This window comes from Lysobacter sp. GQ73 (genome assembly GCF_059758755.1).
Genome location: NZ_JCAXEE010000007.1, coordinates 113,078 through 298,001, shown reverse-complemented (window position 1 = coordinate 298,001; position 184,924 = coordinate 113,078). Strand labels below are relative to the sequence as shown.

Annotated in this window: 132 protein-coding genes, 3 tRNA genes and 3 pseudogenes (1 of these 138 only partly in view); 62 read left to right on the top strand and 76 right to left on the bottom strand. The window is 68.1% G+C overall.

The genetic code is table 11. The features are described from left to right. Positions 1 to 242: 242 nt before the first annotated feature. Positions 243 to 1,166, bottom strand: coding sequence for a M48 family metallopeptidase (locus tag AC6CH2_RS19165; protein WP_498270582.1), 924 nt, complete (start codon positions 1,164 to 1,166; stop codon positions 243 to 245). A 151-nt stretch (positions 1,167 to 1,317) separates the two neighbouring features. Further along, the gene (locus AC6CH2_RS19160; protein WP_498270581.1) at positions 1,318 to 3,150 is read right to left on the bottom strand and encodes an SUMF1/EgtB/PvdO family nonheme iron enzyme; all 1,833 of its coding nucleotides are present in this window, start codon (positions 3,148 to 3,150) and stop codon (positions 1,318 to 1,320) included. A gap of 270 nt (positions 3,151 to 3,420) precedes the next feature. Here AC6CH2_RS19160 and rnd point away from each other — a divergent pair, with 270 nt between their 5' ends. Next, the gene (gene rnd, locus AC6CH2_RS19155) at positions 3,421 to 4,524 is read left to right on the top strand and encodes a ribonuclease D (RefSeq protein ID WP_498270580.1); all 1,104 of its coding nucleotides are present in this window, start codon (positions 3,421 to 3,423) and stop codon (positions 4,522 to 4,524) included. An 80-nt stretch (positions 4,525 to 4,604) separates the two neighbouring features. After that, a tRNA-Ala gene (locus tag AC6CH2_RS19150) sits at positions 4,605 to 4,680 on the top strand. Positions 4,681 to 4,865: 185 nt separating this feature from the next. Here AC6CH2_RS19150 and AC6CH2_RS19145 read toward each other — a convergent pair. Genes AC6CH2_RS19145 through AC6CH2_RS19125 form a run of 5 tightly spaced genes read right to left on the bottom strand, consistent with a single transcriptional unit; the run spans position 4,866 to position 9,589 of the window. After that, positions 4,866 to 5,759 (bottom strand): sterol desaturase family protein, encoded by an 894-nt coding sequence (locus tag AC6CH2_RS19145; protein ID WP_498270579.1) that lies wholly within the window; start codon positions 5,757 to 5,759, stop codon positions 4,866 to 4,868. A gap of 23 nt (positions 5,760 to 5,782) precedes the next feature. Beyond that, the gene (locus AC6CH2_RS19140) at positions 5,783 to 6,925 is read right to left on the bottom strand and encodes an MFS transporter (RefSeq protein WP_498270578.1); all 1,143 of its coding nucleotides are present in this window, start codon (positions 6,923 to 6,925) and stop codon (positions 5,783 to 5,785) included. 17 nt (positions 6,926 to 6,942) lie between these two features. After that, positions 6,943 to 8,418 carry an FAD-dependent oxidoreductase gene (locus AC6CH2_RS19135; protein WP_498270577.1) on the bottom strand — a complete coding sequence of 492 codons (1,476 nt, stop codon included), beginning with the start codon at positions 8,416 to 8,418 and terminating at the stop codon, positions 6,943 to 6,945. Between the two features lie 11 nt (positions 8,419 to 8,429). After that, positions 8,430 to 8,969, bottom strand: a complete 540-nt coding sequence (locus AC6CH2_RS19130; RefSeq protein ID WP_498270576.1) for an arsinothricin resistance N-acetyltransferase ArsN1 family A — start codon at positions 8,967 to 8,969, stop codon at positions 8,430 to 8,432. Positions 8,970 to 9,010: 41 nt separating this feature from the next. Continuing rightward, positions 9,011 to 9,589 carry a MarR family winged helix-turn-helix transcriptional regulator gene (locus tag AC6CH2_RS19125; protein WP_498270575.1) on the bottom strand — a complete coding sequence of 193 codons (579 nt, stop codon included), beginning with the start codon at positions 9,587 to 9,589 and terminating at the stop codon, positions 9,011 to 9,013. A 110-nt stretch (positions 9,590 to 9,699) separates the two neighbouring features. Between AC6CH2_RS19125 and AC6CH2_RS19120 the strand changes: the two genes are divergently transcribed. Genes AC6CH2_RS19120 through AC6CH2_RS19110 form a run of 3 tightly spaced genes read left to right on the top strand, consistent with a single transcriptional unit; the run spans position 9,700 to position 11,673 of the window. Next, the gene (locus AC6CH2_RS19120; RefSeq protein ID WP_498270574.1) at positions 9,700 to 10,548 is read left to right on the top strand and encodes an arsenate reductase/protein-tyrosine-phosphatase family protein; all 849 of its coding nucleotides are present in this window, start codon (positions 9,700 to 9,702) and stop codon (positions 10,546 to 10,548) included. A gap of 10 nt (positions 10,549 to 10,558) precedes the next feature. Continuing rightward, the gene (locus AC6CH2_RS19115) at positions 10,559 to 10,954 is read left to right on the top strand and encodes an arsenate reductase ArsC (RefSeq protein ID WP_498270573.1); all 396 of its coding nucleotides are present in this window, start codon (positions 10,559 to 10,561) and stop codon (positions 10,952 to 10,954) included. Then, positions 10,951 to 11,673 (top strand): aquaporin, encoded by a 723-nt coding sequence (locus tag AC6CH2_RS19110; protein ID WP_498270572.1) that lies wholly within the window; start codon positions 10,951 to 10,953, stop codon positions 11,671 to 11,673. The genes AC6CH2_RS19115 and AC6CH2_RS19110 overlap by 4 nt, the downstream gene beginning before the upstream one ends. 134 nt (positions 11,674 to 11,807) lie before the next feature. Here AC6CH2_RS19110 and AC6CH2_RS19105 read toward each other — a convergent pair whose 3' ends face one another. From AC6CH2_RS19105 to AC6CH2_RS19065, 9 genes are all read right to left on the bottom strand, one after another. Then, complete coding sequence (locus AC6CH2_RS19105; protein WP_498270571.1) at positions 11,808 to 14,588, bottom strand: type 2 lanthipeptide synthetase LanM family protein; 2,781 nt, start codon at positions 14,586 to 14,588, stop codon at positions 11,808 to 11,810. A gap of 1 nt (position 14,589) precedes the next feature. Beyond that, a complete protein-coding gene (locus tag AC6CH2_RS19100; protein WP_498270570.1) occupies positions 14,590 to 15,234 on the bottom strand; it encodes a DsbA family protein in 645 nt (214 codons plus the stop codon). Positions 15,235 to 15,243: 9 nt separating this feature from the next. Continuing rightward, positions 15,244 to 16,551, bottom strand: coding sequence for an ABC transporter permease (locus AC6CH2_RS19095; protein ID WP_498270569.1), 1,308 nt, complete (start codon positions 16,549 to 16,551; stop codon positions 15,244 to 15,246). Further along, a complete protein-coding gene (locus tag AC6CH2_RS19090; protein ID WP_498270568.1) occupies positions 16,548 to 17,750 on the bottom strand; it encodes an ABC transporter permease in 1,203 nt (400 codons plus the stop codon). Before AC6CH2_RS19090 ends, AC6CH2_RS19095 begins: the two co-directional genes overlap by 4 nt. 11 nt (positions 17,751 to 17,761) lie before the next feature. Beyond that, complete coding sequence (locus AC6CH2_RS19085; protein ID WP_498270567.1) at positions 17,762 to 18,451, bottom strand: ABC transporter ATP-binding protein; 690 nt, start codon at positions 18,449 to 18,451, stop codon at positions 17,762 to 17,764. Further along, complete coding sequence (locus AC6CH2_RS19080) at positions 18,438 to 19,673, bottom strand: efflux RND transporter periplasmic adaptor subunit (protein ID WP_498270566.1); 1,236 nt, start codon at positions 19,671 to 19,673, stop codon at positions 18,438 to 18,440. The genes AC6CH2_RS19085 and AC6CH2_RS19080 overlap by 14 nt, the downstream gene beginning before the upstream one ends. Beyond that, complete coding sequence (locus AC6CH2_RS19075; protein ID WP_498270565.1) at positions 19,651 to 21,801, bottom strand: peptidase domain-containing ABC transporter; 2,151 nt, start codon at positions 21,799 to 21,801, stop codon at positions 19,651 to 19,653. The genes AC6CH2_RS19080 and AC6CH2_RS19075 overlap by 23 nt, the downstream gene beginning before the upstream one ends. Before the next feature lie 236 nt (positions 21,802 to 22,037). Further along, on the bottom strand, positions 22,038 to 22,229 hold the full coding sequence (locus tag AC6CH2_RS19070) for a hypothetical protein (protein WP_498270564.1): 192 nt from the start codon (positions 22,227 to 22,229) through the stop codon (positions 22,038 to 22,040). Positions 22,230 to 22,776: 547 nt separating this feature from the next. Continuing rightward, the gene (locus AC6CH2_RS19065; RefSeq protein WP_498270563.1) at positions 22,777 to 24,882 is read right to left on the bottom strand and encodes a S8 family serine peptidase; all 2,106 of its coding nucleotides are present in this window, start codon (positions 24,880 to 24,882) and stop codon (positions 22,777 to 22,779) included. 302 nt (positions 24,883 to 25,184) lie between these two features. Between AC6CH2_RS19065 and AC6CH2_RS19060 the strand changes: the two genes are divergently transcribed. Continuing rightward, the gene (locus AC6CH2_RS19060) at positions 25,185 to 28,121 is read left to right on the top strand and encodes a winged helix-turn-helix domain-containing protein (RefSeq protein WP_498270562.1); all 2,937 of its coding nucleotides are present in this window, start codon (positions 25,185 to 25,187) and stop codon (positions 28,119 to 28,121) included. Positions 28,122 to 28,585: 464 nt separating this feature from the next. On the opposite strand, the gene AC6CH2_RS19055 is transcribed toward AC6CH2_RS19060, so the two are convergent. From AC6CH2_RS19055 to AC6CH2_RS19025, 7 genes are all read right to left on the bottom strand, one after another. Continuing rightward, the gene (locus AC6CH2_RS19055) at positions 28,586 to 29,077 is read right to left on the bottom strand and encodes a PhzA/PhzB family protein (RefSeq protein WP_498270561.1); all 492 of its coding nucleotides are present in this window, start codon (positions 29,075 to 29,077) and stop codon (positions 28,586 to 28,588) included. 66 nt (positions 29,078 to 29,143) lie between these two features. Further along, the gene (locus AC6CH2_RS19050; RefSeq protein ID WP_498270560.1) at positions 29,144 to 29,998 is read right to left on the bottom strand and encodes a PhzF family phenazine biosynthesis protein; all 855 of its coding nucleotides are present in this window, start codon (positions 29,996 to 29,998) and stop codon (positions 29,144 to 29,146) included. 12 nt (positions 29,999 to 30,010) lie between these two features. Then, positions 30,011 to 30,640, bottom strand: coding sequence for a pyridoxal 5'-phosphate synthase (locus tag AC6CH2_RS19045; RefSeq protein WP_498270559.1), 630 nt, complete (start codon positions 30,638 to 30,640; stop codon positions 30,011 to 30,013). Positions 30,641 to 30,864: 224 nt separating this feature from the next. Next, entirely contained in the window at positions 30,865 to 31,203 is a 339-nt protein-coding gene (locus tag AC6CH2_RS19040; RefSeq protein WP_498270558.1) for a hypothetical protein, read from the bottom strand. Beyond that, entirely contained in the window at positions 31,200 to 33,071 is a 1,872-nt protein-coding gene (locus AC6CH2_RS19035; RefSeq protein ID WP_498270557.1) for an anthranilate synthase family protein, read from the bottom strand. Before AC6CH2_RS19035 ends, AC6CH2_RS19040 begins: the two co-directional genes overlap by 4 nt. After that, the gene (locus AC6CH2_RS19030; protein ID WP_498270556.1) at positions 33,068 to 33,718 is read right to left on the bottom strand and encodes an isochorismatase family protein; all 651 of its coding nucleotides are present in this window, start codon (positions 33,716 to 33,718) and stop codon (positions 33,068 to 33,070) included. The genes AC6CH2_RS19035 and AC6CH2_RS19030 overlap by 4 nt, the downstream gene beginning before the upstream one ends. Positions 33,719 to 33,801: 83 nt before the next feature. Continuing rightward, on the bottom strand, positions 33,802 to 35,208 hold the full coding sequence (locus AC6CH2_RS19025) for a class II 3-deoxy-7-phosphoheptulonate synthase (protein ID WP_498270555.1): 1,407 nt from the start codon (positions 35,206 to 35,208) through the stop codon (positions 33,802 to 33,804). Positions 35,209 to 35,837: 629 nt separating this feature from the next. Here AC6CH2_RS19025 and AC6CH2_RS19020 point away from each other — a divergent pair. From AC6CH2_RS19020 to AC6CH2_RS18990, 7 genes are all read left to right on the top strand, one after another. Further along, complete coding sequence (locus tag AC6CH2_RS19020; RefSeq protein WP_498270554.1) at positions 35,838 to 36,863, top strand: methyltransferase; 1,026 nt, start codon at positions 35,838 to 35,840, stop codon at positions 36,861 to 36,863. Between the two features lie 1,609 nt (positions 36,864 to 38,472). Next, on the top strand, positions 38,473 to 38,799 hold the full coding sequence (locus AC6CH2_RS19015) for an antibiotic biosynthesis monooxygenase family protein (protein WP_435395156.1): 327 nt from the start codon (positions 38,473 to 38,475) through the stop codon (positions 38,797 to 38,799). A gap of 247 nt (positions 38,800 to 39,046) precedes the next feature. Further along, positions 39,047 to 40,267, top strand: a complete 1,221-nt coding sequence (locus AC6CH2_RS19010; RefSeq protein WP_498270553.1) for a flavin-dependent oxidoreductase — start codon at positions 39,047 to 39,049, stop codon at positions 40,265 to 40,267. Between the two features lie 80 nt (positions 40,268 to 40,347). Then, on the top strand, positions 40,348 to 41,973 hold the full coding sequence (locus AC6CH2_RS19005) for a flavin-containing monooxygenase (RefSeq protein ID WP_498270552.1): 1,626 nt from the start codon (positions 40,348 to 40,350) through the stop codon (positions 41,971 to 41,973). Between the two features lie 163 nt (positions 41,974 to 42,136). Then, positions 42,137 to 42,415 carry a hypothetical protein gene (locus tag AC6CH2_RS19000; protein ID WP_498270551.1) on the top strand — a complete coding sequence of 93 codons (279 nt, stop codon included), beginning with the start codon at positions 42,137 to 42,139 and terminating at the stop codon, positions 42,413 to 42,415. Between the two features lie 423 nt (positions 42,416 to 42,838). After that, on the top strand, positions 42,839 to 42,985 hold the full coding sequence (locus AC6CH2_RS18995) for a hypothetical protein (protein WP_498270550.1): 147 nt from the start codon (positions 42,839 to 42,841) through the stop codon (positions 42,983 to 42,985). Positions 42,986 to 43,193: 208 nt separating this feature from the next. Beyond that, positions 43,194 to 43,976, top strand: coding sequence for a helix-turn-helix transcriptional regulator (locus tag AC6CH2_RS18990; RefSeq protein WP_498270549.1), 783 nt, complete (start codon positions 43,194 to 43,196; stop codon positions 43,974 to 43,976). A 240-nt stretch (positions 43,977 to 44,216) separates the two neighbouring features. Here the strand turns inward: AC6CH2_RS18990 and AC6CH2_RS18985 are convergent, their stop codons facing one another. Both AC6CH2_RS18985 and AC6CH2_RS18980 read right to left on the bottom strand, forming a co-directional pair. Beyond that, complete coding sequence (locus AC6CH2_RS18985) at positions 44,217 to 45,053, bottom strand: hypothetical protein (protein WP_498270548.1); 837 nt, start codon at positions 45,051 to 45,053, stop codon at positions 44,217 to 44,219. 861 nt (positions 45,054 to 45,914) lie between these two features. Further along, on the bottom strand, positions 45,915 to 46,109 hold the full coding sequence (locus tag AC6CH2_RS18980; RefSeq protein WP_498270547.1) for a hypothetical protein: 195 nt from the start codon (positions 46,107 to 46,109) through the stop codon (positions 45,915 to 45,917). 216 nt (positions 46,110 to 46,325) lie between these two features. Here AC6CH2_RS18980 and AC6CH2_RS18975 point away from each other — a divergent pair, with 216 nt between their 5' ends. The 3 genes from AC6CH2_RS18975 (at position 46,326) to AC6CH2_RS18965 (ending at position 49,747) form a co-directional block, all read left to right on the top strand. Beyond that, a complete protein-coding gene (locus tag AC6CH2_RS18975; RefSeq protein ID WP_498270546.1) occupies positions 46,326 to 47,618 on the top strand; it encodes a phospholipase D-like domain-containing protein in 1,293 nt (430 codons plus the stop codon). Between the two features lie 133 nt (positions 47,619 to 47,751). Beyond that, on the top strand, positions 47,752 to 49,050 hold the full coding sequence (locus AC6CH2_RS18970) for a hypothetical protein (protein WP_498270545.1): 1,299 nt from the start codon (positions 47,752 to 47,754) through the stop codon (positions 49,048 to 49,050). 526 nt (positions 49,051 to 49,576) lie between these two features. Continuing rightward, the gene (locus tag AC6CH2_RS18965; RefSeq protein WP_498270544.1) at positions 49,577 to 49,747 is read left to right on the top strand and encodes a DUF1328 domain-containing protein; all 171 of its coding nucleotides are present in this window, start codon (positions 49,577 to 49,579) and stop codon (positions 49,745 to 49,747) included. Positions 49,748 to 49,889: 142 nt separating this feature from the next. Here the strand turns inward: AC6CH2_RS18965 and AC6CH2_RS18960 are convergent. The 14 genes and pseudogenes from AC6CH2_RS18960 to AC6CH2_RS18895 form a co-directional block, all read right to left on the bottom strand. After that, a pseudogene (locus tag AC6CH2_RS18960) lies at positions 49,890 to 50,252 on the bottom strand (response regulator); the annotation flags it as partial. Positions 50,253 to 50,300: 48 nt separating this feature from the next. Then, positions 50,301 to 51,425 (bottom strand): annotated as a pseudogene (locus AC6CH2_RS18955) (sensor histidine kinase); the annotation flags it as partial. Positions 51,426 to 51,773: 348 nt separating this feature from the next. Continuing rightward, complete coding sequence (locus AC6CH2_RS18950) at positions 51,774 to 52,550, bottom strand: hypothetical protein (protein ID WP_498270543.1); 777 nt, start codon at positions 52,548 to 52,550, stop codon at positions 51,774 to 51,776. Between the two features lie 502 nt (positions 52,551 to 53,052). Then, positions 53,053 to 54,732: an ABC1 kinase family protein gene (locus AC6CH2_RS18945; protein WP_498270542.1), complete on the bottom strand. Its 1,680-nt coding sequence runs from the start codon at positions 54,730 to 54,732 to the stop codon at positions 53,053 to 53,055. 182 nt (positions 54,733 to 54,914) lie between these two features. Beyond that, the gene (locus AC6CH2_RS18940; RefSeq protein WP_498270541.1) at positions 54,915 to 55,964 is read right to left on the bottom strand and encodes an SDR family oxidoreductase; all 1,050 of its coding nucleotides are present in this window, start codon (positions 55,962 to 55,964) and stop codon (positions 54,915 to 54,917) included. 167 nt (positions 55,965 to 56,131) lie between these two features. Then, positions 56,132 to 56,413 (bottom strand): annotated as a pseudogene (locus AC6CH2_RS18935) (hypothetical protein); the annotation flags it as partial. Next, positions 56,410 to 57,303, bottom strand: coding sequence for an NAD(P)/FAD-dependent oxidoreductase (locus tag AC6CH2_RS18930; RefSeq protein WP_498270540.1), 894 nt, complete (start codon positions 57,301 to 57,303; stop codon positions 56,410 to 56,412). The gene AC6CH2_RS18930 and the pseudogene AC6CH2_RS18935, both read right to left, overlap by 4 nt. A gap of 201 nt (positions 57,304 to 57,504) precedes the next feature. Next, entirely contained in the window at positions 57,505 to 57,912 is a 408-nt protein-coding gene (locus AC6CH2_RS18925) for a CBS domain-containing protein (protein WP_498270539.1), read from the bottom strand. Between the two features lie 215 nt (positions 57,913 to 58,127). Continuing rightward, entirely contained in the window at positions 58,128 to 58,466 is a 339-nt protein-coding gene (locus AC6CH2_RS18920) for a hypothetical protein (protein WP_498270538.1), read from the bottom strand. Between the two features lie 61 nt (positions 58,467 to 58,527). Next, a complete protein-coding gene (locus AC6CH2_RS18915) occupies positions 58,528 to 60,528 on the bottom strand; it encodes a carboxypeptidase-like regulatory domain-containing protein (protein WP_498270537.1) in 2,001 nt (666 codons plus the stop codon). After that, complete coding sequence (locus AC6CH2_RS18910) at positions 60,525 to 61,337, bottom strand: hypothetical protein (RefSeq protein ID WP_498270536.1); 813 nt, start codon at positions 61,335 to 61,337, stop codon at positions 60,525 to 60,527. Before AC6CH2_RS18910 ends, AC6CH2_RS18915 begins: the two co-directional genes overlap by 4 nt. Continuing rightward, entirely contained in the window at positions 61,337 to 61,795 is a 459-nt protein-coding gene (locus tag AC6CH2_RS18905) for a hypothetical protein (protein ID WP_498270535.1), read from the bottom strand. Before AC6CH2_RS18905 ends, AC6CH2_RS18910 begins: the two co-directional genes overlap by 1 nt. Beyond that, entirely contained in the window at positions 61,792 to 62,424 is a 633-nt protein-coding gene (locus AC6CH2_RS18900) for a hypothetical protein (RefSeq protein ID WP_498270534.1), read from the bottom strand. Before AC6CH2_RS18900 ends, AC6CH2_RS18905 begins: the two co-directional genes overlap by 4 nt. A 184-nt stretch (positions 62,425 to 62,608) precedes the next feature. Then, on the bottom strand, positions 62,609 to 63,214 hold the full coding sequence (locus AC6CH2_RS18895; RefSeq protein WP_498270533.1) for a hypothetical protein: 606 nt from the start codon (positions 63,212 to 63,214) through the stop codon (positions 62,609 to 62,611). Between the two features lie 448 nt (positions 63,215 to 63,662). Here AC6CH2_RS18895 and AC6CH2_RS18890 point away from each other — a divergent pair, with 448 nt between their 5' ends. Continuing rightward, entirely contained in the window at positions 63,663 to 64,610 is a 948-nt protein-coding gene (locus tag AC6CH2_RS18890) for a Vps62-related protein (protein ID WP_498270532.1), read from the top strand. Between the two features lie 1,571 nt (positions 64,611 to 66,181). Here AC6CH2_RS18890 and AC6CH2_RS18885 read toward each other — a convergent pair. The 4 genes from AC6CH2_RS18885 to AC6CH2_RS18870 form a co-directional block, all read right to left on the bottom strand. Next, positions 66,182 to 66,427: a hypothetical protein gene (locus tag AC6CH2_RS18885; RefSeq protein ID WP_435396670.1), complete on the bottom strand. Its 246-nt coding sequence runs from the start codon at positions 66,425 to 66,427 to the stop codon at positions 66,182 to 66,184. Between the two features lie 283 nt (positions 66,428 to 66,710). Continuing rightward, on the bottom strand, positions 66,711 to 69,065 hold the full coding sequence (locus AC6CH2_RS18880) for a YjbH domain-containing protein (protein ID WP_498270531.1): 2,355 nt from the start codon (positions 69,063 to 69,065) through the stop codon (positions 66,711 to 66,713). A gap of 44 nt (positions 69,066 to 69,109) precedes the next feature. Then, the gene (locus tag AC6CH2_RS18875) at positions 69,110 to 70,033 is read right to left on the bottom strand and encodes a capsule biosynthesis GfcC family protein (protein ID WP_498270530.1); all 924 of its coding nucleotides are present in this window, start codon (positions 70,031 to 70,033) and stop codon (positions 69,110 to 69,112) included. Between the two features lie 33 nt (positions 70,034 to 70,066). Further along, positions 70,067 to 71,173: a polysaccharide biosynthesis/export family protein gene (locus AC6CH2_RS18870; RefSeq protein ID WP_498270529.1), complete on the bottom strand. Its 1,107-nt coding sequence runs from the start codon at positions 71,171 to 71,173 to the stop codon at positions 70,067 to 70,069. Positions 71,174 to 72,309: 1,136 nt separating this feature from the next. Here AC6CH2_RS18870 and AC6CH2_RS18865 point away from each other — a divergent pair. From AC6CH2_RS18865 to AC6CH2_RS18795, 15 genes are all read left to right on the top strand, one after another. Further along, on the top strand, positions 72,310 to 72,726 hold the full coding sequence (locus AC6CH2_RS18865) for a low molecular weight protein-tyrosine-phosphatase (RefSeq protein ID WP_498270528.1): 417 nt from the start codon (positions 72,310 to 72,312) through the stop codon (positions 72,724 to 72,726). A 36-nt stretch (positions 72,727 to 72,762) separates the two neighbouring features. Then, a complete protein-coding gene (locus AC6CH2_RS18860) occupies positions 72,763 to 74,988 on the top strand; it encodes a polysaccharide biosynthesis tyrosine autokinase (RefSeq protein WP_498270527.1) in 2,226 nt (741 codons plus the stop codon). Next, complete coding sequence (locus tag AC6CH2_RS18855) at positions 74,936 to 75,565, top strand: hypothetical protein (protein ID WP_498270590.1); 630 nt, start codon at positions 74,936 to 74,938, stop codon at positions 75,563 to 75,565. The genes AC6CH2_RS18860 and AC6CH2_RS18855 overlap by 53 nt, the downstream gene beginning before the upstream one ends. A gap of 385 nt (positions 75,566 to 75,950) precedes the next feature. Beyond that, positions 75,951 to 78,218, top strand: coding sequence for a non-hydrolyzing UDP-N-acetylglucosamine 2-epimerase (gene wecB, locus AC6CH2_RS18850; protein ID WP_498270526.1), 2,268 nt, complete (start codon positions 75,951 to 75,953; stop codon positions 78,216 to 78,218). A gap of 166 nt (positions 78,219 to 78,384) precedes the next feature. After that, positions 78,385 to 79,641, top strand: a complete 1,257-nt coding sequence (gene wecC / locus AC6CH2_RS18845) for a UDP-N-acetyl-D-mannosamine dehydrogenase (protein ID WP_435395873.1) — start codon at positions 78,385 to 78,387, stop codon at positions 79,639 to 79,641. A gap of 37 nt (positions 79,642 to 79,678) precedes the next feature. Continuing rightward, positions 79,679 to 80,965 carry an oligosaccharide flippase family protein gene (locus AC6CH2_RS18840; protein ID WP_498270525.1) on the top strand — a complete coding sequence of 429 codons (1,287 nt, stop codon included), beginning with the start codon at positions 79,679 to 79,681 and terminating at the stop codon, positions 80,963 to 80,965. Next, a complete protein-coding gene (locus AC6CH2_RS18835; RefSeq protein ID WP_498270524.1) occupies positions 80,962 to 81,552 on the top strand; it encodes an acyltransferase in 591 nt (196 codons plus the stop codon). Before AC6CH2_RS18840 ends, AC6CH2_RS18835 begins: the two co-directional genes overlap by 4 nt. A gap of 64 nt (positions 81,553 to 81,616) precedes the next feature. Further along, on the top strand, positions 81,617 to 82,948 hold the full coding sequence (locus AC6CH2_RS18830; RefSeq protein WP_435395876.1) for a hypothetical protein: 1,332 nt from the start codon (positions 81,617 to 81,619) through the stop codon (positions 82,946 to 82,948). Continuing rightward, complete coding sequence (locus tag AC6CH2_RS18825; RefSeq protein ID WP_498270523.1) at positions 82,945 to 84,042, top strand: glycosyltransferase family protein; 1,098 nt, start codon at positions 82,945 to 82,947, stop codon at positions 84,040 to 84,042. Before AC6CH2_RS18830 ends, AC6CH2_RS18825 begins: the two co-directional genes overlap by 4 nt. A gap of 115 nt (positions 84,043 to 84,157) precedes the next feature. Further along, complete coding sequence (locus AC6CH2_RS18820) at positions 84,158 to 86,311, top strand: bi-domain-containing oxidoreductase (protein WP_498270522.1); 2,154 nt, start codon at positions 84,158 to 84,160, stop codon at positions 86,309 to 86,311. Between the two features lie 43 nt (positions 86,312 to 86,354). Further along, entirely contained in the window at positions 86,355 to 88,007 is a 1,653-nt protein-coding gene (locus AC6CH2_RS18815; RefSeq protein ID WP_498270521.1) for a heparinase II/III family protein, read from the top strand. 6 nt (positions 88,008 to 88,013) lie between these two features. Continuing rightward, a complete protein-coding gene (locus AC6CH2_RS18810) occupies positions 88,014 to 89,267 on the top strand; it encodes a glycosyltransferase family 4 protein (protein WP_498270520.1) in 1,254 nt (417 codons plus the stop codon). A 15-nt stretch (positions 89,268 to 89,282) separates the two neighbouring features. After that, positions 89,283 to 90,065, top strand: coding sequence for a YdcF family protein (locus AC6CH2_RS18805; RefSeq protein WP_498270519.1), 783 nt, complete (start codon positions 89,283 to 89,285; stop codon positions 90,063 to 90,065). A gap of 943 nt (positions 90,066 to 91,008) precedes the next feature. Further along, positions 91,009 to 99,753: a glycoside hydrolase family 94 protein gene (locus AC6CH2_RS18800; protein WP_498270518.1), complete on the top strand. Its 8,745-nt coding sequence runs from the start codon at positions 91,009 to 91,011 to the stop codon at positions 99,751 to 99,753. Continuing rightward, the gene (locus AC6CH2_RS18795; protein WP_498270517.1) at positions 99,750 to 99,962 is read left to right on the top strand and encodes a hypothetical protein; all 213 of its coding nucleotides are present in this window, start codon (positions 99,750 to 99,752) and stop codon (positions 99,960 to 99,962) included. Before AC6CH2_RS18800 ends, AC6CH2_RS18795 begins: the two co-directional genes overlap by 4 nt. Before the next feature lie 933 nt (positions 99,963 to 100,895). Here AC6CH2_RS18795 and AC6CH2_RS18790 read toward each other — a convergent pair. Then, a complete protein-coding gene (locus AC6CH2_RS18790) occupies positions 100,896 to 101,915 on the bottom strand; it encodes a FecR family protein (protein ID WP_498270516.1) in 1,020 nt (339 codons plus the stop codon). Next, entirely contained in the window at positions 101,912 to 102,463 is a 552-nt protein-coding gene (locus AC6CH2_RS18785; protein ID WP_435395511.1) for an RNA polymerase sigma factor, read from the bottom strand. Before AC6CH2_RS18785 ends, AC6CH2_RS18790 begins: the two co-directional genes overlap by 4 nt. Before the next feature lie 278 nt (positions 102,464 to 102,741). On the opposite strand from AC6CH2_RS18785, the gene AC6CH2_RS18780 reads away from it, so the two are divergent. Continuing rightward, positions 102,742 to 105,825 (top strand): TonB-dependent receptor domain-containing protein, encoded by a 3,084-nt coding sequence (locus AC6CH2_RS18780; protein ID WP_498270515.1) that lies wholly within the window; start codon positions 102,742 to 102,744, stop codon positions 105,823 to 105,825. A gap of 739 nt (positions 105,826 to 106,564) precedes the next feature. Further along, on the top strand, positions 106,565 to 107,719 hold the full coding sequence (locus AC6CH2_RS18775) for a metallophosphoesterase (RefSeq protein WP_498270514.1): 1,155 nt from the start codon (positions 106,565 to 106,567) through the stop codon (positions 107,717 to 107,719). Between the two features lie 54 nt (positions 107,720 to 107,773). Here AC6CH2_RS18775 and AC6CH2_RS18770 read toward each other — a convergent pair whose 3' ends face one another. The 3 genes from AC6CH2_RS18770 to AC6CH2_RS18760 all read right to left on the bottom strand — a co-directional run bounded on the left by AC6CH2_RS18770 (position 107,774) and on the right by AC6CH2_RS18760 (position 110,713). Then, positions 107,774 to 108,505 carry an FKBP-type peptidyl-prolyl cis-trans isomerase N-terminal domain-containing protein gene (locus tag AC6CH2_RS18770; RefSeq protein ID WP_498270513.1) on the bottom strand — a complete coding sequence of 244 codons (732 nt, stop codon included), beginning with the start codon at positions 108,503 to 108,505 and terminating at the stop codon, positions 107,774 to 107,776. Between the two features lie 58 nt (positions 108,506 to 108,563). Then, entirely contained in the window at positions 108,564 to 109,985 is a 1,422-nt protein-coding gene (locus AC6CH2_RS18765; RefSeq protein WP_498270512.1) for a multicopper oxidase family protein, read from the bottom strand. A gap of 563 nt (positions 109,986 to 110,548) precedes the next feature. Further along, the gene (locus AC6CH2_RS18760) at positions 110,549 to 110,713 is read right to left on the bottom strand and encodes a hypothetical protein (protein ID WP_498270511.1); all 165 of its coding nucleotides are present in this window, start codon (positions 110,711 to 110,713) and stop codon (positions 110,549 to 110,551) included. A 273-nt stretch (positions 110,714 to 110,986) separates the two neighbouring features. On the opposite strand from AC6CH2_RS18760, the gene AC6CH2_RS18755 reads away from it, so the two are divergent. The 3 genes from AC6CH2_RS18755 (at position 110,987) to pip (ending at position 116,796) form a co-directional block, all read left to right on the top strand. Continuing rightward, on the top strand, positions 110,987 to 113,788 hold the full coding sequence (locus AC6CH2_RS18755; RefSeq protein WP_498270510.1) for a PKD domain-containing protein: 2,802 nt from the start codon (positions 110,987 to 110,989) through the stop codon (positions 113,786 to 113,788). Positions 113,789 to 113,914: 126 nt separating this feature from the next. Then, the gene (locus AC6CH2_RS18750) at positions 113,915 to 114,415 is read left to right on the top strand and encodes a hypothetical protein (protein WP_498270509.1); all 501 of its coding nucleotides are present in this window, start codon (positions 113,915 to 113,917) and stop codon (positions 114,413 to 114,415) included. Positions 114,416 to 115,842: 1,427 nt separating this feature from the next. Further along, positions 115,843 to 116,796 (top strand): prolyl aminopeptidase, encoded by a 954-nt coding sequence (pip, locus tag AC6CH2_RS18745; RefSeq protein WP_435395518.1) that lies wholly within the window; start codon positions 115,843 to 115,845, stop codon positions 116,794 to 116,796. Between the two features lie 39 nt (positions 116,797 to 116,835). Here the strand turns inward: pip and idi are convergent, their stop codons facing one another. From idi to AC6CH2_RS18730, 3 genes are all read right to left on the bottom strand, one after another. Then, positions 116,836 to 117,375, bottom strand: coding sequence for an isopentenyl-diphosphate Delta-isomerase (gene idi / locus AC6CH2_RS18740; protein WP_498270508.1), 540 nt, complete (start codon positions 117,373 to 117,375; stop codon positions 116,836 to 116,838). A 173-nt stretch (positions 117,376 to 117,548) separates the two neighbouring features. After that, positions 117,549 to 117,887, bottom strand: a complete 339-nt coding sequence (locus AC6CH2_RS18735) for a hypothetical protein (RefSeq protein WP_498270507.1) — start codon at positions 117,885 to 117,887, stop codon at positions 117,549 to 117,551. A 614-nt stretch (positions 117,888 to 118,501) separates the two neighbouring features. Next, a tRNA-Leu gene (locus AC6CH2_RS18730) sits at positions 118,502 to 118,586 on the bottom strand. 381 nt (positions 118,587 to 118,967) lie between these two features. Here AC6CH2_RS18730 and rnk point away from each other — a divergent pair. After that, positions 118,968 to 119,405 (top strand): nucleoside diphosphate kinase regulator, encoded by a 438-nt coding sequence (gene rnk / locus AC6CH2_RS18725; protein WP_498270506.1) that lies wholly within the window; start codon positions 118,968 to 118,970, stop codon positions 119,403 to 119,405. Between the two features lie 191 nt (positions 119,406 to 119,596). Here rnk and AC6CH2_RS18720 read toward each other — a convergent pair whose 3' ends face one another. The 5 genes from AC6CH2_RS18720 to AC6CH2_RS18700 all read right to left on the bottom strand — a co-directional run bounded on the left by AC6CH2_RS18720 (position 119,597) and on the right by AC6CH2_RS18700 (position 127,214). Beyond that, positions 119,597 to 120,991 carry a heavy metal sensor histidine kinase gene (locus AC6CH2_RS18720; RefSeq protein ID WP_498270505.1) on the bottom strand — a complete coding sequence of 465 codons (1,395 nt, stop codon included), beginning with the start codon at positions 120,989 to 120,991 and terminating at the stop codon, positions 119,597 to 119,599. Beyond that, positions 120,988 to 121,704: a heavy metal response regulator transcription factor gene (locus AC6CH2_RS18715; RefSeq protein ID WP_498270504.1), complete on the bottom strand. Its 717-nt coding sequence runs from the start codon at positions 121,702 to 121,704 to the stop codon at positions 120,988 to 120,990. Before AC6CH2_RS18715 ends, AC6CH2_RS18720 begins: the two co-directional genes overlap by 4 nt. A 49-nt stretch (positions 121,705 to 121,753) precedes the next feature. Beyond that, on the bottom strand, positions 121,754 to 124,882 hold the full coding sequence (locus tag AC6CH2_RS18710; RefSeq protein ID WP_498270503.1) for a multidrug efflux RND transporter permease subunit: 3,129 nt from the start codon (positions 124,880 to 124,882) through the stop codon (positions 121,754 to 121,756). Then, the gene (locus tag AC6CH2_RS18705; RefSeq protein ID WP_498270502.1) at positions 124,879 to 126,069 is read right to left on the bottom strand and encodes an efflux RND transporter periplasmic adaptor subunit; all 1,191 of its coding nucleotides are present in this window, start codon (positions 126,067 to 126,069) and stop codon (positions 124,879 to 124,881) included. Before AC6CH2_RS18705 ends, AC6CH2_RS18710 begins: the two co-directional genes overlap by 4 nt. Before the next feature lie 320 nt (positions 126,070 to 126,389). Beyond that, a complete protein-coding gene (locus AC6CH2_RS18700; protein WP_498270501.1) occupies positions 126,390 to 127,214 on the bottom strand; it encodes a glutaminyl-peptide cyclotransferase in 825 nt (274 codons plus the stop codon). A gap of 189 nt (positions 127,215 to 127,403) precedes the next feature. On the opposite strand from AC6CH2_RS18700, the gene parC reads away from it, so the two are divergent. Together parC and AC6CH2_RS18690 are read left to right on the top strand one after the other, a co-directional pair. Beyond that, entirely contained in the window at positions 127,404 to 129,647 is a 2,244-nt protein-coding gene (gene parC / locus AC6CH2_RS18695; RefSeq protein ID WP_498270500.1) for a DNA topoisomerase IV subunit A, read from the top strand. An 81-nt stretch (positions 129,648 to 129,728) separates the two neighbouring features. Then, positions 129,729 to 130,004, top strand: coding sequence for a hypothetical protein (locus AC6CH2_RS18690; protein WP_498270499.1), 276 nt, complete (start codon positions 129,729 to 129,731; stop codon positions 130,002 to 130,004). A 276-nt stretch (positions 130,005 to 130,280) separates the two neighbouring features. Here the strand turns inward: AC6CH2_RS18690 and AC6CH2_RS18685 are convergent, their stop codons facing one another. After that, positions 130,281 to 134,447: an autotransporter domain-containing protein gene (locus AC6CH2_RS18685; RefSeq protein ID WP_498270498.1), complete on the bottom strand. Its 4,167-nt coding sequence runs from the start codon at positions 134,445 to 134,447 to the stop codon at positions 130,281 to 130,283. 709 nt (positions 134,448 to 135,156) lie between these two features. On the opposite strand from AC6CH2_RS18685, the gene AC6CH2_RS18680 reads away from it, so the two are divergent. The 10 genes from AC6CH2_RS18680 (at position 135,157) to AC6CH2_RS18635 (ending at position 143,745) form a co-directional block, all read left to right on the top strand. Further along, positions 135,157 to 135,233 (top strand) — tRNA-Arg (locus AC6CH2_RS18680). A 98-nt stretch (positions 135,234 to 135,331) separates the two neighbouring features. Beyond that, a complete protein-coding gene (gene amaB, locus AC6CH2_RS18675) occupies positions 135,332 to 136,864 on the top strand; it encodes an L-piperidine-6-carboxylate dehydrogenase (protein WP_498270497.1) in 1,533 nt (510 codons plus the stop codon). Positions 136,865 to 136,876: 12 nt separating this feature from the next. Further along, on the top strand, positions 136,877 to 137,179 hold the full coding sequence (locus AC6CH2_RS18670; RefSeq protein ID WP_498270496.1) for a hypothetical protein: 303 nt from the start codon (positions 136,877 to 136,879) through the stop codon (positions 137,177 to 137,179). A gap of 157 nt (positions 137,180 to 137,336) precedes the next feature. Continuing rightward, complete coding sequence (locus AC6CH2_RS18665; RefSeq protein ID WP_498270495.1) at positions 137,337 to 137,558, top strand: hypothetical protein; 222 nt, start codon at positions 137,337 to 137,339, stop codon at positions 137,556 to 137,558. Between the two features lie 171 nt (positions 137,559 to 137,729). Further along, positions 137,730 to 138,020 carry a DUF4190 domain-containing protein gene (locus tag AC6CH2_RS18660; protein ID WP_498270494.1) on the top strand — a complete coding sequence of 97 codons (291 nt, stop codon included), beginning with the start codon at positions 137,730 to 137,732 and terminating at the stop codon, positions 138,018 to 138,020. A gap of 167 nt (positions 138,021 to 138,187) precedes the next feature. Next, a complete protein-coding gene (locus AC6CH2_RS18655; RefSeq protein ID WP_498270493.1) occupies positions 138,188 to 139,246 on the top strand; it encodes a quinone-dependent dihydroorotate dehydrogenase in 1,059 nt (352 codons plus the stop codon). A gap of 72 nt (positions 139,247 to 139,318) precedes the next feature. Beyond that, positions 139,319 to 140,359, top strand: coding sequence for a UDP-N-acetylmuramate dehydrogenase (gene murB / locus AC6CH2_RS18650; RefSeq protein WP_498270492.1), 1,041 nt, complete (start codon positions 139,319 to 139,321; stop codon positions 140,357 to 140,359). A 20-nt stretch (positions 140,360 to 140,379) separates the two neighbouring features. Further along, positions 140,380 to 141,267, top strand: coding sequence for a DMT family transporter (locus AC6CH2_RS18645; protein WP_498270589.1), 888 nt, complete (start codon positions 140,380 to 140,382; stop codon positions 141,265 to 141,267). Between the two features lie 426 nt (positions 141,268 to 141,693). Beyond that, the gene (locus AC6CH2_RS18640; protein ID WP_498270491.1) at positions 141,694 to 143,097 is read left to right on the top strand and encodes a pectin acetylesterase-family hydrolase; all 1,404 of its coding nucleotides are present in this window, start codon (positions 141,694 to 141,696) and stop codon (positions 143,095 to 143,097) included. A gap of 30 nt (positions 143,098 to 143,127) precedes the next feature. Next, the gene (locus AC6CH2_RS18635) at positions 143,128 to 143,745 is read left to right on the top strand and encodes a hypothetical protein (RefSeq protein WP_498270490.1); all 618 of its coding nucleotides are present in this window, start codon (positions 143,128 to 143,130) and stop codon (positions 143,743 to 143,745) included. Between the two features lie 45 nt (positions 143,746 to 143,790). Here AC6CH2_RS18635 and AC6CH2_RS18630 read toward each other — a convergent pair whose 3' ends face one another. Next, positions 143,791 to 144,915: a GGDEF domain-containing protein gene (locus AC6CH2_RS18630; protein ID WP_498270489.1), complete on the bottom strand. Its 1,125-nt coding sequence runs from the start codon at positions 144,913 to 144,915 to the stop codon at positions 143,791 to 143,793. A gap of 296 nt (positions 144,916 to 145,211) precedes the next feature. On the opposite strand from AC6CH2_RS18630, the gene AC6CH2_RS18625 reads away from it, so the two are divergent. Further along, positions 145,212 to 145,580, top strand: coding sequence for a hypothetical protein (locus AC6CH2_RS18625; protein ID WP_498270488.1), 369 nt, complete (start codon positions 145,212 to 145,214; stop codon positions 145,578 to 145,580). 627 nt (positions 145,581 to 146,207) lie between these two features. On the opposite strand, the gene AC6CH2_RS18620 is transcribed toward AC6CH2_RS18625, so the two are convergent. The 5 genes from AC6CH2_RS18620 to ispG all read right to left on the bottom strand — a co-directional run bounded on the left by AC6CH2_RS18620 (position 146,208) and on the right by ispG (position 157,670). Continuing rightward, on the bottom strand, positions 146,208 to 149,525 hold the full coding sequence (locus AC6CH2_RS18620; protein ID WP_498270487.1) for a S8 family serine peptidase: 3,318 nt from the start codon (positions 149,523 to 149,525) through the stop codon (positions 146,208 to 146,210). Positions 149,526 to 150,039: 514 nt separating this feature from the next. Continuing rightward, positions 150,040 to 151,353 carry a YadA-like family protein gene (locus tag AC6CH2_RS18615; RefSeq protein WP_498270486.1) on the bottom strand — a complete coding sequence of 438 codons (1,314 nt, stop codon included), beginning with the start codon at positions 151,351 to 151,353 and terminating at the stop codon, positions 150,040 to 150,042. 142 nt (positions 151,354 to 151,495) lie between these two features. Next, positions 151,496 to 154,786, bottom strand: a complete 3,291-nt coding sequence (locus AC6CH2_RS18610; RefSeq protein WP_498270485.1) for a S8 family serine peptidase — start codon at positions 154,784 to 154,786, stop codon at positions 151,496 to 151,498. A gap of 894 nt (positions 154,787 to 155,680) precedes the next feature. After that, positions 155,681 to 156,424: a phosphatase PAP2 family protein gene (locus tag AC6CH2_RS18605; RefSeq protein WP_498270484.1), complete on the bottom strand. Its 744-nt coding sequence runs from the start codon at positions 156,422 to 156,424 to the stop codon at positions 155,681 to 155,683. Continuing rightward, the gene (ispG, locus tag AC6CH2_RS18600) at positions 156,399 to 157,670 is read right to left on the bottom strand and encodes a flavodoxin-dependent (E)-4-hydroxy-3-methylbut-2-enyl-diphosphate synthase (RefSeq protein WP_498270483.1); all 1,272 of its coding nucleotides are present in this window, start codon (positions 157,668 to 157,670) and stop codon (positions 156,399 to 156,401) included. Before ispG ends, AC6CH2_RS18605 begins: the two co-directional genes overlap by 26 nt. Before the next feature lie 208 nt (positions 157,671 to 157,878). Here ispG and xseA point away from each other — a divergent pair, with 208 nt between their 5' ends. The 5 genes from xseA (at position 157,879) to AC6CH2_RS18575 (ending at position 165,483) form a co-directional block, all read left to right on the top strand. Further along, on the top strand, positions 157,879 to 159,240 hold the full coding sequence (gene xseA, locus AC6CH2_RS18595; RefSeq protein ID WP_498270482.1) for an exodeoxyribonuclease VII large subunit: 1,362 nt from the start codon (positions 157,879 to 157,881) through the stop codon (positions 159,238 to 159,240). 296 nt (positions 159,241 to 159,536) lie between these two features. Beyond that, positions 159,537 to 159,710, top strand: a complete 174-nt coding sequence (locus AC6CH2_RS18590; protein WP_498270481.1) for a hypothetical protein — start codon at positions 159,537 to 159,539, stop codon at positions 159,708 to 159,710. A 446-nt stretch (positions 159,711 to 160,156) separates the two neighbouring features. Then, positions 160,157 to 161,803 (top strand): acetolactate synthase large subunit, encoded by a 1,647-nt coding sequence (locus tag AC6CH2_RS18585; RefSeq protein WP_498270480.1) that lies wholly within the window; start codon positions 160,157 to 160,159, stop codon positions 161,801 to 161,803. 37 nt (positions 161,804 to 161,840) lie between these two features. Next, on the top strand, positions 161,841 to 163,346 hold the full coding sequence (locus tag AC6CH2_RS18580) for an aldehyde dehydrogenase family protein (protein ID WP_498270479.1): 1,506 nt from the start codon (positions 161,841 to 161,843) through the stop codon (positions 163,344 to 163,346). 202 nt (positions 163,347 to 163,548) lie between these two features. Further along, positions 163,549 to 165,483 carry a vWA domain-containing protein gene (locus tag AC6CH2_RS18575; RefSeq protein ID WP_498270478.1) on the top strand — a complete coding sequence of 645 codons (1,935 nt, stop codon included), beginning with the start codon at positions 163,549 to 163,551 and terminating at the stop codon, positions 165,481 to 165,483. On the opposite strand, the gene AC6CH2_RS18570 is transcribed toward AC6CH2_RS18575, so the two are convergent. Then, a complete protein-coding gene (locus tag AC6CH2_RS18570; RefSeq protein WP_498270477.1) occupies positions 165,473 to 168,598 on the bottom strand; it encodes an EAL domain-containing protein in 3,126 nt (1,041 codons plus the stop codon). The two genes, AC6CH2_RS18575 and AC6CH2_RS18570, sit on opposite strands and share 11 nt — an antisense overlap. Positions 168,599 to 168,812: 214 nt before the next feature. On the opposite strand from AC6CH2_RS18570, the gene AC6CH2_RS18565 reads away from it, so the two are divergent. Genes AC6CH2_RS18565 through AC6CH2_RS18550 form a run of 4 tightly spaced genes read left to right on the top strand, consistent with a single transcriptional unit; the run spans position 168,813 to position 173,019 of the window. Next, entirely contained in the window at positions 168,813 to 169,367 is a 555-nt protein-coding gene (locus AC6CH2_RS18565) for an RNA polymerase sigma factor (protein ID WP_498270476.1), read from the top strand. Further along, on the top strand, positions 169,364 to 170,560 hold the full coding sequence (locus tag AC6CH2_RS18560; RefSeq protein ID WP_498270475.1) for a hypothetical protein: 1,197 nt from the start codon (positions 169,364 to 169,366) through the stop codon (positions 170,558 to 170,560). Before AC6CH2_RS18565 ends, AC6CH2_RS18560 begins: the two co-directional genes overlap by 4 nt. Before the next feature lie 40 nt (positions 170,561 to 170,600). Beyond that, positions 170,601 to 171,206 carry an IMPACT family protein gene (locus AC6CH2_RS18555; RefSeq protein ID WP_498270474.1) on the top strand — a complete coding sequence of 202 codons (606 nt, stop codon included), beginning with the start codon at positions 170,601 to 170,603 and terminating at the stop codon, positions 171,204 to 171,206. Between the two features lie 10 nt (positions 171,207 to 171,216). Then, positions 171,217 to 173,019: an ABC transporter transmembrane domain-containing protein gene (locus AC6CH2_RS18550; RefSeq protein WP_498270473.1), complete on the top strand. Its 1,803-nt coding sequence runs from the start codon at positions 171,217 to 171,219 to the stop codon at positions 173,017 to 173,019. A 126-nt stretch (positions 173,020 to 173,145) separates the two neighbouring features. Here AC6CH2_RS18550 and AC6CH2_RS18545 read toward each other — a convergent pair whose 3' ends face one another. Both AC6CH2_RS18545 and AC6CH2_RS18540 read right to left on the bottom strand, forming a co-directional pair. After that, positions 173,146 to 174,345, bottom strand: a complete 1,200-nt coding sequence (locus tag AC6CH2_RS18545; RefSeq protein WP_498270472.1) for a S1 family peptidase — start codon at positions 174,343 to 174,345, stop codon at positions 173,146 to 173,148. A gap of 494 nt (positions 174,346 to 174,839) precedes the next feature. Then, positions 174,840 to 175,016: a hypothetical protein gene (locus AC6CH2_RS18540; protein WP_498270471.1), complete on the bottom strand. Its 177-nt coding sequence runs from the start codon at positions 175,014 to 175,016 to the stop codon at positions 174,840 to 174,842. A 173-nt stretch (positions 175,017 to 175,189) separates the two neighbouring features. Here AC6CH2_RS18540 and AC6CH2_RS18535 point away from each other — a divergent pair, with 173 nt between their 5' ends. Continuing rightward, positions 175,190 to 175,417 (top strand): hypothetical protein, encoded by a 228-nt coding sequence (locus AC6CH2_RS18535; RefSeq protein ID WP_498270588.1) that lies wholly within the window; start codon positions 175,190 to 175,192, stop codon positions 175,415 to 175,417. A 39-nt stretch (positions 175,418 to 175,456) separates the two neighbouring features. Here AC6CH2_RS18535 and AC6CH2_RS18530 read toward each other — a convergent pair whose 3' ends face one another. The 7 genes from AC6CH2_RS18530 to AC6CH2_RS18500 form a co-directional block, all read right to left on the bottom strand. Then, a complete protein-coding gene (locus tag AC6CH2_RS18530; protein WP_498270470.1) occupies positions 175,457 to 175,951 on the bottom strand; it encodes a L,D-transpeptidase family protein in 495 nt (164 codons plus the stop codon). Beyond that, the gene (locus AC6CH2_RS18525; RefSeq protein WP_498270469.1) at positions 175,948 to 177,585 is read right to left on the bottom strand and encodes an acyl-CoA dehydrogenase family protein; all 1,638 of its coding nucleotides are present in this window, start codon (positions 177,583 to 177,585) and stop codon (positions 175,948 to 175,950) included. Before AC6CH2_RS18525 ends, AC6CH2_RS18530 begins: the two co-directional genes overlap by 4 nt. Before the next feature lie 835 nt (positions 177,586 to 178,420). After that, positions 178,421 to 178,627 carry a cold-shock protein gene (locus tag AC6CH2_RS18520; protein ID WP_031373678.1) on the bottom strand — a complete coding sequence of 69 codons (207 nt, stop codon included), beginning with the start codon at positions 178,625 to 178,627 and terminating at the stop codon, positions 178,421 to 178,423. 184 nt (positions 178,628 to 178,811) lie between these two features. Then, positions 178,812 to 179,570 (bottom strand): S-methyl-5'-thioinosine phosphorylase, encoded by a 759-nt coding sequence (locus AC6CH2_RS18515; protein ID WP_498270468.1) that lies wholly within the window; start codon positions 179,568 to 179,570, stop codon positions 178,812 to 178,814. A 1-nt stretch (position 179,571) separates the two neighbouring features. Further along, a complete protein-coding gene (locus tag AC6CH2_RS18510) occupies positions 179,572 to 180,126 on the bottom strand; it encodes a hypoxanthine-guanine phosphoribosyltransferase (protein ID WP_498270467.1) in 555 nt (184 codons plus the stop codon). Beyond that, positions 180,126 to 181,121, bottom strand: a complete 996-nt coding sequence (gene nagZ / locus AC6CH2_RS18505; protein WP_498270466.1) for a beta-N-acetylhexosaminidase — start codon at positions 181,119 to 181,121, stop codon at positions 180,126 to 180,128. The genes AC6CH2_RS18510 and nagZ overlap by 1 nt, the downstream gene beginning before the upstream one ends. A gap of 111 nt (positions 181,122 to 181,232) precedes the next feature. Then, on the bottom strand, positions 181,233 to 181,763 hold the full coding sequence (locus AC6CH2_RS18500) for a CYTH domain-containing protein (protein WP_498270465.1): 531 nt from the start codon (positions 181,761 to 181,763) through the stop codon (positions 181,233 to 181,235). 91 nt (positions 181,764 to 181,854) lie between these two features. Here AC6CH2_RS18500 and AC6CH2_RS18495 point away from each other — a divergent pair, with 91 nt between their 5' ends. After that, positions 181,855 to 182,475 carry a hypothetical protein gene (locus tag AC6CH2_RS18495; protein ID WP_498270464.1) on the top strand — a complete coding sequence of 207 codons (621 nt, stop codon included), beginning with the start codon at positions 181,855 to 181,857 and terminating at the stop codon, positions 182,473 to 182,475. 135 nt (positions 182,476 to 182,610) lie between these two features. Here AC6CH2_RS18495 and rlmD read toward each other — a convergent pair whose 3' ends face one another. The 3 genes from rlmD to AC6CH2_RS18480 form a co-directional block, all read right to left on the bottom strand. Continuing rightward, positions 182,611 to 183,954, bottom strand: a complete 1,344-nt coding sequence (gene rlmD, locus AC6CH2_RS18490; protein ID WP_498270587.1) for a 23S rRNA (uracil(1939)-C(5))-methyltransferase RlmD — start codon at positions 183,952 to 183,954, stop codon at positions 182,611 to 182,613. A gap of 209 nt (positions 183,955 to 184,163) precedes the next feature. Then, on the bottom strand, positions 184,164 to 184,787 hold the full coding sequence (locus tag AC6CH2_RS18485; RefSeq protein ID WP_498270463.1) for a YdbL family probable chaperone protein: 624 nt from the start codon (positions 184,785 to 184,787) through the stop codon (positions 184,164 to 184,166). A gap of 115 nt (positions 184,788 to 184,902) precedes the next feature. After that, positions 184,903 to 184,924: the end of a translocation/assembly module TamB domain-containing protein gene (locus AC6CH2_RS18480; protein ID WP_498270462.1), read on the bottom strand. It continues 1,997 nt past the right edge of the window; 22 of the gene's 2,019 nt are visible here — the last part of the coding sequence; the start codon falls outside the window, past its right edge; its stop codon occupies positions 184,903 to 184,905.

Below are 184,924 nucleotides of genomic sequence, written 5' to 3'. Positions count from 1 at the left end.
ACTCGGGACTCGGGACTCGGGACTCGGGACTCGGGACTCGGGACTCGGGACTCGGGACTCGGGAAAAGGCTGAGGCCCCTCGACTGTCGCCGCAACAAAAAAACCGCCGAAAGGCGGTTTTTTTGTATCTCGCGAGGACCTCGACACCTTTCCCTACCGCTTGGCTGTTCCCCATTTGTTGAAGGGTCAGGGGATTTGCTGTCGCTGTTGTCCCTGCTTCTTGCTCCTGCCTCGCCCTTGCCTCAACGCAACGGCCGGCTCGCGCAGTTGGCCTGATAGAACTGCAGGGCCTTCGGCATCAAGCCCTGCAGGGTCTGGATGCGGTTGGCCGGGTCCGGATGGGTCGAAGCGAACTCCGCCGGGCGCTGGCCGCCGCCGAGCTGGGACATGCGCTCCCACAACGGGATCGCCTGGCGCGGGTCGTAGCAGGCGGCCGCGGCCAGCATCAAGCCGACCTGGTCGGCCTGGGTCTCGTGGTTGCGGCCGTACGGCAACACCAGTCCGTATTGCGCGCCTGCGCCGAGCGCGCCCATCACCATCTGCTGCTGTTGCGGGTCCATGCCGCCGACCGCCATGCCCGCGGCGATCTGGCCCATCTGCACCAGCTTCTGCTGGGCCATGCGCTGCGAGCCGTGGCGCAACAGCGCATGCGCGATCTCATGGCCCATCACCACCGCCAGCGCGTCGTCGTTCTGGGTGACCGGGAACAAGCCGGTGTAGACCGCCATCTTGCCGCCGGGCAGGCAGAACGCGTTGGCGTCCTGCGAGTTGATCACCGCCACGTCCCACTGGAAATTGCGGTAGTCGGTCGGCGCGGCCTGGCCGTTGGCCGTGGCCAAGGTCTCGGTCACCTGCGGCACCTTCTCGATCAGGCGCTGGGCGATCTCGCGCACGTCCTGGGTCTGCGGCGCGTTGGCCGGCAGCAGCGCGCGCTGCGCGTTCGCGTCGCCGAGCACCTGCTGGAACGCCTGCGCGCCGAGCTGCACTTCTTCGTCGGCGCTGGCGCCGTAATGAGCCTTCTCGCCGGTGTAAGGGTCGGTCTGGGCGCTGCCGAACCACGACCACGCGGCGTAGATCGCGAACAGCACCAGGATCCACCAACGGAACCCGCCGAAGCCGCGCCGGCCTTGCGCGCGACTCGCGCCACCCATGGGATCGATCCTCATTTCCACACTCCCGCTGCCACGGGCCCAGGCCCGATCCGTTGACTGCCGGCCGCGGCCGAAGCCTGCAGCCACCCTGCCCGCCTGCATCCTGCGCGCGGCGCGATTCCATCATGAACCCAGTCGCGGGTCCGCGCCGCTCGAGCCATCGAACTCAAATTTCCCGCACGACCCGGAACCCGAGCCGCCCGTTGGTGGTGTCCGCGCTGGTGCCCTGCCGCCACGCCGCGCGCGACTGCGCCGGCGAGCTCGACCAGGAACCGCCGCGCAACACCCGCGTGCGGCAGCCCGGGTTGAACCAGGCCGCGCCGTCGCGCGGGGCCCGCCGGTAGTTGTCGTGCCAGCAGTCGGCCACCCACTCGCTGACATTGCCGGCCATGTCGTGAAGACCGAATGCATTGGGCGCGTAGCTGCCGACCGGCATCGGCCCCCAGGCGCCGTCGCCGTAGCCCTGGAAGGCGTTGCGCCAGTGGCGCCGGCTCGGCGACGCATCGAGGCTGCCGGTGAGGTTGCCGGCCCGCGCCGGCGGCGAGCCGTCGCCCCAGGGATAGGCGCCCTGGGTGCCGGCGCGCAGCGCGTACTCGAACTCGGCCTCGCTCGGCAGCCGGTAGCGCTGGCCGGTGATCGCCGACAGCCACTCGACATAGGCCACCGCGTCCTTGGCGCTGACGTGCACCACCGGCAGGTTGTCGGCGGCCGGGTTGCCGGCGTAGTCCGAACGCCAGTCGACCCCGCCGCGCCGCACCAGGTTGCCGCTGCGTTCGTCGTAGGCGGTGGAATAGCCGCGCCGCACCGCGCGTGCGCGGTGCTTGGTCGAATTCATGAAACGGCGGAACTCGCCGACGGTGATCTCGTAGCGCGACATCGCAACGCCGCGCTCGAAGCGGATGTTGCGGGTCGGCCGCTCGGCATCGGTCGACCCGACCTCGCTGGGCTCGGCGCCCATCCGGAACGCGCCGTGCGGGATCACCACCATCGCCGGCCCGCGCCCGCCGAGGTTCATCGCATCGGTGAACACCTGGCCGGGCCGGAACAGGCCGTAATGGGTCGCCAATTCGATCTGCTCGCGCAGTTCGGCCGCGGCCGGGTCGCCGGCCGGGGCGATCCGCAGCAGGGTCGCCAGATGCCCGCGCGCGACGTCGATGCCGCCAAACTTCGGCAGCGCGGCGATGCCCTGGTCGCGCAGGCCGCCGATCCGGGCCCGCCGCTGCGCCGCGATCCGGCCCCGGGCGGTGGCCGCGGTATCGAACTTGGGCCGGACCTGCGCGGCGGCCGCGAGCCAGCGGTCGGCGCCGGCGTAATCGTCGCGTTCGGCGGCGAGCTCGGCGCGCCGGATCAGCGCGCTCTCGGCCGCCGCGATGCCCTGCGAGGCGCGTGCATCGTTCGGCCGCAGTTCCAGCGCTTCGCGGAACCGCGCCAGCGCCCCGCCCCGGCCGTTCTCGCCGATGCGGCCGGCGTTCAAGTCTTCCTCGCCGAGGCGGTTGGCTTCCTGGGCCTGGTCGGCGCGGTCGACCCGCTCCAGAAAGGCCTCCACCTTGCGATGCCCGGGCGCCGCCACGCGTGCGACCGCAGCCGCCTCATGGGCGCCGCGCAGGGCCAGGGGATCGTCGTCGATGCCTTTCAGCGCCGCATCTCCATCGGCCAGCAGCAGGGCCACCGCTTTGTCGAGCCCCTTGGCGAAGCGGCGGTCGTCCGGGGCGTAAGCGCGCAGCGCCAGATAGATCGGGATCGCCGAATCGGCGTCGGCATGCAGGCGGCCTTCGGCCAGCGCCGCCTCGCCGCGCTTGTTCAAGTCTTCCAGGTTCTCGGCGCTGACCGCGATGGCCGGCGCCCGCCACGGCGGTACCGGCGACACCGCCTGGTCGGCGCTGACCGTCACGATCGGCGCGCGTGCGCCGGCGTCCTGCGACGACGCCTTGCCGCCCCGGTCGGTGCACCCGACCAGCAGCCCTATCGCGGCGATGCCCGACCACATCAATGCGCGCAACCTGCAACCTCTCCGGAATCGTCTTGGCGATCGATGGGACAGCATATCGCTTCGACCGCGGCGCCATGTTCAGGCGGCGTGCGCGCAATGCGTCCGGGCCGGGCCGGCACGCGCGGTCGCGGCCTCTCGGCCCCGCGAGAGCGGCAATACCCGGCCCACCGCCTTGCGCGCCTTGCCCTGCCGGGGCCACCGCGACCCGCCGCCGCGAAAAGTAGGCTATTGTCGCCCGCCCCGGCAACCTTCACGCCGGCCACGCGAAAGAACCGAAACATGCCCGTCTGGATCAACACCCCCGCCGCGCTGCAGGCGCATTTCGAGGTCAAGCCCGCGCGCATCGGGTTGGACACCGAATTCATCCGCGAACGCACCTATTGGCCGCAGCTGGCGCTGGTGCAGATCGCGATCGAAAACGCCGACGCGCACGAACCGACGATCCTGCTGGTCGACCCCTTGCGCCCCGGCATCGCCGAAGCGCTGGCGCCGATCCTCGCCGACGAGGCCATCCTCAAGATCGTGCACAGCCCGAGCGAGGACCTGGTCGCCTTCAAGCACGCCTGCGGCGTGGTGCCCAAGCCGCTGTTCGACACCCAGCAGGCCGCGGCCCTGGCCGGCATCGGCAGCGGCCTGGGCTATCAGAAGCTGGTCGAACAACTGACCGGCGTGGCCCTGGCCAAGGGCGAGACCCGCTCGGACTGGATGCGCCGCCCGCTGTCGCCCTCGCAGCTCGAATACGCTGCCGACGACGTGCGCCACCTGTTCGCCATGCTCGACGCCCTCGACGGCTTGCTCGCCCCGCTCGGCCGCCGCGCCTGGCTCGACGAAGACGCCGCCCGCACCGTCCACAACGCCGAAAACGAAGCCCCGGAACGCTGGCCGCATTTGTCGATGCGCAGCGCCCAGTTCCTCGATGCCCCGGCCCAGCGCCGCCTGGTGCGCCTGCTGCGTTGGCGCGACGCCTACGCGCGCGACAGCGATCGCCCGCGCAGCTGGATCCTCGACAACGAACTCGCCGTCTCGATCGCGCGCCAGGTCCCGGCCGACCGCGACGCCCTGCAGCGCCAGCTCGACGCCCACCCCAAAGCCCCGCGCAAGCTCGGCGACGCCATCTGGGCCGCGCTCACCACCCCGCTGGCCGACGAAGACCAGACCCCCGACGCCGGCGTCGCCGAAACCCGCGACAAACAGCGCCTGCGCCAACTGCAAGAAGCCGTGGCCACTCGCAGCGCCGCCCTCGGCCTGCCCGACGGCGTGCTCGCCTCGCGCCGCTGGCTCGAAGCCCTGCTCGACCACGGCGATTGGCCCGACGCCCTGTCCGGCTGGCGCCGCGCCGCGCTCGAGCCCGACCTCGCTCCTTTGCTGGCCCAGCAGAGCTGAGTCCGCACAACCGAGGCTGCGGAACCGAGCGCCAGGACTAGCGCCTCCCAGCGAGGCCCGCTAAACTCGATCCCCGAAGTGGGGCGGTAGCTCAGCTGGGAGAGCGTCGCGTTCGCAATGCGAAGGTCGGGAGTTCGATCCTCCTCCGCTCCACCATGAATACCAGCGTACGACGAAGCCGGCCCAGTGCCGGCTTTTTCGTGGCCGTTGCAAACCGCAGGCATAGACGCCTCCACCGACCGACTCCGCCGAGTTCTCCGCGAATCCTGCCCGCGACGCGCCGCGCGCCTTGGGCTGCCGGAACCGCCGGCGCCGCCGCCAGCGATCGCACGAGACTCGAGTCATCCGTACAGGCGGCAGCAACCGGGCTTGAACGCTTCCATCAACTGGACCAGGTAACTACCGCGCACCGGGTAGCCGCCGCTTTCGGCGAACAGCCCGATCCGGCGCGGAGCGTTGCGGGACGGGAGATAACGGAAGGTCCCGAAGACGTGGTCCCACAGCACCAGCGCATAGCCGTAATTCCGGTTCGCCTCGGCCGGCACGGTGGAGTGGTGCCAGCGATGTACCTCGTTGGTACTGAACACGTAGTTCAACCAACCGCTGCGCAGGTCCAGATTGGCATGCTGGAGCATCAGCACCGGTTGGCTCAGGGCCAGGTAGCCGAGCATGACGTCCGCGGGGACGCCCAACAGCATCAGCGGAAACACGCCCAGCAGGAAGTTGTGGAGGTAATTGAGCGGGTGGAAGCGGAAATTGTTGAGCGCGTACAGGCGCTCGCTGCTGTGGTGAAGGGCGTGCAGCTTCCATAGCCAAGCGTGGGTGTGGTGCCAACGATGCGCCCAGTACCGCCCCAGCTCGCTCAGTGCGACGACCGCGAGCCATTGCGGGACGAAGGTTTGTGCGGCCAGCCAACTACTCAGCGGCGTGGACATGTCGAACGACCGCCAGATTGCGACCGCCACCACCGGGCCGGCGAATTTCAACAAAGGGTCGACGATCGCCACAACGACGACCGCGCTGGCCGCGTCGACCGACGTGTCGGCGCGGTGGCCGGACCAAGACCGGTCGTGCGGCAGCACGCGCTCCAGGGCCGATGCCACGATGAAGGCGGCCAACGCGCCCAGCAGCACCGTCAGCTCCAGGTTCCAGCCGTACCGGCGCGCCAGGAAGAACAGCGCCAGGTTGCCGAGAACCGTCGCGCCCAGCAGGTATCGCGAGATCAGGCGTTTCATCCGTGACTTCCTCGTGAGTGCGTTCATGCCGGCAGACGCCGTGCGACAGGCAAGGTCAGCAGCAGCAGACCGGCCGCGAGCGAGAGCGCGAGCGCGGCTCCTCCCATCCATGCGATCGCCGCCGCGCCGACCGGCCCCGCGGCGCGGATGAAGCCCTGCATGCGCGCGACCTCGCCGTTCCAGCGCCCGGCGTCCGCGGCGCCATACAGGGTCTGCACCAGCCACGGCCGCGCCAGCGTCTGCAATCCCGCGCCCAGCCCGAATACGGCGACTCCGGCGGCCACCCATACCGGCGCGCGCGCGGCCACCACGGCGGCCAACCCCAGTACCTGCAATGCGATCGGCGCGGTCTTCAACACGCCCGCGGGCACCGGGCCGCGTCCGCGCAGCAGCCAGACGCGTCCGGGCAATTGCGCGATCCCCAACGCCGCCAGCACCAGCGCTGCGACGGAGACCGAGGCGCCGCGTTCGATCGACAAGGGAATCAGCAGCGTAGTCAGCGCCATGCTCGCCAAGGTGCCCGAGGCGAAGATCGCCACCAGCTTGACCAGGTGCGGCGGCCAGGTCTTCGCACGCACGTCGTTCCTGCGCGGAATCGCATCGGCCGGCGGCAGTCCGGGAATGACGTGACGCTCCATCACCCATGCGACCAGCGCCACCGCCGCCGCGCAGGCCAGCACCGCCGTCCGCCAGTCCCGATGTTCGATCAGCATCGACAGCAACGGCAGGAAGACGGTGCTGGCCAACCCGCCGAATACGGTCACCGCGGCCAGCGCGCGCAAGCGGTGCCCTTCGTCGGACACCGCCCGGATCACCAGCACGAACGCGGGCTCGTACAGCAAGGCCGCCATCGCGATGCCGATACCGAGCCAGCCGAGATAGAGCGCCAGCGGCCCTTGCGCGTTCGCCACGATCAGCAAGCCCGACAACGCCAGGCCGATGCCGGTGCGGGTAAGCAGGGAAGCATGCCCTTCATCCAGCCAGCGACCGATCCACGGCGCCGACAGCGCCATCGCGGCCAGGCCGATCGAGAAGGCGCCGGCGACCGCCATGCGCGACAGGCCGAGCGCCGCCTCCATCGGTACCAGCAATACCGAGAAGCTGTAATACAGCACGCCCCACAGCACGCACTGGCAAAGCCCCAGCAGCCAGATGGCGCGACGCATCGGCGCCGGCATCGCCTTCATTTGCAGCACGCCGCCGCAGACGGCTGGACCGCGGCGGCGGTCCGGCTGCCACAGCCGCACCCGGACTTTCCCTCGGCCTTGGCCTGCGCATCGCGCACGCAGCAGGCATCGGCAGCGGCCGGCGCCGGGCCGCCGCAACAACCGCCGCCGGCTGCAGATTCGATCGCCGATGCGCTCGCGGCGGGCGTTGGACCGCAGCAGGCGTTGTTCGTTTCGGCGCTGTCTTCTTCCGCGAACTGGGTGATGCATACGCCGGTTTCCGGAAGCACCAGCTCGACGCGCCGCGCCGCCTCCCAATCGCCCGCGATCGCGGCGACCACCGAACGCACCTGCTCGTAGCCGGTCAGCAGCAGGAACGTGGGTGCGCGCCCGTAGCTTTTCATGCCTACGATATAAACGCCCGCATCCGGATGCTTGAGCTCTTCGGCGCCGTGCGGCCGCACGCTGCCGCAGCTGTGCAGGTTCGGATCGATCAGCGGCGCCAAGGCGAGCGGAGCCTGGGTACCGTGATCGAGCGCGATACGCAATTCCGAGAGCGGGCCGAGGTCCGGGCGAAAGCCGGTCGCGGCGACGATTTCGTCCACCGGGCGGAGCTGCTTGCCGTCGCCGTGAGCCACGATGCCGTCGGCGGCAAGTTCCAGGCGATCGAGATGGAAACCGGTCGTCGCCTGCAGCAGCCCCTCTTCGAGCAGCCTGCCGACGGCCAGGCCCAGGCGCCCGCGCTCCTTGAGCTGGTCGTGTTCGCCTCCGCCTAGCACGCGGCGCAGCGACGGACGGCGTAGCGCCCACTCGATCCGCGTGCCCGGGACCTGGCGAGCCAGCCGCGCCAGGTCGTTGAGTACGTTGAACGCCGAGTGGCCGCTGCCGACCACCAACACCCGCTTGCCGGCATAACGTTCGCGGTGTACGCCGAGCACATCGGGCAGGCCACGGAAGATCCGCTCGCTCAAGGCGCGTTCGCCGATGGCCGGTACGCCCGAGGCCCCGATCGGGTTGGGGTGCTCGATCGTGCCGGACGCATCGACGACCGCTTGCGCCAGCACTTCGTGCTCGCCGGCTCGATCGACATAGCGGACCACGAACGGCACGTCGTCGCGTTGCGTGTCCTTCATCCGGTCGCGCCGCTGCTTGCTCACGAAGGCCACGCGCGCGCCGGTGCGGACATGGGGATGGAGCTCCGGCGTGGATGCGAGCGGCTTGAGGTAGCGCTCGACTACATCGCCGCCGCTGGGAAACTGCGCCGGATCGGGAGCCGCCCAGCCATGCTTGCCGAGCAGCGCAGCGGCGGCCCGGTCGATCGCGAACTGCCATGGCGAAAACATCCGCACGTGCGCCCAGCGCATCATGCCGGCGCCGACCGAATCGCCGGCCTCCAGGACCAACGGCGTCAGCCCACGTTCGAGCAGATGCGCCGCGGCCGCCAATCCGACCGGGCCGGCGCCGATGACGACAACGGGAAGTGCGAGGTTCATGGATCTCTCCTTCAGTTAGCGGCGGCGGCTTCGGTAAGGGGATAAGTATCGGAAGCGGTTTCGGGGATCAGGTACTCGACGATGACGACATCGAGCCAGCGGCCTTCCAACCGACCATGCCGTTGGTAGATCCCGACTTCGCGAAAACCGACCGAGCGGCACAGCGCGCGGCTGGCGTCGTTGAAAAGAAAGATGCGCGAGAGCAGCTTCCAGTAGCCGTGCTCCCGGGCGGCTTCGATCAAGGCCTGCAACAGGCGACGCCCGACGCCCCGGCCGCGCGCCTGACTGTCGAGATAGACCGAGAACTCGCCGATGCCGGCATAGCAATCGCGGGGGCGATAACCGCTCAGACCGGCCCAGCCGATCACCGCGCCTGCGGTATCGGTGGCGACCAGCAGCGGATAGCGCGCGACGTCGGCCAGACGGCGTTCGATGTCGGCCACCGTGCGCGGGACGGTTTCGAAAGTGGACGAGCGTTCGGCGATGCCCTGGTTGTAGATGGCAGCAATCGGGGAGGCGTCGGCGGCAACGGCGGAGCGGATCTCGATCATTTTTCACCTGTTGTCAGTAGCAACTAAATGGACAAAAAAACTCAGCCGCACTTCCCCTCGGTGCCGCACGCGGGCGCGCATCCGCCCACGCTCACGCCGGACACGAAGCGCGCTTGCGCCGCACGCGTCAGGCGCTTGAGGATTTCGGTGGCGGCCGTGCAGACTTCGGGATCGAGGTCGCGGATCAACTCCATTTGCTGTGCGATCAACTCGCTGTTGATCCGCTCGTACAAGCGGCGGCCGTCGGGGGTCACGCGCAACGAAACCGCGCGCGCATCGTCTGGATCGGGCAGGCGTTCGACATAGCCTTTGCGCACCAGGGCATCGACCACGCGGGTCGTCGTGCTCTTGTCGAGCCGCAGCGCCTCGGCGAGCGCCTGACTACGGCTCGGCCCAAGGCCGACCAAGGCCTCCAGGGCGTAGCACTGAGTCACCGAGATGTCGTAGCAGCAGATCTTGTCGCGGTCCCGGAACTGATAGATCCGCACCAGGTCCGAGACGGCGGCGTGCAGCGCCTCGGCTTCGACGAGCAGGCGGGAGCCTTCCGGACTCTGCCTGGCGGCATTCGACCTGGCGGCATTCGGCTTGGTGGCAGTCGGCTTGGCGGCGGTCTTGGTCATGGCGGGAATTACGTTGCTAGTCGCAACTATATGGATCCCTGCCGAGCCGCGTCAAGCCGTTCGGCGGTCCGCGATTGAAATTAATTCCAATATTCTGGAATACTGGAATCATGGAGACGAAAACCGCCCTACATGCCCTTGGAGCGCTCAGCCACGAGTCCCGGCTGGCGGCATATCGCCAGCTCGTGCAGGCCGGCCCCGACGGCTTGTCGGTCGGCGAACTGCGCGAGCGCCTGGACCTGCCGCCGGCGACCTTGACCGCCCATCTCAACGTCTTGCGCGCCGCGGCGCTGGTCCAGGACCAGCGCGAGGGCCGGGTAATCCGCGTCCGCGCGAACTACCTGCAGATGAACGCCCTCATGGCGTATCTGTCCGAGAACTGCTGCGCCGGCGGCGCCGGTTGCGACCCCGCGCCGGTCTGCGTTCCGCGCGTCTGCGACCCCTCGCCTTTGTCCCTTCAATCCGCCCGCCACGCCATGACCGATCGAACCTATCACGCACTGTTCCTGTGCACCGGCAACTCGGCCCGCAGTCAGATGGCCGAGGCCTTGCTCAACTTCATGAGCAAAGGCCGCATTCGCGCCTACAGCGCAGGCAGCCACCCCGCCGACCGCGTGCAGCCGCTGGCCGCGCAGTTGATCGCGGACCTGGACCCCGGCCATGCGTTGCGGACCAAGAGCTGGGACGAATTCGCCCGCCCCGACGCTCCGGTCATGGATTTCGTCATCACCGTCTGCGACAACGCGGCCGGCGAAGCCTGCCCGGTGTGGCCCGGCCACCCGGCCGTCGCTCATTGGGGGGTGCCCGACCCGGCGCTGAGTCCCGGCGACCCGGCCGCGTTCAAATACGCCTGGCTGAGTCTGCGCCGCCGGATCGAATTGCTGCTCGCGCTGCCCCTCGAAAAGCTCGACCGCCTGGCCCAGGAACAGCACCTGCGCCAGATCGCTCACACCCTCTGATTCGATCCCGATGACTCCCACTAAACGCGTTCTGTTCGTTTGCGTCGAAAACTCCAACCGCAGCCAGATGGCGGAGGCCTTCGCCCGCATCCACGGCGGCGACCAGGTAGAAGCCCTCAGCGCCGGTTCCAGACCGTCGGGCGTCATCAACCCGAAGGCGATCCGCTTCATGTCCGAGTTGGGCTACGACTTGACGAGGCACGCTTCGAAGTCGCTCGACGACATCGACGGCGAGTTCGATGCGGTGATCACCATGGGCTGCGGCGACGACTGTCCGTGGATACCGGCCGGGCACCGCGAAGACTGGGCCCTGCCCGACCCCAAGCACATGGACGACGACGGCTACCGCGCCGTCCGCGACGAAATCTCGTCGCGGGTGAAATCGCTGCTCGCGGCGCTGCGATGAGCCTGGCGCGCAAACTGATCGCCGAGTTCGTCGGCACCGCCCTGCTCCTGGCCACGGTGGTCGGCTCGGGCATCATGGGCGTCGCGCTCGCGGACGGAAACGACGCCGTCGCGCTGTTGGCGAACGCCGCTGCGACCGCAGGCGCCTTGTACGTCCTGATCGTCCTGTTCGGACCGATCTCCGGCGCGCACTTCAACCCGGCGGTGAGCTTGGCGATGCGCTTGCGCGGCGAGCTGCGCAACGGCGAGACCGCGGCCTATATCGCCGTGCAGGCCGTCGCTGCGATCTGCGGCGTGCTGCTCGCCCACGCCATGTTCGAGCTTCCCGCGATCCAGCCCGGCACCCATGTCCGTACGGGTCTGCCGCAGTGGATCAGCGAGGCGGTCGCCACGTTCGGTTTGCTGCTGACCATCGTGCTGGGCGTCCGCCATCGTCCCGCGGCGGTTCCGGCCCTGGTGGCGAGCTATATCTTCGCCGCGTACTGGTTCACCGCCAGCACCTCGTTCGCCAATCCCGCGGTGACCCTGGCGCGTTCGCTGACCCAGACCTTCGCCGGGATCCGCCCTGACGATGTACCGGGGTTCGTACTGGCGCAGTTGCTCGGCATGCTCGCCGGCTGCACCGTGGCCGGCTGGCTCAGGCCGGACGCCGCCGGCCGATCGGTTCAAGAAAAGGCCGGCGAAGCAGCGACCGATATCCCACCGCTCCCGCCTCGATAACGGCGCGCCGCCGGCTCGCGCTGCACGGTTGGATCGTGCGACCCGGCCTCACGGCCAGGCCAGGCCAGGTCAGGTCAGGCAAGGCAAGGCAAGGCAAGGCAAGGCAAGGCAAGGCAAGGCAAGGCTAGAAGACGCTAGATCAGGGTCAGCGGACAGCACCCGGACGGCGGTCCAGCCTGTCCGTATGCCCCGCTCGCATGCGCCAGCCCCGCGCCGGACAGCCCCACCATCAATCCCAGGTTGCCTCGATCGTGATGCCAGCCGGCGCGGTAGCCCGGCGGCCCGGGCGGCGGCTCGGGCTCGGGCTCGGGCAAATCGAAAGCCAGCCCCAACTTGTCCGCGACCTTGGCCAAAGCCAGCCGAACTCCCGCCGTGCCGTGGCATAGCGAATCGTCCTGCAACCGCCCGAACCACTCGACACTGCGCGCGAACGCGGTGTGCACATGCTCGCGCTGCCAGGTTTCCAGGTCCTCCCAAGCCTCGGCACGCGCCAGCAAGAACCCCGCAGCGCCGTTGCACCAGCCCAGCGAGTACTGCGGTTCGTCCATGCGGGTGTCCGGCCACAGGCCGATTTCGGAGTTGAACGATCGGTCTTCGCGGCGCAGGGCGCGCAGCGCGAGTTCGTGCATGTTCGCGTGGCCTAGCGCACGTGCAAGGTGGATCAGGGCGAAGGCGATGCCGCTGCCGCCGTGGGCGAAGCCGGTGACGCAGCGGTCGACGCCGTGCAGCCACCATTCCGGGCCGTCGGCGGTGTCGCGGGCAGCTTCGATCAGGCGGTCGGCTAGGCGCCGGGCGACGTCGAGCAGGCGCGGGTCTCGATGTTGGCGATGCAATGCGAGTGCCACCAGGGCGATGCCGGCGGCGCCGTCGATGATGTCGTGGCGCGCGGGGTCCCATTGCGGTTCGCGGGCCAGGAAGGTTTCGAGCGCGAGCCAGGCGAGTTCGCGGTCGCCGCGGTCGCCGGCGGCTTCGCTCAGGCTCAGGATCAGCCCTTCCACGCCCGAGTAGGCGCCGCTGCCGAGCATCGGGCTGCGTTCTACCAGGATGCGGCGGCCGGTGGCGATCAGGCGTTCGGTCAAGACGTGGTCGTCGGCGCTGGCGCCGTGCGCGCAGCGGCGCGACAGGAACAGCAGCAGGCCGGCGAGGCCGGTGTAGAGATCCGGGCCCATCGGCATGATCGCGAACTCGCCGCCGGGCGTGCCGACCGGCGGGCTGTAGGTCCACAGCACGCTGCCGTCGCCCTCGCCCGGCACCGCCTGTTCGGCGAGCAGCGCGCCAGCGCCGTCGGCGATATCGCCCTGCCCCAGGGCGGGGCCGGTTTCGCAGCCCAATGCGGTGGCGACGTAGCTCAATTGGCGCGCGATCCAGCGTGGATCGGCGAATCGCGCCAGACGTTCGCGCACTTGCTCCAGCGCCGAGCGCTCGAAAAAGCCTTCGACCTTGCCGCAGGGGCTGAGCAGGTCGCGGCCGTCGAGCCGAGCCTCGAAGTATGGGATGTCGAACTGCAGCATCTGTTCGCGTTCGCTGGCATAGAGGTGGCGCAGGAACGGCTTGCTGGCTTCCTCGCGGCGCAGCTTGAGCAACAAAGCATCGGTCTTGGCCGGGTCGGCCAGCGCCGGGTGGGTGGTCTCGGCCAGGAACAGGCCGTACAGATAGGTGTGACGCAGGATCTGCCGCGAACGCAGCGCGGCGTTGTCGCCCAGCAAGACTTCGACTTCCTCCGCGTGCGCGGCCAATGCCGCGGCGGCCCGGCGATAGCCTGCGGCGAACCCGTCGAAATGCGCGGCGAATGCGGCCGGCTCGCCGTCTACGCGCGGCACCGGGCTGTCGATCTGGATCGTCTCCTGCACCCGCGACAGACGCATGTTCGCGGTCCTGGCGTCGACCGCGACTTCGCGCGACACCGGTGCGGCCACCAGGTCGCCTTGCGCGGCGCCGGAGAACACGCCCTCGCGTGTGCGCCGCAGCGACACCACCCCGACCGACAGCGCCGATTCGCCGAGACGCCGGTCGAGTTCGCGTTCGGCATCGAGCAACGGCACGCTCGAGGGCGGCTGGCGGTCGATGCGCGCGGTGTTGGTGAACAAGGCCTCGACGTCGACGAAGAACGGCCGGCCTTGCGCGTCGGTGACGATGTTCTCGAAGTGCAGGTCGGACCCGCACAGCGCATGCGCGACCGCGGTGCAGACGCCAAGCGAGCGGTAGAAGCGTTCGGCCGCCGCCTTGCCCTGGGCGCCGCCTCCGCGGATGCCGAGTTGCCAGCCGTAGTCGCCGCGGTCGATGGAGGCCAGTACCGCCATATCCTCGTCGACCAGACGCTGCAATCGCGCGAACAACAGGTCCAGCCCCAGTCCGCGCGGCTTGTAGTACAGGTCGACGCGCTCGAAGCGATAACGGACGGTGGCGCGCGCACCGCGGTGCGGGTCGCCCAGGCCGAATTCGACCCGCTGCGGTGCCTCGCCTGCACGCAGATCGAAGTCCGCGAGCGCCGGCAGGTCGTCGCCCAGATGCAGCAGATGCTCGCCCAGGAATTCGATGAAGCCCGCGCAGAACCATTGCGCGCGCTGGTACAAAAAGCCGTAGCGCTGGCGCAGTTCGCGGGCGGCTTCGCCACCGGCGATGGCCTGCACGAAGGCGACGAACACCGGGTCGCCGACCGCGGTCGGCGCGGCCGGCGCGTCGTCGCGCTTCGGTGCGCCCGCGGCATAGCGGTTGAGTTCGAACACGAACGCCTTCTGGAACATCCAGCACAGCCGCTGCATCAGGTACTCGCTGGCGCCGTCGGCGATCGGCGCGTGGAACCGCGCCGGCAAACGGCTCGCGGCGACGCAGGCGGCGACTTCGCCGCGCAGGGCTTCGGCTTCGGCGCGGCAGATCGCGGCGATGTAGTAACGATCGAAATCCAGGCTGCTCATGTCATCGGGCTTCCGTCGCGGCGGGCTGCAACGCCGCCTCGTAGTGGGCGAAAGTCCAGGGCTCGCTCAACGCGACGCGGTCGATGACCACGGTCGGCACCGAGGAAATGCCGTGGACGATGGCGCGATAGCGCTGTTGCTCGACGCGGCGGGCGATCTCGGGCCGCTGCATGCAGGCATTGAGTCCGGCGGCATCCAGCCCCACCGCAGAGGCCGCCGGCGCGAGGCGCTGCGCCAGTCCCAGGCCGGCGATACCGGTCAGGTCCTGACCGTAGACACGGTCGTACAGGGCCTTGGCGTCGCTGCCTGGGCGCTGTTGCAGACAGATCACCGCATGCGCGAGTTCGGTCGAGCCTTCGCGGATCGGAAACGCGAGCACGCGGATCCTGGCGCTGCCGTCGTCGACGTACCGTTTCATCAGCTGCGGCAGCATCTCGGTGTGGAAGCGCTTGCAGGCCGGGCAGCCGTAATCGGTGACCAGGACGATTTCGTGCGGCGCATCGCCGCGGCCGAGCATCGGCAGGTCGTCGACCTGCATCCCCTGCAGCGGTTCGGAACGGCCCGCGGCCATCAGCACGAAACCCAGCGACACCGCGAGCACCGCCACCAGCGCCGATGCGCCTATCCAGACCCAGGGTCCTTTCATGTCCTCACCTCAGTGATGATGCAAACCGGCGACGGGGTCCAGGCGCGCCGCGCGCGCCGCCGGCCACACGCCGGTCAGCAGCCCGACCAGCAGCGCGGTGACGACCCCGAACAGGCAACCCGCCCAAGACACGGTCGGCTCGCCGAAATAACTGGAACCCGAGGTGATCGCCAGCGCCGCCGCCGCGCCCAGGACCACGCCCAGCACGCCGCCGAAGCCGGTCAGGATCACCGCCTCCAACAGGAATTCGAGGAAGACGTTGGCGCGCGAGGCGCCGATCGCGCGTTTGATCGCGATCTCGCGGCGGCGTGCGTTGACGCCGGACACCATGACGTTGCCGATGCCCAGCGCGGCCACCGCGAACACCACCGCCATCAGCAGGAACAGGCCGGCGCGCACGCTGGCCAGGGTGTCGTCGAGGTAACCGCGCAGGCGTTGCGCGGTGACGACGATGAAGTCCTCCTCGCCGCCGCCGGCGTGGCGCTGCCGGCGCAACTGCGCCGACAAGCGCCGGCCGATCGCCTCGATGTCGTCCACCTCGGAAAAGCCCGCGTGGATCTCCAGATCGCTGAGGCTGCCGTCAGCGTCCATCGCCCGCACCAGGCCGATCGGCGCGATGACCAGGCGCTCGGCATCGAAACCCAACGCGCTGCCCGCGCCCTTGACCACGCCGACCACGCGACAGGAACGTCCGGCGAGGCTGAGGTCGCGGCCAAGCACCGCGGCCAGGCCGCCGAATTCCTCGGCCAGGCTGCGGCCGAGCAGGCATTGGCGGCCGCTGCCGCGCCAGTCCTGGCGCGACGGCCAGGCGCCGGCGATCAACTCGACTTCGCCGAGCCGGAAGTAGTCGAGCGTGGTGCCGTAGATCGCCGCGCCGCTGTTGCGCGCGCCAAGCGCGACGGCGTTGTTGAACGCGCCGTAGCGCAGCACCGGCGCCACCGGCCGCTGGGCGAAGGCGCTGGCGACCACGCGCAGGTCGCGTTCGGACAGACGGTTGGCGCGGCCGAGCACCAGCGACTCGTAGGACGGGTCGGAGCGCACGATCAACACCTGCCGCCCCATCGACTCGAACGAACGCACCAGGGTGCGCGACAGCCCCTCGGACAACGACGCCACCGAGACGATGCCGGCCACGCCCAGGGCCACGCTGAGCATCGCCACCGCGGTGCGCACCGGGAAGCTGCGCAGCTGGCGCAAGGCGGCCTGGAAGGCTTCGCCGAGCACGAACCAGACACCCGGCGCCGCGTCGACCGGCGATGCGGCAGCGCGCTCCGCTGTCCGCGCCGAATTCACTTCAACGGGCGTGGTCGCGTTCATTCGGCGCGCAACACCCGCTTCGGGTCCTTACGTGCCGCTTGCCAGGCCGGCGCCAGCGAGAACGCCAGCACCAGCGCCGTGGTCGCCAGGGCCACCCAGGCACAGGCCTGCCAGCTCAGCACCGGCGCCGCATCCAGGCGCAGCACGCCCTTGAGCTGGCCGGCGGCGATACGCCCCAGGACCAGCCCCATCGGGATCGCGGCCAGGCACAGCAACAAGGCCTCGCACACGAACAGCCAGGCGATGTCGGCACGGGTCGCGCCGATCGCGCGGCGCAGGCCGATCTCGCCGGAACGTTCGTCGGCGCTGAGAAACATCATGTTCATCACGCCCAGAGCGGCGACCAGCGAAGCCAGCAGCGAAATCCAGGCCAAGCTGCGGCCCTGGCTCTCGGTAGCCGCGCGCGCGCCCTGCAGCAAGGCCTGCTTGGCTTCGATGCGGAAGTCGTCGGCCCGGTAGCGGCCGCCGTACTTGCGCAGCAGCAATGCCTGCAGCTTCGTGCGCAAGGTATCTATGTCGATGCCGGGCGCGGCCTTGACCACCAGCCGGCCGCCGTCGTCACCGGGCTTCACCAGGGCGCCGGCGCCGGCCAAGGGCAGGAACACGGCATCGTCGTTGGAGACGAACTTGCCCGGCTCGTCGGTCGCGGCGAGCACGCCGCCGACCGCATACCAATGCCCCCCGATGCGCAGGAACTTGCCCAGCGGCGCTTGCCCGGGAAACAGCCGAGCGGCGATACGCGCACCCAGCACGCAGCGCTTGGCCGAGGCGCCGCGCCCGCTCAGGGCCTGGCCCTGCCCGATCGCGACCCGGTCGATGGCGAAGTAATCCTCGCTCACCGCCAGCACCTGCGCGACCTGGCGGGTGCCCGCGCCTTCGAGCAAGGTGGCCGCGCCGGACAACTCCTGCACCAGCGCGGCGCGTGCGATCCACTGCGGCATCCGCTGCAGATCCTCGAGATCGCCGCGGCCGGGCACGAAGCCGCTACCAGCGGTGGATTGGCCGCGGATCACCACGGTGTCGTCGCCGAGGCTCTCGAAGCGGCGGCCGAGCGCCTGGGACATGCCGTCGGCAATGCTGACCACGGTCGAGTACGCCATCACCGCCAGCACGATCGCGCTCGCGCACAGCAGACTCTGGCGCGGACTGCGCGCCAGCGAGCGTGCGGCGTCCCACAGGTTGGCCAGCCCGCGGCGCATGCCGGTCGTGCTCAGGCGTCCGCAGCCGCAGCGGCGTCGATCACCTGTCCATCGCAGACCCGGATCGTGCGCTGGCAACGTTCGGCGACTTGCGGCGCGTGGGTCACCACGATCAGGGTGCGGCCCCTGGCGTGGATGCGCGCGAACACGTCCAGTACCTCATCGGAGGTCTTCGAGTCGAGGTTACCGGTCGGCTCGTCGGCCAGGATGATGTCGGGCTCGCCGACGATGGCGCGGGCGATCGCCACGCGCTGGCGTTCGCCGCCGGACAATTCGTCGGGCCGGTGCGCACTGCGATGGGCCATGCCGACTTCCTCGAGCGCGGCCTGGGCGCGGCGCCCGGCCGCGGCGCGCGCTTCGCCGCGATAACGCAGCGGCAGCATCACGTTCTCCAGCGCCGAGCAGTTGCCGAGCAGGTGAAAACTCTGGAACACAAAGCCGATGGTGCGGTTGCGGAAACCCGACAGGGCGGCATCGTCCTGGCGCTGCACCGGCGCGCCGTGGATGCGGATCTCGCCGGCGTCGGGCGTGTCGAGGAAGCCGATGATGTTCAACAACGTGGACTTGCCCGAACCCGAGGCGCCCATCACCGCGACGTACTCGTGCTGGGCCACGTGCAGGTCGACCCCGCGCAGCACCGGCACTTCGGTGGCCCCGAGGCGGTAACTCTTGCGGATGCCGCTGAGCTCAACCGCGTTCATACGAGATCACCCGCACCCGCGTGCCCGGCTTCAAGAACGGCTGGCCGGTCGCCGGCACCACCACCAGGTCGTCGGCAGCGAGCCCGCCGCGGATTTCCTGATGGGTCTCGTTGACGTCGCCCAAGCGCACCCGGCGCAGGCTGGCGACGCCATCGCGCACCACCAACACCGCGCCGCTCGCGCCCTGCCCCGCTTCGGTCCCCAGCTCGGCCGGGTTGTCGCGCAGTGCCGCGATCGGCACCGTCAGCACCGGCGCGGTCTTGCGGCTGGGAAACTCGACCCGGCAGGTCATACCGGTGCGCAAGCTCGCGCGGCGAGTGTTGCGGATCTCGATCAGCACTTCGTAGTTCGCCGCACCGGCCGCGGGCGCGCCGGTGCCGGTGGTCGGGCGCGCCGGCGCCATCGATACCGAACGCACCGTGCCCGGCAGCGGCGTCTCGTCGAAGGCCGGCACCACCACGTTGGCGACGGCGCCGGGACGGATCTTCCAGACGTCGTACTCGCCGAGCTTGGCGGTGGCGACCAGCACGCGGGTGTCGGCGATGCGCGCCACGGTCGAACCGCTGAAGCTTAATGCGCTCGGCACCGCGGTCTCGCCGGGGGACACGTCGATCGACAGCACCGTGCCGTCGATCGGCGAACGCAGGATGGACTTGTGCAAGCTGTCCTGCACCTCATCGACCAGGGCGCGCTGGTTCTGGATGCGCGCATGGCCTTCGCGGTAGGCCGCGTCGGCCTGGCGATACGCCGCCTCGGCCTCGTCCAGGCCTTCCTCGCTGACCAGTTGCTGTTTGCGCAGTTCGGTGAAACGGCGCAGTTTGGCCGCGGCCAGTTCGCGGCTCGCGCGCTTGACTTCGAGCGAGGCCATTTCGCCATCGCGGCCGGCCTCGCGCTGCGCCAGCTGCGCTTCGTATTGCTGCGAACGCAGCTTCATCAACGGCTGCCCGCGCTTGACCTCGTCGCCCTGGCGCACGTAGATCTCCTCGACCGCGCCGAGCACTTCCGAGGTCAGCGCCAGTTCGTTGCGGTAGGACAACGTGCCGTCGGCGAAGATCGTGGTCGGCAAGGCGTCCAACGCCGGCTTGACCACCGCCACCGGCGCCACCGAGGCGACCGTGTTGCGCACCATCAGCAAGCCGAGCACCAGCACGCCGGCCGCGACCGCGCCGACCGCGAGCGCCAGCCGGCGCGGGCGCCCCTCACGCATAGACGGGACGTTCATGGCGTTGTCCTCCTTGCGCGGTCCGGCCCAGGTCGTGGACGCGATCGCCCGGCTGGATCCACTGAGTGCGATGAGTGACGATGATCTTCATGCCCGGCCACAGCCGCAGATGGCGCAGGATCGCGCCTTCGGTGGCGGCGTCGATGTCGCTGGTGAATTCGTCCAGCAGCATGATCGGAGCGTGGCTGTAGAGCAGGCGCGCCAGGGCGATGCGCTGGCATTGGCCGGACGACAGGCTCTGCCCTACCGCGACCACCGGCGTGCGATAGGCCAGCGGCCAGGCGACGATCTCGTCGTGGATGCAGGCCGCGCGCGCGCAGCGTTCGATGCGCTCCTGATCGGCCTGCGGGTCGAACATGGCGATGTTTTCGGCGACGGTGCCGGCGAACAAGGCCGGGTGTTGGTTGAGATAGGCCACCGAGGCCGCGCTGGCGCCAGAACTCGTGCCGGCCCCCGTGCCCACGCCGGCACGCTCGCCGTGCACGCGCACCTGGATGCTGCCGGCGTCGGGCAACAGCAGGCCGCCGATCAGCTTGAGCAAGGTGCTCTTGCCGCAGCCGGAAGGCCCCACGATGACGTTGAGCCCGCGGTCGTCGAAGTTCGCCGACACGTCCTCGAGCACCGGCGTGCCGGTGCCGAGATAGGAAAAGCCGACGCCGCTGACCGCGACCTGGCTCGGCCCCGCCCACGGCGGCGCGGCTTCGTCGGCGCCGGGCACGCCCTCGTCGAGGCTCATCAGCCCCTGGATCGACTCGATCCGGTCGGCGTTGATGCGCACCACGACCAACTGCATGAAGAACATCTGGATCGCGCGCACCGACGGGCCGGTCCAGCCCAGCAGGAAGTAGCAATAGAACGCGGTCTGGTCGGACAGGTCGATGCTCGGGAACGCGACGAACAGCAGCAGCAACGCGGCGATCGGCACGACCTTGTCCTGGTAGGCGTACAAGGCTTCGAACACCGCATTGAGCTTGCCGCGCGCCTCCAGCCACTTCTGGTGTTCGCCGAAGCGGTCCATCAGGCGGTCGGCGAACACCTGCTCCTTGCGATTGACCTTGACGTCGACCGCCATGGTCAGGGTTTCGGCCAGGGTGCTGTAATAGCCCGAATACGCCAGCACTTCGCCGCCGGTGAGCCGCAGCAAGCGCTTCCAGCACAGGATCAGCACCGCCGTCGACAGCAAGGTCAGGGCGAGGAACAGCAAGGCCACCGGCGCGCTCTGGAAGGCCAGCACCGCCAGGGTCGCCATCAGCACGCCCGAATCGAGGATCAGGCCGGTGATGCGCGCCGACAGGAAATCGCGCACGCCCGAGACCGAGTTGACCCGCGCGATCAGGTCGCCGGCCGGCAGCAGCGAGAAGATCCGCAGCGGCAGCTTCAGCAGGCGATCGACGAAGCGGGTGATCAGGGAGCGGTCCAGGCGCAACTGGATCAGCAAAGACACCCGCGCGCGCATCCAGTGCGCGACGACGAAGGCCAGCGACAACACCAGCAACCCCATGCCCAGGCCGGTCGCACTGCCGCTGCCTCCATAGGCCAGGAAGGTCACTGCGCGGCTCAACAGCCAGGGGAAGGAAATGGTGGTGGCCACGGTCAGCGCGATCACGCTGAGCAGGAACAGCCACAGCGACCAGTTCTCGCCGAGAAACTCCTTGAACAGCTGACCCAGCGGCGATATCGACACCCGCGAGCGCGCGGCTTCGTCGCGTTCGGCGCAGATGAACACGCCGCTCCACATCGCCTCGAATTCGCAGTGGGCCATGCGGCGCTCGCCGATGGCCGGGTCCAGCACCGTCACGGTCGTGTCGTCGACCGCGCCGACCACGACAAAATGCTCGTGGCGCAGATGCACGATCGCCGGCAGCGCCGCATGCCGCAGGGCTTGCACGGTGCCGTCGGTAGCCCGCAGCGCCTTGGGCTTGACTCCGCACATGCGCAGCACGTCCAGCATTTCCTTGGCCGACATGCCGCGCTGGCTGACCGGGTAACGCGCCGCCAGCGCGAGCATCGGCATTCGCAAGCCCAGCCCCGACAACAGCATCGAGATGCAGGCGTGGCCGCAATCGGCGGCCGAGGTCTGGCTGACGAACTTGGTTTTGTTGCTGACGCGCCGCAATGGCTTGTTCACGCTGTCCGTCCAGGCAAGACCGCGAGGGCTGGGAGCGGCGGACTTCCGGCGCAACCGCGCGCACTGCGCGAACGTCGGCGACGCGCCCAGCGGCGTAAGCGACGCGCGTGGCCGCGCCCCGTCCGACGATGCGTGCACGACCCGACGCACGATGCGCAGGCATCGCGGCTGGATTCGCTGTAAGCGCCGTACTCGAAGGAGCCGCCCGCTACCGCCAGGCGGCTCCGGTTAGCGGATCAGCAGTGTCCGACACATACCGAGTGGCCGTTGGAACAGCCGCACTCGCCGGTGAACGAACAAAGCCAGCCGCAACCGCATACCACCGGTTTGCCGCCGAACAAGGCTTCGAGATTGTCGTCCGAAAGTTCCTCGGCGAACGGTACTGCAGACGTACTTGGATCCTGGACCAGAGCGTGTTGCTGCAACATGGGGTAGTCCTCAGATTTGGCCACCAGCGATGCGCTGAGTGGGTCGATGCCCCCTGACTTTCGACGTTGCACTTGTTATCACGATGCATCGCGCGGTTCCGTGGTCCTCGTCAAGAATCGTTTCGCGACGAAGCGACGATGCCGATGCGGCTCGCACGATGCGTATCGCGAAGACTTTTCGACATGCGAAAAACTGCGTAAAGACGCGCCAAATCGTGAACTCGCGACGATTCCGCGCGGATGCTTGCCTCGAGCGCGTACGATCGTTGCGCATCATCCCAGACATGGTAGTTCGACGGTGTTCGGATGCGCGTTGTTCCATCTTTAGCTGAGCGAGTCGCTGCAAAGAGGAGCACGATCGAGCTTTAGGCATTCGGCTCCGCCAACGTGAAGGCGCAGCCGGCCTGCGCGGCAACGACGGCAGGTAGCCAGTGCGACATTGCGTCCCACCGGCATGCCGGCGGCCCATCCCTGCCGAGAGCGCAAACCAGACAGCCCCGGCGGGGCCGGGGCTGTCTGGGTACGGACTGACGATGATCGGCATCGATCAGAACTTGATGCTCCAGCTATCGATCTTGCCGATGTCGTTGACGTAGTTGTCGCGTGCGCGCAGCTTCCACGTACCGTTCAGGCTCTCGGTCGAGAGATTCAAGGTCGCGGTGCCGCGAATGTCGTCGGCGCTGTCGTAGGTGTTGTAGTTCTTCAACAGATAGGTCGAACCGTCCGGTGCGACCAGGTCGACGCGCACGTCGCCGCGGAAGCTGTGCACGATCGCCACCGTCACCGTCGCGTTGCTCGGTGCGTTTCCGCTGCGGCCGGAGACGGTGATCGGGCTTTCCACCGTGCTGTTGTCGTTGATGGTGTAGTCGGTACCGTTGGTGTAGGTCTGCACGCCGCCGGCCGGCGCGGCCACCGTGACCGAGGCGGTCTTGGTGTGGGTGCCGCCGGCATTGTCGGTGACGGTCAGGCTGACGTTGTAGGTGCCGGCCGCGGCGTAGGCGTGGCTGGGGTTGGTGGCGGTCGAGGCCGCGCTGCCGTCGCCGAAATTCCAGCTGCGCGAGACGATGCTGCCGTCGCTGTCGCTGGAACTGTCGGTGAAGGTCGCGGTCAGGCCGTTGACGCTCGAACTGAAGTTGGCCACCGGATCGACGTTGCCGCCCACTCCGCCCTGCGCCGCCAACACCGCCGCGGCCGCGTCGATCAGGCCGGGGCCGCAACCGCCCGGGCAGTTCGCCGCGGCGATCGGGCGGGCGGTGTCGGCCAGGATGGCCTGCACTTCCGCGGCGGTCTTCGGCACCGGCGCGGCGGCCTGCATCAGCGCGATCACACCGGCGACGTGCGGGGTCGCCATCGAGGTACCCTGGTAGAACGCGTAGCCGTTGCCGCCGACCGTCGACAGCACGCCGTTCTGGTCGTGCTGGCGCACGCACTTGCCCTGCGGCGATTCGCGCAGCGCCAAGAACTCGTTCTGGGGCGAGCAGGTTTCGCCGCCGGGTGCTGTGATGTCGATGCTGGCGCCGTAGGAGGAGTAGAACGCCCGGCGACCGTTGTTGTCGCTCGCGGCCACGCTGATGACGCCGGCGCAGCTCGCCGGGGTCGCCCCGGCGACGTCGATATTGCTGTTGCCGGCCGCCGCGACCACGATCGAACCGTTCTCGATCGCCTTGTCGATCGCGGCCTGGTAGGCAGGGGTATCCGTACAGGGACGGTTGCCGCCCAGCGAGAGATTGATGACCTCCGCCGGATTGGGGTTTGCAGGCAGACCATCGACCGCACCGCCGGAAGCCCAGACGATGGCATCGGCGATGTCCGAGGTGGCGCCGAGGCCGTCCTTGCCGAGTGCGCGCACCGGTACGACGCGAGCGCCGTAGGCCACGCCGGCGACGCCGGCGTTGTTGTTGGTCACCGCGGCGATGGTGCCGGCGACATGGGTGCCGTGCTGATTGTTCGAGGAGTCGGTGGCGTTCGCATCGCGACCGTCGCCGTCGTCGGAACGACCGCAGCCCGCGGTCGCGCCGACCGTCGCGCACTCGGCCGCGCTATAGCCCACCGCCGTGGTCACCATGTCGTAGCCAGGCAGGATGTTGGCGTTGAGATCGGTGTGGGCGAGGATGCCGCTATCGACCACTGCCACGACGACGCCCTGGCCGGTGCTGCTGTTCCACGCCGTCGAGACGTTGGCGCCGGCGGCGCTGGTGGCGTAATGCCACTGTTCGTTGTAACGCGTGTCGTTGGGCGTGGCCAGGGCGCGCACCAGCAGATCCGGCTCGACCGACAGCACGTTCGGGTCGGCGGCGAGCTGGCGCATCAGCGCCTCGGCATCGACGCGATCCAGCTTGCGGTCGGCGCGGACTACGTCGGAGCCCAGGGCCATGCGGCGGAAGTGCTTGAGGCGCAGCGCCTTGAGATCGGCACGGGCCGCCTGAATGCGACTCATGGCTTGGCTCAGCGAAGCATCGCGTGCGGTGGCACTGGTACGCGGCGCGCTGCCGTCGCGATAGCGGACGATGAACTGCCCGTACTCGCCACCATCCTTCAGGCCACCGAGATAGACCTGCCCGGCGAAGGCCGGAGCGGCCAGCGCGGACAAGGCCAATACCGTGGCGGTGGCCAGTACCTTCTTGCGACTGCCGTTATTCGATACAGTGGACATCTTATGAATCCCCTCTGAGCTGATCGGAATTGCGAGTCCGGGACGAACTCGCTCGCTGTCCGGTCGTCTTCGGTAGGCGTGCCGTGCGACCGGTGTCTCAGGTGTAGTGCGACGCAGAGGGCTGTTACCTCTAACGAGAGATCACTTTTTTCTCATTTGTCGTTGAAAACGATATTCTTGTCACATTAATAGGGCAGCCCCCCTGACCGCAGCGCCTGTCCCCAGCGATAGGCATGCGGCAGGATGTTGCGGCTTGGCGATCCACCGCCAGCACCGACTTCGTAAAGCGGCTGAGGCGACCGATGACCGACACGCGTACGCCGCCTTGGCCACCCGATTCGCGCTATCTGCGCACCGGCGACTTGCTCATCGATCTGCGCTATCGCCGGGTGAACTGCGGCGGGGTCGAAGTCGAGCTGCCGCAACGCCTGTTCGACCTGCTGGTGCTGCTGATGGCCGAGCCGCACACCTTGCATGGCCGCGCCGAGCTGTTCGCGCGCCTGTGGCCGGGGCTGGTCGTCGAGGACGCCAACCTGACCCAGAACATGTGGTTGCTGCGCAAGGCGCTTGGCGAGCCGCGCAAGGGCTGGATCCGCACCGTCGCCAAGGGCGGCTACGTGTTCGAACCGCCCGGCCCGGTCGAATGGTTCGCCGAACTGCCCGCGCCGGCCGGTCCCCGCACCGATTCTCCTGCCGATCCTTCCGCCGAGCCGGCGCCCGATGTCGCAACGGCAACCGATACCGACGAGGTCGTCGATGCGCAGCCGGCGGCCGCTGTCCCGATCGAATCGCCCGTCGAATCGGCCCCGGCAATACGCCCGGGTACGTCGGCGCAGCCACGCGGGAGACGCTGGGCCCGTCCCGCCGCCTGGGCCGCCGCGGCGATCGCCCTGCTCGCCGTCGCCGGCGCGCTGCTGTGGTTTCGCGATCCCGCAACGGCCGGCACCGGTGCGGCCGCGCGACCGCTGGCGGTCGCCCTGATCGAAGTGGAAGACCGCGCCAATGCGACGCGCTGGCCGGTGAAGCTGTTGCGCGAATGGCTGCGCTGGAAACTCGGCAGCCTGCCGGAAGTGACCCTGATGACCGAGGCCGACCTCGCCGCCGACGGCGAGTCGAGTTCGCCGAAAGTGATCTTCCTGTCGTCGGGCATCGCCGCCGGCGATGCCTCGCAGGTCCTGATACGCGCCCGCTTTCACGACCAGGGCCGGGAACAACGGTTTGAAGTCAAAGGGCCGGTCTCGCAGGTGCCGGCGATGGTCGACACGCTGTCGCAGCAGGTGATGGCCGAACTCGTACCCGGCCGCGCCGATGCCTGGCCGGCCTTGAACCTCGCCGCGCCGGCGGCGCGCCGCTACGCCGATGCGGTGGAGGCGATCGACCGCCGCGACTGGATCGCCGCGGCCGCGATCTCCGGCGAAGTCGTGCGCCAGGCCCCGCGTTTCGGGCTGGCGCGGATGCAGTTGGCGCGGGCGCAATCGCGCCTGGCCCAGGCCACCTCGGCAATCGAGCAAATGCAGATCGCGATCGAATCGACCAAGCCGGTGCCGGCCGAAGTCGAGGAATCGATGCGCGCCGAAGCCCTGGCGATGGATCCGCGGCGCCATCAGCAGGCGCGCGAGGCGTACGCGAAACTCGTCGCGCGTTATCCCGCGCAGTCGAACTACGTGCTCCAGTACGCCCAATTGCTGTCGCAGACCGGCGAACTGCAACAGGCCTTGAGCAGGCTTTCAACGCCCGACTGGGAACGCAAGCCGATGGGCACGCGCGTCGCCCGGTTGCTGTTGATCAGCGAAATCCACCAGTTGATGGGCGAACCGGAGCGCATGCGCGAGTATGCGCGCAGCGCCGAGCGCATCACCCGCGAAGCCGGCGCCGGCTGGGAACTGGAACACGGCAACGCCCTGCTGATGATCGCGGTGGCCGACACCCTGCAATACAAGGAGCGCGCCGACGTCGGCCAGTACGAACTAGCGGCCAAGCGCCTGGAAGCGGCCGGCAACCGCACCCGGGCGCTGTACGCGCGCTTCCTCGCCGAAGCCACGGTCGCGCCCGACGCGGCCTCCGCCGCGCGCATGCAGGCCCTGCTGGCGCAGGCCCGCGCGGGCGGCTATCGCCGGCTGGAGATCGACATCCTCGCGCGCGCCGCCGCCCAGCACTTCAACGCCGGCGACTTGCCCGGTTATCGCAGGTTGCTCGAAGAAGCCTTGATGGTCACCCACGATTCCGGCGACGTGCTGATCGGCCACCGGCTGGCGATGGCCTTATTGATCGAGGATATCGTCGGCGCGCGTCTGGACAGCGCGGCCGAACGCCTGCGCCAATTGCGCAAGGCCGGACTGCAAGGCCGCTGGGTCGTCGACCTGGCGCATTTCGATGCGGCGCTGAGCTCGATGCACGGCCGCTATGCCTATGCCGTCGCGGTGCTGGACGGCGCCGAGCGCGAGATAGCCCGGCTGCCGGCCGGCGGCGCCGGCGAATCGCGCGCCCGCGTCGCCTGCCTGCGTGCCGAGGCCCGCCTGCCGCTGGGCGACCTGCAGGGAGCGCGCAGCGACTGGTTGCGTTGCGCCGCCTCCGAGCAACAGTCCACTCTGGTCTCGCCGCTAATCGGCCGTGCGCACACCGAATGGCTCGGCGGCGACAAGGAAGCCGCCACGGAGTTGCTCGGGCGCGCGCAGACGGCGCTCGCGGCGCTGGGCGATTCGCCCGAGGGCGCGGAAGCGGCGATGGAGATCGCCACGCTGTTGACGCGTACCGGCGCCTTCGCCGAATCCGACCGGCTGTATCAGCGCGCCCTGCCCGTGATGCGCGCGGCGCAGTATCACTGGCTGGTCGCCGGCGCCGAGACCGGCCTGGCCGAGAACGCCGCCGCACGCGGCGATTGGGTCGCAAGCCGACGCTTCGGCGCGCAGGCCCGCAGCAAGCTGCCCGCCGACGCCTGGTCCCTGACCAGCCGCCTGGACCTGCTCGACATCGTCGCGGCCCTGGCGGTCGACGACAAGCAACGCGCGGCGGCCTTGGCTTCGGCGCTGCACGCCCAGGCGCAGCGCGGCGGCGACCGCCTGACCCAGATGGAATTGCATAGCCTGATGCCGCACGGCATCGTTGCCGCCGATTGCAGCCGCAACCATCGCGACAGCATGACCGCAAGCACCGGCATGCGCGGTGCGAGCCTGGCGTGGCTGCAACCGAAATCGCAGGTGCTGGCGGCGGAACCGGCGTTGGAAACATTGTCGCCTTGAGCGGCGGCGCTCATGGCAAAGGCAGAAGCCGATCCCCCGGCGCAGCCGCATCCCCCACCCCGGTTCACGCAGGCGCCAGTCCCCGTCCAAAGAGGGCGAACGCACCCACGCCTCATTCGCGATGATTTAGTTGACGAGCGCCACGACGCCGTGAGTACCCTTTTAGGAGGAGGGGGGACCGCTGTTCGTCGCATCGACCGAAGCAAATCCTGGTGCAGCCGCCCTATCTCGACCTCCCATGTACGTCGGCGCCAGCCCCTTGTTCCAAAGGGGCGAAGGAACGCGCCCCGCTCGGAAGGCATTCAACCAAGCGCCTTCTCCTTTGCCAAAGGGGCCGACGGGTCGCGCACTCCCCCCGAAAGCTTGCTCGCGGCTAGCGAATATCCAACCCGTGCTTCACTCCGGTCGCGACGGCCGAGAGGCCGCGGTATTGCCAAGTTTACGGCGCACTGGAACGAACGGCCTCAGGCCGGGATGCCTTCGCGCTTGATCGCCGGAACCGGAATGCCGAGCGCGCGCATCTGCTGGTACGGGTTCATGAACTCGCGGTTCTGCTTGATCTTCCCATTCTCCAGCAGGAAAGAATGGATGAAGTGGTTGCTGTAATAGCCTGGCGGATAACCTGGGAACAGGATCTGCCCTTCACCGTCGCACTCGACCCAGAAGCGGTTCGGGTCCTGGGTCTCGAAGATCTGCACGTTCTTCCATTCCCAATCCGGAAAGCACTTCAGCGACCACGCGCCGTGCGCCTTCAAGCCTTCGTGGCCGCGCGACACGATCGGCTCGCCGGTGTCGTTGGTCCACAGGCCGCCGCTGCCGTCGGGCGTGAACAACAGATAGCGGGTCAGCCGCGCCTCGCCCTTGCGGCTCATATAGTCCTCGACCACCGCCCGGTGCCTGCGGCGCAGCTCGTCGTCGCTGCCGGCTTCGAAAGTACTGAATGCATGTTCGATCATGATGCCGCCCTCTATGTAAGCCATGAGTGGTTGGTGGCGACCGAAGCGCGGCGGATGCCGCCGGTCTCAAGCTTTCCAGCGGGTCAGTTCGCCGCGCGCCACCACCGTCGCCGTGCCGGATACGCGGATCGGCCCGATCTGCGCCAACGAACCTTCGACCACCGCGTGCATGACCGAGCGGCGGCCCATCTCGACGCCCTGGCAGATCTCGATCGGCTGGCCGAAGCCGAGCCGGCCATGACGGATCAGATGCAGGGCAAGCGGCCCGGCGGCCGAACCGGTCGCGGCGTCCTCGGCCACGCCGTAGGCGGGCGAGAACATGCGCATGCGCCATTGCGAACCCGAGCCGGCGAAGCAATTCGCGGCCATGTCCGGCAAGGTGGCGAGGATGCGCAGGTCGGGTTTCACCGCCGACAAGGCCGGGATGCTGGGCAGGCCGACGAAGACGTGGCGCGGGCCGTTGCGGTAGATCTCCACCGGCAGGGTCGACGAGGCCAGGCCGAGGCCTTCGAGCAGCACGTCGGCGAGTTCGTACGGCTCCCAGGCCGGGATCGGCTGCTGCATGCTCGCGGTGAGGATGCTGCCGTCGTCGTTGCGCTGGAAGGTGAAAGGCACCGTACCCATGGCGGTTTCCAGGCCGAAACCGGCGGCATCGCACTGCTCGCCGAGCACGATCGCGGTGCCGAGGGTCGGATGCCCGGCGAACGGCAGTTCGTTGACCGGGGTGAAGATGCGCACGTGGAAATCGCCGTCCGCGCCGGGCGGAAACACGAAGGTGGTCTCGGAAAGATTCATTTCGCGGGCGATGCGCTGCATGTCCGCCGCTTCCAGGCCGGACGCATCGGTGAACACCGCGACCGGGTTGCCTTCCAGCGGCCGGTCGGTGAATACATCGGCCACTACATACTTGCCTGCGCTCATGTCGGCCCTTCCTTATGGTTGCAGCCTGCGATGGGTCCAGCCCGACGGCGCCGCGTCGTAGCGCAAACGGCTGTGCAACCGGTCGTCGGAGGCCTGCCAGAATTCGACGATGGTCGGACGCAGCGCATAGCCGTGCCAGCCCTCCGGCCGCATCAGCGGAATCGCTGCGCGGGTCAGACGCTGCGCTTGCAGACGCAGCGCCTTCTCGTCTTCCAGCACGGCGCTCTGGCGCGACACGGTCGACATGGAATTGGCTTCGGGCGGGCGCTTGCTCCACAGCAGGTCCGACTCGGCCGCCGACAGCGGCCCGACCGGTCCGCTCAGGACGATCTGCTGCTTGGTTTCGCGCCAGTACAGCACGCCCGAGGCCCAGCCGTTGAAGGCGATCTCGCGGCCCTTCTGGCTTTTCGCATGGGTGGTGAATACCAGCGAATCGCCGGTGATCTCGAGCAGATGGACCATGCGGTTGGAAGCGCGCCCGTCGATGCCGGTAGTCGCCAGGGCCAGGGTGCCGGGATCGCGAACGCGGCTGTCGATGGCCTGGTTGAACCATTCGCGCAGCAGCGGAATCGGTTGTTCGGGCGGCACGTCGAAGATCGAAATCTCCAGCGCCTCGGCTGATGTCGCGTTGAATTGACTCATGTCGGTTCGTCCGGTGAATGGGGTTGCGTCTTGCATCGAAATCGTCGTCCGGCCTCGATGCCGAGCGGGCGCGACGCGCGTGGCGATCGGGGCGTCTGTCGTCGCCGGCATCGGCGCAGCCGGGCCGTGCCCGTACCGACCCGTCGCCTGCGCCGACGAACCCTGCGCGCTGCCCGGCTGCGCCGGCGGCCGAAGCGCTCGACCTTGCGCGTCAGCACGGCGTTTCAGGCGTGCTCTTCCTCGAGCGCATCGCCGACCAGCCAGGGTCCGGCGCGGCCGTTCTCGATCAACACCTCCATGTCGAAGGTGGTGCGCATGCTCGGCGGATAGCCGATCAGCTCGGTCGCACGGTTCGGCGGCAGCGGCTGGCTCATCGCGTCGCTCGACTCCCACACCACCACCGCACCCCACAAGTTGTTGGCCGGATCGGAGATCCAGAACTTGGAATGCATGCCACGCACGTCCTCCCACGGCGCCACGCCCTCCTCCCTCAGGTAGTCGCGCATCGATTCTATGGTTTGGCCCGACTGGTCCAGGTTCCACCAGCTGATCGTGGTTTTCATGCGGTCAACACTCTCTTTACGCTCGAAGCGATGATGTCCACGCCGCGGCGGGTCAGCAGCGACTCGGCATGGAACTGGATCGATGCGAAGCCGGCGCCGCGCAGCGCATGCACTTCGTTCGACTCGGCGTCGCGGCTGACCTCGATCAGGCTGTGCTCGCCGCGGGCGAACTGGCTGCTGTCGCACTTGGCGACGTAGGTGTTGTAGAAACCGACCAGTTCGGGGCTGCCGAAGAAGTCGATCTCGCGCTGCACGCCCTGGTTCGGCGTGGCGCGCTGGATCAGCTCCAGCCCCAACTCCAGGCACAGGATCTGGTGGCTCAGGCACACCGCGAGGAAGGACTTCTTCTCGGCGAGCAGGTGGCTCATCGCCCGCCGGATGCTGGCGATGCGCGGGTCGTCCATATTGCGCGGGTCGCCCGGGCCGGGGCCCATCACCGCAAGGTCCCAGTCGCCCTTGAACAAGGCCGGCTCGTCGAAGCGGCACATCGTGACGTCCAGGCCGATCGACTTGAGCTGCTGCGCGAGCATCGCGGTGAATGCGTCCTCGGCGTCGACCATCAGCACCTTGCGACCGCTCAGCGCCGGGTCGATACGGATGCGGTCGCCGGCATCGGACAACCAGAAATCGGCGATGCCGCCGTTGCGCTGCTTCAGCGCGGCCTGCACGTCCGGGTCCAGCCCGAAGCCCGACTTGCGGCCGTGGCCGAGCGCGGCCAGCAGGGCCTTGGCCTTGGCGCGGGTTTCCGCGGCCTCCGAGGCCGGGTCGGAATGGCGCACGATGGTCGCGCCGACGCCGATGCGCATGCGTCCGCCGGCGTCGATGTCGGCGGTACGGATCAGGATCGCCGAGTCCATCATCGCCCGCCCGTTCGCATCGCGCCCGATCAGCGCGGCCACGCCGCCGTAGTAGCCGCGGCCCTCCGGTTCGTGGCGGGCGATGATCCTGCAGGCGTTCTCGATCGGGCTGCCGGTGACGGTCGGGGCGAGCAAGGTATGGCGCAGGATGGTGCGCGGGTCGCTGGTGGTGTGCCCTTCGATGAAATATTCGGTATGGGCGAGCCGCGACATTTCCTTGAGATACGGCCCCACCACCTTGCCGCCCTGCGGGCAAAAGTGGGCCATCATCTTCAGCTCTTCGTCGACCACCATGTACAGCTCGTCCTTCTCCTTGGCGTCGGCGAGGAAGCCCATGACGCCCGACAGCGACGGGCCCGACGGCGGATATCGGTAGGTGCCGCTGATCGGGTTCATCGTCGCCACGCCGTCGCGCAGGCTGACCTGGCGCTCGGGGCTGGCGCCGATGAAGGTACGCTCGCCGGTATGGACGATGAAGGTCCAATAGGCGCCGACCTCTTCCTGCACCAGGCGACGGAACGCGGCCAGCGCGACCGGCAGCGAATAGCCGCTGATGTCGGCGACGAAGGTCCGCTTGAGCACGAAGTTGGAGCCCTCGCCACGGCCGATCTCGTCGGCGACGATTCGCCGCACCTTGTCGGCATAGGCTTCGTCGTCTATGTCGAACTCGCCGCCGGCCAGCTCGATCGGCGCCGCGGCGATGGTCTTGAGCGCCTCTTCGACGGAAACGCGCTCACGCTGATGGATCGTCATGACTTGCAGACGCTGGCCATCGTCGACGGACGCGAAACCGCGCTCGCGCAATTGTCCGTAGGGAACCAGCACCAATACTTCCTCACCGACGGTTCCCGCGTCGGCCAGCGGAATCGATTCGAGCGTATCGAACTGGCCCATCTCGCCAGCGAACACGTCCAGCATGTCGTGGGCGTCCGACTGCGGCCGGAACAGCAACGCGAACGCGCCCTGGCCGGCCTGCCACCCGACGATGCCGCGCAGCAATGAACTAGTCATGCGGCCACCTGTTCCGAGGTCACCACGACGGCGCAGCAGCGCGCGGCGTACTCGAGCGCCATCAGGTGACGTTCCAGGGAAAAGTCGGCGACGGCGTCGCCGACCACGAAGGTTTCGATGTCGTTGGAAAACGCCTCGACCGCGGTCATCAGCACGCCGATGTGGGCGTACACGCCGCAGATGATCAACTGGTCGCGGCGGGACTCGCGCATGCGCTCGAGCAGGTCCGATTTCCAGAACGCGCTGTAGCGCCACTTGGTCAGCGACCAATCGCCCTCGACCGGGCTCAGTTCGTCGACGACGTTGCGGTCGACCGGGTCGACCTGCATGCCGTTGCCCCAGAAGTCCTTGAGCAGGCCGCGTTGTTCGGCGGTCATGCCGCCGGGCTGCGCGGTATAGGCCACCGGGATACCGAGCGCCTGGCAGCGCCGGCGGATCGAGGCGGCATTGCGGACCAGCACCGAGCCCAGGCCTTCGGATGGAATCGGGCGCAGGAAATAGCGTTGCATGTCGTGCACCAGCAGCACCGCGCGATCGGGATCGATCGTCCAGCTCGCGATGTTGGCGGGAAGCTGGGCGGTGGTCGGCATCGCATAAGGCTGAATCTTCGGAATACCGGTCATGATTGCTTCCATCGTCTTGGGCATGACGCCCTTCGTGGCGGTTGCCGCGGCGGAGATTCTCTGCTCGCGGCGGCGCGCATCGCATGCATCGGCCGTGGCCTGGCTCCTCACAGCGAGCCGCCCATCGCCCGCAAGGGCGGCGCGATCGGCCGCGCCGACGGCGTGGCGCGGCTGGCGGAGACGATCAGCATCGACAGCTCCAGAGACTGTTCGTAGTTCAGGCGCGGGTCGACCGTCGTCTTGTAGGCGCGGCTCAGATCGGCTTCGGCCAGGTCGCGCGCGCCGCCGAGGCATTCGGTCACGTCCTCGCCGGTCAGTTCCAGGTGGACGCCGCCCAGGCGCGTGCCCTCGGCGGCGTGGATGTCGAAGGCCAGGTCGAGCTCGCCGCGGATGTTGTCGAAGCGGCGGGTCTTGTAGCCGTTGCCGGCGCTCTCGGTGTTGCCGTGCATCGGGTCGGCGACCCACAGCACCCGGCGTCCGGCCTGGCGCACCGCCTTGAGCAGGCCCGGCAGGGCATCGGCGATCCGGGCCTTGCCCATGCGCGTGATCAGGGTCAGGCGGCCCGGTTCTTCGTAGGGGTTGAGCACGTCGATCAAGCGCAGCAATTCGTCGGGCTTGGTGGTCGGCCCGACCTTCACCGCGATCGGGTTGCCGATGCCGCGGAACAGTTCGACATGGGCGCCGTCGAGCGCCGCCGTGCGCATTCCGATCCAGGGCAGGTGCGTCGACAGGTTGAACCAGCCCCCGCGTTGCGGCACGCGCCGGGTCAAGGCGGCTTCGTAGTGCAGCAGCAAGGCCTCGTGCGAGGTGTAGAAGCCGGTGTGCATGCGGCTGTCGACGAACTGTCCGCCGACGGTTTTCATGAAACGCAGGGAATCGGCGATTTCTTCGACCACTCGCCTGTACTCGATGGCGCGCGGCGAGTGCTCGACCCAGTCGAGCTTCCAGTACTCGGGATGGTGGATGTCGCCGAAGCCGCCATCGACCATGGCGCGGGTGAAGTTCAGGGTCAGCGCCGAATGGGCATAGGCCTCGAACAGGCGGTTCGGGTCGGGACGGCGCGAGGCCTCGTCGAAATCGGCGCCGTTGACGATGTCGCCGCGAAAACTCGGCAGCGACACGCCGTCGCGAGTTTCCTCGTGGGTCGAACGCGGCTTGGCGTACTGTCCGGCGAAGCGGCCGACCCGGATCACCGGTTGCTTCAAGCCGTGAGCCAGGACGATGCTCATCTGCAGCAACACCTTGAGGCGGTTGGCGATGATCTCGCTGGTGCAGTCGACGAAGCTCTCGGCGCAATCACCGCCGTGCAGCAAGAAGCGTCTTCCTTCCTGCGCTTCGGCCAGAGCCCGCTTCAGCTTCAACACTTCCAGCGAAGTCACCAGCGGCGGCAATCGCGCCAGCCGGTCGGTCGCCTTCTCCAGTCCCCCGTCCGCAGCATATTGGGGTTGTTGTTGCGCCGGACGCTGTTGCCAGGTTTGCGGCGACCAATCGTCCTCGTTTCTGACTACGCTCAACGGTCGAAACATGGAATCGTCTCCCCATTAGGTTTGAGTGCCGGCACGCGATCGATCGCGTCGACCCCTGCATGCGACTTGCTTAACCGAGCGGCGCACGCCGTGGCGCCGGAATTCGGCATGCCGTATAGCGAGCGCGTACTGCGGCCGACGCCCCATCCATACCGATGGGAACATCGCGAATGCCGCCCGAACCCTTGTTTCCTCGTTCGGATGCGGCTCTCGACTTCCAGCGGCGACGGCAAATTATCAGATGGAAAATGGCGGTTTAACCGTAGAAAGTACGTAACCGGCAATGATGGGATCGATGTAGATTTGCAGCCGCCGAGCGGACGCATCGCGCGGCGTGTCCGGTACTGCATCGCAGTTTCGGACTTAGTGTGAGCGCTATCGGTTTTTTATCTTGCACCACACGCCGGCCTCGTCCGGACGGCGCATAAAGCGCCGCGAAGTCCCAAAACGAATCCGATGTTCGCAGGGGCGGTCATGCATCGGACTTGCTGCGACGTTCCAATCACCGGCTGAGCGAATGCGCAGGCGTCCTCCCGGCCCGTCCAACCGGCTGGGCGACCCGCTTATCGCCGACGCCACCCCACGACTTTTTGCGCATAACTACTCCAGGAGTGCATATGACTGAGAATATCCGTGCCGGCGCCGTACCCTTGTCGTCGATCCTGCTGCAGATGATCACCGGCTACTGGGTGACGCAATCGCTCTACGTCGCCGCCAAGCTCGGTATCGCCGACCTGGTCGCCGATGCGCCGAAGCCGATCGAGGAACTGGCGGCCGCGACCGGCGCCAAGGCACCGCTGCTCAAGCGCGTGCTGCGCACCATCGCCAGCATCGGCGTGTTCACCGAGAACCAGCCGGGCGTGTTCGGCATCACCCCGCTCGCCGCGCTGCTGCGCAGCGGCACCCCGGACTCGATGCGTCCGCAGGCGATCATGCACGGCGAAGAGCAGTACCGCGCCTGGGCCGACGTGCTGCACAACGTGCAGACCGGCGAGACCGCGTTCGAGAAGCAGTTCGGCACCAGCTACTTCGGCTATCTGGCCCAGCATCCGGAGGCCGACCGCGTGTTCAACGAAGCCCAGGCCGGCTATACCAAGCAGGTCGCCCAGGCCGTCGTCGAGGCTTACGACTTCTCGCCGTTCAAGACCGTCGTCGACATCGGCGCCGGCTACGGCCCGCTGCTCTCGGCGATCCTGCGCAGCCAGCCCGAAGCGCGCGGCATCCTGTTCGATCAGCCGCACGTGGCCGAGGCCGCCGGCAAGCGCCTGGCCGAGGCCGGCGTCGGCGACCGTTGCGGCACGGTCGGCGGCGACTTCTTCGTCGAAGTGCCCGCCGACGGCGACGTCTACATCCTGTCGCTGCTGCTGCACGACTGGGACGACGAACGCAGCATCGAGATCCTGCGCAACTGCCGCCGCGCGATGCCGGCACACGGCAAGCTGCTGATCGTCGAGCTGGTGCTGCCGGAGGGCGAAGAGCCGTTCTTCGGCAAATGGCTGGACCTGCACATGCTGGTGCTGCTGGGCGCCCAGGAGCGCACTGCCGACGAGTTCGAGACTCTGTTCGCCGCGTCGGGCTTCGCCATGGAGCGAGTCCTGCCGACTGCTTCGGGCCTGAGCATCGTGGAGGCGCGTCCGATCTGAATATCGGGTCCGGCCGTGCGCCGGACAATCTGGTGCAGCCGGTTGCTGGTGCAGCCGGCTGCATTTCGTTACGTCCATCGTCTAAGCGGGTCGCGACTACTTGGTGTCGCGTGGATCGGCTGCTGTGACGTCCTTTCTGCGTGGAGGCGGTGCTGCGACGGTGTTACTGCGCCCCCTAAATCAGGATCAGGATCAACCCCAAAGCTTCCGCCACTCAAGCGGCGGGTTACTTTCTTTTGTCATAAGCAACAAAAGTAAGGTAACCAAAGAAGTTGCTGTTCTTTGAATTACAGGCCCGCACGAGCGATGCATTCGCGTAGATTTTTCATACGGGACATCCCTGTCCCGATGAAAAACGGCGCGCATCCCCGCGCGCCGCCCTTCGGGTCGTCCAGGGCCTTCGCGAGTGCGCGGCGGCGCACAGCCAAGGCCAAGGCTAAGACCGGCGATTGGAAGCCAAACGCAGCGACGCCATCCCCTGTAGGAGCGACGTGAGTCGCGACCGCGAATCTGCGGCTGCCGGCGCGGATGGTCGGGGTTGCGCGGTCGCGGCTTGCGCCGCTCCTACCCAAGAGCAATGCGTCGTCTGCCGCGCCGGATTTTGATCCGCTTTACCGCTTTGCCGGTCAACTGAAGACCCGTAGGGCGGCTCGCGGGGATGTGGGCCGTGCGCAAGCAGGCCAGAGATGGCCTGTCTGGAGCATCCCTGCGTCGGCACCGATCGTGCGGGCTGGTGCCCTTGCAAGAAGAAGCACTTTTCTTTGGTGACTTTCTTTTGTTGCTTTGGACGAGAAAGTTACCCGCACCCTTTAGGGAGCGGAAGCTTTGTTCTTGATTCGGCTTCACCGCCCTGCGGCCAGAAGCGCCGCAACCGGAGACGACGTGGTCGCGACTTGCGTCGCTCCTACCCTGGCGATAGCACGCCGCTTCGGCGAGTAACGAAAGCCTCGCCGCTTCTGCGCGTCTCTTGGTCGCGACTTGCGTCGCTCCTACTCTGGCGAAAGCGCGCCGCTTCATCGAACGACATCGGCCTTGGCGCCTCTGCGCGTACCGCAGTCGCGACTCACGTCGCCCCTACAGGTATCTGAGCCGGCCTTGCCTACGACCGGTCGCCACAGCCAACGATGCCTGTCATCGCTGCGTCATCGCCAGCTCACCACTCCTTCAACAGGGGTCCGCACGCCGGTTCTGCGGCAACTGAAGTCATGACGACATACTGATTGTTTATATGACAGATAACACTTGCACGGATTGCCGCGCGATTTCCAGCTCCGCAAAGGATTGTCGAATACCGCTGTTTTAAAGACATTTCGCGACACAAATCTAATCTCCAAGATTCGGCACATTCACCTCGACGTCGCACTTCGCGGCCGATGTCATCCCTCGCGCGCACTTCAGAATCTCCACGGGCCGTTCTCTATCCGTAGAAACTACAGATGCGCCGGCGATGGCCTCTCATTACTTTAACGGTCGAAGCCCGATCGCGAGTTTCGCTCGCGGCAGGCGGACACAGGGGGCTTCGAGATGCACGGCAACGCTCCCTGGCGAGTCTGCCGTGATACCCACCGACCGGCGTAGTCCATGCCGGAACAAAGCAGAGAATCACATCATGGCCAAGAACGAACAGGTAATCCGCGCCGACGACACGGTGACCTTCATCAACGTTTTCGATGTCGAGCCCGCCAAACAGCAGGCGCTGGTCGATCTCCTCAACGAAGGCGCCGACAAGGTGATCCGCCACCGTCCCGGTTTCATCTCGGTGAGCATCCTCGCCAGCAAGGACGGCAGCCGCGTCGTCAACTACGCCCAGTGGCGCAGCGCCGAAGACATCAAGGCCACCCGCGAAGACCCTGCCGCGCAGGACTACGGCAAGCGCAGCGCCGAACTCGCGCGCGCCACCCCGCACGTCTACTCGGTCGCGTCGGTCCATCGTTGATGCGCATCGCCCGTCGCGGCGGCTCGGCCCGAGACCCGCTGTCCCGGACCCGGCGCCGCCTGTGACGGATGGAAGGCGACGAGGGGCCGGGTCGCTCAGGCGAGCGTCGCGGCCCCTCTGCCCGCAGGCCTGCAGTCCAGCGGTCGCTCATCGTCGCCGACACCGTTGCATCAGCCTCGGCGTCCTCGATCGGAAGGCGGTTGCGACCGGCAGTCCGACAACCCAAGGTCGAGGAGCTTCCGTCGTTATGTCCACCTCCACGCAAACCGACATCGTGATCGCCGGCGCGGGCATCGGCGGGCTGACGACCGCCCTGGCCTTGCATGCGCAGGGCATCGAACGAGTCGTGGTGCTCGAAAGCGCCAACGGCATTCGCCCCCTCGGCGTCGGCATCAACGTCCAGCCCGCCGCCATCGCCCAGTTGTTCGCGCTCGGCCTGGGCGAGGCGATCGCCGCGACCGGCATCGCCACCCGCGAGCTGCGTTATCTCGACCATGCCGGCACCACGCTGTGGAGCGAACCGCGCGGCCTAGCCGCCGGCGACCCGTATCCGCAGTACGCGATCCATCGCGGCGAACTGCAGATGCTGCTGCTGGCCGCCGTGCGCGAGCGGCTCGGCGCCGACGCCGTACGCACCGGCGTGCGCGTGCAGGACTTCGAACACACCCGCACCGCCATCCGCGTCCGCGCCCAGGACCGCGCCGGTAACACGGTCGTAACCTTCGAAGCCAACGCCCTGATCGGCGCCGACGGCCTGCACTCGGCGGTACGCGCCCGCCTGCACCCCGACCGTTGCGAACTGCTGCCGGCCCGCATCCAGATGTGGCGCGGCCTGACCGAAGTCGACGAGTTCCTCGACGGCCGCAGCATGATCGTCGCCAACGACGATCGCTCCAGCCGACTGATCGCCTACCCCTGTTCGGCGCGCCACGCCCGACAAGGCCGCGCACTGGTCAACTGGGTCTGCATGGTGCCCGACGTCGCCCAGGACCTGACTCGCGAAGCCAGTTGGGACTGCTCGGGTCAGGTCAAGGACGTACTGCCCTACTTCGCCGATTGGGACTTCGATTGGCTCGATGTTCCCGATCTGCTGATCCGCAGCACCCAGATCCTCGAGTACCCGATGGTCGATCGCGACCCGTTGCCGCGCTGGGGCATCGGCCGGGCGACCTTGCTCGGCGACGCGGCCCACCTGATGTACCCGGTCGGCGCGAACGGCGCCTCGCAGGCCATTCTCGATGCGGTCAGCCTGGCCGGCGAACTCGGCGACAACAGCGACACGGTCGACGCACTGCAGCGCTACGAAGCGGTGCGCCGCCCGCCGACCACCGCCATCGTCCTGGCCAACCGCGACCGCGACAGCGCCGAGCGCGCCATCGCCGCCCGTCCCGACCCGGAAAAAACCGCCGCGCTCGCGGCGATCACGAGTTCCTACCGCAGCATCGTCGATCGCTCGCACGTGCGGTGACAACGTGGTTTCCCGAAACTACTCCGACGCCAGGCCTTCCGAGTGATCGCGGACGCTGAGGAGCATCCAGGAGTCAATCCGTGATCGACAATGACAAGACCCACTTCGACGCGATCGTCATCGGCACCGGCTTCGCAGGCATCTACATGCTGCACAAGCTGCGCAACGAGCTAGGCCTCAAGGTCCGCGCCTTCGACAAGGCCGGCGGCGTCGGCGGCACCTGGTACTGGAACAAGTACCCGGGCGCTCGCGCCGACACCGAGAGCTTCGTCTACCGCTATTCCTTCGACCAGGAAACCAGCGAGAACTGGGACTGGCGCAACCGTTACGTCGACCAGCCCGAGATGCTCGGCTATCTGCAGGCGGTGGTCGACCGCCACGGCCTGGCCAAGGACATCCAGCTCAAGACCGGCATCGACACGGCCGTGTTCGACGAGATCCACCATGTGTGGACGCTGACCACCAGCACCGGCGAGCTGTTCACCACCCGCTATCTCGTCAACGCAGTCGGCGTGCTGTCCAAGATCGTGTTCCCGCAGATTCCCGGACGCGAGAAGTTCCAGGGCCAGGTCGTGCACACCGGCGCGTGGCCGGCCGACCTGTCGCTGGAGGGCAAGCGCGTCGGCGTGATCGGCACCGGCTCGACCGGCGTGCAGTTCATCTGCGCTGCGTCCAAGCTGGCCCGGCACCTGACCGTGTTCCAGCGTTCGGCGCAGTTCTGCGTGCCGGCCGGCAGCCGCCAGGTTAGCGAGGCCTACGTCGCCGAATACCGGCAGAACTTCGACCGGATCTGGGACGGCATCCGCAACTCGCGCATCGCCTGCGGTTTCGAGGAAAGCGGCGTGGCGGCGATGAGCGTGTCGGAGGAAGAACGCCAGAAGGTGTTCGAGCACCACTGGGAGATCGGCAACGGTTTCCGTTTCATGTTCGGCACCTTCTCCGACATCGCCTCCGACCCGGCCGCCAACCAGGCCGCCTCGGACTTCATCCGCGCCAAGATCCGCCAGATCGTCAAGGACCCGGAGACCGCGCGCAAGCTGTGTCCGACCGAGCTCTACGCCAAGCGTCCGATCTGCATCAACGACTACTACGAGACCTACAATCTGCCGAACGTGACCCTGGTCAGCCTGCCGGAAAATCCGATCAGGGAACTCACCGCGAGCGGCGTGCTGACCGAGGACGGCGTCGAACACGAACTCGATCTGCTGGTGTTCGCGACCGGTTTCGAGACGGTCGAAGGCAGCTATAACCAGATGGAGATACGGGGCCGCGGCGGCGAAACCCTGCAGCACCACTGGAAGGATGCGCCGCGCAGCTATCTGGGCGTCGCCACCGCGGGCTTCCCCAACATGTTCATGGTGCTCGGACCGAACAGCGCTTTCAGCAACCTGCCGCCCAGCATCGAAAGCCAGGTGGAGTGGATCGGCGAGCTCATCGGCTGGGCCGAGGGCGAGTCCACGCCGGTCATCGAGACCACCCGCGAGGCCGAGGACGCCTGGACCGCGACCTGCTGGGAAATCGCCGCCTACACCTTGTTCCCGAAGGTCAAGTCTTGGATCTTCGGCGAGAACATCGCCGGCAGGAGCAGCCGCGTGCTGTTCTATTTCGGCGGCCTTGCCGGCTATCGCGCCAAGCTGCGCGAAGTGGCGGACGCCGGCTACGAGGGCTTCGTCCTGCACAGCGATCCGTCTTCGATGGTCGCCTGAGCCGCCAAGCCGGGCCGCGAAGGCTGCAAGGCGTTCGCGCGCTCATGCCGAGATCACGGGCCGGCCCCACCCTTCGCGGTGGGGCCGGCTTCGTTATGGCGACTTATTCTTTTTCTAATTTGTTTTTACCAAGTTATTCCTCAAGCGCTCATGCCGCACCGGCATGAACCACATCGAACGCAACACCGGCGCCTGCCGCCCCTTTCGCCGTTCTTCGCGCGCGGGCACGACAGGCGCAACTCGCGGTTACGCAAGCCGACAGAACCGCTCGCAGTACGCGGCGCTGCAGGGCGCAATGCCCCTAACGACGACGATGCCACCGATGTCATGCACGATATCCCGCGATCGAAAAGCCAGTGAACGTGCCGAATCGATTGCCGCCGACGGAAACTGCTTTCCAACTCTCCGCAAAACTATCGAGATCGACGATGAAGCCCGTTAGCCGTAACCGATCGAGTTCACGCTCTTGGACTTTGTGTCATTTGTCACTAGCCAAGCGAATCCGAATGCTGTCGAGATGTCAACTTACAACGAAATAACCCTTGTTTTCATGGATATTCCACACCATCGAGACATGGATCATTCGGATCGAAAATCGTCATTTCGATCACAGACCGGTAACGCAATCGGTTGATACTTGGCCTGCACTGCACGATTCCCAATGCTTATCACACAATAAAATCATGCATCACGTTTAAATAGCCCGGCACGATTCCGAAGCCGCCACATCCTCGGAAAGTGCGCAGTAGTCAGCCCGAATCCGGCTCCAGACATGCAAGCTGCCTCGCGATGTTCGATCCAATCCAGACACGCGGACGCGTTCGGCCCTCGCGGCGGCTCGCCAGGGATCGTACCGGCAGATTGCATGGACGAACCGGAACTCGACCTGGATCGCGCCGGCCCCGCAGTGCGGGCAGGCCGCGCCCGTCACTCGACCAAGAAAAACATGGGCGCGCGGATGGCGATCGGCAGGGACGTAGCGGCTGGCGGTACGGATGCGTCGACGGCATGACGGACCACAGGACATACGCCGAAGTCGCCCTGCAGTGACTCGCCTCGCGCCCGCTGCGCCGCAGCGGATCGGGCAGCGAACGGCCCAATCCAGGCAACAAGGCTCTGCCTTGCTGCGCGGAACCTTGCGAACCGCACTATCGAGGAAGTCCAACCTACTCGTTCCGGAAAGATTCGGAATTGCTGCCCTTCAACAAGGATGTCCCACCATGGCGATCGCAATCAGTTCGGCACTTTCTTCCATGATCGAGCAGATGCCGGGCCCGTGCGCCTGCAAGGATCAGGATTCGAAATTCCTCTACGCCAATACCGAATTCAAGGCGCTGGTCGGCCTGGAGCCCGACGAGGACGTGGACGGGCTGTCGGATTTCGACCTGCCCTGCGAAGTCGCCTCGCACAGCAAGACCTTTCGCGAACAGGACAAGTACGTGATGGAGCGGCAGATCTCCATCACCACGCTCAACGTGCACCGCTTCAAATGCGCGAAATGGCGGGCCTTCCTGATCGTCAAGAAGCCGTTCTTCGACCAGGAAACCAACATCCGCGGAGTGCTGTTTCACGGCACCGACATCACTGCGATCAACGCCGGCGCACTCGGTGCGTATTTCGGCTATCTCGGCCCGCAACTGGCCTCGATCCACGGCATGCCGCAAACCGGCCGGGCCCACGCCGAGTCGGACGCCGACATCGACATGACCCGTCGCGAGTACGAAGTGCTGTTCTTCCTGTTGCGCGGTGGCACTTCCAAGCGCATCGCCGAGCTGCTGTCGATCTCCTCGCGCACGGTCGAGCAGTACATCGACGTGCTCAAGGACAAGTTCGAAGTGCTGACCAAGCCCGATTTGATCGAAAAGGCCATCTGCAAGGGCTATCTGTACGTAATTCCCGATAGCTTGTTCATGAAGTGCTCGTCGAAGATCATCTTCCAGGGCGCCCCACCGCTGTCGCTGATGCAGCCCTCGAACGCCCCGTCCTATCTGTCGGCCAATTGAGCGATACGGGCCGCCCGCGCCATCCGGCGCGGGCGGCTCGCGGCGGGCTGAAGCCGGCGTTACCGGTGGCTTGCCGGTCCTGCCGGAGTTCTGCGCCGGCCCTAGGCTCGACAGCGACCAACCGGATAAGGCCAACGACTAGTCGCCTTTGCCGCCGCGAGCGAGGCAGTCGAGGTCGCGATAGGGGGCGTTATGCGGCAGGCCGATAACGCGGTCCGGCTTAGCCGCCCGGCCTCCCGATCATGGCTTCGCCGCCGGCTGGACCGCACGGCGTGCATCGCCGAGGGTCGGGTAAGTCTTGCCGTCGCTCGAGGTCCATCCGCTCAGCGACAGCGAATCCGGCAAGGCCTGGGTCAGCGTTTGCAGGCCGAGGGTCGCGGTGAAGCCCGAGCCGACCGGCGCCAACTCGGCCAGGCGCGCGGCGCGGTCGTCCGCGGTGCTGAAAATCACGGGTTGCTCGCAGCGCCCGGCCCGGGCCTCGGCATCGCTGCAGTCCCCTGCCTGCGGCGCCGGTTCGGGCGGCGCTTCGCCGCCGGTGGTCGCGGTCTTGGCGAGGTCGATGCGATAACGCCCGTCGTCTTGCGCCTTGACCTGCACCCGGTACTTTTCCACGCCGTAGGCCCAACTGTTTTCGCCGACCGCGTCGATGTCCTGCCCGGGCAAGGGCAACTCGAAATCCTGGCCGAGCAGCAAGCCGAGCCACATCACCGGGGTGCTGGCGAGCAAGGCGCCGAGCTCGGCCGGGTTGGGGCCGGCCTGCGAGGGCTGGCTGGTCTTCCAGAAATGCCGGCCGTTGCTCAGCACGATCGACTCGACGTGCTGTCCGCCGAGTTGTACCGAGGCTCGGCTTTCGTTACCGGCATAACGCTGCCACTGGCCGCGATACGCCTCATCCGGCGGCGAGTTCGAGCGCATCTCGATCGAAGCCAGGCACTGCACCAGTTGCAACAGGCGCCGGCAATCGGACTGCGCCTGTGTAGGCGGCGTCCGCACGACGGCGACGGCCTCGGCCGCCACGCTGCGCTGCGCCACCAACGCAAGCAGACTCGCGAGGACGGCGATACGAATTGCACTCATGCGGTCGATCCCTGACACGGTCGGAGCACGATTGTGCTGCGTCGCCGCATGATTTTCCAGCCGCCATGCCTCCGGACCGGCAACCGGCAAGGACCGCATGGCTGCCGTCGTCCGGCGAGCCAGGCCACAGGCCGTCCCCTTTGAAAGGGGCTTGGGGATGCCGCTGCCTTGCCTTGCATCGCCTTGCATTGCCGTTGCCGTTGCCGTTGCCGTTGCCGTTGCCGCAAGGATGTTGCCCTTGCTGCGGCCGCGCGCCGCCTCGGACTAGCGAAGTCCATCGAAGACCCGGAGGGCGGCGCGCAGGGATGCGCGCCGTTTTTCATCGGGACAGGGATGTCCCGCATGAAAAATCACCGCGCAAGCACCGATCGTGCGGGCTTGTGATTCAAAACAAACCACTTTTCTTTGGTTACCTTTCTTTTGTTGCTTTAGACAAAAGAAAGTAACCCGCCGCTTTAGTGGCGGAAGCCTTGGGTTTGATCTTGATCTTGATCTCGTTCGAATGAGCGATGCGCCGCGAGATCGGTATAGCGATGTCGCGGCTTGCGCCGCTCCTACCCCGGCGAAAGTTCGCCGCTCCGACGAATGACCTCGGCCTTGGCGTGCCAGCGCGCCCCGCGGTCGCGGCTTACGCCGCTCCTACAGGGGCGGGAGCGCCGCACCCCGCATTTCCATAGGTCACTTTCGCCTTCGCTGTTGCCGTGCGTCGCCGAGCGCTCGCGAAGGCCATTGAAGACCTGGAGGGCGGCCTGCATGGATGCAGGCCGTTTTTCATCTGGACAGGGAGGTCCCGTATGAAAAATCACCGCGCAAGCACCGATCGTGCGGGCTTGTGATTCAAAACAAAGCACTTTTCTTTGGTTAGCTTTCTTTTGTTGCTTTAGACAAAAGAAAGTAACCCGCCGCTTTAGTGGCGGAAGCTTTGGGTTTGATCTTGATCTTGATCTCGTTCGAATGAGCGATGCGCCGCGAGATCGGCACAGCGATGTCGCGGCTCGCGCCGCTCCTACCCCGCGAAAGCGCGGCGGCTTCGAGGGATGACGACGGCGTTGCCATCTCCGCGCGTCCCGTGGTCGCGACTCACGTCGCTTCTACACGGACAGGTCTCGACGCTGATCCAGCAGCGCCTGGGTACGAGCGGCCCAAGTCGACCGCGTCGCCTCACGCCCCGCTGCGCCGGCCCCACCCCCGGAACTTCGCACGGGCTCCACAGTGCGCGGCCGATCCTCGGACTGCTGGAACCACCGCGCTCGCCCTTCACGGTCGCTACTCATGTCTGAACGCTGGACCCGAAAGCAAGTCGTCTCGGCCATCGTCGTCACCGTGCTGGTCACGGTCTTGCTGGGCTGGCTCGCGGTCAATCTGGCCGGGCCCGAGAAGCGCCTGCATCGCATGCCCGAGCACCGCTACGCCGTGACAGACCCGCAGTTCCGCCAGGAAATGGGGGTCATGCTGGGGCCCGCCCTGCTGTCCGGCAACCACGTGGTCGATCTGCAGAACGGGGACGAGATCTTTCCGGCGATGCTGCAGGCGATCGGCTCGGCGCGCCGCACCATCACCTTCGAGACCTACATCTACTGGTCCGGCAAGATCGGCAAGCAGTTCAGCGACGCCCTGTCCGAGCGCGCCCGCGCCGGCGTGCGCGTGCACCTCACCGTCGACTGGCTGGGCAGCGCGAAGATGGACCCGGTCCTGCTGGAACAGATGCAGCGCGCCGGGGTGCGCGTGCAGCGCTACCGGCCGATCGCGTGGCACAGCCTGGACCGTATCAACAACCGCACCCACCGCAAGATTCTCGTCGTCGACGGCGCGACCGCGTTCACCGGCGGCGTGGGCGTGGCCGATCAATGGCTCGGCCACGCGCAAGACCCCGAGCACTGGCGCGAAAGCCACTTCATGGTCCGCGGCCCGGTGGCCGCGCAGATGCAGGCGGCCTTCAGCGACAACTGGATCAAGACCACCGGCCAGGTGTTGAACGGCGCCGCCTATTACCCGCCGCTGCCCGCTGCAGGCAAGATGGATGCGCAGATGTTCCTCAGCTCGCCGGCCGGCGGCAGCGACAGCATGCACCTGATGTATCTGATGGCGATCGCGGCGTCCTCGCGTTCGATCGATCTGGCCGCAGCCTATTTCGTCCCCGACGATCTGATCGCGCGCGCCCTGTTGGCCGCGCGCAGCCGCGGCGTGCGCATCCGCATCCTGGTGCCGGGCCGGCATACCGATTCCGACGCGGTCCGGCTGGCCTCGAAAGCCGGCTGGGAACCGCTGCTGCGCGCGGGCATCGAGTTTCACGAGTACGAGCCGACGATGATGCACGTCAAGATGCTGATCGTGGACCGGCACTTGGTCTCGGTGGGTTCGACCAACTTCGACATACGTTCGTTCCGGCTCAACGACGAGGCCAGCCTCAACGTCTACGACAGCGGTTTCGCCGAACGCATGACCGGCGTGTTCGAGGCCGACCTGAAGCAGGCCCGGCCGTATACCCTGGAACACTGGCAGCAGCGCCCATGGAGCGAGCGCTTGGCGGAGAAGTTCATCCTGCCGCTGAAGAGCCAGTTGTGACGAACGCGCGGCGCACCGGGGTCGACGACCGAGGCAACGGCGCGATGACCGCATCGCATGCCACGCGGCCTTAACTTCGCCGGGCGCAGGATCGACGCGACGCCCCAGGCGGGCTTCCTTCCAGGAGCAGCGCATGGCCACCGAGGCGGCGCAGGCCCGGTCCGAGTCCAGTCGTAGCGCGCGTCTGCGTTTCGCCGTCGTGGCGGCGTTAGGTTTGGCGCAGGCGCTCGGCGCGGACGCTACGGCCGCATCGGCGCAGTGCAAGGCGCGCCTGCTGCGCGAACTCGGCTGGCGATTCGTCGCAGGTGATTCGGCGCAGGTCGAGATCGAGGCCGGCGCGCCCTGCGACCGCGCCGATCTGGACGCGGCCCGTACGGCCGGCGATCTGCGGGTCGAGATTCCCCGCCGACTCGACGCCGGCGCGCGCGAGCGTCTGTACGACCGCCTGCTGCAGCATCCGGCTACCGTCTGCGCCTACGATTTCCAGCTCGGCGCGGCGACACGCCGCGCGGTGGACCGCCTGGTCGGCAATCGCGGTTTTCGTTTTTCCGCCGTGCAACTCGGATGGATCGGCTTCGGCGCCAGCGGCCCGGGCCGCGACGGTTGGCGACCGATCTCCTGGTTCGGGCGCGGCTATCGGCCCAACGGCGCCAACTCGCGCGCGATCGAGGGGTTCTATCGCGGCCACGTCCGCGGCGAATGCGGGCTCGGGCGGCAGATCGCCCAGTACGCAGCGCAGGCCGAGCTGTACGGCATGGCCGGATTCGATGCCGAGTTCGACGCCGACGAAATCGTCATCGGCACTTTCAACCGCTTGCATTCCACCCGCAGCATCCTGCTCGGCAGTTCGTCCGGCCGCTTCGTCCGCGACGGCCGCGCCGTCGCCGCCGCGCGCCAGGGCCGCCAGGCGTTCATGGGCCGCCCCGGCTTCGTGTTCCATGTGTTCGATCGCAGCAGCCTGGACGACATCAACAACCAGGCCGAGAACTTCGTGGTCTACGACGTCAGCGCGCAGGCCGCAACCGCGCTGCGGCGGCATGGCGGGTTCGAGTTCTACAACCGGCGCAATCTCGAGATATGGCGTCTCGCACGCGCGCTGCAGCCGTACCGCTCGAAGCGCTTCTTCGAGCGCCTGTTGCATGAGCGCGACCCGGCATTGCGCGCCGGACTTCCCGCTTCCGCGCAGGCGACCTTGGCACGGCTCGACGCCCAGCTCGCCGACCCGTTTTATCGCGGCTTCGATATCTACGTGCACAAGCAAGGGGTCAAGCCGGTCGGCTTCCATATCGCCCGCCTGCTCGACCGCAATCCGCGCACGCCGTTTCGCATCGAATTAGCGCTGCACAACCTGTCTACGACCCTGATGGAACGCTATTTCGCTCATCGGCTCGGACATTGCCAACGCGCGCCCGCTGGCGCGGCGCGGCAGTAGCGGCCCGGGATCGAGCTCGCACGTTCTACGTCGCGCCGTTGCATGCATGAACAGTTCATCTACAACGCGTCGCGGCCGTGACCGCATGACCGGCGCGAGCGGCGGCACGCATCGCGCGGTCTTTGTTTCGGCGTAGTGAACCCGAGGCCCCCACCGCGCGACCGCTGGTTAACAAGCCATGGCTCAGTGTCGGTATCACCCGAACCTATCCGGATCGGCAAACGACGAGGTGACCATCATGGCCGACACCAGGCATCAGGGCCACAACCCGCAGGGCCGAGGCGATCATCTGCGCGAACCGCAGCGCAACCCGCCGCAAGCTCAGAAGCCGCATGCGAAGCAACCGGCCGAGCACGCTCCTCATGACGACGCGCGCCCCCGGTCGGCCGATAGCGACCGCGGCACCAGCCGTTAACACGTTTCATGGGTCAAGGAAGGCGCAAAGCTGAAGATCCGATTACCAGCTAATTCGAAATAGCCACACCGACCCGCCCCGATATCGAACCACCGAAGAAGGAGACATGACATGCTCAGTTACGCCGTAGTCTTCCTGGTCATCGCCTTGGTCGCCGCCGTGCTCGGCTTTACCGGCATCGCCGGCGCCGCCAGCAACATCGCCTGGATCTTGTTCATCGTGTTTCTGATCCTGGCCGCGGTTTCGTTCTTCCGCGGCCGCGGCCGGGGCCCGGTCGCCTGACGCGGGAGCGTAAGCGCCGTTTCCGCCCTGGATCGTGATGCCACCGGGACCGCATTCGATAGCGGTCCCGGTGGCGGCTCTCAGGCCAGCGACAGGCGCGCGACGCGATCGTGAAACCGCTGAAACCATTACGCGCCGATCGCTACTCCGAAGGCGCCGCCTGATCGCCTTGGCGGCGCTTTCGGCGTAAACGGCGGTCGAGGTCCGACATCTCGTAGGGCTTGGGCAGGAACTCGCAGTTGGGCGGCAGTTCCGGCAGCCAGTTCGGCGAATACCCGGAGGTCAGGATCACCCTCAGGTTAGGCCTCACCTGATAAGCGTGGTTGGCCAGCTCGATCCCGGACATGCCGCCAGGCATCGATACGTCGCTGAACACCACATCGAGTCTGCCGCCTTCTTCCTTCAGGATCTGCAGGGCTTGCAAGCCGTTGGCCGCGGTCAGTACCGCGTAGCCCGCGTCGCGCAAACTCTCCTGCACTACGTCGAGGATATTCTCGTCGTCGTCGACCAGCAGCACGGTTGGCTGCGCCGCCGCCTCGACTATGCCGCTGACCGGGAAATGCATGGCGATGGTGGTGCCGCCCTCGGTCGCAGACTTGAGCTCGAACGATCCGCCCGACTGCTTGACGAAGCCATAGACCTGGCTGAGGCCGAGGCCCGATCCCTTGCCGACCTCCTTGGTGGTGAAGAACGGTTCGGTGGCCCGCTTCGCGACCTCCGGCGTCATCCCGCTGCCGTTGTCGGACACCGACACGGTCAAATGTTCGCCATGGATTTCGGTCGAGACCTTGATCCGGCCGTTGGCTCCGGTGATCGCGTCGCAGGCATTGATCACCAGATTGAGCAGGCTCGCCTCCAACTGGGTCGGGTCGGCCTGGATCGTCGCCGAGCCCGGGCACAAATCCAGGGACAGCTCGACCCTTTCGTCGCAGACCCGGCTCAGCAACACCTCGGCGTCGCGGATCAGCGCGTTGACGTCGACCGCCTTGGGCCGCAGCACTTGCCCACGCGAAAATGCCAGCAGCTGTTTGGTCAGGCGGGTCCCGCGGTCCAGCGCGCGCCGCGCAGTGGTCATGGCGCGATCGAACTTGTCGTCGTCGTGCCGCATCGTGCGCAGGCGCTCCAGGCTGTGCCCGACCACGGTGAGCAGGTTGTTGAAGTCGTGCGCCATGCCGTAGGTCAGCTGGCCCACCGCTTCCAGTTTCTGCGCCTGCAGCAATGCGTTCTGCGCTTCCTCGAGCGCCTGCTCGGAGCGCTTGCGCTCGGTGATGTCGCGGGTCACCTTCGCGAACCCGAGCAGCTTGCCGTCTTCGCGGATGGCGTCGATGACCACGCTGGCCCAGAACCGGCTGCCGTCCTTGCGGACCCGCCAGCCCTCGGCCTCGAACTGCCCGGTGGTGGCGGCGCAGGTCAGCGCAGCGGCCGGCAGCCCGGCTTCGACATCTTCTTGCGTGTAGAAGATGGAGAAATGCCGGCCGATGACCTCCTCGGCCTCGTAACCCTTGATGCGTGCACCGCCCGAGTTCCAACTGGCGATGTTGCCGTTGAGATCGAGCATGTAGATCGCGTAATCGACGACGCTCATGATCAGCAATTCGAGCTGCCGCGACTGCTGGATCAGCGATAGGCCGTCCCGGTTCTTGGCCGGCTCGGCTGCGGGTTGGATGGAAGTGTCCATGGCGCGGAGGCAGGGTCATGGTGGAAGGTCGGATAGCCCTTCTACACTGCCCGCAGGCCCTCGCCAAGTGCTAAGCCGACGGACTGTCGGCGTTTGCGACGAGCCTCCGACCGGACCTCCGAACGGGTCGAGCCAGCCCCGAAACCGAACCCGAAACCTACCCGAAGCCGGCCGCGTCTGCGGCCTCGCCGTCCATGGCGGCCTCGCCTGCTAGACGTTGTCGATTCGGCCGACGACGCGCGAAGCCCGTTGCTCCGCGTCCGCCGGCGCCGGGCGGCGCCGGCGAACTCTCGCGCGATCGGCCTGTACGAGGCCGGCCCCTTGAGGCCGGCCGTCGCCAGCGTGCGGTCAGCGGCCGTCGCCGTCGGCATCGCCCGGCAAGGCGCGTTCCACCGTGTGCCAGGCATCCTTGGTCGCTTCCTTGGCCTTTTCCCAGCCGAGCCGGGACTGGCCCTTGACCTTCTCCCAGCCGCGTCCCAGGTCGGCTTCGAGCTTGTCGTCCCAGTCGCGCCCGGCGGCTCCATGGCGTGCCTGCACGCCGTAACGATAAGCCGGCCGATAGTCGTCGTAGCTCGCGTCCCGGTCGCGGTAGCTCGCCTGATCGAATCTCGACTGGTAGTAACGGTCGGTCGCGTCGTAGGTGCGGTACGTGCGGTCGGTGCGATCCCAGGCATCGCGCACCGCCGCCTTCGCATCGGCCCAATCCAGGCGCGACTGGTTGCGCGCACTGGCCCAGTCGCGTTCCAGTTCCGCCTCGGTGGCCGGGTCCCAGCTGCGATCGTGCAGGCGCGCGCGGGCCTCGGTACCGTAGGCATAAGCCGGCGCGTAGTCGGTGGCGTAATCGTATTTCGAGTCGTGGTACGGCCTCGTGCTGTGGGCGTTCTGCCAATACTCGATCTCTCCGGTCGGATCGATGCGCTCGGCGATGTCCTTGCCGGCCGCCGCGCCGGCGATGGCGCCCACGCCGCCGCCGATCAGCATGCCGATCGGGCCGGCAAGCGCGCCGATCACCGCGCCGGCCGCCGCGCCGCTGGCGCCGCCCAGCCCGACGCCGACCGGGTGCGCGCCCGGTTTGCCGCTGATCGGGTCGCGGTTGAGGTCGCGGCTTTGAGTGGAATTGGTCATATTGCCTCCTGGTTAGGGCCTTGCATGGCCAGTGCCTGCAAGCCTCGCTCCGGGAGGATGTGGATCGCGTCGCCGCGATGCGAAGAATCGCTTAACACCGCGCGCGGGCTCAATGAATATCGATCGAAGCCTATGGTCCGACCATGCGGATCCAGTCAATGCGGATCCAGTCAATGCGGATCCAGTCAATGCGGGCCGAGCCAATGCGGTCTAGCCAAGGCGGATCCAACGATGCGGATCCAACCGATGCGGATCCGATCAAGTGCAGCTCCGATCAAATGCGGCTCTGATCAAATGCGGCTCCTATCAAATGCGGCCCCTATCAAATGCGGCTCTGATCAAATAAGAATCCGATCAACGCGCCCCCAGACATGGGCAACCGAACAATCTTGAATCATTCAGCTCATGCCAACCGTCTTCCGCGCTGCCGATGGCACGTGCCGATGCCGTGCGGCGGTGTCGCGCCGCCGCCGTCGCCTCTGACGGCCGTCCGCGCCGAGCGTCACGAACGCGTCCCGCGCTCTTCGCGCGGTCGCGGCTTCTTGTCGTTACGCAAGGCGCTGACCACGATCGCCAACCCCAGCCCGGTCGCGGTCACGAACAACAGCAGGGCGAATGCCGGATAACCGAACAGGAACGGCCCGACTCCGGAACGCAGCAGCAGCGCGCTCGAAATCAGCAACGCCGCCACGACCACGCCCGCGGAGATCCGGTTGGCGATCTTCTGCAGGTTTTCCATGATCGCCGAATCCTGCCAGCCGGTGATCCGCACCTGCAGCCGGTTCTCGGCCAACAGCGACAGCACGGTCCCGACCTTGCGCGGCGCATCCTGGATCAGCGATTGCAACTCGATCGCCTCGCTGGCCAGGTTCGCCGGCGACAGCGACTGCAACAGGCGGTCGCGCAGCAGCCCCTGCAGATGATCCTCGACGGTCTCTTTCAGGCTCAGCCCGGGGTCCAGCGCGACGCACACGGTTTCCAGGTTGAGCAGGGTTTTGGCCAGCAGGTTGAACTCCGGCGGCGTGCGCAACCCGCACAGGGCGCTCAGGCGGCTGAGGTGCAGCAACAACCGCCCTTCCGACCAATCCTGCGAATGGCCGTGAGCGGCATACCGGGCCACGTGCTGTCCCACTTCGCGCACGAAGCGGCCTTCGTCGAAATCGTGCAGGCGCACGCCGAGGGCGATCAACTCGTCGGCGACCGCTTCGCCGCGCCCGTCCACCGCCGAGAACACCAGCTTCAGCAGGCGTCCGCGCATCTTCGGCGGGATGTGCGCGACCATGCCCAGATCGAAGATGGCCAGCCGGTGATCGGGCGTGATCAGCAGATTGCCCGGATGCGGATCGGCATGCATTTCGCCGTGCACGAACATCTGGTCGAGATAACCGCGCAACAGATCGACCACCAGCGGCCGCATCGAATGTTCGGTGCGGCGCAGCCCGAGCGGTTCGGTGACCTTGCTTCCGATCACCAGTTCCATGGTCAGCACCCGCGTGCTCGACAGATCGCGCAGCGGCTGCGGCACGATCAGGTTGGAATACTTGGCCAGGTGCTCGCCGAAACGCTCCAGGTGATCGGCCTCGAGCCGATAGTCCAGCTCGTCCATCACGGTCTTGCGGAATTCCTGGACCCAGTCGGCGAAGTGCAGGCGGCGGCCGACCTGGGTGTTCTGATCGGCTTTCGAGGCCAGCATCTGCAAAGTGTCCAGGTCGCTGCGGATGAGCTGCGCCACGTCCGGCCGCTGCACCTTGACCGCAACCTCGCGGCCGTCGCGCAAGGTCGCGCGGTGCACCTGCGCCAGCGAGGCGCAGCCGAGCGGCTTGGAGTCGAACTCGGGGAACACGCTGTGCAGGCGAACGCCGAGCTCGGCCTCGACCACCGCCTCGATGGTCCCGGCATCCAGCGCAGTGACGCCGTCCTGCATTTTCTCCAGGGCCGCCAGATACGCCGGCGGCACCATGTCCGGCCGCGTCGACAGCGCTTGGCCGATCTTGATGAAGGTCGGACCGAGCGCTTCGAGGTCGCGCACGAAGTCGGCCGGCCGTCCCTCCTCGGGCACTTCCACTTCCAGGTCGGTCGCGGCCTCCCAGTCCAGGCCGGTGAACACGCCCGAGTTGCGGTACTTGAGCAGAAAGCCGACCAGTTGCGCAGTACGGGTCAAGGTGCTCGGAGTGTCGCTCATGGCGGGGATTCCTTGGAGGCGGACGACCACGACGGAAGACGGATGGCCGGACTATTCCGCATCGCTCGGCAACGGCCCGTGAGGGCCATGCGCACGTGCGCGGCGGCGGCCAGCGTTCGCGCAAAACGCGATGCAAGATGCCCGCGCGGGCTCGCAGTTGCGCGCCGGACCCGACGCCACGCTCAGCCTCGCGGTCCGCCCATCACCGGCAGGATCACCCCGTTGACGTAGGACGAGCAGACCGGGGCGGCCAGGAACACGTAAGCGGGCGAGATTTCCTCCGGTTGCGCCGGCCGTCCCATGTCGCTGTCCTGGCCGAATTTCGCCACTTCTTCGGCCGGCTTGTCCGCCGGGTTCAGCGGCGTCCACACCGGACCGGGCGCAACCGCGTTGACCCGGATCCCGCGCGGCAGCAACTGGCTGGCCAGCGATTTGGTGAACGCATGGATCGCGCCCTTGGTCGCCGAATAGTCCAACAGGTGCTTGTTGCCGAACAGACCGGTTTCCGAGCCGGTGTTGATGATCGATGCGCCCTGCCCCAGGTGCGGCAAGGCGGCGCGCGCCATGTGGAAGTAGCCGGCGATATTGGTCTGCAGGGTTTCCTGCAGATGCGCGTCGCTCAGCTCCTCCAGGGAGTCGGAATGCAATTGGAAGGCGGCGTTGTTGACCAGCACGTCGAGGCGGCCGAACTCGGCGATGGTGCGGGCGACCGCGTCCTCGCAGAACTTCGGCTCGCGCACGTCGCCGGCGATCGCCAGCGCGCGGCGCCCTTCCTGCTCGACGTAGCGGCAGGTGTCCAGGGCATCTTCGTGTTCGTTCAAGTACAACACCGCGATATCCGCGCCTTCGCGCGCGAACAGCACCGCGACCGCGCGCCCGATGCCGGAGTCGCCGCCGGTCACGATCGCGACCATGCCCTCGAGCTTGGCGCTGCCGCGATAGCCTTCGGCTGCGAATTTCGGCGCCGGCACGAGATCGCGCTCCCGTCCGGGCTTGAGCAGATGCTGCTTCGGCAAGGGGTTCTCGGGCTGCTGGTTCGGCCCGGCCTGTACCGCAGCCTTCTTGCTCGCTTTTTTCGTGGCCGGCTTCGCATCGATGCCTTTCTGGATCGCACGCTGGCGCGCGGCGGTGCGCTCGGCGGGCGCCGAGCCCATTGCGGCGGTGGACGCCGGACGAGCCTTGCGTTTCGAAGCAGATTGCTTCTGCGATTTGGATGCCTTCTTGCTGGACATGCGTTCACCACGACGGAAGGGTCAGGCTTCCGACGATAGGATCGGCTTCATTCGGCCGACGTGAACGGCGGCGCGCGATCGTCTCGGCAATTCCGATCCTGCGGCGCGAGCCGCGCGGGGTCGTCCATGTCGCCGGCTGCGTTCAACGCATCGGCGTCCCGCTCGGCCGCCGCCCGATCTCCGCGCTCGCCTTTGTTGCGTCGTGCGAGCAGCACTTGGCCGACCACCGCGGTCAAGAGCACGGCGCTGTTGGTGACGATGAACACCCAGTTGCCGACCAGGAGGCTGTAGACGACGAAACCGGCCGACGCGGTGCACTGGCCGATGAACAGCCACCTGGAAACGCCCTGGGCATGCTCGTCGCCTTGCTGCTTGACGATCTGGCGGATCAGCGTGGCGATCAACACCGCCGAGGCGAGCCATCCGATCAGATCGGGCGACAGCTTCATGCTCGGGAGCTCCGGACGGTCGCGGGAAGATCGTTGTGCACATGGGTGGCGGCGATGGCGGCGTGCCCGACCGCCACGGAAATCTGATTCAGGCCGCTGACCACGTCGCCGATCGCGTACAGGCCCCGCACCCGGGTCATCTGGTGCGCATCGACGAGGATCTCGTTCGCCGCACTGAGTTGCGCGCCTGCCGAGGCGGCCAGCGGCGCCGTGGTGACCGAGCCCAGGTAGGGATAGACCGTGTCGAGAGGCGTCGTCGCGCCGGCCGGATCGCGATAGCCGCAGTGTGCGCCATCGAACACCAGCTCGCCGCCGCCGGGCAGGCAGGTCAGTCCGGACAGATCCTCGGCCGCGGGCATCGGACCCGCCTCGCAGGGAATGACGAAGACCTGTTCGGAATACCCGCGCAAAAACCGGGCGTGCGGCCCGATGGCCGCAGACGGGCCGTACACGCCGATGCGCAGGTCGCTCGCTTCGTATGCGTCGCAGATCGCGCACAGGCGCACCGCACCGCAGGCGATCGCGTCCTCGATCCAGCTCACCGCCGGCAGCTTGTCCTGCATGCCGCTGGCCAGGATCACCGCCCGCGCGCGCCATCGGCCCTCACGTCCCGAGACGATGAACCGTTCATCGCGCTCGATGATTTTCTCGACCCAGTCGGTCTGGAACCGCACTCCGACATCCGTGGCTTGGCGCTTCATCCGCTCAAGCAACTCCACCCCGGACACGCCATAGGGAAACCCGGGGCAGTTGTGGCTCTGCGGAATACGCCGGGCCCGACTCGCGCCGGAATCGACGATCAGGCAACTGCGGTGAAAGCGTCGCAGATAGGTGGCCGCCGTCAGGCCCGCCGGCCCTGCGCCGACCACGATGGCGTCGAACTCGTTCATGGGCCAGAGGGCCGGGGCGCAGCTTGCGTATGCGCGATCCGTCCCAACCTGCCGTATCGGCCCGCGCACCCCGGTATGCCGGTGCACCTCGATATGCCCGCGCACTTCAATATGCGCGACCCCACGCACCGCGTGCGGCGCACAGGGCGACCGGACAGGCCTTGCCCGCTGCGCAGGGGCGATCCGACGCCGCGCGCCGTTCTAGTGCGCACCGGCCGGCGTCGACACTTCCCTGACCACTTCGGCGGTGGCGCGACTCTTGCCGGCCAGGGCGATGTCCGCCAAGGAAACGATGCCGACCAGTTCGCCGGCGCCGTTGACCACCGGCACTCGGCGGATCTGCGCCGACTCCATCACCGCCACGCAGTCGCGCAGGTCGCTCTCCTCGCTCACCGTCCTGACCGGCGAGGTCATCGCTTCGCCCGCGGTGGCGGTGCCGTCGCCGCCGCTGGCGATGATGCGGATCGCGATGTCGCGATCGGTCACCACGCCTAGCGGCCTGCGCTGCTCGTCCAGCACCGGGATTTCGCCGCAGTCGTTTTCCAGCATCAGGCGAGCGATCTCGCGCACGGGCGTGCCGATGTGGCAACTCGCTGGGTCGGGGGTCATCAAAGTCTTTGCAGTGATCACAGCGCTACTCCTGCCGTAATGAAGATGCAGGGACGGATTGTCGGCCGCGTTTCGTTGGACCGCCGTGAACCGCGGCAATAGCGTCCTTCACGTCACGGCAATGGCGCTCGCATCGCATTCGTCACGACGCACGCGGCATCGCCGTTCGCGGCGCGCGCGGACGCAGTCATCGTCAATGCATCGTCGCGACGACACTAAGGTTTCGGCGGCCGTTCCTGAGGATTTTCGCCGGGCAAGGGCTGGTGGCCTTCGCCGGGCGGCAGGTCCGCGTTCTGGACCTTGCGCGACGGCCGATCTTCGCCTGACTGCGGCGGATTTTCGCCGGGGAGGGGCTGATGGCCCTGGCCGAGCGGTGGCCGTGCGCCGCCGTCGTCCTGGCGGCTGCGGTCGCCGGCCTTGTCGTCGTGCTTGCCCATCTGCGTCACCTCGCCCTCGTTGCACCCGGATCGTAGCGATCCAGGCTCGAAGGTGGCTCCGGTCAGGTTAACCGGAAGTGGAGCTTCGGCGCTTCGGCGTTCACGGATGCCGAACACCCACGCCGCTACGGCCCGAACCGCAACGCCTACACTCGGCTCGACGTGCCGTTTATGCGCCTCAGCGCTGCCGCGTCGCCGGAATGTCGACGCGTTGGCTGCGCCGGACGCCGACTTCGACCGACTGCAGGCCGCGCTCGTCGCGCACCGCCCACGGCAGCGGCAGGTTGTCGGGAATCACCGCGATCGTGTGCTTGCCGACCGCGACCCGCGGGAACGAGAACTGGCCGTTGCTGTCGGTGCGCACCGCATAGCGGCCGTCGAGCACCACGGTCACGTTCGCCGCAGCCTGTTCGGAGGCGGCGCGCACGCCGTCGTCGTTGTCGTCGAGGAACAAGGAACCGTCGATGCCGCCGACCGCCGAGCCGGGCGCGCCACCGATTACCGCCAGCGCGCGGCCGGCCTGGCGTTCGTAACGCAGGGTCAGGAAGGCCGAGCGTTCGCGCGGCAGCGACAGGAACGGCGAATCGACGCTCAGCGGATCGAGCGCGAACGGCGAGCGCTGCGAACCCTGGCTCTGGTACAGCGCCGCGGTCAGCGACCAGCGAGGCGCGATGCGCCAGTTGACGCCGAGGTTCATGTCGACGCCGCGCATCGCCGCCGGGCCTTCGCCGTGGGTCCAGCGCGCGGTGCCGTCGACGGACACGCGATCGCCGAGTTCCACCCCGCCGTACATCGAGAAGGTCGCGGTGCGGGTGGTGGTGCGGATCGGCGCCCCGGCCGGGGTCTCGTTGCGCTCGCCCCATTCGCCGTAACCCAGCGACACCGACAGGCGCCGGCCTTCGCGCAAGGGCAAGGCCTGGTCGATGCTGGCCTGCCAACTGCGCCCGACCCCGCCGGCGCCGCCGGCGTGATCGAGCTGGATGCGGGTCTGGCCCCAGCCGCTGCGACGGTCGGCGAACAACTGCGCCGCATAGGTGTCGTCGTCGTTGTGACGCAGACTCAGGCTGCCGCCGTAGCCGAGCACGCTGCTGGCCTGGTAACGCGCGAACGCGGTCGCGTACTGGCCGTCGAAGCCGGCGCCGCTGATCGAGCGGATGTCGTCGAGACCGGTGTTCCAGCTCCAGCGGCCGTATTGATAGGCCAGGCGGTAATAGCCGCCGCGCACGTCCTGGTTGATCGGCGACGCGCCCCAGCTCAGGCCCGGGTCGAGCGAGAACAGGCCGTAGTGATGGCGATAGCGGCCGCGTCGCGCACTCGCGTCGATCCAGGCGCCGGTGGCGTTGCCGCGGCCGTCGTGGCTGCCGAGCAGGTTCACTTGCACCGCGTCGCGATCGGACTGCCAGGCGCTCGCCCAGTGCGCGGCCTGGCTGGGCCGGTCGATCAGGCCCGGCTCGCCGAGCTCGTCGGGCACGATCCGCCCGTCGGTGCTCAGCGCCGAGACCGCGTGGGTCCAGCCCGCCCCGCCCCGCCATTGCGCACCGAACGCGCCGACGTGGCCGTCGGCGACGTCGAAGCCGACCACGCGGGTGCCGTTGTAGAGGCCGGCGCGGCCGACCGCGCCGTACACGCTCAGGCCGCCGGCATCGCGGGTCCATTGCGTGCTCAGGCCGGCCATCGCCACGCTCGGCAGGAAGAAACGGTACTGGTTGCGCTGCAACTGCGACGCCGGCGTATTGATCACGCCCAGGCCGTTGTCGAGGCGCCAGCCGCCGTCGACGAACAGGTTGCGCTGCCACACGGTGGCCGCGCCGCCCCAGCCGCTGTCGTCGGCGAAACGGTCGCGGTCGCTGTGGAAGACGGTCGCGTCGAGCGACAGGCTGCCCCAGTTCGCGGTTTCCCAGAACCCGCCGGCGGCCAGGCCTTGCTCGCCGAAATGCTCGGCGCCGCGCTCGGTGTATGCCGCGTTGAGTTCGACCCGGAACGAACGCGGCAGGCCGTCGCCGTCGACCGCCTCGTCTTCGTCGGGCGGCAACGGCGCCAAGGCCTGCGCGGCGATGATGCGGTCGCGGTACACCGGCGCCGACGCGTCGGCCGCCGACACCGCGGGCGCGACCGAGACGAGCGTACAGGCGACGCAGATCGCCAGTCTGCGCCGGACGAACCTGCGGGCGGGTTTCATTTATCGATGCGTAGGTCGAGTACGAGGCGCTGGCCGCCCCATTCCAGAGCGCCCTTGAGGCTCAGCGGATACACGATCGGCGGCGCCGGCGTGGCCGGGTCGTCGCCTTCCGGCACCAGCGCGATCGAACGCGTTTCGCCGGGCAGGATCGGCAGGCTCGACGGTGCGAGCGCGAACTTGCGGCCGCTCGCATCGGTGCCGTCGACCAGACCTTCGAGGCGGGTATGCGCCTGGCCGGTGTTGCGGATGTCGAGCACGGGCAGTCGCCGGCCGTCGACTTCGCGCACCTGGCTGGCCAGGTGCTGCAATTGCGCCGCGACCTCGCCGACGCCGAGATAGACGATGATGCCGATGCGACCGAACACCGGCACGGTGAGCTGATCGCCGACCATCTCCGGCGCGCCTTCGAGCAGGATCGCGAAACGGCATTCTCTCGGCGCGGCTTGTGCCGGCACCGCCACTTCGAAGCGATACCGGCGCTTGCCGTTCGGCGCGATCTCGATCTGCGCCGCTTCCAGCCCGACCCAGGGCCGGCAGCTGTCGGCCGCGAGCGCCTCGTCGAATACCGCTGCGCCCTGCGCATCGAGATGCCAGTCGGCGGTCTTCAAGGTGTAGCGGCCGACCGCATTGGAGATGTTGGAGATCTCGACCACGTTGCGATAGGTGGTGCCGGGCTTGGCCGTGCCTTCGAAGCGCGGCGGCGAGACCAGGGCGGAAAAGCCCTGGGCGAAGCTCGGTGCTGCGATCGAGGACGACACGAGCGCGAGCGCCGCGAAGGTCGCGGCATGGCGCAGGACAGCGGTACGCATCAGAGGTCTTCCACGTCGATTTCGAAGGAGAAATTGAGCTGTTCGGTGCGGACCAGCTTCTGTCCGTCGGCCTGGATGGTCAGGCGGATGGTGTCGTCGAGCAGGCCGGCCGGCATGACGCCGCTGTAGACCAGGGTGCGTTCGCCGGCGCGCAGGCTGCCCGGCAGCAAACGGCCCTGGGTGGTCCAGGCGGCGGTGATCGGGCCGCTGGCCTGCGGCGGCAGGGTCATGTAGACGCGGCCACTGCGGCCTTGCCAGGGCGCTAGGTTCAAGCGCACCCACACGGTCAGCGCGCCGGACACCGTCGGCCGCTCGCCGCTGCGCGGGGCGACCGAATCCCACTGCATGCGCAAGCTGTTGGCGGTGACCTGGCTGGCGCTGTCGTCGACGCGATGAGTGCCCGCGTACGACGGCGACATCGCGGCGAACAACAGGCCGGCGGCGAGGACCCGCCTCATGGCGCGCTCAAGGTGTAGACCACCTGGCCGGTGTAGGTGCCGGAGGCGACGACGGCGTCGTTGGCGTACCGAAAGGTGTGGCAGCTTTCGCGCCAGGTGTTGACCGGAAAACTCGCCAGGGTCTGCGGGCCGCCGGTGAAGGTGCCGGCCAGGATCGGCTGGGCGCCGGTGTCGTTGTTGCCGCTGCTGGTCCAGCTGATCTGCGAAAACGGAATGGTGCTGCCGGCGCCGTTGCTGAGGCCCGCCGCCGGCGCGGTCGCGGTCAGGGTCGCGGTGCCGGTGCTGCCGGGCAGACGATAGAACCCGCCGACGTAGATCTGCGCCGGCACGTTGCAGAAGGCGAAGCCGTCGTAGGAACTGTTGGCCTGGGTTGCGTCGGTGGTCATGACCTGGTCGGTGCCGTTGCCGAGCACCGCCGCGGGCACGGTCACCGAGACTTTGTTGATCGCCCCGCCGCGGCCGGGCGTGCCGCCGGTGGAGTAATTGCCGGTGAACACGCCGTTGCCGACCCGCAGGTAGACCATGCGCGCGCCCGGCGAGATGGTGACGACGAAGGCCTGGGCGGTGTCGAACCAGCCCAGCGCGAGCAAGAGCAGCACCCAGCACGCCGGGCGTAAGTGCAAAGCCATGTCGGACCTCGAAAGTCGTTGTCGTCGTCGCTGCCGCGGGACGGACCGGAGCCGCCCCGCGGTTCGGGGCGGTCCGGAGCGTTGCCACGGCTGCGCATCAAGCCGGGGGCATGCCCGTCGATGCGGATCGAGCCGGGGCCGTTGCCGCGAACGCGGATGTCAAAACAGCTGTCCGGCTTGCCGCTTACGGCATCGAAGCGGTGTAGGTCACGCGGCTGTTGTTGGCATTGACGCCGCCGTAGACGCCCGGGGCTACGACGTTGGCGTTCTTGTACTTGTAGGTCCAGGTCGCGTCGCGGTTGACCAGCTTGCCGGTGCCCGGAACCACTGTGGTCGTGGTGGTCGCGCCGTCGGCCAGGGTCGGATGCGGCAACGCCGTCGCCGAGGTCAGCACGGCCTCGGTCGCCTCGATCTGGCTGTAGGAGATGGTGTCGCCGGCGACGCCGTTGCTGAGCGCGCCCAGGGTGGTCGAGGTCAGGGTGATGGTGCCGTTGTTGCCGACCAGCTTGGCGGTGACCTTGCCGTCGTTGAGGTCGCCAGAGGCGGCGGTGGCCGCGATGCCGGCGCCGCCGATACCGACCTGGGCGGCCGGAACGACGAACGCGATCTGGTTGACCGTGGTGTTGGTGGTGTAATCCGCGCCGCTGCCGACGCGCAGGAACAGGATCTTCGGAATGGTGATCTGGAAGTCCAGCTTGGCGCTGGCGGTGATCGGAGTGCCGGTGCCGGTGCTGTACTGCGACTCGGCTTGGGCGAGCATCGGGACGGCGGCAAGCAGCGAAAGGGCCAAAAGGGACTTCGTGAGCGTTCGCATTGTTGGGTTCCAGGGAGGTCGAAGGCGAGCCGGGGCTCCGGGCGCAGGCGATGAAAACGCACAAAGCGTGCCAAGACGTGACGTCCGGCACATTGCTTGTTAAATATACGTGATCGACATGGGACCAATGTCACACTACTGACGCTATCCGTCACACCTCGCCCAGCCCGGTCACTCCCGGTCACGTTCTGTACAGGTCGCGCTTCCGCAGAACGGCGACCCGGATCGATCGACGTTGGGCGGTCGAGCCCCGGTCCCGCGCGACCTCGGGCGTCTCCCGGGCCGGCCCCTTCGACATCGCAGGCACGGTCTTGTCGGGTGCCGTTCCGATTACCGCCGCCCCGCCCTAGGGTCAGCCCGGATGCTGGCGCCGGAACCGCATCACTACACTGCGACGGCGACCTCCCGCGCCTGGAGCAGTGCCATGTATCCCTCCGATATTTCCGGCCCCGCCCGCCATTACCTGCCGCCGGCCGATCCGGTCGTGCCGCCGGCGCTGACGCCGGCGCAGCAGCAGGAGCTCGCCCAGCGCTACGCCCCGATCCTCTACTTCCATCCCGAGGAAGAAAATTTCCTGCAGGATCCGAACACGTATATCGAGCAGTCGACCCTGCGCCAGGAGCGCGACTTCTGGGGCGACAAGGAACTGCACGGGCTCGGCGAAGTGCCGGCGGACGAACTGGCCCAGATCGGCCCCGACAACAAGAGCGCCGACAGCCAGAAGTTCCTCGACCACCAGAACGAAGAGCTCGGCGACGGCGTCCGCGACGGCGACCTGAGCAACAGCAAGAACCTTTACCAATACGACGCCGAAACCAACACCATCACCTATCACCTGTTCTATTCCTACAACGACGGCCCGCCCGGCCTCGGCGACGTGCAGAACCACGAAGGCGACTGGGAAAAGATCACCGTCCAGCTCGACGACCAATACCAGCCGACCGCGGTGCGCTACAGCGCCCATGGCGGTCTGAACGCCGAGCGCTCGTGGGCGGACACGCCGAAGGAAGACGGCCGCCCGGTGTCCTACGTCGGCCAGGGCTCGCATGCGAACTTCCCGGAGACCGGCTCGTGGGAAACCAAGGCCCCCGGCATCGACGATTCCGCCGAGAGCGGCGGCGTGCGCTTCGACCTCGCCGGCCAGCCGGCCGTCGATGTGACCACCCAGGCCTGGTACGGCGGCCACGTACTGTGGGGCGAACGCGGCAGCGGCCAGGAACTGGGCATCGGCGAGACCACCGGCCCGACCGGCCCCTCGGCCGACAAGGGCCCGATCGTCGCCGGCGACGCCGACCCGTCGCTGGAACCCATCGACGAAAAACCGTCCTCCCCCTTCTTCGGCCCCTATCCGCCGTTCCTGTTCCCGCGTTGAGCGGTGGGGCCGCCGCGCCCCTTCGCTCTCGCGTCTCTTCGCTGGGCCTATGACGTGAGATGCGGCCACGACACGCGTTGCGGCGACAACGCCGATATCGCCAATCGAAGCAGCATGCGGTCGCGAGACTAGGAGCGGCGCAAGCCGCGACCGTATCGCAGCGACCCGCGGCGCTTCGATCAGCAAGCGCAGAACTCACCCCTGTGCAGGAGCGTGACTCGCGACCGCGCAGCCTGGTTTTGCCCGCGCCGCCCGCCGCAGTTCGCGGTCGCGGCTTGCACCGCTCCTACCCTGGAGACAGTTCGCCGCTTCGATGGATGACATCCGCCCCGGCACCTCTGCGCGTCCCGTGGTCGCGGCTCACGCCGCTCCTACAGGGATGGTCTTGCCGCATCTGATTCCCTATCCCGCCTTTGGCCTTGGCCGCTGTTGCTGTGCGTCGCCCGGCACTCGCGAAGGCCATAGAAGACCCGGAGGGCGGCCCGCAGGGATGCGGGCCGTTTTTCATCGGGACAGGGATGTCCCGTATGAAAAATCTCCGCGTCGGCATCGGTCATGCGGGCCCTTGATTCAAAGAGAAGCATTTTTCTTTGGTTACCTTTCTTTTGTTGCTTTAGACAAAAGAAAGTAACCCGCCGCTTTAGTGGCGGAAGCTTTGGGTTTGATCTTGATCTTGATCTATTAGATGAGAGAGGCGCCGCAAGACCGCCGCAGCGATGTCGCGGCTTGCGCCGCTCCTACCCTGGCGAAGGCACGCCGCTTCGATGGGTGACATCCGCCCTGGCACCTCTGCGCGTCCCACGGTCGCGGCTCACGCCGCTCCTACAGGGAGTCTCGCTGCTATTCGATTTCTATTGGTAGTCTTGGCCTTGCGTCGTCTCGCACTCGCGAAGGCCATAGAAGACCCGGAGGGCGGCCCGCAGGGATGCAGGCCGTTTTTCATCGGGACAGGGATGTCCCGTATGAAAAATCACCGCGCCGGCATCGGTCGTGCGGGCCCTTGATTCAAAGAGAAGCATTTTTCTTTGGTTACCTTTCTTTTGTTGCTTTAGACAAAAGAAAGTAACCCGCCGCTTTAGTGGCGGAAGCTTTGGGTTTGATCTTGATCTTGATCTATTAGATGAGAGAGGCGCCGCAAGACCGCCGCAGCGATGTCGCGGCTTGCGCCGCTCCTACCCTGGCGAAGGCACGCCGCTTCGATGGGTGACATCCGCCCTGGCACCTCTGCGCGTCCCGCGGTCGCGGCTCACGCCGCTCCTACAGGGAGTCTCGCTGCTCGACAAAAGAAAGTAACCCGCCGCTTTAGTGGCGGAAGCTTTGCGTTTGATCTTGATCTTGATCTATTAGATGAGAGAGAGGCGCCGCAAGACCGCCGCAGCGATGTCGCGGCTTGCGCCGCTCCTACCCTGGCGAAGGCACGCCGCCTCGATGGGCGACACAAGCATTGGTGTCTCTGCGCGTCCCGCGGTCGCGGCTCATGCCGCTCCTGCAGTGGCTGGACACGGAGTCCGGTGCCGGAGCGGACGAACGCCAGTCCAACCAGGAAGCCCAACCATGCCCCCACCGTCCCCTCAACGACGAATCTCGAACCCCGGATTCTCATTGAGCGACCCATCCGGCTCCAACACCGCAAACCGCTCGCCGTCGGGGTGGAACACCACAGGTACCGGCTCGCGGAACAGCGGCCGCCGCACGAAACGCAATTCCCAGCGGAAATGCTCCAGGGTCGTCAACGCGTCCAATTGCTCGCGGGTCAGCCCGGCGCGCAGCGCCACGGTGCTGGGCTGTTCGGTTCCGCGTCGTTCGCGATCGGCCATCGGGCATTGCTCCTCGTTAGATGTCGCCGACGCCATGATCCGGCAAACGCCCTGCGAATGTCACGCCGGCCGCAGCACCACGCCGGGTTCATGCAAATCGCCCCCCTCCCGCGGACGACATCCGGTCGTGCGCACCTGCCGACACCACGCATCGCGGCACCGCACTGACCGGGCCCGCTCTTGCCGCGTCCCCCGCCGTATCGGCCCTTACGCCCGTGCACGGCATATCCGCTGTGCATCACAGCGTCGATCGAAGGCGCGGACCGGCCCCGGACCGTGTCGCCTATTCGACGATGCGGTGCAGGTTGCCGGAGAAACTGGCGCGATCGCGGTCTTCGGTCAGCGAGTACAGGCCGTAACGCTTGTTCAAGCGCGCGCCGTTGTCGCGGATACCCGGCGACCAGGCGAAGTCGGCGCGGCTGCGGCTGGAACGCTGCCGGGCCAGGTCGAACGGGATCGACAGATACAAGCCGCGGTCGAAACCGCCGTCGCCGGGCCGTCGGGGCGAGTACTCGGTGAACGTCGCATAGGCGCCCATCCGCACGCCGTTGTCGAACTGGCGCGAGACATCGACGGTCGCGCCCCAGTCGCGCGCCAGATAGCGTCCGGCGCTGAGCTTGACGGTGACGTCCTGATAACCGGTGTCGATGTAGGCGCTGACGTGGCCGGTGACGGTGCGGTAACGACGGAACGAAAAGTCCTGGTCGAAGCTGCGCTGACGCACCCAGTTGACGTCGGCACCGATCGCCCAGCGTTGCCCGAACGGACGGTACAGGGTCTCGGCGCCGGCGCCGCCGTACATGCTTTCGAGCATGCCGACATAAGCCATGCCGTACCAGTCGGCGCCGAGCGAACCGGCCGCGGTCAGCTGCAACTGCGGCAGGGTCACCCGCGACGAGGTCACGTACTCGCGTACGTCGCTGCGCACGCGAGGCAGGCTCGTCGTCGCGCCGCCGCCGTAGCGGTCGTAGTTGTCGGCGATCAGGGCCTCGATCCGGCCGCTCAGCCACAGGTTCGACGCGAATCGGTAGTCGGCGTCGTAGGCCATGCCGATCTTGTACAAGGCCGCGGTATCGGGCGCACTGAGCTCATGGCCGAGGCTGAGGCCGAGTCCGCCGCTGTAGCGGTCGAGCGGCGCCCGGTACAACAAGTCTTCGCGACGCGCCTGCGGGCGATTGCGCTCGACCCCGAGGCGGAAGCTCTTCAGATCGGCCTCGCCGTCGAGCAACTCGCCGAAGCGTTCGCGCTGCACGCTGGTTTCGACCACTTCCATGCCGGCGCGGGTCGAAACCAGGGTGTACCAATCGACCGAACCGTCGAGCCGGTTGTCGAGGATCCGCGCGGTGCGGCCCAGGCCCTTGGCCGAATGCCGATAGCGGGTCTGCTCGCCGGTGACGAACAATTCGCTGCCGCGCCGCGAGATCTTGCTGACCCTTACGCCGGCGTTGTCGTACAGCTCGCGACTGACCTGCTCCCAGTCGACCTGCTCCGGCGCGGTCGGCTCGGGCCACGCCTGCGACGCTGAGGTCTGTGTCGCCGCGGTATGCGGCAAGTCGGCGTGACGCGTTGCGCCGGCATTACCGACTGCGTACGGCGGCGCGAGATCCATAAAGGGTGGCGCTTGCGGCAACGGCGAAGCGACGCCCGCCTCGGCCAGGGTCCCCGAAGCGCGCAATGTCACCGTCGTCGCCGCGAGCCCTGCTCCCACTGCGGCCGCAGCCGAGGAATCCGCTGCCGGCGCCGCATCGGCCATCACCGGCACCGCCGGGGCATCGCCGTAACGACGCGCGATCGGCGGCGGGTCCTTGGTCTTGAGCGGGGCCTTGAGCGGCTCGGCGAGGCGGGCGGCATTGGTGTGCAGGGTCAGCGCGAACGAGGCGGTATTGCCGCGCTGCAAGCCCAGGCTCAGGTCGAGATGGCGGTTGGGGCGATAGACCACGCCGACATTGAACGGCGAGCTTTGCTCGATCCGGCGCGGGCCGGGCTCGTGCCGATAGTCGTTGCCGTCGTACTCGACCTTCACCTCCCAGGGCTTGCCGGCCGGGCGATAGGTTACGCCGCCGAACACCGCGGCGCGACCGTGGAAATACCGCGGCCGGTCGAACTGGTAGCGCGCGTCGGACACGCCGCCGCGCGAAGGCCGGTGATCGAAGCGGTCGTCGAGCGCCGACAACGGGTTGGACAGATTGCCGCGCGCACCGAGATGGCCCCAGGCCAGACCGAGGCTGGCATCGACCGGTCCAAAGCGCTTGCTGGCGACGAGATACTCGCTGGAGAAATAGCGCCGGCCCGCGATGTCGCGCGCACCGACCGCCACCTCCGGCATGTACCGGCTCTCGCGGCTCAGGCGGATCTTGGCGTCGAAGGCCTTGGCCGAGTTCGAACGGCGGCCATCGACGAACGGCGCCGCGTCGTCGTCGAAACGGGTGTAGCGAAAATTGCCTTCCAGCCACGACAAGGGCTGGGCGGTGAAGTTGTAGCGCGCGTACGGCTCGACCCGGCTGACCGAGAACGCGAGTTCGCCGGCATCGGCCATGCGAGCGGTCGGCGTCTGCCACAGGCCGGCGCCGCCGAAGTCGCCCTGGGTCGGCGCCTGGTCGCCGGCATGGGCGAACCGCGCGGCCAGCGTGGCGACCACCAACAGCGCGAACTGGCTGTGGCGCGGTGGCGGACGGTCGGTGTTCAGAACGGCCCCGCTTCGGCGTCGCCGGCGCCCGCTTCGGGTTTTGGCGCCACACTGCCCGCGTCGGGCAAGATTTGAGTGGCCAGGAACTCGGCGTACTCGCGATTGAGGTCGGGCGCGATCCGCCGCACGCGCCGCTGATCGATCGGCACATAGATCGTCGTGCCCGCCGCAGGCCACAGCGGCTCGCCGCGATTCCACAGGGCGATGCCGTACTCGCTGACTTGGCCGTCGGGGTGGACCAGGTATACCCGATCGCGGTCGGCCTCGGCCGCGGCCGGGCACTCTTCGAGATAGTCGAAGACCTTGCGCCAGCTCGCATGCGCCAGCACGCAGTCCTTGGCGACGGCGCCAACGACGCGCAGCTCCTTCGGCAACTCGGGGTAATGCAGGCGGTCGCCTTCGGCCAGCGGCGCATTGCTGGCGCGATCGCGTTCCAGCACGTTCATGTCGAGCGAGACGATGCGGCGACCGGTCGCCGGCAGCGCCCGCACCGTGGCGGCCATGCGCTCGCTCAGCGCCAGCAGACCCGCGTCGTTGCGGGCGTTCGCGTCCGCGCGTACCTGCGACAGATCGAACAGCACGCCGACCCGGAAGCGCCGCTGCGCTTCGACCAGGCTCGGACGCAGCCAGGCCGCGCCGGCCACGTAAGCCTGCGGCCGCACCCGTGCCGCCAGCACCGCGTCGCGCAACCGGGCCCGGCCGGGATACGCCTGCTCGCCGGGACGCTCGACCGCGCCGCTCACCGCGACCCGCGTCTGCGCGCCGGCCGAGGCGCCGTACCAGGCGAGCGACACGAGCGCCGCGAGCGCGAGCCGCGCGGCGAGAGTGCCGGCGAACCTTCGGGCGAACCCGCGCGCGAGCGTGGTCGTCCGCAGGAATCGGCCGCCCACGAGCGCTGCATTGGTGCTGCGATTACCCATCCGCTCGTTCGCCTTGCTGCTCGAACTCCCGGCTCAGCGCTCGAGGAGGTCCTGCGTATTCGCGGAGTTGTTGAGGATGTTGGAGAACGGCAACAGCTGGTTGACGAATCGGTTCCAGCGCGTCACCCCGGCCGGGCCGACGAACACCACGTCGCCGGCGCGGACCGTGAACTGGCTCGCCAGGGCATAGGACGCCGGCGATTTCGCGCTGAGGTGATAGATCTTGGCCGGCTGCTTCTGCATGTCCTCGGTGCCGCGGATGACGTACACCGCATCGCCCTTGGCGGTCAGCGGATTGAGTCCGCCGGTGCGGCCGAGCGCTTGCGACAAGGTCATGTCGCTGGTCTTGAAGTTGATCGCCATCGGCCGGATCACTTCGCCGACCACATAGACTTCCTTGCGGTCGTTGTACGGCAGATAGATATGGTCGCCGGCCTTCAGGTAGATCTCGGGCGCGATCTGCTTGCCGCGGTTGAGCGCGTCGAGATCGAGCCGGTAGTGCTGGCCGGCGCGCGTCAGCACCAGGCCGGACAGGTCCGCGCGCAAGGGGTCGATGGTGGCGCTGCCGATCGCCTGCGACAGGGTCAGCGGCGTGGCGGTGATCGACTGGCGCTCGGTCTTCACGAACGCGCCCTGCAGGGTCACGCGCTGGCTGCCGTAATCGATGATGCTGACGTCGACCTGCGGGCTTTCGATCACCTGGGCGATCTTCGCGGTGATCAAATTGCGCAGTTCGTCGATGGTCTTTCCCTGCGCCTGCAGCGAACCGATATAGGGATAGAACAGCGTGCCGTCCGGCCCGACCATGCGGCCGTTGGCCGCGGTCTGCTGCTGGGTGCCGGCCGGCGAGGTCAGTTCGGGGTGGTCCCAGATGGTGATGTACAGCGTGTCGCCGGCGCCGATGCGGTAGGGCTCGGGCTTGTAGGCCAACAGCTCTGCCGGCACTTCCGCCACCGGCGCCTCGGCCTTGTCCATCGCCAACAGCTTCGGCGTGATCGGCACGATCTCGACGTGGTCTTCGTCGAGCGACGCGTCGCTCACGAACTGCTTCGGGCTCATGTGTTGGCCGGGGGCCCACATGCAGCCGTTGAGTCCGACGACGGCGGCGGCGATCGCCACCCAGCCAGAAAGCTTTCTCATATGCGGTTCAATCTCTCGTTGTCGCGAGCGCGTTCGATGCGCCGGACGGGTTCGTACATCGGCCTGTCGAAAGGACGGCCGACTTCAGGGATGTCGATGGGAGTTCGGTGGAAAGGCCGGCCGCTGCCGACGATGCCGCGTCAGAGGACCCCGCAGGCCCTTTCGACGCGATCGCCGCCGGCATCCATCGCCTGGAGCCGTGGCGCAGCGGCGGCCGAGGGGCTCGACGGTGAAAGGGGGGTCGATCCGGTGCGGCCCAATGCACAGCGCGGGATGCTGCGGGTAGCGAAGCCGGGGGCGCGGTCCGGTGGATCGGCGCGGTGGCCTGCGACAACACGGGCGAGGTACTTCATGAGACGTGGGCTCCTAGCGGATACGATCGTTAGCAGTGCAGTCCCCTGGCCGAAGTATAGCGACAGCGCGCGGCGAATGGCCCTTCGCCGTTCATGTGGGCTCGGGCAAACGGTACCGCATCACGTTTTCGCCGCGTTGCGATGCGATGCGCAATCGCCGTATCGCTTGCGGCAAGGCCTTGCGCGCGCTGCGCATACACCCGATCGCGCCGGCGATGTTCAGCGAAGGCTTAGGTTTCGCGTTGCGATACCTGACCGCATCGCCGATCCTCCATCGCCGATGCCGTGCATGTTGCATACGGATGACATCGTCGAAGAACGGATTTCGCATTCGCAAGAACGAATCGAAACCGGCGGAACCGGCGCGAGATACACGAACGCTCCGACTCTTCATCGACGACGCCCTTCATGCGACAAGCGCGCAGATAAATCCAATTCCGTCAAAACAGCGTTAAAAACTCGGTATATACGAAGCGAAGCCAATCGGATGCGCGCAATCGCCGAGTGACTGGCGTCACGTCTTCGATGTCACGGGCCTGCTTCGTGTTGACCCTGCAAGAATCAGCTCTTACATTCCGCACCGTCACTTTCGGCGCACTGCAACATGTTGCGTGCATCGAATCGCCGACGGCACGGAGCCGGACGAGGGGCCCGACGGTCGCACCGCCTGGCCCGATGATTCTGCAGCCGCCGGCGTCGCGCATGCGAGGTCGAAACTTTTCCCGGGCCGTTCCGATGCCCCATCCAAGGTGAGACTCAGCGCACGTGTTCAACCGGGTTTTGATGGTCTGCATCGGCAACATCTGCCGAAGTCCGACCGCTGAAGTGCTTCTGCGTGAGCGCCTGAAAGGCAAGAACATCGTCGTCGAATCGGCGGGCCTGGCCGCGGTGGTCGGCCATCCGATCGACGCCACCGCGCAAGCCCTGCTCAACGAGCACGGCTTGAACGGCGAGTCGCACGTGGCGCGGCAGATCGATCGCGCGATGATCGATTCGGCCGACCTGATCCTGGCGATGGAGCGCAAACACCTCAACGCGGTGCTGCAGTTGGCGCCGCACGCACGCGGCAAGACCTACCTGCTGGGCAAATGGCAGGACGACACCGCTGTTCCGGATCCGTACCGGCAGCCTCGCAGCGCTTTCGAACAGGCCTATCAGCTGATCAACTCAGGGGTGAGTAGCTGGGCGGCCCATCTTTGACAGAGCACGATCCACTCTTCAGCAGGTCTCACCCCAATGTCGAAAACATCCGCGGCTCCTGGTCCGTCTCAGGACGATAACGATGAGATCGATCTGGCCGCGCTACTCGGCACGCTTATCGACCACAAGTGGCTGATCGCCAGCGTCACCGCCGCCGGTTTCGCCCTCAGCCTCGCCTATGCCCTGCTCGCCGCACCGGTCTACCAGGCCAACGCGATGATCCAGGTCGAGTCCAACACCCCGACCCTGCCAGGCCTCAACGCGGTCTCGCAGGTGCTGACCGATTCGGCGCCGCAGGCGGTCACCGAGATCGCGCTGCTGACCTCGCGCGCGGTGGTCGGCAAGGCGGTCCAGGACCTCAAGCTCGACGTGCAGGTCGAGCCCCGGCAGTTTCCGCTGATCGGCGGCGTACTGTCGCGTCGCTTCACTCCCTCCAGGCCGGGCGAAGTCGCCTCGCCATGGTTCGGCCTGAGCAGCTACGGCTGGGGCGGCGAACGCCTCGACGTGTTCCAGTTCGACGTGTCCAGGGAACTGCTGGGCCTGCCGCTGACCCTGGTCGCCGACAACGGCGGCGCGTACCGGCTGTACGACGAAGACGACAACCTGCTGCTGACCGGCAAGGTCGGTGAGCCCGCCGCCGGCGGCGGGGTCAAGCTGCAGATCAAGGAAATGGCGGCCAATCCCGGCATGCGCTTCGACCTGGTCAAGCTGCCGAGCCTGGCGATCATCACCGCGCTGCAGAAAAACCTGACCGCGACCGAGCGCGCCAAGGACTCGGGCATCATCCAGCTGAGCTATCTGCTCGGCGATCCGGTCCAGGCCGCCGCCACCCTAGACGCGATCACCCGCCAGTACACCCGCCAGAATGTCGAGCGCAATTCCGCCGAAGCCGCCAACAGCCTGGAATTCGTCAAGGGCCAGCTGCCCAACGTGCGCCGCGACCTGGAGAAGGCCGAGCAGGCGCTGAACGCCTACCAGTCGCAGGCGCATACCGTCGACATCACGGTCGAGACCAAGTCCTACCTCGACCAGATCGTCGCGCTCGACAACAGCATCTCGCAGTTGAAGATGCAGCAGGCCGAAGTCAGCCGCCGCTATACCCCCAAGCACCCGGCCTACCGCGCCTTGCTGGAGCAGCTAGGCGAGATCGAGGCGCGCAAGAAGGAAATCAGCGACCGCATCGACGGCCTGCCCGAGACGCAGCAGGAGCTGCTGCGCCTGACCCGCGACATGCAGGTCAGCACCCAGACCTACACCAACCTGCTCAATCAGGCCCAGCAGCTCGACATCGCGCGCGCCGGCACGGTCGGCAACGCCCGCGTCATCGACCCCTCGGTGGTCGACGTCAACGAGCCGGTCAAGCCCAAGCGCCTGCAGCTGGTGCTGATCGGCACCTTCCTCGGCGCGTTCGCGGCGATCGGCTGGGTGCTGGTGCGGCAGATGCTCAACCGCGGCGTCGAGGAAGCCAAGGAAATCGAACAACTGGGCCTTTCGGTCTATGCCTCGATTCCGATGAGCCAGTACCAGCGCGACCACGAGAGCCTCGGCAAGCGGTTGCACAGCAACGGCAAGCGCCACGACAAGCCGCATCTGTTGTCGCTGGACGCGCCCAACGACCTGGCGATCGAGGCCATGCGCAGCCTGCGCACCGGCCTGCATTTCGCCATGATGGAGGCCAAGAACAACATCCTGATGATCTGCGGCTCGGGCCCGAGCGCCGGCAAGACCTTCGTCTCGACCAACCTCGCCACGGTCATCAGCCAGGGCGGCCAGCGCGTGCTGCTGATCGACGCCGACCTGCGCCGCGGCACCCTGCACCGGGTGATGGGGCACAGCAACCAGAACGGCCTGTCCGACCTGCTGGTCGGCCGCGTCGACGTCGCCGGCGCCACGCGTCACTCGACCATCCCCGGCCTGGATTTCATTCCGCGCGGTCAGGTACCGCCGAATCCGTCCGAGCTGTTGATGCACCCGAACTTCGCCACCTTGTTGAACACGGTGTCGCAACGCTACGACCTGGTGGTCATCGACACCCCGCCGATCCTGGCGGTGACCGACGCGGCGATCATCGGCCGCTACGCCGGCACCAGCCTGCTGGTCGCGCGTTTCGGCTTCAACTCCGCCAAGGAACTGGCGCTCGCCAAGCAGCGCTTCGAGCAGAACGGTATCGAGCTCAGGGGCGCCATTCTCAATGCGGTGGAGAAGCGCCATGACAGCACCTACGCCTACGGTTACGAATACCAGCCGCTCGTCGAACGTTGACCGGCGGCTCGCGGCGCGGGGATCGTCCCTGCGCCGCGAATTTCGCGAAGACGATTGTCGCGAGGACTGCGGCACGGCGCCGGCGCGGTTCGATGCAGGGCGAGCATTTCCGCTCATTCGCCTCGCCGATGACATGGCACCGTCATGCGAGCGCGGCAGCCTGTCGGCGCTGCGCGATCGGCGCATGCTTCGATCGCGCGGCCGCCGCGCATCGCGCTTGCGCGCCACCGGCCGGTTCGACGAGGCAGACCGGCGCACTGCAGCCGCACCCATCGGGAAAGTGCTTGCCGGATTCGAAAACGCCGGTTTTTGCCGGAAAAACGACGATACGAATAGCACCGGAAGCGGATGGACAAATTCTGACCATTGGACTTTTTTACGCGACGACCAGGCAATGCGTAAGCGAAGGTCGCAGTTCGCATGCGAAGCGCGGCCCAGAACGGAATCACGCTCGCTCACACACCGCGAATGCGAACGACAAATGAACGAAACATGGGATTCGCGTTGCCTGGGACGGCGTCACCGTGAAAGCCCTTACGGATTCACAGTATTTTTCAAACTCGAAATGGCACCCTAGGCGCACGTATGCAGCTCACCGTGTAGTACACAGGCAAGCAGTCGCGCACGAGCACGCATGCAAACGGACGCCGCCACACGCAGGCGATCCCAGCGACATGCGATGCACAGCGCATCTGAACCCACGGCCGCCGGACATGTCGATCAGTCACTCCATTCACATTTTTGTCGAACGCTTTTGCTCGAACCGACCGGGACGTCCCGGTCGCCGCACCTTGAACAGCCGCAAGAACAACTAGAAACGCCAAAGGGACGATCACCGTGGGGGGCGGCGATTGTCGGCCAGGTCAACGAAGACTACCCCCGGACTCATCGTCATGCTGGATGAAAAATTTGCGATAGCGTGCGCCCTCGCGCTATTCGTCACCTGTGCCGCGATGTACGCGATGCATCCTCTGGCCGAACACATCGGACTGGTGGACCGGCCCAATGCCCGCAAGCGGCATCAGGGGCATATCCCGGTCATCGGCGGACTGTGCTTCTTCGCCGGCCTGCTCGCCGGCGCCGTCTATCTCGGCCTGGCCGACCGCTACGCGCTCTCGTTGCTCGGCAGCGCCGCGCTGATCGTGGTGGTCGGCGCGATCGACGACGCCAAGGACCTGAGCGTGCGTTCGCGCCTGTTCGTGCAGGTGCTCGCGACCGGCCTGATGATCACCGGCAGCGGCCTGTATCTCAACGACATCGGCAACGTGTTCGGCACCGGCCCGATCCACCTCGGCCTGCTCGGCATTCCGCTGACGGTGATCGGCGTGGTCGGCCTGATCAACGCCTTCAACATGCTCGACGGCATCGACGGCCTCGCCGGCAGCCTGGCGATGGTCAGCATCGCGGCGATCGCGCTGTTCGATCGCGCCGGCCTGCTCTCGCAAGGCGCCCTGCCCCTGCTGGCGGTGTTGTTCGCGGCCCTGATTCCCTATCTGTTCGTCAACCTCGGCGGCTGGCGCGGGCGCAAGATATTCATGGGCGACGCCGGCAGCATGCTGCTGGGTTACGTGCTCGCCTGGAGCCTGATCTACATGAACCAGCGCGGCACCCCGCGCATCCATGCCGCCGCCGTGCTGTGGTGCGTCGCCCTGCCGGTGATCGACACCCTCGCGGTGATGTACCGCCGCGTGCGCCAGGGACGTTCGCCGTTCAAGCCCGACCGGCAGCACCTGCATTACATGCTGCTCGACTCCGGCCGTTCGCCGCGCGCGACCCTGCTGATCCTGATCGCCGCCGCCTGCGCCCTGACCGCGCTCGGCTATTCGCTGCGCGGCGCCGGGCTCGGCCTGAACCTGCTGCTGTTCTTCGGCCTGCTCGGCGGCTACACCACCGCGACCACGCATGGCTGGAAACCGCAGCCGGCACCGACTGGCCTGCCCGCGGGCGAGCCCGCGGCCGCACCCGCCCCGGCGCTCGCCGAGGCCTCGACCTTGAGCTTCGGCCGCAACGAGCTGTTCGGCGACGACAGCGGGAGTCTGCCGGCGATGGCTTCGACCTCGGCGACGCCGCAGTCGGCCTACCGGATCAAGACCCTGTGCGTGTTCGGCACCCGCCCGGAAGCGATCAAGATGGCGCCGCTGGCCCTGTTGCTCGCCGGCGACCCGCGCTTCGAAGCGCGCGTGTGCGTGACCGGCCAGCACCGGCAGATGCTCGACCAGGTCCTGACCCTGTTCGACATCCAACCCGATTACGATCTCGCGATCATGAAGCCGGGCCAGGACCTCACCGACGTCACCACCGCGATCCTGACCGGCATGAAGCGCGTGCTGTCGGAGCTCAAGCCCGACGTGGTGCTGGTGCACGGCGACACCTCGACCACCATGGCCACCACCCTGGCCGCGTATTACCAGCAGATTCCGGTCGCCCACGTAGAGGCCGGCCTGCGTACCGGCAATCTGTATTCGCCGTGGCCGGAAGAAGCCAACCGCAAGCTCACCGGCGCGCTCGCCGCGATCCATTTCGCCCCGACCCAGTCCTCGAGCGACAACCTGCGCGCCGAAGGCATCCCGACCGACCGCATCGAAATCACCGGCAACACCGTGATCGACGCGCTCAAGCAGGTGGTGCATCGCATCGAGCACACCCCGGCGCTGCGCGCCGAGTTGTCGGCGCAGTTCTCGTTCCTGCGTCCGGAGCGGCGCGTGGTGCTGGTCACCGGCCATCGCCGCGAAAGCTTCGGCGGCGGTTTCGAGCGCATCTGCCACGCGCTGCGCGACATCGCCCTGCGCCATCCGGACGTCGACATCGTCTATCCGGTGCACCTCAATCCGCAGGTGCGCGAACCGGTCAACCGTCTGCTCAGCGACATGCCGCAGATCCACCTGATCGAGCCGCTGGACTACCTGCCGTTCGTATACCTGATGAACGCCGCGCACATCATCCTGACCGACTCCGGCGGCATCCAGGAAGAAGCGCCCTCGCTCGGCAAGCCGGTGCTGGTCATGCGCGACACCACCGAGCGTCCGGAAGCGGTCGGCGCGGGCACGGTCAAGCTGGTCGGCACCGACCGCAAGGCCATCGCCGACGGCATTACCGCGTTGCTCGACGATCCCGCCGCGTACCGGGCCATGAGCATCGCCCACAACCCCTATGGCGACGGCAAGGCCTGCCAGCGCATCGTCGAGGCCCTGGCCGGCCTCAAGACCACCGCATCGCAGTTGGCGGCCTGAGGCCCGCACCGGCAGGCGCCGCGGGCCCCGGCCTGCGCGCCGCATGCGCAGCGCAGGCGGCCGGCTCGCCTGCGTTCGGCTTTCGCAGCGTCGCCTCTTCCCATTCCGCCATCTTTCTCAATCGCGCAGCAACGCCCTCCCCCGCGGGCATTCAACGGAGTCTTTCATGAGTTTCGAAACCGTCTCGGTCATCGGCCTTGGCTACATCGGATTGCCCACCGCCGCCGCGTTCGCCGCGGCGCGCAAAAAGGTGATCGGCATCGACATCAACCGCCATGCCGTCGATACCATCAACCGGGGCGAGATCCACATCGTCGAACCCGAGCTCGACGTCGCCGTGCGCGCGGCGGTCACCGGCGGCTTTCTGCGCGCCTCGACCCAGCCCGAACCGGCCGACGCCTTCCTGATCGCCGTGCCGACCCCGTTCAAGGGCGACCACGAGCCCGACCTGGCCTACATCGAAGCGGCCGGCAAGGCGCTGGCGCCGGTGCTCAAGAAGGGCGACCTGGTGGTGCTGGAATCGACCTCGCCGGTCGGCGCCACCGAACGCCTCGCCGGCTGGCTCGCCGCCGCGCGCCCGGACCTGAGCTTCCCGCAGCAGGCCGGCGAACAGGCCGACGTCAACGTCGCCTACTGCCCCGAGCGCGTACTGCCGGGCCACGTCATGCGCGAGCTGATCGAGAACGACCGGGTGATCGGCGGCATGACCCCGCGCTGCTCGGAACGCGCCTGCGAGCTGTACAAGAGCTTCGTGCGCGGCGAATGCGTGGTCACCAACGCCCGCACCGCCGAGATGTGCAAGCTCACCGAGAACGCCTTCCGCGACGTCAACATCGCCTTCGCCAACGAGCTGTCGATCATCTGCGACAAGCTCGGCATCAACGTCTGGGACCTGGTGCGCCTGGCCAACCGCCATCCGCGCGTCAACATCCTGCAGCCGGGCCCCGGCGTCGGCGGCCACTGCATCGCGGTCGACCCCTGGTTCATCGTCGACAGCGCGCCGGACGAGGCGCGCCTGATCCGCACCGCGCGCGAGGTCAACAACGGCAAGCCGGCCTGGGTCATGAACAAGGTCGAGGAAGCGATCGAGCAGGCCGCGGCCGACGGCAAGCAGGGCAAGGACCTGACCATCGCCGTGTTCGGCCTGGCCTTCAAGCCCGACATCGACGACCTGCGCGAAAGCCCGGCGCTCGATATCGCGATCGAGCTGGCCAACCGCCACCCGGGCCGCGTGCTCGCAGTCGAGCCGCACATCTCGGTGCTGCCGGACAAGCTCAACTCGCCGAACGTGATCCTGGTGGATCTGCCGACCGCGAGCGCGCAGGCCGACATCGCCGTGCTGCTGGTCGACCACAAGCCCTTCAAGGAGCTGTCGATGCCGGCGCACCTGAAGATCATCGACACCAAGGGCATCTGGACCTGAGCGCCGCCAGGCGCTCGACCCGGACACGACCACGATGATGCGGCGACTGATCACCACGGCCAGCCTGTCGGCGTTGAGCGCCATGGCCTCGCGCGGCGCGGTGTTCGCCGGGATCCTGTTCACTGCGCATTCGCTGGGGCCCACCGCGTTCGGTCAGTTCACCCTGATCCAGACCACCGCGCTGTTGTTCACCACCTTCTGTGCGTTGAGCCTGGGCCAGATGGCGACCAAGATCGTCGCCGAGGCGGCGGCCACCGACCCGCGCCGCATCGCCACCGCGCTGACCGTGTCCTACGGCTCGGCGCTGTTCGCCTCGCTGTTGTTCGCGGCCCTGTTGCTGGCCTTGTCGTATCCGCTGGCGGTCAAGGTCGGCGGCTCGACCGATCTGGTCGCGGTATACGCCGCCTCGGCGCTGCTGGTGCTGACCGGCTTCGTCACCGCGATCCAGAACGGCGTCGCCCTGGCCCTGCACAAGGTCAAGGAACAGGCGCTGGCGAACCTGATCAGCGCGCCGCTGGTGTTCCTGGCGATCGTGCTGGCGGCATTGCGACGCGACATCGCCTGGGCGATCTACGGCTACATCGCCGCGCAGATCGTGATCGTGCTGGGCCAGGAGCACGCCCTGCGCCGCTACCGGCGCGAGCAGGGCCATCGTCTGTCGCTGCGCAGCACCGAGCGCGGCGACTGGACCGTGCTGTGGAAGCTCGGCCTGCCCTCCTCGGTCTCGGGTCTGCTGACCATGCCGAGCATCTGGCTGTCGATGGTGATGCTGTCGAGCAGCGCCGGCGGCGCCACCAGCCTCGGCAATTTCTCGCTGGGCAACCAGGCGCGTTCGATCCTGATGTTCGGCATGGGCGTGGTCGCCAACGCCACCCTGCCGCTGCTGGCGGCGGCCTTGGCGCGCGGCGACAAGCACGAGGCCAATACCGCCCTGCGTCATTCGATCCTGCTGCTGGTCACGGTCACCGCCGCGGTCGCCGGCGTGGTCGCGCTGGCGGCGCCGCCGCTGATCCACCGCTTCGCTCCGGCCTATGCCGGCGCGATCGTGCCGCTGCAATGGCTGTTGCTGTCGACCGTGGCGATGGCGCCGACCACCATCCTGATGCGCAAGGCCACCGCCGACGGCCGGCCGGGCGTGTTGTTCGCCGGCAATGCGGTGTTCTCGGCCGCCCTGCTCGGCGCCAGCGCGCTGGCGCTGCATCTGCACGGCGGCGCCACCGGCCTGGCGATCGCCTACGTCGTCGCCACCACCGCCCAGTTGTCGACCTTCGCATTCTGCAATCGCGGCGAGTTCCGCAAAGCGCTGCCTGGAAGCCTCCCATGAACGTAACGCGTCTGCTCAAGAAATCCGTCGTGCTGTCGATCATCCGCGTCGGCTGGTTCATCAAGCCCGGCTTGGTGACGCGTCTGTTCGCATGGTTCCTGCGCTCGGAAGGCGCGCACATCGAAGGCATGCCGAATTATCTTTCGGCCAAGATCTGGTTCGACGGCACCGACTATTCGCTGATCACCCTCGGCGAGGGCTGCACGATCTCCAGCAACGTGCGCATCCTGACCCACGACGCGGCCATCAACACCGTGGCCAAGGAACTCGGCATCCGCTTCGACAAGCCCGAAATCCGGGTCAAGCCGGTGCGCATCGGCCGCTTCAGCTTCATCGGCACCGGCTCGATCATCATGCCGGGCGCCGACATCGGCGCCGGCTGCATCGTCGCCGCCGGCAGCGTGGTGCGCGGCAAGATCGCCCCGCTCAGCATCGTCATGGGCAGCCCGGCCCAGGTGGTCGGCTCGGTCACCGACTACCTCGGCAAGACCTATCCGCACCTGTTGCCGAGCGCGGTGCGCGACACCGCGCATCCGCCGGCCGAACCCGAACTGAGCTCCTGGCGCAGCCGCGGCAACGCGCACTGACGCTTCCACCCTCCATTCCGCCTCCTCTCCACCGCAGCACCCACGGATCAATCACGGCGTCGTCTTGGCGATTCTCTATTTCATCTTCTTCACGAGCCTGACCCTGCTGACGTTCCTGCGCGTCGGCGGGCGGATGGACCGTATGTTCGTCAAGCCGATCTACGCCTTCCTGCTCGGCATGGCCTTCATCTACGGCTTCATGCCGTGGGTCAAGGAACTGCGCGGCATCCAGTCCTACCCGTTCTATTACTCCACCGACGCCAAGGCCATGGCGCTGATGCTGTCGGCGATGTTCTGCATCTCCGGCATCGGCGGCTACCTGGCGATGGGCGGGTTCTCGTCGCCGTCGCTGCCGAAGGTGCGCAGCCTGACCGCGCGCGAACGCCGGCGGGTGCTGGTGCTGGTCGGCATTCCGGCGATGGCGGCGGTGCTGTACCTGGCGCGCACCATCGCCAGCCACGACCTCGCCGACTACATGCGCGACCGCATCGTGATCCGGCGCGGGCTCGGCCCGGCGGTGGTGCTGGCGTTCGCCGCGATCTGCTACGGCGCCATCCTGGTCACCAATTATCTGGCGGTGAAGAAGGAACGCGGGCGCAGCCCGGCGCTGTGGCGGCTGATCGCGATTTCGGCCACGGTGTTGGTGATCGCGGTGGCGTTCGTAGCGATGGGCAACCGCAACTTCGTCTTCAGCCTGATCGCGATCATCCTGTTCGCGTCGCTGTCGATGTTTCCCGGGCGCCTGCGCAAGGCGCTGATGCTGCTGCCGGTGATGCTGGCGCTGGCGCTGGGCTTTTCGGCCTGGGCCAAGATCCGCACCACCCTCGACAGCGCCGGCCCCTCGGCCCTCAGCGGCCAAGACCCGACCGAGCTGCTGGTCTATGGCTTGAACGGCGCCTTCGGCAACAGCGAAAACCTGATCTGGCTGGCCCAGCACGATTACGCCTGGCAACCGTTGTGGGGCGAGACCCTGTTCGCCGCCGCGGTCAATCCGGTGCCGCGCGCGATCTGGCCCGACAAGCCCTTCGGCGGCGGCCCGGCGTTCCGCAACATGATCTACCCCGGCAGCTACACCCTCGACGGCGAGAAGCTGACCTCCTACACCACCGGCCTGCCGACCGAGGGCTACATGAACTTCGGCATGCTCGGCCTGATCCTGTTCGGCGCGGTCAACGGCATCTGCCTGGCCCTGATCCGCAACGCCTATTCGCGGCTGCGCACGGTCACCCCGGTCGGCGTGGTGATCTACAGCTTCTCGATCTTCATGTTCTCGATTGGATTTCTGTATATGGAACTGCTCGGCGGCTGGAGCCGTTATTTCATCACCGTGTTGCTGCTGTTCGCGGTGAGTTACCTCGGCAACCGGCCGATCCGGTCCAGGCTGGTGACGGCATGAACGCGATCATTCTCGGCCAGGGCAACCCCTACCTGAAGAATCCGTACCTGAGCAAGCTGTCGAAAGTGCTCGAAAGCGCGTCGATCCCCTACGAGTTCTGGATCTGGAGCCGCGACAAGCAGGCCGCCGAATTGCCGCGGGTGAAAGTGCTGCTGAGCTTCGGCTCCTGGGGCGGCGGCGCGGTCAACGCCCTGGGCTACGCGCTGTGGGTGGCCTGGCTGACCCTGCGCGTGTTCGCGCAGCCGCGCGCCGGCATCTACTTCTGCTCGCGCCTGGACGCCGCCCTGCCCTGCGCCCTGGTCGCGTCGGTGCGCCGCTGCCAGTACGTCTTCCTCGACCGCGACAAGCTCTCCAAGAGCTATGCCTGGCCGAAGCCGGTCAAGCGGATCATCGAATGGGTCGAGGGCTTCGTCGGCCGCCGCGCCTCCCTGCACGTGTTGCCGGGCGCCTCGCGCGCGGTCGACGGCGACGCCGCCAACATCCGCATCGTCCGCAACACCCCGCACACCGACGTGATCGAGCGCGCCCGCAGCCTGGCCGCCGGGCTGCCGCCGAAGAGCGGCCGCCTGCGCGTGCTGATCAGCGGACTGATCTCGCCCGAACGCGGCGCGACGATGATGCGCGAGGCGGTCGAGCAGACCGCCGGCCGCATCGAATTCGTCGCCGCCGGGCGTTTGCTCGGCGACGACGCCAAGCGCCTGGCCGAACTGCTCGGGCCCCACTACCGCGGCATCGTCAGCAACGAGGACGCGCTGGCGCTGTTGCTGAGCGCCGACGTGGTCCTGGCCTTCTACGACCCCTCGCTGGAGATCAACCGCCTGGCCGAGCCGAACAAATGGTTCGATTGCGCGGCGCTGGAGATTCCGTTCTTCACCAACCCCGGCCTGAGCACCTCGCAGCCGTTCGAGGACGCGCAGGCCTGTTTCCTCTGCGACTACGGCGACAGCCGCCAGCTCAGCGAGCAACTGCTGCGCATCGCCGACCAGCCGGCGCTGCTCGAACAGCGCCGCGCCGGCCTGCGCACCCTGCGCTACGAAGCCTGGGACACGGCGATGGCGCGCGTGATCGCCGAATGCGCGAGCCTGACGCCATGAACCCTCAGCGCACAAACCGCCGGGGTTTCCTGCCGCACTGAACACACCTGCCGATCGGCCGCGCGGCTGCAAGGCCGGCGCGGCATCCCCCCTCTCGATACGTACTGGAATCACCATGCAACAGGTCCTGCAAAACCTGCGCGACGGCAGCACCGAAATCGCCGACGTGCCCGCCCCCGCCCTGCGTCGCGGCCATCTGCTCATCCGCACCCACGTCACCCTGGTCTCGGCCGGCACCGAGCGCATGCTGGTCGAGTTCGGCAAGGCCAACATGCTGCAGAAGGCGCGCCAGCAACCCGACAAGGTGCGCATGGTGCTGGAGAAGATCCGCACCGACGGTCTGGCCACCACCGTCGACGCTGTGCGCAGCAAGCTCGACCAGCCGCTGGCCCTGGGCTATTGCAACGTCGGCACGGTGATCGGCGTCGGTGCCGGCGTGACCGGCTTCGAGGTCGGCGACCGGATCGCCTCCAACGGCAAGCACGCCGAGGTGGTAGCGGTGCCGTCCAACCTGTGCGTCAAGATCCCCGACAACGTCGGCGACGAGGCCGCGGCCTTCACCGTGCTCGGCGCGATCGCCCTGCAGGGCATCCGCCTGGTCCAGCCGAGCCTCGGCGAGGCGGTGGTGGTCACCGGCCTGGGCCTGATCGGCCTGATCACCGTGCAACTGCTGCGCGCCCACGGCTGCCGCGTGCTCGGCATCGACTTCGACAGTTCCAAGCTCGCCATCGCGCGCAGCTACGGCGCCGAGACGGTCGACCTGTCCAAGGGCGAAGACCCGCTGGCCGCGGCGCAGGCGTTCTCGCGCGGGCGCGGCGTCGATGCGGTGCTGATCACCGCCTCGACCAAGAGCAACGAACCGGTCTCGCAGGCTGCGCACATGTGCCGCAAGCGCGGCCGCATCGTCCTGGTCGGGGTGACCGGCCTGGAACTGTCGCGCGCGGATTTCTACGAGAAGGAGCTGTCGTTTCAGGTCTCGTGCTCGTACGGCCCGGGCCGCTACGACCCGTCCTACGAGGAACGCGGCAACGACTACCCGGTCGCGTTCGTGCGCTGGACCGAGCAGCGCAACTTCGAGGCGGTGCTCGACATGATGGCCAGCCGCGCGATCGACGCGCCGCCGCTGATCAGCCACCGCTACTCCATCGCCGAAGCCGAACAGGCCTATGCCCTGCTCGGCGGCCACGAGCCCTCGCTCGGCATCGTCCTCGACTACGGCCGCGACAAGGCGATCCCGGAAGCCCTGGTCCGCCGCACCGTGCCGCTGCCGGTCAAGGCCACCGCCGCGACCGGCACCGACGACAAGAACGGCGACGCGATCGCCTTCATCGGCGCCGGCAACTACGCCGGCCGGGTGTTGATTCCCGCGTTCGCCAAGGCCGGCGCCGAGCTGCACACGGTGGTGTCCAGCGGCGGCGTCAGCAGCGTCCACTTCGGCAAGAAGTTCGGCTTCCGCAACGCCAGCACCGACACCGACGCGACCCTGCGCGAGAACGGCGTCGGCTCGGTGGTCATCGCGACCCAGCACGGCAGCCACGCCGAGCTGACCCTGAAGGCGCTGCGCCACGGCAAGCACGTGTTCGTCGAGAAGCCGCTGTGCCTGACCCTCGACGAGCTGCAGGCGATCGAAAAAGCGTATTCGGAGCATTCGGCGTACGGCCGTCCGCCGGTGCTGATGGTCGGCTTCAACCGCCGCTTCGCCCCCCAGGTGCAGAAGATGCGCAGCCTGCTGGCCGGCGTGCGCGAGCCCAAATCGTTCGTGATGACGGTCAACGCCGGCGCGATCCCGGCCGACCACTGGACCCAGGACAGCCAGCTAGGCGGCGGGCGCCTGATCGGCGAGGCCTGCCACTTCGTCGACCTGCTGCGCTTCCTCGCCGATTCGCCGATCGTCGGCCACCAGCTCACCGCGGTCGGCAACGTCCCCGGCGCCGGCATCCGCAGCGACCGGGTCAGCTTTACCCTGAGTTTCGCCGACGGCTCGTTCGGCACCGTGCATTACCTGGCCAACGGCGACAAGAGTTTTCCGAAGGAGCGCCTGGAGGTGTTCACCGCCGGCCGCGTGCTGCAATTGGACAACTTCCGCCGCTTGCGCGGCTTCGGCTGGCCGGGTTTCAAGAAAATGAACCTGTGGCGCCAGGACAAGGGCCAGGCCCAGTGCGCCGCGGCCTTCATCCAGGCGGTCAAGGGCCAGGCCGCGCCGCCGATTCCGGCCGAAGACGTGTTCGAAGTGGCGCGCGTCACCATCGAACTGGACGCCTCGGTCTGAATGCCATGCGCCGCCTGATCGTCCCCTCGAACGGAACGCGGTCGTGACCTCGTCGTCGCGAGTGCCGCGGCTGTGGCATACGGTGCGCCATCTGCGCGCCGTGCAGATCTACGGTCGCGCCTGGCATCGCCTGCACCGGCCGCGCATCGACGACTCGCCGGCGCCGCCGCCGGCGGTGGTGCGCGACCGTTGGCGCGGTTGCGCCCGCGCGGCCTCGATGCTGAGCCCGCAACGTTTCCGGTTCCTCAACGACGAGCACGAGATCGCCGGCGACGACTGGAACAGCACCGCGCTGCCGAAGCTGTGGCTGTACAACCTGCACTACTTCGACGATCTCAACGCCGACGACGCGGCTTCGCGCCTGGCCTGGCACCGCGACCTGATCCGGCAGTGGATCGCGGCCAATCCGCCGGCCGCCGGCAACGGCTGGGAGCCGTATTGCCTGTCGCTGCGCATCGTCAACTGGGTCAAGTGGTGCTGCGCCGGCGACACCGTCACCGACGCGGCGCTGCGCCGCAGCGTGCTCAACAGCCTGGCGACCCAGGCGCGGTATCTGCGCGGCCGCCTCGAACGGCATCTGCTCGGCAACCATCTGTGGGCCAACTACAAGGCGCTGCTGTTCGCCGGCGCCTTCTTCGACGGCGCCGAGGCCGAACGCTGGCGCAACGTCGGCCTGCGCGGCCTGCGCACCGAGATCGGCGAGCAGATCCTCGCCGACGGCGGCCATTTCGAACGCAGCCCGATGTATCACGCGATCCTGCTCGAGGACCTGCTCGACCTGGTGCAATTGGCCGCCTTGTTCCCGGGCGCATTCCCGGAGCGCGAGATCGAACTGTGGCGCGACCGCGCCAGCCGCATGCTCGGCTGGCTCGCGGTGATGACTCACCCGGACGGCGGCATCGCCTTCTTCAACGACGCCGCCCACGGCATCGCCCCGACCCTGGCGCAGTTGCAGGCCTATGCGCGCCTGCTCGGCGTCGCGGTGCCGCCGGCCTGCGACGACGCGGTGCAGGCGCTGCCGGCGTCGGGGTATGTACGGCTGCAATGCGCGGACGCGGTGCTGATCGCCGACGTCGGCGAAATCGGCCCGGCCTATCTGCCCGGCCACGCCCACGCCGACACCCTCAGTTTCGAACTCTCGCTCGGCGGCCGGCGGGTGCTGGTCAACGCCGGCACTTCGCGCTACGACATCGGCGCCGAACGCCTGTGGCAGCGCGGCACCGCCTCGCACAACACGGTGGAGATCGACGACGAGGATTCCTCGGAAGTCTGGAGCAGTTTCCGGGTCGCCCGCCGCGCCCATCCACTTTCGGTGGAACACGGCCGCAACGCCCAGGGACTGTGGCTCAGCGCCGCCCACGACGGCTACCGGCGGCTCAAGGGCCGGCCGTTGCATCGCCGGCGCTGGCTGCTGCAGGCCGGACGCTTGTTGGTCGAGGATCGCATCGAAGGGGAGTTCGAGCGCGCAGTGGCCCGCTACCGGCTGATGCCCGACATCCGCCTCGACGGCCAGGCCTTGCGGCTGGACGAGTCCACGAGCTTGCGCTGGGAGGTCGAACCGGCCGCCGCGACCGCTGCCGCCGCCCGCAGCACCTATCACCCCGGCTTCGGCCTCAGCCAGGCCTGCGACGTTCTCGAAGTCGCGCTGACGCCCGAGGCCGCCACGCTCACCACCACGTTCCACTGGGATTGCTGAGTTCTCATGCGCATTCTGTTTCTGTCGGACAATTTCCCGCCCGAGGGCAATGCGCCGGCCACGCGCACCTACGAGCACGCGGTGCGCTGGGTGCGCGCCGGGCACGAGGTGACGGTGATCACCTGCGCGCCGAACTTCCCCGAAGGCAAGCTGTTCGACGGCTACCGCAACGCCTGGCGCAGCATCGAGACCGTCGACGGCATCCGCGTGGTCCGGGTCAAGACCTACATCACCGCCAACGAAGGGTTCGTCAAGCGCACCCTGGATTACCTGAGCTTCATGGCCGCCTCGGTGATCGCCGGACTGTTCGAGCCGCGCCACGACGTGGTGGTGGCGACCTCGCCGCAGTTCTTCTGCGCACTCGGCGGCTGGGCCCTGGCGCGCCTGCGCCGGCGGCCGTTCGTGTTCGAGCTGCGCGATCTGTGGCCGGCCTCGATCACCGCGGTCGGCGCGATGAAGCGCAGCGCCGCGGTGCGCGCACTCGAGCGGGTGGAGATGTTCCTGTACCGCAGCGCCGACGCGATCGTGCCGGTCACCCACACTTTCCGCGAGGAACTGATCCAGCGCGGCGTCGACGCCGACAAGATCCACGTCGTGCTCAACGGCGTCGACCTGCAACGCTACGCGCCGGCGGCGCGCGACGAAGCGCTGAGCCGGCAATACGATCTGCAGGGACGCTTCGTGGTCGGCTACCTGGGCACCCACGGCATGGCCCATGGCCTGGAGAAGGTCGTCGACGCCGCCGAGCGGCTGCAGCACGACCCGCGCATCGCCTTCTTCTTCGCCGGCAGCGGCGCCGAGCGCGCGCGGGTCGAACGCCTGGTCGCCGAGCGCGGTCTGAGCAACGTGCGCATGATCCCGCGCCAGCCCAAGGAAATGATGCCGAAGCTGTGGAGCCTGTGCGATGTATCGCTGATCCCGCTGCGCGACAACCCGGTGTTCTCCGGGGTGATTCCGTCCAAGCTGTTCGAAGGCATGGGCATGGGCATCCCCGCGCTGATGTCGCTGCCGCGCGGCGAGGCCACCCGGATCGTCGAGACCACCGACTGCGGCGTCTGCGTGCCGCCGGAAGACGCCGAGGCGATGGCCGCGGCGATCGTCGCTCTGGTCGAAGACCCCGGCCGCATGCGCCGACTGCGCGATTCCAGCCTCGCCGCCGCGCCGTCGTATTCGCGCGACCGCCAGGCCGCCCTGATGACCGACGCGCTGGCGCGCTTGCTCGACGACGACACCGCCGACCTGGCGCGGGTGCCGAAGTAAGGTTGCGGCCGCGCCATGAGCAACCTCGGCCGATGGTTGGCGTGGCCCCTGGAACCGCTGCACCTGTCGTACTGTCTGCTGGCGCTGGCGCTGCTCGCCTTTGTCCTGCGCCGGCGCCGCGGCGCGCTGGTGTTGTTCGGCCTCGCCCTGGCCTGGCCGCTGCTGTGGTCGCTTCCGGTCGCCTCGAACGCCCTGCGCAACAGCCTGGCGCTGCGTTATCCGCCGCAATCCGAACAGACCCTGCCGCCGGTCGACGCCATCGTCGTGCTCGGCGGCGGCATCGGCAGCGTCGCCTGGTTCGAACGAGGCGATGCCGACGATCCGCGCCTCGCCGGCAACCGTGTCGCGCTGGGCGCGCGCGCCTGGCACAGCGGGCGCGCCCCTGCGATCCTGCTCAGCGGCGGCCCGACCGCGCACGCCCGCGGCGTCAGCGAAGCGCGCGACATGGCAACGGCGATGCGCCGGCTCGGCGTGCCCGACCGGGCCCTGGTGCTCGACGAACGCAGCCGCAGCACCGGCGACAACGCCCGCCGCAGCGCGCAACTGGCGCGCAGCCACGGCTGGCGCCGGATCGCCCTGGTGACCTCGTCGCTGCACATGAGCCGCGCGCGGGCGCTGTTCGAACGCCAAGGCCTGCAGGTGTTGCCGCTGCCTTCGGCCGAGAAGGATTTCGAGCCGGTGCCGAAGCACGGCGCCGCCTCGCCGTGGCAGCCGACCCGCCGCGCCCTGCGCCGCAGCGGCGAGGCCATCAAGGAGTATGCGGGGTGGTTCGCGGCCGAGGTCGGCATCGAGGATTGAGTGGGGCGCGACTTGCGTCGCTCTGCTTTGGGGTTAGCGCATCGGCGTGTCGCTGCGAGCTCGCCCCTGTAGGAGCGACGTGAGTCGCGACGGGACGTGCAGAAGCGACGAAGCCGTCGTCGCTCGTCGAAGCGGCGCACTTTCGCCAAAGGGTAGGAGCGGCGCAAGCCGCGACATCGCTCTGGTGGTCACGCGGCGGTTCTCTCGTTCAATGGATCGATATCAGATCCAAAGCTTTCCGCCACTGAAGCGGCGGGTTACTTTCTTTTGTCTGAAGAAACAAAAGAACACGAGCGATGCTAACGCGGAGATTTTTCATACGGGACATCCCTGTCCCGATGAAAAACGGCCCGCATCCTGCGCGCCGCCCTCCGGGTCTTCTTCAGCTTTCGCGAGTGCGCGACTGCGCACAGCGACAGCAGCGCGGATGACGGAGCATTTGTAGGAGCGACGTAAGTCGCGACCGCGGAACGCGCATAGACAACGAGGCCGTCGCCACTCGTCGAAGCGGCGCACTTTCGCCAAGGGTAGGAGCGGCGCAAGCCGCGACCACGACTGCGGCCGCCGGCGCGGGCGATCGCGACCGCGCGGTTTCGGTCTCGCGCCGAAACTGAGGGGAACAAATCCCCTGGCCACGCACTGCACCTGCCATCGTGCGGGCGCGCGACTCGCTCGTCGCCGCGATTCGCGACTACGACAGGCCGAACGGCCGCGCCGCCGATAATCCCGCATCGGACCTCGAACTTGCCGCGCAGCCCCGCGGCCGCAACCCGCCGCGACACTCGCGCATTCTTCCCTGCGAACGTTCGCGCGACCGTGCGGGATCGAGGCCACGAGCCCGCCAGCACGGCGTATTGGCGGCATCCGGCGCCGACTTCACAAACGCCTGCCCGTGCAAATGCAATGATCGGTCCCTTGAAGGCTGAAGTGCCTGGGATCTTGCATGCCCAATGTATGGCGAATATTCAGTCAGTGGCTACGCTTGCGCCGACGCCTGTGGCGTTGGGGGCGTGCGGCGGCCAACAAGCCGTGGCAGGCCGAGCAGCCCTTGCGCTCGCAGTTGTTCAGCGCCGAGCAGATGGAACGGCACGGCAAGTCCCTCGCGCATGCGCACAGGGTACGGGCGCGCGCGGGTTCGGACCTGCTGCTGGGACGCTTGCGCGAGAACGAAGGCATCCTCGACGCCGCCAACACCCTGCTCACCGAGATGGTCCAGGACGAAGTCCGCATCACCCCCGCGGGCGAGTGGCTGCTGGACAACTATTACCTGATCGAAGAGCAGATCCGCACCGCCCGCCGCCATCTGCCCAAGGGCTATAGCCGCGAGCTGCCTACCCTGAGCCAGGGCCCCTCGGCCGGCCTGCCGCGGGTCTACGACCTGGCGATGGAGGCCATCGCCCACGGCGACGGCCGCATCGACGCCGAAACCATGACCCGCTTCGTCGCCGCCTACCAGACGGTGACGCCGTTGAAACTCGGCGAGCTGTGGGCGATTCCGATCATGCTGCGCCTGGCCCTGATCGAGAACCTGCGCCGCATGGGCGTGCGGGTGATGCGCGACGGCGCCGATCATCGCCGCGCCGCCGAGTGGGCCGAACTGCTGAACGACGCCGCCGACGCGAATCCCAAGAACGTGGTCCTGGTGGTGGCCGACATGGCGCGCTCGAATCCGCCGATGTCGGGGGCATTCGTGGCCGAGCTGACTCGCGGCCTGCACGGCCGCAGCGCGGTCCTGGCCATGCCGATGAGCTGGATCGAGCAATGGCTGGCCGACAGCGCCCACGGCGTCGAAGAACTGGTGCGCGCCGAAAGCCAGCAACAGGCGGCCGACCAAGTATCCATCGGCAACAGCATCGGCAGCCTGCGCTTCCTGGCCAACATGGATTGGCGCGAATTCGTCGAGACCATGAGCCTGGTCGACCGCACCCTGAGCGAAGATCCGGTCGACGTCTATGCGCAAATGGATTTCAACACCCGCGACATGTACCGGCATGTGGTCGAGAAGATCGCGCGCCAGAGCGGCGTCAGCGAGATCGAGGTCGCGCGCACGGTACTGCGCCTTGCGCGCGAATCCGGCGACCCCCAAGGCAGCAAGGCTCACGTCGGCTACTACCTCATCGACGACGGCGTCGCCGCGATCGCGGCGGCGGTGGCCGCCTGCGCGGAGGCGCGCAAGCCGGTGCGGTTGCGCCCGCGCAAGGTGCCGCTGCCCGCCTATCTGTTGCCGATCGCAGCGGTCGCGGTCGGGTTCGGCTATGCCCTGCTGAGCGAGCTGCAGGCCGCCCCGGTGGCCGCGTCCACTCTATGCCTGCTGGGCGTGTTGAGCCTGCTCGCCTTCAGCGAGCTCGGCATCGCCCTGGTCAACTGGGTCGCGACCGTCCTGGTCGCGCCGAAGCCCCTGCCGCGACTGGATTTCTCCAAGGGCCTGCCGTCGTCTTCGCGCAGCCTGGTGGTGGTGCCGAGCATGATCGGCAGTCTCGAGGCCGTCGACGGCCTGGTCGAGGGGCTGGAAGTCCGCTTCCTGGCCAATCGCGACCCCTACCTGCATTTCGCTCTGCTGACCGACTTCCTCGACGCCGACCAGCAGACCCTGGCGGGCGATGAAGCCTTGCTGGCGTACGCCTCGCGCCAGATCGAGCAGCTTAACGCGCGCTACGCCCCGGAAAGCGGCGATCTGTTTTTCCTGTTCCATCGTCCGCGCACCTGGAACCCGCTCGAAGGCAAGTGGATGGGGCACGAGCGCAAGCGAGGCAAGCTCGCCGCGCTCAATCGCCTGTTGCGCGGCGGTGCGCGCGAGGCCTTCATGGCCGTGACCGGCAACACCCGAGTCCTGGCCAACGTGCGCTACGTGATCACCCTGGACACCGATACCCGCCTGCCGCGCGATGCCGCGCGCGAATTCGTCGGCACCCTCGCTCATCCGCTGAATCAGGCCCGCTTCGACGACCGTCGGCGCCGGGTCACTCGCGGCTACGGCATCCTCCAGCCCAGCGTCGGCACCGGCATGAGCGAGCGCCGCGGCTCGCGCTATGCGCGCATGTTCGGCAGCGAGGCCGGCATCGACCCGTACACGCGCACGGTGTCCGACGTCTACCAGGACCTGTTCGGCGAAGGCTCGTTCGTCGGCAAGGGCATCTACGACGTGGACGCCTTCGAATACGCCCTGGAAGACCGCTTCCCCGACAACCGCGTGCTCAGCCACGACTTGCTCGAAGGCTGCTATGCGCGCGCCGGCCTGATCAGCGACGTGCGCCTGTTCGAGGATTACCCCTCGCGCTACGCCGCCGACGTCAAGCGCCGCTATCGCTGGATCCGCGGCGACTGGCAGTTGCTGCCGTGGCTGTTGCCGTGGGTGCCGCGCAGGCACGGCGGCTACGAGGCCAACCCGCTGTCGTGGCTGTCGCGCGGCAAATTGTTCGACAACCTGCGCCGCAGCCTGGTGCCCGTCGCCACCGTCGCCCTGCTGGTGGCCGGCTGGGCGCTGTTGCCGCAGCCGCTGGCCTGGACCCTGTGGCTGCTCAGTCTGTGGCTGGCGCCCGTGTTGTTGACGGCCTGCTGGGAGGTGGTGACCCGCCCTGTCGACATGGCGCCGGAGACGCATCTGATGCAGGTCGGCAGCTCGGCCGCGCGCCAGTTGCAGCGGGCTGCGGTCAACCTGGCCTGTCTGCCCTACGAGGCCTTCTTCAGCCTCGGCGCGATCGCACGCAGCCTGTGGCGGATGACCGTCAGCCGCCGTCTCCTGCTGCAATGGAATCCGTCCAGCGAAGTCGAACGCAGCCTCGGCAGCGGCGTCGGCGCGGAACTGCGCAGCATGTGGTTCGGGCCGGCGTTCGCTATCGCCGCCGCCGTGGTCCTGCTGCGCATCAACCCGGCGTCGCTGTGGGTCGCCACGCCGATCCTGGCGCTATGGCTGCTGTCGCCGGCCCTCATGGCCTGGCTGGGACGTCCGCCGAAGCGGCACCGCGCCAGTCTGTCGCAGACGCAGCTGAAGTTCCTCGGACGCCTGGCCCGGCGCACATGGGCGTTCTTCGAAGTGCACATCCGCGTCGAGGACCACTGGCTGCCGCCGGACAACATTCAGGAACATCCGACCCTGGTCGTGGCGCGGCGCACCTCGCCGACCAACATCGGCCTGTCGCTGCTCGCCAACCTCAGCGCTTACGATTTCGGTTATCTGCAGGCCGGCGGGCTGATCGAACGCACCCGCCTGGCCCTGGGCACGATGGAAACCCTGCCGCGCCACCGCGGTCATTTCTACAACTGGTACGACACCGAAACCCTGCAGCCGCTGCCGCCGCGCTACGTGTCCACGGTCGACAGCGGCAACCTGGCCGCGCATTTGCTGACCTTGCGGCAGGGCTTGCTGGCCTTGATCGACGAACCGGTGCTGGCGCGGCATACCTTCGACGGCCTCGCCGACACCTTCGGCGTGCTCGAGGAGAACTTGCGCGGCACCAGCCGTATCGATGCCGCGCTCGAACAGGCTCTGGCCGGGTTCCACGAGCGCCTGGACGCCACCCGCGCCCAACCGCCGGTTACCCCGGCCGATGCCGAGCGCGTGCTGGCCGGCCTGTCGCTGCGTGCGCAGGCGATCGAGGCGGCGCTGCCGATGGCGGACGCGACCGCGCAGGATCCCTCCAATCCGCATTGGCCGTCACTGCTGTCGACCGCCTGCCGCGCCGCGCAGGACGAACTGCTGCAGTTCGCGCCCGGCCTCGGCGCGCCGGAAGAAGCGCAGAGCCCCCCGGCGCAGGCCGACCTCGTCGACCGTATCCCTACCCTGCGCGCCCTGCAGGAACGATCGCAGGACCCGATTGCGCGCGAGCGTGCCCGCAAGCGCGTGCACGAGCTCGAACGCCTGGCCCATATCGCCGGGCAACTGTCGCTGATGGAGTACGAATTCCTCTACGACCGCGGCCGCCATCTGCTGTCGATCGGCTACAACGTCGAAGAACGGCGCCTCGATGCGGGCTACTACGACTTGCTCGCCTCCGAGGCGCGCCTGTGCAGCTTCGTCGCCATCGCCCAGGGTCAGCTCCCCCAGGAAACCTGGTTCGCGCTCGGCCGCCTGCTGACCGAGATCGACAGCGGCGCCACTTTGCTGTCGTGGAGCGGCTCGATGTTCGAGTATTTGATGCCGCAGTTGGTGATGCCGAGCTATCCCGACACCTTGCTCGACCAGACTTCGCAGCATGCCGTGCTCGCCCAGATCCACTACGGCCGGCAACGCGACGTGCCCTGGGGCATCTCCGAATCGGGCTACAACACGGTCGATACGCGGATGAACTACCAGTACCGCGCATTCGGCGTGCCCGGCCTGGGGCTCAAGCGCGGGCTCGGCCAGGATCTGGTGATCGCCCCCTACGCCAGCGCGATGGCGCTGATGGTGCTGCCGGAAGCCGCCTGCCAGAACCTGCAGCGGCTCACCGATCTGGGTTTCGGCGGCCCGTTCGGCCTGTACGAAGCGATCGACTACACCCCGACGCGCGTGCCGCGCGGCCAGGACCATGCGGTCGTGCGCTCCTTCATGGCCCACCACCAGGGCATGGCCCTGCTGTCGCTGGACTATCTGCTGCGCGACCAGCCGATGCAGAAGCGCTTCGTCGCCGACGCCGAATTCCAGGCGACGCTGCTGCTGTTGCAGGAACGCATACCGCGCACCGGCGTGTTCCATCCGCACGAAGCCGAGGCCAGCGGCGCGCGCGCCGCGCCGGCCGCCTCCGAGACCCAGTTGCGGATCTTCCGCAACCCCGGCACGGCCCGGCCGGCGGTGCAGATGCTGTCCAACGGCCGCTATCACAGCCTGCTGAGCAGCGCCGGCGGCGGCTACAACCGCCTCGGCGACATGGCGGTAACGCGCTGGCGCGAGGACGGCACACGCGACCATTGGGGCTCGTTCTGTTACCTGCGCGATGTCGCAAGCGGCGAGTTCTGGTCGGCGACCCACCAGCCTGCCTGCGTGCCGGTGGACCACTACGAGGCGATCTTCTCCGACGCCAAGGCCGAGTTCCGCGGGCGCAAGCACCGCTACGAGACCCACCTGGAGATCGCGATCTCCGCCGAGGACGACATCGAACTGCGCCGGTTGCGCATCGGCAATCGTTCGCGGCATACCCGCACCATCGAGATCACCACCTACGCCGAAGTCGTGCTGGCTTCGTCGCTGTCTGACGAGCTGCACCCTGCCTTCAGCAACCTGTTCGTGCAGACCGAGGTAGCCCGCGACAAGCAGGCGCTGCTGTGCACGCGGCGGCCGCGTTCGCACGACGAAGTACCGCCATGGATGTTCCACCTGGTCGCCGTGCACGATGCCGACATCCAGACCATCTCCTACGAAACCGACCGCTCGCGCTTCCTCGGCCGCGGCAACACGCCGCGCACGCCGCAAGCGCTTACCTCGACCGAGGCCTTGTCGGATACGGTCGGCTCGGTGCTCGACCCGATCGTCGCGATCCGCACCCGGATCGTGCTCGCGCCCGAGCAGACCGTCATCGTCGACATGGTCTCCGGCGTGGGCGCCGACCGCGCGGCCTGCAGCCGGCTGATCGATAAATACCGCGATCGGCGCCTCGCCGACCGCGTGTTCGACCTGGCCTGGACCCACAGCCAGGTGGTGCGGCGCCAGATCAACGCGTCGCAGGCCGATGCCCAGTTGTACGAACGGCTGGCCGGGCTGATGGTGTATGCGCACCCGTTCCTGCGCGCCGACAGCGCGGTGCTGCTGCAGAACCGGCGCGGACAGTCCGGGCTGTGGGGCCACTCGATTTCCGGCGATTTGCCGATCGTGCTGCTGCAGATCGCCGAGGCCGGCAACATCGAGCTGGTCCGGCAGATGGTGCAGGCGCATGCGTATTGGCGCCTGAAGGGCCTCAACGTCGACCTGGTGATCTGGAACGAAGAACAAGGCGGCTATCGCCAGCAACTGCAGGAACAGATTCTCGGCATGGTCTCGGCCGGCCCGGAAGGCAACGTGCTCGACCGGCCCGGCGGCATCTTCGTGCGGCCGAGCCAGCAGATGTCGCAGGAAGACCGCATCCTGCTGCAGGCGGTGGCGCGGGTGATCATCAGCGACCGGCGCGGCACCCTCGCCGCACAGGTCAGCCGCCACGCCCCGCCCGAGCGCGAGATCCCGTTGCTGCTGCCCGACGGCGCCCCCGAGCAGGCCGAACCCATCGAATTGGCGCAGGCAGCGCTTCCGGCCGCGTTGCCGGGACTGCCGCCGCCACGCGCGGAAGCCGAGGACGACCCGTGGCCGTTCGAAGCCGTGGCCGGGACCTTCGTGTTCGACAACGGCACCGGCGCTTTCGCCGCCGACAGCCGCGAATACGTGGTGGTGCTGCGCGAAGGCGCGCCGACCCCGGCGCCCTGGTCGAACGTGATGGCCAACGCGCAGCTCGGCACCGTGGTCAGCGAGAGCGCGCCCGGCTATACCTGGTTCGAGAACGCTCACGAGTTCCGCCTCACGCCCTGGCACAACGACCCGGTCGCCGACACCGGCGGCGAAGCCTTCTACCTGCGCGACGAGGACAGCGGCAAGACCTGGTCGCCGATGCCGCTGCCCCGTCGCGGCAGCGGCGCCTATCGCACCCGCCACGGCTTCGGTTACAGCGTCTACGAGCACGTCGAAGACGGCATCGCCAGCGAACTGTGGATCTATGTGGCGCTCGACCAAGCGATCAAGTACTCCGTGCTCAGGCTGCGCAACCTGTCGGGCCGCGCGCGGCGCCTGACGGCCACCGGCTATGTCGAATGGGTATTGGGCGATATCCGGGTCAAATCGCAGATGCATGTGGTCAGCGAACTCGACGGCGCCAGCGGCGTGCTGACCGCGCGCAACCCCTACAACACCGAATTCGAAGGTCGCGTCGCGTTCTTCGACGTCGACGGCGACGAGCGCAGCTTCACCGCCGACCGCACCGAGTTCCTCGGTCGTAACGGCAACCTCGGGCACCCGGCGGCGCTGCTCAGGCAACGCCTGTCGGGCAAGGTGGGGGCCGGGCTGGACCCGTGCGCGGCGATCCAGGTGCCGATCGCGCTGGCCGCCGGCGAGAGCTACGAAACCGTGTTCCGCCTCGGTATCGGCGCCGACTATGCCGCCGCCGTCCAACTCGCCCAGGGCAACCAGGGCAGCGGCGCCGCGCACGACGCGCTCGATGCGGTGCGCATCCACTGGGCGCACACGCTCGGTGCGATCCGGGTCGAGACCCCCGAGCCGAGCGTGGACGCGCTGGCCAACGGCTGGCTGCCCTATCAGGCCCTGGCTTGCCGCTATGTCGCCCGCAGCGGCTATTACCAGTCCGGCGGCGCGTTCGGCTTCCGCGATCAGTTGCAGGACACCATGGCGACCGTGCACGCGATGCCGGCGCTCACCCGCGAGCACCTGCTGCTGAGCGCGGCGCACCAGTTCCCGCAGGGCGACGTCCTGCATTGGTGGCACCCGCCGCTCGGCCGCGGGGTGCGCACGCGTTGCTCCGACGACTACCTGTGGCTGCCCTTGGCCGCCAGCCGTTATCTGCAGGTCACCGGCGACCGCAGCGTGCTCGACGAGCGTGTACGCTTCGTCGAGGGCCGCCCGGTCAACGCCGACGAGGAGTCTTACTACGATCTGCCACTCGTCTCGGGCCGCCAGCAGTCGTTCTACGATCACTGCGTGCTGGCGCTCAAGCGAGGCACCGAATTGCTCGGCGAACGCGGCCTGCCGCTGATCGGCAGCGGCGACTGGAACGACGGCATGAACCGCGTCGGCGACGCCGGCAAGGGCGAAAGCGTGTGGCTGGGTTTCTTCCTGTTCGAAACCTTGAACCGCTTCGAGCCGGTCGCTCGCGAGCGCGGCGATACCGCCTTTGCCGATTACTGCCTCGATTGCGCACAGCGTTTGCGGCAGAACCTGGAAACCCATGCCTGGGACGGCGACTGGTACCGGCGCGCCTGGTTCGACGACGGCACGCCGCTGGGTTCGGTGCACAGCGACGAATGCCGGATCGACTCCATCTCGCAGAGTTGGTCGGTACTGTCCGGCGCGGCCGAGCCCGGGCGGGCCCGCCAGGCGATGGAATCGCTGGACCAATATCTGGTGCGGCGCGACGCCGGCCTGATCCAGTTGTTGCAGCCGCCGTTCGATACCACGCCCAAGGACCCGGGCTACATTCGCGGCTACGTGCCCGGCGTGCGCGAGAACGGCGGCCAATACACCCATGCCGCGGTGTGGGCGGCGATGGCTTTCGCCGAGCTCGGCGACAGCGCGCGTGCCTGGGAACTGACGCGCATGATCAACCCCATCCATCACGCCCAGGATGCCGAAGCCACCGCGATCTACAAGGTCGAACCCTATGTCCTCGCCGCCGATGTCTACGGCGTCGACCCGCATACCGGGCGCGGCGGCTGGACCTGGTACACCGGCTCGGCCGGCTGGATGTACCGGCTGCTGACCGAATCGCTGCTCGGCTTGCAACGCCATGGCGACACGATGCGCCTTAAGCCCTGCATTCCCGCCGATTGGCCGGAGTATCGGATCCAGTATCGGCACGGCGACCGGCTGTATCGGATCCACCTGCGTCAGGTGGATGCCGACGGCGGCGAAGCGCAACTGCAATTGGACGGCGTCGTCCAGGACGGCCTGCAGTTCTCCCTGCTCGGCGATCGGGCCGTCCACCACGTCGAAGTGCGGTGGCCGCGGCCGCGCCCATGAAGACCCGGGCGCAACTCGACGCCGAACTCGAGCGCCTGGCGCGGATGTTGCCGCCGTGGCTGGAGTCGCTGCGTCACCCGACGCAGTTCTGGCCGCAGTTCACCGCCCTGGCGAACGAAATACTGGCCGACGCCGATCCGGCCGACCGGGATCATGCGCAGCGGCGTATCGATGCGATGTTGGCGGAGCATGGGGTGCGCCGGCCTTGAGGTTCGCGCCGCCGCCGTTGCCGTTGCCGTTGCCGTTGCCGTTGCCGTTGCCGTTGCCGAGATTTTGACCTGCTCTACCGCTTTGCCGGTCAACAGAAGACCCGGAGGGCGGCCCGCAGGGAGGCGGGCCGTGCGCAAGCAGGCCAGGGATGGCCTGTCTGGAGCATCCCTGCGCCGGCACCGATCGTGCGGGCTGGTGCCCTTGCAGGAAGAAGCACTTTTCTTTGGTGACTTTCTTTTGTTGCTTTGGACAAAAGAAAGTTACCCGCACCCTTCAGGGGGCGGAAGCTTTGCTCTTGCTTCACCGCCCTGCGGCAAGAATCGCCGCAACTGGGAGACGGCACGGTCGCGACTTGCGTCGCTCCTACCCTCGTGGAAGCACACCACTTCGATGGAGGCGTCGGCGTTGCCGCTTCTGCGCGTCCCGCGGTCGCGGCTCACGCCGCTCCTACAGGGGATGGATTCGCAGCATTGGGCAACAGGTTCTGGCCTTGGTAGGAGCGATCCAAGTCGCGACATTGCTGCGGCGGTGTTACGGCGCCTCTCTCGTCTAATAGATCAGGATCAAACCCAAAGCTTCCGCCACTAAAGCGGCGGGTTACTTTCTTTTGTCTAAAGCAACAAAAGAAAGGTAACCAAAGAAAAATGCTTCTTTTTGAATCACAAGCCCGCGCGTTCGATGCCGACGCAGGGATTTTTCATACGGGACCTCCCTGTCCCGATGAAAAACGGCGCGCATCCCTGCGCGCCGCCCTCCGGGTCTTCGATTGCCTTCGCTAGTGCGAACCGGCGCACGGCAACGGCAACGGCAACGGCAGGAGCATGCGCGACGGCGGGGTATTTGTAGGAGCGACGTCAGTCGCGACCGCTCGGTTTCGGTCTCGCGCCGAAACTGACTGATCCCTCAGGCTGCAAAACACCCGCCAACTATGCTCAGCGCCGCGCCACGATCACGATATCGCCGCCGGGGGATTCCTCGATGGCTACCGGATACAACTGTTCCAGGGCTTCGACGAAGGCATGCGGGTCGTCGCTGCGGAATACGCCGCTGACGCGCAGGCGCGCGACTTGTTCGCCGTCCAGGACCATGCGCCGGCGGCTGTAGCGGTTGAACTCGGCGATTGCGGCCGACAAGGCCTGGTCTTCGAACACGAGCTTGCCCGACAGCCAGGTCGGCAAGGCGCCCGGCGCGGCCGGTGCCAAGCGATGCAGCGGCTGGTGCTTGCCGAGGCGGGCTTTCTGCCCGGGGTCGAGGGTACCGAGCGCGGTCTGTTTGGCATCGGCCGCCGGCGCGGCGAGCAAGGCGACCCGGCCTTCGACCAGGGCGACCTCGGTGGTGTCGTTATGCCGGTAGACCTCGAACTCGGTGCCGACGGCGCGGACGCTGCCGTCCTCGGTATGCACCACGAACGGCCGCCCGGCCTTGGCGACCCGGAAGTAGGCGCGGCCGCGATCGAGGACGAGGCGGCGCTCGTCGTCGGAAAAATCCACGACCAGGCGGCTGTCGGTGTCCATGCTGACGCGCGAGCCGTCGTCGAGGGCGATGGTGCGGCTTTCGCCGACCTGGGTGACGTAAACCGTCTCCGGCACCGACGGCTGTAGCCAGCGCGGCACCGCCGCCGCCAAGGCCAGCACCGCGGCGAGTGCGCCGGCGCCCCAGGCAAAACGTCCCCGACGCGTAGGCGCACGGCCGCGCCGCTTCGGCGCCGCCGGCGCCGCGTCGCGCAGGCGTTCGGCGATTTGCGGGTGCTGGGCGTGCTCGCCCGCCGCCGACCACAGCCGCTCGATGCGCTCGTAGGCGGCGCGATGCCGCGCATCGGCGGCCATCCAGCGCTGCCAGCCCTGGCGGTCGCTCTCGGCGACGTCGTCGGCCCGCAGGCGCGCGAACCAGGCCGCGGCCTGGCGGCGGTACGGGTCGCCGCCTTCGATCACGTTGAGACGCGGCGGTTTCACGAGTCTCCCAGGCGGGTATCGAAATGCAGCAAGGCGCGCATCATGTTCTTCTCCACTGCGCTCACACTGATCTCCAAACGTTTGGCGATGGCGCTGTAGGTCAGGCCTTCGTAGCGCTGCAGCAGGAACACCTGGCGGCAGCGCGGCGACAACTCGTCCAAGGCCGCCAGAAACGCCTGCAGGCGCCGGCTACCTTCGTAGACGCATTCGCCATGCGGGTCCTCACTCGGCCAATCCTTCGCGACTTCGTCGATCGAAACGTGCTGGAGCACCTGATGACTCTTGTCGCGGCGAAAGCGGTCGCGCAGCAGGTTCGAGGCGATCTGCAGCAAGAACGCCTCGACGTTGAGCACGCCGCTCAGCGACGGCATCCGCACCAGCCGTACCAGGGCTTCCTGGGCCAGGTCCTCGGCGTCGTCGGCCGATTGCAGATGGCGCGAGAAATAACGGACCAGGGCCGGACGGTAGCGCGCGATCAGCAGCGGCAGGTCGGCGGCGCGCGAGGCATCGCAAGCACTCGGCGTATCGCCGGCTTCGCTGCTGTTCATGGCCCCTCCCCCGCTACCGGACAAGCGGACGCTACGGCACCGGCCCGCCGCCGGCAAGCCTGCCTAAAGGCGAGTGAGGGATCCGTGGCAAGCTGCGTCTACATCGGTGGGGGAAAGGACGACATTCGAAGGATCGAGCTCGCAGTCACTCATCGGGGAGCGTTGCAATGGGGATCGTTTCACAGCGTCACGCAGCACAAGGCAGTCGCTCGAGCGGCACGGATTCGAACAAGCGGGCATCGGCGGGGGCCGGTCCCGGATACGCAGCGAACGCGCAAATGCACTACGCCCGGCGCCCGTTGTCGGTCGCGCTGAGCCTCGCGCTCGGCTTCTCGGCGCTGATCGCCGCGGCGCCGGCGTTCGCGCAGCAGACTCAAGACAGCGCGCATCACTACGCCTTGCCGAGCCAATCGCTGGCCTCGGCGCTGAACCAGGTCGCGTCCTCGTCGGATGCACAAATCCTGATCCCGCCGGACCTGGTGCGCGGCCGCGTCGCCCCGGCCCTGTCCGGGCGCTACACCACCCGCGAGGCGATTACCCGTCTGCTCGCCGGCAGCGGCCTGAGCTTTCGCGTCACCCAGAGCGGCGTCATCGCGATCGTGACCGCACGCGAACCGGCACCGCCCAAGCCCAAGCCCGAGCCGGCGAGCTCTCGCAAGCCCGCGGTCAAGGCCGAGGCGGAGCCGGATCCGACCGAACTGGCGGCGATCCAGGTCACCGGCTCGCGCATCAAACGCGCCGAAATCGAAGGTCCCTCGCCGGTCACGGTGATCACCGCCGAGCAGATGGAACGCGAGGGACACGCCACCGTATTCGAAGCGCTCGAGACCCTGGTGATGGCCAACGGCGCGGTCGAAACCGAACTGTCCGGCGGCTTCTCCGCCAACGCCCATCCGCTCAATCTGCGCGGCCTGGGCCCGGGCCGTTCGCTGCTGCTGATCGACGGCCGCCGCGCCGCCGACTACCCCTTCCCTTACGAAGGCCGCAGCAACTTCCAGAACTTCGGCAATATTCCCTCGGGCGCGGTCGAGCGCATCGAAGTACTCGCCGGCGGCGCGTCCGCGATCTACGGCGCCGACGCGGTTTCCGGCGTGGTCAACATCGTGCTCAAGCGCAATTATCAGGGCGACGAGGTCAAGCTGCGCGCCGGCAGCAGCACCATGGGCGGGCGCGACCGTTTCGACCTGCAATGGACCGGCGGCAAGACCGGCGAGCGCTGGGGCGTCACCTACGCCTTCCAGGCCTACCACCAGGAACTGCTGTACGGCTTCCAGCGCGACGACTGGGACCTGCGCGCCAATCCGAACCCGGACCCGCGGCTCGGCGTGCAGCCCGATGCCGGTCTGCGCATCCGCCGCGGCAGCAGCAGTAGCAGCAGCCCGCTGATCGCGCCGCCGGCCGGCGCGTGCGAGCGCTGGGGCGACGAGTTCCAGCGCCACACCTACAAGCGCATCAGCTCCGGCGCCGTGCAGAGCCTCGGCGATGCCTGCGGCACTTGGAAGGACGTCGGCTACCAGCACCTGAGCAAGGGCAAGAACGAACTCGCCGGCTATGTGTTCGGCACCTGGGACTTCAGCGACGACTTGCAGGGCTGGGGTTCGGTGCAGGCCTGGCGTTCGCGGGTCGAGTCGCTCGGCGGCTTCGAGAGCATCACCGGCCCCCACACCGACGGCGTCGGCCGCCGCGGCGATTTCTACGACCCGCAGTTCAATGCGGTGATCGCGCCGACCCGCTTGCTGACCCCGGTCGACCTCGGCGGCGTCGAGCAGATGAACCAGCACTACCGCGAGCGCTCGCTCGATCTCGCGCTCGGCCTGCGCGGCAAGATCGGCGACCGCTGGGACTGGGACGCCACCGTCAGCCGCGCCGAGTACCAGTTCGAACGCACCCGCCGCCGCATGGTCGGCAACCTGGTCAACGATTACTTCTTCGGAAAGCAGTTGGGCACACGCCCGAACGGCGTACCGATCTATCGCCTGAACCTGCCGCGCTGGTACCGGCCGATGACGCCGGAGGAATACGAGTCGATCTCCACCGTGGCCAAGTACGAGGCCGAGTCCTGGGTCGACACCGCCAGCTTGGTGCTGACCGGCGACCTGTTCGAGCTGCCGGCCGGTCCGGTCGGCGTCGCCACGGTGCTGGAAGCGAGCTCGCAGGGCTACGACCTGTCGAGCGACGCGCGCGTGCAGCCCGGCGTGGTTCAGCTCTACAACCTCACCGGCACCAACGGCGGCGGCGAACGCGACCGTTATGCCGCGGGCGTGGAGCTCAGCATCCCGATCCTGAGCACGCTCAAGGCCAGCCTGGCCGGCCGCTTCGACAAGTACGACGACATCACCGCGGTCGACGACGCCAAGACCTGGAACGCCGGTCTGGAATGGCGACCGACCGACAACCTGCTGATCCGCGGCGCCTACGCCACCAGCTTCAAGGCGCCGGACCTGCACTGGGTCTTCAGCGAAGGCAGCGGCAGCTTCGGCAACGCGGTCGATCCCTGGCGTTGCATCGCCGCCGGCGCCAATCCGGGCTGTTCGGGTTATAGCTACAACGTCTTCAGCTTCACCGAAGGCGACCCGAACCTGGAAGAGGAAACCGGCAAATCGTGGAGCGTCGGCGCCGTGTGGGACGTACTCGACGGCTTCGCGGTCACCGCCGACTACTGGAGCATCGAGCTCGACGGCGCGATCGAACGGCTCAGCCCGACCAGCATCCTCGAAGGCGAAGCGGGCTGCCGCACCGGCAAGCAGCTCAACGGCCAGCCGTTCGCGTTCGGGCCCGACTCGGGCTATTGCCGCAATGTTACCGCCTTGGTGACGCGGCGCCCGGAAGGCAGCGAAGCCATCGACCGTATCGCCGAGGTCAAGTCGGCGCCGCTCAACCAGTCCTACCGCCGCGTCACCGGCATCGACGCCAGCGCCAATTACCGGCTCAAGACCGAGCGTTACGGCGACTACCGTTTCGACCTGAGCTGGTCGCACACGCTCAAGTCCGAACGCCAGGTGTTCGCCACCGATCCGATCGAAAAGGATTGGCGCGACGATCCGGCCAACCTCGACTTCCGCAGCCGCCTGCGCGCGGGCGCGAGCTGGCGCGCCGGCGACTGGTCGTCGAGCCTGTTCATGATCCGCTACGGCAGCCTGCCGAAAGCCAATGGCCTCGGCCGCACCGGCGTCTATTTCCTGTGGAACGCCAACCTCGGCAAGCAGATCACCGACCAGGCCACGATCAAGTTCTTCGTCAACAATCTGTTCAACAACACCCACCCCGACGACGAGACCAACACCTCGTTCCCGTACTTCTACGATGTCTACAGCCCGATCGGCCGCGAATTCGCGATCGAGTACGAGTATCGCTTTCGGTGATGGGTTGATACGAAGCCGGCGGCGGCGATGCGACGCTCCGCCGAAGCTTCTTGATCGATTTAGCGTTGGTGTTGGTGTTGGTGTTGCCGCTGCGTCGTCGAGATCTTGATCTGCTTTGCTTGTGGCTTTGCTTGTGGCTTTGCTTGTGGCTTTGCTTTGGAGCTTTGATTTGGAGCTTTGCCGATCAAGAGAAGACCCGGAGGGCGGCCCGCAGGGATGCGGGCCGTGCGCAAGCAGGCCAGGGATGGCCTGTCTGGAGCATCCCTGCGGCGGCTTCGATCGTGCGGGCTGGTGCCCTTGCAAGAAGAAGCACTTTTCTTTGGTGACTTTCTTTTGTTGCTTTGGACAAAAGAAAGTTACCCGCACCCTTCAGGGGGCGGAAGCTTTGCTATTGAGGTGGCTTCAAAGCCCTGCGGCAAGAAACGCCGCAACTGGGAGACGGCGCGGTCGCGACTTGCGTCGCTCCTACCCTCGTGGAAGCACACCACTTCGATGGAGGCGTCGGCGTTGTCGCTTCTGCGCGTCCCTGGGTCGCGGCTCACGCCGCTCCTACAGGGATTGCTACGCAGCATTGCGTTGCAGGGACGGGCCTTTGTAGGAGCGACGTAAGTCGCGACCGCGGGACGCGCAGAGATGACGAGGGCGATGCGATGCCTGCCCGCTCCTTGGTCTCGGCCAGCATCCCCTCCTACCCTCAAACAGCGACAATGCCGATCAGGCCATTACACGAGCCCCTGCGATGCCCCGACTCTCCTGCTTTGCCTCTCGTTCCGTCCTGCTGGCCCTGTGCCTGTCGGCCACGGGCGCCCTCGCCGCAGGCCACGAGCACCCGCCTGCGGCAACCGAGAAGACCGCGACGCCAAGCACGCCGGCTTTCGACGACGGCCCCTATCTGCGCTATGCCACCGGGCGCATCGAGGCGCGCTGGATCTGCGACGGCAAGGCGGTCGAGCACTCGTTACCGGCGCTGCGCTGGCCGGTCGCGGTGCCAGCGCAATGCGGCCAACCGGCGGTCTCGGTGCGCGCACCGGCCAACGCCGAGGCAGAGGTCCCGCCGAAGGGCGTCGAACGCATCGCCGCGCTGTCGGACGTGCACGGCCAATACGATCTGATGCTGCAGTTGCTGCAGAACAATGGCATCGTGGATCGCAAGCTACGCTGGAACTACGGCCGCGGCCATTTGGTGGTCGCTGGCGACGTGTTCGACCGCGGCCCCAAGGTCAATCAGGCCCTGTGGCTGCTGTACAGCCTGGAACAGCAGGCGCGTGCCGCCGGCGGCGCCGTACATCTATTGCTCGGCAATCACGAGGCCATGGTGCTCGCCAACGATCTGCGCTACGTCCACCAGGGCTACCAGCGCAATGCCGGTCTGCTCGGCAGTACCTATGTCGAGCTGTACGGCCCCGACAGCGTGCTCGGCCGCTGGTTGCGCAGCAAGCCGGTGATCGGCCAGGTCAACGACTTGCTGTTCGTCCACGGCGGCATCGCCGCCAGCTATTTCGAGTCCGGCCTGAGCCGGGCCCAGATGAACCAGCGCTATCGCGACAGCCTCGGCACGCCCAAGGCGGTCTGGCAGCAGGACCCGGCGCTGCTGCCGCTCTACAACGGTAAGACCAGCCCGATCTGGTACCGCGGCTACTTCACCGATCCGGCCCTGGCCCAGGACCATGTCGATGCGATCGCCACGCGTCTCGGCGTCGGCCGCATCGTCGTCGGCCATACCTCGCACAAGCGGATCGGCAGCTATTTCGACGGCCGTGTGATCGCGATCGACAGCAGCATCAAGAACGGGCAGTACGGCGAGCTGTTGCTGATCGAACGCGGCAAGCTCAGCCGCGGCACGCCCGAGGGCAAGCGCCTGCCGCTGACCGCCGACGAGCCTGTCTCCGATTGAACCTGAGGTGGCCACGCGGACGCCGCTCGTCGCCCGCATGGCGGTGAGCCGCGCTCAGCGCGCGATCTCGAGCAATTCCAGATCGAACACCAAGGTCGCGTTCGGTTCGATCTGGCCGGGCACGCCGGTCTCGCCATAGGCGAGCTGGGCGGGCACCCAGAAACGGTGTTTCGCGCCCGGCGACATCAGCATCAGCCCTTCGCGCAAGCCCGGCATGATCTGGTTGAGCGCGAACTCGGCCGGGTGATCGGTGGCGTAGGTGCTCTCGAACTCGCTGCCGTCGAGCAAACGCCCCACGTAGTTGACCCGCACCGTGCCGTCCACCGCCGGCCTGGCGCCGCGACCGGCGCGCTCGACGCGATATTGCAGGCCCGATGCGGTCGTGACCACACCCGCTTGCTTGCGGTTATCGGACAGGTAGCGATTGCCCTCGGCACGGTTCTTCTGCGCCAGCGCCTGCTGGCGGGCCTGGCGCTTTCGCTGCAGGTGCTCGACGAAGCCGCTGCGCACCTTGGCGATCTGCGCCTCGTCCAGGCGCGGCGGCGCGCCGGCATGGGCCGCGCGCAGCGCGCTCACGACCGCGTCGATATCGACCTCGTCCTTGATCGGCGCGAGCCGCTTGGCCATGTCGAGACCGACCATGTAGCTGACTTGGCTGCGCGAATCGCCGAGCGCGGCCGGCGCGGCCGGCCTTGCGTCCGTGGCGGCGGCGCGCTCGGTGTCGAAGCTGCAGGCTGCCGGCAACACCAGGAGGCAGAATACGAGGGCATGGGCGGAGCGGTTCATGGTGCGGCACTCTCCTGGCGATAAGCACAGAGACGGTCGATGGGCTGGGCTGCAGCCCTCAGTCGGTCACCGCGAAGGCGACCATCATGCCCATGTCCTCGTGCTCGAGGTTGTGGCAATGGATCATGTAGCGATGCGTGCCCGACAGGTCCTGTGCGAAGTCGATGGCGATGCGGACGATCTCGCCGGGCCAGATCACCACCGTGTCGTTCCAGCCGGTGTCCTGCGGATTCAGTCCTTGCGCGGCGACCGCGCGGCCGCGGATGTCGGGCGGGCTGATGCTGCGCGACACGACCCGGAAGCGGAAACCGTGGATGTGGATCGGGTGCGGCATGCTGGTCATGTTGTTGCGTATTTCCCAGACCTCGCGGCTGCCGCGCTCGACCCGGAACATCGGCTCGTGGCCGACCGTGTGCATGTTCCAGTCGTTGATGAACCAACGGCCCTCCTGGTTCATGCTCAGGCGGATCGGACGCACCGCCCAGCCGGCGGTGTCCGGCGGCGGCGCCAGGTCGCTCAGGCGTTCGGGCAGTGTCGCCGGCGGGCGCTGCGGTGTCTTCGGCGCGGTTTCGCCGCAGCCTGCGATGCAGAACTGCATCAGGTCGAAAGCCTCGCCCATCGCCGCGGCGCCGGGGTGCTCGCCCATCGGGTCGGGCGCGAACGCACCGGATTCGTCCTCGTTCTCCATCGCCAGGTATTCCAGACTGCGCAGCAGCACGCGTTCGCCGGCGGCGACCGCGCTGAAATCGATCAGCACGTCGATACGCTGCGCCGGCGCGAGGAATACGTCCTCGACCGTCCACGGCCGCGCCAGCAGCCCGCCGTCGCTACCGATCAGATGGAACGGCAGCGACTGACCGCGATGTTCGAAGGCGAGCCGCAGCATGCGTGCGTTGGCGACGTTGGCGATGCGGAAGCGGTACAACGACTGCAGTACGTCAAGATAGGGCTCGGGTGTCCAGTTGACCAATAGCCGGTTCCCGATCCAGTCGTCCGCGCCCTGTCGATAGACGATGGCGTTGCCGGCGTTCACCTGCTTGTCGGAAACCATCAGCGGCAGATCGCGCACGCCCCAGGGCAAACCGAGACTCGCGGCCAGCGCGCGTTCTTCGTCGTCGTCCACGCGCAACAGCCCGGCCAGACCGTGTTGCAACTGCGCTCCGGTGCGTCCGTGCGGATGCGCGTGGTACCAGTACAGGCCGGCGCGATCGGCGACCCGGAAGCGATAACGTCTGCCGGCGCCGGGCGCGACCGGATGCAGGCCGCTGCCGTCGTTGGCTTCGTCGACGCTCAGGCCGTGCCAGTGGATCGTGGTGTCTTCGCCGAGGCGATTGTCCAGGCTGACGTCCAATTCTTCGCCGCGATCGATGCGCAGCAAGGGGTTGATGCCCAGGCCTGCGCCGGCGGCATGGGCGTAGTGCCAGATCCGGGTCGGAGCGCCGTCGAAGATCGGAAACGCCGCTTCCGTCGCGGTCAACACCAGCGGCGACGTCAGCCGAGTTTCGGCGAGCAGACCGCTCGCACCGGGAATTCGCAGCGGTTGCCGGAATGGCGCCGGTGCGGACGCTGTCGCCGAGCCCGATGTCTCCCAGTCCACAGCGCCATGCGCCGCATGCGGCGAACGAGGATCCCGCCGCGACAGCGCGTACGGCAGCGCGAGCGCCGCCGCGGCAGCGGCCGGCAGACCCAAGACCCACTTGCGACGATTCGTATTGACCATGGACCGGGACACCCTCGCTGGCGACGCGTCGACGAAGCGCACTGCGGATGCGTCCTGGCACGGACCGCTTCGTCGTCGATCGATCGCAGGAAACGCGCCCCGCGCATCGCACCGGATCGATCCTTCGGCACATCCGGGCCGATGCCGTACGGGCATGGATCACGCTCCAGGCGACATCGACGCACGCCGAAAACCCCTGATTCGCAGCGTTTGTTTCATCCGCGGCGTGGCCGCGTCAAATAACCAAACATCATGAGAAATCCGGTCGCTCGCAGCTGAGGTATCGGCGAGCGACGCCGTCTGCATCTCAACAGGGGTGCACTTCAGTCGTTCGATGCGAGGCAACCACCATGTACATGAATGGCGGCGAGATCACTCGTCAGCAGGCAGGCTTCTCCATCGCCGGAGTCGCCGCCAGCCGAGTTTTCGCGAAGATGCCGATTCGGCAGCGCCATACACGGCGCGCCGATGCCATCGATGTCCGACACGTTTTCGTTCGGCGCATCGATGCCGGCCCAGAGCCTTCCTCGTCTGTAGGGCTCATCGCGCGCAGCCGACCGTTCGCGCCAGGCGCGGCAACCAGCGCTCCACTGCGTCGGCCGAGTCGTCGGCCTGCGTGTTCCGCCGCAACACCTCACACCGGTCGCCAAGACCAGGCCTGACGACGCAGGCCAGTGCGTGCGGACCGGGCATGAAATCAGCGCCCGGCCACCGATGCGCGGGCGACTTCCTTCAAACACGGAAGCTAAGAGGAGACTTCGATGGCCACCCCAGGTGCAAGCGGCTTTCGCCGACGAATCACGCTCGGCGCGTTGTTGTTGTCCGGAAGCCTGATCGGTTCCCAATCCGCGTTCGCGACCCAGCGGACCTTGCAACTCAGCGAAGACGGCGTCATCAGCAAACGCGTACCGACCACGCGTTCGGCGCTACTGGCCGCACCCGGCAACCGGGTCTGCGAAGCCGGCGCCAAATGGGTCCGAGTCGGCTTCAAGGAACTGGTGCTGCAGGGCTACGACTCGCTCAAGATCACCAGTTCCGGCGGCGACCGCTACGTTTTCCAGGGCGATCACTGGAATAACCGCGCCTTCCACTCGCGCGCCTTTCGAGGCGAGTGCGTGGTCATCGAGCCCTACTTCGGCCATCCCGACAGCCGCTACACCGTCGACAGCTACGACTTCGGCACCAAGGATCTCAGCCTGACCACGGTCACCGTGGCCGGCGCCGGCGACATCTGCGACAGCTCGCCGGCCGACTGCGGCAAGACTTCGGACCTGATCGTGGCGATCAACCCGACCGCCGTCTTCACCGCCGGCGACAACGCCTACGGCAGCGGCACCCTGTCGGAATACAACAACCTCTACCACTCGCGCTGGGGCCGATTCAAAGGCCTGACTCGGCCCACGCCCGGCAACCACGACTATCAGACCACCGGCGCAAAGGGCTATTTCGACTACTACAACGGCACGGACCAAGCGACCGGTCCGGCCGGCGATCGCAGCAAGGGTTATTACAGCTACGACGTCGGCGACTGGCATTTCATCGCTCTTAATACCATGTCCGGCGGCAGCGTCGCCTCGGCCCAGCTGACCTGGTTGAGCAACGACCTGGCCGCGAACACCAAACCCTGCACCGCGGCGTATTTCCATCATCCGTTGATCAGCCGCGGCAATTACGACGGCTATAGCTCGGTCAAGCCGATTTACGACCGCCTGTACGCGGCCAAGGCCGACCTGGTGATGGTCGGCCACGACCACAACTACCAGCGCTACGGCAAGATGGACGGCAGCGGCACCGCCAAGACCGACGGCCTCCGCCAGATCCTGGTCGGCACCGGAGGACGCGATTTCTACTCGCTCAGCGGCAGTCATTCGCTGTTGCAGGCCAGCCAGGCCCACACCTGGGGCGTGCTCAAGCTGACCCTGACTGCGACCGGCTATACCGGCGATTTCGTGCCGGTGGCCGGCAAGACCTGGACCGATCATTTCTCCGGCACCTGCAACAAGGCGCAGACCGGCAATGTTCCGCCGGTGGCGAACTTCAATTCGGCGACCAACGGCCTGACCGCCAACTTCACCGATGCCTCGAGCGACAGCGACGGCAGCATCGCCTCGCGCGCATGGACCTTCGGCGACGGCAGCAGCTCGACCGCGACCAACCCGAGCCACGCCTACGCCAGCGCCGGCACCTACTCGGTGTCGCTGACGGTCACCGACAACGGCGGCGCCACCCACAGCGTGACCAAGTCGGTCACGGTCGTGGCACCGGGGAACGTCAACCCCGTCGCTGCCTTCACCTTCACCACGTCCAACCTCACCGCGGTGTTCACCGATGCCTCGACCGATTCGGACGGCAGCATCGCCGCACGCGAGTGGAACTTCGGCGACGGCATCACCTCGACCACCACCAGTCCTTCGCATACCTACGCGGCGGCCGGCACTTACAGCGTGTCGCTGAAGGCGACCGACGACGACGGCGCCAGCCACACGGTAACCAAGTCGGTGACGGTGAGCACCGCGCCGACCGGCAACGTGCTCGGCAACGGCGTGCCGGCGACCGGCATCGCCGGCGCCAAGGACAGCGAACAATTCTGGACCATGGAGGTTCCGGCCGGCGCGACCGGCCTGAAGTTCGTCACCGCCGGCGGCAGCGGCGACGCCGACCTGTACGTGAAGTTCGGCTCCAAGCCGACCACCACCGGCTACGACTGCAAGTCCGACGGCAGCAGCAACGCCGAAACCTGTTCGATCGTCACCGCCCAGGCCGGCACCTACCATGTGCTGGTCAAGGCCTTCGCGGCGATTTCCGGAGTTTCGCTGACCGGCAGCTACGCCAACGGCCCGTCCGGCGGCGTGGTCTGGAGCAACGGCGGCCTCAGCACCGGCGCGACCGCCAAGGACGGCACCGCCGCGCCCTCGGGCACTACCTGGAGCGAGTTGCAGAACGACACCGGCAACACCGCCGAGAGCAACACCACCACCGGTTACGCCGTCAGCAACGCGACGTATCGTCTGGCCGACGATTTCGTGGTGCCGAGCGGGCAGAGCTGGACCCTGTCCTCGGTCGACGTCTACGCCTACAAAACCAACTACAGCGGTTCCAGCTCGCCGTTCACCGCTGGCGTCCTGCAGGTTTGGCGCGGCCGGCCCGGCGATCCGGGCAGCACCTTGCTGTGCGGCAGCACCAGCAGCAACGTGCAGGCCTCCTCGAGCGATGCGCGGATCTATCGCACCGGCAACAGCCTGTATCCGTCTCCGGGCAGCGCTACGGCCACCACCCGCAAGGTCTGGCGCAACCGCCTGAGCATGCCGGCGGCCTGCGCGGGCAGCGGCTTCTTCAGCGCAGGCAGTTATTGGCTGGTCTGGGGCAGCACCGACAGCAGCGCCGGCGCCCACTTCGCCCCGCCGATGACCGTAGTCGGCGCGCGCGGCCGCAGCGGCGCCAATGCCCGTCAGTACGATGTGTCGGCAGGCACCTGGAGTTCCCTGATCGATGTCGGCAACCCGTCCTCGGCACCCGACGTTGCCCAGGAACTGCCCTTCGAGCTGATCGGCACCACGCAGTAAAGCGCAGGCCCGGATCGCCGCCGGCGGCGGTCCGGCTCTCGGATATGGCCGTCCATGCCCGACCATGCACGACCGACGCGGGTGAGGTTGCGACCTCGCCCGCGTCTTCGCGATAGAGAGACTCGGATGAAACAGACCGCTCCCCGTACCATCGCAGGCCTCATCGCCGCAGCCTGTCTGCTGGCCGCGTGCGAGCGCCAGGCCGCCGCGCCCGGGCCCTCGGCCGCAGCGCCTTCGTCTGCCGCGCCGGGCCGGGACCACACCGTCATGGCGGTATCGACCTCGAAAGCGGTATCGATCACCGGCGTCGAACTCGGCAGCGCGCCGATGCGACCGCAGGACTTGCCGAAGCGGCAGAAGACCTTCACCACCGGCGACACCGTGGTGGTGACGATCAAGACCGCCACCCGCGACGCACAGGCGCACGTGCCGGCCCGATTGAAAGTGCGCTGGATCGACCCGGCCGGCAAGGTCTTCAACGAAGAAGCCAAGCCGATGACCTTCAACGGCACCGGCAGCGACGATTTCCGGGTCGCCGAGCCGACCGGGTGGAAGGCTGGCGACTATCGTGTCGAGGTGTCGCTCGACGATGGGCCGCCGGTGCGGCAGGGGTTTTTCGTGCGCTGAGCCTGCGCCGGACAGGCCCGGGCCAAGTGGTAGCGAGCCTTGGCAGTCTCTCTTTGTAGGAGCGACGTGAGTCGCGACCGCGCAACGCGCGGGGACACCACGGCCGACGCCGCTTCCCGGAGCGGCGTACTTCCGCCGGGGTAGGAGCGGCGCAAGTCGCGATCGCGAAACGCGCAGAGATAACGGGCCGTCGTCATTCGCCGAAGCGGCGTGCTTTCGCCAGGGTAGGAGCGACGCAAGTCGCGACATCGCTGCGGCAGTCTTGCGGCGCCTCTCTCGTCTAATAGATCAAGATCAACCCCAAAGCTTCCGCCACTGAAGCGGCGGGTTACTTTCTTTTGTCTGAAGCAACAAAAGAAAGGTAACCAAAGAAAAGTGCTTTTGTTTGAATCACAGGCCCGCGCGCTCGATGCATACGCAGGGATTTTTCATACGGGACCTCCCTGTCCCGATAAAAAACGGCGCGCATCCCTGCGCGCCGCCCTCCGGGTCTTCGATGGCCGTCGCAAGTGCCCGGCGACGCACAGCAACAGCCAAAGGTAGAGGCCCTAATGGAAATCCGAGCGCGGCGACGCCCTCCCTGTAGGAGCGACGTGAGTCGCGACCGCCGGGCGCGCAGAGGCAACAAGGCCCACGCCATCCATCGAAGCGGCGTTCTATCGCCGGGGTAGGAGCGGCGCAAGCCGCGACCGCGAATCTGCGACGGGCGGCGCGGGCAATCGAGATTGCGTGGTCGCGGCTTGCGCCGCTCCTACCCAAGAGCAGAGCCGACGCATCTGCCATTGCCATTGCCACTGCCATTGCGTGATTTTGATTTGCTGCCTTGCCGGTCAATTGAAGACCCGAAGGGCGGCCCGCAGGGATGCGGGGCGTGCGCAAGCAGGCCATGGATGGCCTGTCTGGAGCATCCCGGCGTCGGCACCGATCGTGCGGGCTGGTGCCCTTGCAGGAAGAAGCACTTTTCTTTGGTGACTTTCTTTTGTTGCTTTGGACAAAAGAAAGTTACCCGCACCCTTTAGGGGGCGGAAGCTTTGCTATTGCCGTGGCTTCAAAGCCCTGCGATAGAAAACGTCGCAACTGGAGACGGTGCGGTCGCGGCTTACGCCGCTCCTACGGGGGGCTACGGCTGGCAACGCCGCAAGACCGACGCAGCGCGGTCGCGGCTCACGCCGCTCCTACAAGGGCTACGGCTGGCAACGCCGCAAGACCGACGCAGCGCGGTCGCGGCTCACGCCGCTCTTACAAGGGCCACGGCTGGCAACGCCGTGAGATCGGCACGGGATCGCAACCTCGATGCGGAGAAACGACACAAATCGCGGCCTTACTGCATACCCAATCGGCCGCCATCGCAACCCACCCAACCGCACCGGATGACGCCCAAGCAAGCCTGGGGCTATGCTCGGGCGATTCCCTGCAGGAGAACCTCCGTGCGCGAGCTGTATCCGGAAATCGAGCCCTACCGCACTCACCGTCTCGCGGTCGACGATCTGCACGAGTTGTACGTGGAGGAATGCGGCAACCCCGACGGCTTGCCGGTGGTGTTCCTGCACGGCGGCCCCGGCGCCGGGGTCTCGCCCTATCACCGCCGTTTCTTCGATCCCAAGCGCTACCGCATCGTGCTGTTCGACCAGCGCGGCGCCGGGCGCTCGACGCCGCACGCTGAGCTGCGCGACAACACCACCTGGCACCTGGTCGCCGACATCGAAGCGATCCGTCAGTATTTCGGCATCGAGCGCTGGGTGGTGTTCGGCGGTTCCTGGGGCTCCACCCTGGCTCTGGCCTATGCGCAGGCCCACCCCGAGCGCGCGCTCGGCCTGGTCTTGCGCGGCATCTTCCTCGGCAGCACCGGCGAGCTGCGCTGGTTCAACGAACTCGACGGCGGCGCGCGCTGGATCTTTCCCGAGCGCTGGACGCGGTATCTCGAACACATCCCGCCGGACGAACGCGAGGACATGACCGAGGCGTATTGGCGCCGGCTCGACAGCGACGACGAGGCGGTGCGGCTGGCCGCGGCGCAGGCCTGGAGCTACTGGGAAGGCGGCAGCACCACCTTGCTGCACGACCCGGACGAGGCCGGCAACTTCGAGGAACCGCGGGTCGCGATCAGCGTCGCGCGGGCCGAGGCGCACTACTTCCGCAACCGAGTGTTCCTGGAACCGGACCAGTTGCTGCGCGGGGTCGAACGCATCCGCCATATTCCCGCGACCATCGTGCAGGGGCGCTACGACATCATCTGCCCGGTCAAGAGCGCCTACGAACTGGCCTGCGCCTGGCCCGAAGCCGATTTCCGCGTGGTCCTGGCCGGCCACAGCGCGGCCGATCCGGCGATCGTCGACGTGCTGGTGAGTGCGACCGACGCGCTCGCCGATCGGTACGCCTGAGGCTCTGTCGCAGCGAGCAGGACGGCAGGGCCGGCGGCGCTATCGCGTCGCCAGGCCCTGCCAGCGTTCGAATTCGGCGCGCCCGACCTGCTCGGCGATATGGCGCAGCCAGCGGCTGAAATCCTGCGGTTGCCCGGCCAGGGCGGCCCACAATTCGGGCAAGGTCTTCCAGGCCCAATCCGAGGCTTCCCGCGGGTCGGGCTGCGGCCGGCCGTCGTAACGGCCCACGAAGACGTGGTCGTACTCGTGTTCGATCAGGCCGTCGGACACGTCGAGGCGGTAGCTGATGCGGGCCACGTCTCGAAGGTCGCAATCGAAGCCCATCTCCTCGCGCAAGCGGCGGCGCGCTGCGGCATCGGTGGCCTCGCCTTCGCGCGGATGGCCGCAACAGCTGTTGCTCCACAAACCGCCGGAGTGATATTTGCCGTCGGCGCGCCGCTGCAGCAGCCAGCGCCCCCGCGCATCGAACACGAACACCGAGAACGCGCGATGCAGCAGGCCTTGACGGTGCACCTGCATCTTCTCGCCAATGCCGATGGCCTGGTCTTGGTCGTCGACCAGGATGAGCATCTCGTCCATACCGCCCTCGTTTCCTGCCGCGCTCGCGGCATGAGCACGACTATGCCAGCCCCTGGGTTTCGTTACGTGCGCTCAATCACGGGCGCGGCACGAAGCCACCGAATCGGCACAGTGCAAAAGCGAACGGCCCCGCCAGGGCGGGGCCGTTGCACTCGAACCGGGGCGCGACGTGCTTACTTGTCGATGCGGGCCGGATCGCGGCTCGTCGAGCTGGCGCCCTTGCTGTCGGCGGTCGGCGCCGGCGGCTCGCCGCCCAGATCGCCGGCCGGCATGCCGTTAGGGAACGCCTGCTTGCACACGCGCGAGAACAGATTCGCCGAATACGGGTTGAAGCACTTGCGGTTGACGACCTGGTACTCGCCGGTAGCGGCGTTGACCGGCCTCCAGCAATCCTGCGGCACGCCGATCTTGCAGAACAGGAACGGGTTGTTGCCGTAGTACGGAATGAACTCGTTGGCGAAAGCGCTCGACGACGCCACCAGCAACACGATCGACAGACAAAGCTTTTTCATCAGACCTCTCCTTAGTGTGAACTCGATTTCCTGTATCGCAGATCGGCGCGTCGTTCCCCTCGCCTGGACTCGCGGTCGAAACCGGCGAATCGGCCTCCTGGGCCCCTACGCTTCCCCTTGCCGCCACAGCCTTCACGGCTTGAGCTTCGAGGCGAAGACTAGCCGATGAACCGTGACCAGGCAAAGACCGGCCCCGGCGGCGACTATCGCTGAGCCCGGTCGCAAGGGCCACGACGGGCCGGTTCGCAGGCTCGGAAACCGTCGACCGCCCGCTGAAAGAGGCCACGCCGGCGATTGGCCCGGCCGCCGGCCGGCTGCGGCTGGCCCCAAGACCGCCGAAAGGCCGGTCCGGCGTGCATCGCTGCCGATCCATGTGGACAGATACGGCGGTCCGGGCCGGGACCGGTCAGCCCCTGCGGCCGCGGCGGATGAATGAGGGGGCTTGCGGCCGCATCGGGCCGGGCCGGCGGTGGGCGCGGCGGGCCGGAAAACCAACCAGCACTGAGCCAGAACCGGACCCGAAGCGGGCCGGAGCGCGGGCAACAAAAAACCCCGCCGTGGCGGGGTTTTTCGTTGGATCGCCGCATCGGTGCCGACTGCGTTGATCGATGTAGTGGTGCCCAGGAGAGGACTCGAACCTCCACGGTTTTACCCGCTAGTACCTGAAACTAGTGCGTCTACCAATTCCGCCACCTGGGCCTGCCGCAACACGTTCAGTACTGCGGGGCGCGTATGTTGCGTTGCGGCGGGTCGGCTGTCAACGGTTTTGTCGCAACAAATTTCAACCGGCGTTTAGGGCAAGGTCGGCGACGCCGCGCCCCGCCGGTTGCGCGCATCGGCATGGCGGCGGCCGATATGGGGGTCGGCGCCGTCGGCGATCGCCGCACGAAACCGGCGCGCGTATCCTCGGCCGCATCCGCCGCCGCGCTGCTTCGAGGCCGGCGTATTCGCGGCGCAGGACGACGCCGGATCGGCATGGCCGCGGCTTGATGCCTCACCGCCGCCGGGCTAAGGTCCGCGGACATCCTGAACCGCGGGCGGCGCATCGTGCGTCGCCCGTTCTTGCTTTGGAGATCCGCAATGAACCCGACCCACCTGCCGCACCCGTCCGGGCTGCCTCCCCCGCTGACCCTGTCGCGTCTCGACTGCGACCGGCTCGAAGCCCTGCTGGAGCAGCCGCTCGCCGCCGCCGTCGATACCCGCGGCCTGCGCCGCGAACTCGACCGAGCCGAACTCCTCGAACCGGCGCAGATGCCGGCCGACATCATCACCATGAATTCGGTGATCCGCTTCGTCGACGAGAGTACCGGCGAGGAGCGCGAAGTCGCTCTGGTATACCCGCGCGACGCCGACGGCAGCGCCGAGCGCATCTCGATCCTCGCGCCGGTCGGCACCGCCCTGCTCGGCCTGGCCGTCGGCGCCCGCATCGACTGGCCCCTGCCCGGCGGCCGCAGCGCGCGATTGCGGGTCCTTGCGCTGCGTTACCAGCCCGAAGCCGCGGGCGACCTGCATCGCTGAGCCGGGCGACTGCCGCGAAGGCAGAGGACTGTTTTACAAGCGATAGGCCTCGTTGCGTTCGCGGCGAACCGACACCGCGCGGTCGCGGCTTGCGCCGCTCCTACCCCTTGGCTGCGCGGCTGCTGGGTAGGAGCGGCGCGAGCCGCGACTGCGAAACCGCGGGTGACGCAGTTCCTATCCTTTGGGCATTCTCAGGCGGCGCAGGCTGCCGGTGCGGCCAGGCTGAAGCCGACCGTGGTCGCACCGTCGCTGCTGCTCGCGAACACTTCGCCGCCGTGCAGGACGGCGATGGCCTTGACGATCGACAGGCCCAGGCCATGGTGGCGCTCGCCGCGGTGTTCGCGCGCGGCGTCGACGCGATAGAAGCGGTCGAACATGCGCTCGAGGTGCTCGGAAGCCACCGACGAACCGTGGTTGCGCACCGCGACGCGGGCGCCTTCGCCGCCGTTGCGCAGTTCGACCACGATCTCCGAACCCGGGGTCGCGTGCTGGACGGCGTTGTGCAGCAGGTTGGTCATCGCCCGGCGGAACAACGCGGTGTCGATCCAGGCATCGGCGGCGCCGTCGATGCGCAGGCGCATCCCGGCTTCTTCGAGCAGGTATTCGAGGAACTCGCCGGTCTTGGCGACTTCGCCGGCGAGCGCCACGCAGACCCGGTCCAGGGCGATGTCGCCCTGGTCGGCGCGCGACAGGAACAGCATGTCGTTGACGATGCAACGCATGCGTTCGAGCTCTTCCAGGTTCGACTGCAGCACGTCCTCGAGCTGGGCCGCCTCGCGCGGCCGCGACAGCGCGACCTGGGTCTGGCCCATCAGATTGGTCAGCGGCGTGCGCAGTTCGTGGGCGACATCGGCGTTGAACGCGTCCAGGCGGGTGTAGGCGCCTTCGAGCCGGTCGAGGGCGCCGTTGAAGGCGCCGGTCAGATGGCCGAGTTCGGGCGGCAGTTGCGCCGGTTGCAGGCGTTGCGAGAGGTTGCTTGGGCTCAGCGCCTGCGCTTCGCTCGACAGACGCTGCAGGGGCCGCAGGCCGACCCGCGCGATCCAGTGGCCGAGCAAGGCCACCAGGGCGGTGCCGACCACGCCGAGCACCACCAGCGCCAACACGAACGAGCGCAATGCCGAGACGTAGGGCCAGGAGTCGATGCCGATCCACAGCCGCACCGCCGGGCGCTCGCCGTGCGCGGGAATCAATTCGTTGAGAGTGCGGTACGGCGCCGAGTGGCCGTCCAGCCACAGCCGGCCCATGCCGTGGTCGCCCTTGCGCGGCACGTCCACGTCCGGCTCGCCGCTGCCGATACGGAACCCGGCATCGCCGCTCCAGGCCCAGATGCGGATGCTGCGATCGCTGGAGGTCAGGTTCTCGACCTTGTCCTGCACCTTGTACCAACGCGCGCGGGTGTCGCACATGGCGACGCTGCCGGCGACCGAACGCAGCTTGGTCTCCAGTTCGGCGCGCTGGTAACGCACGATCTGGTTTTCCAGCACCTGGTACAGGGTCGCGCCGACCAGGGTGAACACCAGCAGCGCGGCGAGCGCGAACATCGCCGCGAGGCGCTGGGCGATGGAGATGTCGCTGAAAGGCCTCAAGCCGAAGCCCTCCCCGACGGCGACGGGCCTTCCCCGTGTTCGCCCTCGCGCGCTTCCAACACATAGCCCATGCCGCGCACGGTATGCAGCAGCTTGTCGCGGAACGGGCCGTCGATCTTGGTTCGCAGGCGCTTGATCGCGACTTCGACCACGTTGGTGTGGCTGTCGAAATTGATGTCCCAGACCTGCGCGGCGATCACCGTCTTCGACAGGATCTGGCCGCGCCGCTGCGCCAGCAGGGCAAGCAAGGCGAACTCCTTGCCGGTCAGGTCGAGGCGGCAGCCGTCGCGGTGGGCGCGGCGCGCGATCAGGTTGACCGACAGGTCGCCGATCTGCAGTTCGGTCGGCTCCTGCTGGCGGCCGCGCCGGACCAGCGCCTGCAACCGCGCCAGCAGTTCGATGAAGGAGAACGGTTTAACCAGGTAGTCGTCGGCGCCGGCGCCGAGGCCGTGGACGCGGTCGTCGACGCGGTCGCGTGCGGTCAGCATGATCACCGGCGTCTGCTTGCGCGCGCGCAGCTCGCGCAGCACCGCGAAGCCGTCCATGCCCGGCAGCATCACGTCGAGCACGATCACGTCGTAATCGAGCTCGCGCGCCAGGTGCAGGCCGGACACGCCGTCGCGGGCGACGTCGACCGTCCAGCCCTGCTCGGCGAGGCCGTCGCGCAGGTAATCGGCGGTCTTGACTTCGTCTTCGACGATCAGCAGCTTCATCGCGCCACCGGGCTTGCGGGCAGTACCTGGGCCGTCATCGTACCGCCGCTCAGGCCGTCGCCGCTGCGGCGGGCTCGGCCGTCGCCGCTTGCGCCGCCTGCGCCGCCTCGCGGCGACCTCGCAGGAACAGCCGGTCCAGCGCCAGATAGATCACCGGCGTGCTGTACAGGGTCAGGACCTGGCTGATCAGCAGGCCGCCGACCACCGCCACGCCGAGCGGCTGGCGCAGCTCCGCGCCGGTGCCGAAGCCGATCATCAACGGGATCGCGCCGAGCAGGGCCGCCAGGGTGGTCATCATGATCGGTCGGAACCGGGTCAGGCAGGCCTCGTGGATCGCCGCGGTCGGCGACAGGCCGCGCCGGCGCTGCGCGTCGAGGGCGAAGTCGACCAGCAGGATGCCGTTCTTCTTGACGATGCCGATCAGCAGGACGATGCCGATCAGGGCCATGATCGAGAAATCCAGGCGCCACACCCACAACAGCAAGACCGCGCCGATGCCGGCCGACGGCAGGGTCGACAGGATCGTCAGCGGGTGGACGAAGCTCTCGTAGAGCACGCCGAGGATGATGTAGACCGCGAGCAAGGCGGCCAGGATCAGCAGCGGCTGCGTCGCCAGCGAATCCTGGAAGGCCTGCGCCGAACCCTGGAAATTGCCGCTGACGCTGCTCGGCATGCCGATCTCGGCCTTGGCCCGGTCGAGCGCGGCGACCGCATCGCCGAGGGCGACACCGGCGGCGAGGTTGAAGGAAATGTTGACCGCCGGCGACAGGCCGTTGTGGCTGATCGACAGCGGCCCGTTGCCGGGCGGCTCGATCCGCGCCACCGCCGACAACGGCACCATCTGCCCGGTGGTGGCCGAACGCAGATGAAAATAGGCCAGGCTGTCGATGCTGTCGCGCATGCGCGGGTCGATCTCGAGGATCACCCGGTATTGGTTGGTCTCGGTCTGGAACTCGTTGATCTGGCGCTGGCCGTAAGCGTCGTAGAGCGCATCGTCGATGTCCTGGGCGCTCAGGCCGAAGCGCGCCGCGGCAGTGCGGTCGATCGCCAGGCGCACGATGCTGGCGCCGATCTTCTGGTCGTTGGACACGTCGCGCAGCTCCGGCAAGGTCGCCAGGCGCTGGGTCAGGCGGTCGGCCCACAGCCCGAGTTCGGCGCTGTCGGCGCCTCGCAGGGCATACAGATACTGCGTGCGCGAAGGCCCGGCGCCGATGTTGATGTCCTGCGCCGAGCGCATGAAGATCGTGATGCCCGGCACCTGCGACAGCTTGCTGCGCATGCGGTCGATGAACTCGTCGGCGGACACGTCGCGGTCGCCGCGGTCCTTGAGTACGAACCAGAAGCGGCCGTTCGACATGGTCGAGCTGCCGGCGGTGGCGCCGACCGAATGTCCCCAGCTTTGCAAGGCCGGGTCTTGCGCCGCGAGCTTCGCCAGTTGCTGGTGTTTGGCGACCATGTCCTCGTAGGAAATGTCCTGCGCGGCCTCGGTGGTGGCGAACACGAAGGCGGTGTCCTGCGAGGGGAAGAAGCCCTTCGGAATCAGGGCGTAGGAAGCGACCGCGATCGCCACGGTCAGGCCGAACCCGGCCAGCATCAGGCGCTGGTGGCCCAGCGCCCATTGCAGGCTGCGGTCGTAGCCGGCGAGCAATCGGCCCGACCAGGTGCCGGCGGCATCGGCATGACCGGAGGACTTGCGCATGAAGCGCGAGGCCAGCATCGGCGCCAGGGTCAGCGAGGCCACGATGGAGATCGCGATCGCCACGGTCACGGTCAAGGCGAACTCGGCGAACAGGCGCCCGACCACGCCGCCCATGAACAGCAGCGGGATGAAGGCGGCGATCAGCGACACGCCGATGGTGACCACTGTGAAGCCGATCTCGCTGGCGCCCTGCAGCGCCGCCTGCAACATCGGCATGCCGGCTTCGCGATGCCGGTGGATATTCTCGACCACGACGATGGCGTCGTCGACGACGAAGCCGACCGCGATCACCAGCGCCACCAGAGTGAGGTTGTTGAGGGTGAAACCCAGCGCGTACATCGCCGCGAACGTGGCCACCAGGGCCACCACCAGCACCGCGCCGACGATCAGGGTGGCCGATAGTTCGCGCAGGAACAGGCCCATCACCACGACCACCAGCAGCACGGTCAGCACTAGGGTCAGCTCGACATCGTGCAGCGAGGCGCGGATGGTGCGGGTGCGGTCGTTGAAGACCTCGATCTCGACGCTGGCCGGCAGGTTGGCGCGCAACCGCGGCAACGCCTCGAGCACGGCGTCGGTGGTCTTGATGATGTTGGCGCCGGGCTGGCGCAACACCACCAGCATCACCCCGTCCTTGCCGTTCGGCCAGGCGCGCACGTAGTCGTTCTCGCCGCCCAGACGAATTCGGGCGACGTCGCCCAGGCGCACCGGCGCACCGTTGCGGTAGGTCACCACGAGCCGCTCGTAGTCCTCGGCCTTGAACAACTGGTCGTTGGTTTCCAGGGTCGACATGCGCCGCGCGCCGATCACCGCGCCCTTGGCCTGGTTGACGCTGGCGCTCTGGGCGACGTTGCGCAGATCGGCCAGGGTCAGGCCGATCGCGGCCAGGCGCTCGGGCGCGGCCTGGATGCGGATCGCCGGCCGCACCTGCCCGGCGATGAAGACCTCCGACACGCCGTCGATCTGGCTGAGGCTGCGCGCGAAACGGGTCTCGGCCAGGTCGCTGAGCTCGCTGAGCGGCATCAGCGGCGAGGACATGCTCAGGATGAGAATCGGGCTGTCGGCCGGGTTGATCTTGGTCCAGCGCGGCAGGCTCGGCATGTCGCGCGGCAGGCGCCCGGAGACGTTGTTGATCGCCGCCTGCACTTCCTGGGCGGCGGTGTCGATGCTCTTGTCGAGCACGAACTGCAGGGTGATCGAGGTGCTGCCGAGCGCGCTGGTCGAGGTCATCTCGCTGATGCCCGGCACCGCGGTCAGCTGCGTCTCCAACGGAGTCGCCACCGCCGAGGCCATGGTCTCGGCGCTGGCGCCGGGCAGCGAGGCGTCGATGCGGATGGTCGGGAATTCGGCCTGCGGCAACGGCGCCACCGGCAGCCGCGGCAAGGCGAACAGGCCGAGCAGCAGCACCGCCGCGGTCAGCAGCGTGGTCGCGACCGGGTGGCGGACGAACCAGCCGGAGATCGAGACGCGGCCGCTCACGGCGCCACCGCTACGCGCGCCGCCATCGCGTTGCCGGGCTCGGCCGGCGCGGCCGGCGCCACGGTCATGCCAGGCTTGAGCCGCGACTGACCGTCGCGCACGACCACGTCGCCGGGCTGCAGGCCGCTGACCACGGCGAGTTCGTCGTTCTGGTACTCGATCCGCACCGGCGCCAGCGCGACCTTGTTGCCGGCCTCGACGCGGTAGACGAAGTTGGCGTCGGCGCCGCGCTGCACCGCTTCGCTGGCGACCACGGTCGCCGCCGCGCTGGTACCGGTGCGCACGCGCACGCTGACCAGTTGCCCGGGCCACAGGCGGTCCTGCGAATTCCTGAACACCGCGCGGACCCGCACGGTGCCGGTAGCGTCGTCGATCTGGTTGTCGATCACGGCCAGCTCCCCCTGCGCCAACACCACGCCGGCATCCCGGTCGAGCGCCTGCACTTCGACCGCGCCGGCGGCCTGGGCCTGGCGCAAGCGCGGCAGATGATCTTGCGGCAGGGCGAACACCACCGAGATCGGGTCGACCTGCTGCACCGTGACCAGGCCGTCGTCGTCGCCGGCGCGCACCACGTTGCCCGGATCGACCCGGCGCAGGCCGACGCGGCCGTCGATCGGCGAGAGGATGCGGGTGTGCGACAACTGCACGCGGGTGGCGTCGATCGCCGCCTGGTTGGCCTGCGCGGTGGCCTGCAACTGCTGCACCGACGCGGCTTGCTGCTCCAGCATCTGGCGCGCGATCAACTGGCTGCCGGACAACTGGCGGAAACGTTCGAGGTCGGATTTCGCCGCGCGCAGCTGCGCCGCATCGCGCGCCAGCGCGGCCTGGGCGCCGTCGAGATTCGCGGCGATGCTGCGGTCGTCGATGCGCGCGAGCAATTGCCCGCGCTTGACCTGCTGGCCTTCGCGGAACAGCACCTCGGTCAGCACGCCGTCGACCTGTGGGCGCAGCACCGTGCTCTGCAACGAGGTCACCGTGCCGATGGTGTCCTGCCAATGCGGCACGTCGCGGCGCTCGACCCGCATGATCGTCACCGGTACCGGCGGCGGTGGCGCCGGCGGCGGCGCGCCGCGGCTGCCGAACGCGCCCCAGACCAGTCCTGCGGCGACCACCGCCAGCGACGCGGCGGCGGCGAACACGGTCTTGCGAGCGCGGGGCGAAAACGTGGAGACGGGGGTGGGCGACATGGCGGCATCCGTGGCGGGTCGATGGAGCGGCGTGCCGGAGCGCGCCGCGACGACCCGCGGGGGGAGGAAAGCGGGCCGTGCGACGACTCTAGGCGGCGGCCGCGAACGCCACGCTGTCGCTTGGCTGACAAATTCGTCAGCTGGCGCGGGTATTCGCATCGGGTTTCATATCGCCCCGCCCGGCGACAGTGCCTGTCGGCACGGTCGCGTGGATCGATCGCGGTTTTAGGCGGCGACCGGCCGCGCGCCGAAGGAGCCGCAGGCGTAGCGCTACAGAGCAACGCTATGCGCCGTCTCTCCGGGTCGTTGTTTCGCGCAGTTCAGCGCGGCTTGGCGGCGCGCTGCAGCGGTGGGACCAGTTCGATCTCGAACAGATCCGGCCACAGCTTGCCGGTCACGAACAAGCGCTTGCGCGCGGCGTCGTAGGCGATGCCGTTGAGCACGTCGGCGCCGGGCGCGCGGGTGCCATGGCGCGCGAGCAGGCCGCTCAGGTCGATGCGGCCGACGACCCGGCCGCTGCCCGGGTCGATGCGCAGAATGCTGTCGGTCATCCAGACGTTGGCGAACAACTCGCCCTCGACCCATTCCAGTTCGTTGAGCTGCGACACCGGCTTGCCGTTGAAGGTCACCTGGATGCGCGAGCGTTCGCGCAGGGTGCGCGGGTCGAGCAAACGGATCTGCGGGGTGCCGTCGCTCATGTAGATGGTGTCGGCCGAGCGCGCCAGTCCCCAGCCCTCGCCCGGATACGCGAAGCGGCCGGCCATCGCCAGGCCCGGCAGCTTGACGATGTAGCCGGTCTGCGAGGTCCAGGTCAGCACCAGCAACTGCTGGCCGCGGTCGGTCAGGCCTTCGCCGAACACCGAGGCCGGCAGGTCGGTCTTCTCCAGCACCTTGCCGTCGGCCAGCCGGACCTTGCGCACCGACGAGCGCCCGTACATGCCGGTGCTCTCGTACAGCGCGCCGTCCTTGAAGATCAGGCCCTGGGTGAACGCGCCGGGATCGTGCGGATAGCGCGCGACCACCCGGTAGGCGTACACCGGCACCTCGCGCCCCGGCGCCTGGGCCGTGGCCGCCGGCAGCGCACTCGCCCCAAGCAAGGCCAGGCACGGGATGAGCGAGGCGGGAAGGCGTGCGCGCAAGGGCATGGCAGTCTCAACGTGAGCGATCGCGGATGCCGAGAATACCGCCTCGCGCCGCGTCCGGCCTGCGCCCGGCCCGCATTGGGCGGGCGCCCGGCGCGGCCAGGGCCCGGCCCTCCGACCTCCTCCCCTCCACATCGGCCCAGCCGTCCCCGGTTAGAATCCCGGCTCAGCCCTACCCCGCCTCAAGGTTCCATGACTGATCCCGTACGTCCGGTTTTCCACGGTTTCGAACAGATTCCCCTGCGCGAGTACGCCGAGCGCGCCTACCTCGACTACTCGATGTACGTGGTCCTGGACCGCGCCCTGCCCTTCCTCGGCGACGGCCTCAAGCCGGTCCAGCGCCGCATCATCTACTCGATGAGCGAACTCGGCCTCAACGCCGGGGCCAAGCCGAAGAAGTCCGCGCGCACCGTCGGCGACGTGATCGGCAAATACCATCCGCACGGCGACAGCGCCTGCTACGAGGCGATGGTGTTGATGGCGCAGCCGTTCTCGTACCGCTATCCGCTGGTCGAGGGCCAGGGCAACTTCGGTTCCAGCGACGATCCCAAGTCGTTCGCGGCGATGCGCTACACCGAGTCCAAGCTGACCCCGATCGCCGAAGTGCTGCTCGGCGAACTCGGCCAGGGCACGGTCGACTGGACCCCGAACTTCGACGGCACCCTGGAAGAACCGACCTGGATGCCGGCGCGCCTGCCGCACCTGCTGCTCAACGGCACCACCGGCATTGCGGTCGGCATGGCCACCGACGTGCCGCCGCACAACCTCAACGAGATCGTCAGCGCCTGCGTGCGCCTGCTCGACGACCCGGATGCGACCACCCGCGACCTGTGCGAGCACGTGCTGGGGCCGGACTATCCGACCCCGGCCGAGATCATCACCTCGCGCAGCGACCTGCTGGGGATGTACGAGAGCGGCCTGGGCAGCGTGCGCGCCCGCGCCATCTTCGAAAAGGACGGCCCGAACATCGTCGTCACCGCACTGCCCTACCAGGCTTCGCCGGGCAAGGTCATCGAACAGATCGCGGCGCAGATGCGGGCCAAGAAACTGCCGTGGCTCGAAGACATCCGCGACGAGTCCGATCACGCCAACCCGACCCGCATCGTGCTGGTGCCGCGTTCCAACCGGGTCGACGTCGAACAGCTCATGGGCCACCTGTTCGCGACCACGGACATGGAGAAGAGCTACCGGATCAACATGAACGTGATCGGCCTGGACGGCCGGCCGCAGGTCAAGGGGCTCAAGGCATTCCTTAGCGAGTGGCTGAGCTTCCGTACCGACACCGTCACGCGCCGCCTGACCCATCGCCTGGACAAGGTCGAGCGCCGCCTGCACCTGTTGCAGGGTTTGTTGACCGCGTTCCTCAACCTGGACGAAGTGATCCGCATCATCCGCAGCGAGGACGAACCGCGCCCGGTGCTGATGAAGCGCTTCGGGCTCAGCGAGGAACAGACCGACTACATCATGGAAACCCGGCTGCGCCAGCTCGCGCGCCTGGAGGAAATGAAGATCCGCGGCGAGCAGGACGAACTGACCGCCGAACGCGAACAGCTGATCGCCACCCTCGGCAGCAAGGCCAAACTCAAGAAGCTGATCAAGGACGAGCTGCTGGCCGACGCCAAGAAATTCGGCGACGCGCGGCGTTCGCCGCTGGTCGCGCGCAACGCCGCCCAGGCCCTGTCGGAAACCGAACTTGTCGCCAGCGAGCCGATGACCGTGGTCATCAGCGAAAAGGGTTGGGTGCGCGCGGCCAAGGGCCACGAGATCGACGCCGCCACCCTGAGCTATCGCGACGGCGACAGCCTGCTCGGCGCGGCGCGCGGCCGCAGCACCCAGCAGGTCGCATTCCTGGATTCGACCGGCCGGTCCTACTCGACCCTGATCCATGGTCTGCCCTCGGCGCGCGGCAACGGCGAGCCCCTGACCGGCCGTTTCTCGCCGGCGCCGGGCGCCTCGTTCCAGGCGCTCGCGGCCGGCGACAACGATACGCGCTTCGTGCTCGCCAGCAGTCATGGCTATGGCTTCGTGACCCGCTTCGAGAACCTCACCGGCCGCAACAAGGCCGGCAAGGCGATGCTGTCGCTGACCCCGAACGCGAAGGTCCTGCAGCCGGCCCCGGTCGGCGACGTCGAACAAGATCGCGTGGTCGCGGTGACCAACGTCGGCCACCTGCTCGCCTTCCCGGTGTCGGAGCTGCCGGAGCTCGACAAGGGCAAGGGCAACAAGATCATCGACATCCCCAAGGCCAAGCTCGGCACCGAACGCGTCATCGCGGTCGCCGTGGTCGCTCCGGGCGGCACCCTGACCGTCAAGTCGGGCGCCCGCACCATGAGCCTGTCGTGGAAGGACCTGGAACCCTATCTCGGCGCCCGCGCCACCCGCGGCGGCCTGCTGCCGCGCGGCTGGCAGAAGGTCGAGGGGCTGTCGGTGGAGTAAGCCGGCGCCGTTGGTCGGCGCGGGTTCGAATCGTTCCGGCGCCGCGCTCACAACTGTCGAGAGAGGACGCAGAGGCGAACCATGGACAGGGTCAAGGCCTACGCCGCGTTGGCGCGCGAACTAGAAGCGATCCGGGCTAGGCCGCCTGCGCAACTGCTCGCCCTGATCGATCAACCACCGATCCGACAGGAAATCGCCATCGATGATGCGACGATCGAACTGGAATTCATCGTGACCCGGCCAAGCCATCGGCGCCCGGTGCTGCATATCGCCGGGCACGCTCGTGGTCCCGGCACTTGGCACAGCGAACATCTGCAGGAAAGCATCGCGGTAAACATATCGCCGGCGGCAGGTTAAGCCTTCGTCGCATCAATCTATTGTAGGAGCGGCGTAAGCCGCGACAGGCGAGAGCGGTGCAATACCACGCCGGCATCCGAAGCTGCGGCGCGATCGAAACCAGACCCATAAAGCAGCCGGTGCTTCAAGGCTTCGGGCAATCGCGCTCGCGACCACCGCTTCGGTTGTCGCGGCTCACGCCGCTCCTACAGGGGGCGGCATTGCCTGTGCGGGCGGCGTCGCCCGGCACCGCGAGCGCGGTGCCGGGCTAACCTATCGCTTATTCGACGCGGGCGCTCAGCGCCCGGTTTCCGGGGCTTGCGCGGAGGCGGTCGCGCCCAGCGCGTCGGCCACGTCCTGCGCGCTCGGCATCGACATCGCCGCGCTCGATTGCACGCTGGGCGAGAACGACAACAGCAGACCGAAGCTGGTGCTCGGGTCCTGGCCGCTGCCGTGCTGGCGGCGCATCAGCAGCGACAGCTTCCAACCCCGGGAGAAGGTCATGTCCATGCCGGCGCCGTAGCTCAGCGCGTTGTCGCCGTAGCTGCGCAGACCGAGCACGTAGTCGTTGGCGACCGGCATGATCACGTAGTTGAGGTCGACGTCGCTGCGGTTGTCGATGGCCTCGCGGTATTCGAGCAGCCAGAACGGACGGAACAGGTTGCCGCGGGTGGTGACGATCGGCAGGCTGCCCTCGATGCCGAGCGAAGCGCCGCTGTTCTCCACGGTCTGCGAGCCGTAGCTCAGGTCGTAGATGCCCAGGCCGGTTTCGCGGTAGCCGTCGAGCTTGGTGCGGCTGCTGTCGAGGCGGCCGTAGCCGGTCAGCATCATGCCGCTGCCGCCGCCGTGTTCGTACCCCGCGGTCAGCGAGCCGAACATCTGGTCGCCGTCGCGCTCGGCCTTGGCGGTGGCGCCGGCGGTCGCGCTGTAGCGGCGGATGTCGAAGTCCAGGCGGCCCCAGCCGAGGATGCCGTCGACGAACCAGCGTTCGCTCGGGCGCCACAGGCCGTACAGCGACAACGCGCGTTGCTTGGCGTCGAGCTTGGAGCGGCCGTCGTCGAGGTCGGTGTCGTTCCAGCCGAAGCCGCCGGCCACGCCGAACAGGAAGCGCTCGCCGACGCGCCAGTCGGCGCCCACGGTGATGCCGTCGCTCTGGAAGTCGAAACCGTCGCTGCGCGCGTTGCGTTCGCGCTGGCCGTTGGTGATGCTGCCGGCCGTCCACAGGCCCCAGCCTTCCGGCAGGCGCACCGGCTCGATCGACGCCACCTGGCCCGCGGTCAGCGACATCGCCCCGCCCGAGCGGCTGCTCAGATTGAGGGCCACGCCGTTGCTGGAACTGTTGGCGCCGGCGAAACGCTGCTGGCGCAGACGATCGTGGATGTTGGACTGCTGCGCCGAGGCGAAGCGCACGCTGGCGTCGACTTGCGCCTGCAGGCCGCCGACCACGCTCGGATCGCGGGTCGGGTCGGGACGCGCGGCCACGGTCAGGGTGGTGCTGATCGATGCCTGCAGATAACTGCCGCTGGCCGCCTGGGTCGCGACCAGGGTCGCCACGCCGGAACCGACGATCGTCACCCGGCGGCCGCTGACGGTGGCCACCGCCGTATTGGCGCTGCTGAAGCTGAAGGCGCCGCCGCTGTTGCTGCTCGGGTCGGGCAGGTCGAAGGCCGCCTCGCCGACGGTCTTGGCGATGTCGCCGATCCACGTCAGGGTCGGCGTGCCGCCGCTGATGGTCACCTGCAACGCCACTTGCGGCGCGGCGTTGTAATTGCTGTTGCCGGCTTGATCGGCGGTCAGCGAGCAGGTACCGGAGGCGAGCGTGGTCACGGTGTTGCCGCTGACCGAGCACACGGTCGGCGAGGCGCTGGCGAACACCACCGGGTTGCCCGAGGCGCCGCCGCTCGCCGACACGGTGAAGCTGCCGCCCGGGGTATACACCGGCACGCTCGGATTCGCGGCGAAGTGGGTGATGGTCTGGGCGGCCGCACCGATGGTCACGTCCAGTACGACTTGCGGCGCGGCGCTGTAGTTGACGTCGGCCGCCTGGTCGGCGGTCAACGAACAGGTGCCCGCGGCGAGCATCGTCACCGTGGCGCCGGCGACCGTGCACACCGAGGTGGTGTTGCTGGCGAACACCACCGGGCTCGTCGACGCGCCCGGCGTAGCCGAGACGGTGAAACTGCCGCCGGCGGCGAACACCGGCGAGACCGGGTTGGCGGCGAAGTCGGTGATCGCCTGGGCCGCGAGCGCGATCGCCACGTCCAGGGTCACCTGCGGCGAGGCGCTGTAGTTGGCGTCGCCGGCCTGGTCGGCGGTCAACGAACAGGTGCCGGCCGTGACCATCGACACCGTGCTGCCGGCCACCGTGCACACCGACGGCGTGGCGCTGCCGAACACCACCGGGCTGGTCGACAGACCGGGCGTAGCCGACACCGCGAAGCTGCCGCCCGGCGCGTACACCGGCGCGGCCGGGTTGGCGGCGAAATTGCTGATCGACTGGGTCGCCACGCCGATCGCCACGTCCAGGACCGCTTGCGGGGCGGCAGCGTAGTTGGCGTTGCCGGCCTGATCGGCGGTCACCGAACAAGTGCCCGCGCTGACGATGCTGACGGTGTTGCCGCTGATCGTGCAGACCGCCGGGGTGGTGCCGGCGAACACCACCGGATTGCCCGAGGGGCCGCCGGTGGCCGAGACGGTGAACGTGCCGCCCGGCGCGTACACCGGCGCAGCCGGATTGGAAGCGAATGCGGTGATGGCTTGGCTGGCGGGCGCGATACTTACCGCCAGCGTGGCCTGCGGCGCGGCGCTGTAGTTGGCATTGCCGGCCTGGTCGGCGGTCAGCGCGCAACTGCCCGCGGCCACGGTGGTCACGGTGCTGCCGGCGACCGTACAGACGGCGGGCGTGGTGCTGGCGAACACGACCGGATTGCCCGAAGCGCCGCCGGTGGCCGAGACGGTGAACGTGCCGCCCGGCGCGTATACCGGCGCGGCCGGGTTGGCGGCGAAGGCAGTGATCGCCTGGCTGCCCTGCGCGATCGTCAGGGTGTAGGCGCGAGTGCCGCTGAAGCCGTTGTTGGAGGTCGCCTGGACGGTGAAGTTGTAGCTGCCCGCGGCGGTCGGCGTGCCCGACAGCACGCCCGCGTTGGACAGACTCAGGCCTGCCGGCAAGGCGCCGGCACTGACCGCGAACGTGTACGGCGCAGTGCCACCATTGGCGCTGGTCGCGCTGAGGGTCTGCGAATACGCGGCCGCGAGCGCGCCGTTGGGCAAGGTCGGCGGATTGACCGTCACCGCCACCGTCGCGCAGCTGAGCACGAGGTTGGTGACGTCGCTGCCGATGGCCAGGCCGCTGCTGGGATTGACCGTGCACAACTGGCCCGCCGGGTTGGCGAGTACGCTCACATTCCAGTTGGCCCCTTGCGGCAGGCGGGTCGGGAAGACGAAGCTGGTGGCGGCCTGCGCGACCACGACCTGCTGCGAGCTGGCCGGATTGGTTGCCGCGAGTTGCAGGGTAACCGGGCCGGTCTGGCCGCCGGCCGAGCCGCCGACCGCGTATTGGGTCGGAGCGAAACAGATCAGCGCCGCGCCGTTGCCGGCCTGCACGCCGTTGTTGAAGGTGACCGCGGTCAGGCCGGTCGCGGCCGAGCTGCCGCCCGCGCCGCCGCCGCCGCCGCCGTTCCAGTTCTGCTGGCAGCCCGTCGTGCCGACGCCGGCACCGCCGCCGCCGGCACCGACCGTGGCGCCGCCGCCACCACCGCCGCCGTACCCGGCGCCGGCGAAGGAGCCGGAGAAATTGAAGGAATCGCCGCCGTCGCCGGTGGCCGCGTTGCCCGCGGTGGCCGGAAAGCCGCCGCAACCCGCGCCGGCTGCACCGCCGGTGCCGACCGTGCCGCCACCGCCGCCGAAGGGTCCGGGGCCACCGGGCACGGTGGCGCCTGCGCTGCCCGTGCCGCCGCCGCCGACGCCGCCGGCGCCGCCGGCGATGACATTGGTGGTGCTCCAGCCCGCGTTGCCGCCGCCACCGCCGCCGCCGGCGATGCCGACGCGGTTGCCGATGCCGTTGCCGCCGACCCGCAGATCGGTGGCGCCGCCGCCGATGCCGTCGACGCCCTGGCCGACACCGCCGGGATTGACCGCCTGCGAGCCTTGCCCGCCGACCCAGATCGACAACGCCGTGCCCGGGGTGACCGCGAGCGTGCCGCGCACTCGTCCGCCGAGACCGCCAGTGCCGCCCGGCGAATTGGGGCTGCCGCCGATGGTGCCGGCGCCGCTGCGACCGTCACCGCCCTGGGCGCCACTGAGATAGACGGTCAGCGAATGCACGCCAGCCGGCACCGTGATGGTCTGTTCGCCGCCGGTGAAGCCGAACGCCGCCGGCGTTTCGCCGACGCCGCAGCTTTGCGCCTGCGCCGTGCCGGTCATGCCGAGCCCCGCCAACAACAGCAGGCCGACTAAGCGGGTCATGGCCGCGCGCGTAACGCGCAAGGCCGGATCGAGGCGCAGGCGCGTACTCGCGCCGGCTCGGAATCGCAACGTTTTCATACCCATCATCTCGCCCCCTAGGCGAACCGCATCGCGGCTGCGCGAAACCCACGCACACGCGGCCGCGCGCACGGCCTGTGCGCCTCGAACGCGGTGCTCCCCTGCAAAGATCGTCCTGAGACTTACCGCTCGCGGCCTACCCCGAGGCCGGACGAGCGTCCGGCCTCGGCCGGTACTCGGAACAGAAACGTCCCTCCCTGGGACGCTTCGTCGGAAACAGTTAACGCGTAATGAAGCGCGAAGCGGACAACCCAACGCCTTCAATACTGTGCCAGGCGACACATTAATCCAGAAGACTCGAACTTTCAGTACCGCTGGTCCGACGATCCGGGCCCGAGGGTCACAAGAGCGGCCAAGACGCGCCGCCCCACCGAGCTTGCCGAGTCGGGCGCAGCGTCGGACTCGATCGGTCGGCTCATGACCCGGCTCTCGCGGAACCAGGGGTATCCGGCGCATCCAAGCTGCGAGCTCGCAGGCGCAGCGCAGAAACACGGGGTCGAGCTCCCCGCCGCCCGGCGCCGGGGGATACGGTCGTGGCCGCACCACTGCCGCCCCGGGTACAATCCTCCGGCTCGCTGCACTCAGGCGCAGCGCGGTCGTAGAGCAGCCGGCTACACCGTGAAATCGCAACGGCCCCGTAGCTCAGCTGGATAGAGCATCCCCCTCCTAAGGGGAAGGTCACACGTTCGAATCGTGTCGGGGTCGCCAACCATGCAGCGCCGCTCATGCGCGCTGCCGGCGTCCGCGAGGACGCCTCCTTTCCGTCTCGCCGCGCCACGGCGCGACCATCACTTGGAGCTTTCGGTATGACCCACCCCGTTCTCGCCGCCCTGGGACTCAAAGACAACGAGTCCGGCACCTACCTCGGTCATGGCGAATGGTCGACGACCGCCGACGCCGGCGTGCTGGAGCCGATCAACCCCACCGACGGCGAAGTGCTGGCGCGCGTGCAGGCGTCCTCGCAGAACGACTACGACACCATCGTCGAGCGCGCTCAGGCCGCTTTCGCGGTATGGCGCACCACCCCGGCGCCGCGCCGCGGCGAAGCCATCCGCCTGTGCGCCGATGCGCTGCGCAAGCACAAGGACGCGCTGGGTTCGCTGGTCGCGCTGGAAATGGGCAAGTCCAAGCCGGAAGGCGACGGCGAAGTGCAGGAGATGATCGACATCGGCGATTTCGCCGTCGGCCTGTCGCGCCAGTTGTACGGCCTGACCATGCATTCCGAGCGCCCGGGCCACCGCATGTACGAGCAGTGGCATCCGCTCGGCCTGGTCGGGGTGATCTCGGCGTTCAACTTCCCGGTCGCGGTGTGGGCCTGGAACTCGTTCATCGCGGCGATCTGCGGCGACATCACCATCTGGAAGCCCTCGCCGAAGACCCCGCTGTCGGCGATCGCCTCGATGAAGATCTGCAACGAAGCGCTGCGCGCGGCCGGCTTCCCGGACATCTTCTTCCTGTTCAACGACGCCGGCACCGAGCTGGCCTCGAACTTCGTCGACGACAAGCGCATCGCACTGGTCAGCTTCACCGGTTCGACCAAGGTCGGCCGCGCGGTCGGCGAGCGCGTCGCGCGCCGCATGGGCCGCTCGCTGCTCGAACTCGGCGGCAACAACGCCATCATCGTCGACGCCAGCGCCGACCTGAAGCTCGCGATTCCGGCGATCGCGTTCGGCGCGGTCGGCACCGCCGGCCAGCGCTGCACCACCACCCGCCGCCTGTTCGTGCACGAGTCGATCCATGACGACGTGCTGGCCAAGCTGGTCGCCGCGTTCAAGCAGGTCGAGAAGAAGATCGGCGACCCGACCGATCCGGCCAACCTGATGGGCCCGCTCAACAGCCGCGATGCGGTGCAGGCTTACCTCGACGCGGTCGAGAAGGCCAAGGCCAGCGGCGGCAAGGTCGAGACCGGCGGCGCGCAGATCGAGCGCAAGGGCAACTTCGTCCTGCCGACCATCATCACCGGCCTGAGCAACGACGCCGAAGTGGTGCAGACCGAGACCTTCGCGCCGATCCTGTACGTGATGAAGTTCAAGACGCTCGAAGAGGCCATCGCCCTGCAGAACGACGTGCCGCAAGGCCTGTCGTCGTCGATCTTCACCGCCAACCTCAAGGCCGCCGAAGCCTTCCTGTCGGCCGCGGGTTCCGATTGCGGCATCGCCAACGTCAACATCGGCACCTCCGGCGCCGAAATCGGCGGCGCGTTCGGCGGCGAGAAGGAAACCGGCGGCGGCCGCGAGTCGGGTTCGGACGCGTGGCGCGCCTACATGCGCCGCCAGACCAACACGATCAACTACTCCGACGCGTTGCCGCTGGCGCAGGGCATCAAGTTCGATCTGTAAGCGCGAGCGGCGATGCCGTTCTCCGATCGAACGCAAGGGCCGTTGCCGCCGGGGTTTCCCCTGGCGGCGACGGATGCCGCGGGCCGGCCGATCGGCGTCGGCACGCGGGTCCGCATTGCCGGCCTGCCCCACTGGCTGATCCACGACTTGCCCGAATCCGAGGTCGCGCTGTTGCGCCGCTTCGAAGGCCGCTCGCTGCCGGTGCTGCGCATCGACGCTCATGGTTATCTGTGGTTCGGCGAGCAGACGGCGCAGTTCTGCCTGAGGCCGGACGAGGTGACGGTCGAGCCCGACGCTGCAGGCGACGCCGACTGAAACGCCTCGCCGCGGCGACCATACGGTTCTGTGATCGCAAGCGCAAAACCTCTGCGCCGACTCGATCGCATACCGCGACCGATTCGAGGTAACCGCCGCGCCACCGCTCCTAGCATGGGCTCGCCAGATGGACTGGCGACACTGAGGGAGAGATCCTGTGGACACACGGAACCGTAGCATCCGCCTGCGCACGCTGGCCTTCGGCGTGTTCGGCTTCGCCGCCGCGCTGACCGCGGTGGCCGCGCCGCAATGCGACCATTGCCTGGCCGGCTATTACGCCTGCCGCACCAACAACCCTGACGACACTCGGCCCTGCCTGGAAGAGATGTGGGCTTGCGAGATGGCCAGCGGTTGCGCGATCAGCTTTCCGCCGGACTGACCGATCGCGGCGCAGCTTCGCCGCTATGAGCCACGCGCACAGGCAAGCCGCGGCCCCGGCCGCGGCTTGCTTCGTCAGGGATGCCGCGTTCGACGCGCTCCGACGGGGAGCCGGACGCGCCGTGCCCGTCGTATCCTGTGGCCCGATCCAATCGCGAAGGAACGTCCCTCCATGCAAACGCCCGTCCGCCAGACCAACGTCCTGGCCATCATCAGCCTGATCGCCGGCATCCTCGGCTGGACCCTGCTGCCGCTGATCGGCAGCCTCGGCGCCATCGTCACCGGCCACATGGCCCGCGGCCAGATCCGCCGCGAGCCCGAACGCTACGACGGCAACGGCCTCGCCATCGGCGGCCTGATCCTCGGCTGGGGCTCGGTGATCATCGCCGTGCTCAGCATCATCGTGATCGTGCTGTTCTTCGGCGGCCTGGCCACCATCGTGGCCCTGAGCGGCCAGCACTGAGGCGATCCGCGCGGTGCGTCCGCGGACGCATCGCGCGCCGCCGCCTCGCCTCCCGGCGGGCGCCCGATTCCACCGGCCGTCGCCGACCGCGCCACGCCGCGCTCGCCCCGGGCCGCCCGCTTGGGCGATAATCGGCGTTCCCGTTCCCGAGCGCCCCCGACGACCTCGTGTACAGCCTTGCCCGACCCTTTCTCTTCGGACTGGATGCCGAACGAGCGCACGGCCTAGGCCTGACGGCGCTGGAAACCGCTTATCGCAGCGGCCTCAATCCACTCGTGGCGCGGCCGCCCAAGCCGCTGCCGACCAAGGTCTTCGGCCTGAGTTTTCCCAATCCGGTCGGCCTGGCCGCCGGCCTGGACAAGAACGGCGCGCACGTCGACGCCCTGCTCGCGCTGGGCTTCGGCTTCATCGAGATCGGCACCGTCACGCCTAAGCCGCAGGCCGGCAACCCGCGTCCGCGGATGTTCCGTCTGCCGGAACAGCAAGCGGTGATCAACCGCCTGGGCTTCAACAACGACGGCGTCGACGTTCTGGTGCGCAACGTCGCCAAGGCGCGGCGCAAGCGCGGCCTGCTCGGCATCAACATCGGCAAGAACAAAGACACGCCGAACGAGAACGCGGAGAGCGATTACCTCTACTGCCTCGAACGCGTGTATCCGCTGGCCGACTACATCACCGTCAACATCTCCTCGCCGAACACCGCCGGCCTGCGCGAACTGCAGGAAGAGCAGTCGCTGCGCCGCCTGGTCGGCAGCCTGCGCGAGGCGCAGGAGAAGTTCGCCGCGCGCGAAGGCCGGCGCGTGCCGATGCTGGTCAAGATCGCGCCCGACCTGTCCGACGACGACATCGAGGCCGCCGGCCGCGTGCTCGGCGAGCTGCAGGTCGACGGCGTGATCGCGACCAACACCACCATCGGCCGCGACGGCGTCGAAGACAGCCCGTATGCGAAGGAGGCCGGCGGCCTGTCCGGCCGCCCGCTGATGAGCCAGTCGACCACGGTGCTGCGTAAGATGCGCACGCGCCTGCCCGAGAACATCTCGATGATCGGCGTCGGCGGGATCCTGTCCGGCGCCGACGCGGTGACCAAGATGGCCGCCGGCGCGAGCCTGGTGCAGTGCTATTCGGGCCTGGTCTATCGCGGGCCGGCCCTGGTCCACGAATGCGTCGAAGCGATCCGGCGCCGCAAGGAAGCGCCCAGCCGCGGCAATGTCCCGCCAACGATCTGAGCCCGCCGCCATCCGCACTCGCCGTCAACTACCGATTCCCTATCCGCAGGCACGGTCCGCAGGCATGAACGCATGAACCCGAGCGTGCGCGTGCTGCGCGATGCCTCGCTGCAAGACCGCAACAGTTTCGGGGTCGCCGCGCGCGCGCCGTGGCTGGTCAGCGTCGACGACGCCGCGGCCCTGCCCGAGGCGCTCGACCGAGAAGAATTGCGCGACGGCCTGGCCCTGGTACTCGGCGGCGGCAGCAACCTGCTGTTCGCCGGCGATCCGGACGGCGCCGTGCTCGAACTCAGCGGCCGCCGGGTGCGCATCGTCGAGGACGACGGCGAACGCGCGATCGTGCGCGCCGACGCCGGCGTGCCCTGGCACGGCTTCGTCATGCAGATGCTGGCGCAAGGGTTTGCCGGCCCCGAGAACCTCGCCCTGATCCCGGGCACGGTCGGCGCCTCGCCGATCCAGAACATCGGCGCTTATGGGGTCGAGGTGCGCGAGTTCGTGCACGCGGTCGAGGCTTTCGAGCCGGCCACCCGGCGCTGGCTGCGCTTCGACAATGCGCAATGCGGGTTCGCCTATCGCGACAGCCTGTTCAAGCAGGCGCCGGACCGTTACCTGATCGGCGCAGTCGAGTTTTCGCTGTCGCGCAGGCCCGCGCTCAAGCTCGACTACGCCGGCATCGGCGAGGAACTGGCGGCGATGGGCGTCGACGCGCCGACGCCGCAGGCGGTCGCCGATGCGGTGATCGCGATCCGCCGGCGCAAGCTGCCCGACCCGGCCGTGCTCGGCAACGCCGGCAGCTTCTTCAAGAACCCCATCGTGCCGCTCGCCCAAGCCGACGCCCTGCTGGCGGAGCATCCCTCGATGCCGTCGTTCCGCGGCCCCGATGCCGGCACGCGCAAGCTGTCGGCGGCCTGGCTGATCGACGGCTGCGGCTGGAAAGGCCATCGCGACGGCGACGCCGGCGTCTCGGCCGCGCATGCCCTGGTGCTGGTCAACCACGGCCGCGCCAGCGGCGCGCAACTGCTCGACCTGGCGCGCCGCATCGCCGCCTCCGTGCAGTCCCGCTACGGCGTCGCGATCGAACCGGAACCGCGCCTGATCGGCGCCGCGTGGTGAACGCCGCGCCGGCGCATCCGATGCGGGCGGCCAGCCTGATGCTGGCCAGCACGATCTCGTTCGGCGTGATGACCATCGCGATCCGCTTCGCCTCGCACTCGCTGCATACCTTCGAAATCGCCTTCTTCCGCAACCTGTTCGGCCTGCTCGCGGTGCTGCCGCTGTTGCTCGGCGCGCAGCGCGCGGACCTGCGCACCCGGCAGCTGCCGAAGTATTTCGTGCGTTGCCTGATCGGCATCTGCTCGATGCTCGCCGGCTTCTGGGCGATCGGCCACCTGCCGCTGGCGCAGGCGATTTCGCTGACCTATTCGACCCCGATCTTCGTCACCATCGCCGCGGTGCTGTTCCTGCACGAACAAGTGCGCGCGCGGCGCTGGCTCGCGGTACTGGCCGGCTTCGTCGGCGTACTGGTGATCGTGCGCCCGGGTTCGTCGGATTTTTCCGTCGACAGCCTCGCCGCCCTGCTCGCGGCAGTGCTCGGCGGGGTGATCTCGATCCAGATCAAGCAGCTTTCGCGCATCGACTCGGCCAACACCATCGTCCTGTACACCTATGCGTTCTGGGTGCCGATGTCGTTGATCCCGGCCTTGTTCGTGTGGCAATGGCCGCAGGGCACGGTGTGGTGGTGGATCGTCGCCGCCGGCGTGTTCGGTACCGGCGGACAAGTGCTGTGGACGCATGCGCTCAAGCTCGGCGAAGTCTCGGCGCTGACGCCGATCAGCTTCATGCAGCTGCCGCTGGTCGCGCTGGCCGGCTGGCTGTGGTTCGGCGAAGGCCTGGACGCCTATACGGTGACCGGCGCGGCGATCATCCTGGCGTCCAACGCCTACATCGCCCATCGCGAAGCGGTGCTGGCGCGGCGCGCGGCGTCGGCCGCGGCTACGGCGGGAGCGGTGCCGGGGGAATAAGTCGCCGCGCATTCCCGGCCTTTGCGTGGACGCCCGTCGGACGGCTCCTGGCTCCTGGCGGTTGGCTCCTGGCGGTGCCGCTGCCGTTCTCGAAAGAATTGGAGCCTGCCGGCCGGTTCCGAATGCGTGCGCTCGGCCCGTGAGCGCCACGTGCGTGCAAACCCGGCGCGTGTTGCAGCGCACGAAGGCGCCCACCGCGCCCGACGATTCCGTGACCGGGGTCCGGGCATTAGCGGACAGGTGCGGCCGCATTCGCGGTCAATCTGCGCGGATCGGGTCCGGCGCACGCCGGCGCGATTGACGCGGCCGTGCGGCGGGCGATATCCAGACGCGGCAGTACGGAGGGGAACCGGCCACGCGCACGCCCTAGCGCGCGCCGGTAACGCGACCCGCTCCTCCCTTCATGACGATCCAAGGAGAGAGATCATGGCACTGAGCCGTCACGTGGCCGTCGCCCTTCTGGGCGGCGCCGTCGCCTTGTCCAGCCTGCCCTCGCATGCCGAGCAAGGCGATTACGGTTTCTTCGAAACCCTGCGCAACCTGTTCTCGCCGCCCAAGGCCGACAACAAAGTCCAGCCGGCGCAGCGCAGCGGCCAGTATCCGCTGCTCAGTCGCGATGCCGCTCGCGCCGACGGCTTCGACCCCGGCGCCTATTACCAGTGGCAGACGGTGCAGTTGCCGGCCGAGACCGGCGCGGTCTGCGGCAACGGTTCGCCGTACAAGATCTTCGTCAACCGCGTGCCCGACACCACCAACACCATCATCTACATGGAAGGCGGCGGCGCCTGCTGGGACTATGCGAGTTGCTCGGGCCAGGGCGGCGTGCGCGGCGCGCGCAACCCCAACGGCGTGCCCGACGACTACATGAAGCTGCTCAATCCCGGCGCCAGCCTGGTCAGTCCGTTCGTGACCCGGGTCAGTCCCTTCGACGGGGTCAAGACCCAGGGCTGGAACATGGTCTACGTGCCCTACTGCACCGGCGACCTGTACGGCGGCGACAAGGTCGCGGTATACGACGACCCCAGTGGCCAGGCCCCCCCGCTGGTCTGGCACCACAACGGCCTGCGCAATTCCCGCGCGCTGACCGCCTGGCTCAAGGACAATCTGCCGCGGCCCGCACAGATGCTCAGTACCGGCTGCAGCGCCGGCGGCGCCGGCAGCCTGATCAACTACGATCCGCTGCGCCGCGATCTGTCGCCGAGCCGCGCCTTCCTGATCGACGACTCCGGCCCGATCTTCCCGACCCCGCGCAACGGCGATCCGGCGCAATACCCCTCGCAGCCGCTGATGGCGCATATCCGCGGCGCCTGGGGCCTGGACGCGCCGAACGGCCCGCTGGCCTATCTCGCCAGCGGCCTGCCGCAGCTCGATCTCGACGAACTCGGTTCGATCTATCCCGCGCTCGCCAACAAGCACGGCAACGACCGGCTCGGCGCGACCCACTTCTGGCAAGACCTGAACTACTCCTCGTACTCCTACGAACGTTTCCACCCCGACATCCAGTCGGCGCCGAACCAGGCCGCGAAAGAAGCCCTGATCCACGCCAAATGGGCTTCCGACACCCAACGCCTGTCGGACCGCCTCAACGGCCTGGACAACTTCGGCGGCTATTTCCCGCAATACCGCGCCTTGAACGAAAGCCACTGCACGACCATCGTCGATTTCAAGAACGGCGACGTGCAGGAACAGAGCCTGGAGCTGAAACACTTCATCGACAGTGTGCTCGACGGCAGCGGCAAGGTGCGCGACGCCTCCGAACAGAACGACAGCCGCGACAAGGCCAAGCCGTTCAACCTGCTGTACTGGCTGGTCGACCAGCTGTTGGCCTGACCGGCCCGGACCGGAAGGACGCTCGCGCCGATGCGCACGACCCTGCTGTGGGTACTTGCCCTGACCGCCGTGGCGATAGCTGCGGCGGTCGGCGGCGGTTGGCTGCCGGTGTCGAAGGCGAAAACCGGTACTCCTGCCGCCGCAACGGGCAGCCGAAGCAACGACGCGAGCGCACAGATGCAGGCGCTGCTGGCGACGCCGCAGGCCCGCAGCTACCGCCAGCGCCAGCAGTTCCAGCGCGACGCGCAACGCTTCTTCCGCGATGCGCGCAAGCTGGGGCCGGTCGCACGCAGCCAGCGCGCGCAAGTGTTGGAGCGCAAGATCGATGCCTATGAGAACGCCGGCGAACTCTCCGCCGGCGAGACCATGCTGCTGCGGGTCGGGCTGATCCAGGCCACGGTCGCCGACCCCGCCGAACAGGCGGCGCAGGTCGAAGCGCTCGCCCAGCGCTACCGCAGCGACGCCGCCCGCCGCAATGCCCGATGGCAAGCGCAACAACAACGGGACCCGCGCTTCCAGGACTACAAACAGCGCGAACGCGACGTGGTCGCCGAAGTCATGGCGATGCAAGCCATTCCCGGCGGCCTCAGCCGGGACGAATACCTGCGCCAGCGCCTGCAGGCCGAACGCGAACGGGCCTATCGCTAAGGCGTTCGACGATTGCGTTGGACACGGCCGACCCGCTGCGACTGCCTAATCGCCTTCGGCCACTTCCACCCGATTACGGCCGCCGCGCTTGGCCGCGTACAAGGCCTGATCGGCGCGCGCGAACGTCGCCGCCGCGTCCTCGCCGGGGCGGTGCGTGGCCAGGCCGATGCTGATCGTCAACGGCAAGCCCACCGGCAGGTTCGCGACCGCCTCGCGCACGTATTCGCACTGCAACTGCGCTTGCGCCTGGCCGCACTCGAACATCATCAGGAACTCCTCGCCGCCGTAACGCGCCACCCCGCCGGGCGCGGCCGCATACAGGCGCAGGGCTTCGGCCACCGCAAGCAGGACACGGTCGCCCTCGGGGTGGCCGTGAATGTCGTTGATGGTCTTGAAGTGATCGATGTCGAGCACGGCGACGTGCAAGCTCGCCGGCGCCTGTTGCTGCGTCAGCGCCTGCTGCCGCGCCAGTGCCTGTTCCAGCGCCAGCGCGAACGCGCGACGGTTCGGCAGGCCGGTCAGCGGGTCGGTGCGGGTCAACGCGGTGAGGTCGGCATTGTCGGCTTCGAGTTCGGCCTGGTACTGCAACAGCCGCTGCTCGTACCAGTCGCTCTCCTGCAACTGCCGCGCCAGGGCGTGGCTGACCCGGCGCAATTCCAGCAGGCGCGAGGTCTGGGTCGACAAAGCCTGCAGGGCGAGGTACTGGTGCTGGCGCAACTCGCGCGGCTGGCGGTCGATCACGCACAAGGTGCCCAGCGCCTCGCCGCCCGGCGTCACCAGAGGCGCCCCGGCGTAGAATCGGATGTTGGGGTCGTCGAGCACCAGGGGGCTATCGGCGAAACGCGCATCGTTGTGGGTGTCGGGCACCACCATGGTCCGGTTCGGCTCGAGGATGGCGTGGGCGCAGAACGCCAGTTCGCGCGGCGTCTCGCTCGCGGCCAAGCCGATGCGCGATTTGAACCATTGCCGGTCGGCGTCGACCAGACTGACCAAGGCGGTAGGCACATCGCAGATCGCGGCCGCGATCGCGACCAGATCGTCGAAGTCCTTTTCCGGTGCGGTGTCGAGGATGTCGTAGCTGCGCAACGCCGCCAGGCGGGCGGCTTCGTTGGCGGGTATCTCGGGTTTCTGCACGACTCGGATTCCTGGCGTCGGACTGTCGAACCCCATCCCCTGCCATGGCTTCCGACCTGCGGAGTCTAGCAAGGCCGTGCCGCCACGGAATCCGGTCCGGGTGCGACTCCGGGCGGGCCGCCTTCCCCGGAGCCGTTCCATGCGCAAGTGCGGCAACGCGCCGGACCCCGTTTCGCCGACCGCCGTCACGGCCGTTGCGAGATGGCGTACGTTCCTGTCTGTCGCACTGGCTGCAATGTCGGCCCGCTACAATCGAGACGCCTTGCGGGCGCGCCGGCGGCCCGCGAGCGACCGACTGGAACGGCCGCACCCATCGCCACAGAGAGGGCCACGTGCAAGTGGAAACGAACGATTACGTCGAACTCAAGAGCGAGATTCTCGACGGCATGCGCAGCTACATGGAAGAGCTCAAGGAAGACGGCAGCGACGCGGGTTACACCGCCCGGGACATCGACGACTGCGAACGCATCATCGATCGTTTCCTCGACGCCGTCGCCAGCGCCGCCGGCGATAACGCCCGCGCCAGCGGCGCGGTCAAGGACGCGGTGCTCGCCCTCAACGCCCTCAACACCCGCTGCGGCTACAGCCTGATCGAGACCGACCAGCGCGAGGGCCTGTGCGAACTCATCATCGGAGCCGCCGCGGCCGCCGGCGTCGGCTCGGGCCAGGACGACATCACCGAGGAATGGCGCGAGTGGTGAGTTTCGGCTCACCGCATTGAACGCAATACCGGGCGCGAACCGCAGCGGCATGGCCGCATGGATCGGCGGGTTCTCGCCCGATCGTCGAGGAGTCGCTATACAGCCCGCTGCGATTCCCTGCTCCGAGCGAGTGGCCGGCAACCCTACCGACATGTCTCGGCAACGCATGTGCGGGATTCTTCGCCACGCACCGAACCCAGCGCCAAGGCCAGACCGAAGAACGCCATCCAGGCGATGACGCTCCGCAGCCTACGGCTACGTTGCGTGGTTCCGCGCGCAGTTCTCATGGCTCATCCGTGCAGTCAGCCGTTGCAGCTGAAACCTTCGATGCGGGCGACTTTGCCTGCTTCCCGTCGTCATCTTTCTTCGTATGAAATGTGCTTTGCAAGCGGTGTAGTACAGCAGGACATAGCGGATGACCTTTTTGAACATGAGAGTGCAGATGGCACATCCCTCGCCGTTCGGCGGTCGGGACTCGATCGTTGCCGAGGGCAAGAAAACCGACTCACCGGTCGATGGCTATCGGCCGATGTACGACCAACACAGGGCTTACGCACGAATCCGAGACACAAAAAAAACCGGGCCCGCGAACGGGCCCGGTCTGGATGACGCTTCAGCCTGGGATCGTTACGGCGTGACGGTCAAGGCCACCCGCAAGGCGACCTTCGGCCGCACCGGATCGTCGCTGGCCACGCAGACGTAGCCGACGTGTCCGCCCGGCGCGAGGCCGGCGGTGTTGATGCGCACGCGATTGGCGATCGCGCCGTGCCCCGGCACGGTGCCGAAGGCGCGGGTCGGCGCGCCGATCCACGGTGCGCCGCAAGCGCTCAGGCCCTGGATGTCGTAGGCCAGTCCGGCGAAGCCGGCGCCGGCCAGCCAGGTGCCGACACCGGTTGCGTTCGGCGCGATCGTGCGGAATTGGCTGTCGCCGCTGTTGGAGGCATACCAGACCCAGCGGTTGGCAAAGCTGCTGCGCGCATTGACCACCAGCCAGTAGCGGCCCGGGGCGAGTTCGACGTCCTGCCCGGCGGCGGCCAGGTCCAGCGCGATGTTGGCGCCGTCCAGGGTTACGCCCGCGCCGTTCGGCGCCGCGGTGTAGCTCCACACCGCATTGCCGGCGAGCGGATTGCTGCTCGGGTTGCCGCCGTTGTCGGCGTACACGCTCCAGCTGATGCTGGTCGCGGTGCTCGCCAGGGACGCACCGCTGGACACGAAGCCTTCCGAGAACAGCTTGGACAGGCGGGTGGTGTCGGTCAGGGTGAAGTCGTCGCTGGAGAACTGCGCCGGCAGGCCGCCGGCCGAGGCCGGATCGGTGTAGATCGTGCTGCGGAAGCCGCTGGCGACGCCCTCGCTGCTGGCGCTGACCACGGTGCGCGAAGCCGAACCGGTGTTGTCGACCTGGAACTGCAGCGGCGAGCCGCTGGCGTTGCCGATGCTGAAGTCGGCGAAGCCGCGGCTGCCGGCCTTCAGGCTCAACGACACCTGCTCCGGGCTCAGCGCGATCGCCGGCGGCTGCACTGCGACCGCGATCGGCAGATGAAGCTCGGGCGATGCGCGGGTCAACAGCGGCTTGAGGTCGAGCTGGCCGAAGTGCCAGCTCCCGTCCTTGGCGAAGCCCGTGCTCAACACGATCACGTGCACCGTCGTGCTCTGGCCCGGCGCCGACAGGAACACCGGCGGGAAGGCGATGCCGTCGAGGCCCTTGACCTGGGCCAGCCACAGTTCCGGCTTGCCCTGGGCGTGGCGGAAGGTGCGCTTGAAGGTGCACGAACCGTAGCACTCGCGCTTGGCGAGGCTGGCCAGGTTGAGCTTGGAGACGTCGCCGCCGGTGGCCGGGTCGGCCGCCAGGAAGTTCGCCGTCGTCTCGTTGAGCACCAGTCCCGAACGCAGCGCGCGATCGACCTGGATGCGGCCGGCGCCCTTCGCGAACGCGTCGGCGGGCGTGACTTCGTCCTCTTTGAAGACCTCTTCCTTCGAAGTCATCATCAAGGCCGACTTGATCTCGTGCGAGGTCCAGTCCGGCTTGGCCTGACGCAACAACGCGGCGGCGCCGGCCTGATGCGGCGAGGCCATCGAAGTGCCGCTGAGCAGGCCGACGATGTTCTCGCTTCCGGTCAGGGTGGTGCCGGAAATCACCGCAAGCACGTTGACGCCGGGCGCGGTGACGTCGGGCTTGATCAGATCCAGCCCGTCGGTCGGCCCGCGCGAGCTGAAACCGGCCAGCACGTCGGGCGTGTTCGGAATCGGCGTGGGCGGGAAGTTGATCCCACCGGTCGTGGTATTGCCGTTGCCGGCGGCGAAGTCGCGCAAGGCGTCGCTGTCGGTCTGCGCGGCGAGGAAGGTCGGGATCGTCGTACCCGGCACGCTGGGCGCGGTGACGCCCGGCTGGTTGTTGGCGATCACTACCGCGACCGCGCCCGCGGCCGTGGCGTTGTTGACCTTGACCGTGAAATTGCAGGTGCCGCGACGCACCACCGCGATCGCATTCTGGAACGCGGCCGCCGGGAACGCGGCGCAACCGTCGGCGGCGGTGTCGATGCCGGCGCTGACGCGCACCGGCGTGGTCGGCGGCAACGAAGCGGTGAACGCCGCCCCGGACACGCCTTCGGTCAACTGCACCGCCTGCAATGCCGGCGGCACGGTCCCGGGGCCGGTCACCTGCAGCAGATAGGCGAAAGTGCCGCGGCCGTGTTGAGCCGCCGCGGTCGTCGAGGTCCACGGTTCCTGGTGGCCGAGCGTGTTCGGGCCGGGGCCGCTGTTGCCGGCCGAGGTGGCGATGTAGATGCCGGCATCGGCCGCGTTGAGGAAGGCCAGCGACACCGCCTCGCCCCACGGCGAGGCGCCGCCTCCGATCGAGTAATTGATCACGTCGACGCCGTCGGCGATCGCCTGGTCGACCGCGGCCACCGCCGAGGTGTTCGGGCATTGGCCCTGATTGGTCGCGATGATCGTGTAGCAGATGTCGTAGGCGATGATGTTGGCGTGCGGGGCGACGCCGGAAATGCGGATGTCGCGGCCCTTGAAGTTGGCGGTCCAGGCATTGCCGGCCGCGGTCGACGCGGTATGGCTGCCGTGGCTGTTGGTGTCGCCGAAGCCGGGCTCTTCGCGCAGACCCGGAACGCCGCAGGTGTTGCCGGGCGGCCCGCAGACGAAGTCGTATCCGCCGATCAGCTTGTCGTTGCAGCGACCCTCGTCGACGCCGCCGGGGGCGCAGGTGCCGAGGTAGTTGCCGCTGCCGTTGGGGTTGATGTGCTGATAGCCGGTGTCGTCGATCGCGGCGAACGCCGGGCTGCCGAAGTTGATGCCGGTGTCGAGCACACCGACCACCACGCCTTCGCCGCGGAACGGGGTCGGGCTGGCGTTCCACAAGGCGGGCGCGCCGATCAGCTGCGGACCGACGTCGGTCGCCAGCGGATACTCGCGGTATTCCTCGACCAGTTCGACGCCGGGCAACTTGGCGATGCGCGCAGCTTCGTTCTGGGTCATGCGGGTGACCACGCCGTTGACGGCGTGATGCATGCGGCGCTCGATCGCGAGCGGACGGCCGATCAGGGAACTGATGCCGCGCTCGTGATCGCGCTGTACGGTGTCGAGATGGCGTACGTAGCTGCGCGCTTGCGCGCTGTGCACGTCGATGCGATTGCCGCCGCCCCCGCTCGTGGCCGCGGCGCTGTTCGCGTTCTGCGCGCCGGCCAGGCGCTGCGGCGCGGGCAGGCCCGCGACTTCACCGTGGTAGGTGCTGAGCGGCGCTTCCTTGTACAGCACGATGTAACGGCTGGTCTGGGTTTCCAGGCCGCTATGGATCCGGTTCGGCGCTGGCGCGCCGCCGATCGCGCCGGCATCGGCCGGGCTGTCGTTCGAGAGGCCGCGGATCGCGGCCCCCGCGAGCGCCGCCAGCCCGACCAGGCTGATGGCGACCGTCAATCGGTTCAGTGCAGTTGGCATGAGAGATCTCCTCGTCCGTTCGCGAAGAAACCGCCCCACGTCTGCCCCCTCAGGCATGTCGCGGCTCGAATTCAGGAAGGTAAAGATCGTCGACGACGAACGGCGGCCCCTGCACCGTGCCCGCAGCCCCCAGCGCCCTTCCAAGCGCTGGAACTACCGCAAACGCAACGAGGCGCAGCCTCCCCTCCCAAGCCGGCAGACTGCGGGAGCCCCGAACGTCGCGGCGTGATGAGTACCACAGTTTCGATGCGTCCACAGATGCCGTTTCGGCATGTTGCAGTGCTGAAACCCCAGAGCCCGACGGACTCTCGTCTCGGCGCCGGACGCGAGGCCGTGCGCACGCTGGAGCCTAGCGAACCTGTCGGCTGTCGCGATGACACCGCAAGCGAAGACGGCGCCCCGCGGGGCGCCGTCGTTTTGTTGCATCGCCGCAGATCGCGGCGCTTGTCGCGCGTCGCAGCCAGCGTCGCGGCGACGCGTGCGGCTTCGCCGCAGCCGTCGCCGCTGGCCCGGCTTACCAGCCGAAGCCGACGCCCACGCCCGCCGAGCTTTCCGAGTCGCTGAACGCGCCGCCGACGGTGACCGTCGCGCGGTCGCTGATCGCGCGCTGGTAACCGATCGACAAGGCCTGCTCGCCGCCCTGGAAACCGGCGCCGACGGCAACGCGGTTCTGGGTGCGCAGGCCGGCCGCGCTGGCCGACATCTGCACCATCGCCGAGGTCATCGCGCCGATCTTGTCGATGCGTTCGTCCTGCTTGTTGAAACGCCAGTTCATGTCGTCGCGCAGCTCGTTGATCGCCGCGGTCGGCGCCGCCAGCATCTGGTTCATGCGCGCATCGGTGTAGGTGTTGGCGCTGCGCAGGGTCTGCGCATCGCCGGCGTCGGCGCGCACGTTCGCACTCGCGAGCGTCTGCGCGTCGCCGGCCTGCACCTGGGCGACGTTGGCCGCATCGGTCGGCGCGGTGCCGGCGGCGACGTTGGAAACGCGCGTACCGCCGCCGCCCTGCAGGGTGACCTGGGCCTTCGAGGCATCGTCGTAGGTTACCGACGAAGCCACGCCGGCGCCGACCCGCGTGTAAAGATCGGTCAGCCGGCCGTCGACCGCGGAGAACGCCGCGCCGACGTCGTTGTAGTTGCCGCCTTGAATCACGTAGGTCGGCGGGGTGAAAACGCCGCCGGCGAAGCTGGCGCCGCCACCGAACGCGCCACTGAGGGTGTTGAGCTGCGACAGGTTGACCGCATCGGTGTCCTGGGTGGCGGCGGCGACGTTGACCAACTGGCGCTCGCTGCCGGCCGCGCCGAAGGAGACGGTATTGGCGCGGTCGGCGATGGAGTCGCTGCCGAGCGCGACCGAGCCGACGGCCGACGCCGAGCTGTTGGCGCCCAACGCGGTGGCGTTGTCGACGCTGGCCGAACTGCCGGCACCGTTGGCGGTCGAGAAACGTCCGCCGGCCGTGCTGGCCGAACCGCTCGCGGTGGAAAACTCGCCGGCCGCGGTGGCGCTGTCGCCGATCGCGCTGCTGTTGGCGGCCGATGCGGTCGCGCCGGTGCCCACTGCGGTGCTCTGGTCGCCCGCGGCGGTAGTGCCCGCGCCGATCGCCACCGCGCCGATCGCACTGGCGGTGGCGCCGGCACCGGTAGCCACGGCGAAGTCGCCGTCGGCGCTGGCGCCCTGACCGCATGCGATGGCGCTGCCGCCGTTGGCGGTGGCGCCCCCGGTGGTGGTGCCGCCGAAGCCGTCGTCGAGCACGCAGGGCTCGCCGGCCCAGACGGTTGTGCAGGCCAGCGACAGAGCGGCGGCGAGAAGAGTCTTGTGCGAAATGTTCAAACTGTCCCCCAGTAGGATGTCGTGCGCCGCCGCGGATCCGTGCATCGGCGCGACGGCGGAAAGAGCCATCGACGCGGACCGCGCAGGCGGTCGCGCCGGGTTTCGAAGTGCCGGACCCGTAGCGGGCCCGGCACCCGGAGCGTTACGGCGAGGGCGTGACCGTCAGGGCCACCCGCAGCGCCGCCTTGGGACGCAGCGGATCGTTGCTGGCCACGCAGACATAGCCGGAGTAGTTGCCCGGCGTGAGGCCGGCGGCGCTGATCTGCACTTGCGTGTCGACGTTGGCGCCGACCGCGAGACGGCCGAACGCGCGCGACGGCGCGCCGATCCAGGTAGCGCCGCAGGCGTTGGCGCCCTGCAGCTGATAGGCCATGCCCGGCGCACCCGCCGTCGCCGTCCAGGCACCGCTGCCGTCGGGGTTGATGATCGCGCCGCGGTAGATGCTGTCGCCGCTGGTGGCGTTGAACCAGAACCAGCTGGTCGCCAACGGCGCGCGCACCGACACCACCAGCCAGTAGCGGCCGGCCGGCAGATTGAGGTTCTGGCCGGCGGCGGCGAGGTTGAGGCTGATGCTGGCGAAGCCCGAGGTCGACACGCCGGCGCCGTTCACCGCGGAGGTGTGGCTCCACACCGCCAACTGCGGCGTCGACTCCGGATTGCCTTCGGGGTTGCCGCCGACGTCGCGGAAGATCGACCAGTTGATGTTGGTCGAAGTCGCCAGGGAGCCGCCGTTGACGAAACCGTCGGCGACGATCCGGGTGATGCCGGTCGCATCGCTGAGGGTGAAGTCGTCCGCCGACAGCTGCGCGCGCGCGCCGACCGTGGCCGCGTCGGTGAAACGAGTGGAACGCCGGCCATTGGCGTTGTTCGGCAACTGCGCCACCAGCGTGCGTCCACCGCTGCCGGTGTTGTCGATCTGCCAATCCAGGTTGGAACCGCCGATGTTACCGAGGCGGAAGGTCACGTTGCCGCTGCTGCCCTGAGCCAGGGTCAGCGCGGTCGACGGCGTGGCGTCCAGGCGCGGCGGCTGCACCGCGACCGCGATCGGCAGGCGCAACAGCGGCTGGCTGGTGTCGCCGCCGGACGGCGTGAGCACCAGCTTGCCGAAGTTGAAGTTGCCGTTGGGCGCCAGCGAGCTGGTGCTGACGGTGATCTTGACCGTCTTGCTCTCGCCCGGGTTGAGCGTGAATAGCGACGGCGAGACCAGCGCGCTCAAGCCCTGCACCTTGCCGGTCCAGGTCTGCCGGGTCGACAGCACGTTGCGGAAGGTGCGGGTGAACGAGCACGAACCGGCGCAGCTGAACTTGGCCATGCTGGCCAGGTTCAACGCCGAGACCTCGCCGCCGGCGGCCGGATTGGCCGCACGGTAGTTGGCGGTGGTCTCATTGAGCACCAGGCCGGCACGGATCGCCTGGTCCAGCTGCAGGCGGCCGGCGCCCATCGCGTGCGCATCGGCCTGAGTGACGCCGTCCTCCTTCAGCACTTCCTGCTTGGCGGTCATCATCAGCGCCGACTTGACCTCGGCCACGGTCCAGTTCGGACGCGCCTGACGCACCAGCGCCGCGGCGCCGGCATGGTGCGGCGAAGCCATCGAGGTGCCGCTGATCAGGCCGACCGAGTTCTCGCTGCCGCTGATCGACGTGCCGGCGGTGACGGCCAGGATGTCGACGCCCGGCGCGGTGATTTCGGGCTTGATCACGTCCAGGCTGCCGGCCGGGCCGCGCGAGCTGAAATCGGCGAGCTGGTCGGGCGTGTTGTTGACGATCACCGACGGGTACGGAATGGCGCCGACGCTGGTGTTGGCGTTGGCGTTGGCGAAATCGCGCAGCAGATTGCTGTCGGCCTGGCTGGCGACGAAGGCCGGAACGGTCGCTCCGGTCACCGTCGGAGTCAGCCCCGTGGCTTGGTTGTTGGCGATGATCACCGCCACCGCACCCGCAGCCGCGGCGTTGGCGACCTTGTCGGTGAAGTTGCAGGTGCCGCGACGTACCACCGCGACCGAGTTCTGGAATGTATTGGCCGGGAACGCGGCGCAGCCGTCGTTGGCGGTGTCGATGCCGGCGCTGACCCGCACCGGCGTGTTGGCCGGAATGGCAACGGCGAACGGCGTGCCGCCGCTGCCCTCGGTCAGTTCGATCGCCTGCAGGTCGTCGGGCACGCTGCCCGGGCCGGACACCGACAGCACCCATGCGAAGGTGCCGCGCCCGTGCTGCGATGCGGCGGTGGTGGCGACCCAGGGCTCCAGATGGCCGGAGCTGTACGACCCCGGACCGTCGTTGCCCGCAGCCGCGGCGACGTAGATGCCGGCATCGGTGGCGTTGAGGAACGACAGCGAGGTCGCTTCGCTCCACGGATTGGAACCGCCGCCGATGGAGTAGTTGATGACGTCGACCACGCCGTCGGCGATGGCCTGGTCGATCGAGCGCACCGTGGCGGTGTTCGGGCACAAGCCGCGGCCGGTGGAGATCTGGGTGTAGCAGGCGTCGTAAGCGATGATGTTGGCGCGCGGCGCGACACCGGAAATACGGATGTTGTGGCCGCGGTAACTCGCGGTCCAGGCGTTGCCGGCCGCGGTGGAGGCGACGTGGCTGCCGTGGCTGTTGGTGTCGCCGAAGCCGGGCTCTTCGCGGATGTCGGCCACGCCGCACTGGTTGCCCGGCGCGTTGCAGACGAAGTCGTAGCCGCCGATCAGCTTGTCGTTGCAGCGCCCTTCGTCGACGCCGCCGGGCGCACAACTGCCCAGATAGGTGCCGGCACCGAGCGGGTTGACGTGCTGGTAGCCGCTGTCGTCGATCGCGGCGAAGGCCGGGCTGCCGAAGTTGATGCCCGAGTCGATGATGCCGACCACCATGCCCTCGCCACGGAACCCGGTCGGAGCGGCGTTCCACAGCGCCGGCGCGCCGATCAGCGCAGGGCCGACGTCGGTGGCCTGCTCGTATTCCTTGTACGGCTCGACGAAGCGCACTTCGTCCAGTTGGGCGAGGCGATCGGCCTCGCGCGGGGTGAGCTGGGCGACCATGCCGTTGAGGGCGTGTCGCATGCGGAAGTCGATGCGCGGGCTGCGGCCGAGCAAACCGCGGATGCGCTGCTCGTGCTGGGCCTGGACATCGCCCAGATGCTGTACGTAGCTGCGCGCCGCTGCGCTTTGTACGTCGATGCGTCCATTGCCGGCGATCGTGCTCGGCAGGCGCTTGGGCGCCGGCAGACCGCGCAGTTCGCCCTTGTAGCTGCCCAACGGCGCTTCGCGGTAAACCACGATGTAGCGCTGATAGCCTTCCAGCGCTGCCTCGCTGGGCAGCGACGGCGGTGGTGCGCCGCCGATCGGCCCGCTCGGGCCGGCATCGCGGCCGGACATCAGCGCGCTAGCCCCCGCGACGGCGGCGACCGCGGCGATCGCCGCTGCAATGGAAGTCCTCTTCATCACTTTCCGCATTCCCCTAGCCCCTCTTTGCTGACGCATGCGCTAAGCGCAACGCCTGACCAACACGGCCGGCATTGCGCACTCGTGTAGGGGGAAGGCGGATCTATCGCGGCGCCGGCATGGACACGGCCCAGGTGCTGCGTTGCTCCTTCCCCCTGAAGTCACAACGCAGGCGGATTGGCATCCCCCCACCCGTGTCACACTTTATTTGGTTGCGGGACAACTTTGCCAGTGTTGGCGAAACCGGCCAAGCAATGGCCGCCGAAGCCCTTGCTTTCTGGCTTCTGACCGGGTACGGGTCCGCGCCCGGCGCAACGGCCTGCGTGGGCCATCCAGTACATCGCCACGATCCGCAGGCGACGCTGATGCGAGCGGCGCGGGGGCTCCACAGGCCCGGCCGAGGGGACGGTCGAGCGCCTGGCGACCCAACGCTGCACCGATAGCGTTGCGGCTAGGGCGTGGCGGTCAAGGCGACGCGCAAGGCCGCCTTGGGTAGCGAGGCATCGTTGCTTGCCATGCAAACGCAGCCCACGTGACTGCTCGCAACCAGGCCGGCGGTGTCGAGCTGCACCTGCGTATCGACGGCTCCGCTGCTGGGGATGCGGCCGAATGCGCGGCTCGGCGCGTCGATCCCGCGTGGCGAGCGGCCGCGCGCCAGACGCCGATCCCGTCGCAGGCGACGAAAAACGTGCGCAATACGTCGTCGCCAGCGAATCGGACCAGACGGAAGATCGATCAATCCAGGTTGGTCGCGTTCTCCAGTCTGCCGCCGCCGGTCGTGCAGCCATCGACGACGATCCGTGCGATGCCGGTCGGGCTGTCGAGAACGAAATCGTCGGCCGATGTCGGGAATCGGGCCGGAGCGGGACGCTCAGGCCGGCACGGCGACATGGCGCGGCGTCCGGCTCAGGCGCGCTTGGGCCTCCACGGCCGCAACTGCGCGCCGCGGTAGACGATCAGGTAAACCGCGACCACCCAGGCGGTGGCGACCGCCCAGCCGGCGAGGATGTCGGAGGGAAAATGCACGCCGAGATAAAGACGCGAGAAACCGACCAGGGGCACGAAGACGCCCATGACCGCCAGCACCGGCCAGCGCCAGCGGGTGTTCCAGCTCAGCAGGATCAGGGTCGCCGCGAGAGTCATCGAGCCCATCGCATGGCCGCTGGGAAAACTGTAGTTGTGCTCGGGCGCGATCGACTCCCACAGCGACGGCCGCTCGCGGGCGAAGAACTGCTTGGCGGCGATGTTGAGCAGGGCCGAGCCGCCGAGGGCGAGCGCGGCGAAGCTGCCTTCGCGGAAGCGCCGGCGCGCGATCAGCGCGACGACCAGGGCGATGTCGAACGGCACCACACCGTGGAGGTAGCCGATCCGGGAAATCAATACGAAGAACTTGTCGTAGCCCTCGCGCGCCAGGCCGTGGGCGTACTCGAGAACCGGCACGTCGAAAACGATCGCCTCTCGCTCGTGGATCTCGTCGGCCAGCTCGGCGAAGCCCCACAGGGGCGTCAGCAGGCCGATGAAGACCAACAGCAGCAGCCAGCCATGGCGGCGCAGCAGGGCGGCGCCGAAGCGCGCTTCCTGCTGCAGGGTGCCGTCGCCCGGGCGGGGGGCGACGGCGGGGGCGTCAGACGCCTGCGGAGCGGGCGCCATAGTTGCGCTCGACGTAATGATCGATCAAGGCGACGAACTCCGTGGCGATGTTCTCGCCGCGCAGGGTCACGGTCTTCTGGCCGTCCTCGAACACCGGCGCCGACGGCGCCTCGCCGGTGCCCGGCAGGGAGATGCCGATGTTGGCGTGGCGCGACTCGCCCGGGCCGTTGACGATGCAACCCATCACCGCGAGGGTGAGGTTCTCCGCGCCCGGATGGGTGATCTTCCATTCCGGCATCTTGGCGCGCACGTGTTCCTGCACCTTTTGCGCCAGCTCCTGAAAGAAGGTACTGGTCGTCCGGCCGCACCCCGGGCAGGCGGTCACCATCGGGGTGAACGCGCGCAGGCCCATGGTCTGCAGCAGTTCCTGGGCGACGATGACTTCGTTGCTGCGGGCCTGGCCCGGCTCCGGGGTCAGCGAAATGCGGATGGTGTCGCCGATGCCTTCCTGCAGCAGCACGCCGAGCGCGGCGCTGGAGGCGACGATGCCCTTGCTGCCGATGCCGGCCTCGGTCAGTCCCAGGTGTAGGGCATGGTTGCTGCGGTTGGCCAGTTCGCGATACACCGCGATCAATTCCTGCACGCCGCTGACCTTGGCGCTGAGGACGATGCGTTCGGCCGGCAGACCGAGTTCGACCGCGCGCGCGGCCGAGTCCAGCGCCGAGCGGATCAGGGCCTCGCGCAGCACGCGGCCCGCGTCCCAGGGTTCGGCGCGCTCGTGGTTTTCGTCCATCAGCTTGGCCGCCAGGGCCTGGTCGAGCGAGCCCCAATTGGCGCCGATGCGTACCGGCTTGCCGTGCTTGATCGCCAGTTCGATCAAGGTGGCGAACTGGCTGTCTTTCTTCTTGCCGAAACCGACGTTGCCGGGATTGATGCGGTACTTGGCCAGGGCCTCGGCGCAGGCCGGCTCGGCGGTCATCAGCTGATGGCCGTTGTAGTGGAAGTCGCCGATGATCGGCACTTCGATCCCCATCATCGCCAGCTTGTCGACGATGCGGGGCACCGCCGCGGCCGCCTCGGCGGTGTTGACGGTCACCCGCACCATTTCCGAGCCCGCGCGCCACAGCTCGGCGACCTGCTTGGTGGTCGAGGCGACGTCGGCGGTGTCGGTGTTGGTCATCGACTGCACCACCACCGGGGCGCCGCCGCCGACTTCGACGCCGCCGACCTTGACCGTACGGGTCAGGCGGCGCGGGAGGGGGCCAAAACCGGGATGAGCGCAGGGCAGGACGAGGTCTGAATTCATGCCCTCCATTGTAGCGCCGAGGGCCGGGCTTACGTGTCGCGCAGGTGAAGCGCGGAACGATGAACGGCCCGGCATGCGGCTCCAAGCCGCGCCTCGGCGCCAAGACCGGGGCCGTCCACCGCGATACTATCGGCGCTTGCGATGGTCGGCGCTCCTGCGGGGCCGCGCCCTCGCCCCTCGCCTGCCAACCGTGTCTCCTGCCCGCCTCATGCCCCCCAGCGACCCCGATCACGTCCTCACCCCGAGCCAGCTCAATACGCTGGCGCGCAACCTGCTCGAGGACACCTTTCCGCTGATCTGGGTCGAAGGCGAACTCGGCAATCTGTCGCGACCCTCGTCCGGGCATCTGTACATGACCCTGAAGGACGCGCGCGCCCAGGTCCGCTGCGCGATGTTCAAGCCCAAGAGCAGTTGGCTGAAATTCGTCCCGCGAGAAGGCTTGCGGGTGTTGGCGCGCGGCCGGTTGACCCTGTACGAGGCGCGCGGCGACTACCAGTTGGTGCTCGATCACATGGAAGAGGCCGGCGAAGGGGCGCTGCGGCGCGCTTTCGAGGAGCTCAAGGCGCGGCTCGGCGCCGAAGGCCTGTTCGACAGCGAACGCAAGCGCGAGCTGCCGCGTTTCCCCACCCGCATCGCGGTGATTACCTCGCCGAGCGGCGCCGCGGTGCGCGACGTGCTCAGCGTGCTGGCGCGGCGCTTCCCGCTGGTCGAGGCCGAGGTGTTGCCGGTGCCGGTGCAGGGCGACGCTGCGGCGGCGCAGATCGTCTCCATGCTGCAACGGGCCCTGGCCTCGCAGCGCTACGACGTGATCGTGCTGGCCCGCGGCGGCGGCTCGCTGGAGGACCTGTGGGCCTTCAACGACGAACGCCTGGCGCGCGCGATCGCCGCCTCCGACGTGCCGATCGTCTCGGCGATCGGCCACGAGACCGATTTCAGCCTCGCCGACTTCGCCGCCGACGTGCGCGCGCCGACGCCCTCGGTCGCCGCCGAGCTGCTGGTGCCGCAACGCGAGGATCTGCTGCACCGCCTGCGCGTGCTGGAAGCGCGTTTGCGCAACCTGCAGCTGCAGCGCCTGCGCCAGGCGATGCAACGCGCCGACCGCGCCGGCCTGCGCCTGAACGCATTGCGCCCGCAAGCGCGATTGGCGGTCCTGCGCGGTCGCCAGCAGGATGCGCTGCGCCGCCTGCGACAGGCCTGGCGCCGCCAACTCGAACGCGAGCGCGCGCGCCTGCGCCATGCCGAGGCGGTGCTGCGCGCGCATCAGCCGCAGCGGCGCATCGCCCGATTGCGCGAGCGCCTGAACGCCCTCGCCCATCGGCCGCAGGCCGCGATCGCCCGGCGCCTGCGCAGCGACGCCCTGCGCCTGCGCGGCCTGGCCCGCTCGCTGGAAGCCTGCAGCCCGCTGGCCACCGTAGCCCGCGGCTACGCCATCGTCCAACACGAAGACGGCCGCGTCGTCCGCAGCGTGCTCGACGCCGCTCCGGGCGACCGCCTGAACGCGCGGGTCAGCGACGGGCAATTGCGCCTGGTCGTGGAAGCACCGACGAGCGGCGACGGCGAGCGCGGGTAGCGACGGCGCCTGCGCCTGCGCCTGCGCCTGCGCCTGCGCAACGATTCTCGGCCTGCGTGCGGATCTTGGCGTCCTGACGGATGGCGGTCGCGGCTCGCGCCGCTCCTACCCTGTGGAGCCACCGCATCGGTTTGTTGCGCGAACCTGCCCCTGTAGGAGCGAGGTGAGTCGCGACCACAGAACGCGCAGAAGCCATGAGGCCGTCGACATTCGTAGAAGCGCGTGCCTTCGCCAGGGTAGGAGCGGCGCAAGCCGCGACCGCGCTGTTGCGGTCTTGCGAAGTCTCGATCAGAAAGATGCAGATCAAGATCAAACCCAAAGCTTCCGCCACTAAAGCGGCGGGTTACTTTCTTTGTCTAAAGCAACAAAAGATAGGCAACCAAAGAAAATGCTTTGTCTTGAATCACAGGCCAGCACGAGCGGTGCTTGCGCAGGCATTTTTCATACGGGACAGCTTTGTCCCGATGTGAAACGGCCCGCATCCCTGCGGGCTGCCCTCCGGGTATTCGATTGCCTTCGCTAGGGCGAAGCTGCGCACCGCAACAGCGACAGCAAAGGCAATGGCAGCGACGCGGCAACGGCAACGGCAACGGCAGTACGGTCGACTAACGATGTCCTCTCCAACCGACGCCGGCTACGAACCGCCGCGGTCGCGGCTCGGGCCGCTCCTGCCCTTGCGAAGGTCACGGCGTCGGTCACTGCTGACGGCGGTGCGAGGGCTATGCGCCTCTGGGTCGCGGCTCACGCCGCTCCTACAGGGGATTGGTGAAATCAGGCTGGCGCACCGGTGCCGCTGCTCCCCGATCCGCCACGCGATGCACTGTTCCGCCCACGCGCCCCCGTCGTCGCCCGCCGCTAACGCCATTTGCGCCACCATCGCAGGGCTCGGGCCCCGCCGCCCGATACGGAGCTCCGCATGACCAAGGCGTCCGATCTGTTCGTCGCCGCGCTCGAAGCCGAAGGCGTCGAATACGTGTTCGGCATCCCCGGCGAGGAAAATCTCGACCTGCTCGAATCGCTGCGCACCTCGACCATTCAGCTGGTCCTGACCCGCCATGAGCAGGCCGCCGGCTTCATGGCCGCGACCTACGGCCGGCTCACCGGCAAGGCCGGGGTTTGCCTGTCCACCCTGGGGCCGGGCGCGACCAACCTGGTCACGGCCGCTGCCTACGCCCAGCTCGGCGCCATGCCGATGCTGATGATCACCGGCCAGAAGCCGATCAAGACCAGCAAGCAGGGGCATTTCCAGATCGTCGACGTAGTCGACACGATGCGCCCGCTGACCAAGTACACCCGCCAGATCGTCGCCGCCGACAGCATCCCGGCGCGGGTGCGCGAAGCCTTCCGCCGCGCCGAAGAGGAACGCCCGGGCGCGGTACACCTGGAGCTGCCGCAGGACATCGCCGGCGATCCGACCCAGGCGCGGCTGATACCGGCTTCGTTCTCGCGCCGTCCGGTAGCCGAGGACAAGGCCATCGAACGCGCCGCCGAGGCCATCTCCCAGGCCCGCCATCCGATCCTGATGATCGGCGCCGGCGCCAACCGCAAGACCACCGCCAAGACCCTGCACGCTTTCGTCGCACAGCTCGGCATCCCCTACTTCACCACCCAGATGGGCAAGGGCGTGCTCGACGAGAACGGCCCGCTGTGGCTCGGCAACGCCGCGCTGTCGGACCACGACTTCGTCCATCGCGCCATCGACGCCGCCGACTGCATCGTCAACATCGGCCACGACGTCATCGAGAAGCCGCCGTTCTTCATGCGCGAAGGCCGGCGCACGGTGATCCACGTCAACTACGCCAGCGCCGAGGTCGATGCGGTGTACTTCCCGCAGATCGAAGTGGTCGGCGACATCGCCCACTCGGTCTGGCGCCTGTCGGAAGCGCTACGGCCGCAGGCGCATTGGGACTTCTCGTTCTTCGACCGTGTGCGCAGCGTGCTGTCGGCGCAACTGCTCGAACGCAGCGACGACGACCGCTTCCCGCTGGCGCCGCAGCGCCTGGTCGCGGAACTGCGCGCGGCCTTGTCGCCGCGCGACGTGGTCTGCCTCGACAACGGCCTGTACAAGCTGTGGTTCGCGCGCAATTACCGCTGCGCCGAGCCCAACACCTTATTGCTCGACAACGCTTTGGCGACGATGGGCGCTGGCCTGCCGTCGGCGATCGCCGCGCGCATCGTCTGCCCGGACCGCAAGGTCGTCGCGGTCTGCGGCGACGGCGGTTTCATGATGAATTCGCAGGAGCTCGAAACCGCGGTACGGCTGGGGCTGGACATCACCGTGCTGGTGCTGCGCGACGACGCCTACGGCATGATCAAGTGGAAGCAGGCCCACGAACGCTATCCGAGCTACGGCATGGACCTCGGCAACCCCGACTTCGTCGCCTACGCCCGCAGTTACGGCGCGCGCGGCCATCGTCCCGAATCCAGCGATGCGTTCGGTCCGCTGTTGCGGCAGGCTCTCGACACACCGGGCATCGACCTGATCGAAGTGCCGATCGATTACCGCGACGACGACCGTATCCTCAACGAAGACATTCCTCGCCTCGCCGCCGCCGTGCAGTGACCCGGCGCAACCACCCGACACGAACCAGGAGCACGCCATGGCCCGATCGCCTAAACCGTCCGAGCGCGGCGGAGCCGCCAAGCCCGCCAAGCCGGGCAAGGGGCTCAAGCCCAGCTATCCCTACTACCTGGCCAACCGCCCGGTCGCAGCCAATACCGCGCTCGAAGTCCTCGACAAGTACAGCGGCAAGCGCGCGACCCGGGTCGCGATGGCCGACGCGGTGGCGGTGCGCAAGGCGATCGTCGCCGCGCACAAGGCGCGCGAAGCGATGGCCGAGTTCACCCCGGACCGCCGCCGCGACGTGCTCGAGCACTGCGTACGCCGCTTCGGCGAGCGCTTCGATGAACTCGCGCTGGCGCTGTGCATCGAGGCCGGCAAACCGATCGGCGACGCCCGCGGCGAGGTCACCCGCCTGATCGACACCTTCCGCATCGCCGCCGGCGAGGCCACCCGCGGCGGCGGCGAGCTCATCGAGCTGCAGATCTCCCAACGCACCCGCGGCTATCGCGGCATGGTCAAGCGCGTTCCGATCGGGCCGTGCAGCTTCATCACCCCGTTCAACTTCCCCCTCAACCTGGTCGCGCACAAAGTCGCCCCGGCGATCGCCGCCGGCTGTCCCTTCGTGCTCAAGCCGGCGATCAAGACTCCGGTCGGCGCGCTGATCATCGCCGAGGTGTTGGCCGAGACCGACCTGCCCGAAGGCGCGTTCTCGGTGCTGTGCTGTTCGAACGAGGACGCATCGCTGCTGGTCGAGGACGAGCGCATCAAGCTGCTGAGCTTCACCGGGGGCCTGATCGGTTGGGACCTCAAGGCGCGTTCTGGCAAGAAGAAGGTCACCCTCGAACTCGGCGGCAACGCCGCGTGCATCGTCGACGCCGACCCGGGCGCGAGCCTGGATCACGTGGTCGAGCGGCTGGTGTTCGGCGCGTATTACCAGAGCGGCCAGAGCTGCATCAGCGTGCAGCGCATCTACGCGCATGCCGACATCTACGACAAGCTGCGCAAGAAGCTCAAGTCCGCGATCGCCGCCTTGCGCATGGGCGACCCGCGCGACGAGGCGACGTTCATCGGCCCGGTCGTCGACGTCGATGCCGCCAAGCGCATCGAGTCCTGGATCGACGCGGCGGTCAAGGGCGGCGCCAAGCGCATCGTCGCCGGAGCGCGCGACGGCAACATGCTCCCGGCCACTCTGCTGGAAAAGGTGCCGCGCGATTCCGACCTGTACCGCAAGGAGGTGTTCGGGCCGGTCGCCTTGATCGAACCCTTCGACGATTTCGACAAGGTCCTGGCGACCGTCAACGACAGCGACTTCGGCCTGCAGGCCGGGGTGTTCACCGGCCGCCTCGACCATGCGATGAGGGCCTGGGACCGGCTCGACGTCGGCGGCGTCATCGTCGGCGACGTGCCGAGCTTCCGCGTCGACAACATGCCCTATGGCGGCGTCAAGGATTCCGGCCTCGGCCGCGAAGGCGTGCGCTATGCGATCGAGGACATGAGCGAGCAGCGGCTGTTGGTGATCCGCGATCCAACCGAAGCGATGTGACCCCGACCTCTCTGAAACCCAGGCCCCTCCCGCCTAGCGGCCGGGGCCGGCTCAAGCGCCCGACAACGCCCGAACCTCGCGTTAGGGCCGAGCCGGGTCGAGGGCGGGCACCGTCCTCCCCCGAACAAAGTTTCGCCGGCTCAACCCCGCGGCCGCCGATGGCGCGTTTGCTTCTCCAGGTCCACACACCAGGGAAGCCGCCATGCACCTCCAAGCCGCGCCGCAGCCGTCGTCCAATCTCCGTACCATCCGCACCCTGCGTCCCCTCAGCGCGGCCTTGCTGGCCGCGCTGGCGCTCTCCATCGCCGGTTGCCAGGCGCCCGGCGAGCTGGCCCAGTCGCGCGACAAGGCCGAAGGCGACGCCTACCTCGCCGAAACCGGCACTCGCGACGAAGCAGCCGCGGCCGATGCCGCCGTGTCGCCGGCGCCGCTCGCCGAAGCCGCCATACCGTTACGTGGCGATATCCGCGCCCACGACGCCACCGCGCAGTCGCGCGAACGGGCGTTCGTGGAAGCCAAGGCGATGCCGAACGGCAACACTGCCGCGCAGCGCACCACCCTCGACCGCATCCAGGTCAGCGGCAGCCGGATCGGATCGGCGCCACACCTGACCAAGCACAGCCTGTCCGCTCCGACGGCTCCGGCGATGCTCGCGCCCCCGGCGCCCCCGATGCACCAGGCCAGCGTCGATACGGAAAAATACGCCGAGCGCGACGATAACCCGGTGCAGCGCACCCGCGAGCAACCGCTGTCGACGTTCTCGATCGACGTCGACACCGGCAGCTATGCCAATATCCGGCGCATGCTCGGCGACGGCCAGCGGCCGCCCGCCGATGCGGTGCGCGCGGAAGAGTTCATCAACTACTTCGATTACGGCCACGCCGCGCCGGCCTCGCTGGCGACGCCGTTCCGGGTGAGCACCGAACTCGCGCCGGCGCCGTGGAATGCGCAGCGCCAACTGCTGATGATCGGCATCAAGGGCTTCGACGTGCCCAAGAAAACCTTGCCGCCGGCCAACCTGGTGTTCCTGATCGACACCTCCGGCTCTATGAATTCGCCCGACAAACTGCCGCTGCTGAAAAGTTCTTTCTCGATGCTGGCCAAACAATTGCGTGCGCAGGACCGCATCTCGATCGTGGTCTACGCCGGCTCGGCCGGGCTGGTGCTGCCGCCGACGCCGGGCGACCGCCAGGCCGAAATCCTGGCCGCGCTCGGTCGCCTCGAGGCCGGCGGCAGCACCAACGGCGGCGACGGCATCCGCCTGGCCTATGCGATGGCCAAGCAGGCCTATCTGGCCAACGGCGTCAATCGGGTGATCCTCGCCACCGACGGCGATTTCAACGTCGGCACGGTCGACAACAACGCCCTGGAGACCCTGGTCGCCGACCAGCGCAAGAGCGGCATTGCCCTGACCACGCTCGGCTTCGGCCGCGGCAACTACAACGACGCGCTGGCGGAAAAGCTCGCCGACGTCGGCGACGGCAACCATGCCTACATCGACACCCTGCAGGAAGCGCGCAAGGTGCTGGTCGAGGAAATGGGCTCGACCCTGATGACCATTGCCCGCGACGTCAAGATCCAGATCGAATTCAACCCGGCCCTGATCGCCGAGTACCGCCTGATCGGCTACGAGAACCGCCTGCTCAAGCGCGAGGATTTCGCCAACGACAAGGTCGACGCCGGCGACATCGGCGCCGGCCACGAGGTCACCGCGCTGTACGAACTGACCCCGGTCGGGTCGACCGCGATGCGCCTTCCGGCACTGCGCTATGCCGGCAACGCGCCGGTGGCGCAGGCCGGCGGCGAAATCGCCAACCTCAAGCTGCGCTACAAGCGCCCCGGCGAGGACCGCAGCCAGCTGATCGAAACCCCGATCCGGCGTTCCAGCCTGCGCCTGGTCGCGAGCGAGCCGATGCGCATGGCCGCTTCGGTCGCGGCCTTCGCCGACGCCTTGCGCGGCGGCAGCCAATACGACGGCTGGAGCTGGGACCAGATCATCGCCACCGCGCGCGGTCTCAAGCTCGACGACCGTTGGGGCCAGCGCGCCGAGTTCATCGGCCTGGTCGAACGCGCCAAGGTGCAGATCGGCGAGATCGGCCGGGTCGGGCCGGTGGCGGGCGTGGCGGTCAGCGAATGAACGGCAAGGCCGCCTTCGCGGCGGCCGCGGCGGCCCGGTCGTCGTCGACCGGGCCGCTCGCTGCGAGGCCTGCCGCGTCGGTACCCAGACCGGTCAAGCCCGATCCGGTGGCCATACCGGCCGGCGCGTTCGACTCGAGCGAGGACGATTCAATCGAGTCCGATTCAAACGAGTACGATTCAACCGAGTCCGCATTGAGCGAGCCCGCTCCGAGCCCGCCCGAGCGATAGCTCTCGGCGAGGCTCGCCGCGCTGCGGATGTGTTCGGCGGGATGACCGAACAGATAGCCCTGGCCGTAGGTGCAGCCCAGCTCGCGCAAGGCCGTGCGCTGGGCTTCGGTTTCCACGCCCTCGCCGATGGTGTGGATGCCGAGGGTGCCGGCCAGCGCCTGGATCGCGCGCACCACCGCGACGCTTTCCGGACGCGACTCGCCGACCAGGCCCGCGACGAAGCTCTGATCGATCTTCAGGCACTCGATCGGGAACCTGTGCAGATAAGACAACGCCGAGAACCCGGTGCCGAAATCGTCCAACTGCGCCAACACCCCGTGGTTGCGCAGGTTGCGCAGCATCCGCAAGGCGCGCGGGACGTCGTCGAGCAAGGCGACCTCGGTGATCTCGATGCGCAGGCGGCGCGGATCGGCGCCGGCTTCGTCGATCATCCGCAACAGGCGGTCGGCGAAATCCCCGGAACGGAAATGCCGCGGCGAGACGTTGACCGAGATATAACCGTCGCCGCCGCGCGCCAGTTCGGCGACGACGCGGCCGTAGAGGATCCAGTCGGCCTCCTCGATCAGGCCGCTGTCCTCGCCCAGGCCGATGAATTCGCGCGGCAGCAGCAGGCCGCGTTTCTCGTGGCGCCAGCGCAGCAGAGCCTCGTGGCCGATCAGGCCGTGGTCGTCGAGGCGCACGATCGGCTGGTAATAGGCGATGAAAGCGTCGCCGTTGATGGCCCGGCGCAAATCGGCTTCGAGGTCTAGGATGCGCATCGCCTGCTCGCGCATCTCCTCGTCGAACACCGCGCAGCGGCCGCGGCCGGCGCCCTTCGCCCGGTACATCGCGGCGTCGGCGTCGCGCAGCAGCTCGATGCCGTTGCGGTAGCGCGGATGCCACATGGCGATGCCGATGCTGGCCGACGGAAACACTTCGCGACCGGCCACCCAGCACGGCTCGCCGAGCGTGCGCAGCACCCGCGAGGCCAGTTCCTCGGCGACGCCGAGCCCGTCGATGTTCTCGATCAGAATCGCGAATTCGTCGCCGCCCAGGCGCGCCACGGTGTCGTTGCTGCGCACGGTCGAGACGATGCGGCGGCTGCTTTCGACCAGCAACTCGTCGCCGGCCGAATGACCGACGCTGTCGTTGACCAGCTTGAAGCGGTCCAGATCGAGGAACAGCACCGCGAACGCGCGCTGCTCGCGGCGCGCGCGGGCGATCGCGTCGTCCAGGCGTTCGAGCAGCTGGCCGCGGTTCGGCAGGCCGGTCAACGCATCGTGCAGGGCCTGGTGGGTCAGCTTCTGTTCGGCGCGCACGCGCTCGCCGATCTGGGCGAGCAGTTCGGCATTGGTATGGGCCAGCTCGCGGGTGCGCGAGGCGACGCGCTGTTCGAGCTCGCCGTGCGCGGTCACCAACCGGTCCTGGGCCTGCTTGCGCGCCAGGCCGATGCTGATGTGGTGGGCGACGAAGGTCAGCAGTTCCTGGTCGCGGGCGTTGAAGCTGATCGCCCGCGAATAGCTCTGGATGGCGATCACCCCGACCACCGAGTCGTCGCGGTACAGCGGCACGCCGAGCCAGCAATGCGCGGCCGAGCCGTGGCTGCGCACTTCGCCGCGGCTGTTGAGCTCGGCGATGCGGTGGCGGTCGGCCAGCAACGGTCGGCCCTGGCGGATCACGTATTCGGTCAGGCCGCCGGCGAGCTGGCGACTCTCGCGGATCATGTCGCGCTCGTCGATCGAGTACGGGAACTGCAGGCGTTCGCCGTCGTCGGACAGCAACGCGATGTAGAAGTTGCGCGCGTACAGCAGTTCGCTGACCACGTCGTGGACTTGCGAATAGAAGCGGCCCAGGGTGTCGGAGGTGATGGTCAGCTCGGCGATGCGGAACAGCGCGCGCTGCAAGCGTTCGGAGCGCTGGCGCTCGATGATTTCGGCCTGCAGGTCGCGGTTGCTGAGCTGCAGGGCGTAGGTGCGCTCGGCGACGTGGCGTTCGAGTTCCTCGCGCGCGCCGAACCGGTCGAGCGCGGTGAGGATGTGCTGGGCGACGAACGACAGCAGCGCCCGGTCTTCCTCGCCGTAGCTGCCGGCGCTCTCGTAGTTCTGCACCACGATCGCGCCGCACACGCGTTCGTCGCGGCGCATCGGCACGCCGAGCCAGTCGGCGCTGTCGGGGCCGTGATAGTCGTCCGGCGGCACGCCGAGCAGATCGCGCAGCGCCGCCGAGCTGCCCTGCAGCGGCTCGCCGTGGCGCAGCAGCGCCAGGGTCAGGCTGTTCGGCATCTCCTCGCCGCGGATCACCCGCTGCGGATCGGCCACGTAGGGGTCGTGGCGGTCGGCGAAATACAGGAAACGCATCGTGTCGGCAACGTCGTCGTAGAGCACGATGTAGAAGTTCTCGGCGTACATCAGGCCGCAGACCACGCCGTGGATGCGGCTGAGCAGGTCGGTCATCTCCAGGCCGGAGCCGGCCAGGTCGGCGATCCCGTACAGCGCCTGCTGCAGGCGCTCGGATTTTTCCAGGGCTTCGGCGCGGGCGTGGGCGCGCACCGCCGCCAGGTCCGCGGCGACGATGCGCCGCGCCATCGCCAGCCAGGCCGCGCGCAACGGCGTCGGCAGGGCCTGCGGCAAGCGGGCGACGATCGCCGCGCGGCTGCCGTCCTCGAGCCACCAGGCCGCCTCGATGCGGTCGCCGCCGCAATCGTCGGAGGCGCCGACCGCGGGCGGGTCGCGTTCGAGCAGGGCGCCGGCATCGGCGCGCAAGGGCGCTTCGACGCCGGGCGTGAACGATTCCGACAGGCGGCCATAGGCCGAACGCCAGCAGACCACCACCTGCGAGCCGGCCGGCAATGCTTCCTGGAGCGCGCAGGCGAGCGCCTCGCCCGCGGACGACCTGTCGCTCACCATGGCCCCTGGTAGTACGTCACTGTGCACCGCATCGCCGCCTTCTGCGCAAGGCGCAGGATAACGCGAGCTTTACAGGATCGGCAGACGGCAACCCCACCGGGGCTCCCGGACCGTTGTTCCGAACATGCAACTGGCCCTCCCATCGCCGCTATACGACGCCTGCCCCGCGCGCAACCGCTTCCCGTCTGCGTCGTCAGGCCGTACCCTGCCGCGGATGAATTCCGGTGCGGACGCTAGCGATGACGTGCTGATGCTGGCCTGGACGGGCGGCGACGCCGCGGCGTTCGAGGTCCTGTATTCGCGTCACCGCGGCCCTTTGTACCGTTTCTTGCTGCGTCAGATCCGTGATTCGGCGCTCGCTGACGAGTTCTTCCAGGACGTCTGGCAGCGGGTGATCGCCGCGCGCGAGGGCTGGAAGCCCGATGCGGCGTTCAGCACCTGGCTGTTCCGGATCGCCCACAACCGCCTCAACGACTACTGGCGCGGCCTCAAGCACCGCCCGCCGGCGCCGGCCGACGGCGACGAACGCACCGCCCGGGTCGCCGACCCGACCACGCCCGAGCGCGAACTGTCCGAGTTCGAACAGCGCCGCCGCCTGCAGCGGGCGATCGAGGAATTGCCGGAGGAGCAGCGCGAAGTGGTGTTGCTGCGCCTGGAGCACGAACTGAGCCTGGAGGAGATCGGCGCCATCACCGGGGCCGGCAGGGAAACGGTGAAGTCCAGACTGCGCTACGCGATGGACAAGTTGCGCGCGAGGTTGACCGAATGAACCGCCGTCACGACGCTCACGATCCGCTGTCGCCCGAAGAACGCGAGCTGGCCGAGCGCCTGCTGCGCCTGGGGCCGCACGACGGCCCCTCGCCGGCCCTGGACGCCAGGATCCTCGCCGCCGCGCAGGCCGCCGTCGCGCCGCCGCGCAGGCGCGAGAAAACCCGCTGGCCGGCCTGGATCGGCGTGGCGGCCTCGCTGACCCTGGCGATCGGGGTGGCCTGGCAATTGCGGCCGATCGACAAGGCGCTGGAATCGGTCGGCGAAGACCAGGCGGTCTCGGCCGTCTCCGCCGATGCCGTCTCGGCCGAATCGGCCACCGCCGCTGCCGCCCCGGCTGCAGCCGATGCCTCCGAACTTGCCCGCGACAGCAGCGCCGGCGCGGCCGATGCCGCCGGCATCGCCCTGCCCGGGCCCCCGGCCCAGTCGAAGCCGCTGCCGCAAATGGTCGTGCCGCCTCCGCCGCCGCTGGAAGCCGCCAGGCGCAGCGATGCGGCCGCCGATGGCCTGCGCGCGCAGCAGCGACAGCAAGAACATAAGCGGGCCGCCAAGCGGGACGACACCCGCGACGTGCAGGCCTTCAGGGCAGCCACGCCGATCGACGCGCCGGCCCCACCGCCGGCGCCGCCGGCCCCGGCCTCGGCCCCGGTGCACGCGCCGGCAGCGCCCACGTCCGCCACCCCCAGCGATGCCGCCAAACCGCAGCTGGCCCGCGAGCGCCGCTACGAACTGCGCGAAGCCGCCCCTGCCGGCGCAGCCGCCGCTTCGGCGCGCAAGGCCGAAGGCCGCGCCGAAGCAGAGGCTCGGACCGAAGTTCGGGCCGATCGGCGCAGCAAATCGGCGCCATCGCTCGGCAATGCCGTGCGCTCGCCCGCGCCTGCCGCTGCCGCCCAGTCGGCCGGCGCCCAGTCGGCCGACATGCAATCGGCGAATAGCGCAGCGGCCGACGCCCAGGCCGCGCAGCCGGCGGTCGCTCAGGATTCCACCGTACTGGAACGGATCGAGGTCACCGGCAGCCGGGTCCGGCTCAACGCGACCGAGGAAGCGACCCTGGCCCCGGCGCAGTGGCTGGAAATCATCCGCTCGTACCGCGACCGTGGCGATATCGAGCTCGCCCGCGACAGCCTGCGCCGCTTCCACCGCGCCCATCCGCAGGCGCGGGTGCCGGACGACCTGCGCGCGCTGCTGAAATGAGCCCGGGCCGCCGCCCCGGCCTCACCGCGAGCGCCCGCCGATGAACGCCGCGACCCTCGCCGCGCGCGCCAGCCTGTCGATCGAGGTCAAGCACAGTCGCTTTCTCGCCCTCGCCGCGCCGGTGGACACGCCGGAAGCGGCGCTGGCTTTCATCGCCGAGGTCGGCGACCCGGCCGCGACCCATAACTGCTGGGCCTACCGCATCGGCGCCCAATACCGTTTCAGCGACGACGGCGAACCGGCCGGCACCGCCGGGCGGCCGATCCTCGCGGCGATCGACGGTCAGGGCTACGACCAGGTCGCGGTCGTAGTGACCCGCTGGTACGGCGGCATCAAGCTCGGCGCCGGCGGCCTGGTGCGCGCCTATGGCGGCAGCGCCGCCGAGTGCCTGCGCTGCGCCGAACGGCGCGAATTGCTGCGCTACAGCGAGCTGGAACTGGCGTTTGCGTTCGAGGACACCGGCGCGGTGCATGCCGCGCTGAGCGCCCACGGTGCCGAGAAAGACCAGGAACGCTACAGCGCCGACGGCGTGCGTATGCTGGTGCGTCTGCCCGAATCGCAGGTCGACGCCTTGAAAGCCCAGCTGCGCGACGCCACACGTAATCGCGTGCGCCTCGATCGACCGGGCCGCACTCCCTCCCCATGAACGCCTTCCGATGACAGATTCCAGCGCCGGCCGCCCGGTCGACTCACGCCGCGACGACCGCAAGGCCCCGATCGGCAGTCTGCGAACCCTGTGGCCGTTCGTGCGCAAGCACAGCCGGCTGTTCGTGGCCTGGCTGTTCGCCCTGGGCGCTTCCAGCGCGGCCACCCTGAGCCTGCCGGTCGCGTTCAAGATCATGATCGACCAGGGCTTCGCCCAGAGCGCCGCCGGCGGCGGCAGCAGCGCGATCGACCGCGCCTTCCTGATCCTGTTCCTGGTCGCCATCGCCCTGGCCTTCGCCACCGCGATCCGCTTCTACTTCGTCTCGGTGCTGGGCGAACGCGTGGTCGCCGACCTGCGCGAGAAGCTCTACAGCCATCTGATCGCGCTCGACGCCGGCTTCCACGACCGCACCCGCAGCGGCGAGCTGGTCTCGCGCCTCACCGCCGACGCCGAGCTGCTGCGCAGCGTGGTCGGCTCCAGCATGTCGGTGGCGCTGCGCAGCACTGTCACGGTGATCGGCAGCCTCGGCATGCTGTTCTGGACCAGCCCGCGCCTGGCCGTGTTCGCCCTGATCGGCATTCCGCTGGCGGTGCTGCCGATCGTGATCGGCGGACGCAAGCTGCAGAAGATCTCGCGCGCCAGCCAGGACCGCGTCGCCGACGCCAATACCCTGGCCGCCGAGACCCTCGCCGCCGTGCGCACGGTCCAGGCGCATGCACGCGAGCCTTACGAACAAGGCCGATTCAGCGAGTCGCTGCAAATCGCGGTGAAGACCGCGCGCCAGCGCATCAGCGCCCAGGCCTGGGTCACCGCGATCGCCATCACCCTGGTGTTCGGCGCGATCACCCTGGTGTTGTGGTCGGGCGCGCACGACGTCGTCGCCGGGCGCATGAGCGCCGGCACCCTCGGCCAGTTCGTGCTGTACGCCCTGATCGGCGGCGGCTCGATCGGCGCGCTCGCGGAAGTCTGGAACGACTTGCAGCGCGCCGCCGGCGGCATGGGCCGGATCAGCGAACTGCTCAACGAAGCCAGCGCGGTGCGCGCGCCGGCGCACCCGCAGCCGCTGCCCAGGCCGCTGCGCGGCGAACTGGTGTTCGAGCACCTCGGCTTCCATTACCCACAGCGCCCCGACCTGCCCGCGCTGGAGGACTTCAGCCTGCGCGTGCGTCCGGGCGAAACCGTGGCCCTGGTCGGCCCCTCCGGCGCCGGCAAGAGCACCGTGTTCTCGATCCTGCTGCGTTTCCACGACCCGCAGCAGGGCGCGGTCCGGGTCGACGGCGTCGACGTGCGCGAGCTCGACCCGGCCGCCTTGCGCGAGGCCATCGCTCTGGTGCCGCAGCAGCCGACCATCTTCGCCACCACGGCGCGCGACAACATCCGCTACGGCCGCCTCGAAGCCGGCGACGACGAGATCGCCCAGGCGGTGCGCGCCGCGCATGCCGCCGATTTCATCGACGCCCTGCCCGAGAAGCTGGCGACCGAGCTGGGCGAGCGCGGCGCGCGCCTGTCCGGCGGCCAACAGCAACGCATCGCGATCGCCCGCGCCCTGCTCAAGGACGCGCCGATCCTGCTGCTCGACGAAGCCACCAGCGCGCTCGACGCGCAGAGCGAACGCGCCGTGCAGCAAGCGCTGGAAACCCTCATGGAAGGCCGCACCACTCTGGTCATCGCCCATCGCCTGGCGACCGTGCTCAAGGCCGACCGCATCGTGGTCATGGACCGCGGCCGCATCGTCGCCGAAGGCACTCACGCGCAGTTGCTCGCCGAGGGCGGCCTGTACGCGGAACTGGCTAAGCTGCAGTTCCTGGATTGAAGCGTTAGCGAGAAGTGAGTAAAGAGGAGTGAGGAGTGAGGAGTGAACGCGGCAGATATCGCCGACGCCCATGCTCTCCTCACTCCTAGTTCCCAGTTTCTACTTCCTACGTTCCTGACTACCGGCTCAACTGCGGACCAAAGTCAGCCCGTACTGGCTGAGGATCGGGCCGAGCCGCTCGAACAGGCTGCTGCGCTGCGAAGCCGGAATGCCGCAGTTGTTGCCGTTGGCCTGCACGTTGCCGCCCGACATCACGCCCTGCGCCTGGCCGGCGCTGGTGATCCACGAACCGCCCGAATCGCCGCGACCCATGCAGGCATTGCCCTGGGTCAGGCCGCGCACCGCGCCTTCGGCGTAGTTGGCGGTGACGTTCTTGGCGGTGATGGTGCCGCAGCGATAACCGGTGGTGCGGCCCGAGCGGCATACCGCCGCGCCGATCGCCGCCTCGGTGCTGCCGCGCACCGGCACGGTGCCGCCGCTGTAGTTGCTGACCGCGCCCCGCAGAGTGTGGGTGCTGCCGACGCTGACCCAGGCGCGGTCGTTGCCCGGGAACACGCGCGCAGCGAAGGAGCCGACCTGCACGCCGCCGATGCGGGCGATCGCGCCGACCGTGCCGCAATGGCCCGCGGTCACATAGCCCTTCGTGGTGCCGCGGGTAACCGAGAAACCGACCGAACACAGCGAGGCGTTGTTGATCGAATACTCGATGCCGCCGAGTACCGTCGCGGTGGTCTGCAGCGTGCCCGGCATTTCTTCGATGCGCACCATGCCGGTGTCGGCGCCGCTGAGCGCGACGAAATCGACGCCGCGCTCGGTCGCGCCCTGGTCGACGCGGACCACGACGCTGTTGCTGGTCTGGTCGACGTACCAGCTCTGGATGCCGGTCAGCGGCTTGCTGACGCCCTTCACTCGCGCCTGCGAGCTGGCATCGAGCAGATCCATCGAGTGCTGCAATTGCTTCAGGCTATGGCGCACGGTGCGCACTTCGATGCCTGGAATACTCAGGCTCTTGCGCGCGCCCGCAGTCGCGGCGACGTACTTGAAACTGCCGTCCTCGTTGCGCTCGATCCAGCTGCCGGCGAAGTTGCTGCCGAGCTCGCGTTCGACCGCGGCCGCCCGATTCTGGGCGAGGCGTTCGGTGGCGAGATACTGGCCGAGTTGCGACGGGAACACGCCGAGGTCGCGCTGCATCGCGAATTTCAGCTCGGGACTGACCTCTTCGGCCGCCAGCGCCGCGCCGCCGGACAATGCGGCCACCGCCGTCATCACCGAGAACAAGGACACACGCGCCAGGCCGGCGCGCTTGCCGGATTTCGATACGGACATGTTGAAGAACTCCTTAGGGAATGGAATCTGACATGACTCGGATGAGGTCGTGACGACCTCGTGTCGCCATCGCAGGGACGGCGGATCCATCGTCGGGACAACACACTCGCGTGGCGTTCGATGCGTGTCGGGTCGATGGGAGCAGACAGATAAGAAGATGCCGGGCGCGCGCACAAGCCGCCGGCGAGGCCCCGTCACACCGGTAGTCCGAGGCGCGTCACAAGAACGCGCATGCGATGCCGAGGCTGAACGAATTCGCGTCAGAACCCTACCGAGTCACGACGACGATGCGCCTACGAATGTTGCCGGGCGCGCGCGACGCTGCAGTGCAACAGGACGAAAGCGAAAGCCCTATCGCGACCATGCCCGGTCATGTGCAACTTGGTGCACCTCTCGATTCGATCGATACCACTCCAGATGCACGGCGCGAGCGATGTGCGCTCGCTTCTTCGAGCGCGAACGCCTGATGCACATCGCTACCGTCCGCCGGTGTATCAACCGATGCGCCGTGCTTCGCCGATCAACCAGGCCGTGAACAGGCACAAGGCGACAAGGGCCGCGCCGCGGCCGAGCCAGAACAGGGCGAAAGAAAAGTCCGAGCCGTGCGCCGGCGGCGGCACCGCGGCCAGCGCGAGCAGCGCCAGTGCCTGGGATTTACGTGAACCACGCATGGTTGCACCTCCCGTAGCGGCCCGCATGGCCGCCTCACTCGACCTTACACCCATCGCCGCTAGCGTGGCATGACGCCGGGCAGACGCGCGTCGACCGCGCATTCAGGTGCGGCACTGCCCGGTCGCTCATAGCCCATGAACAAGCTCGTGACGAAGCCGCAATGAAGCCCGTACTGAGGCCCTACCCGAATCTAAACGGCGATTCCGGCGTCCGCGCCTATCTGCCCGGCCCGGACGCGATCGCGATCGAGTTCGTCGACGGTTCGGTCTACCTCTATACCGCTCAGAGCGCCGGCGCCGAGACTATCGCCAGGATGATCGAACTGGCCGAAAGCGGCCGCGGCTTGAGCACCTACATCAGCCGGCACGTGCGCGAGGCCTACGCCGAAAAGCTGCGTTGACGCGCCGTCGCAGGGGCGCGGCGCCCACGCGGGCCGCGCTCAGGGGTCGATCCGGATCGGCGTACCGGTCGGCACCAGGCTCCAGACTTCCTCGATCTGCGCATCGGTCAGGGCGATGCAACCGTCGGTCCAGTCGCGCCGGTATCCGGGCGGCGTGCCGCCGTGGATCATGATGTCGCCGCCCGGATCGACGCCGCGCGCACTCGCCTGTTTGCGATCGGCCTGATTCGGATACGACACGCGCAGGGACAGATGGAAGCGGCTGTTCTGATTGCGCCCGCTGATGCGGTAGGCGCCTTCGGGCGTGCGTTCGTCGCCCTGCTGTCGCTTGTGCCCGATCGGCGCATCGCCCAGAAGAATCGAATAGGTGCGGATGAGCTTGCCGTCGCGCAGCAAGCGCATGCGCCGCTCCGACTTGTCGACGACGATGCTGTCGGCGCGTTGCGGCTCCGGCGCCATCGCCGGCGGCGTGCGCGCCGCGGCCGGCGCGCAAAGCGCCGCAGCGCAGAGCAGGAGGATACCTAGCGCCCTCATGCCGGCAGCGCCCGCTGCAGCACCGGCTCGAAGTCCAGGCCTTCGGGCAAGGTGCCGAACGCCAGGCCGTGCCGTCCGCCGAGCCGGCTCGCGCAGAACGCCGCCGCGAGCGGACTGTCGGCGCGCAGCAAGATGGCCGCCTGCAGGCCCAGGGCGAGGCGCTCGGTCCATACCCGCGCCTGCGCCTCGGCGACCGGCGCGCGCCCGCTCAGGACCGCGCGCAGCGCGACGAGTTGCGCATCGAACGCCGCGTCGCGACCGGCGGCCGATTCGAGTTCGGCCAACACCGCCGCGCCGGTGTGCGGCTCGCGTGCGAGCGCGCGCAGCACGTCGAGGCACTGGATGTTGCCGCTGCCCTCCCAGATCGAATTCAACGGCGCCTGCCGGTACAACCGCGGCAGGATCGATTCCTCGACATAGCCGGCGCCGCCGAGGCATTCCTGCGCCTCGTTGACGAAGGCCGGCGCGCGCTTGCAGATCCAGTACTTGCCGATCGCGGTGGCGATGCGCGCGAACGCTTGCTCGCCGGCATCGCCGCCGGCCCGGTCGACCGCGCCGGCAACCCGGATCGCGAACTGGATCGCGGCCTCGGCTTCGAGCGTGAGGTCGGCCGCGACGTTGCGCATCAGCGCATGATCGAGCAGCGGCTTGCCGAAGCTGCGCCGATGGCGCGCGTGGTGCATCGCCTGGGCCAGCGCCATGCGCATTTCGCCGGCCGAGCCTAGCATGCAATCCAGGCGGGTCAGCATCACCATCTCGATGATGGTCGCCACGCCGCGGCCTTCGTCGCCGACGCGCTGCGCCCAGGCGCCGTGGAATTCGACCTCGGACGACGCGTTCGACCAGTCGCCGAGCTTGTCCTTGAGCCGCATCAGGCGCAGCGCGTTCTTGCCGCCGTGCGGATGCCAGCGCGGCATCAGGAAGCAACTCAGCCCGCCCGGTGCCTGCGCGAGCACCAGGAACCCGTCCGACATCGGCGCCGAGAAGAACCACTTGTGGCCGACCAGTTCGTACTCGTCGCCGGATATCGGCGTGGCGACAGTCTGGTTGGCGCGCACGTCGGAGCCGCCCTGCTTCTCGGTCATGCCCATGCCGAGGGTCAGGCCGGTCTTGTCGCCGAAACCGACATCGCGCCCGTCGTAACTTGGCGCGGCGGCCTTGCGCGCCCATTCGGCCAGGGCCGGGGCGTGACGCAACACCGGTGCGGCGGCGTGGGTCATGGTCAGCGGGCAACTGCTGCCGGGTTCGACCTGGTGATGCAGATAGCTCAGCGCCGCGCGCGCGACGTGCGAGCCCGGGCGCGGATCGTGCCAGGACAGGCCGGCGACGCCGTGCTCGATCGCCGCAGCCATGATGGCGTGGTAATTCGGGTGGAACTCGACCAGGTCGATGCGATGGCCCTGGGCGTCATGGCTGCGCAGACGCGGCTTGTCGCGGTGCGCGTCGAAGCTGAGGCGGTAGATCTCGTCGCCGGCGATCGCGCCGTAACGCGCCAGCGCCTCGGCATGGCCGTCGCCGCCTTCACGGCTCACCGCTTCGCGCAGAGCGATGTCGTCGCGCCACAGATCGCGCGGGGCGAACGGCGGCGGCTGATTCTCGACCCGGTGGGTCGCGAACGGGGGCAGCGGATCCATGGCGGCGAATCTCCGTAGGGCTTGTCCGGATTCTAGTGGTGTCTGCCCGGTATGGGGACCTGCGAGTTACGCCGGTGTTGCGGCGCTCGGACGCATGGGCGTACGGGCGTACGGGCGTACGGGCACTCTCAGGGGTAGGAGCGGCGCGAGCCGCGACCGCGGCTCCAAGCTGGCGCAACGCCTTGCCTCGGCGACGTACCCCCGCCCTGCCACGGCCGTTGCAGTTGCAGGCCGTTGCCGTTGCCGTTGCCGTTGCCGTTGCCGTTGCCGTTGCCGTGCGCAGCCTCGCACTAGCGAAGGCAATAGAAAACCCGGAGGGCGGCCCGCAGGGATGCGGGCCGTTTTTCATCGGGACAGGGATGTCCCGTATGAAAAATCCCTGCGTCGGCGTCGATCGTGCGGGCCCTTGATTCAAAGAAAAGCACTTTTCTTTGGTTACCTTTCTTTTGTTGCTTCAGACAAAAGAAAGTAACCCGCCGCTTTAGTGGCGGAAGCTTTGGGTTTGATCTTGATCTTGATCTTGATCATCTACGAGGAATGCGCCGCAAGACCGCAACGGCGCGGTCGCGGCTTGCGCCGCTCCTACCCTGCGAGAGCACGCAGCTCCGATAGCTGACGACGGCCGTGCTATTTCTGCGCATCCGCGGTCGCGACTCACGTCGCTTCTACGAAGGCCAAGCCCAGCAACGCAACACCGCGAAACCATCCCCTGTAGGAGCGAGGTAAGCCGCAACCACCGAACGCGGCGCTGCAAAGAAAAAGGCCCCGCCGGAGCGAGGCCTTGGAAACTGTCCGAATTCGATCGGGCCAGCCATTGCCCCGAGGGGCAACGCAATCAAACCACCGGAGCCACTTCGGACGCCTGTGCGCCCTTGGGACCCTGGGTCAGCTGGTAGCTGACGCGCTGACCTTCCTGCAGACTGCGGAAGCCTTTTGCGTTGATCGCGGAGAAGTGCACGAATACATCCGCGCTGCCATCTTCGGGAGAAATAAAACCGAAGCCCTTGGCGTCGTTGAACCACTTCACGGTGCCGTACTGCATATCCTTATTGACCTCATGCTGGATGCGTTGACGTGCGTCGTCGCTGAATGTGCCACGAGACGCATTGCGAGTATGCAAACTGTGCCGGTGGATGACAACGGCCCAGCGTGACCACATCCATCACGTAGTCCGTAGGGAAAACCGGCCACGCCGCAGGCGCGGGATTCGGTTTATGCGACCCCGATCACCTATCGAGCACGGCGCTCAACAGCGCCGGCAGCCCGGCCGAAGCCGCCGCGACGTTGTCGAGCACGTCCTGCAGGGTAATCACTTCGTCCAGATCGGGGCCTGCGCCGGCGGCCCAGTTGGCGACGATGGCCAGGCAGGCATAGTCGAGGCCCAGCTCGCGCGCGAGGCCGGCTTCGGGCATGCCGGTCATACCGACCAGGTCGCAGCCGTCGCGGCGCATGCGCGCGATTTCGGCGCGCGTTTCCAGGCGCGGGCCCTGGGTGGCGCCGTAGCAACCGCCGTCGACCAGGGCCACGCCGGCGCTGTGCGCCGCGGCGATCACCGCCTGGCGCAAATCGCGGGTGTAAGGCTCGCCGAAATCGACGTGCAACACCTCGGTGCCGGGTTCTTCGCAGATCGTCGAGATGCGGCCCCAGGTGTAGTCGATCAGCTGATCCGGGCAGGCCAATACACGCGGGCCGAACCGTTCGGTAATGCCGCCGACCGTATTGAGCGCGAGCACGCGCTGCGCGCCGAGGGCCTGCAGGGCGGCGAGATTGGCGCGGTAATTGATCTGGTGCGGCGGCAGCGAATGGCCTTCGCCGTGGCGCGCCAGGAAGGCGACGCGGCGGCCGCCAAGCGTGCCGATCCGGACCGGACCCGAGGGTGCGCCGTACCGTGTCACCGGCTGGTGCGATTCGACGTCCTGCAGCTCGGCGATGCGGTACAGGCCGGTGCCGCCGATCACGGCCAGGTCGATTGCCAGAACGCTCATCTCAATCCTTCAGTGCGTAGATCGCGGGCAGGTTGCGGCCCTGCTCGTGGAAATCCATGCCGTAGCCGAACACGTAACGGTCGGGCACTTCCACGCCGACGTAGTCCGCGCTCAAGCCCTCGACGCAACGGTCGTGAGCCTTGACCGCGAGCGCGGCGATGCGCACTTCGACCGCGCCCTGCTGCAGGCACCATTCGCGGATCGCGTGCAGGGTGTGGCCCTCGTCGACGATGTCGTCGGCCAGCAGCACGCGGCGCCCGCGCAAAGGCGTCGCCGGGCGATGCTTCCAGACCAGCTCGCCGCCGGAGGTCGCGCCGCGATAGCGGGTCGCATGCAGATAGTCGAACTCCAGATCGAGCCCGCGTTCGCCGAGCTCCATCGCCAACTGCGCCGCGAACGGCAGGCCGCCGTGCATGATCGTCAGGTACACCGGCACGCTGCCGGCGTAGTCGTTGCGGATCTTGCCGGCCATGCGCGCGATTTCGCGCTCGAGCGTGCGGCGGTCGAAAATGAGGTCGGCATCGGCGAGCGCCGCGGCCAGGTCGTGCGAAGTCATCAAGCCAATCCTTCCAGACGGTGGCGGGTTTCGCCGTAACGGGCGTCGGCGAGCAGGCCGTCCCAGCCCATCGCGCCGCGACCGATGAGGCCGGTCAAGGCCGCGGTGTTGAGGCGGCGGCCTTCGACCGCCGCCAACGATTCTTCGACCAGTTGCGGGTGGCAGACCAGGACCACGTCGCAGCCGGCGTCCAGGTGCGCATCGATGCGCGCCTTGATGCCGCCGACCGAGAACGCGGCGGCCATGCCGATGTCGTCGCTGAAGACCACCCCGCGGAACTGCATTTCGCCGCGCAGGATCTCTTCGATCCAGCGCCGCGAATAGCCGGCCGGCTCCGGCGCGACCGCCGGGTACGAGACGTGCGCCATCATCACCGCGTCGGCCTTGGCCTCGATGCCGGCGACGAACGGAATCAGGTCGGTCGCGCGCAGTTCGTCGAGGCTGCGCGGGTCGACCGCTTCGTCGAAATGGGTGTCGGCCAGCACCGAGCCGTGGCCCGGGAAATGCTTGAGCGTCGCGGCCATGCCGCGTGCGTGCATGCCGCGGACGTAGGCGGCGGTGAATTCGGACACGACCTGCGGATCGGCGTCGAAGGCGCGGTTGCCGATCGCCAGATTGCCGCGCCCCAGGTCGACCACCGGGGCGAAACTCAGGTCGACGCCACTGGCCTGCACTTCGCTGGCCATGAGCTGGGCGTGTTCCTCTGCCAGCTTGAGCGCGGCCTCGCGGTCGTCGGCGTAGAGCCGGCCGAACACGTCCAGCGGCGGCAGCGCGCTATAGCCTTCGCGGAAGCGCTGCACCCGCCCGCCTTCCTGGTCGACGCAGATCAGCTGCGGACGCGGCGCGGCCTCGCGGATCGCCTGGGACAGCTCGGCGACCTGGGCCCGGGACGCGAAGTTGCGGCTGAACAGGATGACGCCGGCGCAGGCATCGTGCTGCAACCAGTCGCGCTCCTGCGCGGTGAGTTCGGTACCGGCGACGCCGATCACGAGCATGCGGAACTCCTGGAAAGAAGGCAGCGCTGGCTGCGCTGCGGCCATTGTCTCGCAGATGGGGCGACAGGCGTACCCCGCTTGTCCGCCGGCTCCGGCAGCCCCGCCGCAGACTCAGGCGACGCGGCCGTCGCGCTCGGCCGGGCTCCACTGCGCGTAGGAGCGGGTCGCCAGGGCCAGGTTGTAATAGCGCGCCGAATCGGTGACCTCGGCGCCGGCCCAGCTGGGGCGGGCGAAGACGGCGTCGGCATGATCGAGCTCGATCTCGGCCACCACCAGGCCGGCGTTGTCGCCGAGGAACTCGTCGACCTCCCACAGATGGCCTTCGTGTTCGACGTAATGGCGGCGCTTGTCGATCATGCCGCCGACGCAGAGCGCGAGCAGGCTGCGCGCGTCCTCGACCGGGATCGGATAGTCGAACTCCTGGCGGGTGCGGCCGAGCTCGCGCGATTTGAGGTTCAAGTAGGCCTCGTCGCCGGCGATGCGCACCCGCACCGAGGCCTTCATCGCGGCGGCGCCGGCGACCGGCGCGTCCATCGCCGCCAGATCGTTGAGATAGCCCTGCGCCATCGGCACGACCTTGTGCGCGGCCGCGCGCCAGGCCTCGCCGACCACCAGGAATTTGCGTTCGATTTCTATGCCCATGCGCCATTATGACGCAGCGCTCGGTCGCGGGCGCGCGCTTGCGTACACTGCGCGCTCCGCGGCCTCGTCCGCCCTGCCGAGTTACGCACGGATGCGCGCCATCGCCCCGCCCTGTCGCCTGTTGTGTCTCGTCCTGCTGTGCGCTTCCGGCGCCGCATTGGCCGCCGATGCTGCGCTCAGCCTCGACCAGGCCAGAGCCGCATTCCGCCTCGGCATCGATGCGGAACTGCGCAGGCAGGCCAGCAAGGAGTCGCCATCGTTGGTGGCCGTGGCGATGCTGGAGTCGATGGATATCGCCGCGGTGCAAGGCTGCCAGACGCTCGACGATACGCGGACGACCTGCATCCTCAAGACCCGGGGCGGCATCGGCGAGGACTACACTGTGCTGCGTTTCCGCCGCGACGGCGCGCAGTGGCGAGTGGTCGAAGAAAAGGACATCGATGCGCCGCAGCCGACCCTGGCGCGGGCGCAGGAACTGGTGCGCGGCCATTTGGGCGAACTGGCCGGCCGGGAACAGGACCCGAGGGCCGCGGCGCAGTTCAGGGAATTCGCCGCCACTCTTACCGTCACCGCGTTGGAGTCGTGCAAGCTCGAGCGCGATAGCGATGCGGTGGAGTGCCATGCCGAGCTGGACACGCCGAGCCAGGGCCAGGGCTCCAAGCCGCTGCGTTTCCGCCTGCAGGGAACGGATTGGTCGTTGCTGCCGGAGTGATCCGGCGAGTGCGCGTGGCACGGGCCTCAATCGCGGTGCGCAGATTCTTGAGAGATGGCGGTCGCGGCTTGCGCCGCTCCTTCCCTTAGGGCAGCGGCGCGATCTCGCAGATTCCAGGCACCCCGCGCTTCGGGCTCAGCGCGGCTCGAACATCGCGACCGACTCGACGTGGGCGGTGTGCGGGAACATGTCCATCACACCGGCCGCACGCAGTTTCCAGCCCTTTTCGCGTACCAGATAGCCGGCGTCGCGGGCCAGCGAGGCCGGATGGCAGCTCACATAGACGATGCGCTCGAACTGCTTCAGCGGCAACTGGGTCAGGACGAAATCGGCGCCCGAACGCGGCGGATCGAGCAACAGGCGGTCGAAGCCTTCGCGCATCCAAGACTCGCCGCGCAGATCCTTGCTCAGATCGGCGGCATGAAACTGAGCATTGGCCAGGCCATTGTGTTCGGCATTCTCGCGAGCGCGCCGCACCAGGCCGGCTTCGCCCTCGACACCGACCACTTCGCGCACCGTGCGCGCCAGCGGCAAGGTGAAATTGCCCAGGCCGGCGAACAGATCGAGTACGCGGTCCTGCGGCTGCGGTTCGAGCAGGTCGATCGCGTGCTGGATCATGTGGCCGTTGAGGCCGGCATTGACCTGGATGAAGTCGAGCGGACGGAACTTGAGCTCCAGGTTCCACTGCGGCAGCGAGAACGCGAGCTTCGGCTCGGCCGGCCACAGCGCGTGCACGCTGTCGATGCCGCCGGGCTGCAGGAACACCGCGAAACCGTGCGTCTGGGCGAAGGCGACGATGGCTTCGCGATCGGACTCGGAGAGCGGCGCGAGGTGGCGGAAGGTCAGCGCCACGCCGGTGTAGTCCGGCGTGGGATCGCCGGCGATGAACTCGACCTGTGGGATTTCGCGACGCGCCTGCAGGCCGTCGATGAGGTTCGCCAGGGCCGAAATCCTGTCGCCGATCAGCGGAATCACGGTCTCGCAGCGCGCGATGTCGGCGACGAAGCGCGGGTCGTTCTCGCGGAAACCGACCAGGGTCTTGTCCTTCTTCTCGACCCGGCGCACCGAGAATCGGCCCTTGCGGCGATAGCCCCAGGCCGCATCGGTCAAAGCCGGCAGCACGCGCTCGGGCACGACGTGGCCGATGCGCTCCAGGTTGTCCATCAGCACGCGCTGCTTGGCGAGGATCTGCTTGTCTTCGGCCAAATGCTGCAGGGCGCAGCCGCCGCAGACGCCGAAATGGGCGCAGCGCGGCGCGACCCGGTCGGGCGCGGCTTCGAGCACTTCCAGCGTCACCGCCTCGTCGAAGCTGCGCGAACGCGCGGTCTGCTTGGCCATGACGCGTTCGCCCGGCAAGGCGCCGGCGACGAATACGGCCTTGCCGTCGGGACGCCGGGCCACGCCGCGGCCGTCGTGAGTGAAGTCGGTGATCGCGACTTCGAAAGGGGTTTGATCGATGCGGGCCACAGCTGCTGGCAGGAATCAAGGCCGGATATTGTCGCAGATTCGGGGCATGGCTCGGGACTCGGGACTCGGGTTTCGGGACTCGGAGGAGCCCTCGTGGCGCAGTGCTCGGAGCACAAGTCTGGCGCGTGTCCCAAAGCAAAGGCCCGCCGATGGCGGGCCTTTTCAGTCGCTTGATCGAGTCCCGAGTCCCGAAACCCGAGTCCCGAGTCCCGGCCGTCAACCTACTTCTGCTTCCAACCCCCACCCGCGTCCTGATACCACCAGCCGCCCTTGGCGCTGTCGATCCACTGGCGGGCGAACACCTGGCGGATCTGCGCTTCCCACTCCGGATGGCCGTTGGCGACGGCGATTTCGCGATACACCGCGGCCGAGTCGCGGCCCTGGTCGGCGACCGCCTGGTTGACCGCGACGCGCTCGGCGAGCGGGATCTTGGAAGCGTCGCGCACGCTGACGGTGCCGGTGTTGGTGAAGCCGAGCGCGCCGGAGTCGAAGTGCGCGCGCAACTGGCCGTCGAAACGCGAGGCCATGCGCGACTGAATCGCCTGGATCGCCGGGGTCTTGATCGAAATGTCGGGCGACTGCGCCTGGGCGCTGCCGATGCCGACCAGCGACCACCAGTCGACCCGGCCGGCGAGGCGGTCCAGCTGCAGGGCCGGACGCTCGAGCGAGGCGCTGCCGCCGGGCTTGCCGGGTTCGGCTTTGGATTCGGCCGGGGTTTCGCCGATGACCTTCTCCACGAATTCCTTGGCGGCTTCCTTGGCCTCGGCGGCCGGGAAGTAAACATTGATCGTCACGCAAGCCGTCAACATCACGGCAGCGACCGGTATTCCCATCCAACGGCGCATGAGCGGGTCCTTTCGGTTATGCGCGTCCTGCGCGGCATCCCGCGCATCCGGCGCGGGCTGAACGAATGGCGCCTATTGAAGCACGGCGCCGCGACACGACAAGGCTGGCATGGCTTCACTGAACGACGGGTTTGACC

What these genes read in the sequence shown, in the direction of transcription:
- AC6CH2_RS19165 (WP_498270582.1), bottom strand. Translation starts at nt 1,166, where the DNA reads ATGAGGATCGATCCCATGGGTGGCGCGAGTCGCGCGCAAGGCCGGCGC.
- rnd (WP_498270580.1), top strand. Translation starts at nt 3,421, where the DNA reads ATGCCCGTCTGGATCAACACCCCCGCCGCGCTGCAGGCGCATTTCGAG.
- AC6CH2_RS19145 (WP_498270579.1), bottom strand. Translation starts at nt 5,759, where the DNA reads ATGAAACGCCTGATCTCGCGATACCTGCTGGGCGCGACGGTTCTCGGC.
- AC6CH2_RS19140 (WP_498270578.1), bottom strand. Translation starts at nt 6,925, where the DNA reads ATGCGTCGCGCCATCTGGCTGCTGGGGCTTTGCCAGTGCGTGCTGTGG.
- AC6CH2_RS19135 (WP_498270577.1), bottom strand. Translation starts at nt 8,418, where the DNA reads ATGAACCTCGCACTTCCCGTTGTCGTCATCGGCGCCGGCCCGGTCGGA.
- AC6CH2_RS19130 (WP_498270576.1), bottom strand. Translation starts at nt 8,969, where the DNA reads ATGATCGAGATCCGCTCCGCCGTTGCCGCCGACGCCTCCCCGATTGCT.
- AC6CH2_RS19125 (WP_498270575.1), bottom strand. Translation starts at nt 9,589, where the DNA reads ATGACCAAGACCGCCGCCAAGCCGACTGCCACCAAGCCGAATGCCGCC.
- AC6CH2_RS19120 (WP_498270574.1), top strand. Translation starts at nt 9,700, where the DNA reads ATGGAGACGAAAACCGCCCTACATGCCCTTGGAGCGCTCAGCCACGAG.
- AC6CH2_RS19115 (WP_498270573.1), top strand. Translation starts at nt 10,559, where the DNA reads ATGACTCCCACTAAACGCGTTCTGTTCGTTTGCGTCGAAAACTCCAAC.
- AC6CH2_RS19110 (WP_498270572.1), top strand. Translation starts at nt 10,951, where the DNA reads ATGAGCCTGGCGCGCAAACTGATCGCCGAGTTCGTCGGCACCGCCCTG.
- AC6CH2_RS19105 (WP_498270571.1), bottom strand. Translation starts at nt 14,588, where the DNA reads ATGAGCAGCCTGGATTTCGATCGTTACTACATCGCCGCGATCTGCCGC.
- AC6CH2_RS19100 (WP_498270570.1), bottom strand. Translation starts at nt 15,234, where the DNA reads ATGAAAGGACCCTGGGTCTGGATAGGCGCATCGGCGCTGGTGGCGGTG.
- AC6CH2_RS19095 (WP_498270569.1), bottom strand. Translation starts at nt 16,551, where the DNA reads ATGAACGCGACCACGCCCGTTGAAGTGAATTCGGCGCGGACAGCGGAG.
- AC6CH2_RS19090 (WP_498270568.1), bottom strand. Translation starts at nt 17,750, where the DNA reads ATGCGCCGCGGGCTGGCCAACCTGTGGGACGCCGCACGCTCGCTGGCG.
- AC6CH2_RS19085 (WP_498270567.1), bottom strand. Translation starts at nt 18,451, where the DNA reads ATGAACGCGGTTGAGCTCAGCGGCATCCGCAAGAGTTACCGCCTCGGG.
- AC6CH2_RS19080 (WP_498270566.1), bottom strand. Translation starts at nt 19,673, where the DNA reads ATGAACGTCCCGTCTATGCGTGAGGGGCGCCCGCGCCGGCTGGCGCTC.
- AC6CH2_RS19070 (WP_498270564.1), bottom strand. Translation starts at nt 22,229, where the DNA reads ATGTTGCAGCAACACGCTCTGGTCCAGGATCCAAGTACGTCTGCAGTA.
- AC6CH2_RS19065 (WP_498270563.1), bottom strand. Translation starts at nt 24,882, where the DNA reads ATGTCCACTGTATCGAATAACGGCAGTCGCAAGAAGGTACTGGCCACC.
- AC6CH2_RS19060 (WP_498270562.1), top strand. Translation starts at nt 25,185, where the DNA reads ATGACCGACACGCGTACGCCGCCTTGGCCACCCGATTCGCGCTATCTG.
- AC6CH2_RS19055 (WP_498270561.1), bottom strand. Translation starts at nt 29,077, where the DNA reads ATGATCGAACATGCATTCAGTACTTTCGAAGCCGGCAGCGACGACGAG.
- AC6CH2_RS19050 (WP_498270560.1), bottom strand. Translation starts at nt 29,998, where the DNA reads ATGAGCGCAGGCAAGTATGTAGTGGCCGATGTATTCACCGACCGGCCG.
- AC6CH2_RS19045 (WP_498270559.1), bottom strand. Translation starts at nt 30,640, where the DNA reads ATGAGTCAATTCAACGCGACATCAGCCGAGGCGCTGGAGATTTCGATC.
- AC6CH2_RS19040 (WP_498270558.1), bottom strand. Translation starts at nt 31,203, where the DNA reads ATGAAAACCACGATCAGCTGGTGGAACCTGGACCAGTCGGGCCAAACC.
- AC6CH2_RS19035 (WP_498270557.1), bottom strand. Translation starts at nt 33,071, where the DNA reads ATGACTAGTTCATTGCTGCGCGGCATCGTCGGGTGGCAGGCCGGCCAG.
- AC6CH2_RS19030 (WP_498270556.1), bottom strand. Translation starts at nt 33,718, where the DNA reads ATGCCCAAGACGATGGAAGCAATCATGACCGGTATTCCGAAGATTCAG.
- AC6CH2_RS19020 (WP_498270554.1), top strand. Translation starts at nt 35,838, where the DNA reads ATGACTGAGAATATCCGTGCCGGCGCCGTACCCTTGTCGTCGATCCTG.
- AC6CH2_RS19015 (WP_435395156.1), top strand. Translation starts at nt 38,473, where the DNA reads ATGGCCAAGAACGAACAGGTAATCCGCGCCGACGACACGGTGACCTTC.
- AC6CH2_RS19010 (WP_498270553.1), top strand. Translation starts at nt 39,047, where the DNA reads ATGTCCACCTCCACGCAAACCGACATCGTGATCGCCGGCGCGGGCATC.
- AC6CH2_RS19000 (WP_498270551.1), top strand. Translation starts at nt 42,137, where the DNA reads ATGAACCACATCGAACGCAACACCGGCGCCTGCCGCCCCTTTCGCCGT.
- AC6CH2_RS18995 (WP_498270550.1), top strand. Translation starts at nt 42,839, where the DNA reads ATGGACGAACCGGAACTCGACCTGGATCGCGCCGGCCCCGCAGTGCGG.
- AC6CH2_RS18990 (WP_498270549.1), top strand. Translation starts at nt 43,194, where the DNA reads ATGGCGATCGCAATCAGTTCGGCACTTTCTTCCATGATCGAGCAGATG.
- AC6CH2_RS18985 (WP_498270548.1), bottom strand. Translation starts at nt 45,053, where the DNA reads ATGAGTGCAATTCGTATCGCCGTCCTCGCGAGTCTGCTTGCGTTGGTG.
- AC6CH2_RS18980 (WP_498270547.1), bottom strand. Translation starts at nt 46,109, where the DNA reads ATGGCAACGCCGTCGTCATCCCTCGAAGCCGCCGCGCTTTCGCGGGGT.
- AC6CH2_RS18975 (WP_498270546.1), top strand. Translation starts at nt 46,326, where the DNA reads ATGTCTGAACGCTGGACCCGAAAGCAAGTCGTCTCGGCCATCGTCGTC.
- AC6CH2_RS18970 (WP_498270545.1), top strand. Translation starts at nt 47,752, where the DNA reads ATGGCCACCGAGGCGGCGCAGGCCCGGTCCGAGTCCAGTCGTAGCGCG.
- AC6CH2_RS18965 (WP_498270544.1), top strand. Translation starts at nt 49,577, where the DNA reads ATGCTCAGTTACGCCGTAGTCTTCCTGGTCATCGCCTTGGTCGCCGCC.
- AC6CH2_RS18950 (WP_498270543.1), bottom strand. Translation starts at nt 52,550, where the DNA reads ATGACCAATTCCACTCAAAGCCGCGACCTCAACCGCGACCCGATCAGC.
- AC6CH2_RS18945 (WP_498270542.1), bottom strand. Translation starts at nt 54,732, where the DNA reads ATGAGCGACACTCCGAGCACCTTGACCCGTACTGCGCAACTGGTCGGC.
- AC6CH2_RS18940 (WP_498270541.1), bottom strand. Translation starts at nt 55,964, where the DNA reads ATGTCCAGCAAGAAGGCATCCAAATCGCAGAAGCAATCTGCTTCGAAA.
- AC6CH2_RS18930 (WP_498270540.1), bottom strand. Translation starts at nt 57,303, where the DNA reads ATGAACGAGTTCGACGCCATCGTGGTCGGCGCAGGGCCGGCGGGCCTG.
- AC6CH2_RS18925 (WP_498270539.1), bottom strand. Translation starts at nt 57,912, where the DNA reads ATGACCCCCGACCCAGCGAGTTGCCACATCGGCACGCCCGTGCGCGAG.
- AC6CH2_RS18915 (WP_498270537.1), bottom strand. Translation starts at nt 60,528, where the DNA reads ATGAAACCCGCCCGCAGGTTCGTCCGGCGCAGACTGGCGATCTGCGTC.
- AC6CH2_RS18910 (WP_498270536.1), bottom strand. Translation starts at nt 61,337, where the DNA reads ATGCGTACCGCTGTCCTGCGCCATGCCGCGACCTTCGCGGCGCTCGCG.
- AC6CH2_RS18905 (WP_498270535.1), bottom strand. Translation starts at nt 61,795, where the DNA reads ATGAGGCGGGTCCTCGCCGCCGGCCTGTTGTTCGCCGCGATGTCGCCG.
- AC6CH2_RS18900 (WP_498270534.1), bottom strand. Translation starts at nt 62,424, where the DNA reads ATGGCTTTGCACTTACGCCCGGCGTGCTGGGTGCTGCTCTTGCTCGCG.
- AC6CH2_RS18890 (WP_498270532.1), top strand. Translation starts at nt 63,663, where the DNA reads ATGTATCCCTCCGATATTTCCGGCCCCGCCCGCCATTACCTGCCGCCG.
- AC6CH2_RS18885 (WP_435396670.1), bottom strand. Translation starts at nt 66,427, where the DNA reads ATGGCCGATCGCGAACGACGCGGAACCGAACAGCCCAGCACCGTGGCG.
- AC6CH2_RS18875 (WP_498270530.1), bottom strand. Translation starts at nt 70,033, where the DNA reads ATGGGTAATCGCAGCACCAATGCAGCGCTCGTGGGCGGCCGATTCCTG.
- AC6CH2_RS18870 (WP_498270529.1), bottom strand. Translation starts at nt 71,173, where the DNA reads ATGAGAAAGCTTTCTGGCTGGGTGGCGATCGCCGCCGCCGTCGTCGGA.
- AC6CH2_RS18865 (WP_498270528.1), top strand. Translation starts at nt 72,310, where the DNA reads ATGGTCTGCATCGGCAACATCTGCCGAAGTCCGACCGCTGAAGTGCTT.
- AC6CH2_RS18860 (WP_498270527.1), top strand. Translation starts at nt 72,763, where the DNA reads ATGTCGAAAACATCCGCGGCTCCTGGTCCGTCTCAGGACGATAACGAT.
- AC6CH2_RS18855 (WP_498270590.1), top strand. Translation starts at nt 74,936, where the DNA reads ATGACAGCACCTACGCCTACGGTTACGAATACCAGCCGCTCGTCGAAC.
- wecB (WP_498270526.1), top strand. Translation starts at nt 75,951, where the DNA reads ATGCATCCTCTGGCCGAACACATCGGACTGGTGGACCGGCCCAATGCC.
- wecC (WP_435395873.1), top strand. Translation starts at nt 78,385, where the DNA reads ATGAGTTTCGAAACCGTCTCGGTCATCGGCCTTGGCTACATCGGATTG.
- AC6CH2_RS18840 (WP_498270525.1), top strand. Translation starts at nt 79,679, where the DNA reads ATGCGGCGACTGATCACCACGGCCAGCCTGTCGGCGTTGAGCGCCATG.
- AC6CH2_RS18835 (WP_498270524.1), top strand. Translation starts at nt 80,962, where the DNA reads ATGAACGTAACGCGTCTGCTCAAGAAATCCGTCGTGCTGTCGATCATC.
- AC6CH2_RS18825 (WP_498270523.1), top strand. Translation starts at nt 82,945, where the DNA reads ATGAACGCGATCATTCTCGGCCAGGGCAACCCCTACCTGAAGAATCCG.
- AC6CH2_RS18820 (WP_498270522.1), top strand. Translation starts at nt 84,158, where the DNA reads ATGCAACAGGTCCTGCAAAACCTGCGCGACGGCAGCACCGAAATCGCC.
- AC6CH2_RS18810 (WP_498270520.1), top strand. Translation starts at nt 88,014, where the DNA reads ATGCGCATTCTGTTTCTGTCGGACAATTTCCCGCCCGAGGGCAATGCG.
- AC6CH2_RS18805 (WP_498270519.1), top strand. Translation starts at nt 89,283, where the DNA reads ATGAGCAACCTCGGCCGATGGTTGGCGTGGCCCCTGGAACCGCTGCAC.
- AC6CH2_RS18800 (WP_498270518.1), top strand. Translation starts at nt 91,009, where the DNA reads ATGCCCAATGTATGGCGAATATTCAGTCAGTGGCTACGCTTGCGCCGA.
- AC6CH2_RS18795 (WP_498270517.1), top strand. Translation starts at nt 99,750, where the DNA reads ATGAAGACCCGGGCGCAACTCGACGCCGAACTCGAGCGCCTGGCGCGG.
- AC6CH2_RS18785 (WP_435395511.1), bottom strand. Translation starts at nt 102,463, where the DNA reads ATGAACAGCAGCGAAGCCGGCGATACGCCGAGTGCTTGCGATGCCTCG.
- AC6CH2_RS18780 (WP_498270515.1), top strand. Translation starts at nt 102,742, where the DNA reads ATGCACTACGCCCGGCGCCCGTTGTCGGTCGCGCTGAGCCTCGCGCTC.
- AC6CH2_RS18775 (WP_498270514.1), top strand. Translation starts at nt 106,565, where the DNA reads ATGCCCCGACTCTCCTGCTTTGCCTCTCGTTCCGTCCTGCTGGCCCTG.
- AC6CH2_RS18770 (WP_498270513.1), bottom strand. Translation starts at nt 108,505, where the DNA reads ATGAACCGCTCCGCCCATGCCCTCGTATTCTGCCTCCTGGTGTTGCCG.
- AC6CH2_RS18755 (WP_498270510.1), top strand. Translation starts at nt 110,987, where the DNA reads ATGGCCACCCCAGGTGCAAGCGGCTTTCGCCGACGAATCACGCTCGGC.
- AC6CH2_RS18750 (WP_498270509.1), top strand. Translation starts at nt 113,915, where the DNA reads ATGAAACAGACCGCTCCCCGTACCATCGCAGGCCTCATCGCCGCAGCC.
- idi (WP_498270508.1), bottom strand. Translation starts at nt 117,375, where the DNA reads ATGGACGAGATGCTCATCCTGGTCGACGACCAAGACCAGGCCATCGGC.
- AC6CH2_RS18735 (WP_498270507.1), bottom strand. Translation starts at nt 117,887, where the DNA reads ATGAAAAAGCTTTGTCTGTCGATCGTGTTGCTGGTGGCGTCGTCGAGC.
- rnk (WP_498270506.1), top strand. Translation starts at nt 118,968, where the DNA reads ATGAACCCGACCCACCTGCCGCACCCGTCCGGGCTGCCTCCCCCGCTG.
- AC6CH2_RS18715 (WP_498270504.1), bottom strand. Translation starts at nt 121,704, where the DNA reads ATGAAGCTGCTGATCGTCGAAGACGAAGTCAAGACCGCCGATTACCTG.
- AC6CH2_RS18705 (WP_498270502.1), bottom strand. Translation starts at nt 126,069, where the DNA reads ATGTCGCCCACCCCCGTCTCCACGTTTTCGCCCCGCGCTCGCAAGACC.
- AC6CH2_RS18700 (WP_498270501.1), bottom strand. Translation starts at nt 127,214, where the DNA reads ATGCCCTTGCGCGCACGCCTTCCCGCCTCGCTCATCCCGTGCCTGGCC.
- parC (WP_498270500.1), top strand. Translation starts at nt 127,404, where the DNA reads ATGACTGATCCCGTACGTCCGGTTTTCCACGGTTTCGAACAGATTCCC.
- AC6CH2_RS18690 (WP_498270499.1), top strand. Translation starts at nt 129,729, where the DNA reads ATGGACAGGGTCAAGGCCTACGCCGCGTTGGCGCGCGAACTAGAAGCG.
- AC6CH2_RS18685 (WP_498270498.1), bottom strand. Translation starts at nt 134,447, where the DNA reads ATGACCCGCTTAGTCGGCCTGCTGTTGTTGGCGGGGCTCGGCATGACC.
- amaB (WP_498270497.1), top strand. Translation starts at nt 135,332, where the DNA reads ATGACCCACCCCGTTCTCGCCGCCCTGGGACTCAAAGACAACGAGTCC.
- AC6CH2_RS18670 (WP_498270496.1), top strand. Translation starts at nt 136,877, where the DNA reads ATGCCGTTCTCCGATCGAACGCAAGGGCCGTTGCCGCCGGGGTTTCCC.
- AC6CH2_RS18660 (WP_498270494.1), top strand. Translation starts at nt 137,730, where the DNA reads ATGCAAACGCCCGTCCGCCAGACCAACGTCCTGGCCATCATCAGCCTG.
- murB (WP_498270492.1), top strand. Translation starts at nt 139,319, where the DNA reads ATGAACCCGAGCGTGCGCGTGCTGCGCGATGCCTCGCTGCAAGACCGC.
- AC6CH2_RS18645 (WP_498270589.1), top strand. Translation starts at nt 140,380, where the DNA reads ATGCGGGCGGCCAGCCTGATGCTGGCCAGCACGATCTCGTTCGGCGTG.
- AC6CH2_RS18640 (WP_498270491.1), top strand. Translation starts at nt 141,694, where the DNA reads ATGGCACTGAGCCGTCACGTGGCCGTCGCCCTTCTGGGCGGCGCCGTC.
- AC6CH2_RS18635 (WP_498270490.1), top strand. Translation starts at nt 143,128, where the DNA reads ATGCGCACGACCCTGCTGTGGGTACTTGCCCTGACCGCCGTGGCGATA.
- AC6CH2_RS18630 (WP_498270489.1), bottom strand. Translation starts at nt 144,915, where the DNA reads ATGGGGTTCGACAGTCCGACGCCAGGAATCCGAGTCGTGCAGAAACCC.
- AC6CH2_RS18620 (WP_498270487.1), bottom strand. Translation starts at nt 149,525, where the DNA reads ATGCCAACTGCACTGAACCGATTGACGGTCGCCATCAGCCTGGTCGGG.
- AC6CH2_RS18610 (WP_498270485.1), bottom strand. Translation starts at nt 154,786, where the DNA reads ATGCGGAAAGTGATGAAGAGGACTTCCATTGCAGCGGCGATCGCCGCG.
- AC6CH2_RS18605 (WP_498270484.1), bottom strand. Translation starts at nt 156,424, where the DNA reads ATGGCGCCCGCTCCGCAGGCGTCTGACGCCCCCGCCGTCGCCCCCCGC.
- ispG (WP_498270483.1), bottom strand. Translation starts at nt 157,670, where the DNA reads ATGAATTCAGACCTCGTCCTGCCCTGCGCTCATCCCGGTTTTGGCCCC.
- xseA (WP_498270482.1), top strand. Translation starts at nt 157,879, where the DNA reads ATGCCCCCCAGCGACCCCGATCACGTCCTCACCCCGAGCCAGCTCAAT.
- AC6CH2_RS18590 (WP_498270481.1), top strand. Translation starts at nt 159,537, where the DNA reads ATGCAGATCAAGATCAAACCCAAAGCTTCCGCCACTAAAGCGGCGGGT.
- AC6CH2_RS18585 (WP_498270480.1), top strand. Translation starts at nt 160,157, where the DNA reads ATGACCAAGGCGTCCGATCTGTTCGTCGCCGCGCTCGAAGCCGAAGGC.
- AC6CH2_RS18580 (WP_498270479.1), top strand. Translation starts at nt 161,841, where the DNA reads ATGGCCCGATCGCCTAAACCGTCCGAGCGCGGCGGAGCCGCCAAGCCC.
- AC6CH2_RS18575 (WP_498270478.1), top strand. Translation starts at nt 163,549, where the DNA reads ATGCACCTCCAAGCCGCGCCGCAGCCGTCGTCCAATCTCCGTACCATC.
- AC6CH2_RS18570 (WP_498270477.1), bottom strand. Translation starts at nt 168,598, where the DNA reads ATGGTGAGCGACAGGTCGTCCGCGGGCGAGGCGCTCGCCTGCGCGCTC.
- AC6CH2_RS18565 (WP_498270476.1), top strand. Translation starts at nt 168,813, where the DNA reads ATGAATTCCGGTGCGGACGCTAGCGATGACGTGCTGATGCTGGCCTGG.
- AC6CH2_RS18560 (WP_498270475.1), top strand. Translation starts at nt 169,364, where the DNA reads ATGAACCGCCGTCACGACGCTCACGATCCGCTGTCGCCCGAAGAACGC.
- AC6CH2_RS18555 (WP_498270474.1), top strand. Translation starts at nt 170,601, where the DNA reads ATGAACGCCGCGACCCTCGCCGCGCGCGCCAGCCTGTCGATCGAGGTC.
- AC6CH2_RS18550 (WP_498270473.1), top strand. Translation starts at nt 171,217, where the DNA reads ATGACAGATTCCAGCGCCGGCCGCCCGGTCGACTCACGCCGCGACGAC.
- AC6CH2_RS18545 (WP_498270472.1), bottom strand. Translation starts at nt 174,345, where the DNA reads ATGTCCGTATCGAAATCCGGCAAGCGCGCCGGCCTGGCGCGTGTGTCC.
- AC6CH2_RS18540 (WP_498270471.1), bottom strand. Translation starts at nt 175,016, where the DNA reads ATGCGTGGTTCACGTAAATCCCAGGCACTGGCGCTGCTCGCGCTGGCC.
- AC6CH2_RS18530 (WP_498270470.1), bottom strand. Translation starts at nt 175,951, where the DNA reads ATGAGGGCGCTAGGTATCCTCCTGCTCTGCGCTGCGGCGCTTTGCGCG.
- AC6CH2_RS18525 (WP_498270469.1), bottom strand. Translation starts at nt 177,585, where the DNA reads ATGGATCCGCTGCCCCCGTTCGCGACCCACCGGGTCGAGAATCAGCCG.
- AC6CH2_RS18520 (WP_031373678.1), bottom strand. Translation starts at nt 178,627, where the DNA reads ATGCAGTACGGCACCGTGAAGTGGTTCAACGACGCCAAGGGCTTCGGT.
- AC6CH2_RS18515 (WP_498270468.1), bottom strand. Translation starts at nt 179,570, where the DNA reads ATGAGCGTTCTGGCAATCGACCTGGCCGTGATCGGCGGCACCGGCCTG.
- AC6CH2_RS18510 (WP_498270467.1), bottom strand. Translation starts at nt 180,126, where the DNA reads ATGACTTCGCACGACCTGGCCGCGGCGCTCGCCGATGCCGACCTCATT.
- nagZ (WP_498270466.1), bottom strand. Translation starts at nt 181,121, where the DNA reads ATGCTCGTGATCGGCGTCGCCGGTACCGAACTCACCGCGCAGGAGCGC.
- AC6CH2_RS18500 (WP_498270465.1), bottom strand. Translation starts at nt 181,763, where the DNA reads ATGGGCATAGAAATCGAACGCAAATTCCTGGTGGTCGGCGAGGCCTGG.
- AC6CH2_RS18495 (WP_498270464.1), top strand. Translation starts at nt 181,855, where the DNA reads ATGCGCGCCATCGCCCCGCCCTGTCGCCTGTTGTGTCTCGTCCTGCTG.
- AC6CH2_RS18485 (WP_498270463.1), bottom strand. Translation starts at nt 184,787, where the DNA reads ATGCGCCGTTGGATGGGAATACCGGTCGCTGCCGTGATGTTGACGGCT.